At 28.2% G+C, this 230,686-nt stretch carries 197 protein-coding genes, 3 pseudogenes, 1 CRISPR repeat array and 3 riboswitches (2 of these 204 only partly in view); of the genes and pseudogenes, 173 read left to right on the plus strand and 27 right to left on the minus strand.

The window, feature by feature from the left end; genetic code table 11:
• From IC174_RS01275 to IC174_RS01300, 6 genes are all read left to right on the plus strand, one after another.
• Positions 1-234, plus strand: the 3' portion of a protein-coding gene (locus tag IC174_RS01275) for an RES domain-containing protein (protein ID WP_074076128.1). 684 nt of this gene lie to the left of the window's left edge; only the last 234 of its 918 coding nucleotides appear in the window; its start codon lies beyond the left edge, outside the window; the stop codon is at positions 232-234.
• Positions 235-494: 260 nt separating this feature from the next.
• Complete coding sequence (locus IC174_RS01280) at positions 495-4,238, plus strand: hypothetical protein (RefSeq protein WP_227481925.1); 3,744 nt, start codon at positions 495-497, stop codon at positions 4,236-4,238.
• 470 nt (positions 4,239-4,708) lie between these two features.
• Entirely contained in the window at positions 4,709-5,671 is a 963-nt protein-coding gene (locus IC174_RS01285; RefSeq protein ID WP_227481926.1) for a helix-turn-helix transcriptional regulator, read from the plus strand.
• Positions 5,672-5,747: 76 nt separating this feature from the next.
• Complete coding sequence (locus IC174_RS01290; protein ID WP_227481927.1) at positions 5,748-6,383, plus strand: type 1 glutamine amidotransferase family protein; 636 nt, start codon at positions 5,748-5,750, stop codon at positions 6,381-6,383.
• Between the two features lie 926 nt (positions 6,384-7,309).
• Entirely contained in the window at positions 7,310-7,723 is a 414-nt protein-coding gene (locus IC174_RS01295) for a hypothetical protein (RefSeq protein ID WP_227481928.1), read from the plus strand.
• Positions 7,724-7,936 (plus strand): helix-turn-helix transcriptional regulator, encoded by a 213-nt coding sequence (locus IC174_RS01300; protein ID WP_176702544.1) that lies wholly within the window; start codon positions 7,724-7,726, stop codon positions 7,934-7,936.
• A gap of 667 nt (positions 7,937-8,603) precedes the next feature.
• Here the strand turns inward: IC174_RS01300 and IC174_RS01310 are convergent.
• Positions 8,604-9,745: pseudogene (locus IC174_RS01310) on the minus strand (IS256 family transposase).
• Positions 9,746-9,915: 170 nt separating this feature from the next.
• Positions 9,916-10,536, minus strand: a complete 621-nt coding sequence (locus IC174_RS01315; protein ID WP_227481929.1) for a hypothetical protein — start codon at positions 10,534-10,536, stop codon at positions 9,916-9,918.
• Between the two features lie 412 nt (positions 10,537-10,948).
• On the opposite strand from IC174_RS01315, the gene IC174_RS01320 reads away from it, so the two are divergent.
• From IC174_RS01320 to IC174_RS01405, 19 genes and pseudogenes are all read left to right on the plus strand, one after another.
• Complete coding sequence (locus tag IC174_RS01320; RefSeq protein WP_227481930.1) at positions 10,949-12,037, plus strand: SH3 domain-containing protein; 1,089 nt, start codon at positions 10,949-10,951, stop codon at positions 12,035-12,037.
• A 14-nt stretch (positions 12,038-12,051) separates the two neighbouring features.
• The gene (locus IC174_RS01325) at positions 12,052-12,726 is read left to right on the plus strand and encodes an ABC transporter ATP-binding protein (RefSeq protein WP_227481931.1); all 675 of its coding nucleotides are present in this window, start codon (positions 12,052-12,054) and stop codon (positions 12,724-12,726) included.
• A 12-nt stretch (positions 12,727-12,738) separates the two neighbouring features.
• On the plus strand, positions 12,739-13,899 hold the full coding sequence (locus IC174_RS01330) for an ABC transporter permease (RefSeq protein WP_227481932.1): 1,161 nt from the start codon (positions 12,739-12,741) through the stop codon (positions 13,897-13,899).
• Between the two features lie 118 nt (positions 13,900-14,017).
• Positions 14,018-14,209: a hypothetical protein gene (locus IC174_RS01335; RefSeq protein WP_227481933.1), complete on the plus strand. Its 192-nt coding sequence runs from the start codon at positions 14,018-14,020 to the stop codon at positions 14,207-14,209.
• Between the two features lie 1,203 nt (positions 14,210-15,412).
• The gene (licT, locus tag IC174_RS01340; RefSeq protein ID WP_227481934.1) at positions 15,413-16,255 is read left to right on the plus strand and encodes a BglG family transcription antiterminator LicT; all 843 of its coding nucleotides are present in this window, start codon (positions 15,413-15,415) and stop codon (positions 16,253-16,255) included.
• Between the two features lie 155 nt (positions 16,256-16,410).
• On the plus strand, positions 16,411-18,339 hold the full coding sequence (locus IC174_RS01345) for a beta-glucoside-specific PTS transporter subunit IIABC (protein ID WP_227481935.1): 1,929 nt from the start codon (positions 16,411-16,413) through the stop codon (positions 18,337-18,339).
• Positions 18,340-18,418: 79 nt separating this feature from the next.
• Complete coding sequence (locus tag IC174_RS01350; RefSeq protein ID WP_227481936.1) at positions 18,419-19,846, plus strand: 6-phospho-beta-glucosidase; 1,428 nt, start codon at positions 18,419-18,421, stop codon at positions 19,844-19,846.
• 645 nt (positions 19,847-20,491) lie between these two features.
• Positions 20,492-21,382, plus strand: coding sequence for a ketose-bisphosphate aldolase (locus tag IC174_RS01355; protein WP_227481937.1), 891 nt, complete (start codon positions 20,492-20,494; stop codon positions 21,380-21,382).
• Between the two features lie 24 nt (positions 21,383-21,406).
• On the plus strand, positions 21,407-23,302 hold the full coding sequence (locus IC174_RS01360) for a fructose-specific PTS transporter subunit EIIC (RefSeq protein ID WP_227481938.1): 1,896 nt from the start codon (positions 21,407-21,409) through the stop codon (positions 23,300-23,302).
• A 220-nt stretch (positions 23,303-23,522) separates the two neighbouring features.
• Positions 23,523-25,430, plus strand: coding sequence for a BglG family transcription antiterminator (locus tag IC174_RS01365; RefSeq protein WP_227481939.1), 1,908 nt, complete (start codon positions 23,523-23,525; stop codon positions 25,428-25,430).
• Complete coding sequence (locus IC174_RS01370) at positions 25,420-25,869, plus strand: PTS sugar transporter subunit IIA (protein ID WP_227433826.1); 450 nt, start codon at positions 25,420-25,422, stop codon at positions 25,867-25,869. The genes IC174_RS01365 and IC174_RS01370 overlap by 11 nt, the downstream gene beginning before the upstream one ends.
• Positions 25,870-26,262: 393 nt before the next feature.
• Entirely contained in the window at positions 26,263-27,039 is a 777-nt protein-coding gene (locus tag IC174_RS01375; RefSeq protein WP_227481940.1) for a nitroreductase family protein, read from the plus strand.
• A gap of 15 nt (positions 27,040-27,054) precedes the next feature.
• The gene (locus IC174_RS01380) at positions 27,055-27,420 is read left to right on the plus strand and encodes an ArsR/SmtB family transcription factor (protein WP_227433828.1); all 366 of its coding nucleotides are present in this window, start codon (positions 27,055-27,057) and stop codon (positions 27,418-27,420) included.
• Positions 27,421-27,580: 160 nt separating this feature from the next.
• Positions 27,581-27,763 (plus strand): annotated as a pseudogene (locus IC174_RS21315) (helix-turn-helix transcriptional regulator); the annotation flags it as partial.
• 27 nt (positions 27,764-27,790) lie between these two features.
• The gene (locus IC174_RS21320; RefSeq protein ID WP_413926638.1) at positions 27,791-28,006 is read left to right on the plus strand and encodes an AbrB/MazE/SpoVT family DNA-binding domain-containing protein; all 216 of its coding nucleotides are present in this window, start codon (positions 27,791-27,793) and stop codon (positions 28,004-28,006) included.
• Between the two features lie 31 nt (positions 28,007-28,037).
• Positions 28,038-29,225, plus strand: coding sequence for a macrolide family glycosyltransferase (locus tag IC174_RS01390; protein WP_227481941.1), 1,188 nt, complete (start codon positions 28,038-28,040; stop codon positions 29,223-29,225).
• Positions 29,226-29,435: 210 nt separating this feature from the next.
• Positions 29,436-29,840, plus strand: a complete 405-nt coding sequence (locus tag IC174_RS01395; RefSeq protein ID WP_227433831.1) for a DUF3139 domain-containing protein — start codon at positions 29,436-29,438, stop codon at positions 29,838-29,840.
• 684 nt (positions 29,841-30,524) lie between these two features.
• A complete protein-coding gene (locus IC174_RS01400) occupies positions 30,525-31,733 on the plus strand; it encodes a hypothetical protein (RefSeq protein ID WP_227433832.1) in 1,209 nt (402 codons plus the stop codon).
• A gap of 30 nt (positions 31,734-31,763) precedes the next feature.
• Complete coding sequence (locus IC174_RS01405; RefSeq protein ID WP_227481942.1) at positions 31,764-33,143, plus strand: M20 family metallopeptidase; 1,380 nt, start codon at positions 31,764-31,766, stop codon at positions 33,141-33,143.
• A 261-nt stretch (positions 33,144-33,404) separates the two neighbouring features.
• Here the strand turns inward: IC174_RS01405 and IC174_RS01410 are convergent, their stop codons facing one another.
• Positions 33,405-34,730 carry a hypothetical protein gene (locus IC174_RS01410; RefSeq protein ID WP_227481943.1) on the minus strand — a complete coding sequence of 442 codons (1,326 nt, stop codon included), beginning with the start codon at positions 34,728-34,730 and terminating at the stop codon, positions 33,405-33,407.
• A 144-nt stretch (positions 34,731-34,874) separates the two neighbouring features.
• Here IC174_RS01410 and IC174_RS01415 point away from each other — a divergent pair, with 144 nt between their 5' ends.
• From IC174_RS01415 to IC174_RS01515, 22 genes are all read left to right on the plus strand, one after another.
• Complete coding sequence (locus tag IC174_RS01415) at positions 34,875-35,012, plus strand: hypothetical protein (RefSeq protein WP_227481944.1); 138 nt, start codon at positions 34,875-34,877, stop codon at positions 35,010-35,012.
• 62 nt (positions 35,013-35,074) lie between these two features.
• A complete protein-coding gene (locus IC174_RS21000) occupies positions 35,075-35,206 on the plus strand; it encodes a hypothetical protein (protein WP_255613126.1) in 132 nt (43 codons plus the stop codon).
• A 90-nt stretch (positions 35,207-35,296) separates the two neighbouring features.
• A complete protein-coding gene (locus IC174_RS01420; protein WP_227482144.1) occupies positions 35,297-35,521 on the plus strand; it encodes a PTS transporter subunit EIIB in 225 nt (74 codons plus the stop codon).
• A gap of 280 nt (positions 35,522-35,801) precedes the next feature.
• Positions 35,802-36,536, plus strand: a complete 735-nt coding sequence (locus tag IC174_RS01425; RefSeq protein ID WP_227481945.1) for an enolase N-terminal-like fold-containing protein — start codon at positions 35,802-35,804, stop codon at positions 36,534-36,536.
• Between the two features lie 4 nt (positions 36,537-36,540).
• On the plus strand, positions 36,541-37,551 hold the full coding sequence (locus tag IC174_RS01430; RefSeq protein ID WP_413926936.1) for a FecCD family ABC transporter permease: 1,011 nt from the start codon (positions 36,541-36,543) through the stop codon (positions 37,549-37,551).
• Position 37,552: 1 nt separating this feature from the next.
• Positions 37,553-38,332: an ABC transporter ATP-binding protein gene (locus tag IC174_RS01435; RefSeq protein WP_227433848.1), complete on the plus strand. Its 780-nt coding sequence runs from the start codon at positions 37,553-37,555 to the stop codon at positions 38,330-38,332.
• Between the two features lie 19 nt (positions 38,333-38,351).
• Positions 38,352-39,440 (plus strand): ABC transporter substrate-binding protein, encoded by a 1,089-nt coding sequence (locus tag IC174_RS01440; protein ID WP_227481946.1) that lies wholly within the window; start codon positions 38,352-38,354, stop codon positions 39,438-39,440.
• 118 nt (positions 39,441-39,558) lie between these two features.
• Entirely contained in the window at positions 39,559-40,254 is a 696-nt protein-coding gene (locus IC174_RS01445; RefSeq protein WP_227433850.1) for a GTP-binding protein, read from the plus strand.
• A complete protein-coding gene (locus IC174_RS01450; RefSeq protein ID WP_227481947.1) occupies positions 40,244-41,299 on the plus strand; it encodes an ATP-binding cassette domain-containing protein in 1,056 nt (351 codons plus the stop codon). Before IC174_RS01445 ends, IC174_RS01450 begins: the two co-directional genes overlap by 11 nt.
• Positions 41,277-42,050, plus strand: coding sequence for a Rossmann-like domain-containing protein (locus tag IC174_RS01455; protein ID WP_227481948.1), 774 nt, complete (start codon positions 41,277-41,279; stop codon positions 42,048-42,050). The genes IC174_RS01450 and IC174_RS01455 overlap by 23 nt, the downstream gene beginning before the upstream one ends.
• A 2-nt stretch (positions 42,051-42,052) precedes the next feature.
• Positions 42,053-42,751 (plus strand): methyltransferase, encoded by a 699-nt coding sequence (locus IC174_RS01460; protein WP_227433853.1) that lies wholly within the window; start codon positions 42,053-42,055, stop codon positions 42,749-42,751.
• A gap of 88 nt (positions 42,752-42,839) precedes the next feature.
• Positions 42,840-42,977, plus strand: a riboswitch (cobalamin riboswitch).
• Positions 42,978-43,138: 161 nt separating this feature from the next.
• Complete coding sequence (locus IC174_RS01465) at positions 43,139-44,719, plus strand: ABC transporter substrate-binding protein (RefSeq protein ID WP_227481949.1); 1,581 nt, start codon at positions 43,139-43,141, stop codon at positions 44,717-44,719.
• Positions 44,719-45,666, plus strand: a complete 948-nt coding sequence (locus IC174_RS21325) for an ABC transporter permease (RefSeq protein WP_227481950.1) — start codon at positions 44,719-44,721, stop codon at positions 45,664-45,666. Before IC174_RS01465 ends, IC174_RS21325 begins: the two co-directional genes overlap by 1 nt.
• Before the next feature lies 1 nt (position 45,667).
• Positions 45,668-46,504 (plus strand): ABC transporter permease, encoded by an 837-nt coding sequence (locus IC174_RS01475; protein ID WP_227481951.1) that lies wholly within the window; start codon positions 45,668-45,670, stop codon positions 46,502-46,504.
• A 14-nt stretch (positions 46,505-46,518) separates the two neighbouring features.
• A complete protein-coding gene (locus tag IC174_RS01480) occupies positions 46,519-47,469 on the plus strand; it encodes an ABC transporter ATP-binding protein (RefSeq protein WP_227481952.1) in 951 nt (316 codons plus the stop codon).
• The gene (locus IC174_RS01485) at positions 47,453-48,217 is read left to right on the plus strand and encodes an ATP-binding cassette domain-containing protein (RefSeq protein WP_227481953.1); all 765 of its coding nucleotides are present in this window, start codon (positions 47,453-47,455) and stop codon (positions 48,215-48,217) included. Before IC174_RS01480 ends, IC174_RS01485 begins: the two co-directional genes overlap by 17 nt.
• A gap of 106 nt (positions 48,218-48,323) precedes the next feature.
• A complete protein-coding gene (locus tag IC174_RS01490; RefSeq protein ID WP_227481954.1) occupies positions 48,324-49,145 on the plus strand; it encodes a class I SAM-dependent methyltransferase in 822 nt (273 codons plus the stop codon).
• A 119-nt stretch (positions 49,146-49,264) separates the two neighbouring features.
• Positions 49,265-49,444: riboswitch (Lysine riboswitch) on the plus strand.
• Positions 49,445-49,592: 148 nt separating this feature from the next.
• Complete coding sequence (locus IC174_RS01495) at positions 49,593-50,984, plus strand: YfcC family protein (protein WP_227433860.1); 1,392 nt, start codon at positions 49,593-49,595, stop codon at positions 50,982-50,984.
• Between the two features lie 13 nt (positions 50,985-50,997).
• Positions 50,998-52,185: a M20 family metallopeptidase gene (locus IC174_RS01500; RefSeq protein WP_227481955.1), complete on the plus strand. Its 1,188-nt coding sequence runs from the start codon at positions 50,998-51,000 to the stop codon at positions 52,183-52,185.
• A 276-nt stretch (positions 52,186-52,461) separates the two neighbouring features.
• On the plus strand, positions 52,462-54,471 hold the full coding sequence (locus IC174_RS01505) for a sigma 54-interacting transcriptional regulator (RefSeq protein ID WP_227481956.1): 2,010 nt from the start codon (positions 52,462-52,464) through the stop codon (positions 54,469-54,471).
• Between the two features lie 245 nt (positions 54,472-54,716).
• Positions 54,717-55,469, plus strand: a complete 753-nt coding sequence (locus IC174_RS01510) for a gamma-glutamyl-gamma-aminobutyrate hydrolase family protein (RefSeq protein WP_413926935.1) — start codon at positions 54,717-54,719, stop codon at positions 55,467-55,469.
• A gap of 38 nt (positions 55,470-55,507) precedes the next feature.
• A complete protein-coding gene (locus IC174_RS01515) occupies positions 55,508-56,827 on the plus strand; it encodes an APC family permease (RefSeq protein ID WP_227433864.1) in 1,320 nt (439 codons plus the stop codon).
• A gap of 218 nt (positions 56,828-57,045) precedes the next feature.
• Here IC174_RS01515 and IC174_RS01520 read toward each other — a convergent pair whose 3' ends face one another.
• Positions 57,046-57,801 carry a class I SAM-dependent methyltransferase gene (locus tag IC174_RS01520; RefSeq protein WP_227481958.1) on the minus strand — a complete coding sequence of 252 codons (756 nt, stop codon included), beginning with the start codon at positions 57,799-57,801 and terminating at the stop codon, positions 57,046-57,048.
• Positions 57,802-57,980: 179 nt separating this feature from the next.
• Here IC174_RS01520 and IC174_RS01525 point away from each other — a divergent pair, with 179 nt between their 5' ends.
• The 5 genes from IC174_RS01525 (at position 57,981) to gatY (ending at position 64,053) form a co-directional block, all read left to right on the plus strand.
• Positions 57,981-59,129, plus strand: a complete 1,149-nt coding sequence (locus IC174_RS01525) for a glycerate kinase (protein ID WP_227481959.1) — start codon at positions 57,981-57,983, stop codon at positions 59,127-59,129.
• 337 nt (positions 59,130-59,466) lie between these two features.
• Positions 59,467-60,219 (plus strand): MurR/RpiR family transcriptional regulator, encoded by a 753-nt coding sequence (locus tag IC174_RS01530; RefSeq protein WP_227433867.1) that lies wholly within the window; start codon positions 59,467-59,469, stop codon positions 60,217-60,219.
• A 102-nt stretch (positions 60,220-60,321) separates the two neighbouring features.
• The gene (locus IC174_RS01535) at positions 60,322-61,242 is read left to right on the plus strand and encodes a 1-phosphofructokinase (protein ID WP_227481960.1); all 921 of its coding nucleotides are present in this window, start codon (positions 60,322-60,324) and stop codon (positions 61,240-61,242) included.
• A 2-nt stretch (positions 61,243-61,244) separates the two neighbouring features.
• A complete protein-coding gene (locus tag IC174_RS01540) occupies positions 61,245-63,161 on the plus strand; it encodes a PTS fructose transporter subunit IIABC (RefSeq protein WP_227481961.1) in 1,917 nt (638 codons plus the stop codon).
• Positions 63,162-63,180: 19 nt separating this feature from the next.
• On the plus strand, positions 63,181-64,053 hold the full coding sequence (gene gatY / locus IC174_RS01545; RefSeq protein WP_227481962.1) for a tagatose-bisphosphate aldolase subunit GatY: 873 nt from the start codon (positions 63,181-63,183) through the stop codon (positions 64,051-64,053).
• Positions 64,054-64,377: 324 nt separating this feature from the next.
• Here the strand turns inward: gatY and IC174_RS01550 are convergent, their stop codons facing one another.
• A complete protein-coding gene (locus IC174_RS01550; protein WP_227481963.1) occupies positions 64,378-64,590 on the minus strand; it encodes a hypothetical protein in 213 nt (70 codons plus the stop codon).
• 516 nt (positions 64,591-65,106) lie between these two features.
• On the opposite strand from IC174_RS01550, the gene IC174_RS01555 reads away from it, so the two are divergent.
• Genes IC174_RS01555 through IC174_RS01575 form a run of 5 tightly spaced genes read left to right on the plus strand, consistent with a single transcriptional unit; the run spans position 65,107 to position 69,700 of the window.
• Positions 65,107-67,191 carry a TIM-barrel domain-containing protein gene (locus IC174_RS01555; RefSeq protein ID WP_255612968.1) on the plus strand — a complete coding sequence of 695 codons (2,085 nt, stop codon included), beginning with the start codon at positions 65,107-65,109 and terminating at the stop codon, positions 67,189-67,191.
• The gene (locus IC174_RS01560) at positions 67,191-67,970 is read left to right on the plus strand and encodes a PTS mannose/fructose/sorbose/N-acetylgalactosamine transporter subunit IIC (RefSeq protein WP_227481965.1); all 780 of its coding nucleotides are present in this window, start codon (positions 67,191-67,193) and stop codon (positions 67,968-67,970) included. Before IC174_RS01555 ends, IC174_RS01560 begins: the two co-directional genes overlap by 1 nt.
• Positions 67,957-68,772: a PTS system mannose/fructose/sorbose family transporter subunit IID gene (locus IC174_RS01565; RefSeq protein ID WP_227481966.1), complete on the plus strand. Its 816-nt coding sequence runs from the start codon at positions 67,957-67,959 to the stop codon at positions 68,770-68,772. Before IC174_RS01560 ends, IC174_RS01565 begins: the two co-directional genes overlap by 14 nt.
• 20 nt (positions 68,773-68,792) lie before the next feature.
• Positions 68,793-69,275 (plus strand): PTS sugar transporter subunit IIB, encoded by a 483-nt coding sequence (locus IC174_RS01570; protein ID WP_227481967.1) that lies wholly within the window; start codon positions 68,793-68,795, stop codon positions 69,273-69,275.
• 20 nt (positions 69,276-69,295) lie between these two features.
• A complete protein-coding gene (locus IC174_RS01575) occupies positions 69,296-69,700 on the plus strand; it encodes a PTS sugar transporter subunit IIA (protein WP_227481968.1) in 405 nt (134 codons plus the stop codon).
• A gap of 474 nt (positions 69,701-70,174) precedes the next feature.
• On the opposite strand, the gene IC174_RS01580 is transcribed toward IC174_RS01575, so the two are convergent.
• A complete protein-coding gene (locus tag IC174_RS01580; RefSeq protein ID WP_227481969.1) occupies positions 70,175-71,356 on the minus strand; it encodes an ROK family transcriptional regulator in 1,182 nt (393 codons plus the stop codon).
• Between the two features lie 206 nt (positions 71,357-71,562).
• Here IC174_RS01580 and xylB point away from each other — a divergent pair, with 206 nt between their 5' ends.
• On the plus strand, positions 71,563-73,110 hold the full coding sequence (xylB, locus tag IC174_RS01585; RefSeq protein WP_413927174.1) for a xylulokinase: 1,548 nt from the start codon (positions 71,563-71,565) through the stop codon (positions 73,108-73,110).
• Positions 73,111-73,179: 69 nt separating this feature from the next.
• Positions 73,180-74,517 (plus strand): xylose isomerase, encoded by a 1,338-nt coding sequence (gene xylA, locus IC174_RS01590; protein ID WP_227481971.1) that lies wholly within the window; start codon positions 73,180-73,182, stop codon positions 74,515-74,517.
• A gap of 176 nt (positions 74,518-74,693) precedes the next feature.
• On the opposite strand, the gene IC174_RS01595 is transcribed toward xylA, so the two are convergent.
• From IC174_RS01595 to IC174_RS01605, 3 genes are all read right to left on the minus strand, one after another.
• A complete protein-coding gene (locus IC174_RS01595; RefSeq protein WP_227481972.1) occupies positions 74,694-76,424 on the minus strand; it encodes an alkyl sulfatase dimerization domain-containing protein in 1,731 nt (576 codons plus the stop codon).
• Between the two features lie 86 nt (positions 76,425-76,510).
• On the minus strand, positions 76,511-76,771 hold the full coding sequence (locus IC174_RS01600) for a DUF1254 domain-containing protein (protein ID WP_227433877.1): 261 nt from the start codon (positions 76,769-76,771) through the stop codon (positions 76,511-76,513).
• 14 nt (positions 76,772-76,785) lie between these two features.
• Positions 76,786-77,559 (minus strand): sulfite exporter TauE/SafE family protein, encoded by a 774-nt coding sequence (locus tag IC174_RS01605; RefSeq protein WP_227481973.1) that lies wholly within the window; start codon positions 77,557-77,559, stop codon positions 76,786-76,788.
• A gap of 605 nt (positions 77,560-78,164) precedes the next feature.
• Here IC174_RS01605 and IC174_RS01610 point away from each other — a divergent pair.
• From IC174_RS01610 to IC174_RS01640, 7 genes are all read left to right on the plus strand, one after another.
• Positions 78,165-79,364 (plus strand): S41 family peptidase, encoded by a 1,200-nt coding sequence (locus IC174_RS01610; RefSeq protein ID WP_227481974.1) that lies wholly within the window; start codon positions 78,165-78,167, stop codon positions 79,362-79,364.
• Positions 79,365-79,675: 311 nt separating this feature from the next.
• Entirely contained in the window at positions 79,676-80,137 is a 462-nt protein-coding gene (locus IC174_RS01615) for a helix-turn-helix domain-containing protein (RefSeq protein ID WP_227481975.1), read from the plus strand.
• Between the two features lie 20 nt (positions 80,138-80,157).
• Complete coding sequence (locus tag IC174_RS01620) at positions 80,158-80,514, plus strand: DUF4180 domain-containing protein (protein WP_227481976.1); 357 nt, start codon at positions 80,158-80,160, stop codon at positions 80,512-80,514.
• Positions 80,515-80,794: 280 nt separating this feature from the next.
• Positions 80,795-81,547, plus strand: coding sequence for an ABC transporter ATP-binding protein (locus IC174_RS01625; protein WP_227433882.1), 753 nt, complete (start codon positions 80,795-80,797; stop codon positions 81,545-81,547).
• Positions 81,548-83,455, plus strand: a complete 1,908-nt coding sequence (locus tag IC174_RS01630) for an FtsX-like permease family protein (protein ID WP_227433883.1) — start codon at positions 81,548-81,550, stop codon at positions 83,453-83,455.
• 151 nt (positions 83,456-83,606) lie between these two features.
• Entirely contained in the window at positions 83,607-84,281 is a 675-nt protein-coding gene (locus IC174_RS01635; protein ID WP_227433884.1) for a response regulator transcription factor, read from the plus strand.
• Entirely contained in the window at positions 84,281-85,300 is a 1,020-nt protein-coding gene (locus tag IC174_RS01640; RefSeq protein ID WP_227481977.1) for a sensor histidine kinase, read from the plus strand. The genes IC174_RS01635 and IC174_RS01640 overlap by 1 nt, the downstream gene beginning before the upstream one ends.
• A gap of 129 nt (positions 85,301-85,429) precedes the next feature.
• Here the strand turns inward: IC174_RS01640 and IC174_RS01645 are convergent, their stop codons facing one another.
• A complete protein-coding gene (locus IC174_RS01645) occupies positions 85,430-86,404 on the minus strand; it encodes an aromatic acid exporter family protein (RefSeq protein ID WP_227481978.1) in 975 nt (324 codons plus the stop codon).
• A 656-nt stretch (positions 86,405-87,060) separates the two neighbouring features.
• Between IC174_RS01645 and pepI the strand changes: the two genes are divergently transcribed.
• From pepI to IC174_RS01675, 6 genes are all read left to right on the plus strand, one after another.
• Positions 87,061-87,942: a proline iminopeptidase gene (gene pepI, locus IC174_RS01650; protein ID WP_227433887.1), complete on the plus strand. Its 882-nt coding sequence runs from the start codon at positions 87,061-87,063 to the stop codon at positions 87,940-87,942.
• 397 nt (positions 87,943-88,339) lie between these two features.
• Positions 88,340-89,143, plus strand: coding sequence for a hypothetical protein (locus tag IC174_RS01655; RefSeq protein ID WP_227481979.1), 804 nt, complete (start codon positions 88,340-88,342; stop codon positions 89,141-89,143).
• Positions 89,144-89,155: 12 nt separating this feature from the next.
• The gene (locus IC174_RS01660) at positions 89,156-90,286 is read left to right on the plus strand and encodes an AAA family ATPase (RefSeq protein ID WP_227481980.1); all 1,131 of its coding nucleotides are present in this window, start codon (positions 89,156-89,158) and stop codon (positions 90,284-90,286) included.
• Between the two features lie 3 nt (positions 90,287-90,289).
• Complete coding sequence (locus IC174_RS01665) at positions 90,290-91,699, plus strand: VWA-like domain-containing protein (RefSeq protein WP_227481981.1); 1,410 nt, start codon at positions 90,290-90,292, stop codon at positions 91,697-91,699.
• 223 nt (positions 91,700-91,922) lie between these two features.
• On the plus strand, positions 91,923-92,420 hold the full coding sequence (locus tag IC174_RS01670) for a CarD family transcriptional regulator (RefSeq protein WP_227433891.1): 498 nt from the start codon (positions 91,923-91,925) through the stop codon (positions 92,418-92,420).
• Between the two features lie 2,405 nt (positions 92,421-94,825).
• Positions 94,826-96,181 carry a peptide MFS transporter gene (locus IC174_RS01675; RefSeq protein ID WP_227433892.1) on the plus strand — a complete coding sequence of 452 codons (1,356 nt, stop codon included), beginning with the start codon at positions 94,826-94,828 and terminating at the stop codon, positions 96,179-96,181.
• A 204-nt stretch (positions 96,182-96,385) separates the two neighbouring features.
• Here IC174_RS01675 and IC174_RS01680 read toward each other — a convergent pair whose 3' ends face one another.
• Both IC174_RS01680 and IC174_RS01685 read right to left on the minus strand, forming a co-directional pair.
• Positions 96,386-97,267: a PhzF family phenazine biosynthesis protein gene (locus IC174_RS01680; RefSeq protein WP_227481982.1), complete on the minus strand. Its 882-nt coding sequence runs from the start codon at positions 97,265-97,267 to the stop codon at positions 96,386-96,388.
• Positions 97,260-98,006 carry a TrmB family transcriptional regulator gene (locus IC174_RS01685; RefSeq protein ID WP_227481983.1) on the minus strand — a complete coding sequence of 249 codons (747 nt, stop codon included), beginning with the start codon at positions 98,004-98,006 and terminating at the stop codon, positions 97,260-97,262. The genes IC174_RS01680 and IC174_RS01685 overlap by 8 nt, the downstream gene beginning before the upstream one ends.
• Positions 98,007-98,375: 369 nt before the next feature.
• Here IC174_RS01685 and trxA point away from each other — a divergent pair, with 369 nt between their 5' ends.
• From trxA to IC174_RS01755, 15 genes are all read left to right on the plus strand, one after another.
• The gene (gene trxA, locus IC174_RS01690; protein ID WP_227433895.1) at positions 98,376-98,693 is read left to right on the plus strand and encodes a thioredoxin; all 318 of its coding nucleotides are present in this window, start codon (positions 98,376-98,378) and stop codon (positions 98,691-98,693) included.
• A gap of 129 nt (positions 98,694-98,822) precedes the next feature.
• A complete protein-coding gene (locus IC174_RS21015; protein WP_255606358.1) occupies positions 98,823-98,948 on the plus strand; it encodes a hypothetical protein in 126 nt (41 codons plus the stop codon).
• A 771-nt stretch (positions 98,949-99,719) separates the two neighbouring features.
• The gene (locus IC174_RS01695; RefSeq protein ID WP_227481984.1) at positions 99,720-100,391 is read left to right on the plus strand and encodes a response regulator transcription factor; all 672 of its coding nucleotides are present in this window, start codon (positions 99,720-99,722) and stop codon (positions 100,389-100,391) included.
• Complete coding sequence (locus tag IC174_RS01700; protein WP_227481985.1) at positions 100,379-101,443, plus strand: sensor histidine kinase; 1,065 nt, start codon at positions 100,379-100,381, stop codon at positions 101,441-101,443. Before IC174_RS01695 ends, IC174_RS01700 begins: the two co-directional genes overlap by 13 nt.
• Positions 101,444-101,500: 57 nt before the next feature.
• Positions 101,501-102,874, plus strand: coding sequence for an FtsX-like permease family protein (locus tag IC174_RS01705; RefSeq protein WP_227481986.1), 1,374 nt, complete (start codon positions 101,501-101,503; stop codon positions 102,872-102,874).
• 10 nt (positions 102,875-102,884) lie between these two features.
• The gene (locus tag IC174_RS01710; RefSeq protein ID WP_227481987.1) at positions 102,885-103,571 is read left to right on the plus strand and encodes an ATP-binding cassette domain-containing protein; all 687 of its coding nucleotides are present in this window, start codon (positions 102,885-102,887) and stop codon (positions 103,569-103,571) included.
• Between the two features lie 791 nt (positions 103,572-104,362).
• Complete coding sequence (locus tag IC174_RS01715; protein WP_227481988.1) at positions 104,363-105,199, plus strand: PRD domain-containing protein; 837 nt, start codon at positions 104,363-104,365, stop codon at positions 105,197-105,199.
• Positions 105,200-105,633: 434 nt separating this feature from the next.
• A complete protein-coding gene (locus IC174_RS01720) occupies positions 105,634-107,211 on the plus strand; it encodes a PTS transporter subunit EIIC (protein WP_227481989.1) in 1,578 nt (525 codons plus the stop codon).
• Positions 107,204-108,385, plus strand: a complete 1,182-nt coding sequence (locus tag IC174_RS01725) for a MalY/PatB family protein (protein ID WP_227481990.1) — start codon at positions 107,204-107,206, stop codon at positions 108,383-108,385. The genes IC174_RS01720 and IC174_RS01725 overlap by 8 nt, the downstream gene beginning before the upstream one ends.
• 19 nt (positions 108,386-108,404) lie before the next feature.
• Positions 108,405-109,004 carry a KpsF/GutQ family sugar-phosphate isomerase gene (locus IC174_RS01730; protein ID WP_227481991.1) on the plus strand — a complete coding sequence of 200 codons (600 nt, stop codon included), beginning with the start codon at positions 108,405-108,407 and terminating at the stop codon, positions 109,002-109,004.
• 23 nt (positions 109,005-109,027) lie between these two features.
• Positions 109,028-109,498, plus strand: coding sequence for a PTS glucose transporter subunit IIA (locus IC174_RS01735; RefSeq protein WP_227481992.1), 471 nt, complete (start codon positions 109,028-109,030; stop codon positions 109,496-109,498).
• Between the two features lie 341 nt (positions 109,499-109,839).
• Complete coding sequence (locus IC174_RS01740) at positions 109,840-110,586, plus strand: DUF2087 domain-containing protein (protein ID WP_227481993.1); 747 nt, start codon at positions 109,840-109,842, stop codon at positions 110,584-110,586.
• A gap of 67 nt (positions 110,587-110,653) precedes the next feature.
• On the plus strand, positions 110,654-111,331 hold the full coding sequence (locus IC174_RS01745) for an epoxyqueuosine reductase (protein ID WP_227481994.1): 678 nt from the start codon (positions 110,654-110,656) through the stop codon (positions 111,329-111,331).
• A gap of 416 nt (positions 111,332-111,747) precedes the next feature.
• The gene (locus IC174_RS01750) at positions 111,748-113,322 is read left to right on the plus strand and encodes a ClC family H(+)/Cl(-) exchange transporter (RefSeq protein WP_227481995.1); all 1,575 of its coding nucleotides are present in this window, start codon (positions 111,748-111,750) and stop codon (positions 113,320-113,322) included.
• A 125-nt stretch (positions 113,323-113,447) separates the two neighbouring features.
• On the plus strand, positions 113,448-114,398 hold the full coding sequence (locus tag IC174_RS01755) for a DUF1848 domain-containing protein (protein ID WP_227481996.1): 951 nt from the start codon (positions 113,448-113,450) through the stop codon (positions 114,396-114,398).
• A gap of 378 nt (positions 114,399-114,776) precedes the next feature.
• On the opposite strand, the gene IC174_RS01760 is transcribed toward IC174_RS01755, so the two are convergent.
• A complete protein-coding gene (locus IC174_RS01760; protein WP_227481997.1) occupies positions 114,777-115,631 on the minus strand; it encodes a GRP family sugar transporter in 855 nt (284 codons plus the stop codon).
• 165 nt (positions 115,632-115,796) lie between these two features.
• Here IC174_RS01760 and IC174_RS01765 point away from each other — a divergent pair, with 165 nt between their 5' ends.
• The 10 genes from IC174_RS01765 (at position 115,797) to IC174_RS01810 (ending at position 127,925) form a co-directional block, all read left to right on the plus strand.
• Positions 115,797-117,761 carry a BglG family transcription antiterminator gene (locus IC174_RS01765; RefSeq protein WP_227482146.1) on the plus strand — a complete coding sequence of 655 codons (1,965 nt, stop codon included), beginning with the start codon at positions 115,797-115,799 and terminating at the stop codon, positions 117,759-117,761.
• On the plus strand, positions 117,761-118,219 hold the full coding sequence (locus tag IC174_RS01770) for a PTS sugar transporter subunit IIA (RefSeq protein WP_227433910.1): 459 nt from the start codon (positions 117,761-117,763) through the stop codon (positions 118,217-118,219). The genes IC174_RS01765 and IC174_RS01770 overlap by 1 nt, the downstream gene beginning before the upstream one ends.
• A gap of 2 nt (positions 118,220-118,221) precedes the next feature.
• A complete protein-coding gene (locus IC174_RS01775; RefSeq protein WP_227433911.1) occupies positions 118,222-118,542 on the plus strand; it encodes a PTS fructose transporter subunit IIB in 321 nt (106 codons plus the stop codon).
• Between the two features lie 15 nt (positions 118,543-118,557).
• On the plus strand, positions 118,558-119,658 hold the full coding sequence (locus tag IC174_RS01780; RefSeq protein WP_227433912.1) for a PTS fructose transporter subunit IIC: 1,101 nt from the start codon (positions 118,558-118,560) through the stop codon (positions 119,656-119,658).
• Between the two features lie 131 nt (positions 119,659-119,789).
• Positions 119,790-122,390 (plus strand): glycoside hydrolase family 38 C-terminal domain-containing protein, encoded by a 2,601-nt coding sequence (locus tag IC174_RS01785; protein WP_227481998.1) that lies wholly within the window; start codon positions 119,790-119,792, stop codon positions 122,388-122,390.
• Between the two features lie 403 nt (positions 122,391-122,793).
• Complete coding sequence (locus IC174_RS01790; protein WP_227433914.1) at positions 122,794-123,126, plus strand: winged helix-turn-helix transcriptional regulator; 333 nt, start codon at positions 122,794-122,796, stop codon at positions 123,124-123,126.
• Between the two features lie 124 nt (positions 123,127-123,250).
• Positions 123,251-124,549, plus strand: a complete 1,299-nt coding sequence (locus tag IC174_RS01795) for a cytochrome c biogenesis protein/redoxin (protein WP_227481999.1) — start codon at positions 123,251-123,253, stop codon at positions 124,547-124,549.
• A 93-nt stretch (positions 124,550-124,642) separates the two neighbouring features.
• On the plus strand, positions 124,643-126,025 hold the full coding sequence (locus tag IC174_RS01800; protein ID WP_227482000.1) for an FAD-dependent oxidoreductase: 1,383 nt from the start codon (positions 124,643-124,645) through the stop codon (positions 126,023-126,025).
• Positions 126,026-126,260: 235 nt separating this feature from the next.
• Positions 126,261-126,974: a DUF434 domain-containing protein gene (locus IC174_RS01805; RefSeq protein ID WP_227482001.1), complete on the plus strand. Its 714-nt coding sequence runs from the start codon at positions 126,261-126,263 to the stop codon at positions 126,972-126,974.
• A gap of 81 nt (positions 126,975-127,055) precedes the next feature.
• Positions 127,056-127,925 (plus strand): L,D-transpeptidase family protein, encoded by an 870-nt coding sequence (locus IC174_RS01810; RefSeq protein ID WP_227433918.1) that lies wholly within the window; start codon positions 127,056-127,058, stop codon positions 127,923-127,925.
• Positions 127,926-128,068: 143 nt separating this feature from the next.
• Here the strand turns inward: IC174_RS01810 and IC174_RS01815 are convergent, their stop codons facing one another.
• Entirely contained in the window at positions 128,069-129,214 is a 1,146-nt protein-coding gene (locus tag IC174_RS01815; protein WP_227482002.1) for an iron-containing alcohol dehydrogenase, read from the minus strand.
• 263 nt (positions 129,215-129,477) lie between these two features.
• Complete coding sequence (locus tag IC174_RS01820) at positions 129,478-130,254, minus strand: IclR family transcriptional regulator (RefSeq protein ID WP_227433920.1); 777 nt, start codon at positions 130,252-130,254, stop codon at positions 129,478-129,480.
• A 568-nt stretch (positions 130,255-130,822) separates the two neighbouring features.
• Here IC174_RS01820 and IC174_RS01825 point away from each other — a divergent pair.
• From IC174_RS01825 to IC174_RS01860, 8 genes are all read left to right on the plus strand, one after another.
• Positions 130,823-131,797, plus strand: coding sequence for a 2-keto-3-deoxygluconate permease (locus tag IC174_RS01825; RefSeq protein ID WP_227482003.1), 975 nt, complete (start codon positions 130,823-130,825; stop codon positions 131,795-131,797).
• A 77-nt stretch (positions 131,798-131,874) separates the two neighbouring features.
• Complete coding sequence (locus tag IC174_RS01830; protein WP_227433922.1) at positions 131,875-132,180, plus strand: UxaA family hydrolase; 306 nt, start codon at positions 131,875-131,877, stop codon at positions 132,178-132,180.
• A 152-nt stretch (positions 132,181-132,332) separates the two neighbouring features.
• A complete protein-coding gene (locus IC174_RS01835; protein ID WP_227433923.1) occupies positions 132,333-133,493 on the plus strand; it encodes a UxaA family hydrolase in 1,161 nt (386 codons plus the stop codon).
• A gap of 52 nt (positions 133,494-133,545) precedes the next feature.
• On the plus strand, positions 133,546-134,448 hold the full coding sequence (locus IC174_RS01840) for a fumarylacetoacetate hydrolase family protein (RefSeq protein WP_227482004.1): 903 nt from the start codon (positions 133,546-133,548) through the stop codon (positions 134,446-134,448).
• A gap of 83 nt (positions 134,449-134,531) precedes the next feature.
• On the plus strand, positions 134,532-135,425 hold the full coding sequence (locus tag IC174_RS01845; RefSeq protein WP_227433925.1) for a dihydrodipicolinate synthase family protein: 894 nt from the start codon (positions 134,532-134,534) through the stop codon (positions 135,423-135,425).
• Positions 135,426-135,547: 122 nt separating this feature from the next.
• Positions 135,548-135,728: riboswitch (cobalamin riboswitch) on the plus strand.
• 202 nt (positions 135,729-135,930) lie between these two features.
• Positions 135,931-137,061: an ABC transporter substrate-binding protein gene (locus IC174_RS01850; RefSeq protein WP_227482005.1), complete on the plus strand. Its 1,131-nt coding sequence runs from the start codon at positions 135,931-135,933 to the stop codon at positions 137,059-137,061.
• Between the two features lie 72 nt (positions 137,062-137,133).
• A complete protein-coding gene (locus tag IC174_RS01855; protein WP_227482006.1) occupies positions 137,134-138,159 on the plus strand; it encodes an iron ABC transporter permease in 1,026 nt (341 codons plus the stop codon).
• A 2-nt stretch (positions 138,160-138,161) separates the two neighbouring features.
• Positions 138,162-139,358, plus strand: a complete 1,197-nt coding sequence (locus IC174_RS01860; protein WP_227482007.1) for an ABC transporter ATP-binding protein — start codon at positions 138,162-138,164, stop codon at positions 139,356-139,358.
• A 174-nt stretch (positions 139,359-139,532) separates the two neighbouring features.
• Here the strand turns inward: IC174_RS01860 and IC174_RS01865 are convergent, their stop codons facing one another.
• Positions 139,533-140,258, minus strand: coding sequence for a pentapeptide repeat-containing protein (locus IC174_RS01865; protein WP_227482008.1), 726 nt, complete (start codon positions 140,256-140,258; stop codon positions 139,533-139,535).
• A gap of 425 nt (positions 140,259-140,683) precedes the next feature.
• Here IC174_RS01865 and nrdE point away from each other — a divergent pair, with 425 nt between their 5' ends.
• The 25 genes from nrdE to IC174_RS21020 all read left to right on the plus strand — a co-directional run bounded on the left by nrdE (position 140,684) and on the right by IC174_RS21020 (position 167,185).
• Complete coding sequence (gene nrdE, locus IC174_RS01870; protein ID WP_227482009.1) at positions 140,684-142,783, plus strand: class 1b ribonucleoside-diphosphate reductase subunit alpha; 2,100 nt, start codon at positions 140,684-140,686, stop codon at positions 142,781-142,783.
• A 12-nt stretch (positions 142,784-142,795) separates the two neighbouring features.
• Positions 142,796-143,767 carry a class 1b ribonucleoside-diphosphate reductase subunit beta gene (gene nrdF, locus IC174_RS01875; RefSeq protein ID WP_227433931.1) on the plus strand — a complete coding sequence of 324 codons (972 nt, stop codon included), beginning with the start codon at positions 142,796-142,798 and terminating at the stop codon, positions 143,765-143,767.
• Positions 143,768-143,851: 84 nt separating this feature from the next.
• Positions 143,852-144,478: a GyrI-like domain-containing protein gene (locus IC174_RS01880; RefSeq protein ID WP_227482010.1), complete on the plus strand. Its 627-nt coding sequence runs from the start codon at positions 143,852-143,854 to the stop codon at positions 144,476-144,478.
• A 63-nt stretch (positions 144,479-144,541) separates the two neighbouring features.
• The gene (locus IC174_RS01885) at positions 144,542-145,441 is read left to right on the plus strand and encodes a helix-turn-helix transcriptional regulator (RefSeq protein ID WP_227482011.1); all 900 of its coding nucleotides are present in this window, start codon (positions 144,542-144,544) and stop codon (positions 145,439-145,441) included.
• A gap of 341 nt (positions 145,442-145,782) precedes the next feature.
• A complete protein-coding gene (locus tag IC174_RS01890) occupies positions 145,783-146,412 on the plus strand; it encodes a hypothetical protein (protein WP_227482012.1) in 630 nt (209 codons plus the stop codon).
• Complete coding sequence (locus IC174_RS01895) at positions 146,413-147,195, plus strand: ABC transporter permease (protein WP_227482013.1); 783 nt, start codon at positions 146,413-146,415, stop codon at positions 147,193-147,195. It begins immediately after the preceding gene.
• The gene (locus tag IC174_RS01900) at positions 147,188-148,057 is read left to right on the plus strand and encodes an ABC transporter ATP-binding protein (protein WP_227482014.1); all 870 of its coding nucleotides are present in this window, start codon (positions 147,188-147,190) and stop codon (positions 148,055-148,057) included. The genes IC174_RS01895 and IC174_RS01900 overlap by 8 nt, the downstream gene beginning before the upstream one ends.
• A 31-nt stretch (positions 148,058-148,088) precedes the next feature.
• On the plus strand, positions 148,089-149,048 hold the full coding sequence (locus IC174_RS01905; RefSeq protein ID WP_227482015.1) for an ABC transporter substrate-binding protein: 960 nt from the start codon (positions 148,089-148,091) through the stop codon (positions 149,046-149,048).
• A 519-nt stretch (positions 149,049-149,567) separates the two neighbouring features.
• The gene (locus IC174_RS01910; RefSeq protein ID WP_227482016.1) at positions 149,568-150,260 is read left to right on the plus strand and encodes a response regulator transcription factor; all 693 of its coding nucleotides are present in this window, start codon (positions 149,568-149,570) and stop codon (positions 150,258-150,260) included.
• Positions 150,261-150,269: 9 nt separating this feature from the next.
• Positions 150,270-151,262 carry a sensor histidine kinase gene (locus tag IC174_RS01915; protein WP_227482017.1) on the plus strand — a complete coding sequence of 331 codons (993 nt, stop codon included), beginning with the start codon at positions 150,270-150,272 and terminating at the stop codon, positions 151,260-151,262.
• A gap of 266 nt (positions 151,263-151,528) precedes the next feature.
• Complete coding sequence (locus IC174_RS01920) at positions 151,529-152,380, plus strand: undecaprenyl-diphosphate phosphatase (protein WP_227482018.1); 852 nt, start codon at positions 151,529-151,531, stop codon at positions 152,378-152,380.
• A gap of 103 nt (positions 152,381-152,483) precedes the next feature.
• Positions 152,484-153,230 carry an ABC transporter ATP-binding protein gene (locus IC174_RS01925; protein ID WP_227482019.1) on the plus strand — a complete coding sequence of 249 codons (747 nt, stop codon included), beginning with the start codon at positions 152,484-152,486 and terminating at the stop codon, positions 153,228-153,230.
• Positions 153,230-155,146 carry an ABC transporter permease gene (locus tag IC174_RS01930; RefSeq protein ID WP_227482020.1) on the plus strand — a complete coding sequence of 639 codons (1,917 nt, stop codon included), beginning with the start codon at positions 153,230-153,232 and terminating at the stop codon, positions 155,144-155,146. Before IC174_RS01925 ends, IC174_RS01930 begins: the two co-directional genes overlap by 1 nt.
• Before the next feature lie 235 nt (positions 155,147-155,381).
• The gene (locus IC174_RS01935) at positions 155,382-156,335 is read left to right on the plus strand and encodes a WYL domain-containing protein (protein ID WP_227482021.1); all 954 of its coding nucleotides are present in this window, start codon (positions 155,382-155,384) and stop codon (positions 156,333-156,335) included.
• A 78-nt stretch (positions 156,336-156,413) separates the two neighbouring features.
• Positions 156,414-157,151, plus strand: a complete 738-nt coding sequence (cas6, locus tag IC174_RS01940) for a CRISPR-associated endoribonuclease Cas6 (RefSeq protein WP_227433944.1) — start codon at positions 156,414-156,416, stop codon at positions 157,149-157,151.
• Positions 157,152-157,156: 5 nt separating this feature from the next.
• Positions 157,157-159,013: a type I-B CRISPR-associated protein Cas8b1/Cst1 gene (gene cas8a1, locus IC174_RS01945; RefSeq protein ID WP_227482022.1), complete on the plus strand. Its 1,857-nt coding sequence runs from the start codon at positions 157,157-157,159 to the stop codon at positions 159,011-159,013.
• Between the two features lies 1 nt (position 159,014).
• Positions 159,015-159,929: a type I-B CRISPR-associated protein Cas7/Cst2/DevR gene (gene cas7i / locus IC174_RS01950; protein ID WP_227433946.1), complete on the plus strand. Its 915-nt coding sequence runs from the start codon at positions 159,015-159,017 to the stop codon at positions 159,927-159,929.
• Between the two features lies 1 nt (position 159,930).
• Positions 159,931-160,656, plus strand: a complete 726-nt coding sequence (gene cas5b, locus IC174_RS01955) for a type I-B CRISPR-associated protein Cas5b (protein WP_227433947.1) — start codon at positions 159,931-159,933, stop codon at positions 160,654-160,656.
• Positions 160,643-162,964 carry a CRISPR-associated helicase Cas3' gene (gene cas3 / locus IC174_RS01960; RefSeq protein ID WP_227482023.1) on the plus strand — a complete coding sequence of 774 codons (2,322 nt, stop codon included), beginning with the start codon at positions 160,643-160,645 and terminating at the stop codon, positions 162,962-162,964. Before cas5b ends, cas3 begins: the two co-directional genes overlap by 14 nt.
• 47 nt (positions 162,965-163,011) lie before the next feature.
• Positions 163,012-163,530 (plus strand): CRISPR-associated protein Cas4, encoded by a 519-nt coding sequence (gene cas4, locus IC174_RS01965; RefSeq protein ID WP_413927170.1) that lies wholly within the window; start codon positions 163,012-163,014, stop codon positions 163,528-163,530.
• 2 nt (positions 163,531-163,532) lie between these two features.
• Positions 163,533-164,513, plus strand: coding sequence for a type I-B CRISPR-associated endonuclease Cas1b (gene cas1b, locus IC174_RS01970; RefSeq protein WP_227433949.1), 981 nt, complete (start codon positions 163,533-163,535; stop codon positions 164,511-164,513).
• A 3-nt stretch (positions 164,514-164,516) separates the two neighbouring features.
• Positions 164,517-164,783 (plus strand): CRISPR-associated endonuclease Cas2, encoded by a 267-nt coding sequence (cas2, locus tag IC174_RS01975; RefSeq protein WP_227433950.1) that lies wholly within the window; start codon positions 164,517-164,519, stop codon positions 164,781-164,783.
• 184 nt (positions 164,784-164,967) lie between these two features.
• Positions 164,968-165,849: direct repeats of the CRISPR family, unit length 29 nt; unit sequence GTTTTATATTAACTAAGTGGTATGTAAAG.
• Positions 165,850-165,913: 64 nt separating this feature from the next.
• Entirely contained in the window at positions 165,914-166,348 is a 435-nt protein-coding gene (locus IC174_RS01980; RefSeq protein WP_227433951.1) for an N-acetyltransferase, read from the plus strand.
• A gap of 275 nt (positions 166,349-166,623) precedes the next feature.
• Complete coding sequence (locus IC174_RS01985) at positions 166,624-166,845, plus strand: hypothetical protein (RefSeq protein ID WP_227482024.1); 222 nt, start codon at positions 166,624-166,626, stop codon at positions 166,843-166,845.
• A gap of 211 nt (positions 166,846-167,056) precedes the next feature.
• Positions 167,057-167,185 (plus strand): hypothetical protein, encoded by a 129-nt coding sequence (locus tag IC174_RS21020; protein ID WP_255613285.1) that lies wholly within the window; start codon positions 167,057-167,059, stop codon positions 167,183-167,185.
• Between the two features lie 217 nt (positions 167,186-167,402).
• On the opposite strand, the gene IC174_RS01990 is transcribed toward IC174_RS21020, so the two are convergent.
• Positions 167,403-168,182, minus strand: a complete 780-nt coding sequence (locus IC174_RS01990; RefSeq protein WP_227482025.1) for a hypothetical protein — start codon at positions 168,180-168,182, stop codon at positions 167,403-167,405.
• Between the two features lie 294 nt (positions 168,183-168,476).
• Here IC174_RS01990 and IC174_RS01995 point away from each other — a divergent pair, with 294 nt between their 5' ends.
• The 22 genes from IC174_RS01995 (at position 168,477) to IC174_RS02100 (ending at position 195,370) form a co-directional block, all read left to right on the plus strand.
• The gene (locus tag IC174_RS01995; RefSeq protein ID WP_227433954.1) at positions 168,477-169,022 is read left to right on the plus strand and encodes a biotin transporter BioY; all 546 of its coding nucleotides are present in this window, start codon (positions 168,477-168,479) and stop codon (positions 169,020-169,022) included.
• Between the two features lie 19 nt (positions 169,023-169,041).
• On the plus strand, positions 169,042-170,178 hold the full coding sequence (locus IC174_RS02000) for a thiolase family protein (protein WP_227482026.1): 1,137 nt from the start codon (positions 169,042-169,044) through the stop codon (positions 170,176-170,178).
• A 3-nt stretch (positions 170,179-170,181) separates the two neighbouring features.
• Positions 170,182-171,573 (plus strand): AMP-binding protein, encoded by a 1,392-nt coding sequence (locus IC174_RS02005; RefSeq protein WP_227482027.1) that lies wholly within the window; start codon positions 170,182-170,184, stop codon positions 171,571-171,573.
• A 69-nt stretch (positions 171,574-171,642) separates the two neighbouring features.
• Complete coding sequence (dpsA, locus tag IC174_RS02010) at positions 171,643-172,518, plus strand: dipicolinate synthase subunit DpsA (RefSeq protein WP_227482028.1); 876 nt, start codon at positions 171,643-171,645, stop codon at positions 172,516-172,518.
• A 2-nt stretch (positions 172,519-172,520) separates the two neighbouring features.
• Positions 172,521-173,111, plus strand: a complete 591-nt coding sequence (locus tag IC174_RS02015) for a dipicolinate synthase subunit B (protein ID WP_227433958.1) — start codon at positions 172,521-172,523, stop codon at positions 173,109-173,111.
• Positions 173,112-173,706: 595 nt separating this feature from the next.
• Positions 173,707-176,310: a bifunctional acetaldehyde-CoA/alcohol dehydrogenase gene (gene adhE / locus IC174_RS02020; RefSeq protein WP_227482147.1), complete on the plus strand. Its 2,604-nt coding sequence runs from the start codon at positions 173,707-173,709 to the stop codon at positions 176,308-176,310.
• A 271-nt stretch (positions 176,311-176,581) separates the two neighbouring features.
• Positions 176,582-178,801 carry an EAL domain-containing protein gene (locus IC174_RS02025; protein WP_227482029.1) on the plus strand — a complete coding sequence of 740 codons (2,220 nt, stop codon included), beginning with the start codon at positions 176,582-176,584 and terminating at the stop codon, positions 178,799-178,801.
• 243 nt (positions 178,802-179,044) lie between these two features.
• Entirely contained in the window at positions 179,045-179,707 is a 663-nt protein-coding gene (locus IC174_RS02030; RefSeq protein WP_227433960.1) for a B3/4 domain-containing protein, read from the plus strand.
• Between the two features lie 377 nt (positions 179,708-180,084).
• The gene (locus IC174_RS02035) at positions 180,085-181,494 is read left to right on the plus strand and encodes a L,D-transpeptidase family protein (RefSeq protein ID WP_227433961.1); all 1,410 of its coding nucleotides are present in this window, start codon (positions 180,085-180,087) and stop codon (positions 181,492-181,494) included.
• 84 nt (positions 181,495-181,578) lie between these two features.
• Complete coding sequence (locus tag IC174_RS02040) at positions 181,579-181,854, plus strand: Nif11-like leader peptide family natural product precursor (protein WP_227482030.1); 276 nt, start codon at positions 181,579-181,581, stop codon at positions 181,852-181,854.
• A 639-nt stretch (positions 181,855-182,493) separates the two neighbouring features.
• On the plus strand, positions 182,494-182,805 hold the full coding sequence (locus IC174_RS02045; protein ID WP_227433997.1) for a hypothetical protein: 312 nt from the start codon (positions 182,494-182,496) through the stop codon (positions 182,803-182,805).
• A gap of 1 nt (position 182,806) precedes the next feature.
• Positions 182,807-184,732, plus strand: coding sequence for a V-type ATP synthase subunit I (locus tag IC174_RS02050; protein ID WP_227482031.1), 1,926 nt, complete (start codon positions 182,807-182,809; stop codon positions 184,730-184,732).
• A gap of 2 nt (positions 184,733-184,734) precedes the next feature.
• Entirely contained in the window at positions 184,735-185,226 is a 492-nt protein-coding gene (locus IC174_RS02055) for a V-type ATP synthase subunit K (protein ID WP_021385913.1), read from the plus strand.
• A 51-nt stretch (positions 185,227-185,277) separates the two neighbouring features.
• The gene (locus IC174_RS02060) at positions 185,278-185,841 is read left to right on the plus strand and encodes a V-type ATP synthase subunit E (protein WP_227482032.1); all 564 of its coding nucleotides are present in this window, start codon (positions 185,278-185,280) and stop codon (positions 185,839-185,841) included.
• Between the two features lie 16 nt (positions 185,842-185,857).
• Complete coding sequence (locus IC174_RS02065; protein ID WP_227433965.1) at positions 185,858-186,835, plus strand: V-type ATP synthase subunit C; 978 nt, start codon at positions 185,858-185,860, stop codon at positions 186,833-186,835.
• Complete coding sequence (locus tag IC174_RS02070; RefSeq protein ID WP_009893746.1) at positions 186,828-187,145, plus strand: V-type ATP synthase subunit F; 318 nt, start codon at positions 186,828-186,830, stop codon at positions 187,143-187,145. Before IC174_RS02065 ends, IC174_RS02070 begins: the two co-directional genes overlap by 8 nt.
• 115 nt (positions 187,146-187,260) lie before the next feature.
• Entirely contained in the window at positions 187,261-189,039 is a 1,779-nt protein-coding gene (locus IC174_RS02075; RefSeq protein ID WP_227433967.1) for a V-type ATP synthase subunit A, read from the plus strand.
• Positions 189,036-190,409: a V-type ATP synthase subunit B gene (locus IC174_RS02080; protein ID WP_227433968.1), complete on the plus strand. Its 1,374-nt coding sequence runs from the start codon at positions 189,036-189,038 to the stop codon at positions 190,407-190,409. Before IC174_RS02075 ends, IC174_RS02080 begins: the two co-directional genes overlap by 4 nt.
• Before the next feature lie 5 nt (positions 190,410-190,414).
• The gene (locus IC174_RS02085; RefSeq protein ID WP_227482033.1) at positions 190,415-191,083 is read left to right on the plus strand and encodes a V-type ATP synthase subunit D; all 669 of its coding nucleotides are present in this window, start codon (positions 190,415-190,417) and stop codon (positions 191,081-191,083) included.
• Positions 191,084-191,503: 420 nt separating this feature from the next.
• The gene (locus tag IC174_RS02090) at positions 191,504-192,553 is read left to right on the plus strand and encodes a putative 2-aminoethylphosphonate ABC transporter substrate-binding protein (RefSeq protein WP_227433970.1); all 1,050 of its coding nucleotides are present in this window, start codon (positions 191,504-191,506) and stop codon (positions 192,551-192,553) included.
• Positions 192,554-192,657: 104 nt separating this feature from the next.
• A complete protein-coding gene (locus tag IC174_RS02095; protein ID WP_227433971.1) occupies positions 192,658-193,647 on the plus strand; it encodes an ABC transporter ATP-binding protein in 990 nt (329 codons plus the stop codon).
• 4 nt (positions 193,648-193,651) lie between these two features.
• Positions 193,652-195,370, plus strand: a complete 1,719-nt coding sequence (locus tag IC174_RS02100) for a putative 2-aminoethylphosphonate ABC transporter permease subunit (RefSeq protein WP_227482034.1) — start codon at positions 193,652-193,654, stop codon at positions 195,368-195,370.
• Positions 195,371-195,466: 96 nt separating this feature from the next.
• Here the strand turns inward: IC174_RS02100 and IC174_RS02105 are convergent, their stop codons facing one another.
• Together IC174_RS02105 and IC174_RS02110 are read right to left on the minus strand one after the other, a co-directional pair.
• Positions 195,467-196,618, minus strand: coding sequence for a GGDEF domain-containing protein (locus IC174_RS02105; protein WP_227482035.1), 1,152 nt, complete (start codon positions 196,616-196,618; stop codon positions 195,467-195,469).
• A 218-nt stretch (positions 196,619-196,836) separates the two neighbouring features.
• Positions 196,837-198,600, minus strand: a complete 1,764-nt coding sequence (locus IC174_RS02110; protein WP_227482036.1) for a bifunctional homocysteine S-methyltransferase/methylenetetrahydrofolate reductase — start codon at positions 198,598-198,600, stop codon at positions 196,837-196,839.
• A 596-nt stretch (positions 198,601-199,196) separates the two neighbouring features.
• On the opposite strand from IC174_RS02110, the gene IC174_RS02115 reads away from it, so the two are divergent.
• The 7 genes from IC174_RS02115 to IC174_RS02145 all read left to right on the plus strand — a co-directional run bounded on the left by IC174_RS02115 (position 199,197) and on the right by IC174_RS02145 (position 205,678).
• On the plus strand, positions 199,197-200,558 hold the full coding sequence (locus IC174_RS02115; protein ID WP_227482037.1) for an MATE family efflux transporter: 1,362 nt from the start codon (positions 199,197-199,199) through the stop codon (positions 200,556-200,558).
• Positions 200,559-200,652: 94 nt separating this feature from the next.
• Positions 200,653-201,357, plus strand: a complete 705-nt coding sequence (locus IC174_RS02120) for a GntR family transcriptional regulator (protein ID WP_227433976.1) — start codon at positions 200,653-200,655, stop codon at positions 201,355-201,357.
• A 203-nt stretch (positions 201,358-201,560) separates the two neighbouring features.
• On the plus strand, positions 201,561-201,872 hold the full coding sequence (locus tag IC174_RS02125) for a PTS sugar transporter subunit IIB (RefSeq protein WP_227433977.1): 312 nt from the start codon (positions 201,561-201,563) through the stop codon (positions 201,870-201,872).
• A 21-nt stretch (positions 201,873-201,893) separates the two neighbouring features.
• The gene (locus tag IC174_RS02130; protein ID WP_227482038.1) at positions 201,894-203,210 is read left to right on the plus strand and encodes a PTS sugar transporter subunit IIC; all 1,317 of its coding nucleotides are present in this window, start codon (positions 201,894-201,896) and stop codon (positions 203,208-203,210) included.
• Positions 203,211-203,284: 74 nt separating this feature from the next.
• Positions 203,285-204,595 (plus strand): 6-phospho-beta-glucosidase, encoded by a 1,311-nt coding sequence (locus IC174_RS02135; protein ID WP_227433979.1) that lies wholly within the window; start codon positions 203,285-203,287, stop codon positions 204,593-204,595.
• Positions 204,596-204,617: 22 nt separating this feature from the next.
• Positions 204,618-205,349: a chitin disaccharide deacetylase gene (gene chbG / locus IC174_RS02140; RefSeq protein ID WP_227482039.1), complete on the plus strand. Its 732-nt coding sequence runs from the start codon at positions 204,618-204,620 to the stop codon at positions 205,347-205,349.
• Positions 205,350-205,360: 11 nt separating this feature from the next.
• Positions 205,361-205,678: a PTS lactose/cellobiose transporter subunit IIA gene (locus IC174_RS02145; RefSeq protein WP_227433981.1), complete on the plus strand. Its 318-nt coding sequence runs from the start codon at positions 205,361-205,363 to the stop codon at positions 205,676-205,678.
• A gap of 122 nt (positions 205,679-205,800) precedes the next feature.
• Here IC174_RS02145 and IC174_RS02150 read toward each other — a convergent pair whose 3' ends face one another.
• Positions 205,801-206,265: a hypothetical protein gene (locus IC174_RS02150; protein WP_227482040.1), complete on the minus strand. Its 465-nt coding sequence runs from the start codon at positions 206,263-206,265 to the stop codon at positions 205,801-205,803.
• A gap of 280 nt (positions 206,266-206,545) precedes the next feature.
• On the opposite strand from IC174_RS02150, the gene IC174_RS02155 reads away from it, so the two are divergent.
• From IC174_RS02155 to IC174_RS02175, 5 genes are all read left to right on the plus strand, one after another.
• Complete coding sequence (locus tag IC174_RS02155) at positions 206,546-207,484, plus strand: ABC transporter substrate-binding protein (protein WP_227482041.1); 939 nt, start codon at positions 206,546-206,548, stop codon at positions 207,482-207,484.
• Between the two features lie 129 nt (positions 207,485-207,613).
• A complete protein-coding gene (locus IC174_RS02160) occupies positions 207,614-208,627 on the plus strand; it encodes a FecCD family ABC transporter permease (protein WP_227433984.1) in 1,014 nt (337 codons plus the stop codon).
• 5 nt (positions 208,628-208,632) lie between these two features.
• On the plus strand, positions 208,633-209,655 hold the full coding sequence (locus tag IC174_RS02165; RefSeq protein ID WP_227482042.1) for an iron ABC transporter permease: 1,023 nt from the start codon (positions 208,633-208,635) through the stop codon (positions 209,653-209,655).
• Between the two features lie 14 nt (positions 209,656-209,669).
• Positions 209,670-210,452, plus strand: a complete 783-nt coding sequence (locus IC174_RS02170) for an ABC transporter ATP-binding protein (RefSeq protein ID WP_227433986.1) — start codon at positions 209,670-209,672, stop codon at positions 210,450-210,452.
• 11 nt (positions 210,453-210,463) lie between these two features.
• Positions 210,464-211,804, plus strand: a complete 1,341-nt coding sequence (locus IC174_RS02175; protein ID WP_227482043.1) for an MATE family efflux transporter — start codon at positions 210,464-210,466, stop codon at positions 211,802-211,804.
• Positions 211,805-211,866: 62 nt separating this feature from the next.
• Here the strand turns inward: IC174_RS02175 and IC174_RS02180 are convergent.
• From IC174_RS02180 to IC174_RS02210, 7 genes and pseudogenes are all read right to left on the minus strand, one after another.
• Positions 211,867-212,592, minus strand: a pseudogene (locus tag IC174_RS02180) (EAL domain-containing protein); the annotation flags it as partial.
• Between the two features lie 12 nt (positions 212,593-212,604).
• Complete coding sequence (locus IC174_RS02185) at positions 212,605-214,149, minus strand: sensor domain-containing diguanylate cyclase (RefSeq protein ID WP_227482044.1); 1,545 nt, start codon at positions 214,147-214,149, stop codon at positions 212,605-212,607.
• A 355-nt stretch (positions 214,150-214,504) separates the two neighbouring features.
• The gene (locus IC174_RS02190; RefSeq protein WP_227482045.1) at positions 214,505-215,668 is read right to left on the minus strand and encodes a UxaA family hydrolase; all 1,164 of its coding nucleotides are present in this window, start codon (positions 215,666-215,668) and stop codon (positions 214,505-214,507) included.
• Positions 215,669-215,680: 12 nt separating this feature from the next.
• Positions 215,681-215,956, minus strand: a complete 276-nt coding sequence (locus IC174_RS02195; RefSeq protein ID WP_009891186.1) for a UxaA family hydrolase — start codon at positions 215,954-215,956, stop codon at positions 215,681-215,683.
• 20 nt (positions 215,957-215,976) lie between these two features.
• On the minus strand, positions 215,977-216,951 hold the full coding sequence (locus IC174_RS02200) for a 2-keto-3-deoxygluconate permease (protein WP_227434334.1): 975 nt from the start codon (positions 216,949-216,951) through the stop codon (positions 215,977-215,979).
• Positions 216,952-217,218: 267 nt separating this feature from the next.
• Entirely contained in the window at positions 217,219-219,111 is a 1,893-nt protein-coding gene (locus IC174_RS02205; protein WP_227482046.1) for a sigma 54-interacting transcriptional regulator, read from the minus strand.
• Between the two features lie 198 nt (positions 219,112-219,309).
• Positions 219,310-220,524 carry an NAD(P)/FAD-dependent oxidoreductase gene (locus IC174_RS02210; protein WP_227482047.1) on the minus strand — a complete coding sequence of 405 codons (1,215 nt, stop codon included), beginning with the start codon at positions 220,522-220,524 and terminating at the stop codon, positions 219,310-219,312.
• Positions 220,525-220,752: 228 nt separating this feature from the next.
• Between IC174_RS02210 and IC174_RS02215 the strand changes: the two genes are divergently transcribed.
• The 9 genes from IC174_RS02215 to IC174_RS02255 form a co-directional block, all read left to right on the plus strand.
• Positions 220,753-222,135, plus strand: coding sequence for a TldD/PmbA family protein (locus tag IC174_RS02215; RefSeq protein ID WP_227482048.1), 1,383 nt, complete (start codon positions 220,753-220,755; stop codon positions 222,133-222,135).
• 11 nt (positions 222,136-222,146) lie between these two features.
• On the plus strand, positions 222,147-223,496 hold the full coding sequence (locus IC174_RS02220) for a TldD/PmbA family protein (RefSeq protein WP_227482049.1): 1,350 nt from the start codon (positions 222,147-222,149) through the stop codon (positions 223,494-223,496).
• A 179-nt stretch (positions 223,497-223,675) separates the two neighbouring features.
• Positions 223,676-224,209 carry a ferritin-like domain-containing protein gene (locus IC174_RS02225; protein ID WP_227482050.1) on the plus strand — a complete coding sequence of 178 codons (534 nt, stop codon included), beginning with the start codon at positions 223,676-223,678 and terminating at the stop codon, positions 224,207-224,209.
• 83 nt (positions 224,210-224,292) lie between these two features.
• Positions 224,293-225,102 carry an alpha/beta fold hydrolase gene (locus IC174_RS02230; protein WP_227434340.1) on the plus strand — a complete coding sequence of 270 codons (810 nt, stop codon included), beginning with the start codon at positions 224,293-224,295 and terminating at the stop codon, positions 225,100-225,102.
• A gap of 197 nt (positions 225,103-225,299) precedes the next feature.
• The gene (locus IC174_RS02235; RefSeq protein ID WP_227482051.1) at positions 225,300-227,345 is read left to right on the plus strand and encodes a sigma 54-interacting transcriptional regulator; all 2,046 of its coding nucleotides are present in this window, start codon (positions 225,300-225,302) and stop codon (positions 227,343-227,345) included.
• Between the two features lie 257 nt (positions 227,346-227,602).
• Complete coding sequence (locus tag IC174_RS02240) at positions 227,603-228,802, plus strand: dipeptidase (RefSeq protein WP_227482052.1); 1,200 nt, start codon at positions 227,603-227,605, stop codon at positions 228,800-228,802.
• 50 nt (positions 228,803-228,852) lie between these two features.
• Entirely contained in the window at positions 228,853-229,548 is a 696-nt protein-coding gene (locus IC174_RS02245) for a DUF5058 family protein (RefSeq protein WP_227434343.1), read from the plus strand.
• Between the two features lie 12 nt (positions 229,549-229,560).
• Positions 229,561-230,238 (plus strand): hypothetical protein, encoded by a 678-nt coding sequence (locus IC174_RS02250; RefSeq protein ID WP_227482053.1) that lies wholly within the window; start codon positions 229,561-229,563, stop codon positions 230,236-230,238.
• 86 nt (positions 230,239-230,324) lie between these two features.
• Positions 230,325-230,686, plus strand: partial view of an amidohydrolase family protein gene (locus IC174_RS02255; protein WP_227482054.1) — the 5' portion only. Its footprint extends 1,240 nt past the window's final position; the window shows 362 of its 1,602 coding nt (coding positions 1-362); its start codon is at positions 230,325-230,327; its stop codon lies beyond the right edge, outside the window.

A 230,686-nucleotide genomic window follows, 5' to 3' on the forward strand; every position in this document is an offset into this window, starting at 1 on the left:
AAAGAATACGAATATGCTCCATTCCATGTATTTGCAAATTATATCCAAAATAAAAGGTATAATGGAATTATTTTTAGAAGCACACGCAATAGTAGTGGTAAAAATTTAGTTTTATTTAATCCTACTTATGTAAATCCAAAGGGCAATATATATTTATACAAAATTAGTGGAACAAAATCAACTTTTATTGAAGAAGTAAAAAGTGTAAACAAAAACTATACTATAGATATATAGACTTAAGGTTTATCAAATATAACTATATTTAAGTAAGTGTATAATATATGATTTAAGAATTAATTGTTGATTTTGAACTAATAAATTATGAAAAAAAAATAAAATAAATTCTTATAATAGATTAGCTATATAAGTACTTTTGAATAAAATTAAAAATCAAAGTAACTGTAAATTACAAGATGATTAATCTCTCAATTTATTTAAATGCTTAACTTGAAAATATATTTTGAGTAAAAGTAATATTTGAAAGGGTGATAATTATGTCTAAACTAACTAGTATTAAAGATAAAATAAATCAATTAGAAGGAGGAGCATTTCAAGAGTTTTGTGATCAGTACCTATCACGTATTGGATATGATGGAATTTTTGAACTCGGTATGAAATCAGGAACAATGAAAACAACAACAGGAAATCCAGACACATATTTTAAAAGCAAGTTGAAATCTGGAAAGTATATATTTGTTGCTTATACAACACAACAAGCAGGTATTAATTCTAAAATAGAAGAAGATATCGTCAAATGTCTTGATAAAAAGAAGACAGGAATTGATAGAATTGATATAAGTGAGATAATATGTTGTCACACATCTTCAACATTAGATGCAGGTAAAGATAAAGAATTATATAAGATATGTGAGGAATGTGGTATATTACTTAGTTTATATGGGATTGATAGAATTGCTAATGATGTTTATCAATATTTTCCGATACTAGCTAAAGATTTTTTAGGTATAAGTATTGATACAAATCAGATATCAAGTATTGATGAGTTTATTAGAAGGTATGATTCTAATGAAATGATAGCTCCATTATCAACAAACTTTCAATTTCGTGAAAGTGAAATTAAAGAACTTGTAGAAGAAATTAAGCTTAATAGAGTTGTTGTAGTATTTGGAAAAGCTGGAGTAGGTAAGACAAGGTTTGTATTAGAGGGAATGAATAGGTTCTCAGCAGAAAATACGTATAGAATACTATGTATTCGTAGTAATGATTTGCCAATATATGAAGATTTAACATCATATATTCCAGTCCCAGGTAATTATTTGCTATTTGTAGATGATGCGAATGAACTTAATGGATTTAAGCATATATTACAATATTTAAACAAGGTAAAGCATGGATATAATGTTAAAATCATTGTAACAGTACGAGACTATGCTAGAAAATATGTCATAAATCAGATAAAAGAATTTGTTATACCAAAAAAAATTGAACTTAATAAATTGGAAGATGATGAGATAAAAGAATTTCTTAAAGAAAATTTAGAAATAATAAATGATTTATATCTAGAAAAAATAGTTAATATTGCAGAAGGCAATCCTAGAATAGCTTTTTTAGCAGGTAAATTAGCTAAAGATAATCAAAATATTAATAGTATTAGAGATGCAACTAAATTATATGAAATATATTATAGCAAATATATTCAATCAAGTGTTATATCAACTAACAATAAAATGTGTCTATCTGCTGGAATAATAGCCATTTTACATACTATTAATTTGGATTATTTAGATAAATTACATCCAATATTTGATTTATTTAATATTGATGAGTCTGAATTTATTGAAAACTTAAAATTTTTACATGGTATGGAATTTATTGACATATATTATGATAAAGTTGCACGTATATCAGATCAATGTTTGTCTAATTATATGATTTATCATACCTTTTTTGAAAAAAAACTAATTCCATTTTCAGAGATTTTAAATATAGGTTTCAAAAATTTTAGAGGTGGAATAGTTAGGATTATTAATATATTATTAAACATATTTCATTCAGAAGAAACAGAAAAGTACATATCAGAGGAAGTAAATAAGGTATGGGATATATATGAAAAAGAAGACGATGAGTTATTCTTTGAATTTTTAATGACATTCTGGAGCTTTAAACCAATTGAATCATTATTATATCTTGAACAAATGATTGAATATACAGAGATAGAAAATATTGATATACAAACAATTAATTTTGATAAGCATTTAGATTGCTTGACAGATAAAATTTTATTAACTTTAGGAGAATATAGAAATAGTGATTATATTTTAGAAGCACTTGAACTTATATTTATATATTGTAATAAAAAACAAAGTAAAGTTATTGAAATATATAAATTATTAGTTGAATACTTTGGAGTAGATAAGTATTCTTATAGTACAGATTATTATGTCTTGAAAAATACAGCTCAAATACTCTCTAAATATTGTAAGGATAATGAATTGATGAAACATTTATTTATTAATGTTGCGGAAAAATTTTTATCTTTAAATTTTTCACCTACTGAAATAAATGGAAAAAAATTTACAATATACACAATCTCAGTAGAGTTAACAAGAGGTTCTGAAGAATACAGAGATATAATTTGGACTAATCTTATTGAATTAAGTAAACATGATACTTACAAAGATAGAATTTTAAAAATTATTTTAAATTACTCACAAGGCTGGTATGAAGAAATAGATTCAAAGGTTTTAGAATTTGATTTGAAATATATTGAGTCTATAATTAAAAATGTAAGAAAGTTTAATGTTCTGATGACTTGTAAAGTATGTGATCAAATTATTAAAAAGTACAGTCATTATAACATTTTAATTAATAATAACTTCGAAGATATATTTAATGCTAAGGAATGGTCTATATACTCACTATTATCAGAAAAATATTATGAATGTAAAGTTAGTTATGAAGAGTGTGAAGAAAAAAGAAAGATAGCTATAGAAGAGTATGCTAAAGAGTGTGAAGAAGAGTATTTAAATGATTTTGTTTGTATATGTAATGATATCATTAAACAACTACCAGATGAATCTTGGAGTATTAATAATGGAATTGAATTGTTTTGCCAAGCACTAGAGCATAATAAAAGTAAATATTTGACATTTATAAATTGTTATTTCAATAGTGATTATAATTTATCTCTATATCCTGAATCAAATATAAGAAGGCTTTTTAAGCATATTGGAGTAAATAAAACACTTAAACTTATTAATCATAAAGATTTTGCTAGAAAAAATGAATGGAAGTACGCTTTTTTCGAAGCAATTCCTGAAGATGAAGTAAGTAAAGAGTGGATAGAAAAATTATTTGAATTTCTGAAAGAAGAGGATGATAAAAATATCAATGAATCTGCATATAGAAATTTGAGGTTTCTAGATAAATATATAGAGTTAAAACCAGATATATATATTAGTGTTGTGAAAATTATAAATGATAAATTTAAATATAGTCCTTTTATTGCACACATTTATTTATGTTTATTTTTTAATGAAAAAGCTTATAAACCATCTGAAATTATTAATATTTTTAAAGATAATACCTTGCTTTTGCAAGATATTTATTTCAAAAGTATAAATTATGATTTCAATCGTGATCACTCTGGAGTCTTTATTAAAGCTTTTATTGAAAATGATGATTCATGGCTATTACTATACATACAATATATTATTGGTAATATAAATAAGCTTAGAAATAGTAAAATTGATAGAATTAGTGCATGTTGGCTAAGTAGTAATTATCAACAAATATTTGATAATATTTTTTATGAACTTGAAAAATCTAGTGATATATATAAATGGAACTTAAAATCATTCTTTACAAGTATTTTAGCATGTGAAGAAAAAGAGCAAGTAAAAGCAAATAATCAAATAAGTTGGTTAAAACATATTATTTTTGATAATTGTAAAAATGAAAAAATTATTAGTATCTTTAGTTTGATTTCCGAATTAAGAGCTGATATACGTAGAGAGTGCATCATTTATTTTATTCAGTTAAATAAAGATTATGATATATTCAACAGATTAGAGCTTGAACCAAATCATTGGGGAGGAACAGGAAGCATGATTCCTTACATGGAACAAAGAATTAAATTTTATGAGTCCTTGATGACATACTTTACAGGAATAGAATTATTAAAGCACAAGAAACACATTATAGAAAATATTGAAATCTGGAAACGTAGAATTGAAAAAGAAGAAATAGAAGAGATTTTAGAGGAAAGAATATACTAGGTTATATGAACTTTAGTGATTGGTGAAAAAATAACTATAATAAAACAAGGTTTATTTGTAATCTATTATAAGAAACTTATGAAATTGTGAAATAATAATTAGCAGTTATTTTTTATAGAAAAAGGTAATATAAGTAATTTATTATATAGAATATTGAAAATCTAATGTTATATTAATTAAAAGAAGTATTTAAAAGAAAATTAAAAATAAATACCCCAACTATACCCCAATTGTAGAAAAGAAGAGTAAGAAAAACTATAAAAAGATATCTAAAAAATACATATAAGTATTTATATAAGTAGCATTATAAAAAACAACAAAACAATCAAATAACCACTTATAGATTCCCCTCGTCTCCACCATTAAAAGCCACCAAAAATATTAGCAATTTGCTAATATTTTTTTTGTGAAAATTATTCTAATAACATATATAATTAACTTATAAAACATATATGAAGGGGTAAAACTATATGGCTAAAATTGACAACATGATGTCTATATTATGGATATTAAACTCAGATAAAAAAGTTACTGCAAAACAAATATCTGAAAAACTAGAAATAAATATAAGGACTGTCTACAGATACATTGATGCATTATCTGCTAGTGGAGTACCTATAATTTCAGATACAGGTCATAATGGTGGGTATAGCCTTTTAAATAACTTCATTAAAGCACCTCTTTTTTTTGATACAGAAGAGCAAACTGCTCTACTTCATGCAGCTATATTTGCTAAAGAAGAGGGATGTTTCTTAGATGACACATTAGATAAAGCAACATCAAAGTTAAAAATGTATTCAAATCAAAAACAAGAAGAAATTTTAACAAAACATTTAATAGGTTTTGAAGTAATAAAACCCACTGGAAAAATATCTATAGAATCTGTACTTAAAAAGTTGAAAAATAGTATAGTAAATGAATTATCTATAGAAATCAACTATCGTACAGGTCGTGAAGAAAAATCAAAATGTAGGATTATAAATCCATATGGAATTGTTCGTTGGAATAATAATTGGTACATAGTAGCATTTTGTCAAATGAGAAATGAGATTCGTAGTTTTAGGGTAGATAGAATTAGTAGTGTCATAGAAACATCAAATACTTTTAGTAGACCAAAGGAGTTCTCTGCAAGTGAATTTTTTATAAAAGGGATTATGGATGAAACAAAAGATGAAGATAATCTTATAACATTAGTTATAGAAGGAAGGATGAATGCATTGGACAACTTATGTCAGCATTGGCTTCTAGGATATTATTTGAAAGAAAGGACTCCAAATAAAGTAATATTTAAACTTCAAGAAGATATAATATTTACCTATATACCAAATATACTTATACCTTATAGAAAATCGATACAAATAATTGAACCATTAAGTCTTAGAGATAAAATGGTTGAAAATTTACTCGAATTAATTAATCATTATCAAATTTAATAACTTGACTGACAGAGTATGTCAGTTAAGTTATTTTACAATTAGGTATATTAATTAATCATATAAGGAGAAAAAAATGAAAAATAGAAAAGTATATATGTATGTATTTGATACTATGTCAGATTGGGAAGTTGGATATTTAACTGCTGAATTAAATACAGGAAGATATTTTAAAAAAGGATTAAAACCATTAAAAGTACTTACAGTAGGAGTTAATAAAAATCCTATTATAACAATGGGTGGATTAAAAGTTTTACCTGAGCTTACAATTGATGAGTTTAATATGGAAAGTAATGATTTATTAATTTTGCCAGGGGGAAATACTTGGACATCTATAGGTCATGAGAAAATATTAGAAAAATCTAAAGAAGCTTTTGAACAAGGGTCTATAGTTGCAGCTATTTGTGGTGCTACTTTAGGGCTAGCTAAAAAGGGTTTACTAGATTTTAGAAATCATACAAGTAATGATTTAGAATTTCTAAAAATGGTGATACCAAGTTATTCTGGAGAAAAATATTATAAAATGGAATCTGCAGTTAATGATGAAAATTTAATTACTGCTTCAGGAATTGCACCATTAGAATTTACGATACAAGTTTTAAAAGTTTTAGATGTTTTTAAAGAAGAAGCATTAAGTTCTTGGTTAAACCTTTATAAAACTCATGATTCTAAATATTTTTTCGAACTAATGAATTGTAATAAAGAAGTTTAAGGTTTGTTTTTAAATGTAATGTAGTATAATATAGTTATAGATAAAATAAAAAGAAACTATAATCTAGTGGGTAGAGTAGTGGTTTCTAGTATAGATTACTTTTTAGTGAACTTGAATTTAATTTTAAATTCAAATTCTAAACCACTTTTTCTACGACCAATAGATAAGTGGTTTTTTATTTTATCATATATGTAATTAGTACTTATAGCAATACAAATAGAAACGATAGCTCCTATAATAAAATTTATAATTAGTTCTATACAGAGTACACACTATAAGAACTAGGACTATATGAAACCACCACTCATAGATTGTAGTTTCTTTTGTTGTGTTATATCATAGAATAGTAAAGTGATGTATATTTTTAATAAAAACTTAGAGTTGTATATGAAATGAATTAATCGTGGGTATTATTCCTGCGATTCGTCTCCAACAATTTGTAAAAAAGAATAATGAAATACTTGGAAATACTAGTCAATATTGACTAGTATTTTTTATTTTGGTGATGAAATCTACCAACCGTATCTCAACCACAGAAAAATGTTTTTTGAGGGGATATGGGGGTGCATTTAGGTTGTATAATTATATATTTCAATATTACATGTTCATTAGGAAAATAGTTAGCAAATGATATGATTGATAAAATAGATATAGTAAACTAATCTAGCACTGTATTGTAATGTTTTAAAGAATATGTTTTTATAGTAGAAGAGTTTTTTAAATAGACAGCTCCATAAAAATGAGTGAATAAGTAGTTTTATAATATTATTTGTAACTATTTGATGTTTATTATGAAATTTTTTATAAGTTATATTTATCAAGATATTACTAAATATTTACAATATTCTATTGCAATTTATTTGGAAAAGTTATATATTTATAACATAAGGTATTATAAATATATAAATTTTAAGGAGTGATTTTATATGTCTAGATCAGAACTTGGTGTTAAAGCAAATCTTGTTTCAGAGTTACTAATGCTATCCTATTTTTTTATAGACTTATTATTAAAAAAGTTTATTTTTAAAGGGGAAGGTATTTGGGTTACTTTTATAATTTTATTAGCTTTTTGGGCATGTGATTTCATGTATAATAAGAAATATAATGATTTAGTTGATGAGGCATCAAAATTTATGCTATTAAAGGTTGATCAGATTGCATCAAAAATAATGCTATACTCTATGTTTGTAATAGCTGTTTTCTTTTCAGCCAATCATACAAGAGCTTTGGATATATCAAATTTAGATATAGGTATAATTCTTATTGCTGTTTTATTTATACAATCTTTATCTAAATTAATTTTGTATATATATTTTGATAAAAGGGGGATATGTAACTAAGTGGCAATATTGATGAAAACAAAAATTAAAGAATATAGAGAAAAGCTCCTTATGACACAAAATGAACTTGCCAAATCAGTTGGGGTAAGACGTGAGACTATTGTGCACTTAGAAAATGGAAAATATAATCCTTCTTTAAAGTTAGCGATGGATATTGCTAAAGTATTTAATACTACAGTAGAAAATTTGTTTGAATTTATTGAAGAAGAATAGTGGATAGATTGTAAATATTTATAAGATGATTAATGAAATATAGTTATTTAATTATTAAGTTTGTTAAAAATATTTATATATAATATAATGTGTGATTAAGGTTAGATTATAATTGTTTTAAGATAAGAAGAGTATTATAAATTATAAAAATTAGTGAATATACAGTTAATTAATAAATAATAAATAAAAATTTAAAGTTTAGATGCGAGGAGAAGGTATAGTTTTATAGAAGCTAATAAGACATTGTTGCAATCACTATATAAAAAAATTATATTACAATTTTCCAAAAATACAGGTAAAAGTTTGGATTATTTATATACTTCTGAAACATATAAACTTATAAGTGAGGGTGTATCAGATATGCATTGTAAGGGTCATATATACTTAACTCAAGAATTAATGCTAGAAAATGGATTAATGTATCATAAGGGCTATCCAAGGTAAATAGTTAAAAAAGCAGATAGAGTCTGGAAATATTTATGTGTATTTTTTAAATGAAAATTTATTTTTTAAGTGAAAATTAGATATTTATTGATAAGGCTATGGTTGTAAAAATCATAGCCTTACTTTCATGTTTTTCTATTTTTCGAAAAATTATTATCTATTTAAGAAAATTTCTTGATTTTTTTGAAATATTTCTTTATTAACTTAGAGTTAAATTTCTTTTTTAAAAATAAATACTTAAATGGGTTAAAATCTGAGTCCGATTTCTAATTATCTGAGTCCATTTTTCAAAAATATCCATATTTGCTAAGTATAATGATTTGTGTAAAGAATCATCTGAAGGAAAAATATACTTTGATTTAGTAACCTTTCTTAATAATCTATTGTAACTTTCTATTGAATTTGTAGTATATATCAATGTTCTCATCTCTTGAGGATATTTAAAATATGTTGCTAGTTCATTCCAATTATTTTGCCAACCTCTTAATGCTTTGTATATTGATTACCCCATTTTTTCTCTAAGAACGATAGATCACTTAACGCTACTTCTTCTGTAATTGCAGCATATACTTTCTTTAAATATTTTGCAAATTCTTTTCTATTTTTGTATGATATATAATTTAAAGTGTTTCTAATTTGATGCACAACACATCTTTGTATTTCAGTATCAGAAAATACTGCTTTAATTGTATCAGAAAATCCAATTACAGAAGCTATTAATATAACCTTAACTCCTCTATTTCTAACATATGTAAATACATTTAGCTAATACTTTCAACCTTTATTTTCTCCAATCCATATCCCTAAGACCTCCTTTATACATTCTAAGTTAATACCTATAGTTATATATGTTGCTTTGTTTATTATTCTACCTTCACTTCTAACTTTATAATGTATAGTATCCATAAATACAATTGGATAAATTATACCAAGTGGTCTATTTTGCTATTCATGAGCTAAAGGTATAACTCTATCAGTAATTTTAGCTATTAGTGAATGGGATATATCAATTCCGTAAATATTTTTAAGATGACTTGATATATTTCAAGTAGACATGCCTTTTGAGTACATTCCAATCACTTGGTTCTCTATTCCTGATATATCATTTTCGTAGTTTCTAATTACCTTTGGTTCAAAATCTCCATTTCTGGCCCTTGGAATATTTAAAGTTATTTCTCCAAAATCTGATTTAACATTTTTATTTTTATATCAATTTCTAGAGTTTTTAGTGTTTCTATTATTATATCTATCATAACCTAAATGCTCATCAAGCTCTATTTCTAACATCTGGTGAATTGTACTTGCAAATAAATTTTTCAACATATCTTGAACATCTGTAGTTATTTTAACATCATATTCTTCAATAAGTTTTTTTCACTTTGTTAAAGATAAAAAGTGTGAACTTTTCTTTATATAGTGATATTTGATGTTCTAATCATCACTACTTTTTGGAAAAATACACACTTTATATTAAAGCCACTAGAAATAATAGAAGAATATAAATTTACTTATAGAGTTATCCTAGATATTTTTATTTAGTTGATTAAAGTAATATCAAACATAATATATTTACCAGTTAATAATACACCAATATTAAAATCTCCACTTTCGATATTTACTGATTTTAACTTTCCATCTTCATTAGATGCAAGTTCATTTATTTGATTATTTAAATCAGAGTAATCTATATTATTTTTAACTATAATATTTGATAAACTATGAAATAAAGTATCCTCTACTTTGAATTTATTACCTTTAAATGTATCTTTATCAGTATTTATTGCTAAAGTAACTCTCCAAGATCCTTCATTAGCTTTAGAAATATATTCTGCAATTAAAATATCACCAATTGTAGTGTTTGAATTATTCATATGTGCCTTATAAATATCTCCAGGTTTTTTTTCTATACCTTCATCAAATTCTCTATCCTTAATCTCTATACCATTTTCTTTAAATAGTTTTTCTACTTGAGGTAAGACTTCTTTATTTAATTTATCCATCTTTTCTAAAGTAAAATTAGATACACTTTGAGTATCAGATGGTACTTGAGTTATTTTATTACTCTTATTGTTATTATTTGCTGATTCACATCCTATAGTTAAAGATGTTGTTGCTACTAATAAAAGTGCTACTATGTGATTTTTTGTTATTTTCATACTTTTTCTCCTTATATATAATCGTTTTATTTGATAATAAGAAGTTTATAATATATTAAAATGAAACTCAATGCTATAGCTAAAGAGTAAACATACAATTAACATATGATGTATAGTTTGTAGCGTATTAATTTATGGATGATACTAAAGGAAGAATTTCCATAATAAAACAAAGAGATTAGCTTGTGATAAATCAAATATACAAGAACTACGTTTATGTAAACATAAGATTAACATTAAGATGTTACACTCATACCAGAGTTAAGGATTAGCTCTAAAGCCTAACATTTATCAAAGTAAATATTAAGATGTTATATTGGTGATGAGAAATACAAATATAAGATAAATTATGGAAAATATTAAAGTGTAATTATATATTTACAGTACTTTACAATACTTAAGGAGGAATATCATGAAAAAACCAAAAAAACTTATAGTTATAGCAGCTATTACAATAACTCTAGCAGGATCGGGGGCATACATAGGGCTTAATAAAAATGCAGAGGCAAAACAACAACAGCAAATGAATTTAACAATGAACACTCTATCAGTAGAAAAAGGAAATATAAAATCAGTTGTATCAGCTGGAGGAAAAGTTTCATTAATTGATGCAGAAGGAAACAATCCAAATGCCATTAAAATAATTGTATCAGTGAATCAATATGATGTATCTCAGTTAGAAGTAAATCAAATAGTTGAGATAAATGCAAAGGCATTTCCAGATGAAACTATAAAAGGAACAATAACTGAAATATCTAACAAAGCAGAAGAGGGAGAGAGTCCGACATACAATGTAACTGTGGCAGTTTCTAACCTGATACTTGAAGTTGGAGAGAGTAAATACGAAGAAATAAGTGTAAGAAAAGGACCATCTAAAGAATATGGAAAAGTAGCTAAAATAGAAAAAGGAGATAAATTCCACATATTAGAAAGAAAAGGAAGCTGGATGAGAGTTAGATTAGAAGATAACACACAAGGGTGGATACAAAAACATGGAGTTAAGTTAGAAGGAATAGATAAAAAAGATGTAAAGGTAAAAATAGCTAGCAATGATACAATTCTTAGAAAGAATAATGCATCTAATAGTAAGAGTCTTGGTAAATTATTACAAGGTGAAGAAGTAGCAATACTAGATAAAAAAGAGAATTGGTATAAAGTTGAAACTAGTGACAAAACTATTGGATGGATTTTAGAAAATAATTTAACTATACAAAGTCTTAAAGATGGTATGTCTGTAACAGGTACAATCATAATAAACGAAAAAAATGATGTAATAAAGATTCCTGTAATGGCGGTTCAAAAAGATGAAAAAGGATACTTTGTTACTCTTGCAAGTACAAGTGAAAAAAAATACATTGAAACAGGAATTACGGATTCAGAATATATAGAAGTTACAAAAGGACTTTCAGAAAATGAAAGTATAAGTATACAGTCATTTAAAGGCTCTGTTGAAAATTCAGGGGCAGAATTAAGTTCAACAATGGAAAAATCAATAGAATAGAAAGGTGATAATATATGAATGATTATGTAATACAAGCTAAGGACTTAGTGAAATCATATATCATAGGCGATGAAAAAATAACTATATTAAAAAAGGTTTCATTAGATATTAAAAAAGGTGAATTTGTATCTATAATAGGTCCATCAGGTTCAGGTAAATCAACTTTTATGAATATTATTGGTTGTTTAGATTTAGCTGATAATGGTGAATACATACTGGACGGAAAAAGTATAACATCACTAAGTGAAGATGAGTTAAGTGCTGTAAGAAATAAGACAATAGGATTTATATTCCAAAGCTTTAACTTATTAAATAAATTATCAGCTTTAGAAAATATAGAACTTCCTCTTATATACCAAGGTAAAACGCCTAAAGAAAGAAGAGAAATAGCTATAGAATGTCTGAAAAAGGTTGGACTACAAGATAAATTAAATAATAGGCCGAATCAATTATCTGGAGGGCAACAACAAAGAGTAGCAATGGCAAGAGCTCTAGCTACAAATCCACAAATACTTCTAGCTGATGAGCCAACAGGAGCATTAGATAGTAAAACAAGTAAAGAAATACTTGAGATATTAGAAGGTCTAAACCAAGAAGGTAAAACTATAATTATGATAACTCATGACATGGATATAGCAAGAAATGCTAAAAGATTGATAAGAATTAAAGATGGTGAAATTTTTGAATAGGGGGTGGCGTATATGAATATTTTCCAAATAGTTAAGATGGCATTAGGAGAAATCAAAGCTAATAAACTACGCTCATTTCTTACTATATTAGGTATATCAATTGGTACAGCCAGTGTAATTCTATTCGTTACAATATCTATAGGTAGTAAACAAAGTATGTATAAAAGTTTTGAATCAAAGCCACTAGATTTAATAACTACAAGTGTATATGGAGATAAAAAAATAACTGAATTTGATATAAAAGTATTGAAAAGTAGTTCGAATGTAAAAGAAATATCTCCAGAAATAAGTGATTCAGCAACTGTGAGTTATGATAAAAAAGATAGTAAAAAAAGTATAGTTGGAACGGATGAAAACTATGCAAAACTAAACAACACTAAAATCAAGAGTGGTAGATTTATTATGCCAATTGACAATGATAAATCAACTAAAGTTATAGTATTAGGGAGTAAAGTTGCCAGTGAATTATTCCCTAAAGGAGATGCACTTGGAAAAACAATAAATATTAAGTCTATACCATACAAAGTTATAGGTGTATTAAGTAAGATTGATGAAGCTTATAATAGCCCAGAAGATGATACTATATATATGCCTTATAAAACAGCACAAATTGTTTTAGGAGTAAGTGATATATCTAAATTAAATGTACAATCTGCTTCAAATGATAGTGTTACAAATACAATGGATGAAATAAAAGCTCACTTTACTAAAAAAGGTATGGCACCAAACGATTCTTATGTATCAAGTAATAAAGAAATGATAGATTCAATGAAATCAATGGATGCCATTATGAACCTAATGGTAGGAGCAATAGCAAGTGTATCTTTATTCGTAGCAGGTATAGGTATAATGAACATGATGTTAGTATCTGTAAATGAGAGGACTAAAGAAATAGGTATAAGAAAAGCGTTAGGGTCTCCTAGAAACTTTATACTAGTACAGTTCTTAGTAGAATCTCTTACAATAAGCTTAATAGGTGGAATATTAGGTTCTTCAATAGGTATACTTGGATCATTTCCAATACTAGGAACAATGGGGGCTGAGCCTTATATAGCATGGAATGTAGTATTTGCTGCAGTTGGATTTGCAGTATTTATGGGAGTAGTGTTTAGAATATCTCCTGCAAATAAAGCATCTAAGTTACAACCAATAGTAGCACTTAAATCAGAATAAAATTACACATCAAATAATTTGTTAGATAATTAATATACTGTTTAGCAAATTTAATAAATATTAGTTTTATGAAAAAGGTAATAAAATAAAAAATATATAAAATAAAAGGAGAGAAAAAATGAAATTTAATAAGAAATTTACAGCAATAGTAATAGTATCAATAGTGGCTCTTAGTGTAATTGGATGTGAAGGTAAGAAGGAAATAAATAATACACCAAAAGAGACAGAGCAACAGAATAATTTACCAAAACTAGGCGAGGAACAAATAGAAAAAGGTCTTGAAGATGGAACAATAGGACGTGATCAATAAAAAATATATATGATTACATCAAATACTTTAGAATAATATGAAACATAAAAATAAACCTAGTGGTTAATAACAAGATACTGGGTTTATTTTTATTTTATATAATTAATATTTAATAAAATTCAGTGATATGCTTATCTTTAATATACAAAATGTGTATACTTATAAATAACTTAACATTACTTATTATATAATAAGTAGATGGATGTTTTATAATCCCAATTAATGAGCTTAAAACATATAAATATATCGTCAACTCGTTGCTAAAGCAACAGATACAGCCGTTATCTACATGAAATAGTGCGTCTACATATGGTTTAAGTGAAGCAAATTTTTTATTTATGAAGTGGCAAAAGATTAATATATAGTTATAAGTTATGAAATTTCTGCTTTATACGCTAATGAAATATAGGAATTAGTAAATAGTGGAATTATGTTTATAAAAAATAACTAAATTAAAGTATCCTAAGTAAATATGATGATAACCGAAAATGCTTATACCAATTGGATATGAGTATTTTGTGCTTTAATATAAAATAAGCAACTATATAAAAATCTATTAAGAATTAGAATATAGCTATTATAGATTTATTTTCTACAATTAACAATATAGCATGAGATATAAATCGAAGAGCCTAAACAATAAACTTATAAGGTAGAGGAATTAATAGTATGTTCAACTAAACTGAGAAAAAACAATATATTTTATTAGGATTGGTATTTTTAATATCGTTTATATTAATATCTGTAAGGATAGTAGTATTTAAAATATTTACACAGATTATGAATTTTTCAGATTTTTATTAATTTCAATAGAGTTTTTTGTAGTACTAAGTATAGATTACTTTATATTTATATTGATTCAAAAAAATATTAAATTAGACTCATAAATCTTTTTATTATTGATATAGATTCTAATTCAAATGAAAAAGTTAGTAGTTGAATTTATGAGTAAGATAAATGACCTTCTATGATAAAAATTATGATGAGAGTAACAAAAAAGATTATAGTCTATATATATAAATATAAAATACATTGAAAGAAAACGTTGACAAAATATATCTAATGTTTTATCATAATAATTGGAATTAGGTAGTAATTGTTTAAGTACAAGCTAAGCTTATTCATTAATAATAGCAGTATCCTAGGAAGGATTGTGCCCATTATTATGGATAAGCTTTTTTTATGCTCAAAAGGAGGATAATCATGATAATTAATAAGATATTAAATAATAATGTTGTAATTACATTAGATGGCAATGATGAAGAAATTATTGTCATGGGCAGAGGCATTGGATATCAAAAATCAAAAGGCGATTTAATAGATAAAACTAAAGTAAATAAAGTATTTAGAATATCAAATAAAGAAATATCAAATAAGTTGCAGGAATTACTTAATAATATTCCTATGGAGCACATGAAATTATCAAGTGAAATTATAGAGTATGCACAAATAAAGTTAAACAAGAAGTTAAATGAAAGTATTTATATATCATTAAGTGACCATACATATTCTGCAATTCAAAGAATGAAAGAAGGAATAAACGTAAAGAATGCAATACTTTGGGAAACTAAAAAGTTCTATAAAGAAGAGTTTGAAATTGGAATGAAAGCGCTAGATATTATTGAAAGCAAAACAGGTGTAAAATTACCTGAAGATGAAGCTGGATTTATAGCTTTTCATATAGTAAATGCTCAGTTAAGTGAAGGTCATACTTTGGCATCTGATATTACAAAGTTAATACAAGAAGTACTTAGTATAGTTAGATATCATTTTAGGATAGAATTTCATGAGGAATCAGTATTTTATTATAGATTTATAATGCATCTGAAATTTTTTGCACAGAGATTACTTTCAAATAGTGTACATGAAGGTGAGACAGATAAAGACTTATTAATTATTATTAGGTCTAAATATAATAAAGAGTTTGAATGTGTAGTTAAAATTAACAATTTTATTAAAAAACAATATAACTACATATTAACAGATGATGAACTTATATATTTAACAATACATTTAGCTAAAGTAGTTAAAGATTCAAATATGTAAGTTGATAATTTTTCAGCAGTATATAGGCAGTATATAGTAAGAGTTATTGAAAGGAGTGATACTAACAAAACTATACCTATGGTTGGATGGTAACATTGAGTTGGCCAAACCTTCAAATTTCAAAAAATTAATTTAAAAGAAATATGGAGGAAAAAATGGGAAAATACAAACAATTAGCACAAGACATAGTAAAAAATGTTGGTGGAAAAGAAAATATTAGTGGATTAGTACACTGTATTACAAGACTACGTTTTACATTAAAAGATGAAAGTATAGCAAATGACGATGTGTTGAAAAATATGGAAGGTATTGTTACTGTAATGAAAAGTGGAGGGCAATATCAAGTAGTTATAGGAAATCATGTTGAAGCTGTCTATAAAGATGTAGTTGAAATAATTGGCTTAGATGACTCAAGTGCAAATTCGGAAACGAAAAAGTCAGGTAGTATGTTGGATAAGTGTATAGATATAATATCAGGAATTTTTCAGCCAGTACTAGGAATAATGGCAGCCTGTGGTATGTTAAAAGGATTTAATGCTTTATTTGTAGCAATGGGATTATATAGTAATGTGTCTGGTGGATATATGGTAATAAATGCAGCAGGAGATGCATTATTTACATTCCTTCCTTTATTTTTAGGATATACTTCAGCTAAAAAATTTGGTCTAAAACCAATGTTAGGATTAGCACTAGGAGCTGCAATGTGTTATCCTGCCATACAAGGTAGCAGTATATCGGCAGGTACAGATGCAATGTATACTTTATTTAAAGGAACAATGTTTGCATCACCAGTATATATTGATTTCTTTGGATTACCAATAATATCAATGGATTACACTGGAACAGTTGTACCAATTATATTTATAGTGTATTTTGCATCTAAGTGTGAAAAATTATTTAACAAGATTGTTCCAGACTTAGTTAAGTTTTTCTTTGTACCAATGCTTACATTATTGGTAGCAATACCTGTTGCACTTATAGTTATAGGTCCTATAGCAACATTTGGCTCTACACTTATTTCGCAAATTGTAATTTCGATAAGAGATTTTAGTCCACTATTAGCAGGTGCTATAGTAGGGTTCACTTGGCAAATTCTTGTTATTTTTGGTATGCACTGGGGATTCATTCCTGTATATATAAACAATGTTATGACTTTAGGATACGATAATGTTATGATGCCATTCTTTGCTTGTACATTTGCAAGTTCAGCAGTTGTATTAGCTATATTCTTTAAGACTAAAGATAAGAAATTAAAAGAGATGGCAATACCAAACTTTATATCTGGTATATTTGGAGTTACAGAACCAGCAATTTATGGAATATTATTACCTTTAAAGAAACCATTTATAATAAGTTGTATTGCTAGTGGTATTGGAGGAGCTTTCTATGGATTCTTTAATCTTAGAAAGTTTATAACTGGAGGGATGGGAATATTCGAACTTCCAGCAATGATTGAACCAGATGGGGGAATGGGTAACTTAATAGTAGCTCTTTCTGGTATAGCTATATCAATGGTTGTAGCTTTTGTATTAACTATGGTGTTATATAAAGACAAGAAAGAAGAAGCAAAAGATAAGGGAAAAGAGGAAATAAAAGAAGAAACAAAAGAAGTTAAGTCTACTAAATTAGAAAAAGAAATAGTAGTAAGCCCTATAAAAGGTGAAGTATTAAATTTAAGTGATATAGAGGATGCGGCATTTGCATCTGGTGTACTAGGTCAAGGTGTAGCAATAATACCTAGTGATGGAAAGGTAGTTGCGCCAGTAGATGGAGTGGTTAAAACTTTATTCCCAAGTTTACATGCTATAGGAATTCTCTCAGATGAAGGTGTTGAAGTGCTTATTCATATTGGATTAAATACTATTCAGTTAGAAGGAAGAGGTTTTGAGGCATGTATAAAGCAAGGTGATAGGATTACAAAAGGTCAAACTATATTAAACTTTGATATTGATGTAATAAAGAAATCGGGATATAGTGTTGTAACTCCAGTTGTTATTACAAATTCATCACAATTTTTAGATGTGGTAGAAACAAAAAGTAAAAATGCTGAATTAGAAGATAATCTGATTACAGTTATATTTTAGGAAGAGATTAAAGTATTAATAAAAGACTAAAGCATTAGCATAAGTTAATGCTTTAGTTGTAATTTTAGGAGGCTTAACTATGAGTTTTAAAAAAGATTTTTTATGGGGAGGAGCTACTGCAGCTAATCAATGTGAAGGTGGATATAATGAAGATGAAAGAGGTCTAGCAAATGTAGATGTATGTCCAACAGGAAAAGATAGAACAGCAGTTATTACAGGAAAATTAAAAATGTTTGATTTTGATGATGAGCATTATTATCCAGCTCAAACTGGTATTGATATGTACCATAATTATAAAGAAGATATAAAGTTATTTGGTGAAATGGGATTTAAAGTATATAGAATGAGTATTGCATGGAGTAGAATATTCCCAAAAGGTGACGAAGAAACACCAAATGAAAAGGGGCTTCAGTTTTATGAAAATATATTTAAAGAATGTAAAAAGTATAACATAGAGCCACTAGTTACTATTACACATTTTGATTGTCCAATGCATTTGATTGAAAAGTATGGTGCATGGCGTAATCGTAAAATGATAGGCTTTTATGAGAAACTATGTAATGTTATCTTTAGAAGATATAAAGGATTAGTGAAGTATTGGTTAACTTTTAATGAAATAAATATGATTTTACATGCTCCATTTATGGGTGCTGGTATTTGTTTTGAGGAAGGAGAAGATGTTGAAAAGATAAAATATCAGGCTGCTCACCATGAACTTGTAGCTAGTGCAGTTGCAACTAAAATAGCACATGAAGTTGATGCAAATAACTTAGTTGGATGTATGTTTGCGGCTGGAAGTGTATATCCTTATAGTTGCAATCCTAATGATGTATGGGAAGCTACGAAGTTAGATAGAGAAAATTATTTCTTTGTAGACGTGCAATCTAGAGGAAAATATCCTAATTATGCATTAAAATATATGGAACAAAAGGGTATTACACCAGAAATGGAGATTGGTGATATTGAATTATTGAATAAATATACAGTAGATTTTATTTCATTCTCATATTACAACAGCCGTTGTGTTAGAACTGATGAAAACTCAGATGATGTAGCTGAAGGAAATATATTTACATCTGCTAAAAATCCATATCTTTCATACAGCCAATGGGGATGGCCAATTGACCCACTAGGTCTAAGAATTACATTAAATCATGTATATGATAGATATGAAAAGCCATTATTTATTGTAGAAAATGGATTAGGTGCAAAAGATATAGCTGATGAAAATGGCTATGTAGAAGATGATTACAGAATTGATTATTTAAGAGAACATATAAAAGCTATGTACGATGCAGTTTCTATAGATGGTGTAGATTTATTAGGTTATACTACATGGGGGCCTATTGATTTAGTAAGTGCTGGCACAGGTGAAATGGAAAAGCGTTATGGATTTATATATGTAGACAGAGATAATATTGGTAATGGAAGTTTGAGAAGAACGAAAAAGAAAAGTTTTGAATGGTATAAGAAAGTAATTGCTTCAAATGGTGAAGATTTAGATTAGGGAAGAAGAATATAAAACTAATGATATGTATGATTTTTTCTATTTTACCTACCATCAAAATTTAAGATAATTAAAAAAGAAATAATAAAAAATAATATATAAAAATCCAAAAAGGAAGTTGAACTTAAAGTTTGATTAGAAAAAATCAATTTTGAGACAACTTCTTTTTAATGTTTTTGATACTAATATAGCATGCACTATGGTACGAGTATCTTTAAAATTAAATAGCTCACCAAACATAGTTTTATTTCTCAAATGATGACCATATACTATTACACCTTTACCATTTTAAAAATTATTTCTATAATCCATGAAGATACTACCTATTGTAGAGTTTAAATGAATACTTATAAAACAATCGCAATTACTGGAGTCTCCTTTTGAGCTTATTGAGTATAGAGAATGGAATTTATCATCTAATGGAATAGTTCTTTTTAAAAGATTCTTTGCAATTAACCATGATATAGACTTCTAAAAATTATTTAGTGAAAAGGAACTCAGAGTGTATAATAAAAGTTCCTTTTTCAAAAGGAAAACTATTGTCATTTTCGAACTTTTATTATCCTGATATTATTTAAATATAACAACAACAAAATAAATCACAAACAAATCAAAACTAAAATTTAAAATATCAGGAGGTACAATATGTTAATAAATATGAAGGAAATGTTAAAAGTAGCACAAGAAAATCAATTTGCAGTACCAGCATTTAATATAGGGAGTGGGCAAATACTTAAAGCAGTAGTACAGAGTGCTAATGAAAAAAATGCACCAGTAATACTTGCAATACACCCAAATGAGTTAAGTTTCCTAGAAGATAGCTTTGTAGCTAGTTGTATAGAAGAAGCAAATAAGAGTAAAGTACCTATGGTAATACATTTAGATCATGGGGCAAATAAAGAGCAAATATTAAGAGCGATAAAATGTGGATTTACATCAGTAATGATTGATGGCTCACATTTATCATATGAAGAAAATGTAGCAATATCTAGGGCAGTAGTAGAAATTGCAAAAGGATTAAATATATCTGTAGAAGGAGAACTTGGAACAATAGGAACAACTGGAACATCAGGAGAAGGTGGTTCTGATGAAATAATATATACAAATCCACAATTAGCTAGGGATTTTGTTGAAAAAACAGGTGTAGACACATTAGCCATTGCAATTGGTACAGCACATGGTATATATCCAAAAGGGTTTAAACCAGAGCTTAAATTAGATTTATTAAAAGAAATAAAAGAAGTAGTAGATATACCTTTAGTTCTTCATGGCGGATCGTCAAATCCAGATGAAGAAATAGCACAAGCAGTTAAACTAGGAGTTTGTAAAGTAAATATTTCAAGTGATGTTAAATCAGCGTATTATAAGAAGTGCAGAGAAGTATTAGAACAAAATCCAAGTTTATATGAACCAGATGCTATATATCCACAATGTATAGAAGCTGCAAGGGAAGTTATAGAATTTAAAATGAATTTATTCAATGACATAGATAAATTAAAATGCTTTTCACCAAAAGAAGAATCAGTGATTGGATAACAAATTAAAGGGAGGGGCGAATTTATGGTAGATAAAATATTACGTAGTGATTGTATTGTATTAGATAAACAATTACAAACTAAAAAAGATGTAATTGATTATATGGCAAATCATTTGTATCATGGAAATTATATAAATGATAAAGAAAAGTTTATAATTGATATTAATAAACGTGAAAAAGAATCACCAACTAACATGGGAAATTTAATAGCTATCCCTCATGCTAAGTCAAGTACAGTAAAGCGACCTGTAATGATGTATTTAAGAACAGATAAGGATATCACGGATAATGATGGTCAAAAACTTAGGTCATTTTTTATGATAGCAGTTCCAGAGTCAGGTTTAGACGAGCATCTTAAGATTATATCTAAACTAGCTACATATTTAATGGATGAAAATCTTATTAAGAACCTACTAAGTGCAGAAACTCCATATGAAATATTAGATATATTTAATTATAAAGCTGTAGAATCAGGAGATTCAAGTAATAATCAAAATAAAGGTCTTATAGTTGGAATAACAGGATGTCCAACAGGTATAGCTCATACTTTTATGGCAAAAAAAGCGTTAGAAGAAGCAGGTCAAGAACTTGGATATGAAGTTAAAATAGAAACACATGGAGCCATAGGTGTAGAAAATAAGTTAACTAAAGAAGATATAAAAAGAGCTGAATACGTAATAATAGCTTGTGATAGAGAAGTTCAAACAAGTAGATTTATAGGAAAGAAAGTATTACAAAAGAAAGTAGCAGATGCTAAGAATGTTTCATTAGCCAAAAATTTAATTATAAATGCTGAAAATGGAATGGCTAAAGAAATTAAGCCAGGTGGAAAAACTTTAGAAGATTCAAAAGAAATACTTCAAGGGTCAGAGAAAAAAGGTATTTATAAGCACTTAATGAATGGTGTATCTGAAATGATTCCATTTGTAGTAGTAGGTGGGATTGGTATAGCTATAGCATTTATGTTTGGTATATTTGCATCAGACCCAACTCATGAAACATACAATCCTATAGCTGGATTTTTTGGACAACTTGGAGGCGATTCAGCATTTAAGTTATTCATACCAATACTTGCTGGTTTTATAGCTAAATCAATTGCAGGAAGACAAGGTTTTGCTCCTGCTATGATAGCTGGTTTTATGGCAGTTATTGGAGGTTCAGGATTCCTAGGAGGTATGGTAGCAGGATTTGCAACTGGATATATAGCTTTAGGAGTAATGAAGATAACAGAAAACTTACCAGATGTATTAAAAGGGGTAAATGCTGTACTGATATGTCCACTGCTGATTGCATTCACAAGTGGAGCTATAATGTTCTTCGTAGTTAATACACCAGCATCATGGTTAAATGAAGCTTTACAGTCCTGGTTACAAAGTATGTCTGGAACTAATAAAGTATTACTAGGTGCAATATTAGCAGGAATGATGGCATCAGATATGGGAGGACCTATTAATAAAACAGCTTCTGCATTTGGATTAGCTATGTTTTCTAGTAATGTATTTGAACCATCAGCAGCATTAATGGTGGGTGGAATGGTACCTCCATTAGCAATAGCATTAGCCATGTTAATATTTAAAAATAAGTTTACTAAAGAAGAAAGAAAGTCAGCACTACCAACTGCTATAATGGGAGCATCTTTTATAACGGAAGGAGCAATACCCTTTGCAGCTGCAGATCCGTTAAGAATGATTCCGGCAAACATAATTGGTTCTTGTATAGGTGGGGCAATATGTATGAGTTTAGATATAACCTTGATGGCACCACATGGAGGAATATTTGTAATACCATTTGCATGTAGTGCACCAGTTGCGTATATAGCTTGTATATTAGCTGGTACAGTAATAACAACTTTAATTATAGGAATAACAAAGCCTACTATAAAGAGTGGAAGTGGTGAAGTTGAAGTACTTGGTGCTTAAATTATAAATAAGAGTTAAAATAAGGATATTGGAAGTAGTTAGCAACCTCTCAATATCCTTATTTTTTATTTTAAAATTATATCCTATATTATATCGATTTTGTAAAGTGTATCATAAATTCTTTTATGATACAGAAGTATTTTAGTATTTTTACATAGTTATTAAATATGCTAAAATAGTAATTAATAGAAATATCAAAAAATGGGTAGGGGGCATAAGTATGCTTGCATCAAGGCAAATTGAATTTCTTAAATTGATATTAAATGAAAGTGAATATAGACCTATAAAATACTTTAAAGATAAATTAAATGTATCAGATAAAACATTACAAAAAGATTTGAAGATGATTGAGATATATTTAGAAACTTTCGGTATAAAAATTGATATAAAAAGGGGTTGCGGAATATTAATAGAAGCGTCAGCAAAGAAAGATATAGACCTAATTAATAGTTTAAATATACAACCAAAGGGAAATAAGTCTTTATCAGTAGAGCAAAGAAGAATGGAAATTTTAAAATATCTATTATTAAATTCAAATAATATAACTTCAATAAATCAGTTATCGGATAAATATTATGTAAGTAAAACTTCTATAGTAAATGATTTTAAATATATAGAGGAATGGATAAAAGAATATAATTTAAAACTTAATAAAACCTTAGAGGGAACTAAAATTATAGGTAAAGAAGTAGATATAAGGAAATCGATTGCTAAGATGGTAGATGATTTATTAGATGAAAATTATGAACAGCACGATATATCTGAGTTAACCAGATTAGATTCTGCTACATTTAGTGCATTGATAAATTTATTTGATATTGATTCTATCATATTTGTAGAAACTATAATTACAGAATTAGAAGATAATTTAGGATATGTTATAAGTCAGCCCTACTATATAAATTTAATTACACATATACTTATATGCTTAAAGAGAGTTGAAGAAGGTAATCAAATAGATTTTCAGGAAGAAAAGGAAGTCTCTATATGTAATTTGGATGAGTTAGTATATCAAAAGGTCACTACACTTATAGGTAAAATAGAAAATAGATACAGAGTAAAAATAACTAAAGATGAAATTAAATATATATATATATATTTAGTATCATCTGGATTTAGTAGCGAAAGCAATAAGCGTTGCAATGATGAATCAGATATATTAAGTGATAGTGAAAAAATATCATCTATAATGATAGAGAATATGTCACAGTTTTTAAATATAAATCTTAAAGATGATGAACTACTGCAAAAAAGTCTGACATCTCATGTAAGACACATGTTAAACAGATTAAGATATGATATCCAAATAAAAAATCCATTATTAGAAGAGATACAAGAGCGATTTTCTGAGGTATTGGGGTTATGCATGATGACTATAAATATTATGACAGAGCATTATAATCTGAAGAATATTAGTATAGATGAAGTTTCGTATATTGCTACATATTTTCAAGCAGCTATAGAAAGAAATATGAGTAGTAAAAGAGTAATAGTAGTTTGTAATACAGGATATGGAACATCTCAGCTTCTTGCTGCTAGATTAAAAAGAGAATTTCCTGAATGGACTATAGTTGATATAATTCCCATGCATCAGTTGAATAAGCGAAATTTGGATGATGTAGATTTTGTAATATCTACTGTAAATTTAGATTTGAAAGAGAAATCACATATAGTTGTATCAGTACTATTAATGGAAAGTGATATTAATAATATAAAAAATGCTTTACTTAATAAACCTAGAAAAAGTATGGACTTAGATACAAACTTATTAGGAGTATATTTAAAAGATAATATATATTTTAATTTTGATGTAAGCCAGATGAGAAGTTTAATAGGTATGAATTTAAGCAGTAAATATGAATCTATTGCATTAGGAAAAGATTTAAATATATATATATGCAATCAAAGTAAAGTAAATAAGGGAATAATGAATGTCAATAATATTAATAGAACGATTGACCTTTACTTAGAAACTAGTAATCATAGCTTTTTAAAACATATTCTGATTGAAGTATCAAATCTATATAGGCAAAAGAACTATATAAATTATATAATAGATTGCGAAAGAGAAGAGGATATTAAAATATTATTTGATAACAATGTACTGGAGAAAATAAATGGAAATTAGAGAAATATTAAGCGAAGAAAGTGTTATTTTAGACTTAAAATCAACTACAAAAGAAGGTATAATACAAGAATTAGTAGATAAATTATATGATAAAGGAAGTATAACTTCAAAAAGTAAGTTTATAAAGGCACTAAAGCATAGAGAGAAAATGGGCTCTACAAGTATAGGTTATCAAATGGCTATGCCACATGGAAAAACAAAGTATGTAAAGAAAGCATCTGTGGTAATAGGTAAATCTAGAGAAGGTGTAGATTGGCCAAGTATAGATGGCTTGCCTGTAAAATTAGTAATTATGTTTGCTATGCCACAATCTGAAGGTAAAGAAGATATAATGTTAATATCTAAAATATCTTATATTTTAGGTGGTAAAGATATAAGTGAAAGGCTTTTAAGTGCACATACCAAAAAAGAAATAGTAGGTGTATTTTATGAAGCATAGATATTGTATAAACTATAAATTTGAATTTATTTTGGAATGAAAAATGTGTTATCATCGTTACCGATTATAAACATGTGCCAAATTATTGATATGAGTTATTAGGATTAAACAAAGGAAAGTTATTAGTTGATAATAATGTAGCAGGATTCATGGAGAGATTTGCTAAAAAGGAAGAGAGAGTTTATTTTATAGTAAGAGATAAAAAAGACGAGCTTAAATTTCAAGTTTGTCTTTTTTATTATACAAAACCTATAATACTTTAAAATCTATAAAAAACTTGTGTAATAGAGGTATTAAAAATTTAATGGTAATCAAATTCTTTACCAATGAATATAAAAAACATCTTCGTGTTATAATAGTTTAAACTAATGAACGAAAGGTAGATGAATGTATATGAAATATCAACATATAATTGAAGTTAATAAAGACCTTTGTATTGGATGTGGACTTTGTAAAAATGATTGTCCAGTAAATAATATAATTATAGAAAATAAAAAATCAGTAATTAAAAAACAAGATTGTCTAATGTGTGGACACTGTGCAGCAATCTGTCCCAAAGAAGCTATTACACTTACTGGGTTTGATGAACCACCAATAGAACTTACAAATAAGCCAAACTTAGACTCAGATGAATTACTAATGGCAATTAAATCTAGAAGAAGTATCCGGAAATTTAAAGATAAAGAAGTTTCTTCAGAAATTGTAAAGCAAATTATTGAAGCAGGTAGATACACACCTAGTGCTAAAAATTCACAAGATGTATCATATATTGTTTTAGACAATAAAAAAGCAATATATGAAAAGGAAGCAGTGAGATTTTTTAGAAAAATAAAACCTATTGCAAATATTGCTGTTAAATATTCAAAGGAAGTTGAGGTTAATGATAACTTTTTCTTCAAGCATGCTCCTATTGCAATAATGATAGTAACAAAAGATAAGATTAGTGGTTCACTTGCAGCATCTAATATGGCACTAATGGCAGAATCTTATGGTCTGGGGGTTTTATTTAGTGGATATTTTTCAGATGTAGCAAATAATTCACCAAAGTTAAAAAAACTTTTAGGTCTAAAACACAGGAATCATGTACTTATGACACTAGTGATTGGATATCCAGATGTTAAATATAGACGTACTGCACAAAAAGAACCAGCAAGTGTTAGATACTTATAAGGTATGGAGGAGTTTATGGAAAAAGAATGTCAGCAAAGAATACAAGAAATAACATCTAAATTTAAAGAATGTCGTAAAGCTATTTCTGCTATGGGAGATGAAACTAGACAGTTGATTTTAATAACACTCCTAGAAAGTGACTTCAATGGTATACGAGTAGGAGAAATTACAGAAAAAACACATCTTTCTCGCCCTGCTGTATCTCATCATCTTAAAATATTGAAAGAAGCAGAAATTGTTAATGTACGTAGAGAAGGAACTAGAAATTATTATTATCTTGATTCAAAAAAATCACAATGGAAATCACTAACAGAGCTAATAAATCTTATATTTGTTGGAATACAACATATTGGTGAAGATGATGTAAGAAAAGGTGAGTAAAATAAAGTGATTTAGCAAAAAGGGGTTGTCGCATGAATAAATTAAATTTGTTCTGTGATAGCTCTTTTTTATGTATAAAAATATATACATGAATGTTAAGATTAGTTGATAGAATTTAAGTAATAAATCTAATACTATAAACATAGGAGGTATGAAAAATATGATTAATACGAATTTGAAAAGACTAAGAAAAATTCACCAGTACACACAAGAAGAATTAGCTGAAAAACTTAATGTTTCTAGACAATCAGTAGCAAAATGGGAAAATGGAGAATCTACTCCTGATATAGATAGTTGTATTAAACTTGCAAAATTGTATAATGTCAGATTAGATGATTTAGTTAATCATTCGGAAGAAAAATCAGGGATTATAGTACCACCTACAGGAAAATTTTTCTTTGGAGCTGTCGTAGTTGGTGAACGTGGTCAGATTGTTATTCCAAAAGAAGCAAGGGATGTATTTAATATAAACTCAGGGGACAAATTATTGATACTAGGAGATGAAGAAAGAGGATTAGGAATTGTTCATCAACGTGATTTGATAAATTTTATAGGTCATATGGGGGTAATAAGTAAAGAAGAGTAATTTAAAAAAATTATAAAAGGATGGATAAAATATGGGTAAAATAGTATTTTTCAGTATTCCTGCATATGGTCACACCAATCCTACCGTTGAAGTAGTTTGTGAATTGGTAGATAGAAGGAATGAGGTATTGTATTATTCTTTTAATGAATTTAAAGATAAAATTGAAGGTGCTGGAGCAAAATTTATTTGTTGTGATAAATATCTTCCAGAATTACGTCCTGGAGATGAGAAAAAAATTGGTAAAGATTTTTCTGGGTTAATTGAGATGATAGTAGATACTACCATATCTTTAGATGAAAAAGTTTGTAGAGAACTTAAAGAATTTAATCCAGATTGTATTGTATCAGATTCACTAAGTTTTTGGGGAAAATTATTTGCACAAAAACTTAATATTCCATATATATGTTCTACAACAACTTTCGCGATTAATAAACATACAGCGAAGATGATGAAACAAAGCTTTATAGAAATTATACGTATGGTTTTTGGTATGAGACGCATTAATAAAAAAATAAAGCTTTTACGAAGAAAAGGATATGAGGTAAAAAACTTTATTTCTATAGTTTCTAATGATGATGATACGAATACTATTGTATATACATCAAAAGAATTTCAACCAATGGTAGAAACTTTTTCTAGTAAATATTCATTTGTAGGGCCATCAGTATCAAAGGTAATTATTGGATCCAAAGAGAGAAAGAAAAAGCTAATATATATTTCACTTGGTACAATTAATAATAAAAATATTAACTTTTATAAAAACTGTATAAATGCATTTGAAGATTATGAGGTTGATGTAATTATGTCTGTTGGTAGTGATACTGATATTAAAAGTTTAGGACATATACCAAATAATTTTGAAGTTAAAAATAGTGTCAAACAGACTACTGTACTTCAAGAAACTGATGTGTTTATTACTCATTGTGGGATGAATAGTGTTAATGAAAGTTTATATTATGGAGTACCTATGGTATTATTTCCACAACATTCGGAGCAGAGAATGGTAGCTAATAGAGTTACTTATTTGGGCGCAGGGCTCATGTTAAAAGAAAATAAATCAAAAGATATTAAAGATGCAGTATTTCAAGTTATGAATGATAATGAATACAAAGAAAATGCAACTAAACTATCAAAAAGTTTTTATAATGCAGGAGGTTCAAAAAAAGCAGCAGATGTGATATTACAGTTTATATGTGATAGTAGAGCAATTAAAATATAGTAAATTGGTTAAAATGGACAATACATACCACTTAATCAAAATACTGACAGTGGGGTCACTTAACCTACCAGTTGGGGCATATATATTGATACTAAATATGAGAGATGTTATATTTTAATAAAAAAATATAACATCTCTTTTTTAGTATATTATATCAAGTTTTTAACATTAGAACTGAAAAAAATTTAGATTGAAGTAGGGAGGATTAATATGAAAAAGTATAAAGTTATTTTAGGAGTATTAATTATAAGTATTATAAGTGTAACAGGGTTTGTTGTGTATAAAAACTACATTAAACCATGGAAGGAGGCTGAAATATATATTAACAAGTATATGGTAAAGCAAGATATTTCAAAAGATAATATAAAGAGTATTACAAGAGAAAAAGCAAAGAAAGCAAGCTACAAAGGAATACTATATAGAGTATATTACAAAGATGACCCTCAATATGAATATCAATATTTTTATAGTGATGATTATTATGCTCTATATGTAAATAAAGTAATGTTACAAATTTATGATATGGAAAATAATAATAAACTTTTAAAAAGCAATGAAGAATTAAAAGGTGTAAAGCATCCACCAATTTATCTTAAAGGCATGTTGGATAAATAGCTCATGATAAAATAGGAGTATTTTTATTGAAAAATAGATACATAACATTATATTCAATCTTAAAAAAGTATATTGTATAAAAAGTAATATATAGTAGGAATCTTCTAGAATAACTTCTGAATGATAATCATTTAAGTATAAAGTACATGGTGATATAAGAAGATTAAGAATAATTCTAAAACTATAAACTTGTAATTTATTGTCAGAATATATTGACAAAAGTAAAGTTTGAAATTATAATTTATATCAAGAATAGTTTGACAAAATAAAAACTAGTGACCTTATTTTAGTAAATTTATTTTTTTTTACTAATTTAAGAATAATTTAGGACTACTATAGACATATAGTTTATCATTTATTTAATATGACAAATAATTGTTATTGCTAGGAATACGATTTCTAAAGTCGCTAGATATAGTCTAACTTAAAGAGGGGAGGCATTAGCAAATACAAGTTTGCACCTAAAGAAGACTTAAAAGAAATAGTTAAAATAAGGTATCTCTTAACAATATTAATGGATATGTTATTAATTTATATTAGGTATTTTAGGAATAATTTGAGACATATAAAATATCATCAAAAAATATCAAATTGTGCTATATGTAGTTGAGAATAACTACAGAATACACACTTTATAATTATTGTTTTATTGATAAAAATTATTATATTTAGGAGGAAACAACAATGGAAAATTTTTGGAATCCGCTTACTTGCTTTACTGTATGTGTAATGATTTATGCTTTTAGTGAGTTTTTATCTAAGAAAACAAAAGGTGCAATTTCAACATTGCTATTTGTATGTATTATATTTTTATTAGGTTTTTGGACAAATATTCTTCCAAAAGATGTTACAGGAGCATCAGGGATATTAGCTGCAATGAGTAACTTTGGTATAGCATTGTTAATAACTAACTTGGGAACGCTTATAAACCTTGAGGATTTATGCCATGAATGGAAAACAGTTGTAATTGCATTAGTAGGTATTGTAGGCATAGCGGTTGGTTGTTTCACAGTTGGTAGTATGTTATTTGGTAGAGAGTATGCTTTAATAGCAGCACCTCCAATAGCAGGTTCTACTGTTGCTGGTATTATTGTAACAACGGTTGCAGAAGCAGCAAATAGACCTGAACTTGCAGCATTTGTAATCCTAGTATTGTCATTTCAAAAATTCTTTGGTATTCCTATAACAACATATTGCATAAATAAAGAATTAAAATTTAAAAGAGATAGGGGAGATTTCTTAAAGGATGTATCAAAGAGTAATTTTAAGCTTCCAAGTATGAGAATTTTTAAAGAAGAATCAAATAAGAAATCCTCCAATCTAGTATATCTTGCAAAACTTTCATTTGTTGCTATGATTGGGAACTTTGTAGGATTAGCTACTCTAATACCAGGATTTACTCCAGCAAATTATTATTTAAATCCAAATATAGCATGCTTGTTAGTAGGTTTAATTTTTACACGAATAGGATTTTTAGAAAAGGGAATTTTAGATAAATCTCAATCTAATGGAATTATAATGTTTGGATGTATGTTAATGTTACCTGGAGGACTTGCTAAGGTAACTCCAACAGCATTATTTGCAATGATTGTTCCAACTATAGGAATTCTAGTTGTAGGAGCTGTATTCATAATACTATTTACTGCAATTGTAGGAAAGTTATTAGGATACTCTCCAAGAATGTCAGCAGCAATTGGTGTAACTTGTATGCTTGCTTATCCAGCAACACAGATAATTTCTAATGAAGGTATTGATGCTATGGAAGGAACTGTAGAAGAGAAGCAAAGGGCAACAGATTATTTATTACCAAAAATGATTATAGGGGGATTTGTTACTGTAACTATTGCTTCAGTGGCATTTGCTAGTATAATAGGTCCACTTATATTTGGTTAATGTAAAATAGATTTATGGGAGGTAAAGTTAATGATAGGAAATATTTCTATAAATGAGATAGATGAAAAAAGACTCAAACTTGATGATTTAAGTAAGAAAATATGGAAAAATCCAGAGAAAGCATTTAAAGAATTCAAAGCATGTGAAAATACAGCAAATTTTCTAAGAAGTGAAGGATTTGATGTAGAAATAGGAGTAGGAGGTTTAGATACAGCTATTAAGGCTAGTTTTGGCTCAGGAAAACCAGTTATAGGTTTTATGGGAGAGTTTGATGCGCTACCTGGTTTAAACCAAAAAGTTTCAACAAAGCAAGAAGCATTTGAATTGGGCGGTTATGGTCATGGATGTGGACATAACTTATTATGTACTGCACATGTAGGAGCAGTAGTAGGACTTAAAAGAGAAATGATAGAAAACAATTTAAGTGGAACTATAGTATTTTATGCATGTCCAGGAGAAGAACAGTTAACAGGTAAAGGATTTATGGCTAGAGGTGGTGCATTTAAAGGATTAGACTTAGCTATAAATTTCCATCCAAATAAAATTAGTGAAGCTACAGTTGGCATATCAACAGCTGTTAACTCTGTAAAATTTCATTTTAAAGGAAAAACTGCACATGCTGGTTCAGACCCGCAAAATGGAAGAAGTGCTTTAGATGCTGTAGAACTTACTAATGTAGGAGCTAATTATTTGAGAGAACATGTTACTTCTGATGTAAGAATTCATTATACCATTACAGATGGAGGAGTAGCACCTAACATAGTTCCTGATAAAGCATCAGTATGGTATTATACAAGAGCTTTAAGTAGGGAAGCTGTAGAAAATACATATGAAAGACTTATAAAAGTAGCAAAAGGAGCTGCAATGATGACTGAGACTGAGGTTGAAGTAGAGTTTTTAGGAGGATGTTATAATACTCTAAATAATCATGTCTTAGCAAATCTTGTGTCAGAATGTATGGATAATATTAAACAAGAGCCTTGGACTCAAGATGAATTGGATTTTGCAGCTGAATTAGATAGACAAAGCCCACAACAATATAAGGCTATGATAAATAAATATAATTTACCAGAAGGAACTCATCTATATTATGGTGGAGGAAATGTTACGAACTTTAATAGCTATGGTTCTACTGATATTGGAGATGTAATGCATATAGTTCCTACAGCCTACTTTTTTACAGGATGTACAAACTTAGGGGCACCTGGGCATAGTTGGCAGTTTACATCTTGTGCAGGAAGTTCTATTGGAGAAAAAGGTATGATATATGCGGCAAAAATTATGGCTATGTTTGGAGCTAAGATACTGAATAATCCAGATATAGCTAAAAAGGCAAAAGAAGAATTCGATAAATCTATGAATGGAAAAACATATAAGTGTCCTATTCCAGATGATATTCCAACTCCTTAAATGAGATATAAAGTTTAAAATATAAGATTACAATTTTTATGCCAGCATTTTTTCATTATCAAAAGAACACGAAATTTTACTGTTTATTTGCTCATTGCGAAGTGAAATGGCTAGAAAATAATTTTAATAGGGAATAACATAAATTATTAATAAATATCACAAAAGGTATATCTTAAAAAACAAATATGGGATATACCTTTTAGAAAATCATATAACTTTATTTACTATTCAATGATAAAATATTTTTATGTACTCTAGATTTTAATGTTTGTTTTCTGATATAAATAATTTGTATACCCTCTCAGGTCTACCTTTTGTTGAGTTTTGTTTTTCGTATAATATAGTAGCATTTCCAGACTTTAGTAGACTACTTAAAAATCTATTGGCAGTTCTTACTGTTACATTTAAACAAGAAGATAATTCCTTAGGAGTAACTTCATCTCTTTGTAGAATTTCAATAACGGATATAATCTTTTGAATAGTAAGAGTAGACAATTTGGAATTTTTAGCAATTGTATTTATGTGTGGAGTTACTTTATTTGAAACAGTAAGTAATTTATCACATAGTAAAGGGCCTATTGTCTCATAACTTTCATTAACTAAGAAACTGTAGTTTAAAGGATTTATTTTAGATTCCTTATTAGCATTTATAGCATTAGACATGGCTTGTTTTATATTATTACCAATTCCATACCCAACACATACTTTAAGGTTTATACTATTTTCAATAGATTCTTTTATATAACATGTAGTGAAATTTTTAGTTAATGATTTAATGGTCTCACATTTAGTAAAAATCTTAAAAGAGCTAGTATCCTTTTCAATTATAAAATCAGTTAATTTATCTTTTTTTAGATTGTTTAATATTTTATAAATTTGGTCTATAGTATAATCATAATGGTTCATATCTTTAACTGTTATATATATTACACCAGGTTGGTTTACCTTCATTCTATGCAGATGAATGTCCTTTATTAATTCATTAAAAGTACTTTTCAATAAATTTATGTCAGGATATATGAAGTGAAAATTTACTCCTGCATCTTGTAACATAGGGACAATACTACTAAAACGAGTAGTAGAAAAATCAATTTTCCCTTCATTCCATAACTTAATATGTTTTTTTTCAATATTTTTTTCAAGCTCTGCTATATCAGATAAACTCATCTTAGAGGCATTTTCATTAATACTACACATTAAATCTCCAAATGTACCATTTGATAGATAATATGATATGTCTTTTGGATTATCTGCCCAATCCATTAGGTCAAAGTATGCTCTAGAAAAATCTAATGTATTGTATTTAAAAATAAGTTTTAGAAACATATCGTAATAACTTTGTAAATCAGTACCAAAATCAACTAAAGGTTTTTTTATAGTACCAACTTTTTTTGTAATAGCTTCCTTAGGTATAGGTCCACTGACTGCGAATCCATCAAACTTATCTTCGATTTCTAGATATAAATCTCCAACATGAGAAAAATCTTTATAAATATATATTTCAATTTCTGCATTAATATTTAATTTTTTTATAGAATTAGCTACAAATTCTTTTAAAAATTCAGTTGTTATGATTGCTATTTTCATAGATTACTTCCTTTTCAATTATTATAGTTATTTATATAACTTTTACTTTTTCTATTCATGGCAAAACTATATTTCTTTGTACTATTATATATAATAATATCATGCTCAAATATTTATTGTCTAACTAATTATAATCTATACAAGATGAAGGATAAATTACAAGTACTTTCTGAATCAATGATGATTCCTATTATATTACTTGTTCTAGCAGGGATATTTATAGAATTAGGGTTAGCTTTTGCAAATATGGAAAATGTTTCTGATTTAAGGCTTGTGGATTAATACATGAAGACTTATTTATAAATATATTCATTAAAGTAATAAATGATTTAGGATTTATTGTAATGAGATACTTACCAATATTCTTTATAGTTACTTATGTAATATTCACATGTGCAATTAAGAAGTTTGATATAAAGACACCAGGAAGAAGCTCAGAAGAAGTTAAGCTTTACAGTAAGAAAGAGTATAGATAAAGACAAGATGTAGATAATTTTAAAGCAGTAAATAATTGTGCAGTAGAAGATACAGTAGAAGACAAAGATACAGAACTTGTACATTCTATAATAGAAGGTTTAGCAGGAAGTGACAATATAAAAAGTATTACGAACTGTGCAACTAGGTCTAGAGTAGAGCTAAACCAAATAGATGGATTCTATGAGGATGGTTTTTGGGTAAATGAGCTAGGTGCAAGTGGAGTTGTTAGGAAGAAAAATTCAGTTCAAGTTATATTTGGGCCAAGAGTTATTACAATAGCATCTAAAATTAAAGTTGTGTTAGGTGTAGATTGATGAGTATAAAGCCATGTAAATTAGATTAGTTTGCATGGCTTTTTTAGTTGCAAGAGTATTATAGTTATTTTGAATCTATGGAAAACTTGTGCATAATAGCCACATCTACTAAATAAACTTATGATTTCAAAATAGAAAGGTTAAATTAAAAAATAATGAAGTGTAATACAATTAAACATGGTAAAACATAATGAAACATAACTAAAAATACAGAAAAATATAAAAAAATATAGCTAAATATAATAAAACATAATATAATTACTTTGAAGGGGGTGACAAAATGTGGGAGTTTTATAATAATTTAATAGATAAAATACCAGAAAACATAAGAGTAAAAGATTTTATTATAGGCTCAGAGTTTGCTATGGTAATAACAGATTATGGAGCAGGTATTAGTCATTTATTATCTGATAAAAGATTTCCTTTTGAAAACGATATAAAAATAAATATGTCTTTAAAAGATTTATGCAAGTCAATTAAATCTTGGAATTTTATAGAAGCTAGTTTAGGATTAGCAGCAATAAATTCTTATTATAATCAGAATATTTGCAATAAAACATTAAGCCTAGAGAAAATTAATCATCATTTCATTTCCATGATTGATGATTCATCAAAAAAAATAGCAGTAGTAGAGGGAAATCTTCAAAATAAAAATAAAATTAAATTTAGATATGATGTGGATTTTTTCAATAGAAAAATAGTAGAAGAGGATTACAACATATCAGCATATGGATATTTAGTAGAAAACTATGATAGTACATATTTAGGTGGAGACTTAATTATTAATAAACATTTAATAAAAATAGCAAATGATTCACTTAATAAAGAAAGCATAATTTGTGATATATCGACACCTATATCTTCAGATTTCAAAAAATTAGGCATAAAAAATATAGGTGGATTTGTTGTAGATGATATAGATAAATGTTTTAATTTAGTAAAAATAAGTGCACCTTATGAGGATATTGAAAAGACAGGTAACATAATGAAAATAGTAGAGACAAAAGGGGATTAAATAAGTGAATAAGAGTGCAAAAAGTAATAAGTTAATTATGTTTTGTTTAGTTATAATATTGATTACATTGATATTAGTATCACTAGCACTTGGAAAATATCCAGTAGAACCACATCAAGTATTTGGAATTTTAGTTTCGAAAATATGTAATATAGATAAGTTTTGGACAGATAGCATGGAAACTATATTTTTAAATGTTAGATTACCAAGAATAGTACTTGCATGTTTAGTAGGTGGGGCATTGGCAGCTGCAGGAGCATCATATCAATATATTTTTTTAAATCCTATGGCATCACCAGATATACTAGGGGCATCATCAGGAGCAGCATTTGGAGCTGCTTTAGCATTATTTCTTTATAAAAGTGGTAGAGAGGTTACAGTTAGTGCATTCATCTTTAGTTTAATTACTGTAATTTTAGTCTATTTGATAAGTGAAAGAACAAAGGGAAGTAAAGTGTTAGGCTTAATTTTATCTGGTATTATGGTAAGTTCATTATTTTCTTCAGGTACATCTTTTATAAAACTTGTAGCAGACCCTAATGACCAGTTACCTGCAATTACATATTGGTTAATGGGAAGTTTATCAGGAGCTAAAATATCTGACATAAAATTTGCAATTATTCCTATGTTAATAGGTATAGTACCTCTAATACTTATTAGCTGGCAAATAAACATATTGACTGTAGGAGAAGATGAGGCAAGAACGATGGGGATAAATACAAAGCGTATAAGATTTATTACTATTATATGTGCTACACTTTTAACTTCTGCAAGTGTTGCTGTAAGTGGAATGATAGGTTGGGTTGGTCTTGTAATACCACATTTATCTAGAAGATTAGTTGGAAATAATTTTGTTTATTTATTGCCAACATCAGCTATGTTTGGAGCATCGTTTTTGTTGTTAGTTGATAATGTATCTAGAAATTTATGGACTAGTGAGATACCTATAGGTATATTAACATCGTTTATTGGTGTACCATTTTTCATATATCTGATTACGAAAAGAGGGGATTAATATGATTTTAGAAGTTAAAGATCTCAGTTATTTTTATAAAAATCAAAATGTACTTAATCAAATATCCTTTAATGTTGAAGGTAGTCAGTTACTATGTATATTAGGACCTAATGGTGCAGGGAAAAGTACTATGTTTAAGTGTATACTTCAGTTATTAAAAGGATATAAAGGTGAAATATTATTGGATGGAAAAAACTTGAAGGATTACAAAATTAAGAATCTAGCAAGAAAAATAGCTTATATCCCTCAGTCTCATAATCCCGTATTTAGTTATTCTGTTGTTGAAATGGTATTGATGGGAACAACATCACAAATTTCACCTATGTCTAAACCTACTAAAAAACAAATGGAAATAGTTGAAGAATCTTTAGACAAAATAGGAATTTCTTATTTAAAAGATAGGAATTTTATAAATTTAAGTGGAGGAGAAAGACAATTAGTACTTATTGCAAGAGCTTTAGCTCAAAATGCAAAGATACTTATTATGGACGAGCCAACCTCTGATTTAGATTATGGTAATCAAATTAGAGTATTAAATACAGTAAAAGAATTAACAAGGGATGGATATATAATAATTCAGTCAACACATAATCCAGACCAAGCCTTTTTGTATGCAGACAAGGTTTTAGCTTTATACAATCATGAAATATTAGCTTTTGGTGTGCCTAAGTACATAATTAATTCTGGTCTAATTAAAAAATTATATAACATAGATGTAGAATTAAACAGCTTATATGATGATAAAATTAGAGTCTGCATACCAAAAAGTGTAACTATATAATTTACTTAAGGGGGATAAAATGAAAAAGAAATTATTATCATTGTTATTGGTATTAACTTTAGCAATAACATCTTTAGTTGGATGTACATCGTCAAATGGTGATGCTAAAGAAAAAAAAGAGGATAAAAATGCATCTAAAACAATAATGTTTACTGATTCAGTAGGTAGAAAAGTTGAGATTCCAGCAAATATTGAAAAAATAGCACCTTCAGGAAGTTTAGCACAAATCGTACTATTTTCAGTAGCACCAGATAAGCTAGTTGGACTATCAGGAGATTGGACAGATGATTCAAAAGACTATGTGGATAAAAAGTATACTAGTCTTCCTGTTTTTGGTCAATTTTATGGTAAGGGAGATTTAAATATGGAAGCCCTTGCAGCAGCAGAACCACAAGTAATTATCGATATAGGTGAGAAGAAAGGTAGCATGAAAGAAGATTTAGATTCTATACAAGAACAAACAGGTATACCAACTATATTTATAGAAGCTACAACTGCTAATATGTCAGAATGTTACACTAAGCTAGGAGAAATCTTAAATGTAGAAGATAATGCAAAAGTATTAGCTGATTACTGTAAAACTACTTATGATACAACTGTAGAAACGATGAAGAAAATAGGTGATAAGAATAAAGTAAACCTTGCTTATTGCGTAGGAGACACAGGAACAAATGTAATCGCAGAAGGGTCTTTCCACTCTGAGATTATTAATATACTTGCAAATAATGTTGCAAAGCTCAATGACCCATCAAGTAAAGGCAATGGAAATGAAGTATCGTTAGAACAATTATATTTATGGAATCCAGATGTAATAGTGTTTGCACCACAGAGTATATATAGTAAAGTAGGAAGTCAAACTGAATGGCAAAAAATAAGTGCTATATCTAGTGGTAAATACTATGAAGCACCAAGTACGCCATATAATTGGATGGGATTCCCTCCATCTGTAAATAGATATATGGGTATGATTTGGCTATCTGAAATACTTTATCCAGAGAATTTTAATTATGATTTAAAAGAAAAAACAAAAGAATTTTATAAGTTATTTTATCATGTTGATTTAAGTGATGAACAATATAGCAAATTAACTAAAAACGCTATTAAATAGTATATAGATATAAAGTTACTAAATAATGTTTAGACATAAAGTTATTAAATAATATATAGACATAAATTAAAAGAAAGTAGGATTTTACCTACTTTCTTTCGTAAAAAGGGGAATTGATATGAAACTAATTACAGTAGCAGGGCCACCATCATCTGGAAAAACATCTGTTATTCTTCATCTAATTAAAGCTATGGAGGCAGAAGAAAATAAGGTTGGAGTAGTAAAGTTTGACTGCCTTACATCTTTTGACCAGATTAGATATGAAGAGAATAATATACCTGTTCAAATTGGACTATCTGGTAAAATTTGTCCAGACCATTTTTTTATAAGTAATATTGAAGATGCACTTTATTGGTCTAAAAAATTAAACTTAGATATTTTAATTACTGAAAGTGCAGGGCTTTGTAATCGTTGCTCACCCTATATAAAAACTATACCAGCAGTTTGTGTAATAGATAATTTATCAGGGATAAATACACCTAGAAAAATAGGACCAATGCTAAAATATGCTGATATTGTTGTAATTACAAAAGGAGACATAGTATCACAAGCAGAAAGGGAGGTATTTTCCTTTAATGTACGTCAAGTAAACTCAAAAGCTAAGATAATATTTATAAATGGAATCACAGGACAAGGAGTATTTTTACTTAAGAAATATTTAAGTGATATAAAAGAAATAACCACGCTTAGGGAAAAACAATTACGTTTTACAACACCAGCATCAGTGTGTTCTTACTGTACTGGAGAGACTAGAATTGGAGAATCTTATCAAATGGGAATGATAAAGAAAATGGAGTTTGACTATGAAATATGATAATTATGAAAATTTACTAAACATGTCTATAAAAGAGATAAAAGAAAACTACTCTATGGCCTTTGATTTTTTCTTAAATTACAATCTAAGTAATGTAGATGATTCAATTACTTTTAATAATCTAATAGAATCTTTAGATGAGGAATTTTATATAACTTTTGGGATAGAAAAAGAAGAATTATACATTAAATTGGTGGAGTTTTTAAAAGAATTTGGCCAAGATGAAAAGAGTTTAAATATAGAAAGCATTACTATTAATGGTGGGTACAATAAGCTAAAAGAAAAAGAAGCTATCTCATTGAAAATAAAGGCTGGAGAAATTATAAGTATTGTTGGACCTACAGGTTCAGGAAAAAGTAGACTGTTAGAGGATATTGAATGTTTAGCCCAGAGAGACACTCCTACTAACAGACAAATATTAATAAATGAAAGTATTCCAAGTGATGAAACTCGTTTTGTTATGGATGGAAAGCTAGTAGCTCAACTTTCACAAAATATGAATTTTGTAATGGATTTAACAGTAGAAGAATTTTTACAAATGCACTCTAAAAGTCGTTTTTGTAAAAATCAAGATGACATAGTAAAAAAATGCTTTTATTGTGCTAATAAACTAGCTGGAGAAAAATTTGAATTAACCACAAAGATAACCCAATTATCAGGAGGCCAATCAAGAGCTCTTATGATATCGGATACTGCATATATGAGTTCTTCACCAATAGTTTTAATTGATGAAATTGAAAATGCAGGTATAGATAGAAAGGAAGCTCTAAGACTATTATCTAAAAAGGAAAAAATAATTTTGATTTCAACACATGACCCTATATTAGCTTTAAACGCTAATAAAAGAATAGTTATTAAAAATGGTGGAATTTCAAAGGTAATATCTACAACAGATGAAGAAATAGAAAGTATTAAATACATAGAAAGCTTAGATAATATTTTACTAGATATTAGGCACAAGGTTAGAAAAGGTGAAGTCTTAAATAGAAAAGAAATAGAAAGTATTGTACAGGAGGAGGTAAATGACTTTGTGGGAACTTTATGATGATTTAATAGAAGGAATTCCTAAAGAGATAATAGTTGAAGATATAGCTGTTGGGCAACATAATATTTTAGTAAGAAGTAGTGTAGGTAGTGGTATAGGTTTTGTATATAGTGAAGATGGACGTCCTCCAGAGTTTGTAAAATCTTTTAAAGGAAAATCTTTATATGAAATAGCTGGATGTATTAAGTCTTGGAATATCACAGAATCAGGAATTGGCTTGGCTGCAATAAATTCTTATTATAATTCTGTAAAAGTTTCAAAAGAAAATAATATAAAGTTAAATGAAAACAATTTTATAGAAGATAGAACTAATGACCCTTTTATTTCATACCAGAATATGATAAGGGGAAAAAAGGTAGCGGTTATAGGTCATTTTCACTATTTAGAACAACTATTTGCACCTGTTTGTGATTTATCCATAATAGAAAGTGAAGATATATATGGTGATTATCCAGAGACTTCAGCACCATATATCTTACCTGAACAGGACTTTGTAGTTATATCTTGTTACACATTAAGTACAAAAACTTTTCCTTGGTATTTAGAATTAAGCAAAAATGCTTATGTGGTATTGGTGGGTCCAGCAACTCCAATGGCACCTATATTATTTAAGTATGGAGTAAATGATTTATCAGGATTTGTAATTAAAGAACATGATAAAGTAATGAGCATAATAAGTGGAAATGAGAGAAATAGTATGTTTTACAGTACAGGTCAGAAAGTAAATTTAAAAGACAGTGGGGAAATTTAAATATGAGAATGAATTGGAATGATACTACAATAAAATCTTTTGTTGATGCAAGTGAATATACTGGTTTTCACAAGATATTAGCTAAAGAAATAATTCCGTACATCAAAGATAGCCAAACTTTTTGTGATGTAGGTTGTGGATTAGGTTTAATAGATATGTATTTAAGCAAAGAACTGAAAGATATAACTTGTATTGATATAAACCAAAATGCTATAAATTATTTAGAAAAATCAATAAAAGACAATAATATAAGCAATATTAGGTGTATGGTAAAAGATTTTAAAGATATAAATACAAAATTTGATACTATACTAATTTCTTTTTTTTCATATGAGAATATAGAATTTTTTACTGGGCATTGTGATAGATTAATTGCAATTGTTAATGATAAGTCCAAAACTCATATTCCAGTATCTAAGAAAAGAATGGATGTGGTGGAAAGACATAGTTCAAAAAATTTAAAAGTATTATTAGATGAAAAGAAACTTAGATATGAATTAATACCATTAAGTCTTGAATTTGGACAGACATTTACTTGTGAAGATGACATAGTTAGGTATGCTAAGTCTTATGATGAAGGCGGAGAGTATGAAACTATATACAATCATATTATGAAAAATATAGTTAAGGGAGATAAAGTAGCTTATTACCTTCCATATGAAAAAAATATATCTGTTTTTATAATAGACTTTAATAGATAGATAATTGTAAATTTTAATTTTGCATATAGTGCTATATTTTGATTTAAGTTGACAATTTATATAAGATTGCATACAATTAAACTAAGAATTGAATAAACGTATTTAAAGAGTAGGGAAGTTGGTGAAAATCCAACACGAACCCATCACTGTAAGCATGGATAAATTCTGCATAGCCAACAGATGTTATTTAGAAAGGCTGAGAAAATGAAATGTAAGTCAGATACCTACATTAAATATTAGTAAATAAATTTAGGGGGGAGCAACTAGATTTATTGTCTTGTATATGGAATTTAGAATTTAAAGTATACATATTAAAATGGGATGTTATAGCATTATTTGCTATAACTTTTTTTATGCTCATATTTCTAAATAAGGGGGAAATGTATTATGAGGAAGATTTCAAAAGGGAAGCTGAGTAGTATAATTTTAGCAATTATGCTGATGTTATCATTGATAACAGGGTGTAGTAAACCAGAGGAAAATAATGATGTTAGTAAGATGAATAATGAAAAGGAAGTAGTTTTAGCAGCAGCTAGAGATTTGGCACCAGGTGAACAAGATGCTTATTACACAAGTTCTATACTCTATGTTTGGGAACCGTTAATAGGGTTGGGTGATGATGGAAAACCAAAGGCAGAACTTGCAGAAAAATGGTCAAATTCAGGTGATTATAAAGAATGGACATTTACAATAAAGAAGGGTGTAAAATTCCATGATGGTGTAGATTTGAATGCAGATTCAGTAGTAAAAAATTTTGAACGTTATATGAATATGAAAACGAAATCTTCACCTTTTTATTCGTTTGATATAGAAAAGACATATCCTAATTTACAAAGTGTGGATAAAGTTTCTGACTATGAAGTTAAACTTACTTTCAGTAAACCAATATCAACTTTAATATACAACATGGCTAGATTTGGAAGTGCTATGTATAGTCCAGAGTGTTTTGATGTAAAAACGGGAGACTTTACTAAGTATGCACAAGGAACTGGTCCATTTAAGATAAAAGAACGAGAAAAAGAACAATTTGTTTTGTTAGAGAGAAATCAAGACTATTATGGAGATAAAAGTAAAGTTAAAAATGTAAGAGTAAATGTAATTAAAGATGCACAAACTCGTTACACAGCACTTAAATCAGAGGAAATTATGGGTGTTATGGATTTAGGGGCTATTACTCCAGAGTTAGCTAGTGAGCTAATAAAGGATGAAAACTTTGAGATTAAAACATCTCCATCAACAATAACTCAATTTGTATCTACAAACGGTACTAGGGCACCATTTAATAATGTTAAGATAAAAGAAGCACTAAGCTTGTTGGTGGATAGAGAAACTATAGTAAATAAATTTTATGGAGGATATGGAACTCCGACTATGAATATATTGAACCAAGGTTCACCTTTTGCTAAGGAAATTAAACCTGTTTATGATGCAGAAAAAGCAAAAAAAATTATAAAGAATGAGTTAAAAGGGGAAACAAAAGAGTTAGAGTTTATAATACCATCTTATGGTGTAGACCGTTATCCATACAAAACTGTAGCAGAGTATATACAATCTGTATTAAGTGAAGTTGGATTAAACTCTAAAATAACTATACTTGATGGTGCTGCTTTTAAGGAAGCACAAAAAACAGGAAATTATGACATAGCACTTCACACTCAAGGGCTTCCAAATGCAGAACCATTTTCTATATTTGATAGTTATATGAGAAGCACAGGGTCAAGTAATATAGCTTATTCATTGGGCTATAAAAATGAAAGAGCAGATGAATTAATAGGTCAATTAGAAAAAACAATGGATTTAGATAAAAGAAGTAAAATATATGATGAGCTTCAAGATATATCAGCAGAACACCCATCAGCTATACCATTATTTGAAGATGTTAACTTAATTGCCTATAATAAAAAAATAACTGGATACAAACCTACATTATATGGGACTACATTAGCAAATATGGAGTGGAGTAAGTAGTGAAAACACCATTTAAATATTTAATTAGAAGGATATTGATGACTATCCCTATTTTGATAGGAATAACTTTTCTAGGATTTATATTAGGAGTTATAGCACCTGGTGACCCAGCAGTTGAATATTTAAGCATGGATGGTATTTCTGCTCCTACAGATGAAGAAATAGAAAGAGTTAGAGAAGAGTTAGGGTTAAATGATAATATTATAGTTCAGTATATTAATTGGACTAAAAAAGCTATGACTGGAGATTTAGGACTTTCCTATATCAAAAAGACATCTATTACAGAAGAGATATTAAGAAGGTTACCAATAACCTTCTCTTTATCTTTAATGGCTATGTTTTTTGTTATAGTGTTATCTATACCATTAGCTATAATCATGGCTTTAAAAAAGGATTCAGCGATAGATAAGATTGGCACTTTTGTATCTTTACTTATGATATCTATTCCAGGGTTTTGGTTAGCTATTATTATGTTAAGTATATTTTGTGAGAATCTTAGATGGCTACCTACGAGTGGGTATGGTACGATTAAACATTTAATAATGCCTGGATTTGTTTTAGCAGCTGGGACTATAGGAACTGTAGCAAGGTTAAATAGAGCAACTTTAATAGAAAGTATAGGACAAAACTATATAACAGTGGCAAAAGCTAAGGGTCTGTCAAATAAAATAGTTATTTTTAAGTATGCTTTTTTAAATTCATTAATGCCCATTGTAACAGTTCTGGGAAACTATTTTGGTGCTATTTTAGGAGGCTCCACAGTGGTTGAGGTTATTTTTAGTATTCCAGGTATGGGAAGTTATGTAATACAAGGAATAATGAGTAGAGATTATCCAGTGGTACAAGGATATGTGCTATTTACAGGGATTATATTTATAGTGTTTAATTTAATTGTAGACATATGTTACCTATTTCTTAATCCTAAAATGAGGGTGGGAGATAAATGAGATGGATAAATTTAAAGAAATGTTATTTATACATAAACTAGCTTTTTTAGTGCTAATAATTATGATACTTGTTGCAATGTTTGCACCAGAGTTAGCTCCATATGACCCTAATAAAGTACAAATGGATGATAGATTAATGGGAATTTCTAGAGAACATATACTTGGTACAGATACTCTAGGCAGAGATATTCTAAGTAGGATATTATATGGAGCCAGAGTATCAATATCTTTAGCTTTTTTAGCAACCTTATTAACAATGCTATTTGGTAGTTTTGTGGGTATAATAGCAGGATATTGTGGTGGGATAGTAGATACGATAATACAGTCAATTGTAAATATATTTCAAGGTCTTCCAAGTCTTAGCTTTATGATTGCCCTTGCTGGAGTTCTTGGGCCAGGTATAAAAAGTTTATTAATTGCAATAGTATTCACTTCTTGGGCTGGTTTTTCAAGAATAGTTAGAGGAGAGGTATTAAAGGTAAAAGAAGAAAAATATGTTGAAGGTGCAAGAGCACTAGGGGCTAGTCATATTTATATAATTTTGCACTATATAATTCCAAATATATTTGCTCCTTTTATAGTACTATTTGCAATAAGGGTAGGAAAAAGTGTACTTTCTATGGCATCGTTAAGTTTTTTAGGTCTAGGAATACAACCCCCACAAGCAGATTGGGGTGTTATGATAAATGATGCTAAGACTCATTTTAGAAGCTATCCAAATCTATTATTAGCACCTGGGTTTAGTATATTATTATTGTGTTGCAGTATAAATTTAATTGGAGATGCACTAAGGGATATGTTTGATGAAAAAAGCAACACTTTAAGCCAATATCTTTAGAAGGAATAAAAACTATGAATAGAGATATAAGTATAAAAGATTTAAAAATTCATTTTAATACTAAGGAAGGAAAAGTAAGAGCTGTAGATGGAATATCTAGAACCTTTCAAAGTGGTAAAATTACAGGAATTATTGGAGAAACTGGAAGTGGAAAATCGGTACTAGGACTAGGGATTTTGAACCTTGTATCTAATAACTCAACTGTTTCAGGCAGTGTCTTATATGAAGAAAAAGATTTGCTAAAAATTAAAGAAAATGAAATTAGAGAAATCAGAGGGAAAAAAATAGCGTTAATACCCCAAAATCCATCAAGTTCTTTTAATCCAATATTGAAAATAGGAAGTCATATGAATGAACTTTTTTATTATCATGGAAAAGAAAAAAAGAATTCTTGTAAGAGTAAAAGTTTGGAGATATTAAAAAAAATTTTTTTCTCAAATAGTGAGTTGGTTTATAATTCGTATGGATTTCAGTTAAGTGGAGGTATGAGTCAAAGAGCATTAGCAGCTATAGGGACAGCACTAAAACCTAACTGGGTAATTGCAGATGAACCAACTAAAGGGTTGGATGCAATAATAAGAAAGCAAGTATATGAAGTATTTTATGATTTAAGAAGTAATATGGGTGTTAGCATGATACTTATAACTCATGATTTAATGCTAGCTAAAAAGCTTTGTGATGAAGTTGTAGTTATGTATGCAGGTAAAATCATAGAAGAGGGTACAAAAAATAGTATCTTTAATAATCCACTACATCCTTATACGAGAGGTTTAATTGATTCACAGCCAAATAAAAAATTAATACCCATTGAAGGGATAGCGCCAAGTCTAACAAACTTACCAAAAGGATGTAGATTTTCTCCGAGATGCAAGGTTGCAAAAAAAACATGTATTGATTATGAACCAAGACTATTTGATGTTAATGGTTCAAAAGTGAGGTGTTTTCTTTATGATAAGAGTTTGTAACCTTTATAAGGAGTTTAAAAGCGGAATAATCAATAAAAAGATAGTTAAGGCGGTAGATGATGTATCTTTTGAAATCAAAGAGGGAAAAACCTTAGGTCTTGTAGGAGAAAGTGGATGCGGAAAATCAACTTTATCAAGGCTTATTTTAAGACTTATTAAATGTGACAGAGGTAAAATTTATTTTAATGGTAGAGATATCAGTAATTATGATTTTTCTCAAATGAGGGATTTAAGAAAAGAGATACAGATAATATTTCAACATCCAGATTCTGCCCTAAGCCCTAAAAAAACTATATATGGGAGCCTTGTGGAACCATTAAAAATTCATAAACTCTACGAAAAGAATAAAGCAAGAGAATACATAATGGAATATTTAAGTTTTGTTGGGCTTAGTGAGGAAATTTTAAATAGATACCCACATCAAGTAAGTGGAGGACAAATACAAAGAGTTGCTTTAGCTAGAGTGCTTTTATTAAATCCTAAATTTATAATATTAGATGAACCTACATCAATGCTAGATGTATCTGTGCAAGCTCAAGTTATACAGGTTTTGAAGAAAGCTCAAAAACAGTTTAATATAACCTATTTATTTATATCTCATGATATAGACTTAGTAAAAGAAGTTAGTGATGAGGTTGCAGTCATGTTAAATGGCAAGATAGTTGAAATTATAGATGCTAAGGAATTGTATAAAAGTGCAAAGCATGCTTATACCAAAGAGCTTGTTGAGAATTTCACTAATTTTTAAAATATAGTAATCAATTGTTTAATCAATATTACATTAGTAAGAGTAGTTTTTTGAGTATAGAAAATTACAAATCTCGCCCTAATATTTTTAGAAAGGAAGAGTAATTATGTACTATAAAGATATAGATTTTGAGAAAAAATGGCATGAGTATGTTGAAAGTAAAGAAGGATATGCAAGAGAAAGAGCTTTTGATGATGAAGCGGAAAGAAAGTTTTTTAAAAAATTATCTCATAAATATGATGATAGACCAACGCTTTATGATTATTCAAAAGAAGTATTTAATTTTGTAGATAAGTTAATAGATGAAGGAAAAAATCTTATAGAAATTGGTGCAGGTACCGGAAAATTTACTATTCCACTTTCTAAGAAATGTAAAGGTATAATTGCTAATGATTTTTCAATAGATATGCTTAATGTGCTTGAAGGAAAGGCTAGGGAACATAATATAACTAATATAGATACAATACAAGGAAAATGGGAAGAGATTAATGTTGGGCATAGTGATTATATTTTATCTGTGAATTCTCTTTATCGAATTTGGGATATTAAAGATGCTTTGAGTAAGATGGATAAGCTAGCTAAAGAAAAAGTGATTATAGTGAGAACTATTCAAAAACCATTATTTAATGATTTGTATATGGATTTAGGTGATAAAGATAGAACTTGTCCAGATTATATATACATTCCAAATATACTACATTCTTTAAATATATGTGCAGATATAAAGTTTATTGATGTAGAAAATGAAATTGAATTCGATAGTGTAGAGGATATACTTTTTAAAATGGAAACAGAATTAAATAAAAAGATTAACTTTAGCGATATGTTGGATAAGTATATAGATAATATAATAGAAAAAAGAGAAAACAAATATATTTTTAAACATAAAACTAAAGTTGTAATTATATACTGGAATAGTATAAGCTAGATTTGTTAATATTATCGAAGCATAGAAACTCTTCTGAAAATATTTACAATCTCGACATATTATGCTACAATTATTTAGAATAAATAAAATTTAATAAGAATTACCTCATCTAATAAAAAGATTGAGGTAGAGGTCGCATTTACTAAGATTAATATTGAAGAGGTCGGAAGCCAATGAAGCAATATAAAAGGAGTAAGTGCCGAAGTGCTAGTGTCCAAATCTAGTGCTGGGGCTGTATTTAATAAGTACAGTACTGTCATCAAAATTATCCCGAATTTTGATGGAGAGCTATCTTAACTAAGATAAAGGGAAGATGTAGGTATATTGTATTTAGCGCATTCAGCTCAACATGTATCCATGTTGAGCTTTTTTACATCTATATAAAATAGGATAGAAAAGGGAAGCAATAATAAAATATTTTAATTTTAAAAGTGGGGGAGATTAAAAATGAGCAGTTTAAAAAAGAAAAAGTTTACTATGCCACAGACACTTACTATAATATTTTTACTAATAGTAGTAATGGCAGTTCTTACTTGGATAGTACCAAGTGGAAATTTTGAAAGAGTAGATATAGATGGAAGGTCGGTTGTTGTAGCTGGAACTTATGAAAAAGCAGCATCAAATCCACAAGGAATTACTGATGTATTTACAGCACCTATAAATGGATTTATAGATGCAGCTGAAGTAGTTGGATTTGTTTTGATAGTTGGAGGAGCTTTTGGAATAGTTAACAAAACAGGAGCTATAGAAGCTGTTATAGCTCATACTGTAAATAAAATGAAGAGATTCCAATTCTTAATAATACCTATATCAATGATTCTATTTGGATTAGGTGGAACAACATTTGGAATGAGTGAAGAAACACTACCTTTTTATATGATATTTATTCCACTCATGACCAGTATGGGATATGATTCATTAACAGCAGTGGCCACAGTATTTATAGGAGCAACAGCTGGATTTGGAGCAGCTACTACTAATCCTTTCTCTGTAGGAATAGCACAAGCATTGTCACAAATAACACCAGGTTCTGGGATAGAGTTGAGAGTTGTTATGTTTATAATATATATGGCTATATCTATAGGATTTGTTATGATGTATGCCAATAAAGTTAAAAAAGACCCTAAGAAGTCTTTAGTACATGGTATATCATTGAATCAAGAATCAATGGCTAATACTGATACAAACATAAAAGAATTTACAAAAAGAGAAGCTATGGTAATAGCAATTTTCACAATAGGTATGGCAATTATGATATATGGAGTTTTAAAGCTAGGATGGTACATAACTGAAATTGCAATGATATTTACAGCTATAGGTATAATATCAGGAATAGCATCAGGGCTTAAACAAGATGACATAGTTAATTCATTTATAAGTGGAGCAGGAGATTTAATGACAGCAGGGCTATGTATAGCATTTGCACGTGGAATAGTAATAATAGCAGAAAATGGATTTATAATAGATACAATTTTAAATTCTGCCGCAAATTTATTAAATGGACTTCCAAAGACTATATTTATAAATTTAACTTTCTTAATAGAAGGTTTAATAGCATTTTTTATACCATCTGCATCAGGACTTGCATCACTTACAATACCTGTACTTGCTCCACTTGGAGATTTAGTAGATGTATCTAGACAAATGATAGTTACAGCTTATCAATTTGGTATAGGTGTAACTAACTTAATAACACCTACATCAGGTGTTTTAATGGGAGCACTAGCAGTAGCTAATATTCCTTGGTCAAAGTGGGTTAGATTTGTAATGCCTTTAATGGTAGTATTAACAATTACTGTAATGGTGTTTTTAACAATAGGATTATTTGTTGGATTCTAATAGGAGGTATATTATGATTGAAAGTATAAAGAAAAGAGCTTATGAGATAGAGAATGAACTGGGAAAAGAAATTGAAGAAGTATGTGATTTTATATTTAACAATCCAGAACTAGGAGAAGAAGAATATATATCATCAAAGTACTTGGTAGATAAAATGAAGGAATATGGATTTGATACAACTTATCCATACTGTAATATGGATACTGCTTTTAGAGCAGAACTAGGGGATAATGATGGTCCAACTATAGCATTTTTAGCTGAGTATGACGCATTGCCTGGATATGGGGAAAATAAAGAACCAGGTCATGCTTGTGGACATAACTGGATTGCTGCATCTACATTAGGAGCTTGTATAGTACTAAGTAAGTTAAAAGAAAATTTTAAAGGAAAAATTGTACTAATAGGAACACCAGCTGAAGAAACAACAGGAGGAAAGTGTGATTTAGTTAAGGCAGGAGCTTTTGATGATATTGATGTAAGTTATCAGATGCATATAGAAGCTTTTAATAACATAAACTGCAAGGCTTTGGCAATAGATTCAATAGAGTTTAGTTTTGAAGGGGTATCAGCACATGCAGCTAGCCATCCTCATATGGGTGTTAATGCATTAGATGCAGTACAACTTACTTTTGCAGGAATAAATGCACTAAGACAGCATGTAAAATCAGATGTTAGAATACATGGGATAGTTTCAAATGGAGGAGAAGCTCCAAACATAGTTCCAGAAAAAGCTGCCTGTGAATTTTTCGTAAGAGCTGCTGAAAGAAGTTATTTAGATGAAGTAACTAAAAAGGTTATAAACTGTGCAAAAGGTGCAGAGTTAATGACAGGTGCTAAACTTTCTTATAGATACTTTGAAAATTCTTTTGACAATATAATAAATAATAAGGTGCTTCAGAATATAACAAAGAATAATCTAATTGAGGCAGGTATAACAGATATATTAGAAGGAAAAGAAGGTCCAGTAGGTTCTACAGACATAGGAAACGTAAGCCAAGTTTGTCCTACTATGTATACGGAAATAGCTCTAGACATAAATCCAATGGTATATGTTCATGAAAAAGAGTTTTTAAATTATGCAAATTCTGAGGAAGCTTATGATAAACTTCACAAAGCAGTAAAGGCAATGGTAGGATGTGCATTAGAAATTTACCTAGAAGATGGGCTACTTGATGAGATTAAGAAAAATCATTTGAATTAACTTAAATTAAAAATAAGATAAAAAGGTATTACCAGAAAGTTGGTAATACCTTTTTATTTTTTGATAGGAGTCATGTTTTTGTAGATTCTATAGCTAAAGTTATATTATTTATCTAATCTTAATCATATAATAATATTTCTAGCTTAAGGTTAAATAAAAAATAAGAAATCTATCAATTTGGCATAACTTTTGCTTTATATAAGTTAAAAGATTTTGAACTATATTAGAACTATTAAAATTTTATATAATATAAACAAAAGAAAGGATAGATTTATAATGAAAACAATAGCAGTAGTAACTGATGGATTATCTAAATTAGAGTGTTTTTTAAATAAAAACCTAAAGCTGATATTTAAAGATAAAGTAATAATAAAAAACTATTATTTAAATAGAATAACAGAAGAAGAATCGATAAAAGATGACATAATATTAGTAATGATAGATGATAGAGTATTGAAAATAAAAAAATATGTAAAAGATGTCTCAAAGATAATAATTATAAATAGAACTATAAAGCAAAAGGATATATACAAGTTATTTTCATTACCAGAAGGAATAGATGTATTAGTAGTAAATGATAATAAGCACACTGTATTAGAAACAATATCTAATTTATACAATATAGGAATAAATCACTTAAATTTCATACCATATAATCCTAATGAAGAATATAGAAATATTAAGATAGCTGTAACACCAGGAGAAGCAGATTTAGTTCCAAAATATATTGAAGAAGTTATTGATTTAGGGCATAGGTATATTGATAGTTCAACATTTATTCAAATAATAGCAAAACTCAAACTGGATGATAAGGAAATTACTGAGAGGCTAATTAAGTATATAGATGAAGTGATTAGTTTATATTCAGGAATAAATACTAAATATAAAGAACTTACTATAAAAGCAGATGAATTGAATTCTATAATAAACTTATCAAATCTAGGTATGGCAATGATATCAGAGAAGGAAAATGTAATTATTTGTAATAATAGCTTGAGTGATATACTAGATATTAAAAATGATATTATAGGAAAAAATATAGATGAATTAGAGAATGAAAATATTAAAAAGATTTTTAGATTAAGTAAGGCACATGATGAAGTTATAAAGTTTAATAATAAATATTTAAATGTAAATAAGTATAATATAGAAAGTTTTGGAAGGGTGACTGGATATTATTTTTGTATTCAAGAAATAACTTACATAAGGAAATTGGAACAAAACCTATCAAAGAAGCTTAGAGAAAAGGGACAAGTTGCTAGGTATACCTTTGATGACATAAAAACAGTATCAGTAAAAATGGAAAGAACTAAAGAGCTAGGTATGAAAATAGCGGAATCTGATTATACAGTTCTTATAACTGGAGAAAGTGGAACAGGAAAAGAACTTATGGCTCAGTCTATTCATAATGCATCACCAAGGCATAGTCAGCCATTTATAGCGATAAACTGTGCAGCTATGCCAGAAAACCTACTTGAAAGTGAACTTTTTGGATATGAAGAAGGTGCTTTTACAGGTGCTTTAAGAGGAGGGAAAAAAGGTTTATTTGAGCAAGCTAATAATGGAACTATATTTTTAGATGAAATAGGAGACATGCCCATATATTTACAAAGCAAATTACTTAGAGTATTACAAGAAAATCAAGTCATGAGAGTTGGGGGGGAAAATGTAATAGACACTGATGTAAGAGTAATTGCAGCTACAAATAAAAATTTATTAGAAATGATAAAAAAAGATAGATTCAGAGCTGATTTATATTATAGGATAAATGTATTGCCTATAAACATACCACCTTTAAGAGAGAGAAAAGAAGATATAGAAGTTATGCTAAAGCATTTTATGAAAAGGAAGAGGGAAATTAGTCAAGATGTTAAAGACATTATTAATTCATATGAATGGCCAGGGAATATAAGAGAATTAAAAAATACAGCTATGTATATTAACATTATGAGTTCTGAACATGTTATTTTAATTAATGACTTACCTCATAATTTACTAAATATAACTGAAGACTATAGTAAAGAAATAAGTACATTAAAAGATAGAACATCTATAGAAAAAGTAAGATTAGTAATGGAATGCTTAAAAAATGCCAATAATCTTAATAAAAACATAGGTAGAAATGGTATTGTTAATTCAATAAATGAATTAGGTTATAGTATAACAGAAGGTGAGGTAAGGGGAATACTTAATATACTTAAAGAACTAGATTTGATAATATGTGAATCAGGTAGAAAGGGAAGTGAGTTAAATAGAAGAGGAAAAAATATATTAAATAGTATTTAATAGGTTAATAAAAAGGAAAGTATGAATGCCTATTTTGCCTATTAATTAGAATTAACACTATTCAAAAAGTCGAATTAAATAGGATTAAAATAAAATATAAATCAATAGAGTGATTTATATAACTGATTCCTTAGAAAAAGTATTTTAAAAATAAATTAGAATTTTTAAACAATTAAAATATTGGTATGCTACTTGCTCTTTAAGAGAGAAGTAGCATTTTTTATTGTTCATAAATAATTTAAGGGGTGAAGAAAGTGATTAAAAAGAAATATCCAGTAATAGGAATATCAGGAAACTTATTAATTGATGAAGGGGGGATGTTTCCTGGTTATGAAAGGGCTTATGTAAATAATGACTATATACAGTCAGTAGCTATGTGTAAAGCTATACCATATATTGTACCAATTATATATGATGATGAGATTATAAAGGAACAAGTATCAAATATAGATGGACTTATACTATCAGGAGGACAAGATGTAAATCCTCTTATATGGAAGGAGGAACCTCATAATAAGCTAGGTGCAATATCACCTAAAAGAGATGTTTTTGATATGAAGTTATTAAAGTATGCTTTAGATATGAAAAAACCAGTGTTAGGTATATGTAGAGGTGAACAAATTATAAATGTAGCTGAGGGAGGGAGTTTATATCAAGATTTATCTTTAATTGAAGGAGCTTACATAAAACATAATCAGCAACATTTATCTAATATACCTACACATACAGCACAGATAAAAGAGGGTACAAAGTTGTATGAAATATTAGGAGAACAAGAAATCCTAGTTAATAGTTTCCATCATTTAGTTGTCAATAAGGTAGCTCCAGGATATATTGTTTCAGCTACTGCTAAAGATGGTTTAATTGAAGCTATAGAAAAGGATGGGAATGAGTTTGTAATAGGCATACAATGGCATCCAGAAATGATGACTAAGGATTGTGATAATATGAAAAAAATATTTATGGCGATAGTTAAAGAAGCATCTAAAGAAAAATAATTATAACTATATTTTAAGTTGAGTTTGGAGGAATAACAATGAAAAAAAGTGTTAAGTTAGGTTTCTGGAGTATTGTATTATTAGGGATTAATGCAATAATAGGGTCAGGTATATTTGGCTTACCTGGAGATGCATATACAAGTATAGGTCCAGCGAGTATCTTAGTATTAGTTTTTTGTATGTTTTTAGCTGTCTCTATTGCTTTATGTTTTGCTGAAGCAGGGAGTTGGTTTGATACTGATGGAGGGCCGTATCTTTATGCAAAAGAGGCCTTTGGAGATTTTATTGGGTTTGAAGTTGGATTTATGAAGTGGATAGTTAGTATGATTGCTTGGGCAACTATGGCAAACTTTTTTGCAGTCACACTATCATCTATATGGCCTCAAGCAGCAGAGCCACTTATTAAAAATATAATAATTGGTATATTAGTTGGAGGGCTTGGGCTTATAAATTTTATGGGAATGAAGCAATCTAAGCATTTAAACAATATAATGACTATAGGAAAATTATTACCAATAGTTTTATTTATAGCTGTAGGTTTATTTTTTATAAAAGGCTCTAATTTTACGCCATTTATAATAATACAAAAAGGTCAAAGTACATCATCAGCTTTTGTAGCAGTATCAATAACTTTATTTTATGCTTTTACGGGGTTTGAATCTTTAGCTGTTGCAGCAAAAGATATGGAAAATCCTAAGAAAAATGTACCTAAGGCATTAGTAATGGTAATGTTTGTAGTATCAGTAATATATATGCTTATATTGGGGATAAGTATAGGTGTATTGGGAGATGGATTAAGAGGGTCAGCGACTCCTGTTGCAGATGCTGCTATTAAAATGTTAGGTCCTATAGGTGGATATATAATTACAATAGGGACTATAGTATCTGTTGGAGGAATAAATATTGCATCATCTATATTTACACCAAGGTCTGCGGCTGCTTTGGTCGAGCAAGGATTAATGCCTAAGTCTATAAGAAAAACTAATAAAAATGGAGCTCCATATATAGCAATTATAGTTTCTGTTATAGGAACTTTATTAATAGCATGGTCAGGGTCATTTACAACACTATCTCAAATAAGTGTTGTATCTAGATTTATTCAATATATTCCTACCTGTCTAGCTGTATTAATATTAAGGAAGAAGTATGCTGGTAAAGACATAAACTTTAGGATACCTGGAGGAGCGATTATACCAATATTTGCAGTAGCTATAAGTATAGTATTATTGATAAAAGCAGGTATTGATGAACCAATGAAGATAGTTTGGGGACTAGGTGGTATGGTAATTGTAGTTCCTATATATTTCTATATGACTAATGTATATTCAAAAAAATATAATGATATTGAAGTCAAGTAATTCTTATAATTATTAGAGAATAAAATTATAAAGATTGTAATAAATTTTCTATCTATAAATTGGATGTATAAATATAATCGTGTGTAGTTTTTGGAATTTTATCTCTAGTATTGAAATTCACAAAGGGCTATATTTATAGATATTTTATAAGGATTCTTTTAAATTTATGATAAGCGGTATAGCATTTTGGTGTTATACCGCTTTTTGTATAAATAGTTTTATTTTTTTACTGCTCTAGTTGCGTAAAATGATGGAATATTAAATTCATGAAGATTACCAGAACCATTTGTATCTTGATAAATATCTGTTAAAATAAATTCTGCTTGTAGTTGTCCACCTATTTGTTCTTCAATTGTATGAGAAAATTGAATTCCCCAATCATTTTGGATTGATTCATCATATATATTTTTATTTTTTAAAGGATTAAATGGAAGCCTATATTGGAATTCTGTTCCTTCTTCATTAAATACAAAATTGATGCCATTATCAAGTCCAGATAAAAGTATACCACCTTTTTTTAGTATACGATAACACTCTTTCCAAATTGGTAATACATCTTCTACATAACAATTAGAAACTGGATGAAATATTAAGTCAAAACTTTCATCTTTAAAAGGTAGTGGCTTTGCCATGTCAGCTTGTACAAGTTCAATAGAATACTTTTCCCTTTCTGCAACCTTTTTTTCACTTAATAATTGTGAAGTTGAATAATCTAAAACTGTACATTGAGCTCCCAATGCAGTGAAAATTGGCATTTGTTGTCCGCCTCCAGACGCTAATCCTAGTATTTTTGTATTTTTCATATCACAGAACCAATTTTTCGGAACGGGTTTAGTGGGTGTCAGTACAACGGACCAATCTCCAGCTTTGGCTCGTTCAAAAACTTCATGACTGATAGGTTGTCCCCATTCCCAGCCTTCTTTATTCCATTTATCAAAGGTCTTTGAGTTTATTTCTGTATATTTAGATTCCATAGTTTTATCCTCCTAAATTACGATTTGACAACTTGCTAATTATGATAAAGTATAGCATATTTCTAGTAAGAGCTGGATGTAAACAAGAAACTGTATGTACAAAGAAAGGAGTAGAGTATAAAATAGAATGTAAATTAAAACTTATAAATTTTTATTTTTAAAATAAGGAGTAGATAAATATGAAAATATTAATTTCTATAGATTCTTTGAAAGGCAGTTTATCTTCAATTGAGGCAGCAAATGCAATAAAAAAGGGGATATTAAAAGTTGAAAAAGATGCAAAAGTAAAGATATTGCCACTTGCAGATGGTGGGGAAGGAACAGTAGACGCTTTAGTACAAGGTATGAATGGTGAAAAAGAAACTATAGAAGTCACTGGACCAATAATTACGAAAGTAAATGCGACATATGGATTATTAAAAAGTACAAATACAGCAATAATAGAAATGGCTCAAGCATCAGGATTAACATTAGTTCCAACTGAACTTAGAAATCCTTTAAGCACCACAACTTACGGTGTTGGAGAAATAATAAAAGAAGCAATAAATAAAGGCTATAGAAACTTTATAGTTGGAATAGGTGGAAGTGCTACTAATGATGCTGGGGTAGGTATGCTTCAAGCTTTAGGATTTGAGTTTTATGATGAAAACAACAACTTAGTAGGGTTAGGTGGAAAAGTTTTAAATGAAATAAGACATATAAAAATAGATAATAGGTTAAAAGAATTAGATAAATGTAGCTTTAAAATAGCTTGTGATGTGAATAATCCACTGTTTGGTAAAAATGGAGCAGCGTACATATATGGACCTCAAAAAGGTGCAACACCAAAAATAATTGAAGAGTTAGATAATGGCCTTAGAAATTTTGCTAAGATAGTTAAAAGTGATTTAGATAAAGACATAGCCAATATAGAAGGTACTGGAGCAGCAGGTGGATTAGGTTTTGCATTTTTAGCGTTTTTAAATTCAAAATTAGAATCTGGAGTAAAAATAATATTAGAAGAAATTAAAATAGAGAACGAGTTAAAATGTGCAGACTTTGTAATAACTGGAGAAGGTAAATTGGATAATCAAACAGCTATGGGCAAAGCACCAATAGGAGTTGCAAAGATGGCTAAAAAATATGGGGCAAAAGTAATAGGTTTGGCTGGAGCAACGACAGAAGATGCAGTTAAGTGTAATGAAGAAGGGATAGATGCTTATTTTTCTATAGTAAATAGGGCTATGACCATAGAAGAAGCAATGGATAAGGAAACGGCAAGTAATAATATGACTGTCACAACAGTACAAATATTTAATCTTATAAAGGTATTAAAAAGTACTAAATAAAAAGACTGACATAGCTAGCGTTTGATATTGAAATAAGTCCTTTAGAGGATATATTAATCCATATTGAAAATAATTTTAACTATTCATAATAAGCTACTTGCAGGCTAAAAAATTTGTAATTACTCAATCTTAGTGATTAAGTAATTACTTTTTTATTGCAAAATAACATAGTAATTACAGAATAAATTAAAGTACAAAATTATAATATTATAAATTTATACTTATAGACATTGACTAAATCATGATTGTGTATAAAAATAAGTAGTTAAGAGGAAATATATTATTATATTACTTGATAAATTTAGACAAAAAACTTATATACAAGGAGAGAAAAAATATGATAATTGAGCTAAACAAAAGTAATTCTGAAAATCTAACGAAAACGGAACTTGAAATAATTAAATTTATAAATCAAAATGAGTCAATATTATCAGAATTGTCCATAGTAGAGATTGCTCATGAAACATATTCGTCTCCAGCAACTGTTTCAAGAGCAATTAGAAAATGTGGCCTAAATGGATTTAATGAACTTAGATACAGGTTGACAGTAAAAGATGAAAATAATGATATACACAATATGGGGGATATAATAAACAAGTCTTTTATAGAAGCGCAGAGAGTTATAGAACAAATATCCTTAACTACACTAATTAATATAATAAAAACTATAAATGAATCTAGTAAGATATACGTCTTAGCAAGAGGTCTTACTGAATATGTAGCAAAAGAGTTTAGCCTTAAGTTACAATTACTTGATTTTAATGTGTTTTTTATAAATGACCCTAATATAATGAAAATAAAATCTAAATCAATGAAAGAAGATGAACTTATAATCATATTTTCGTTGAATGGAAACACTAAAGAACTTGTAGAATCAGCACAAAATGCCAATTTAAGTGGAGCCAAAGTTATAACATGTTGTTGTAGTGAAAATGCAAAACTTATAAACTATTCTGATTTATATATTGTAGGATATAAACATTATCATATCTCAATCTCTGAGTATGAAGTGTCATCTAGGTTACCATTGTACATTATATCTAGGATAATTATAGATTATATGGTCAAATATAATAATTCTGAAAATTAAATTGAAAAAGTCTATGAAAATCTATTTTCTTTTTATGAAAAGATTTTCATAGACTTTTTTATTATAATGAAAACATACACAGCAGAAGCAAGGGGGAAGACAATGATATATACATTAACCACGAATCCAGCAATAGATATGAACATATCTACTAACGGTATAAAAAGTAAATTAGTAAATCGTACATCAAATGCTACATATTCTCCTAATGGAAAAGGTTTAAATGTGACATTTGTACTAGGTCATTATGGTGTAGAGTCCAAGATATTAGGTTTTTTTGGAGGATTCTCAGGAAAATATATAGTTGAAGAAAGTGAAAAGAAAGGGTTTGATGTACTACCTACCTGGGTAGAAGATACAACTCGTATAAATATATTTTTAAATGATGGAAATGATGAGTTTAAATTTGTAAACTCTGGGTCATATGTAAATGCAAAGCAAAAGTTAGAAATGATAGGGAAGATAGAGTCATTAGAAGATATAAATTACTTGTCAATAAGTGGAAGTTTACCACCTGGTATTGATGATAATTACTATGAAGATATATTTGAGATTTGTAAAAATAAAAATATAAAAACAATACTTGATATAAGTTCACCGAAGTTAAAGGAGTTATTAGAATATAATCCATACTTGATAAAACCAAATGATGAAGAAATCAAAGATATATTTGGAATTATTGTAAGAGATGAAGAGGACATTAAGGATGTGCTTAAGTTACTACATTTGAAAGGAGCTCAAAATATATTACTAACTTTAGGAGAAAAAGGTTCTTATTTTTACAATGGAGAAGCAATTTATTATGCTAGTGCTCAACCAGTTACAGTTGTTAGCTCTGCATGTGCTGGTGATTCTGCATTAGCTGCTTTTTTAAGTATATGGTTGGAAAATCCAGAAGATATTGAAGAAGCATTGAAAAGGTCTGCTGCAACGGGTGCAAGTGTGGCTGAAAGTAATGGTATCGGTAGTTTGGCGAATGTAGAAGAGTACATAAAAAATATAAAAGTCAGAAAGGTGGTATAAAAATGGGGAGAAAGATAATCCTTGGGGTAACAGGTTGTCCAACTGGAATTGCACATACATTTATGGCAGAAGAAGCATTAAAAAAATCAGCTAAAGAATTAGGATGTGATATAAAAGTTGAAACAAATGGAGCCATAGGAGTAGAGAATAAATTAACAGCAAAAGATATCGAAATGGCAGATGCAATAATAGTTGCTTGTGATAAAAACGTTGATATGGATAGATTTAATGGAAAACCAGTAATAGAGGTACCTGTAAAAGAAGGTATACACAAAGCTAGTGAGCTTATACAAAAGTGTATTGATGGTAAAGTAGCAGTTAGAAAGGGAAATACATCAAGTAGCAAATTTACAGAAGAAGGGAATTTGTCGTTTGGTCAAAAACTATATAAAGACTTAATGAATGGAGTATCTCATATGCTACCTTTAGTAGTAGCAGGCGGAGTGCTAACTGCTATATCATTTTTGTGGGGGATTTACTCATTTGACCCAAATTCAGAACAGTATAATCAGATAGCAGCTACATTAAAATCTGTTGGTGGATATTCTATGAATTTGATGGTTCCTGTATTAGCGGCGTTTATAGCTCAATCTGTATCAGGTAGACCTGGTATGTTGGCAGGGCTTGTTGGAGGAATGATATCGTTTGACACAGGTTCAGGGTTCTTAGGTGGAATTATATCGGGATTTTTGGCAGGTTATGCAGTTAAATTATTTGTGTACTTATTGAGAAAATTACCAAGACAGTTAGAAGGACTTAAATCTATTTTTATAATTCCTATAGTCAGTGTGGGTGTTGTTGGTATATCTATGTTGTTACTTGGGGGACCATGTTCAGCTCTTAACAATGCTATGATGAATTTCCTTTCAGGGTTACAGAACTCAAGTCCTATAATCCTAGGATTAGTAATAGGATGTATGTCAGCATTTGATATGGGAGGTCCAGTAAATAAAGCAGCATATGTGACTGGAACTATGCTTCTAGGTCAAGGAAACTACTTATTTATGGCAGGTGTATCTGCAGCTTGTATAACACCACCATTAGTAATAGCTATAGCATCTACTTTATTTAAAAATAGATTTACAGAAGAAGATAGAGCGGCAGGATTAATTAATTATATACTAGGTAGTACTCATATAACAGAAGGAGCGATACCTTTCGCGGCAAAGAATCCACTGAAAGTGTTGCCAGTACTTATGATTGGGTCATCAATATCAGCGATTTTAACTTACATAATGAAAATAGAAGTACCAGCTCCACATGGAGGATTTTTAGTCTTAGGACTAGTAAATAAGCCGCTTTTATGGGTAGGATGTATACTTGCAGGTTCATTAGTAGGAGCGATACTTTATATGATAGTTACACCTAAGGTAGTAAATAACAATAATACTACAGAAAATACAGATGAAATTAAAAATGAATATAAAAATGAAATTACAAAATCGGAAAACGTATCTAATAAAGTTTCTTTGTATAACGAAGAAACAGTAGTTTTAGATATTAAAGGAAAAAATAAAATAGATGTAATTGATGAAATGGTTGAAATACTTGATAAATCAGGTGTTCTTTTAGATAAAAATAAATTTAAAGAAGAAATTCATAAGAGAGAAGAAATATCATCTACAGGTTTTGGTATGGGCATAGCGATACCACACGCAAAAACAGATGCAGTAAAAGTACCACGAGTAGCAGTTGGTGTATCAAAAGAAGGATTTGATTTTGAATCAGAGGATGGAAGCCCAGTACATCTTATATTTATGATAGCAGCTACAGACAATGGTGATAATTTACATTTAAAGACATTGTCTCAACTATCTGCAAAACTAATGGACGAAGAATTTTTAAATGAGTTAATAAATAGCAAGACAAGCATAGAAATAGTATCAAAATTAAATAATGAAGAAATTAAATCATTATAAATATATAGGAGGATGAATTATGGCATTAGTGACAACTAAACAAATATTATTAGATGCACAAGAAGGGCATTATGCAGTAGGAGCATTTAATGTTGAAAATATGGAGATGGTTATGGCAGTAATAGAAGCTGCTGAAGAACTTAAATCACCTGTAATACTACAGACAACACCTTCAACAATAAAGTATGCAGGATTGGATTATTATTTAGCAAATGTAAAGGTTGCATCAGAAAAGGCAAGTATTCCTGTGGCTATGCACTTAGACCATGGTTCAAGTTTTGGGCTAGCAATGCAGGCACTTAGAGTTGGATATACTTCTATTATGATTGATGGTTCTCATGAAAGTTACGAAGATAATATATCAATATCTAAAGCTGTTGTAGATGCATGTACACCTTCAGATATACCTGTTGAAGCTGAATTAGGTAAAGTTGGAGGTAAGGAAGACGATTTAGATGGTGGTGATGGTGGAGCATATACAGACCCACTACAAGCAAAAGAATTTGTAGAGAGAACAGGGGTATCATCTTTAGCAGTAGCAATAGGCACAGCACATGGGTTATATAAAGGAGAGCCAAAGCTTGATTTGGATAGATTATCTGAAATTAGAGAGGTTGTATCAGTTCCATTAGTATTACATGGTGGGTCAGGGATACCAGATGAGATTATTAAAGAATCTATAAAAAGAGGAATTTGTAAGGTTAATTATGCAACAGAGTTAAGGATTGCTTATAGTAATGGGGTTAAGGATGTGCTTAATTCTGACCCTGAGGTAATTGACCCTAAGAAATATGGTAAAAAAGGTCTAGATTCGGTTAAAGAATTTGTTAAGAGTAGGATGGAAGTTTGTGGATGTGTAGGAAAAGTAGTAGGGGCAGTGGAGTACTGTTAATAAAATCTAATTATAAATATATAAAATAAAGTAAGAGGTTTATTATAAACCTCTTACTTTATTTTATATATTTAAGAGAATAAATGAGCAGTTTGGAGGGATATGTATGGTAATTAGAAATAAATAAAAATACAACCACTTAATACAGATTTAGAATCTAAATTTATATTAAGAGATTGTATTTAATTAAATTAATACAAATATTGCATAATTGAATCATTAATATTAAAATTAATGAAAAATGAAGTAGAAAATATTGTTATACAAATATATGTATATAAATTTATCATAATATTTAATAAATTAGATATGATATACAACTTATTAAGAAGAACTAGATGTACTTCTATTATATTGAGATATAAAACCTTTAGGCATTTTACTTATAAAATACACAACCATAATACAAGATAAAGGCTTGTCTACTATATTGCTAAGGATTCTTGGAAAGAATGCAGCAGTAAATATCTTATGACCAGACTGAACTAAAAAACCGACCAATAAATCAGCACCACTTCCACTTAAACCACCAAACAATAAAAAATAAAAGTTGATGAAAATAAATTTATAATAATAATAGATATTCCATTATCAAGATTTTAAATACTATAAATAATATGAAGTCTCTAAAATAAACTTTAAGTATATAGGAAGTATTTATTATTTGTATGGTTTTTAATTTATTAGAATTATAGGTAAGGTGTATATTATAAATTTGAATATTAAGATTTTTTTGAGGGATAGTAGACAAACTATTCCTTATTTTTATAACTAAGAATAAGTGTTATATATGACAGCGAGGATAACAATGGATTTGTTTATTTGTGAGTATTAGGTTATACAAAAGCTGTTATCTATAACTAAATTGGAAAATTCTATCAAATTTTGGAAAACGATTGACAAAGAGAACTAAATAAAGTATATTATTAGTAAGTTAGTTTAATGTACAAATAAATTGTATGCAATGTTTAATATATAAAATTAAGATATTAGACTGAGTTATTTAATTTTAAAGTACATCAAAATGGAAGATTAAATTATCGATTTAGGAGGATGGCTGTGGTAAGAATATTTGAAGATTATATTGAAAAAAGATTTGACAATGAACTACTGCGAATAGAAGCATGGGGAAAAAATTCTTTACGTATTAGGTCATTTGTCGACCAAAATTTTATTGATGAAAATTATGCTCTTAATGAAAAACCTAAGTTGAATAAAGAAGATATTAAAATTGACAAGAGTGAAGATGGTAGTGTAAGTATTAAAAATGGAAAAGTAAAGGCTATCTTAGACCATAGAGATAGAATTACTTTTTATAACGATAAAAATGAAATATTGTTAAAGGAATTTATTAGATTAAGAGCTGTAAAACACGATGATGGTGGAGAAGACGTAGGAACCATTGAAATTACCAAAGACTTTAACTCCACACTTAAATTGAAATCAAGAGAATATAGACCAAGTTGTAATGGAGAATTTGAAGTAACTACTAGATTTGAGTCTAAACCTTGTGAAAAGGTTTTTGGGATGGGACAATACCAACATGAATTTCTAGATTTAAAGAATACCATTTTGGAGTTAGCCCAAAGAAATTCTCAAATATCAGTTCCTTATTATATTTCTAGTTTAGGTTATGGATTTTTATGGAATAATCCAGGAATTGGAAGAGTATCTTTTGCCAAGAACATAACAGAGTGGAAGATGTTTTCTACAAACTTTATAGATTATTGGATTACTTGTGGAGAAAGCCCAAAAGAGTTAAGTAAAAATTACTCTCAAGTTACAGGAACTGTACCTATGATGCCTGAAAATCTATTAGGGCTATGGCAAAGTAAATTAAGATATAGAACTTCAGAGGAAGTTTTGGATGTTGTGAAAGAATACTCAAAAAGAGGCATTAAACTTTCGTCAATTGCAATCGACTATTTTCATTGGCCTAAGCAAGGTGAATATAAATTTGACTTAGATTATTGGAAGAATCCTAAGGAGTTAGTTGAAAAACTGAAAGAAGAGTATTCAGTAGAACCAATAGTATCTGTATGGCCTACAGTTCAAAGTGATGCAGAAAACTACAATGATTATTTAGAAAATGGATATTTAGTCAATGTTAATCGTGGTGTCAGAATGACAATGCAAATTCAAGGAAATACAGTATTTGTAGACATGACAAATAGAGATGCAAGGGACTATGTTTGGGATAGAATAGATAAAAATTATAAGCAACTGGGAATTGATTATTATTGGTTAGATGTAGCTGAACCTGGATATTCTGTTTATGATTTTGATAATTATAGATATAAAAAAGGAAATGTTTTAAGCTGTGGTAACATTTATCCTATTGATTATTTAAAAATGATTTATCATGGTTTACATGATGATACAGAGTCAGTTGTAACTCTTGTAAGAGGAGCTTGGGCAGGAGCTCAAAAGTATGGAGCTTTAGTATGGTCTGGTGATATTGATTCTAGTTTTGAGGCTTTTAATAATCAAGTAAATACAGGGTTAAATATGGGACTAGCAGGTATACCATGGTGGACGACAGATATTGGAGGTTTCCATGGAGGAAATCCTAACGACCCAGAATTTAGAGAACTTATGGTGAGATGGTTCCAATATGCTACTTTTTCACCAATTTTGAGAATGCATGGAGATAGGCTACCTCACAGTAAGCCATTATCAAATAAAGGTGGAGGTTCAATGGTTACTGGAGCTCCTAATGAGATATGGTCTTATGGTGAAGAGGTTGAAAGAATTCTTACAAGGTTTATAAAAATTAGAGAAAGTTTAAAAAGTTATTTAAAAAAATTAATGAAAGAAGCTCATGAAGAGGGAACACCAGTTATGAGAACTCTATTTTATGAATTTCCTGAAGATGATAAAACTTGGGAGATTGATAATACATATATGTTTGGAGATGAAATTTTGGTTGCTCCAATAATGAATTATAAAGATAGAAGTAGAAAAGTATATTTGCCAAAAGGATATACATGGGAGAATATCTTTAGTGGGGTTAGTTATGAAGGTGGAAAAACTTATGAAATTGAATGCCCACTTGAAGAAATTCCTATTTTCTTAAAGCAAAATTCTAAGCATAATTTTGAAGAACTAAAAAATATTTTGAGAGAGGTGAAATCATAATGGAGCCACAATTATGGCAATTATTATTAATCGTACTGTATGGATTTTTTATAAACTATGAAAAAAATTCAACAATGTTTGGTACATATCAACCAGTAACAGCAGGTTTTATTACTGGTCTTATCCTAGGTGATATAAACACAGGTTTATATATTGGAGGTACACTACAACTATTATCATTAGGTATTAGTAACTTTGGTGGAGCATCAATACCTGATTATCAAACAGCAAGTATAGTAGCTACATTTATAACTATTACAACTAAGCAAGAAGCATCTGTAGGAATTTCTATAGGTATCCCAGTTGCTTTATTGATGGTACAGTTAGATGTTCTTAGAAATACTATTGGTATATGGCTAGTTCATAAAGCAGAAGATGGAGCTAGAAAAGGAAATTATAAAAATATAACATATATGCAAATGTTAGGAGTATTATTAACAGCAGCTACAACAGGTATTCCAGTAGCTCTATCTGTAATATTTGGACCTTCTTTAATTAACACAATTTTAAAATATACACCTGAATGGTTAACAGGTGGTTTAACAGTAGCTGGAGGATTACTTCCAGCGGTAGGAATAGGATTATTACTTAGATACCTTCCTGCTAAGGAGTATTTTAGTTATTTAGTAATTGGTTTTGTTTTAGCAGTATATATGAAAGTACCATTGTTAGGTGTAGCTTTAATTGGAGGAGCGATTGCACTTATAATTTACAAAAAGAATGTAGAAAATCAAGCACAACATTATACTGTGGCAGGAGGTATGGATGAAGATGAGTGATAATGTATCAGTAAATAAATCAAATGAAAAAGTTAAAAAAAGTGTTCTATGGCGTTGGTTTTTCACTAGTTCTGTCTCTTCAAATTATGAGAAGATGCAAGCTTTAGCATATTGTTATGCAGTACTACCATTTCTAAAAGTAGTATATAAAGATAATCCAGAAAAACTTAAAAATGCTGTATTAAATCATTTACAATTTTTTAATACTAACCCATGGGTTGCACCTTATATTTTGGGTATTAATGTAGCTATGGAGGAATTATCAAGTGAAGACACTGAAGAGGCTGTTGCCTCAATTAAAACAGGATTGATGGGGCCAGTAGCAGGTTTAGGAGATAGTTTATTTGTTGTTATTCCATGGACAATTTTTGGAGCAATAGCAGCTAATATGGCGATAGATGGAAGTCCATTTGGAATCCTGCTATGGATTGCAGTGAGTGTAGCGTTAAAATTATTAAGTATACCACTATTTAATGCTGGGTATACATCAGGTACTAAGCTAATATCTTCAATTGAAAAAAGTTTAAAAATCTTAACTGAGAGTACATCTATTTTAGGTTTAATGGTGGTAGGTGCATTGATACCATCTGTAGTAAAAGCTAATGTTGCTTTGAACTTTCAACAAGGCGACTTTACAATGAAAGGTCAAGAAATATTAGACCAAATTATGCCTGGATTAGTTCCTGCAATTTTAGTTTTAGTTGTGTATTGGGCTCTTAAAAAGAACATAAAGCCTATATACTTAATTTTAGGTGTAATGGTTGTTTCAATAATTTTATATGCATTAGGTATTTTAAAATAAGGAAAGGGTGATATTTAGATATGGAAATGAAAGGCATTAAAAATATTCGTATAGATGACCGTTTAATTCATGGTCAAGTTGCAACTATGTGGAGTAATAAATTAGGTGTTACAAGATTAATGGTAGTAAATGATGCAGTAGCTAATAATTCTGTTCAAAAACAAGTTCTAAGAATGGCTACACCTGCGGGAATAGCATCATCTATAATTACAGAAGAAACTGCCATAAAAAATATTACTGCTGGGAAGTATGAAGGACAAAATGTATTATTAATTGTCAAGTCTCCTGTTGACCTTATTCCATTTGTGGAGGCAGGATTAAAAATACATAATATAAATGTAGGAAATATGTCAAGTAGAAAAGATACAACAGTATTAAAACCTAATATCAGTGTTACAGAAGAAGAGAAAGAAGCATTTAGAAAACTCCTAGATGAAGGAATTGAAATAACAACTATAATGACGCCTGATGACAAGAAAACTTATCTTGTAGACATTTTATAGATTTAGAGAGGTGTATTAAAATGAATAGTATTATTTTGATGAGCCATGGAAATATGGCTGAAGAAGTCTTAAATTCCGCAAAAATGATAATAGGGGATACTATAAATTATCCTACTGTAAATATGAAACAGGATGATGGAATTGAAGGAACAATAAAAAAACTAAAAAAAGCTTTAGAAGTATATAAAGAAAGTTCAGAAATAACTATAATGGTGGATTTAATTGGTGGAACGCCATGTAATGCTGCTTTATTAGAGGCCAGTATTGATAGTAGAATTAAAATCATTTCAGGGTTAAATTTAGGTATGGTTATTGAATCAGCTTTTTCAGATGCAAAAGAATTAGCAGTAAAGTTAGAGAAGATAGGTAAAGACAATATTTCTATAGTTGAACCTACAATGAGTTTATTATCTGATGATGAATAGAAACTTTATATTAATATCTAATTAATGTACAACTTCTGAGAAAGAGAATATAAATAATCTTGTGTAAACTCCAGAATAAATTTAATTTTAGAATTTATACTTTAAAGGGGTTATGGCTGTGTAGTCATAACCCTTATTTAAGATTATTACCATCTTTATAAAAATAGCATCTATATAAAGCTATTCTTAATTTTTTTGACTTTAATAATGACTGTAACTAATATTTCATTAAGATGAATATTTAATCGATTTAATACTTTAGGTCAGGTTCTAAAACTTTGAATTCACTTATTATAATACTGGAAGTTATTAAATAAAGTGATTTATGAAGTGATTCATCTGTTGTAAATGTCGATTTAGATGTAGTTACCTTTTTCAGTGTTCCATTACAATTATAGTATAAGTAATGGGTTTGAATTCGTTTAGGTATTAAAAAATGTAACTAGCTTTTTAAGCTAGTTTTTAGATTACTCATTATAGTGTAGTTATTTTATCATTTATTTCGTTCATCAAAGTTAAATTTTGTATATTTAAAAAGCTCTTGATATTTACAGCAGAACCACCATATAGAGATGCCTCAGACCCTAATGATGAAATTTCTATATTTATACCTTTGTTAAAAGAACTAACTAACATATCTTTTGTAATCTGTAATATCTCAGGTATATCTCTAATTATTTGGCTATTTAAATAGATTATCTCAGGAGCATAGGTTGCAATAGCATTATTTATAGCTATTGATAAGTAACTGCAAAAATCCTTAATAACTTTTTTAGCATTTTGATTATTTGCATAGTATAGCTGTTTTACCATATTAGAATCCATCTTAGGGATATTTTCTAAAGAAGAAAGTTGCTCAAATACTTTTTTCTCTGAACAATATTGTTCTAAACATCCAAGGTTTCCACAAGGACAGGGTTTACCATTAGGCATGATAATAGTATGGCCAATTTCGCCGCTCATACCATTTCTACCATTATATAATTTATTGTTTATTATAATGCCTGAACCAAATCCACTGTGAATACTAAGACTAAGTAGTGAACTATGTATCGTTGAGAAAGTACTCTCAGCTAAAGCTGTTAAATTTGCCTCATTTTCTATATGAATAGGGAAGTCGTATTTTTCACTAAGGATACTATATAAATCAATCTCATTAAGATTATAATATGGAGTAAACAGTATTTTATTTTCACAAGTAATTCCATGTATAGCCAGAGTGAATCCTATTACATTATAAGGAGTATCTATTTTGGATATATTATAACTATTTATGACCTCATCTATTAGTTGTATGACATTATCTTTATTTATCTGTATATCTGTCAAATTCTTTGACTTTATAATAGTTCCATCTAAATAAGATAGAGAAGAGAATATATAGTCATATCCAATATCCATACTTAAAGAAATCCCTGCACATTTATTAAATACTAAAAGTATGGGTTTTCTTCCACCGCTATGAGTGCTATTTCCAATTCCTATTTCATGGACTAGAGATTCATCAATAAGTTTTTTGGTAATAGCAGATATAGTTGCTTTGTTTAATCCTATGGTAGAGGCGATACTCGCTCTAGAAATAGGACCATTTTTTATAATTTGTTCAAGTACCAATCTTTCATTCATTTCTCGAATAGTGTATTTATCAGTAACCAATTTGATATTCCTCCTTAAAATAATATTGTAATACTTTTTAGTTAAAAATAAAAGGTTATTTTGCATTGACAAAGATAATTAAATATTTTATTATTAGTTCATAAGTTAGTTTAATATACTAACAAAAATAAAGCAAGTAAAATATATCTAAACATAAAAAAATTGGAATAGGAAAACGATAATTATAAGTACTATCTCAAGGAGGGATTAAATTGGAGTATGTATTAGGTGTAGATATTGGTACATCAGGTACGAAAACTGTCTTATTTGATAAACTAGGAAATACTATAGAAAGCTGTACATATGAATATCCTCTTATACAAGAGAAATCAGGTTGGGCAGAACAGGATGCTAATGACTGGTGGAAAGCTGTAGTAGAATCTATAAGACATGTAATTCAAAGTTCAAATATAAGTAGTGAATATATAAAAGGAATTGGATTATCAGGACAGATGCATGGTCTAGTTATGCTAGATAAAGAAGGTAATACATTAAGAAACTCTATAATATGGTGTGACCAACGTACAATAAAAGAATGTGAAGAGATAACTGACTTAGTGGGAAAAGAAAGATTAATTGAAATAACTGCTAATCCAGCACTTACAGGCTTTACAGCATCAAAAATATTATGGGTTAGAAATAACGAACCTGATATTTACAAAAATACTAATAAAATACTTCTTCCAAAAGACTATATAAGATACAAGTTGACAGGAAAGTATGCTACAGAAGTATCAGATGCAAGTGGTATGCAGTTACTTGATATAAGTAAAAGAAATTGGAGTGATGAAGTACTTGAAAAGTTAAATATCGATAAAAACCTTTTAGGTAAAGTTTATGAATCTCAAGAAATAACAGGATATGTGACTAAAGAGGTAGCAGACTTAACAGGGCTTAAAGAAGGAACAATAGTTGTAGGAGGAGCTGGAGACCAAGCAGCAGGAGCTATAGGAAATGGAATAGTTGAAGAAGGGGTAGTTTCATCTACTATTGGCACATCAGGGGTGGTATTTGCATATACAAAAGAACCTAAAGTTGATAAAGAAGGTAGAGTTCATACTTTCTGTCACGCAGTACCAAATACATGGCATGTTATGGGTGTTACTCAAGGGGCAGGATTATCATTAAAATGGTTTAAGGATAATTTCTGTCAAAGAGAAATAGAAATTTCAAAATCTTTAGAGAAAGATGTATATGAAATTATAAATGGGCAAGTAAGTCAGGTATCATCAGGATGTAATGGATTACTTTACTTACCATATATGATGGGAGAGAGGACTCCTCATCTTGACCCTTATGCTAGAGGAGTGTTCTTTGGATTATCTCCAATGCACTCTAAAAAAGAAATGGCAAGAGCAATTATGGAGGGTGTTTCATACAGTTTAAAAGATTGTATGGATATAATACAAAGCCTTAATATAGACGTTAATGAAGTAAGAGCCTCTGGAGGAGGAGGTAAAAGTAAAGTCTGGAGACAGATGCAGGCAGATATGTTTAATCAAGATGTATATACTATAAACTCAAGTGAAGGTCCAGCATTGGGAGTTGCAATTCTTGCACTAGTAGGGTCAGGAATATATGAAAATATACAACAAGCTTGCAATGTCATAATAAAAACTTCAACTAAGTTAGAACCAATAAATGAAAATGTGGACATGTACAAGAGATATCACAAATTGTATAAAAAATTATACAAGTCTTTAAAAGATGATTTTAAGATGTTAGATGAAGCAGTTAATTTTAAAGATAAATAATTAAAACAGGTTTAAACTAATAAAAAATATTACATACATCATATGTGTAAAACATTGGGAGGATATAAAATGAGTGAAATATTTAAAGGAATAGGACAAGTAAAATTTGAAGGAATAAATTCTGAAAATGAGTTAGCATTTAGATACTACAATCCTGAACAAGTAGTAGGAGATAAGACTATGAAAGAGCACTTAAGGTTTGCAATGAGTTACTGGCATACTTTATGTGGAGAAAGTAATGACCCATTTGGAGTAGGTACAGTAGATAGACCTTGGAATAACATGACAAATCCAATGGAAATAGCAAAGTTTAAAGTTGATGCAGGATTTGAATTTATGACTAAGATGGGAATTGAGTATTTCTGTTTCCATGATAGAGATATAGCTCCAGAAGGAAAAGATTTAGCTGAAACAAATAAAATATTAGATGAAATAGTTGAGTACATAAAACTTAAAATGAAAGAGACAGGTATAAAATTGTTATGGGGAACTGCTAATATGTTTGGTAATCCAAGATTTGTTCATGGGGCATCTACAACTTGTAATGCTGATGTTTACGCTTATGCAGCGGCTCAAGTGAAAAAGGCTATGGAAGTTACTAAGTATTTAGGTGGAGAAAACTTTGTATTCTGGGGTGGAAGAGAAGGTTATGAAACTTTACTTAATACTAATACAGAACTTGAAATGGATAACTTTGCAAGATTTCTAAAAATGGCTGTAGATTATGCTAAAGAAATTGGATTTACTGGACAATTCTTAATAGAACCTAAGCCAAAGGAGCCTACTAAACATCAATATGACTTTGATACTGCTACAGTTTTAGGATTCTTAAGAAAGTACAACTTAGATAAATACTTCAAAATGAATATAGAAGCAAACCATGCAACACTTGCAGGTCATACTTTCCAACATGAGTTAAATATAGCTAGAATAAACAATGTTTTAGGAAGTGTTGATGCAAATCAAGGAGATTTATTATTAGGATGGGATACAGACCAATTCCCAACAAATATATATGATGCAACACTTGCAATGTATGAAGTGTTAAAGCAAGGTGGAATAGCACCAGGTGGATTTAACTTTGACTCTAAAGTAAGAAGAGCATCTTTTGAAGTAGAAGATTTATTTTTAGCTTATATTGCAGGAATGGATACATTTGCAAAAGGATTATTAATAGCTCATAAATTATTAGAGGATGAAGTATTTGAAAACTTTACTAAAGATAGATATGTAAGTTTTAGTGAAGGTATAGGTAAAGACATAGTAGAAGGTAAGGTTGGATTTAAGGAATTAGAAACTTATGCACTACAAATGTCAACTATAAAGAATAAGTCTGGAAGACAAGAAATGTTAGAAAACATACTTAATAGGTATATATATGAAGTTGATACAATTTGCAACAAGTAGTTGTATAGTTATGAATCTTAACTGATTAAATAAAAACTAGGGAGTATTCTCTAGCTTTTATTTTAAAGTGGAAGACTAAAGATGCAAAGTAAGAGGCCAAAGATACTAAAAAATTAATTTAAATTACAACAAAGCGCCTATATTTGAATAATAAATCCAAAATAGGCACTTTAAAATTATTGTAACCAGAATGGCATATCTACAAATGGAGTAAATTCATCAAATAAGTCCAAATAATCTTGGGCTTTTTGTGGTTCATTACATTTTGCTAGACCATTTTCAATAGTTTCAATAATGTTAACTTCTTTTGTTATTAGCTTTGCCCATATTTCTTTGGAAGCATCAATTGAAATATCAGCTTCTATATCACTATCTTGACCATGTATTTCAATAATTCCTCTACGTAACTCTAAATTAAATACTTCATTAGTATCAGTTACACATGCTAGTAGTGTTATATGAACAGCAGAACTTTTAGGACCATTTAGCTTAACTTTGAAAGATTCAAACATAGCTTTGGATGTTAGACCTATAAATGAATTTGAAAAAGGAGGGAATCCTGCATTGGCTCCACCTTGTTTTACTATCTGTTCAAAAGTTCCATCTAATGCCATTGCACTAGTTAGATACCAATTACGCCAAGTGGCATTCTCTGTTTGATATCCAAGCATACGAACAGCAGATGCCTTAAGGCTTCTAGCTTCCATATCGTTATTATTTATACGGATAGGATAGTTTAATATTTCTGCAGCCCATTCATAATCTTTGTCATCGATAGCCTTTTTAGCTTCAGTTAATATTACTTCACGACCACCCATAATTTTTATATATTTTTTAGCTGCATCTTTAGGATAAATAGGATTTAATTTACTTGCTTCACCATTAAACCAGCCTATATATTGGTCATAAACACCTTTAATGCCTTGTTTAAAAGTTCCATAAAATTCACCTAAACGTTCTCTTTGAAATAGATGCGGGGGAAGTTGTCCTAATTCATTTATTGCATAATCAGGAGTATATCCCATATTTATAAGTCTAACTGTTTGGTCATGAGTATACTGTATAGCATCTCTATAGTCTGTTAGAAGAGAAGTACATTCATCTTTACCATGTAGTGGTCTCATATGAGTTCCAACTAAATAATGTGGTTGATAATTACGAATTTTATCAATTCCTGCATACCATTTCTTAGCATCGCGAACAGTACCTCTAACAGTATATATGTTAGGAAATATTTCGCCTTGAACAGCATCTCCAACAAACATTATCTTTTCTTTAGGTAAAAATACACATACAGCATCTTCAGTTTCAGCCTCACAGTGGAATAACTCTAAATCAACACCTGATATAGTAATTTTCAATCCATTTTCAACAGATACAAATGTGTTTGGTGTAATAAATTTATTAGAACCTTTAGATAAAACAGGTCCACAACCTAAGTTAACATAGCCATGTTCTCCTTTGGGAAGTATAGAACCATACATCCAAACAGCTCTTCCCATTCTAATATCTAGTAGTTCCCCACTAGCTTGAGAGAAATGTTTTATAAATGTTTCATCGACAATAACTAAAACTTCTTTATTTTGGCTTTGTTCTTGACTTACACAGACACTCATACCGCCCCAATGGTCACCATGATTATGAGAAACTATGACTGCTTTGACTGGTTTATCAGTGATTTTACGAAAGCCCTTCATTATTTCTTCCATCATTTCTATAGTTTCAGCTGGGTCTATGATTATAATGCCATCAGTTCCTTCAATCATAACTGGATAAGATAATCCAAATCCAACAGCACTATATACATTTTCACCTGTTTTATAAATTTTTTGTTCCATTGTTTTAGAATGTTCTGTCAATCTAGGATTAACAAACTTCGATTTTTCAGTATAAGCGAAATTACTCATAGACATAACTCCTTTTAAATATTAAAAATTTTATTAGTTTACTCTAGTAACAACAGGAGGTAACCATTTACCACAAATAGCATCTATCAAGTGTTAGGTACTTCTATTATTACAGGTTCTTTACGTAAGTCAAGCCAAGCTGTTGAGTATGTAGTATCATTGTTTGGTGCTGGTATAAACGATGTTTGTGGTGATGCTACAGTGGCAGTATGAGCAAATTCATTAAAATTTGTTAATTTAGTTTGGGGATTCATAATCTGTGTATATAGCAATTCATACATACCTACTATTGGATATCCATATATATAAGTATTTTTAACTATTTTAAGTAAATCATTCTTATTCATTGAGAATTCCTCCTTTAAAATAACCTTACTATGTTCCATGAACATGTTATTATTACAAACAACATAACAGCATTATAAGCAATGATTAATTTTGCCTTACTTATTTTTTTATTAATAGCAGTACCTAACAACCCACCTAAAACTGCAGCAAGCATTATGCATAATAACATTGATATATCAAGACCTAAAGGTATAGAGTTTGAAATTAATAGAGTTATTATTTTTGAAGCTTGAGAGAATAGTATCAGTATTATTGAGTTAACAGATGCGTTCTTTAAATCCATCGAGAAAAACAACGTCAGAGCTGTTATGTTTATAGGACCACCACCTATTCCTAAAAAAGATGAAATCATTCCTAAAGTATATCCAAGTAAAATTATAAATATACGATTCTTTATATGGAATTGTTTTTTATTAGGTAGATTTATGTATATTAATATAGATATTAATAAAGTAAAAAGAAGTCCATTCTGAATTATTTTTACAAGTTTATCTTTGTTAATAAATTCAACTATAAATTCAAATATTTCAGTACCAATTAAACCTCCTAAAATTGCTCCACTTCCAAGCAATATAGTTGTTGGTTTTTCAAATTTAGTTTTATATCTAATATGTTTAATAACAGCTGAACAAGACATAGTAAATACAGCACAAGTTGATAAAAAACTTATAACTGAAGCATCTAGTGTAGTTACTGCATCTAGCACTGGTTTTATAATAATTCCTCCACCAAGTCCAGAAATTGCTCCTACAATAGATGCAATAAATCCTACAATGAAAAATATCATATGTGTTTCTCCTATCCTAAAGTTTTATGCTAATTTTATTAATAGTAAGTATGCCCTAAAACAGTAAAATAATTTATTTTTAATAAGGGTTAAATTTGAAATAATTCATATATTTTTACAAATACTATTATCTATAATGAAATATAAAACTATGTAATATTAATAGTAGAAAATAAAAAAGGATTATATAAAAAATAGGATATAAAAACTTAATATTATCATTAGTAATAAATTAAACTTAAAAATAGTAATGGTTGTATAAAAAATAATTGACTTGTTAAAAGAAAATATAGAAAATTCTATATCAAATAAGATTACAGTATGTATGGTTGCAGTTAAAAATTAATTATAATATTTATGATAGTTTTGTAAAATAATATATGCACTTAGATATAAAAGAAAATTATTTAAATAGTAATTTTACTTTAGAGTAGCCATATTCAAGTATATTTATATATTTAGAGGCTTTTTATAGAATCATAAGAAGACGAATTTTAAGTATATTTGTGTAAATATAAATTATAATAAGATATAAGTATTAGTGTAGAATAGTTATAATAATATAGGCTATTAAAATATAAACTTGGAGAGTTGATGAAAATTGTATGAAAAAGAAAATATTGTTTTTAGGAATTATTTGTATATCTATAATTTTACTAAGTAATAATACTTATTCCCAAAAGAAGCAACTATCTGAGGAAGAAAAGATAGATGACTTTAAATATGTATATAATGTTATAAAAACAGGGTATCCTTACTTGGATGTAAATAAGAGACTTAATCATATTGACTGGTTAGAAAATAAGGACAAATATATAAAAAGAATTAAAAATACTGAAAGTGATGAAGAGTTTATAGAAGAAGTATCCTCTATATTATCAGAATTAAACAATAAACATACTGAGTTAATAGATAATAAAAACAGATATGAACTTTTTAAAAAATCATACTCTAATAATAATTGGTATGACTTTATTAATGACAAAAAAGTTGTAGATAGATATAATTCTATAAATACTAAAATAAAAATACCAAATGATATTTTTGTAAAAAAAGAACTGATTTTAGAAGATATAATTAAAGGTAAGGTTGGATACATGTATTTACCATCAATGTCACCACAAAATGGGTCAATGGATAAGGATTTAAAAATGATAGGAGATTATGTTAATACTTTAGAAAAATATCAAACTCTAATTATTGATATAAGAGGAAATTCAGGCGGAAGTGATAGGTATTGGAAAGGAATTGTATCTAAACTTATAAAAAATGATATAAAAATAGAAGGTTATAGACTCTATAGAAATAATAATAAAATAGTTAAAAAATACACCAATGCAAGAAATATAAAGTTAGAGCCTATAGAAAACCTACCAGTAGGTGTAAAGAAAAATGCACCAAAGGAAACTTTAAAAAATTTTAGTGATTTTGAAAAAACTTCTTATACCATAAATACTAGTAATGATTTGGAATTTAAAGGTAATATATACTTACTTGTAGATGAAAAAGTATATTCATCATCAGAGTCGTTTTCTATGTTTTGTAAAGAGACTAAGTTTGCAACTTTAGTAGGAGAAACTACTGGAGGTGATGGTGGAGGAATAGACCCTGTGTTGTTTGAGTTAAAAAATAGTGGTTTAATAGTTAGAATGTCAAGTTGTATGTATTTAAACAAAGACGGAATATGCGATGAAGAATTTAAAACTATTCCTGAGTTTAAAGTAAAAGACTGTAAAAGAACAACAAATTTTAAAGATGATAACAGTATAAAAAAGGTATTAAAGCTTGAAAATATCAATTATTAAATAACAATTAAATGTTGCTGGATATTATTTTAGAGATTTATCTTTAGCATTAAAAATTATAGAAAAATTGTAAAAAAGTAACTCAAAATGATTTTGAGTTACTTTTTTATGTAAGTTTTGAAGTTTTTTATAAGATTTATTTGTCCTTTTAAAATTTGATTGGAACCTCTATACAAAGATTATAATAATTTCAATAGAGCATTAAAAAGCAATAAAATATAATAAATAGCAATAAAATACAAAATAAATTTGACTTTTTTATATTCTTAAACTAATATATTATTATTATCAAATGAAAGGTAAGTGTAGTTATGGAGGAAAAGTTTTATACAATAGACCAAGTTGCGAATATTTTAGAAATGCATCATAAAACAATAAGAAAGTTTATAAAAGATGGGAAATTAAAAGCTAATAAAGTCGGTAAGCAGTGGAGAGTATCACAAGAGGATTTAAATAGTTTTATGGATGTAAAGAGTGAAAATGAAGATAAGGGTATAGAATTTAGGTTAAATGCATCTGAAAACTTAGCGAGCATCCCAAAAGTTAATGTATCTACAGTAGTTGAGATAAATAATATATCTAATAATGAATATTCACGTTTATCAAATTTGCTTTTGGCACTTACAAATAATCCAACTTCAATATCAAGTGGTTCTACCATTAATTTGAAGTATGCCGAAAATGAAAATAGGCTTAGGGTTATGTTATGGGGAGATATAAAGTTTATTGAGGAAATGTTAAGCTCTATATCTTTATTAATAGAAAATATTTAAAGTAGAAATGAGGAATTAAAATGAATTACGATATAAGAGAACAAAAGGATAAAAAATATATTTTTGTAGATAGCAAATTTAGTAATGAAGAAGAAATCATGGATATTATATCACTGTGTATGGAACATGGTACAGATTATTTGATGTTTAGTAAGAATTCACTTACAGATGATTTTTTTAATTTAAAGACAGGTTTGGCAGGTATTACAATACAAAAATTTATAAATTATAGGATACAAGCTGCTGCAATTGTTGATGATAAAAATAGGATAAATAAAAGATTTTCAGAACTAATGTTAGAGTTAAATAAATCAAATAATTTTAGACTATTTGATAATTTTGAGGATGCTAAAAATTATATTTTAAATCTAAAATGACGGAGATTAATAAAATAAATAATATAAGTAAGGCATTTAGAAGTATTGAATATAAAAATAAAATACATATATATGATAATTATTTAATAAGTAAATGATATTTTCAGAATTAAGAAATTAATATAAATACAAACTTAAGAAACATATTTATTAATAACCTTTCTATGTTACAAAAGTGTAATACTGGTAGATAAAATGTAATATTTACATAAGGATTTAACCGTACAAAACCTTTAAAATGAATATATACTAAGAAATGAACAAATGGAGGTTATTAATTATGAAAGAAATATTAAAAATAAAGAATATATCAAAAGACTATGGAATAAAAGGATTTAAAACAAATGTATTAAAAAGTATATCTCTCACAGTTAACGAAGGTGATTTTATAGCAATAATGGGTCCATCAGGTGCAGGAAAAACAACATTACTTAATCTAATGTCTACACTTGACAAACAAACCTCAGGAGAAATAATACTCGATGGAATTAACATATCTAAAGTAAAAAATAATGAACTATCAAAATTAAGAAGAGAGAAGATAGGATTTATATTTCAAGACTATAACTTATTAGATAATATGACACTCATGAATAATATAGCACTTCCTCTGGCATTAGGAAAAAAGAAAAGTAAAGAAATTGAAGGTAAGGTATTTTCGATAGCCAAAAAATTTGGATTAGAAAATCATTTAGATAAATATCCATATCAATTATCAGGAGGTCAAAAGCAAAGAGGTGCAGCAGCGAGGTCACTAATTACAAATCCAGCAGTAGTATTTGCTGATGAGCCAACAGGTGCTTTAGATTCTAAATCAGCTTATGAACTTTTAAACTCATTAGAAAGAATAAATAAAGAGAATAATGCTACTATTATAATGATTACACATGACCCTCTAACAGCAAGTTATTCAAATGAAGTATATATGATAAATGATGGAACTATAAAGTGTAAATTAAACAAAGGAAGTAGTAGAAAAGAATTTTATGGAAAAATTATGGATATGTTGGCCTCTATGGGAGGTGAAATGTAAGTGAGTGTACTTGGAATTGCTTATAATAATTTTAAAAGTAATATAAGAACTTATCTGGCATTTTTTATATCTATGGTCTTTTCAGTAGTTGTACTGACTAATTTTGAATTACTAAGATATGGTGATGCCATAAATGTATTGCAAGGGGAAAATCAGAAATTCACATTATCAGTGTTAATATCTGTAATAATAATATTGTCAGTATTTTTATTTTTCTTTATATGGTATGCGACAAATATATTCTTTAAAAATAGGTCAAAAGAAATAGGGATACTATCTTTTATGGGGTTGGATTTATATACTATAGGAAAAATATATTTTGTAGAAAATATGCTTATAGGAATAAGCTCTTGTATCACAGGAATACTTATAGGGATAATAACATCTAGATTTTTCCAGGTAGTAATAATAAAATTATCAGGATTTGATATAAATGTATCCAATGGGTTTAGTATCAAAGCTATAATGTATGCCAGTTTGATATTTATTTCTATATTTATGATAATGACTATAAAAGGTTTTGTAACAATATGTAGAAGTAGTGTAATAAACCTAATTAACACATCTAAGAAACAAGACAAAATACCAAAAGTAGGTATAGGATTATACATATTAGCCATAATATCAATTTTAGTATTAGGATATGGTTATTATCTTTCTATGGATATACGCTCTGGAAACATAGCTAGTGTAATACCAGTTATAGTGATAATAATAATAGGTACTTATGGTTTATTTAAATCAGTTATGCCTGTTGTATTTCATATGATAATGAAAAATAAAAAGGTATTATTCAATGGAAATAATATAATAGCAATAAACAATATAAATTATAGATTAAATAAAAACTATAAAACTTACTCTATAATAGCTATAATTATAACGACTACAATATCAACCCTTGGTGCATCAGTTGCCATAAAACATATGCAACAAAATGCTCAAGAACAGAGGAATGTATATACTGTTAGTATAGTTTCAACAGATAAAAATGAAGTAGATAGAACACAAATAGAAGATATAATAAAAGATACTAATAGTATAAGATATTCAGTAAATCCAGAACTAATAGCTTTAGAAAATCCAGATAGCAAAGATGATTATGATAAATTAAATATAATAATGAAATACAGTGATTTTTACAATATTCTCAAAGTAAATGGAAATGAGAAGGAATTAAAAGAGTATGGCGAAAAATTAGTTGAAGGAAATAATGTAATGCAGTTAAAAAGTCCTCAAACGATATTAACATTAGCTAAAAAAGAAACTAATGTGAACATTGATGGACAAGTATATAATATTACAAAAGGGGAAATAAAAGTACCAGTATTGGGAACAGGGATTAATGACAGCATTATAGTAGTAAATGATAACATCTACTCTAAGTTAAAAGACAAAGGAGAACAAATATATTTTTATGGAGCGAAAGTATCTGAGGAAGAAAATAGCCAAAAGATGTTCGATAATATTGAAAAAAATTTAAGTATGAAAAGTGGCTACATGAGAAATGGATATAAAGCTCAAAACGAAAGTCAATGGATGAAATTTGCATATGTAGTGCTTGTATTTTTATTTTTAGTATTTACGCTTGTGGCTGGAAGCATAATATACATGAAAATATATAGTGATGCTTATGAAGATAGAGATAAATATAAAACTTTATTGAAGATAGGAACTACAGAAAAAGAAATAAATAAAGCTGTCTTTAAAGAAGTAGCTATATTTTACACTTTACCAATGTTAAGTGCAACAATATCAAGTTACTTTGCATTAAGACTAGCAGGCAGTTTACTAATGGCTGATTTATTTAGTATATATATATTAAGCTTAGTAATATGCTTAATAATCTTCATAATATATGGAGCAGTATCTATTAATAAGTTTAAGAAGGTAATATACGAAAATTAATCAATAAATTTGTTAAAACAAAGAGACTCTTACAATAAGAGTCTCTTATTAATTAGGTTTAAGCCGTTTGACTAATAAATGTATACAAAATATAATATGATAGAGATAATTTATATTATAATAAAATATTAAAATAATGGAGATTGCATAAATGTATAAAATTTTATTAATAGAAGATGATATTGATTTATCAAAAGAAATTGCTTTGGCGTTAGAACGATGGGGATTTAAAGTAGAAGTAATTGATAATTTTGAACTGATTTTAGAAGAATTTATAGATAAAAAACCAGATGTAGTACTTTTGGATGTTAATTTACCACTGTATAATGGATTTTACTGGTGCGAGAAAATAAGGGGTGTTTCAAATGTTCCAATCATATTCCTTTCATCAAGAGATTCTGATATGGATTTAATAATGGGAATAAATAATGGAGGAGATGATTATATTACAAAACCATTTTCTATAGATATCTTAGTTACCAAAATAAATGGGATAATAAGAAGAGCTTATAATTATAGCGACTCTAATAGTATTCTATACTACAAAGATTTAATGTTTGATGTAGGAAAAGGAATTATAAAACACAAGTACAAGGAAAAAGATATAGAATTGACTAAAAACGAAATAAAAATTTTAAACTTATTATTAAAAAATAAAAATAAAGTTGTATCAAGAGAAAGTCTTATGATGACTTTATGGGATAATGATGAATTTGTTACAGATAATGCTCTTACTGTAAATATAAATAGATTGAGAAGTAAGGTTAAAGAGTTAGGTGTTGATGATTTTATAAAAACTAAAAAGGGAATAGGATATATAATATAATGATAGTAAAATATTTAAAAGACAGATTCAAGTATATTGTGCTTTTTTTTATTATCATTAGTATAATAAATATTTACTTACTTGCTATAAATATATTTGAGAATCAATATGCAGAGTTAATATACTTAGATTTTCTAGCTTTACTCATAATAATAGTATTTTTTATTGTAGATTATATAAACTTTAAAAATAGCTATAAAGATTTATGTAAGTGTCTAGAAAATAATGATGATATAGACAACTACTTGATTAGTGGACAATCCTTTGAAGCAAATATCATGAGAGATATTATTGAAAATTTGAAATCAAAGAATAATGAAGATACAAAAAATTACAAACAATCTCTAAAAGAATTAGATGAATACATAGCTAAATGGGTTCATGAAATAAAGATTCCAATATCATCTTTGAGTATAATTACAGATAGATTAAATAATATAGAAGATAGTATAGATATTAAGAATCAAATTGCAAAAATAAACTTTTTAGTAAATTCTATTTTATATAGTAGTAGAAGTAATAGTATGTTTGAGGACATATTTATGAATAAAGTTAATTTAGAAAAATTAATAAAATCCTCTATAAAGAATAACTCGTTTTTACTCATAAAAAACAATATTGAAGTTAGTTTAAACAACTTAAATTATACTGTTTACACTGATTCTAAATGTATAGCCTATATTTTAGACCAAATTATTAATAATGCTATAAAATACTCAAAAGAAGTTGGTAAAATTGAATTTAATGCAAAGCCATTAGAAAACGGAGTAGTGTTATCTATAAAGGATTATGGTATAGGTATAAATGAAGAGGATATATGTAGAGTTTTTAATAGAGGATTTACAGGAACAAATGGAAGAAATAGATTGTATAAGTCTACTGGAATGGGATTATACTTTGCAAAAAAGATGATAGATAACTTAGGTCATAAGATTGATGTATACTCAGAAAATGGTGTTTATACAATTTTTAATATTCATTTTTATAATATATCTGATTATTTAAATCTAAATAATTAAATTAATAGATTGAGTGTATCCACTTTAAATCTAAAAAATATAGTAGTATTTTTACTGTAGAATATAATTTGAAATAGTATTACGAATCAAAAAGCAGGGAGATTATCTACCTGTTTTTGATTCATAATACTATTTATAAAAATTATTATCTCTAAGAACTTGAGCACGTATACGGTTAATTAAAAACTGTTTTAATTTAGTTAAGCAGAAAAATAAAATAGCTCTATTTTCAAATTCTGTTCTATCAACAGGTAGAGGTTGATTTTGCATACTAAGCATTAACCTGCCCAATTCTTCAAGAAGAAGATTTCCTGTTTCGGCTTCAAATTCAGTATAACCTATCTTATGTATGAAAGCAGATAGAATATGAGCTTGTGGTGGAGTAGAGTCTAGTTGAGATATATAACTATACAAGTCTTCTAAGATATCCCGTTGGCTTTTTATAATATCCATATGTTCTAAGAAAAATTTAGTATCACTTAATAAAGTATTATTAATATTATCATAAGTTTCAGAAATACTACTATCAATAAGTGAATTTAAGGTATATAAATCTCTACTGAACCTATTTTCTTTTTTAGGATTTACAATAATATTGGCAATATCTATAAGCACAATACTCACTTCTTCTTGTAACTTTTTTTGGACTTCATAGATTTTATGTATATTTGTTGGAATATACATATTTATTATGACACCTATTCCAGTACCTATTGCAAATATTCCAGCTTCATTTAAAATCCATTTAATAGATGTTTCTCCTTGTAGGAAGTAATGGGATGCAATTACTACACACATGGCAATAACATCTTGAATTTTTAATAAAAAACAAAGTGGTATAATTATGAATATAAATATTGAAAATGAAGTCAAATTATATCCTAAAATATTAAAACATAAATAGGAAAAAATAGTACATAAAAGAAAACCATAAACCTTTCCAATAGAACCCTTAAGCGTTTCTTTTTTAGTGTCTTTTACTGTAAGTAGTACTATAACTCCAGCTACCATAGAGTATTCTAATTTTAACAGCCAAGCAATAGATATAGCAAGAGAGCATCCAAGGGATAATTTTATTACTTTAAGTGAATTAATATTATTCAAATATAAACCTCCTGTAAACAACTATAATAAAGATAATTTTAACATAAAACTAATAGGGTTTGAAATGTAATTAATTATACTTAATTATTTTATTGCCCTATTTAGCTAAATACAATCAGTATATTTTTATTTTATGAAAGTTTTTTGTATATATTATTTGCCAGTGTAAAATCTCCTACATTTGCTTGAGTTAAAAATATTAACAAAAATGATGTAATAATTGTTGCTTTTGATGATTTGCTAATAATACCAATAAATAGCGCTATAAAGCTCATACTGACAAGTACAACTGACTTTAAAATATTATTATGTTGATTATAAGTATAGTATGTTCATAAGAATATTAGAAATGCAAGAAAACTGGTATACATCATGATGATATTTTTTTTATTTCATATCATAATAACAAATAAAAATAGTTGTAGCAAATGAAAATAGTCAAAAATGTATATACTATTATTAATAAAAAATAAAATTATATAATTAATATGATTTTATAATTGGTTTGGTATGGTGATTTTTAACTTTTATGTTATACTATTTATAAAAGTAAGTATAAAGATAAAAATACATAATTAAATATGTATAAGAAGTTTTAAATAGCCTTATTAATGAACTTAATTATTGTTCATAATGACAAATTGGAGGAGATAAACATGAAAATTACTGAAGGATACATGCCTTTTGAAGGTTTTAAAACCTATTACCGTATAGTGGGAGAAGCTACAGAAGGAAAGAAACCATTAGTACTACTTCACGGAGGTCCAGGTTCTACACATAACTATTTTGAAGTATTGGACAAGATAGCTGAAAGTGGAAGACAAGTTATAATGTATGACCAAATTGGTTGTGGTAATTCATTTGTAGAAGGGCATCCTGAGTTATTTAATGCAGACACTTGGATAAAAGAACTTATCGAACTAAGAAAACATCTAGGGCTTGATGAAATACATCTATTAGGTCAGTCTTGGGGAGGTATGCAGGCTATTTGGTATGCTATTGAATATAAACCAAAGGGTATCAAGTCGTACATTCTTTCATCTACTCTTTCTTCTGCAAAACTTTGGGAAAAAGAACAAAAAAGAAGAATATCATATATGAGTGAAGCTGACCAAAAAGCGTTACTTGATGCAGTAAATACTGGAGATTACTCTAGTAAAGAATATAATGATGCATTAGAAAAGTTTATGGAGATGTATTGTGCAGGGGAAGTAACTGAAGATTCTCCTGAATGTTTAAGAAGACCTAAAAAGTCTGGTTCTGAAGCATATATTGTAGGATGGGGATATAATGAATTTTCTCCTACAGGTACTCTTTCTGGATATGAGTTTACAGATAGATTACATGAAATAAAGGAACCTTGTTTAGTAACTAGTGGAGCGATAGATTTGTGTTCACCATATATTGCAAAGACTATGTATGATAGGATACCTAATAGTAAATGGGAACTATTTGAATATTCAAGACATATGCCATTTGTTGAAGAAAATGATAAATATATAGAAGTTCTAACTAAATGGTTAAATGAAAATGATTAAGCTTATATAAATTTATAAAAGAGATTAAACTGATTGTTTAATCTCTTTTTTTATTATTTTATTATAAATTAGAGTATTTTTTATATGTGATAAATTTTGAATAAGAATAATATGAACAATTGTAAAAAGTTTAAAAGTATTTAAAGAGAAAAAAAGTCTTAAAACCTCAATAAATCATACAAATCATTAAAAAACTACTATAATTAACATATAATAACAGAATTTAAAAACACTTAGTTTTATGACATTTTAGAAATTTTTTTTAAAATTGGTATAATTATTCTGTTTAAACTTGCTTAAAAAGTATATTTATTATAATAAGAAACAATTATATAAATAGGAATAGATTATTATATTAATATATAAATAAAAATAACTATAGAAGGAAAGGCATATTATGGAAAAGTCAAAAGTTATTGAAATGATAAAAAATAATCCTAATATTATAGCAACTATAAATAATCCAACTGATGAGATGAAACTATTAGCTATCAAAGAAAATGGACTTGTACTAGAATATATAAATAATCCAACTAAAGAGATGCAAGAATTAGCAATTGATAACAATATTAGAGCAATTAAATTTATAAATGACCCAACAGAAGATATGATGATAAAAGCAGTAAATGATGGATGGAGTATATTAGACTATATAAAAAATCCAACTGATAAAGTGATTAAATTAGCTATAAATCAAGCAGGGTGGGCTATTAAATATTCTAAAAATCCAAGTGAAGAGTTACAATTATTAGCAGTAAGAAAAAATTATGATTCGATAAAGTTTATAAAACAACCTTATGAAAGTGTACAAGAAGAAGCAGTAAAAATAAGTTATGATGCATTAAGATATATAGATTTTCCTAGTTATAATACAGAACTTATAGCTATTAAGAATAATGAGGCAGCTATTAACTTTATAACTAATTTAGATAAGAATAAAATATTAGAATTCCTAAAAGTAAATATTTTAGTGATTAAGTATATTGTAAAGAAAATATCTAAAGAGGAATTAGAAGAAGTATTAAAAGAAGTACTATCAAAAGAAGATGTTGAAGAAAAGTATATTAGAGATTTTTTAAATTGTAATATTATAGATAGAAACAGTGACTATATAGCAATAGACAAAATGATGTTTATTTACAAATATGGAAGTAAAACAGCAAAAAAAATAGCTGTAGACGAAAAATTGAAAATTATGTAGGAGAGAGAAAAAATGAATTTTATAGATACATTAAAAAGCGTTGACTTAATATTATCCACTGGAGAAGTTCCTCTAATAGTTGGTGAAAGTGGGATAGGAAAAACAGCTCTAGCAAAAAAACTTGCCAAAGAAAATAATTGGAGTTTGATTGTAATTGATGGAAATCTACTTAAAGAGGGTGAAATAGGAGGTCTTCCAACTATAGAATCTTATGTAGGAATTAATTCTAATGGATACAAGACAGAAAAGAAAACTACAGTATATGCTGTTCATAATAAATTAAGAGAAATTGATGAAGAAATATCTAAAGGAAAAACAGTTCTTTTATTTATAGATGAGATAAATCGTTGTGAGCATACTGTACAACAAGAACTTATGAATCTAATTTTAAATAGAGAGATTAATGGATATAAGTTACATGATGATGTAAAGATTTTAGCAGCAATGAATCCATCAAGTAAATATGGTTCAGATTTCGATTATCAAGTTGTAGATATGGATTCAGCTCAAGAAAATAGATTTGTTTGGTTAAATATGGAGAGTGACCATACACAATGGTTGAAATGGGCAATAGATGAAGGAATTGAAAAAAAGATTATAGAGTTTATTTCAACTTTCCCAGAATATCTGCATAAAACAAATGAAGATGATATAAGAGCAACTCCGAGAAGTTATGAGAGAGTTTCTAAAATTTATAAAGTTTATAAGGACAAAAAGAAAGAAATTCCTAGAACAGTATTTCTAAATGTTATAAAGGGGAATGTAGGTAAGGTTATAGCAGAAGAGTTTATAAGTTTTATTGAATCAGATTCTAGTCCATTGATATCTTATGAAGATGTTTTTTTAGGTGATACTATTGATGAACATCTTGTAGAAAGAGTAAAAAATGAAAGTCATACAAGACTTTATTTATCAGCGATAAATATTCTAAAAAACTTAGAATTAAATATGAAAAATGATGAGTATGAATCAAAATATTATATTGATAGATTTATTGAGTTCTTAAAAATATATCCTATAGATTTAATGATAGGAATTATGAAGGATATTAGAAATAGCTATATTGAAGTGTATAAAAAAGCTATAGAAAATGAAGAGTTTGTAAAATCTTACTTTGAGTCATATCGTTTAATAAGGGGATAATATATGGAAAATTATTTTGATAAGCAGGCAAAAGAACTCTATATTAAAGCTAGTGAAATTATAAATACTCATTCTATGTTAAAGGCAAATCGTGCTAATGAGAAATTTGAGGTAGATATACCAAAAGATTTTAAAGATGAATTTTTTAGTCTTGTAGATAAAGTTAGCTTAAGCCTTATGGAAGAAAAAGATAATTTTTATGGCTATTTTTTGTTTCAGATGTCAAGGGAGATAAGATTTGATATAAGTAGTCCTACAGGTGTGAATTTTAAAGGAGCTAAATACGTCATATACTTTAATCCAATAATTTTTTTAACTCTCAATATAGAACAGATGGAAAGTACAATAAAGCATGAAATTTATCATATAGTATCTATGCATTTGGTAAGAGCAAAAGAATTAAAAGGAAAGTATAGTACATTAGCCATTAATATGGCAATGGATATAGTAGTAAATAAATATTTGAATAATTTACCACCATATGCTACTACTTTAGAATGGGTAAATCTAAAATATTCTCTAAAGCTAGAGCCATATGAACCTTTTGAGTATTATGTAGAAAAGATTCAAACTGAATTAGATTTGTTAGAAGAAGATGAAGATGGTGAAGAAGATGATAGTGACAAGTATGGAACTATAGAAACTGATTATAGACCAGAAAAAACTCATGATATATGGGAAGAATCCGATGATATAGATGAAAGAACTCTTAGAGAATTTACAGAGAAATTTATTGATAGTTCTCAAAAAGGTAAAATTCCAACACACTTAGAAAACATGATAGCAGCCCTTAAAAATAGTAAAGGCGAATTACCATGGAATTTATATCTTAGTAGGTTAATGGGAACTGTTGAAAACAATAAAAAGAAGACTATAACAAGGAGAAATAGAAGACAGCCTAATCGATTAGATTTAAGAGGAGAACTTAGAAGTCATAAAGCAGAAATAGCCGTTGCTATTGATATAAGTGGAAGTATTAGTGATGAAGAATTTAAACAAGCAATTAAAGAAGTTCTTAATATAGTTAAAAATTATAATCATGAAATTACTATTATAGAGTGTGACAGTGAAATTAGACGTGTATATAAAGCAAAAAATATAAAAGATATAAAAGATAGAGTTAAAATAGGTGGAGGCACAAAATTTACTCCAGTTTTCGAATATGCTAATAATAAAAAGATTAACTTATTAGTTTACTTTACTGATGGTAAAGGTGAAAATAAGCTACAGGTAATACCTAGAGGTTATAAAATTTTATGGGTTATTTCTGGAAATGGAGATAAACTTTCACTGAGAGAGCATTATGGAGCAGTTAAAAAACTTAGTAAAGTTGAAACAAAAGATGATATATTAGAGATAAACGATATTAGAAATGATGGATACTCAATGAATAGTCAAGCACCAATTTTATAAATATTATAATGGGTATGATTTGTTCGATTGTTATGGTTTACTTACTATCCAAATTAATGAAAAATACATTGATTAATAGTCAATGTATTTTTTATTATTTAAACAATAAAAGTTTTACTTAGCTTAAACTCTCAAAATATGGTACAATTAGTATATAGTAGATAGTTTTGATGATGTAAATTCAGTTGTCAAAACTATTTTTTGTTAAGGATGGTGAGGTTTTGTGTTTAAGATTGATGATTATATAATGTACGGAATGACAGGTGTTTGTAAAGTTTTGGACATAACAAACGAAAAAATTACAAATGGTGTACAAAAAGAATATTATGTATTAAGTCCCCTTTATTCTAATAATACAATAATAAAAATACCTGTTGATAATAAGAAAGTTCCAATGAGAAAGATACTTTCTGAAGTTACTGTGGCTTCGCTAATAAATGATATACCTAATATGGATACATCATGGATAGATAATGAAAAAATGAGAAGTGAGCAATTTAAAGTGATGCTTAGAAGTGGTAAGTGTGAAGAGTTACTTAAATTAATAAGAAGTATATACTGTAATAAAGAACATATAAAATCTCTTGGTAAAAAATCACATCAAGCAGACGATAATATGATGAAAGAAGCAGAAAGATTATTAAATGAAGAGTTTGCAACTGTTTTGAATATTTCTCCTGATGAAGTTACTTCATATATATCAAGTCATATACCGCAATAAAGTATTTTTTATATTATCTCCTACTTAAAAAGTATAGCATAGTTAAAACTATAAAGAAAAAGAAAATAATATTTAAATATAATTTTACAATAAGTATTTATGAATATTTTATTGCTATTTTTAATTATTTCAGAATATTATTTATTCGCATTGTTTTACTAAAAATTGAATATATAATATTATAGGAATTGTTAAAATGATGTTTATAATATACAATTCTTAAAAAATTAAATTATTATTGAAAATACTTTTTAATCAAGGGGATGATTGAATGGTAAGTTTAATAAGCATGTTGAAAATCTGAAGTAAAATTAATAATATTATAAGAGTATTATCATTTAAAATATATGACAATATAAAATATATTCTAGTGTTAATTGATAAGGTGACTACTATATTAAATAGAAGTCATCTTATTTAATTTTACCTACATCGTAAAAATTTATATTTTATTAAAGTAAAATAGGCTCATTTAAGTTACACATAGTTTTAATTTCTATGTAAAAAATCTTATTTTTAGCTTCATATAAACAAACTTTTAACTTAAATTTATCCAGATTATTATTTTTATATTATTGCTAGAATTAAGTATATTACGAAGATGTTTTTAAATATTAACATTAAATTATTTGGAATTATACTAATATAAACATAAGCTATATTTATTATAAATACTACAATTTAGCTATTTATTTAAGAAATAATTATTTTTTATAAATGAAAACATAGATTAGATAAATGCTTCTAGCTTAGAAGAGTACATTATAAATATAATCGACAAAATAAGACTAAATATATCTTTATAATTTGAATTGATATATTTGCTGTATATTTATAGTGTAACTTGAAAAATTATAGATATACAAAATTTAGAGTATTTCTAAAATAGTAATATATAATAATTACTATAGTTTGTTTTTAATCAAACTTTTTTATTTTAATTAAGTAAATATTAAGTTAACAGATAAAAAATGATGGATTTTAAAGAATTTAAATTTATTAAAAAAGTATTTACTACTTTTGTTGTATTTATTTAACAATTTCATTGATTGTGTATTTAGAATAATTATGATTAGGTGTAAATTTAGAATTTATAAGTTTAAGAAATAAAGTTATATCTTAAAGGTGAAGTATCTCTACTATTCTAAAAATTAATGAAATTTATTAAATTAATCAAAAAAATAACAATCATTTAAAAGTTAAAAATAGTTAATTAAAATTGATTAGAATATCCTTTTTTTTAATTTTATCATTGATAATATTTCTTAAATAATAAATGTTCTTTGGTGGAGTATAGTCTAAATAATATAAGTTTCATATCAAAAACCTATCCAATAAATAATATGAATACATAGAACAACAAAATTTCATATCTAAAAAACTATTTTGAGGCTTAGTTTAACTTATATTTCCAGACAAAAAAATTATATAATATACTTGACAAGTATAATTTGATTTATTCTAATTATTTACTGTCGATTATTCGATTTTTTTCTTATTTTTTTGTTGCATATAAGTATGTGTTTATGGTACGATTTACATGGTGAAATAAATAAAGGGAGGTGAAAAATAAATATTCGTGAAAAAGTTTTCAAATTGAGGTATTTTATGGTTAATAAATTATAATAGTATCACCTCAATTAATAATGTCAAAGCGAATATCTAGGTAATCACTTTAAAACAACAGTTTTTATATTTAGGTTCACAGAATTCATGTGTATGTTTAACAAGAAATAAATTTAATCTGTGAAGAGATAGTAGTTTATTTATTTAAGTTGACAAGTAATTGAATGAAGTATTTAGAAATTTTTCAAAAAAATAAAGACAGTATTTATTTGTATAAATACATGTTGCTTTATTCAAAACTCCTTTAAAAAGGCAATAGTAAGGTGATTACACCGTTTGCCATAAAAGGAGGAATTTAGTTTGTAAAATACTATCAAGTAAAAAAATAAGAATTGCATATAGTAAAGAGTTTCACATTTAATTAGTAGTAGTTAAATTAGAAAAAATTACTAGAGTGATGAATTTAGAAGTTAGATATAAAATTATCCATTGTGTTATGGCAATATTGTATTTAAGCTAAATAATAATTAATGAACTAATAATTTATAGTTTGGTTTTTTGTGGTGTCAATTTATAAAGATAACAGGTTATAAATATACCTGAAAATAATGAATTTATATAATTTAAATTTATAGCTATATTATTTTGAATTTATTGACAATAAAGATGTTAATCTTTATTCCATGAAAACATCTAGATTCTACAAATAAAAACGCAATTATCTTAATAATTATTACGAATTGTTTTACAAAACAATATCACCATATCTTTCATTGAAAGAAAGAGTCTGGATAAAACGTAGAAAATATAAAAATACAATTAAGAAAGGATTTAAACTTATGAGCACAACAGTAAATAAAAAGGGTAAATTCCCTATAGGATTTTATATCTGTGCAACAACTTTCTCGTTTGAAAGAGCAGCATATTATTCTGCAAAGTTTTTAATTTATATATTCCTTACAACAGCAATTGTTAAAGGTGGTCTTGGAATAGATAAAGGACAAGCAGCTATAATGCAAGCTAACCTTGTTGCATTCACATATCTTGCGCCAATAATTGGAGGATATATATCAGATAGATGGATAGGAGCTAGGTATACTATACCTATAGGTATGCTTATCATGGGGATAGGATACTATCTTGGTTCTATTGCAACTACAGCTTCTATGGTAAATGCAATGATAATTCTAGTTTCAATTGGTACTGCATTCTTTAAAGGAAATGTATCAGCAGTAAATGGACAACTTTTTGATAATCAAGAAGAACTTGATACAGCATTCTCAGTACAATATTCTTTTGTTAATATAGGTTCTTTCATCGGAACAACAGCAGTAGGTATACTTTATGCCAATACATTTATGAAAAATGGAGTATATGGTTTCTCTCAATGTTTCTTCATAGCAGCTGTTCTTTGTGTAATTGGTGCAATATGGTTCACATATGGATGGAGATTCCTTGGAAATGCAGGAAAAAGACCTTTTAAAGAAGGTGTGGTAGCTGAGAAAGTTGAAGAAAAAGATAATGCTCCTCTTACAAGTATGGATAAGAAGAGAATTTGGGCTATTATACTTATTTCATTCTTCTCTGTAATTTTCTGGTTATTCTGGTACCTAACTTATCTTGCAGTTTATGATTATGGTGCAGCGTTTGTAAACATGACTATTGGAGGATTTGACATTCCTTTAGCTTGGTTTGACTCATTAAATGCACTTGTATGTATTGTACTAGGACCAGTTCTTGGAGCATTATGGTTTAAACTTGCCAGTAGACCACAAGGTGATATAAGTTTATTTAAGAAGACAGGTCTTGGATTAATATTCTTAGGTCTTGCATTCTTAATGCTTGTTGGAGCAGAGCTTACAAGAGGTGTTGGAGCTCCTGAAACTGTTAAAGCTAGTATAATATGGATAATTATGTTTGGTATACTTCTAAGTTTTGGAGAAATGTTATTCTCACCACTTGGGAACTCTTTCGTAAGTAAGTATGCTCCTAAAAAACTTCTAGGTGTTCTTATGGGAGTTTGGACATTTGCTACTTTTATAGCTGGTCAAGGATATGGATATATATATGCATTTACTCTTAAATTTGATATGATTAAAGTATATACTATAATTCCAGTGATACTATTTGTTGCAGCTATATTATTATTCTTATTTGACAAGACATTAAGTAAACTTGTTGAGGAAGATAACTAATCAATAAATAACTATTATACTAATGAGATTAATTTAGTATGGTTATATTGTATTAGATTGATATAAAGCTAATTGGTAATAATCATAAAGTGTTACTTTTTAACACGATATATGGTGAAATAAGTTTATTAAATAAAATATATAAATAAAAATACTAGTCAATTAAGACTAGTATTTTTATTTATTGTTAAATCAGATAAAAAATTAATACACAATTTCTCCACTTAAAATAGTATAGGCACTTCCTCCAATTTTTACAGAAGTGATATCATTGTTTTCTTTAGATATATTTACATATACCTTTCCAGGTCTATTTATAAAGTTTCCTTCTTCACCAATAAAGTCAGTTTTATCTAAAATATTGTGTTGTACTATATAAGATGATACACAAGCATTGCCAGTTCCACATACAGGGTCTTCTGTGACTCCAACATATGGAGCTATAGATCTTAAATGATAGTCACAATTTTTATCTATAGTTTCTATACAAAATGGAGTTATTCCAATTAGATTATTATCAGCACTAAATTCTTTTATTTTATTTAAGTCTGGAGAAATATTTTCTAAATCATCTAGAGACTTTAATCCAAAAACAAGCCACCAAATTCCTGTATTTACTTTCATAATTGGATATTCAAGAAGTCTATCTTCTTTTACACCTATCATTTGTGCAATCTCTTTTTTATAGCTATTTAGATTTTCGAATTTAGGAGGATTTTGTTCCATCATAAATATGTTTTCATTATCTATTTTCTTAAGTTCTACAGATAGTACACCAGCTTTTGTCTCTTGATAAAAGATATTCTTATTAGTATTAAGTTTTCTTTCTTCTAAAAGAGCATGGAATGTTCCTATTGTAGCATGACCACACAAGTCAACTTCTAAGCCAGGTGTGAAAAATTGAACCTTGAAATCTGCTACATCAGATTCTGAAACAAATGCAGTTTCTGATAAATTCATTTCCTTTGCTATATTCTGTTTGATTTCATCAGAAATATTGGACGCATCTGTGACTACACCAGCAGGATTTCCTCCAAAAGGTATTGTTGTAAATGCATCAACTTGTTTGATTTTAACTTTATTCATCTTTAAGACCCCCTTTTATTTTTTGTGAAATATAAATTTCATGTTGTATGTATTGATTTCCAATATATAAAATATTAGAATTTTTTGTCCAAATTGAAATAGCTTCATTACCTTCAGATAAATTTCCTGTTAATATTTCAGAATCATCTACAATTAAAAGAATACCTTTATAAAGTTTTTTGTTTTTAAGTGTAGTTTCATTACCTCCATGGATATGAATATTGCTTAGACCTTCTATCTTTTTATCTTCCAAAAGTAGTATTTCAACATTAACATTTTTTTTAGAAGCAGTTAAAAGCTCATCTTTTAGGTCAAGAATTTCTTCATGAGAACAAGAAATTATAATTTCTTGTTTGGCGTTATTTATCATTTCGATTGCTTTTTTTAATATATTTTTAGAGCTTTTTATGTTTAAAACATATTCTATACTTTTTCCTTTATTTAATACCTGTAAGTTGTTTTCTAGTTTGTCCATAGAATTATTGAATTCTTCTTTTTTACTTTTTAGTAATTCATTAGGGTTTATAGGTACATATTTTATAGGATCAGTTTCAATATTGATAATTATATTATTGTTAAGTAATTTTGTTATATTTTCGTAGACTTTTGATTGTGGTACACCTGATAATTTACTTATTTCATAACCAGTTAGAGGGTTTTCCTTTAGTAATGATATGTAGATTTGTGATTCATATTTGGTAAATCCTATGTTTTGTAGTTCGTTAACTATAGTATCCATATATAAACTCCTTTAACAAAAGTATAATAACTACCTTAGTAGGTACTAATATTATTTTATAATGTATATATATAATTGTCAATCATACAAAGCAAAAAATTAAGTTATAAATTAGAAAAGTTTTTTAGTGTATTTTTGAAATGAAGCTCAAATTTAGTTAACATATATATAAAGTTTACAGATTTCTATAATTACTACATAAGTAACTATTGAATTTGCATAAATAAGTTTAATTAATGTTTGATTATGATGATAATCTTAAGAGTGTTAAAAATAGATGGTTACAAAAAAGTGACTAATTGAACTAGTACATAAGTCGTAGTATATTAATATCAAGAAAACAATAAAATAATAAAGGAGATATATATTATGGCAAAAATAATAAATAACAATGAATTTATAAATGAAGTAAATAACAAAGAAGGATTAGTAGTGGTGGATTTCTTTGCTACATGGTGTGGACCTTGTAAAATGTTATCACCAGTATACGAGGCTTTAGGAAACGAAATGTCTGAAAAAGCAAATTTCTTAAAAGTAGATATAGACCAAAGTATGGAATTAGCCCAAAAGTTTGAAGTTTCTACAGTACCAACTGTAATAATATTCAAAGATGGTAAACCTATAGATAGATTAATAGGGTTTATACCTAAAGATAATTTGAAAAATAAAATTGAATCATATATATAACTAATTTCGATTATTTATAAGATTTATTTATGTAGTTACAAATAAGTGCCTAATTGTCAGTGATATTGGCTATTGATATTATATTTATATAAAAGAAAAAAGAAAGGTTACTAGAAAATAGGTGAGATTATGAGATACGACATTGCAATAATAGGAAGCGGACCAGCAGGACAAGGTCAAACTGCTGTATCTAGTGCAATTTCACATTTAGATAAACAGAAAATAAAAAAATCTGTACTTGTTGATACTTATTAAGTAAAAGTAAATAGTAGTACTAGTGGTTATAACTATAAGTTTATATTTATAATATAGTTAATAAATTTTTACATATATTTGAAATTATTATAAGTATTTATTGTTGTTTTATACAATATTAAAAGAAGTATTTAAAGTTAATAAAATAGAAATTACAGATATTATTTATTTAATACACTCCTAACACCAAAAGAAGTTATTTCAAAATAAAGATTTGACTACAGAAAAAAGTGGACTTTATCAGATGAGTCCACTTTTTTTGTAAAGTGTTGAATAGTCTATATGTAAATAAAAAGGGTATCTCATTTATAATTTAAGAATATTGTAAGACATCCCCTTTTTAAGTGTGCAATAAAATTGTCTTTTTAGCTATTACTTATCTATTACTAAAAAGGAATAAAAAAATTTTATTTAAAAGCCAAATTTTTAATAGCATATAAATAATTCTCTTTCGTATTTTTAAATTTAATAAACTCAAGTTTTAGTTATGAGCTTGTTTAATATAGGTTATGTTCTTGTAAAGAATTTTGTTAATTAATTCTTATTAATCTCTATTTTGGAATTATTAAATATGATGAACAAGTTAATAGTTATATTGGTAGAGATATTAAATAGAATAGTAATTAAGCATAAATTTGACAAGTATGAATATTTGAATAATAATAAGGTTAGATTTTATATAAGAATTAAATAATTATAATATAATTAACATTCAATAAACATTAATTATATATAATGATTAAGTTGATATTTTATTTAGGAGATGATTATATGAGAGTATTAATAATAGAAGATAATAAAGAGCTTTCTTATAATATGAAGATAGGGCTGGAAAATGAAGGATTAGTAGTAGATATAGCAAATTGCGGATTAGATGGAGAAGAGAAAGCATTTATAAATGACTATGATGCTATATTATTAGATTTAAATTTACCAGATAGAGATGGAATAGAGATATTAGAATTTTTTAGAAGTAATAATCTAAATACTCCTATAATAATTGTAACAGCAAGAGATGGAGTAAATGAATTGGCAAAAGGTCTTGATTTGGGAGCTGATGATTATATAGTAAAGCCATTTCAAATTATAGAATTGAGAGCTAGGATACAAGCAGTTGTAAGAAGATTTTATGGTAGGACAAATTCAAATATAGAGGCAGGTCCTCTTACAATAAGTCCATCATCTAGAAAAGTGTATGTGTATAACAAAGAAGTAAACCTAGGAACTAAAGAATTTGATATAGCAGAATATATTGCAAGTAGATATCCAGATATTGTATCAAGTATAGATATATCAGAACATGTTTATGATGAATACTTTGACCCATTATCATCTGTATTAAGGGTACATATAGCTAGATTAAAAAAGAAATTAAGAGAAGTTGCAGGAAAAGAGATAATAATAACTACTAGAGGGATAGGATATTCCATATGCAAGGATTAAAAGATAAAAAAACTATAGTTTTAATTTTATATTCTGTTATAGTCTTTATAATTTTTACAGTAGGTTTGAAATATATTATAAATATATCTAATACAAGTAAAGAATTAATAGCTAATGATTCAAATTCATATTATGGAACGAATATAGATAATACTTATAACACTATGGAAGATAAGACTTTAGATAAAAGATTAAGTTTTGATTATAATCTTGTACTTAATAATAATTTTAATATAATTATAATGTTATTTTTTGCCTTTACAGTAACCTCTAACTTTATCCTTTTATCAATATTGAATAGACTAGAGTTTAAAGAAAGAATTGAGATATTAAATAATATAAATAATATAGAAGATGAAGACGAAGTGTTGAGTATAGACCCTATTATGTCTAAAGTATATAAAGATTTAAAAGATAAATTTGATTCTCATATTGAAGATTATAAAAGATTAAATTCATATTTATCTCATGAACAAAAAAATGCCATAGCAATACTTAGAACAAGCTTAGAATTAAGCGGAAATGAAGAACTATTGAATACTCTCAATAAAGTTGCAAATAATGTGGAAGATGTACTTGCAATAAGTGATACAAAAAATAATGAAGATATGTATGAAGTTGACATAGCTTTAATATGTGCACAAGTATGTGACCACTATTCTAAAGTATATGCTAATTTAAGTTTTGATTTTGATGAAGATGAAAATATGAGTATCTATGGGAAAGAAAAGTGGATTTATAGAGGTGTATCCAATCTTTTAGACAATGCAATAAAATATGGTGAAGGTAAAGATATATGTGTAAATGTGAAAAATCAAAAAGGTAGTGTCATTGTATCAGTAAGAGATAATGGTATTGGAATGAACAAACAGAGTATGAAAAAAATATTTTACGATAGATATAGAATAAATGAATTAAATAAAGATGGATATGGTATAGGTCTTAGTTTAGTAAAACATGTATGTAACTTATGTAATGGATTTATATGGGTAGAAAGTGAAGAAGGTAAAGGGTCAATTTTTTATTTAGTATTTAAAGAATATAAAGAATAAATTAAGATAGATATAATAGCTCTAAGACACTATTGAATTGGTAAGAGGAGATGTGAAGTGTATATTTTAAATAATGCAATCAAAAACTTACTTAGAAATAAATTGCGTAATTCATTTAGTACAGTTGTTATATTATTAATGGTCTTAGCAATATTAATTTCCTCAATAATAAATTCAAACGTTAATGTGATAAAGGCGAATTATGAGAAAAAATTTGAATCAGAAGTTCAAATTAAGCTTGATGTTAAAAAGATTGTTCAAAGTGATTCAGGAGAATCTCTAATAAAATATAGTAACTTGAGTGCAAATGATTATTTAAATTTTGCAAAGTCAAAATATGTAAAAGAAGTATCTTTTATTGGAAATATCACAGCATACTTTGATGATAATAAAAAATATAATTCTAATGATGACAGACAAATATTATATGATGATATGAGGGCTGAAAATTGCGGGATTATGGGATATACAGAAAAGAATGAAAGTCTTAAGTACTATAATCTGGAGAAGGTAAAAGGGCGATTATTTCAAAAAGATAATGAATGTATGGTAAGCGAAGAATTTATTGATATTAATAAGTTGAAAATTGGAGATACGATATCTCTATTAAGTGATTATAGTACTAATACAAAACTGAATTTAAAAATAGTAGGAACATATAAGAAAAAAGATAATAAGAATGTTAACGATATAGAAATAGCTCAAGATGAAAGTATATATGATAATATATTAACTACGTATAATACTTTAGTAGAATTTGAAAAGAAGATTGAATCAGAAAATCCAATAATTTATACAAATGCTAGGTTTTTATTGATAGACTCTAATAGTAGAAAAGATTTTGAGAAAGAGGTAAGAGATAAAGGTCTAAGTGACATTTATAAAGTTACTATAGATGAGTTTGCGTACAGTAAATTAATAACTCCAATGCAACATTTGTCTAATATAGCTTTTACAGTTACGCTTGGAATATTAATATTAGGTTCGATATTATTGATGATAAATTCTATAATATCAATAAAAAAAATAAAGTATTACATTAGTGTGTTAATGTTAATTGGAATGCCTAAATTTAAGATAGTTCAGAGTTTTATATGTGAAAGTATTATGATAACTTTGGTATGCCTTATACTTGGAGGAGGAATTGTAAGTATATCAGCTTCAAAACTATCAAATTATGTTTTTGAATATCAAAATCAATATAATGTAATACATAATGTTGATTTACTGAATAATAGAGAATATAAAAATATAGATATAAATAGTGATGATATCAAACAAGAAATAAAAAGTTTAAGAGATAAATTGATTCCAAATCTGATATTTAAGATAATTGTTGTAGCGATAATATTGATATTATTAACTAGCATAGTGGCCATATATAGTACAATTGTATATAAACCAATACAGATAATTTATGATAGAAATTAGGTGATGTAGATTGGTAATACTAGAACTGATAGATGTTAATTACAAGTATGAGGGAAGTAATAAATATGTATTAAAAGATGTAAGTGCCAAATTTGAAACTGGAAAAATGTATGTTGTTATAGGAAAGCATAAGGCAGGAAAGAGTACTTTGTTATCTATAATATCAGGTCTTGATGATTACACTGATGGAAGTATTATTTATAAGGGTAAGGATTTAAGAAATATAAATAAGGATATGTATAGAAATAAAGATATAGGAGCAATATTTAAAGATTATAACTTATTAAATAATGAAACTATTTTGGAGAATATGTTTTTACCAATGAGAATTAGTGAAAATAAGAAAAAGAATAAGAGGGAAATAGCATGTAAAATTCTACAAAAGGTAGGAATTGATAGAGAAAAAGTACTGGATAGAGTAGAAAACTTATCTTATTATGACAAACAAAAAGTGTGTATTGCTAAGTCATTATCTAATAATCCTGACCTAATAATATGTGATGATATTATAGAGAGTACAGATGATAAACGTGAAGAAAATCTAATAAATGTGCTTTACAATTTGGCACATAAAGATAATAAATGTGTGATAATAACAACAAGTTCAGAGGAAGTTGCTTTATTTGCTGATGAGATATGGGGAATAAATAATGGAAAATTAATGTTTATAAAAAGTAAAGAAAAGAATATGGATTAAACTTTAAAGAAGTTGTTTCAGTTTAAATTGAAATTATATGAAAAATATTTAAATTACACGAAAATGAGCTACAGTTGGGGGGAACTGTAGCTCATTCTATTTTGGGGGAGATAGGTTGAACTTATTGGTTATCCGTATCATATTTTTAGTATAGTCACTTATTTTAGATTATATACATTTTTTTATAAATTTTACATAAAATGTTAAATGTTATAATTGCTTAGATATTATTAGAAGTGATAAAGTTATAATTAGAGAAAATTAATGAAAAAATGTATTATAAATAATTGGAAAATATTATATAAGGTATTAAAATATTAATGTATTTACAGCAATTTAGGAAAAAATACGAAATCTATTCATAAATACAAAATAAAAATATAATTTAAAAAATATTTGATAAAAATTTCATATAAAGAATATTTTATATTAATCTCATTTTAGGTATATCTATTAAAAAAAAACTTATAATACAATATAATTTAAATTTCAATAAATACTTAATAAATGCGCATTTAGATACTTGAAAATACTGGAAAATATATGGTGTAATAAAAAATCTTGAATAACTTTAAAGAATTGAATATATATAATAAATATTTAAATATATTTAAATAAAAAAATACAAAAAACGACAATTATATAGTGCACAATTAAAATATTTTGCAATTGTAGTATTATAGGGGAAAATGCAAAATATATGCGAAAGTGAAATTTTAAATATTGACATTAAATTAAATATAATATACTATGTAAGTGTGATGAAACATTTTTTTCAGAGGGGATTTATAGTGAATATAAAAAAAGTATTTAATAACAATGTAGTAGTAAGCTCCCTAGAAGATGGCACAGAAATAATTGTAACTGGTGCTGGAGTTGGATTCAAGAAAAAAGTAGGAGATTTGATAGATGAAAGTTTGATTTCTAAGAAATATTTTGTTCAAGATAATCAAAAAGACAAATACAATCAAATACTTAATAAAACCTCAATTGAATATTTTAAAATTTCAGAAGAAATTATAGAAAAAGCTAATGAAGTTTTAAATACTCAAGTAAATGATTCAATAATATTGGCTTTAACTAGTCACATAGAATTCGCTGTCCAAAGAGAAAAACAGGGTATAAAATTACCAAACCTGATACTTAATGAAACAAAACAACTTTATAGAGAAGAATTTGAATTTGGATTATGGGCAATTGATGAAATTGAAAAAAAGATAGGTATAAAGTTGCCTGAAGATGAAGCAGGCTATATTGCTATTCATATAATCAATGGATTAGAAAATTCTCAAAAAGATGAAGGTATTAATATACTAGAGTTTTCAAAACAAGTTGTTCAGATAATAGAAGAAGTACATGGATTTAAATTAGATGTAAACTCACTGAATTACTCTAGGCTTATAACTCACTTAAAGTTTTTCGTTCAAAGAATTTTAAGAAAAGAAACTTACAAAGATAGTGATGTTGAAGATATGTATAAACTAGTAAATAAAAACTATAATAAACCTAAAGTATGTACTGAAGAAATTGCAGCATTGGTATTAGACAGATTTGAATATAAAATTAGTAAAGAAGAAGAATTATATCTAATGATTCATATAAATAAAATAACAAACAGTGGTTGTTAGGATTGTAACTGATAAAGCAGGCAAAACCTAAGTCATTGAACTTAATTTTAGTTAAGTTTTTTGATTTAGGCTTTTTTATTGAATACAGACAGTGACTTTTAGGATTGTAACTGGTTAAGCAGGCAAAACCTAAATCATTGAACTTAATTATTAGATTAAGTTTTTTGATTTAGGTTTTTTTATTAAATAAACACAATGGATTTTAGGATTGTAACTGATTGAGCAGGCAAAACCTAAATCATTGAACTTAGTTATTAGATTAAGTTTTTTGATTTAGGCTTTTTTATTAAATACAAACAGTGACTTTTAGGGTTGTAACTGGTTGAGCAGGCAAAACCTAAATCATTGAACTTAGTTATTGGATTAAGTTTTTTGATTTAGGTTTTTCTATAAATTAGATTATGTTTTTTATATAAAAATAGGAGGGTGAAAATATGAAAAAAAATAAGTTAGGTCTATGGAATTTCTTCCAAATGTTAGGAAAAACGTTTATGTTCCCAATAGCATTACTTAGTGTTTCTGGTATGATGCTAGGTCTTGGGGCTGGTTTTACAGATCCTAAGATGATTGCAATGGTTCCATTTCTAGGAAATGAATATGTTAATATGATTTTAAATTTCATGTTAACAATAGGATTATTTGCATTTAATAACTTGGGAGCATTATTTGCAATGGCAATTCCATTAGGATTATTAAAAAAAGAAAAAGAGTTTGGTGCATTTTCAGGTTTAGTAGGATTTATAGCAATGCATATAGGTACAAATTTTTATTTAACAAGAGCTGATTTATTAGTAGCAGCAGACCAAATGTCAACTAATGGTCAAGCCATGATTATGGGTATACAAACATATAACACAAGTGTTTTAGGTGGTATTATAGCAGGTTTAATTGTTTATGCAATGTATGATAAAGTTAGTAATTTGAAAATACCAGAATCACTAGGATTCTATAGTGGACCAAGATTAGTTCCAATTGTTAGTTTAATAGTTATGAGTATTGTGGGATTATTAATACCTATTGTTTGGCCACCATTTTTCAATGCGTTCCAAAGTTTAGGAAGATGGATTTCTTCAGCAGGGCCATTAGGATATTTTTCATATGCAGTAGCTGAAAGGGTTACAATACCATTTGGATTAAACCACCTTGTAACATCTGTATTCCGTTTTACACCAATAGGTGGAACTGCTGTTATTGATGGAGAAACATACTTTGGAACATTGAATATGTTTATGGCATATGTAGAGAATAATCAGATTATACCTCTTGATTTAGCTGGTAAAATGGAGCAAGGTAAATTAATGATTCAATATGGTTTGGCTGGAGCTGCATTAGCTATATATCGTACAGCAAAACCAGAAAATAGAAAAGCACTTAAAGGACTTTTAATATCAGGAGTGTTGACAGTTATTATAGGTGGAATAAGTGAACCAATAGAGTTTTTATTCTTATTTATCTCACCAGCATTATTTGCTTTCCATACATTTATGAATGGTTTAGCAAACATGGTACTTCCATACTTAGGTGTATTGATGGGATTCACAGGAGATTTAATAGCATTTATAAGTTTTGGAGTCTTGAGAGGAACAGCTACAGGATGGCCAATATCAGTATTAGTAGCAGCTTTATACTTTGCAATATATTACTTTGTATTTAAATGGGCAATTCTTAAATTTAATATAAAAACTCCAGGACGTGAAGATAAAGAAATAAAAGTTTCTGAAGGAAATGGTTCAGATTTTAAAAATCTATCTACATACAAAGGTCAGCAAATGATAGCAGCGCTAGGAGGGAAATCTAACATACTATCATTAGATAATTGTGTAACTAGATTACGTTTAAAATTACAAGATGTATCACTAATAAATGAAGATGCAATTAAAGAAGCTGGTGGTATAGCAGTTGTTAAATTAGATGAACACACAATTCAAGTAATTATAGGTACTCAAGTGTATTCTTTAAGAAAGCAAATGGATAAGGCGATGGAAGGTCATTTGGAGGAATGTAATGATTAACTTTGATAAAAAAGTAAACCGATTGGGTACATATTGTACCCAATGGGATTATGTAGAAGATAGATTTGGAAAAAAAGGATTACTTCCTTTTACAATATCAGATATGGATTTGGAATTTCCAAATGAGATAACAGAAGTATTGAAAGAAAGATTAAATCATAGAGTATTAGGATATAGCAGATGGAAGCACGATGATTTTAAAGATTCTATCAGAAATTGGTACTCTAAGAGATTTAATTGCAGTATTGATAGCAATTGGATATATTACAGTCCAAGTGTAATGTATTCAATTAGTAAACTCATTGAAATTTTTAGTGATGAAGGAGATGGAGTATTACTAAACACTCCTGCATACAATGCTTTTTATGAAGTAATAGGAAATAACAATCGCAATATTATAAAATCTCCTCTTACAAATAAGAATGGATTTTACTCTATTGATTTTGATGATTTTGAGAAAAAATGTAAAGATTCTAAGATATTTATTTTATGTAATCCTCATAACCCAACAGGTAGGGTGTGGAGTGAATTAGAGCTTATTAAGATTGTAAGGATTTGTAAGGAAAATAATGTAAAAATAATATCAGATGATATACATATGGATATTGTATATGATAGTAAAATGACACCTGTTTTAAATGTGGCAGACAATTATTTGGAGTCTATATTTATTTGTACATCAGCATCTAAGTCTTTTAATATACCAGCATTGACTGGGTCATATGTAATTATACCTAATGAAGAGATAAGAACTAAGTTTGAAAATATAACTAGATATCGTGATTTTGTAAATTCACCAGCTATACTAGCTATTTTGGGAACAATGACTTGTTATAATGACTGTGAATATTGGCTAGATGAGTTACTGAAATACATTAAAGAGAATCTTCAATATACAATTAACTATATAGAAGATAATTTAAGGCCATTAAAGTTGGTTATGCCAGAAGGTTGTTACTTTGCTTGGATTGATTTCTCGGAGCTTAAAATAAGTAGTGAAAAATTCCAAAATCTATTAATAGATATTGGTGAAGTTGCTATTATGGGAGGCAAGGTATATGGAGAAGAAAGTGAGTTTTATTTGAGGTTAAATGTGGCATGTTCAAGAGAAAAACTTGAAGATGGTTTAAATAGAATTAAAAAAACTATAGATTATATTGCAAAAAATATTTAATATAGAAGGGGAGATGATTATGAACTATTTAAAAACAATGGTTGATGTTATGACTACTGAAATGAATGCTATAAAGTGTTTAATAGATGAAGCAGGTATTGAATATGAAAATATAGTTAATGAAATTGCAAATTGTAAAGGTAAAGTGATTTTTATGGGTGTAGGTAAATCTGCACATATAGGTAAAAAATTGGCAGCTACATTTGCAAGTACTGGTACACCAAGTTTTTTTGTACATGCAACAGAGGCAGTACATGGAGATTTAGGAATGATTGAAAGTCGAGATATTACAATTTTAATCTCAAATAGTGGTAATTCTATGGAAGTTGTAAATTGTATAAAATATGTTAAGGCAATAGGTTCTAAAACAATTGCTTTTACCTCAAATAGAAATTCAGTATTGGCAAAGGAGTGCGATTATGCTTTAATATATCCTGCAAAGGGTGAAGCTGACCACTTAAATTTAGCACCAACAACATCATCTACGATTACTTTGGTTTTAGGAGATTCTATTGCATGTGCATTATCTAAAAACAGTAATTTTGACTCAGCTGATTTTTATAAATATCATCCAGGAGGAAGTTTAGGTGAAAAACTAAAGGCAGCTAATAATGGTTAAAAGTAAAAAGGAGAGTATATTTTATGTTTAAAATGTTTAAGAAAAAATCAATAAAATCACCAATATCAGGAAAGGTAATAGAGTTATCTAAAATACCAGATGCTGTATTTTCTCAAAAACTTATGGGCGAAGGTGTAGCTATAGATTCTACAGGTGATATTGTTTATGCTCCATATAATGGTAAGGTGGCAGTTTTAGCAGAAACTAAACATGCACTTGTTATAGAATTAGAAAATGGAATGGAACTTCTTATTCATGTTGGTTTAGATACTGTAAACTTAAAAGGTGAAGGATTTGAAGCATTAGTAAGTGTAGGAGACCAAGTAAAAGAGGGGACACCAATGTTAAAAATTGACCGTTCATTAATTGAATCAAATGGTATCTCACTTATTACTCCAGTTACAATAACTAATCATTCGGAGTACAATATGAATACATATAATGTAGGTAATAATGTAGAGGGTGGAAAAGATACTGTAATTGAGTTTAAATAAAAAGTATAAAATAAAAGATTACTGTCTATAAACTTATGTTGTACAATGTAAATTTAATATAAATATGTTAGATAAAAAGGGACTTACTTGATTTTAAATTGAGTAGTTCCTTTTATTTTTTGTAATTAGTTTTATACTCTTCTCTTTATATAAGAATAGCTAATTATAAATAATAATTGTTCAAATAGAGATTTAAATATATTGTTTTGAGATACATTATAATTTAAACGTTGTATAATATATGAACTTCATAAACTTAAAATAGAAATGTTGACAATAATAATAAACTTTAGTAATATATGTTTATTGAAATAATAAACCATATACTAGAGGTGAATAATATGAAGATTGAAAATCTTTCTATTAAAGATATCAAAAAAGGTTATGTATTCAATGCAGATTTAAATTGTTATAGTTGCATTATTTGTGGAAAAACGTATGAAGTAGGAGAAATATACAGAGTTGGTGATAGATTTTTTGAAGCATCAAGAGCCATTGAATTGCATACAGAATTAAAACATGGTAACTATTTGGAACAATTGGTCAATAATGATTCAAAGTACAATACATTAACAGATAATCAAAAACAATTATTTAAATTATTTATTAGTGATTTATCAGATAAAGAAATTGCAAAAGAGCTTGGTGTATCTACTTCTACAATACGTCATCAAAAATTTATGTTTAGAGAAAAAGCAAAACAAGCTAAGCTATACTTGGCTTTATATGAATCTGTATTTGAAGATAAATCTAATAGAGATAGTATTATAATACCAATCCACGAACATGCCAAAATGGTAGATGAGAGATACGTAGTAACTGAAGAAGAAAGAAAACACATTTTAGAAACATCATTTGAAAGTATGAATCCTCTAAAATTAAAAGCTTTTTCATCAAAAGAAAAGAAAAAAGTTGTTATTTTGTCTAAAATTTTAGAACAATTTGAGCAAGGAAAGCAATATTCAGAAAAAGAAGTTAATCAAATTTTAGAGTCTATATATTATGATTTTGCAACGATTAGAAGATATTTAATTGAATATGGTTTTATGAGTAGAAATAAAGAATGTACAAAGTATTGGTTAACATAATAAAAAGCCAGAACCTATCAGTATATAAAGCTATTTCTTGCTTGATTAGCTGTGAAAGGAGTTAAAAATGAATGATGAGTTGAAATCTATTTTGTACAATGAAGGTGTAGACATTATTCGTTTTGTTGATATATCTGAATTTCCAATGAATCAAACACTAGGCTTTTCTAAGGCGATTTTATTTTGTATAGGATTATCAAAGAAGTTTATTAAGGATATATATAATAATTTACCTACAGACAGAGATGAGTTTTTGGAAAAAGAGGAAAAGGTGGAAAAACTAGCTGATTGGATTTCTGAATATCTTCAAAAAAAAGGTTATAGTGCTTATGCTCAATCAGAAAAAAATAATATAGAACACAGATACATTGAAAGAGGATATATTGACCCTAAGATGCAATCAGGTATTAGCCCTTTACCACATAAGACAATAGCGAATATTAGTGGTATTGGATTCATGGGGAAAAATAATTTATTTATCACTGAGGAATTTGGATGTGCTTTTAGCATGTGTACAGTACTTACGGATGCACCAATTTCTGTTGAAAAGCATCCTTTGATTGCTTCAAAATGTGGTGATTGCAGTGTTTGTGTAGAAAAATGCCCTGCAAAAGCTATACATGGAAATGCTTGGACTTTTCAAGGGGGAAGAGAGTCTATAATCGATATTTCTAAATGTTTTTGTGTTTTAAAATGTATGGTAAATTGCCAATGGTCATTGAAATATGCAAATCAAAAACTATAATCTAGATATGAGATAGATATTTTTATTGTATTTTAGCTTTCTTAAAAAAATAAGCTTATAGGGTGCTTGATAATTGCACCCTTTTTAATATTATTAAATATAATAATTTAGACTGATGTTAATGATAGTCTGAATTAGGATTAATATTATCATGTTTTTTATCAAAGTCAAGAATAAAGTAAAAATAAAATAATATGTCCTTCTTTATTTTTCTAAAAATGTATTGTATTATTGATTCAGTGGTAAATACGATGAAATTAAGTTGGATAACAATAATTATTCAGTATTTACATTACATTATAAGTTGGTTATGTGTATCAAACATAGAAGAAAAGTAACATATGATTTTGTGTGAAATGAACTAAAAAATATATTTATTCATATTACACCGAATTATGGAGTGGAGGAGAAAGATTATGAAAAAAGATACATCTCATGTAATTAAGCGGGCCGAGCGATTTCAGGTCATTTTGATTGGAGAAGGGCTTCTTGTAGGCGCTATAGCTGGTTTGATTGTACTTTTATATAGGATACTTTTGGGGCAGGCTGGTATCTGGCTCAACCAAATATTAAATTTTGCAAAAGGTTCAACTGTGAAAACAGCAGTTTGGTTTGCAGTGCTTGCACTGCTTGCGTGGATTGTATCAAGGCTAGTAAATTGGGAGCCAATGATTTCAGGTAGTGGTATTCCTCAGCTAGAAGGAGAGATGACAGGGAAAATCAAGCAAGTATGGTGGCGTGTGTTGCCAGCCAAATTTGTTGGAGGATTCTTATCGCTTCTGGGTGGTCTTGCCTTGGGAAGAGAAGGACCTTCTATACAGCTTGGTGCTATGGCAGGAAAGGGTATTTCCAGAGCTCTTGATAGAGGAAAGACAGAGGAAAAGTTCTTGCTTACTTGTGGGGCAAGTGCAGGATTATCAGCAGCCTTTCATGCACCACTGGCAGGCGTCATGTTTTCACTGGAAGAAATACATAAAAACTTTTCAGTGTCTGTTTTGATTTCTGTGATGACAGCATCTCTAACAGCGGACTATATATCAGCTAATTTTCTAGGAATGGAATCAGTGTTCCAGTTTGATATTGGAAATGTGTTACCACAGAGTTATTATTGGTTGATACTGATTTTAGGTGTTGTGCTTGGCGTTATGGGGGCATTTTATAATTGGTTTACCTTATTTGTTCAGTCTTTATATAAAAAGATTCCCCAAATAGGTACATTTGGAAAAATATTGATTCCATTTTTTATGGCTGGTATTTTGGGTCTTTCGATGCCTGAGGTGCTTGGAAGTGGGCATAATCTGGTGGAAGCACTAACAAGCCATGAATATTTGTTGGGAATGGTAGTTTTGATTTTTGTCATCCGTTTTGTATTTTCGGCTGTTAGTTTTGGGTCTGGTGCGCCAGGAGGAATCTTCTTCCCGCTACTTGTTTTAGGAGCCTTTATTGGGGGAATGTTCGGAATGGTAGGTGTACAGTTTTTTGGAATGAACTTAGACTATGTCAATAATTTTATACTTCTGGCTATGGCAGGGTATTTTACTGCCATTGTACGTGCGCCTTTGACTGGAATTATATTGATTTTTGAAATGACAGGTTCTGTCAGCCAGATGCTTTCCCTATCCGTTATTTCAATTGTGGCGTATATTGTGGCTACACTTCTGAAATCTAAGCCGATTTATGAAAGTCTTCTGGAGAGATTACTTGAGAAAAATGGAGAACCTGTTCATAGAGAGAGGGGAGAGAAAATACTAGATCAGTTTTCCATTATGTTTGGTTCTCCTGTTGCTAACAAAGCAATTCAGGATATTCAATGGCCAGAAAATTGTCTTTTGGTAGCCATTCAAAGAGGAGGAGAAGAAATTATTCCAAAAGGAAAAACAATTCTTAAGGCAAGTGATATAATTGTTACCATGACAGATGAGAGAGACAGTAGTGTTGTGTATGATAAAATGGAAAAACTTTGCAAAGAAAATACATCATATATTGTCTAGGGATAATAAGCTATAAAAAAGATGTTTTCTGTGTGAATGAAAACTAGTAAATAATGTGTGTGTAGAAAGTGGTCTGGACAATTCTAAGAGTGATATCAGCTATACTTTTAGATGGAGGTTAAATTATGATAGTAAGTGTAAGTAGAAGAACTGATATACCTGCTTTTTATAGTAAGTGGTTTTTTAACAGACTTAAAGAGGGTTTTGTGTATGTTGTTAATCCGATGAATCCAAAACAAGTCAGTAAGATAGAGTTAAATCCACATACTGTTGATTGCTTTATATTTTGGACAAAAGATGCAACTCCAATGATATGTGATTTGAACAAATTAAAAGACTATAAATATTATTTTCACTATACTATAACTCCATATGGTAAAGATGTAGAAACACGAATTTTAGATAAAAAGAAGATAATAGAGTCATTTAAAGAATTGTCTAGAAGCATAGGAAAAGAAAGAGTAATTTTGAGATATGACCCAATTTTTCTAAATGAAAAGTATAACTTAGATTATCATATAAAAGCATTTGAGAGATTATGCAGTCAACTTAATGGATTTACAGAAAAATGTATAATAAGTTTTATAGATTTATACAAAAAAACAAAAGTTAATACAAAGTCATTACATATAAAACCTATACAAATTAAAGAAATAGAAATATTGTCGAAGGAACTTTTTAGAATATCTAATAAGTATAATATAACACTTGAAATATGTTGTGATGAATATAATTTAAGTAAGTTTGGCATTGGAAAAAGTAAATGTATTGATGATAAGTTAATATCAAAGATTATAGGTAGTGAAGTGAAAGTCAAAAAGGATGATACACAAAGGGATATTTGTGGATGTGTTAAGAGTATTGATATAGGGCAGTACAATACTTGTAGACATTATTGTTTATATTGTTATGCTAATTTTAATTATACACGAGTAGAAGAAAATTGTAGACTATATAATGAAGAAAATAGAGTACTTGTAGGTGCTATAAGAGAAGATGAAAAAATAACTGTTAGAAATATGAAGACTATTAAAATAGATAAAAACAATAATAATCAGATTAGTATATTTGATTAAAAGTAAATATAAAATGGCTACTACTTTAATATGTTGAAAAAATATATAAAAAAGTAAATGTAAAATAAACACTATTTTAATGTGTTAAAAAAATATAAAATTGTAATAATAGAACAAGTATAAATAGATATTTTCTATAAGATAATAATTACTATAAAATGTATGGGGTTATGACAATGCTCTAGAGAGAAGCAATTCAGTAATTGTACTGTTTAGCTTCTCTCTTTTAATATTTATTACTATTTATGATTTTATTAAGATTCATTCATAAGTGATAAATTAGTGTCAATATAGACTCTTAATTATAGCTAAATCAGTGATAAACACAGTATTTTAGAGGATAATCAATTTTTCATTTTAATTTATATAAATAAATATCTATTTTATTGTGCTTAACATAAAAACACCAAACATGATTAATATTATTCCAAGAAAAATAGCAAGCCACTCTCTTTTATTTTTCTTTTCTTTAAAGAAGATAATTCCTCCTAAAGTAGCTACTATAACACAACTCTGAGAAATAGAAAAACTTATCGTAACTCCCAAAGTATTGGTTGTAATAAACATACCTAAATTTGCTATTGACCACAATACTCCAGTAATTAGATTAAATAAAACATTTTCCTTATGTAAAGTCTCTCTAGAAAAAGACTTAACAATAATTGATGCAGTTATTAACATCCCAACAGATTGAGGCAATATAATTCTATATCCTTCAATTGAAAATATTTGATTAGCTACAACATATAATGCTAAAAACAAGGATGATAATAATGTAACTCCAATACATTTCAACATATTGCTATTAGTAGATTTTTTTGTTTGATAATTTGTGAGAAGTATACCTATTATTATACATAAGATTGATAAGGTGCCAATCAAAAACATTTTAGAACTAGTCCATTCATTAAATAAGATTACAGCTAGTAAAGTTGTAAAAGTTAATTGTGAACCATTTGAAATTGGCATTACTTTAGATACACTAGCAATTTGAATTGCTTTAAACTGCATTAACTGACCTAAACTCCAAAATATCCCAGAAATCATACTCACGCAAAATGAAAAAAATGTAATCTCAGGATGCATAACTAAAGTTATTATAGTGGAAAATATAAACGCACTTATAGAGGTACCTAAAAGTTGTTCGTAGGGAGAACTTTTTTTGAGGTTTGCAGCTATGGGCATTAATCCCCACCCTATTACAGGAAGTAATGCAATAATTATTGTCAGCATTAAATTATTTCCTTTCATATTAAATTTAGACAGTTTTTAATTTATCATCTAAAATTAAAGTATTCAATACATAAAAATTACCGTATTTAATCAGGAAATATTAGTAGTTTTGTAGAAAAACATTTTCCATTAAAATAAAAACAAAGGGAAGGAGTAAGTTTGAAAATGTTAACTGATATGATTCAAAATCGTGAAATTAGAATAATAAAGTTTTTATTAAAAGAAGGTCATACAACTGTTAAAGCAATAGCAGATGATTTAGATGTTTCAGAAAAAACAGTTTCAAAATCTCTCAAAGAAGTAGAAATAGTACTTAAAAAGATAGGTCTTTCTTTAGTGAGAAAACCTAAAATAGGTGTTTATATTGAAGGAGATTTAAGAAAAATACTTCCTTACCTAGATAATAAAGGAAGTCAAATTCCTACAACAAGAGAGGAGAGAGTTATATATATATACTCAATTTTGTTAAAAAGTAATGATTATATTACTATACAACAACTTTCTGAAGAATTATATATAAGTCGAGGAACAATTGAAAGAGATTTAGCTGAGGTTGAAAAATTACTAAAAAGTGAAGGAGTTTCTATATATAAGAAACCTAGTAAAGGAATTAAATTGAATATAAGTGAAAGAGACAAAAGACAGCTTACTGCTAAGTTTATACATAAATTTTGGAGTAGAAATTGGTATATTAAGCAAGAACAAGAAAGTTTTTATCAAGCTTTTGAAAAGATACAAGCAGATGTGAATGGTATCTTTTTTGAGGATGATTTATCTATCATTATTGAGATTCTTAGAACTTTTAGTGAGGAAAGAAAATTTGAGTTTTCTGATTATGAATTTCAATCACTGGTTATTCATTTAGCTATAGCAGTAGAAAGAATTAGAAAAGGTGAATATATAGAAGAAAATTTATATACTAATAAGATAGAAAATAATCAAATGCCAAATACAAATTATCTAGCAAAGCAACTAGAAGAAAAATTTTCAATATTATTGCCAAATTCTGAAATTGGATATATAAATCTGCACTTAGTAGCTGCTGACCAGCATAGAAACACTACTGAACTAAAAAGTAATTCAAGTAAACCTTATGAAGCGAATACAAACAATATCTCAAATCTTAGAGAAATTATCAAAAATACATTGTATAAGACAGCCTATGATAAAGATTTAATTGATGGATTAACTACACATATACATTCGTCGATAAATAGATTGACATATAGTCTTAGTATCAAAAACCCATATGTAAATACAATTAAGCAAAACTTTTCTCTATCATTTGAACAAGCTTTAAACTTGAAAAAAGTAATTGAATTTATATATGATATTCGAATAAATGATGACGAATGTGCTTATATAGCACTACATTTTGAAGCTTTTAGAGAAAGAATGAAAGAACTACCACAAAGCATTAGGGTAATTCTAGTATGTAGTACAGGGTTGGGTTCTTCTAGGTTATTATCTGCAAGGTTAAAAAAATACTTCCCTATGGTAAAGATTGAAAAGATACTTTCTGTCCAAGAATTAGTATCTAGTAAAATTGATGCAGATTTAGTAATCAGTACTATTTATTTAGAATTAGAAACTATTCCAACTATAGTAGTTAGCCCTATTTTAAATGAAAATGATATAAGAACTTTAGAGAAAAACATACAAAATGTTCCAAGAACTACTTCTGGAAAATCTAAATCTTTTAAAAAGTTAATATTTGAGGAAAATATTTTGTTAAATATTGAGGCATCAGATTATGAAGATGTAATTAGATGTATAACAGATAACTTAATAAAAAGAGGTTATGCGAAAGAAGGTATAGCTGAAAGTGCAATTGAAAGAGAAAATTTATCTTACACATCTTTTCAATATATAGCTACACCTCATGCTAATCCTAGTTATATTAAAAAATCTAATATATCTGTTGCAACTTTAAAAAATCCTATTATATGGGGAAATGAAAATGTAGAAGTTGTTTTCTTTATTTCATTAGAAAATGACAAAAATTTGGAGCTTGATGAAATATATGAAGTTTTTTATGACTTCATTGACAATAAAAAAAATATAAATAACATATTAAGTGCAACTTCACCAAAAGAAGTGTACGATTTGCTAATGGAGGAGAATATATAGTGAAAATATCAGATGTATTGAAGGAAGAGCAGATTGTTTTTAATCTTGATGCAACTACCAAGGAAGAAACAATAAAAAAATTAAGTAGTATATTTGTTGAAAATGGGATTGTGGATAATGAAGAAGAATATGTTAAGTCTGTTTTAGAAAGAGAAGAACATGCAACTACAGGTATTGGGAATGGTATTGCTATTCCTCATGGGAAAAGTGATGCTGTTAAGAAATCTTCTATAATATTTGCAAAATCCAAAAATAAAATTGAATGGGAAGCCTTAGATGAAAAACCAGTAGATAGCATTTTCTTGTTGGCTATAAGTAACATTGATAAAGACAGTAACCACCTTGTCTTATTGTCTAAATTGGCAACTAAGTTAATGGATGATGACAATGTGGATGCATTAAAATTAGCTGATTCAGCACAAGAAGTAATTAAAATATTTAATGAGGGAGAAATGTAGAGATGAAAAGAAAAATTATAGCAGTAACAGCATGTGCAACAGGGGTTGCACATACATATATGGCAGCACAAGCATTAAAGAAGGCTTCAAAAAAAATGGGTCATCTTATAAAAGTTGAAACACAAGGAGCAACTGGAATTGACAATGAATTAACTGAAAAAGATGCGCAAATTGCAGAAGTAGTAATATTTGCTGTAGATACTAAAGTTAGAAATGCTGAACGTTTTGAAGGCAAAGAAATATTAGAAGTACCAGTTAATGCACCTATAAAAGATGCAGAAAAGGTAATCAATGATGCACTAAAGTTAATTGACACTAAATAAATGGAGGGAAATATAATGTTAAAAAAGATAGTCTCTGAGTTAAAAAAGCATGTTTTAACAGGAATCTCATATATGATTCCATTAGTAATTGCAGGTGCTATGATAATGGCAATATCTCGTGTAGGGGGTTCTTTATATAATATACCAGATATATGGGACGTTAAATATGCAGAAAGTGCTAGTAGTATTGTTAGATTATTACATGATTTAGATGGTTTTGGAGGCACTGCTTTAGGATTAATGTTTCCTGTAATTGCAGCCTTTATAGGATTTTCTATAGCTGATAAATTAGCTATAGTACCAGGACTTGTTGGAGGTATGATTGCTAAGGATATTGGAGCAGGTTTTTTAGGAGCTTTAGCAGTTGGTTTAATCGCAGGATATACATGTTTATTTATTAAAAATAATGTTAAATTACCAAAGTCAGCAGCTTCAATAGTACCAATATTTATAGTACCAGTATTTGGAACATTAATAACTGTTATATTAATTAATTATGTCATAGGCATTCCTTTTGCAACATTAAATACTGGCTTAGAAAATTGGTTAAATGGATTATCAGGTACAAATCAAATATTGATGGCAGCTATTATTGGAGCAATGATGGCAGTTGACCTAGGTGGGCCAGTTAATAAAGCAGCTTTGACAACATCACTTGCATTATTAACAAGTGGGATTTACGCACCTAATACAGCAGCAATGGTAGGAATTGTTATACCACCACTAGGCTTAGGTCTTGCTACTATATTAGCAAAACAAAAATATAATAAGCAGCTGCGTGAAGCTGGTAAATCATCTCTTATAATGGGGTTGATTGGAGTTAGTGAAGGAGCAATTCCTTTTGCAGTAGAATCTCCATTAAAAGTAATACCATCATGTGTAATTGGTACAGCAATTGCCTCAGCTATGGCAGTTGGATTAGGTTCAGTGAATGCAACTCCAATTAGTGGATTTTATGGATGGTTTACAGTAGAAAACTGGCCAATGTATGTATTATCAATTGCAGTAGGAACAGTAATTGTAGCAGGTTTAGTTATAATATTACGTGGAAATCCAGTTATCGAAGATGATGAATTTGAAGATGATGAATTTGATGAAGCAGAATGGGAATCTTAAAATTCAATAAAAATTTAAGAAAAATAATAATTTAGGTTTAATATAAATTTTATAGTTAGTATAAGTTTTGAGTATTGTTGAGTCTTGATTACAGCCTAAAAATATTAAAATGAAGAAATAGAGGAGCATAAATGATAAAAGCACATATTGTTAATCATACACACTGGGACAGAGAGTGGTATTTTACTTCTGGAGATGCATTAGTACTTAGTGAGCAATTATTTACAGATATAATTGATGAGTTAGAGCGTAATCCAGATGTAAGTTTTGTACTTGATGGACAACTTTCTATTTTGGATGATTATACACAAGTACATAAAGAAAAAATAGAAAGTATTAAAAAATTAATAGAAGAAAAAAGATTATATATCGGACCATGGTTTACACAAACAGATGCATTCTTCGCTAGAGGGGAATCTATTTTAAGAAATTTAATGATTGGAATATTTGAAAGTAAAAAGTATGGTGAATACATGAAAATCGGGTATTTACCAGATACCTTTGGTTTTAATGCACAGATGCCTATTTTATTAAGACATGTAGGGATTGATAATATTTTCTTTTGGAGGGGTATCCACTTAGGAAAGCAAGTTCAATCACCGTATTTTAAATGGAAAAGTTTAAATGGAGAAAAGTATATATATGCTGTAAATATGCCACATGGATATGGAACTGGTATGCTTTTAGAACCTTCACCAAAGTATGTCAATGGACGATTAGACCCCGCTATTGATTTTATTAAATCATATAGTGATGTAGAAGAGGTATTAATACCTTCAGGAAATGACCAATTAAATATAATAGGTGATTTTAAAAATAAAGTTGAAGAGATTAATAATATTGGAAAGTATTCTTATATAACAAGTTCATATCAAGACTTTTTGAAATATGTAAAATCTATAGAATCATTAGAAAGCTACAGAGGTGAATTTAGAGAACCAATGCTTGCAAGAATACATAAATCAATTGGTTCTAGTAGAATGGATATAAAATTAGCATGTGATAAACTTGAAAATAAATTAATTAAGAGAATAGAGCCATTACTAGTAATTGCTAAAAAGAGTGGAATAGAAATAAGCAATCAATTATTAATAAACACATGGAAAAAGCTTTTAGAAGGGCAAGCTCATGACAGTTTGGCTGGTTGTGTAACTGATACTGTAACAGATGATATTCTTCACCGTATAAGAGAAGCTAATGAAATCTGTGATAGCATTGAAAATACTATTGTAAAGAAAATTTCAGAAGGGCTTAAGTTATCTCAAAATGATGTATTAGTGTTTAATTCAGAAGCTAAAAGATTTAATGGATATAAAGAAATACAAGTAGTGAGTGATAGTAAAAATATTTGTTTTAAAGAAAATTTAGATGCTACTATAATTGAAGAAACTTACATACAACCAAGAGAAAATGTATTGGAAGAGACACCTGCTGGTAATATATTTATTGAAGAACCAGGTTATTATATACTAAAAATAAGAATAAATATACAACTTCCTGCACTTGGTTATAAAGTTATTAGTTTTGAAACAAGTAATAAAGAGATGTTGTCACTTAGTGAGTCTAATGATACCTTTATATCTAACGATAAATACAAGGTAATATATAAAGATGGAAGCTTGGATTTACAACTTAAAGATGGAACTTATATATCAAACTTTTTAACTTTAAAAGATAGCGGAAATGCAGGAGATACTTATGATTTCTCACCATTACAAGACGATGACGAGATAGAACTTTTGTTTAATAGTGTTTCGACAAAAAGAACATTAGGATATGAAAAGATAGTAGTTGAAGGTACAACTTTACTACCACTTACATTGGAAGATAGAAAAGATAAAAATCTCAATGGAAAATTAAATGTAAGAGCTAGCATTATTTTATCAAAAGATAATCCATTGATAGAGGTAAAACTTCATGTCAACAATACAATATGTAATCATAGATTACGTGTTCATGTAAAAACGGATATAAATGATAATAAAAATATAGCATCATTACCATTTGGATATATAACAAGAGAAAATGGGGTTTTAAGTAATTGGGAAAATACTTATAGTGAAATGCCTATAGATTTGGAACCTTTAGAAAGTAATATTACGCTTACTAATGAGAAGAGAAGTTGTACTGTCTTTACTAGAGGAATAAAGGAGTATCAACATGTCAATGATGAAATAGCACTGACTTTACTTGCTACTACAGATGAATTAGGAAAACCTGATTTATTATATAGACCAGGACGTGCTTCTGGAGATACCACTAAAAAGGGACATATCAGAATTAAAACTGAAAAGGCACAAATACTTAGAGAAGTAGAGTTTTCATTTGCAATATATATGAGTTCTAAATCTTTTGATGAATCAGAAGTTGCAAGTTTAACTCATAACTATTTGCAAGAATCTATAAATTATCAATTACAGGATTATAACTTCTTTTTATATCGTATAGATAATAAGATTCAAAGGTCAATTGTTGAAAAATCTGTGAACAGAGAGTTAGAGATAATATCTTTACCAGAAAATTATCTTGTATCAGCATGTTATCTTTCTTACTATGATAAAGAGAAGTTTGTAATAAGGTTAGAAAATCCAACAAGTGAGAAGTTGATATTAGATGAGCAAATATTTAAAGATAGAAACGGGAAAGTTATAAATGCAATAGAAGAATTAGAGGAACAACAAATATATGAAATAGCACCTTTTGAAGTTATTTCAATATTATTAGATTTATAAGTGTAAAAGTAAGTTTATCATTTAATAATCTGGCAGATAAATATCTGTCAGATTTTTTAATTTGTATAATTTTGGGTAGATATCAAGGTATGGGTTTGATGTTGTATATAGAAATTATTAAAACAGGATAAAGAACTTAGATAAAGAATTATTATATAAGAGCTAAATTTATTTAATATAGTTAACTTTAATTTTATGTAGTTATAAATATGTAGTTACAAAAAAGTACCCAATTGTGATGCATTTATAAAACTGATATAGTAATTATATGAAACCTCAGAAATATTTTAAAACTAAAATATATATTAACAACCTTAAACTAGTAAATCTCAACACATTTGTAACATTTATAAATTAAATAAAAGCATGTCTTAATAATTAATAAAAAGAAAGAGGAGATAAAATGTATAATATAGATGATATGATATATGACTGTCCAGTAGAGGCATTATCAAGCATATTAGGTAAAAAATGGGTAGCTATAATAATATGGGAGTTACAAAAAGATAAAAAAAGATTTGGAGAATTACAAAGAGCCATTCCAGAATGTAGTAAGAAAATGTTGACTCAACAATTAGATTTTTTAATTGAGCAAGGAATTATAATCAACAATAAAAAATCAATTAATAATATTGTAGAATCAACATATTTTTTAAGTGAGTCAGGGGTACTATTACTTCCTGTTATGGAAAAGATGATTATGTGGAGCAATAATAATTTAAATTGCGATAAGTAAGCTTTTAAATTACTTTTGAATTTACAGTGACTTAATTAGGCTATCGTGAGAATAAAAGTAAAAGCAATAAAAGGACATAATTTTTTATTGTAATAATGTAAATAGAATGAGGAGGAGCTTTAATTTGCAAAATATAAATTTATTTGTGGTATTTATAGAAGGGATATTATCGTTTTTTTCGCCATGTATATTACCAATACTACCTATTTATCTAAGTATACTGTCAAATAGTAGTGTGGAAAATTTAAAAGAAGGAAAAACGAATTTTATAAAAAGTTCTCTATTTAAAAATACTATCTTATTTACTCTAGGAATTTCAACAACCTTTTTTATATTAGGTTCATCAGTAAGAGTATTGAGTATGTTTTTTAATGAGAATAAAGACTTAATAATGTTTATAGGTGGGATTATAATTATTATCATGGGATTGTTTTATATGGGAATAATTAAGTCTTCAATACTAAATAGAGAAAAAAGATTAAATGTAAAGTTTAAAGAAATGAGAGCAATAACAGCATATTTACTTGGATTTACATTTAGTTTTGGGTGGACACCTTGTATTGGGCCAATATTAGCATCTGTATTAGTAATGGTTTCTAGTTCAACTAATCATTTGAATGCAAATCTTTTAATAGTAGTATATACCATTGGATTTATTTTGCCATTTATAATTACAGCTATGTTCTATAGTAAGTTATTTAAGACTATAGATAAAATAAAATCTAATATGGAAATTATTAAAAAGATAGGTGGAGCTATACTTATAATATCAGGAATATTAATGATGATAAATGGGTTTGAAAGTGTGAGCAAGCATTTTAATGTTCCACAAAAAAATAAAGTTGAAAATAATCAAAGTGTGAATCAAGAAGATAATAAACAAGGAAATTCTAATGGCAATACACAAGAAGAGTCTGGTAACAGAGATAATAAAAAAGAATCTAATAATGAAAATAGTGATAACAGCTCTAATGATGAAGAGAGAATAAAATCTATTGATTTTACTTTAACTGACCAATATGGTAAAACACATAAATTAAGTGATTATGAAGGTAAGGTTGTGTTTTTAAATTTCTGGGCTACATGGTGTCCTCCATGTAAAGAGGAAATGCCTCATATAGAGCAGTTGTACAAGGATTATAAGAAAAATAATGAAGATGTAGTAATTTTAGGTGTAGCATCACCTAATTTAGGTAGAGAAGGTTCAAGAGAACATGTAATTAACTTTTTAAAAGATGAAGGCTATACTTTTCCCGTTGCACTTGATGAAGATGGAGAATTAGCATATCAATATGGAATTAATGCTTTTCCAACTACATTTATAATTGATAAAGAAGGATATGTAACACAGTACATTCCAGGAGCAATGAATAAAGAGACTATGATGTCTTTCATTGAAAATCAAAAAAATAAAAAGTATTAATATAGAAGGTTACAAAAAAGTACCTAATTGTACCACCTAGAAAATCTTGTTATAGTAAGAGTATAAATAACAAAGGAAAGGGTTGAAATTTATATGAAAAAAACATTTGATGCAATAATAATAGGATTTGGAAAAGGTGGAAAGACATTAGCAGGAGATTTAGCTAATAGAGGATTAAAGGTAGCTTTAGTAGAAAAGTCAAATAAAATGTATGGAGGAACATGTATAAATGTAGCATGTATCCCAACTAAAAGCTTAGAAAATTCAGCAAACAATGTAAAAAATATAAACTCTTGGAATGATGCACAAATCGAATATGCAAAAGCTATAGAAAAAAAAGAAACTTTGGTTACAAAGCTTAGAGAAGCTAACTATAATAAATTAAATTCAAATGATAATGTAACTATATTTACAGGAATGGCGACTTTTATTGATGAAAATACAGTAGAAGTAAAAACTGAAAATGAAGTTTATGAATTAGTATCAGAGAAGATATTTATCAATACTGGCTCAAAATCATTTATACCTAATATAAAAGGTATTGAAAACAATAAGATAGTATATAATAGTGAATCTCTTATGAATTTAAGAACCTTACCTAAAAAAATGACAATTATAGGTGCTGGGTTTATAGGTTTAGAATTTGCAGGCATCTATAGTTCCTTTGGAACAGAAGTTACAATATTAAATTCAAATAATGGGATTTTACCAAATGAAGATATTGAAGATTCAGAAGAAATAATAAAATTACTTGAAAAGAGAAATGTAAAAATTATAAATAATGCAAAGGTAAAAGAGATTAAGGAAGTTTCTAATTTAGCTACAGTAGAATATGATATAAATAGTGAATTAAAGGAAATAACAAGTGATATAATACTTGTTGCTACAGGTAGAAAAGCAAATACTGAAGGTTTAGGACTTGAAAATGCAGGCATAGAGTTAAATGAAAGAGGATTTATTAAAGTATCAGATAACCTTAAGACTAATAAAAAACACATATGGGCTATAGGAGATATAAATGGAGGTCCTCAATTTACTTATATATCACTAGATGACTATCGTATAATAATCAATCAATTATTTGGAAATAAGACTAGAACTACTAGTAATAGAAAAAATATACCAAATGCTATATTCATAAGTCCAGCATTTTCAAGAGTTGGTCTTAATGTTAAACAAGCAAAGGAAAAAGGATATGATGTATTAGTAGCAAAGATGCCAGTTGAGGCAATTCCAAGAGCTAAACAAATTGGAAAGACAGATGGATTTATAAAAATCGTAATAGATAAAAATTCCAATAAGATACTTGGTGCTAGCATGATATGTGAAGATTCTAGTGAGATTATACATTTAATTCAGTTAGCCGTAGATTTAGAAGTAGAATATACATATTTAAGAGACCGTGTTTATGCACATCCAACTATGACAGAGGCTCTTAATGATGTTTTATCTCCTAATATGATAAAGGAAGTATAGAATAAGTGTAATATATAAATAAAGCCTAAAATTATCATTATAAATAAATTTTAAAGAAAGGATACTATGAGAATTTACTAATAGTATCCTTTCTTTACATTATAAAGTATAAATATAGTAAAAAAGTAATTATTTTGTATTTAAGAGAGTATTAAAAGGTATAATCTAAATATTGAATAATATAAATGGATAAGATAATATTAGCAAACTTCATATTAAGGCGGTGAAATATTCTATGAATAAAATATCTAAAAGAGGCTTTGATGAGAGTGATAAACGATGGTTTTCAAGTAAAGAACTTGTAAGACTTGTAAAGGCTCAAGAAGAAATAGAATGGTTAATAAATAGAGATTATAAAATAGACCCAGTTGTAACTTTTGTGGGAGATAGATATCAGTTTTCAATAAGACAAAGAGATGCACTAAAGAGAGCAGTATGTACTGATGAAAAAAATAGAATAAGACAATCAAAGATACTTTCCTTAGATAAAATAAATGAAGGAATTATATACATAGATGGTTTTAATTTGATAATAGCTCTAGAAGTAGCATTATCTGGAGGAACTCTAGTCATAGGTAGAGATGGAAATATAAGAGATTTAGCAGGTCTTAGAGGAACATATAAAATTATAGATAAAACAGAAGAAGCTTTAAATCTAATAGGAAAGTTTTTTAATAAATATAAGGCTACAAAAATTAAATTTTACTTAGATGCACCAGTTTCTAATTCTGGAAATCTAAGATATAAGATATTAGAACATGCCAAGGTATGGAAAATTGAAACAGAAGTAGAGCTAGTAAAAAATGCAGATGTTATATTAGAAAAACTTGATAGAGTAGTTAGCAGTGATGCTGTTATAGTTGATAAATGTATAAGTTATTTTAATGTAGCTAGAAGTATAATTGAAGAATATATTAAAGATTGTAATATTGTAAATTTAAATGGATAATAACCTTTAATTATACAGAGTAAGTTTAAAAATAGAAGAACGAATATATATCGAATTTCATAAAGTATTGTAAAAAGACATATGAGAGGATGGGTATGTGTGAAGCTATTTAAAATAAACATTAAAAAATACAGAGCACCTATATATAAATATGCTTTAGTAAATGTAAATTTGAGGTCTGCGAAATCTACAAGTTCAAGTATTATAACTGTAATACCTAAAGGTTCTAAATTAGAGGTTCTAGATGAAGAAGATGATTGGATTAAAGTAATCTACAATTTTCAAGAAGGGTATGTATACAGAGATTTAATATCAGTAAGCGAATATGCTTGGAGTAATTTAAATTTAAGAGAAGATAAGTCTACAACTTCTACTATAATTACAGTAATTCCTGAAAAGTCTAGAGTCGAAGTTCTACAGGTAGAAGGGGACTGGAGTAAAGTTATATATGATGATAAAACAGGTTATGTTTTTAATTATTTCTTGTCAAGTGATGGAAATAAACCTAATGAATTAGATTATAAGTATTTTTACACTGATATGACTAAATTTGTTAATGAAAATAATATTAAAAGTACTAGTGACTATCTAATTACCACAGACCTTAAAAATAAATACACTTATATTTTTAAGAAAGATAATGGTGGTTGGGGGCAATTATATAAATGGGAATGCACTATAGGTAAACCTGAAACTCCAACTATAACAGGTATTTTTTATATAAGTGGGAGAAAACCTTCTTTTGGAACAGATGAGTATTCAGTTAAGTACGCTACTAGAATTAAAGGTGGGTATTATTATCATTCTGTGTTATATAATTCAACAGGAAGTTATATAATAGATGCTAGGCTTGGTGAAGCTCTTAGCCATGGATGTATAAGACTAAGTACAGAAAATGCTAAGTGGATATATGACAATATACCTGACACAACAACAGTTATAATTCATTAAAAATACTATTTATTAATTTTAAAGAGTTTGAAATTAAATTAAAAATATGGATTTAGATAATAAGAGAGTGTCTATAATCAAATAAAAATATTTTGAGACACTCCCTTATAAATATACATAATTAATTTATAAGTGTGATTATATTAAGAGATTTTCTTAAATAATTCTATAATTTTATCCTTATCAAAGAAAACAGGATTGGCTCCAGCACAAGCATCTTTCATAGAATTTTCAGCAAGCAACTCAAAATTAGGATTATCAACACCAACATCTTTTAAAGATTTTGGAATTCCTACTTCTTCTGAAAGAGCTTTTATTTTATCTATTACAAAATCAACACATTCCTTATCTGATTTGTCATGTATATTCATTCCAATAATCTCAGCTATTGGACGGAATTTAGAAGGTGCAGATTTAGCATTTTCTTCTTCAACTATTGGTAGCAACATAGCATTACATACTCCATGAGGTAAATCATATAAACCTCCTAATTGATGAGCCATAGCATGTACATTTCCAAGACCTGCATTGCTAAAAGCAATTCCATTTAGAAAACAAGCATAACACATTTGTTCTCTAGCATCTATATCATTACCATCTTTAACAGCTCTAGGAAGATATTCAAATATCTGCTTTATAGAATATAGCGCAGTTGAATCTGTAACATCATAAGCACCATTAGCCACTACAGCTTCTATAGCATGAGTCAGTGCATCCATACCAGTAGCTGCTGTCAAATTAGCTGGCTTACTAATCATTAATTCTGGGTCATTAACTGTCATTGTAGCTAGTGCATTTGTATCAACCATTATCATTTTTACGTGCCTATCTTCATCCGTTATGACATAATTTATTGTAACTTCAGCTGATGTACCAGCAGTAGTAGTTATAGCAACTATAGGAAGACATTTTTTAGAAGTTTTATTTACACCTTCATAATCTCTAATGTCACCACCATTGGTAGCCAATATGGAAATAGCTTTACCACAATCTTGTGGAGAACCACCACCTATAGTTATAACGAAGTCGCAATTTTCTGATTTTAATATTTCAAGTCCATTATTGACATTAGTCACAGTTGGATTTGGTTTAACTTCATCATAAATAGCAAAGTTCACACCTATTTGAGACAACATATCTGTTACTTTTTTTACAGTACCATTTGAAGTTAGAAATTTATCGCTAACGATAAATGCTTTTTTAGTGCCTAAGGATTTAATTGAGTCTTTAGATTCAATAAGACACCCTTTTCCAAGTAAGTTTATTGGTGGTACATAATAGATACTCATAGTTAAAATCTCCTTTTTTGAATTAATTTTTATGTACAATATACATACCTACAATAGTCTTATACTAATTCACATATTAGATATTGGTTTTTGAGGTTAAAATATATATCGTGAGTTTTTATATAAGAACTAAGTTCGTAATTACGATTATGATTAGAATTTAACATAGTATTTTTATCATGTCAATAAAAATATTAAAAATAAAAAAGAGCATAAAAAAACAAAGTTGCTGTAATTAAGTCAGCAACTTTGTTTTTATCAATCTAATTTATTATAATATCTTCATTACGTTCTTCCATCATAGATTGAATATTTTTTTGGGCATTTAGAAGTAATTTTTTTATCAGTTCTATTTTTTCTTCACTAGACCTAAAAAGTGGAAGTGTTACGCTAACAGCGGCCCTTATACATCCGTTTTTTCTTATTGGTACAGCAAGGCATTTTAGGTATTCCATTGATTCTTCACATTCTGAAGCTATTTGAGTTTCACGAACTTCAAGAAGCTGGTCATATAAAATATCAAAGTCAGTAATTGATTTTTTTGTAAATCCTTTTAATCCGTCTGGATATAAATTTATTAGTTTTTCCTTATCAAAATCACATAAAAGTGCTTTACCAAGACCTGTACAATTAGCAGGTATCTTTTTACCAACATAAGAAATAAGTCTAATTGGCTCTGGAGAGTCAACTTTTCCAATATAAAGAACTTCGTTATTGTCGAGTATACCAAGTTGACAAGTTTCAGAACAAGAATTAACTATATTAGTCATTTCATCAATTATGTAGTTAAAAATAGTTCTTTTCTCAAAAAACGAAGACCCCAATGTGTAAGAACGTATACCTATGGAATATTTAGACGTATTTTTATCAATAGTAATGTATTTTCTAGCATTAAGTGTATGAACTATAGGAAAGATACTACTTTTTGGAGCATTGATAGCATCTGCTATTTCTGTAAGAGTATATCCATTCTCAGATTCAGCTAATGCTTCTAAAATATCTAATATCCTAGCTGTTGGGCGATGATTATCTGAAGTCATAAATTTCCCCCTATCTTTGTTAATTTAAAGTGTTAGAATATGTTGATTTTAGCATACTGTGTGATAATTTACAATGTAGAAATAAAATATATGACAGCATGTGCAAATAAGCTTTAATTATAAATATTTATAGATGATTTTTTTGATGAAAATTCATACTAAAAACTTGAAATAATTTCCAAAATATACCTGAGAAAGTGAACTGTATTTAGCTATATAATTTAAGATAAGACAATAATAATCGTATTTTATATAAAAATATCGAAATATTGTGAATTTAGATTATATAAATTGGGATATATAGATGTGAAATGAGAAAAATTACTTTTTATATTTTGCATATAATGAAGATAATTGCTAACTATTGCTATATTATCAGATAATTTGAAAAAATTTTGACAAAAATTTATTTTTTTTATTGACTCATAATTGGGAAAATGCTATCATTAATTCAAAGATTCGTAAATAAAAACTTAGTTCTTAAATACGAACCGAAACGGCCGTTAAAATTAAAGCTAAAAAATTTAATACAAGTAATTAAATATCATGTTTTAGGAGGAGTAACTTTATGATAATGGATTTTATTAAAAAAATTCCTGCAGGTATGATGATAGTTCCAATGTTTATAGCAGCTTTCATTAATACATTTTGCCCAGATATTGTACAAATAGGTTCATTTACAACAGCAGTATTCTCAAGTGTTGGCTCTGCAACTATAATAGGGGTTCAACTAGTATGTCTTGGAACTCAGCTTCAATTTAAAGAAATGCCAAAAGTATTAAAAAGAGGAGGAATACTTCTTGGTTCTAAATTTGCTATAGGTGCTTTAATAGGCATACTTATAGGAAAATTATTTGGAATGGATGGAGTATTAGGTCTTACAACTTTGGCAGTTATAAGTGCAGTTACAAATAGTAATGGTAGTATATATCTTTCATTAATGACTTCATATGGAGATGAAACAGATTGTGCAACTATGAGTTTACTTACTTTGAATGATGGTCCATTTTTTACATTGATAGCTCTTGGGACTTCAGGACTTGCAAATGTTCCATTAATGTCATTATTAGCTGCAATCGTACCAATACTTGTTGGTATGATAATAGGTAATTTTGACAAAAAGATGAAAGAATTTTTAGAACCAGGATGTAATTTATTAGTACCCTTTGTAGGTTTTGCACTTGGAAGTAGCATAAATCTTGCAAGTATATTAAAAGGAGGACTATCTGGAGTATTACTTGGATTAATATCTGTGTTTGTAGGAGGTATATTTATAGTATTCTGTGATAGATTTATAGGTAAACGTCCAGGGTATGCAGGATGGGCTGTAGCTACAACTGCAGGGAATGCAATTGCTGTTCCTGCTGCTGTTGCATTAGTTGACCCAACATGGCAACCATATGTTGCAACAGCTACAACTCAAGTAGCAGCTGCAGTAGTTGTTACTGCAATATTAGTTCCTCTTATAACTAGCTGGTGGGCGAAGAAATATGGATGTCCTAAATTCCCAAAACAAAAAGATGATGGGACAATAGTAGCCTGATGAATACAGATATATAATTGCTAAGATGATTTTGTATATTAATAAAACTATATTATTTATAAAGGAGAATAAAGATAATGATAAATGCAGTGATAATTGATGAAAAAGATAATGTTGCAGTGGCTATTGAGGCAATATCTAAGAATAGTGAAATTAATTTTAAATTAAAAGATAAAACGATAAAGACAATAACAGCTTTAGATGATATAACTATTTATCATAAATTGGCTATAAAGGATATGGCTGAGGGAGATAAAGTTACTAAATATGGAGAACACATAGGAGAAGCTAATCAAGAAATAAAAATTGGTCAACATGTACATATTCACAATGTTAAAAGTGTTAGAGAAGATTTAGATAAACAAATTGTATCGAACATATAAAGTAACATTTATAATTCAATAAAAGTCATATTTAGTATTAAATGATTAAATAAGTAGGATTATAGTTATCTAATTAGCAATAAGAATAAAATTTATAGTACAAGAAAATCAAATAAAGTATGATAAATAGACTATTTTAGGAGGAAATCAATATGAAATTTTATGGATATAAAAGACCAGATGGAAGAGTTGGCATAAGAAATCACATATTAATATTACCTACAAGTGTGTGTGCATCAGATACAACGAGAATTATAGCCTCACAAGTTCAAGGAGCTGTTACTTTTAATAATCAAAATGGCTGTTCTCAAGTAAGTTCAGACCAACAATTAACTATGGATGTTATGGCTGGATATGCAGCAAATCCTAATGTATATGGTGTGATAGTTGTGTCTTTAGGTTGTGAAAATTGTCAAAATGACTTGGTAGTTGATGCAATAAAAGAGAGAACAAATAAACCAATAAAGACTCTTGTAATACAAGAAGAACATGGAACTTTAAAAACTATAGAAAAAGCTGTTCGTTATGCTAGAGAAATGGCACAAGAAGCTTCTATACTTAGAAAAGAAGAATTCCCAATATCTGAACTTATATTAGGGACTGAATGTGGTGGGTCTGACCCAACAAGTGGGCTAGCTGCTAATCCGCTAATAGGAGAATTAAGTGATAGACTTGTTGATTTAGGGTCTACTTCAATTTTAAGTGAAACTACTGAATTTATAGGAGCAGAACATATATTAGCTAGAAGAGCAGTAAATGAAGAAGTAAAAGAAAAAATACTACATATAGTACATAGATATGAAAATTCATTAAAATTAGTTGGAGAAGAAGTTAGAGAAGGAAATCCATCTCCTGGAAATATAGCCGGTGGACTTACAAGTTTGGAAGAAAAATCACTAGGCTGTATACACAAAGGTGGGCACAGAGTAATAAGTGAAGTATATGATTATGCAAAGCAAATTGATAAGAAGGGTCTTGTAATAATGGATACACCAGGAAATGATGCCTCATCTGTTGCGGGTATGGTTGCAGGAGGAGCTCAAGTAGTAGTATTTAGTACAGGGAGAGGGACTCCATCAGGAAATCCAATAGCTCCAGTAATAAAAATAACTGGAAATAAAATAACTTTTGCAAATATGGAAGATAATATGGATTTTGATGCTAGTCCAGTTATATATGGACCACAGACAATGGAAGAATTGACAGATGATTTATTAAATCTAGTTGTAGATGTAGCAAATGGTAAGCAATCAAAAGCAGAATCACTTGGATATACTGAAATGGCAATAGCTAGAGTATGTAATTATGTATAAAATATAAGACTTAAAAAAGTATGCACTTAGAATTTTACTAAAGGGTGATAGTATGAAGTTTGTTAGTTTTAGTAGTATAGAAGATACATCTAAAAAGGTAGGAATTCTCTCAAAGGATGAATTGTTTGTTATTGATGTCAATTCCATAAGTCTTAGTAAATTTTTTATAGATGTAAATGATTTAATTCAAGGTATATCTCAGGATGATATTATTAAGTTAAAAAATATTATAAGTGAAGAATCATTTAATGACTATAATGTTTTTAAAAAAGAGGAGTGCACTATACATGTTCCTATAGAAAAGCCAATACACGATATTTTATGTGTAGGAGTAAACTATAAAGAACATCTTGAAGAAACTCAAACTCATTTTGATAGTAGCTTTGAAGAACCTGAGAAAACAGTCTATTTTACAAAGCGTGTGACAAAGGCGATAGGTCCAGAAGATGAGATAGATGCTCACTTTGATATAAATAATCAGTTGGATTATGAGGTTGAACTTGGAGTAGTAATAGGTAAAACAGGTGTTAATATAGAAAAAGAATATGTAGAAGATTATATCTTTGGTTACACTGTGATAAATGATATTTCTGCTAGAAAGTTGCAAAAAGAACATGTTCAATGGTTTAGGGGAAAGGGATTAGATACATTTACATCTTTAGGGCCATGTATCTTACATAAAAGTGCAGTTTCTTTTCCAGTAAAACTTAATGTATATAGTAGAGTAAATGATGAAGAAAGACAAAATTCTAATACAGAGTTATTCATATCAGATATCTCAGATATAATTTCAGAACTTTCAAAAGGGATGACTTTAGAGGCAGGGGATATTATAGCAACTGGAACACCTTCTGGAGTAGGGATGGGCTTTTCTCCTCCTCTATATATGAATAGTGGAGATGTAATTGAATGTGAGATTGAAAGTATTGGAATATTGAAAAATTATGTTAAGTAAATGTTTTATTATATATAATCTTAAAACATAGGCTATAAGCATATTAAATGAACATATCAAAATAAATTTTAGGAGTTTAAATTATGAAAGCAGAATTTTTGACACCAGTTGTTACAATATTTGATGAAGACGGAAATTTAGATAGAGAAGGAAACAAAAAAGTATATGATTACCTTATAGATGGGGGAGTAGATGGTCTAGTTATAATGGGAAGTACTGGAGAGTTCTTTAATATGTCTATGGATATGCAAAAAGAACTTATAGATTTAGTGGTTAATCATGTCGATAAGAGGGTTAAAGTGTTTATAGGTACAAGTCGTATGTGTGCAGATGAGTCTATAGAACTTTCAAACTATGCACATAATAGTGGAGCAGATGGAGTTATGATAATAAGTCCTTATTATTTCTCGCTTGATGATGATAGTATTGAACTGTTTTATAGCAAGATAGCTGAGAACACAGATGCTGAAATATACCTATATAATTATCCAGATAGAACTGGTTATGATTTAAGTCCAGAACTTACATTAAAGCTTGCAAGAAAACATAAAAACATAGTTGGATATAAAGATACAGTAACTTTAATGGGACATACTAGAGATTTAATAAATACTATGAAAACAGAGTTACCAAACTTTAAGATATACAGTGGATATGATGAAAATTTTATACACAACTTAATGTCTGGAGGAGCAGGTTGTATAGGAGGATTATCAAATCTAATTCCAGAAGTATGTTCCAAATGGGCTGAAGCTTATAATAATAAGGATATGGATAAAGTTATCGAAATTCAAAAATATATTAATAAAGCAATGGATTTTTATTTAATAACAAATCCATTTATACCAGCAATGAAGAAAGCTATGAATATTAGAGGATTAGAAATAAGTGACTACGTAACTGCTCCATTTATAAAACCAGATGAAAATCAAGTATGTAAAATTAAAACTTTGATGGATGAATTAAATATAAACTAAGAAGATAAAGAGGGTTTTAGATTGATTTTTATAGTCATTTTAAGCCCTCTTTTTGAGTGGATATATTAAATCAACCTTGCAAAGTAATTAACAATAAACTACAATTATCTTAATGAAAAATTAAATGTAAATAATACTAGGGTACTATTTTAGTTTAATAGGGAAAGTGATGTAAATTCACTACAGCCCCCGCTACTGTATACGGATACAAAATCAAATCCACTGAGATTCATAGTAATTTTGGGAAGGTTGATGGAGGACAGGCCGTGAGTCAGGAGACCTGCCCAGTATTACATAAATACAATTTAGGGTGGAGATTGTAGTTTATAATAAAATGAGATATCAATTCATTTTTTATAAAATTGATATAGAAGCTTCTCCTTGCTAATTTAGGAGAGGTTTTTTATTTTGCTAAAAAGCTATATTTATAAAATTAATTTTAGTAAAATATTTTTTTAAAATATGTGTAGCCACTCATAAAAAATAAAATAATGGAGTGAAAGTGATGAAATTCAAGTCAAATGTTTTAAAGCAGTTTTTTTTAGTTGTAATGGTAATTTTTTTGGCAGGAGGTATTGTAGGTTGTAGCAAAAAAGACAAAACTAATGAACAAGTTAGTAATGGGAAAAAATTAGAATTAAAATATGCAAGTGGATTTAGTGTTGAGAATTTAGAAGATGGAATTAAAAAGGTTGTTGATGGAGATAATAGAGAACTAATTTTGATTCCTAAAAAGATAAAAATACCTGAAAAATACAAGAATGCAAATATAGTTAGAACACCTGTGGATAATGTATTGATAGCATCTACAACACAAGCTTGTTCTTTAAGGACAATAGGTGAGTTAGATAGTATAAAAGCAGTAACAACAGAAGAACAATATTGGACTATCAAAGAAATTAAAAATTTAATGAAGGATGGGAAGATACATTATGTTGGTTCAAATTTAGCACCAGATTATGAAAAAATAGTAGACTTAAATCCTGACTTGACTATAGTGAGTAGTGGTTTATCAGAAGCGGATACAAAATTTATAGATAAATTAGAAGAATTGGGACTTAACTATGTTGTAGATAATGAATATAAGGAACAAAATCCATTTGGAAGAATGGAGTGGACAAGCTTGATAGCTGCATTTTATGATAAAGAGGATATAGCTACTAGTGAATTAGATAAAACAGTACAAAAAATAGAAGAGGTTAGTAAAAAAATAAAAAACAAAAGTAAACCTAAAGTTGTATGGGCATCTGTATATGAAGGGAATGCTTATATAGCACCTAAAAATTCATATGTAGATAATATGATAAACATGGCATGTGGAATAAATGCTTGTGCTTCAATCGATTCAAATGAAGGGCGAGTAAGTATTGAGCAATTACATGAAGTGGCAAAAGATGCAGATATATTTGTATATTCATCAAGTTCAGATTATGCACCAAACTTAGAGTCTATAAAATCTAGTGCACCAGTGTTATCTGATTTAGATGTTGTCAAAAATGGAAATTTATGGGTGTTTGCTCCGGATTATTATCAATCAGTGGATAAGACAGATGAATTAATAGTGGATTTAGTTGAAATATTTCATCCAGGTACTACAGGTGAAAAGATTAAGCATTATATAAATTATGATAAATAATAAATAAGATTAAATTAACAAGAAAACTTTATAAATTTGAGTTAATCTAGTTTTATTAAGAGGAGTATATAGATGGACTTTACCAATAAAAACAGAATTAAAAATACTACTATATTTATAATCTTAATTGTAGGTATAATACTTACTTTTTTGATATGTGTAGCATTTGGTTCTGTAAAAATCGAATTTAAAGAAATAATAGATGTTGTATTAAGAGGAATGGATAGTACAGAACACTATAAAATAATTTATAATATAAGGATTCCTAGAGTCCTTGCAACTATGGTGGGAGGTGCATGTTTAGCAGTATCTGGTATTTTACTACAGATATTTTTTAAAAACCCAATAGTTGAACCATATATATTAGGGGTGTCTTCAGGAGCGACTTTATCAGTAGCACTTATGATTTTAGGAGGATATACATTAGGATTTGAAAGTATAAATTCAATGAGTATATTTATAGCAGCATTTGTAGGAGCTTTAATTGTAATGTCTATAGTTATTCTATTTGCCAGCAAAGTAAAAAATATAACAACACTTTTGGTGATAGGAATTATGACTGGCTATGTATGTAGTGGAATTACAAATATATTACAATCATTTGCAAATAATGAAAAATTGAAGGAATTTACTATGTGGTCTATGGGTAGTTTTTCCGGATTTACATGGGAAAAAGTAGAAATACTTATGATAGTTGGGATATTAGGTCTTTTGATGACTATATTCATAATAAAACCTCTAAATGCTTTTTTACTAGGAGAAGAATATGCAAAGAGTATTGGTGTAAATATAAAATTTTTTAGATTTTTGGTAGTATTTATATCAAGTATACTAGCGGCAATAGTATCAGCATTTGCAGGTCCTATAGGATTTATTGGTCTTGCAGTACCACAAATCTCAAAATTGATATTTAAAACATCAGACAATAGAGTATTGGTACCAGTAGTAATTCTTTTAGGAAGTATAGTTACAGCTCTTTGTGATTTAGTATCCAGAGTAATTTTGTCACCAATAGAATTGCCAATAAGTGCAATAACTTCATTACTAGGTGCTCCAATTGTAATAATGTTATTGATGAAAAGGAAGGATAGGGCTTAGACATGTTGAAAACTAATAATTTAAGTGTTGGATATGATAAAAAAGTGGTTGTAAGTGATATAAACATAGAGGTGAAAAAAGGAGAAATATTATGTCTTTTGGGAAGCAATGGAGCTGGAAAAACTACTATATTAAGGTCTCTATCTAAACTTATAACACCAATAAAAGGAGAAATATATTTAAATGATATGGATGTAAGGCATATATCCAGAAAGACATTATCTAAAATGATGGCTTTAGTACTTACAAATAGATTATTAGGAGATTTAATGACTGTACAAGATGTAGTTAATATGGGGAGATATCCTTATACAGGATTTTTTGGAAATCTCTCTAAAAAAGATTTAATGATGGTGGATGATTCATTAAAATCTGTAAATGCCATTCATTTAAAAAAAAGATATTTTGATGAACTTAGTGATGGTGAAAAACAAAAGGTCTTGGTTGCAAGAGCATTAGTTCAAGAGCCAGAAATAATAATATTAGATGAACCTACAACCCATTTAGATATAAAGCATAGATTGGAACTTATGAACATACTAAAAAAATTAAGTAAGGAAAAATCAATATCAGTAATACTTTCATTACATGAAATAGATATAGCACTAAAAAGTTGTGATAAGGTTGCTCTTGTAAAAAATAACAAAGTTATAGCTTATGGTCAGCCAGAAGATATGGTAGACGAAAATATGATAAATTCACTCTATGAATTAGAGGATAAAAATTTTAATAGTTTATTAGGTGCAGTAGAAATTAGCAATAAATCAAAAAATGAAGTTTTTATAATTGGTGGAGGCGGTAAAGCAACACCAATCTACAGAGCTTTTACTAAAAGAGGTATAGGTATATATTCTGGCATAATACATGAAAATGATATTGATTATGAAATTGGTAGGACTATGGGCATAAAGTTGTTTACAGAAAAGCCATTTGAGTCAATAAGTGATGAAAGTTTCGATTTGGCTATTAGAAATTTAAATAATTCTAAGATTATAATAGACACAGGATTTAGCGTAGGAGAAACTAATAAAAGAAATATAGATATTATAAAAGAGGCTTTAAAAATAAATAAAAAAGTTTATTCATTTAGAAATAAAAGTGAGAGTAATAAGTATTATAAGAGTCTGAGTAATAATATAGAATATGTAGATAAAGTTTCTAAAATGGTGGATAGTATTGATATAAATAATTTACTGTAAATTGTAATTTATGGCATATTTAGAAATGATAAAATATATAAAAGAGTATCATAAGGAGATTTTTAAAGTGCATTTTTTAAATCTCTAGATACTCTTTTTTAGAAAATATTTATTTAGTAATACATTTTTTTACTGTGAATTTTCAATTACACACTTCAATAAAAAAATAATACTTTATAGATAACCAATAGCTTCTTCTCTAGTTAAAAAAAAGTGAATTCCTGTAGTTGATTCTTTCCATCTATTTTCATGAAAATTTTCAGCTACCACCATTTCTCCTACTCTATATATAAAATTTTCATCAGCATATGCACGAGCAGTTTTAAAAGATTCTTTGCCATCTATACTTGTAATCGACACTACTTTTGCTTTATCACATCTACAAGCATTTGATGTAGCAGATACTCTTTTTGCGTCACTTGGTATTAATAATTGTACCATTCTAAAATTAAAACATTTTTTATAGCCTATAAACGCTCCTGTTTCAGGACAGTATAATTTAAAAAAACGAGTACTTTCATCTGATATTACTCCATCCAATGTAGCATATTCTAAATTAGAATTTTCTAGATTAGTACCTCTAATATCTGAGTTAGATAAATTACAAAATCTAAAATTTGCACCACTTAAGTCTGTATTTTTTAATATAGAATTTTTTAATGAACAATCTGAAAAATAAGAATTCTTAAAGCTAGAGTTTTCTAAATCTGCATTTTCTAAATTTAAATTGATAAGGTCAGACCAGGAAAAGTCAATATTACTTAAATAATATCCTCTTAAATCCATATTTTCTAATCTTACTTCTTTTAAATCAGCTCTTTCTCCATCGTTATTATTTTTAAGCCATAAATAATGTTTCTCAAGTGTTTTTTCTAATTCTTGTTTAGAAATAGTTTTCATTAAAATCACCTTCACAAATTTATTTTTATATATTTAGTAGCAAAATAGTCATATATTTAATTATATAACAATGAATAAAAAACTTCTAAATAATATATAAAATATTAAATATATTATTGAAGATTTATTATCTCTAGTAACATATAAACACTGGGTAAACATTTTTATGGTTTTATTTAAAGAATAAAATAATATCAGTAATACAATAATAAAAGTTTAGATATAAAAAAATTTGTGTATATACTATATGTAGTATATAATAGATAAAGCACTAACTATATGTAGTGCTTTTATTTTTGAAAAATACTTATTATGCCCTATAATTATAGGTTGTTTTTGGAATTTACGCTGATAAATATTAAAAGAAATAATAAGTAAATTAAATGAAATTATAGCACAAGATTATGTTAAAAGGACGGTAAATAATGAATTGGATAGAGCTTAACAATCAAGTGATAATTAAAAATGAACAAGGGAAATATCAACTGGAAAAGGATAAGGAAGCCCTAAGTAGTTACATAGAAGAATTTATAAATCCAAAGTTAAAGAAATTTAATAATCTAGAAGAAAGATTGAAGTATCTAATGGATGAAGGTTATTATTTAGAAGAAGTAATACATAAATATAGCATGGATTTTATTAAAAAGATATACAAACTTATTGAGGAACATAAATTTAAGTTTCAATCATATATGAGTGCAAATAAATTTTATCAAAATTATGCATTAAAAAGTAATGATGGAAAAGAGATATTAGAAACATATAATGAAAAAGTATTAATTGTAGCTTTAACATTAGGAAATGGTGATGAGAGTCTAGCTTTAAACTTGGCAGACAAAATAGTAAAACAAGAATTTCAACCAGCTACACCTACATTTTTAAATGCTGGAAGAAAGAGAGCAGGAGAAATGGTATCATGTTTTTTACTATCTGTAGAAGATAGCACAGAAGGTATTTCATATGCGATATCTTCATCAAATCATTTATCAAAAATAGGTGGAGGAGTTGCGTTAAACTTATCTAAGCTTAGAGCATCAGGTGAATCTATTAAAGATATAGAAGGTGCAGCTGGAGGTGTTGTTGGAGTAGCTAAAATGTTGGAACAATCATTCAGCTATTTTAATCAGATGGGAGCTAGACAAGGTTCTGGTGCAGTTTATCTCACAGTATTTCATCCTGATTTTGAATTATTGATGGATACTAAAAAGATAAATGCTGATGAAAAAATAAGACTTGCTACATTATCGCTGGGAGCTATTATACCTGATAAATTTATGGAGTTAGCAGAAAAAAATGAAGTAGCTTATGCATTTTATCCTCATACTGTGTATAAAAAGTATGGAGTTTACCTTGATGAGATAGAAATGAGTGAGTGGTATGATAGATTAGTTAATGATGAAGATATAAGAAAAAAAGAAATAAATCCTAGACAAATGTTGACTAAAATAGCACAAATGCAACAAGAAAGTGGATATCCATATGTAGTGTATATAGATACAGCCAATAGGGAACATACATTGAAAGAGGTTGGTATGGTAAAAATGTCTAACTTGTGTTGTGAAATCTTCCAGTATCAAACATCTTCAGAAATAGAAGGCTATGGTGGAGAAAATAAATGGGGTCAAGATATAAGTTGTAATCTTGGTTCTTTAAATATAGCAAATGTTATGGACAATAAAACTATAGAAAGCACAGTTGAGACATCAATAAGAGCATTGACATTTGTAGCAGATAAAACAGACATAAAGCCAGTACCAACTGTAAATAATAGTAATAGCAAATCTCATTCTATAGGATTGGGAGCTATGAATTTGCATGGATACTTAGTAAGAGAAAATATTTTATATACTTCAGAGGATGCTGTAGAGTTTTCTGATGTATTTTTTGCAATGATTAGATATTATTCAATTAAAGCATCTATGAAAATAGCTATAGAAAAAAATCAAACTTTTGAAGGGTTTGAAAAATCAGAATATGCTAAGGGAAGAAAAAGCAAGGTATTATCAAAATACTATGAACAATCTTATCTACCTAAGCTAGAAAAGGTAAAAGCATTATTTGAAGGTATTTATATACCAACAAAAGAAGATTGGACAAAATTATTAGATGAGGTCAAAGAAAAAGGTATATATAATGCATATTTAATGGCAGTAGCCCCAACTCAAAGCATTAGTTATGTCCAAAATGCAACATCAAGTATAATGCCAATTACTGAGCCAGTAGAAGTAAGAACATATGGAGATTCAACCACAATATATCCAATGCCATTTTTAACTAATGAAAATATGTTGTATTATCAATCAGCATATAGAATGGATATGAGGAAAGTTATAGATTTAGTATCAACAGTTCAACAACATGTTGACCAAGGAATATCAACAACATTGTTTGTTACAGATGAAAAGACAACTAGAGATATAGCTAGACATTACATATATGCATATAAAAAAGGTCTTAAAAGTTTATATTACACAAGAACAAAGATGACAAGAGATACTCATGAGTGTCTAGTATGTTCAGTATAGGGAGAGAAATATATGACATTTAAATTACATAAAACACATGATGCAGTTAATTGGAATAAAGAAGAAGATGGATTCACACAGGCTTTTTGGGAACAAAATGTAAAACAATTTTGGCTTCCTGAAGAAATATCTGTCTCTAAAGATATTAAGGTATGGAATGAATTAGATGATAATGAAAAAGACTTATATAAAAAAGTGTTAGGTGGACTGACCTTATTGGATACAAAGCAAGGGAATAATGGAATTCCATCAATGATGGGTTTAACAGATAATCTTCAAAGAAAAGCAGTTTTATCTTTTATGGGTACTATGGAAGAAATACATGCAAAAAGTTATTCTTCCATATTTATGACTTTGCTTTCTAACTCCGAGATAGATGATTTATTTGAATGGATAGAAACAGAGCCAACATTACAACGAAAGGCTGATTTAGTTCTAGCTCAATATGAAAATACTACAAACCAAAAGAATTTATATTTATCAATGGTTACAAGCGTGTTTTTGGAGAGTTTCTTGTTTTATTCAGGATTCTTTTATCCATTGTATCTGTCTGGTCAAGGAAAAATGGTGGCTAGTGGAGAAATAATATCACTTATTCTTAGAGATGAATCTTTACATGGTAAATACATAGGGCTTCTTGCACAAGAGATATACAATTCATTTAATAATACTGATAAGAAAAAATTAGAAGATAAGATGTATTCTATACTTGCTAGTCTTATGGAAAATGAGATAGAGTATACAAATGTAATATATAAAGATAGTGGACTTGAAGAAGAGGTTGTAGATTTTTTGAAATACAATGCAAATAGAGCTTTAGAAAATTTAGGATTTGAAAGACTCTATAATGTAAATGCTATCAATCCAATTGTGTTAAATGGACTTAGTACTGAAACTAAAACACATGATTTCTTTTCAACTAAAGGTAATGGATATCAAAAAGGGGTCTATGAAGAGTTAGAAGATGAAGATTTTATAATATAATTTATTTTATAAAATGTGACACGCTGATGTCACCTTTAGCATGATAATATCAATGTATAAAATGTATATACGGAGGTATTTTTTATGAAATATGAATGGAGAAAAAAAGATAAAGAGTTATATTTACCTAAGAAGAATCCTGTGATAGTTGAAGTACCAGAGCAGAAATTTATCATGTTAAAAGGCAGTGGAGACCCAAATACTAAAGAATTTACTGAAGCAATAGGAGTACTTTACTCTTTGGCATATGCAATAAAAACTATGCCTCAAAAGGGAATTGTACCAGAAGGGTATTTTGATTATACTGTTTTTCCTTTAGAAGGTATATGGAATAAGGGAGAAAAAAGCAAATGTTCAGATATACTTATTAAAGAAGATTTGATTTATACTATAATGATACGTCAGCCAGATTTTGTTACACAAGACCTGTTAAATAAAGCTATTGATATATTAAAAAAGAAGAAACCACATAATCTTCTTGAAAAAGTTAGATTTGGGTCTATTAATGAAGGTCTATGTGTTCAAATGCTTCATATAGGCTCATATGATGATGAACCAGAAAGCTTTGACATTATGAGTGAATTTTGTAAAAAAAATAAGCTTCTAAGAAAATCTTATATACATCGTGAAATTTATATAAGTGATGCTAGAAAAGTATCTCCTGAGTCATTGAAAACTGTTTTGCGTTTTGAAGTAGAAAGGGAAATGTAAGCATTATATTATGATATTAGATTGCTTTATTTTTATACTATAATAAAGTAATGAGGTGATTATATGAAAAGTAATAGATTATTTGAAATTATTTATATCCTGTTAGATAAGAAAAGAGTAACTGCAAAGGAGTTAGCTGAACACTTTGAAGTATCTAGGCGAACTATTTGTAGAGATATTGAAATATTGTCATCTTCTGGTATTCCAATTTATACTGATAAAGGTAGAAATGGTGGTATAGGTATTTTAGATAATTTTACTTTTGATAAATCTATTTTATCTGAGCAAGAGCAGAAAGAAATTCTAGCATCACTAGAGGGTTTAAATATGCTTAAATATCCAGATATGAATTCTACATTAGCAAAACTTAGAGCCTTGTTTTGTAAATCAGATTTAAATTGGATAACTGTTGATTTTTCTCATTGGTGTAGTAATGATGTAGAAAAAGATAAATTTATAAAGATAAAATCAGCTATATTAGATTGTAATATTATAACTTTTGAGTATATAAATACTTATGGAAAGATAACTAAACGTTGTGTAGAGCCACTTATGCTTTGGTTTAAAGAAAAGTCATGGTATATTAAAGCTTATTGTCGTCAAAAAAATGATTATAGAATTTTTAAGGTCGTAAGGATGAAGAATATCTGTATTTGTGAGCAGACATTTATACGAAGCATACCAATTGAAGTGGGAGAGATAAAAGAAGATAAGAATAAAAATATTATTTTAAAATTGAAAATTTCTAAAGATATAGCATATAGAGTTTATGATGAATTTGATATTGATAATATATTATACGATAACGATGGAAATTTTATTGTAAATGTACAGTATCCTCAAAATGATTGGATTTATGGATATGTGCTCTCTTTTGGAAATCACATTGAAGTATTAGAACCCATAGATGTTAGAGATAAGATTTTACAGATTGTTGATGATATTAAAATAAAATATTTATAATTATTGTAAAAAGTGAAGTATTAATTAGACTTCACTTTTTTAGTTTACTGGTAAAACCCAGTTTGATTTTTGTATAATATGTATATTTTTACATGTGTAACATTGACATCAAATTATCGAAACTAATTATATATTTGTCATTATAAGTAGATTAATAGTAAAATGTATATCTTATTGTTAAAATAAATTGAATGTATTATTTTAATATTGTAAGTAAAAAAGTGAAAAATTGTAAATAAACATTATTTTTTAAAGAAAAAATTAATATATTGACAAAAATAAAGTACTCATTTAAACTAATAGTTGAGAATAATATTCAATATTAAATAATAGGAGGAGCTATGAATAAATATCTTCTAATAAATCCAGTAGCAGAAAAAATGTATGAGGAAAAGTTTAATACTATTAAAGAAACTTTGATAAAAAAAGGGTACATAATGGTTGAATGTGAGGCACAATTAGAATATGTAAAGAATCAGTACAAAGAATATGCAAAAAAGACTGAAAACACGATATTAGATTGTAGATGTCCAGAAAGCATAAATCTTTTAAAAAGAAATAATTTGATAGATGGTTTTGAAGTTCCTATGATAGAACCAATATTAGTAAGGACTTGTAGAGTTTTATACGAAAAATATATTAAGAGTAAAGAGGATATGTTAATAGTAACCTGTCCATGTACACAATTAAGAGATTTTGCTAGTGAAAAATTTAAGGATAAAGATAATGCTCTATTTTATACATGGAAGGAATTTGCTGAAAAAGAAGGTATAAAATCACTTGGAAAAATAGATGAATCTCCAATTCCATTAGGGTATTTTAAGGATTCTTTTGAAAAAGTTCTTGAAGTGTCAAGCGAAGATGAAATATTAAGTAAAATACAAGAAATTAAAAATGGCTCTGAGGATAAGTATGATATAGTAGAAATGTTTTATTGTAAAGATGGATGTAATAATGGAGATGGTTTGTAAATGGGCAATAAAATTAATGATAAACTTTTAAGGTTAATAAAAAGTGTTTTGATATTTTTTATAATTCTTGTATTGTGGAAAATTACAAATTATCTTGGTATTTGGAGTGAATATATATTACCACCACCTGAAAAAGTGTATAGTACATTTTTAAATATGATAAATGATGGTTCAATATTTGTTAATGTATATGCAAGTATGAAAAGAGTTTTGATAGGGTTTGTAATAAGTACAATTATAGGTGTTCCTTTAGGTATATTCTTTGGAATTTATGGTAAAGTTTATGAGTACTTTAAATCATTAATAAATTTTTTGAGAAATACACCACCACTTGCTTTAATACCAATGCTTATATTGTGGTTTGGTATAGGTGAAGAATCAAAAATAATAATTATAATTTTGGCATCTTTTTTCCCAATCTTTACAAGTACATTAAAGGGGATTAGAAATTGTGATTCAAAGTTAATTGAAGTAGGTAGAGTATTTGAATTGTCAAAGCTTCAGATAATATTTAGAATAATTATTCCTAATGCAATTCTCGATATTGCTATTGGTCTAAAGTTAGCACTTGGATATAGTTTTAGAGCAATTATAGGAGCTGAGCTTGTAGCTGCTTCATCTGGTCTTGGATACTTAATATCTGATGGAAAAGAAATGTCTAGGACAGATGTTGTTATTGTAGGAATAATTGTAATTGGACTTCTAGGAATAATTACAGACTATATATTTTCAATTATTGTAAAAAAGGTAAGTAAGGGAAAGATGGTGGAAGCATATGAGTAATACAGTATGTAATTCTGGGTATATAATCAGAAATCTATCTAAAAGTTATAAAGTTGATAATGAAGAACATGTAGTGCTTAGTGATATTTCCTTAGATATAGACAGAAGTCATATAACTGTAATTTTAGGTGAAAGTGGATGTGGGAAGACTACTTTACTTAGGGCAATTGCATCACTTGAAGATATAAATAGTGGTGATATTAGGTTTGTAAAAGATAATAAAGAGTATAAACCTAATGTTGGTTTTGTATTTCAAGAAAGTAGATTGATGCCTTGGCTAAATGTGAGCGAAAACATAGCTTTTCACAATCAACAAAAAAGTAATCTTTTAAATAAAATATTCAATAAATTAAATCACTCAAAAAGTACCATTAATAAAGATAGGCATGATAATAATATTTATTTAAATGAGAAGAACAAAGTAAGTGAATCAAATAAGCAAGACAGTATTGATATAGAAAAATATCTTAAAATGATGAACTTACAGAAGTTTAAAAATTCTTATCCAAATGAGCTTTCAGGAGGTATGGCACAGAGAGTAAGTATAGCTAGAGCACTTTCTTTTAATCCAGATATGTTGTTTATGGACGAGCCTTTTTCAGCACTAGATTATTTTACAAGGATTGATATGCAAAATGAAGTTGTAAGAATACATAAGTCAACCAATAAAGGTGTAATATTTGTAACTCATGATATTGATGAAGCATTAAAGATAGGCAAGAAAATAGTTGTTTTTACAAATGAAAGAAAAATAGAAGAATTTAATATAGAGGATGATTATAATAGAGATTTAACTTCAAATTACTATATTAAATTAAAAAAAGATATTTTAATGACAATGAAATCAAATAAAGGCATTTAAAGAAATTAATAATATTTTAAGGAGTAAAAATATGAAATTAAAAAAACTATTGATAGGTATAACAATATTGACACTTGCGACAGCATCTTTAGCTGGATGTGCAAAAAAGAATGATAGTGAAAATCTTTCAGAAATAAATTTAACTTATGTAAAATCACCACTAAATGTACCTTCTATAATTCAAAAACAGGATGATTTATTTGGGAAAGAATTTAAAAAGAATAATATAAAAGTTAATTTTCATGAAATTACTACAGGACCAGAGCAAACACAGGCTTTAGCTGCTGGAGAAATAGACTTTTTACACGCATTAGGTGGTACATCAGCTTTGATAGCTGCATCTAATGGAGTGGAATTAAAGATACTAAACACTTATAGTAGGTCACCAAAAGGATTTATGATTTTAACAAATAATGATTCAATAAAATCAGCAGCAGATTTAGAAGGTAAGAAAGTAGCAGGACCAAAAGGGACTATATTACATCAAGTATTAATTGCAGCACTTGATAAAGAAGGATTAAGTATGGATGGTGTAGAGTTTGTTAACATGGGTATTCCAGAAGCATCAGCAGCTCTTTCTGATGGTAGTGTTGATGCTGCATTGATTGCTGGACCAGCAGCTCTTAAAGCCATGAAGTCTGGAAGTAAACTTGTAGCAAATGGTGAAGGTTTAGTAGATGGCATAATAGTAACTGCTGTTAGTACGGATTTTGCTGAAAAACATCCAGAGGTAGTTGAAAGATTTATGAAAGTTGAAAAAGAAACTTTAGAATATGTAGATAATAACTTTGATGAAGCTATGGAAAAGGTAGCAAAAGAAGTTGATTTAAGCGTTGAAGAAACTAAAGAATTATATGCTTGGTATGATTTTAGTTTAGATATAACAGACAAAGATATATCTTCTCTTGAGGAGACACAAGACTTCTTAATAAAAAATGGATTACAAGAGAAAAAAGTAAACATAAAAGAATTAATATATAATGCTAAGTAGTAGTGATAATAGTGTTAAAAGTTTAAGTTACCTTATTTAAGGTAACTTTTTCTATTCTATTGATAAAAATATATGCTAATGGTATGTTTATATAGCGAAGAGATATGTTTTAATTTTAAATTATTAGAGTGTTTTTAAATATATAATATATTTATTTACAGATAGAAGAAGATATTTTTATAGTATTTTATATAAGGTATTTTATAATACAATTATATTAATAAAGTTAACAATAATATTTTATTATATATAGATACAAAGATATCATGCTTAATATAGATAGTATACAGGTATAAATGTAATATATAATATTATGTAAATAAGTGTATATCAAACAAAAAATTAGAAAATTATAAGTATAAATATTACCAATATTCGTTAATAAATATTAATATATTGTATTTTGAAATTTAATAAATTGATAGATATCTGAGTAGGTATCTATACTATACATAAAGCCATATGTGAAAGTTATATGAATATATGGTAAATAAGAAAACTAAAATATGGAGGAATTATATGAGTCATAAAATATATATTGTAGAAGATGATATATCAATAAGTACATTACTTAAAGATTATATAGAGAAATATGGATTTGAAGTAATGGTTGAAGAAAACTTTGATAATATAATTACTACATTTGTAAATTTCAAGCCAGACTTAGTGCTTTTAGATGTAAATTTACCAAAATTTGATGGATTCTATTGGTGTAGATGTATTAGACAACAGTCAAATATTCCTATAATTTTTGTATCAGCTAGAGATAGTAATTTAGACCAGATTAGAGCTTTAGAAAGTGGAGCTGATGACTATATAACAAAGCCTTTTTATTATGATGTAGTAATGGCAAAGATAAAAAGTCAGATAAGAAGGGTATATGGTGAATATTCGCCTAAAATAGATGAGAGAATATTAGAACTAGATGGATTAAAATTTTATCCAGAAAGGTTAGAGATAGAGTTAGAGGATAAGACTTTGGTTATCACCAAAAAAGAAGGAATATTACTTGAGTGTCTTATAAAAAAATACCCTAAAGTAGTAAGTAGAGATTATCTATTAGAAAAGATATGGGATGATATTGAGTTTGTAGAGGAAAATACTCTAAATGTAAATGTTAGCAGAATAAGAAAAAGATTTGAGGAGTTAGGTATAAATGATGCTGTTCAAACTGTACGAGGAGTAGGATATAAATTAAATAAAAATTGGTAAGGAGAAAATATGAAATTATTATTTAAAGATTGTAAAGGCTATATTTTTATATATTATTTAGGAATATCTATGACAATTATTTATTGTAGTCTTATGAAATTTATTAGTGTAGAAGAAGCTTTGTATATCTTATTGTTTAGTACTTTTATATTATTATGTTTTTTGGTATATAAATATTATAAAAACAGAGAAGTATATACTATATTTACAAAAGGTATAAGCTCTTTAGATGAATCCTTTTTATATTTAGGGAACTCTTTTTTCGGAGAAAACATATCAGTTATTTTAAAACAACAACATAGATTATATCAATCAATGATTCAAGAACATAAAAAAATACATAGTGAACACTTAACTTTTATCAACCAATGGATTCATCAAATGAAAACTCCAATATCAGTTATAAGTCTTCAACTTCAGGAATATGAAGGTGAAGAAGTTACTGAAAATATAAAAAAAGAGATAGATAGACTTAATAAAGGCTTAAACATGGCCATGTATTTCGCAAGAGTGGATGAATTTCAGAAAGATTTTGTGGTTGAAAAAGCTAATTTGAATGATATCATAGTAGATACTATAAATGAGGAAAAGAGATTATTCATAAAGAATGGTATAATTCCTAAAATACATATAGATAAATCTATTTATATTTATACAGATATAAAATGGATGAAATTTATAATAAATCAGTTAATTACAAATGGAGTTAAATATTCCAAAGATTACAGTAAAGATTTAATTATAAAATCTGAAGAAAATAATAAGTCTATAATTTTAAGTATAATAGACAAAGGTGTTGGAATTGTATCTAAAGATATAAAAAGAGTATTTGACCCATTTTTTACAGGAGAAAATGGACGTAAATTTGGAGAATCCACAGGTATGGGACTCTATTTAGTAAAAAAAGTATGTGACAACTTAGGTCATATGGTCAATATAAAATCAGAAGTTGGGAAAGGAACTGAAGTTTCAATAATATTCAGTAAAGATAATATAAACTAATAAGAGGCTATTTTAAGATGGATTAATATTGTATTTATAATTTAAATATCTTGTTAAAATTAATATGTCCATATATTTTAATGAGATTTATAATTATACAATCTAATTTTAAAATAGTTTATTTTTTGCAAACATTACATAGATGTAATGTTTGTGTAATGTTTGTAGATAGTGAAACTTTCTAATGTCAATTAAAATTAGTATAAGAAATGACATAAGAAAAGAAATTTTAAGAAGATTATATAGTAAAGAAAGGGTGTTTATCAATGAGTTTGGATATCATTTTTATATTAAAATCAATAATAATAGCTATAGTGGAGGGACTTACAGAATTTATTCCAGTATCATCTACAGGTCATATGATTTTGGTGGGAAGTTTGATAGATTTTAAAGGTCAATTTGCTGAAATGTTTGAAGTTGTAATACAACTTGGAGCTATCCTAGCAGTAGTAGTACTTTATTGGAAAAAAATAAAGAATAGTGTTATAGAGTTTTTTAAATTCATATTTACTGGAGGAAAGGAAGGAAAAACTGGATTTAAGTTTGGAATAAATGTTATTGTAGGTTGCATACCATTTGGAATTGTGGGAGTTATATTTTATGATAACATAAAAGCATTGTTTAATTTACAATCTGTAATTGTAGGGTTTATAGTTGGAGGAATTTTATTATTAGTTGTAGAAACTCTATTCAGAAAAAAGAAGCACTCAACAGATAATATAGATAAAATTACTCCGGCACAAGCTTTGAAGATTGGTGTATTACAAGTTTTATCTGCGTGGCCGGGAATGTCAAGAAGTGCATCCACTATTATGGGTGGATGGATAGCAGGGCTTAATTCTCCTACAGCAGCGGAATTTTCTTTTTTCTTAGCTATACCAGCAATGGTAGCTTCTTCAGGACTAGATTTATTTGAATTTGATTATTCAATAATGACACCAACTTTATGGATTGCTTTAATTGTTGGGTTTATAGTAGCTTTTCTTGTGTCTATAGTAGTTATGGAAAAGTTCGTAAATTTTTTAAAGAAAAAACCAATGAGAGTATTTGCTGTATATAGAATAGTGGCAGGTATAGTACTTGCTGTATTAGCTTTTACTAATATAATTAGTATATAAACTAAAATAAATTCAGTCTTTATATAAAATTTCTTTAATTAATATGAGTAGTATTTAATATATACTGCATGTCATTTTATAACTTATAAAGGAGCTATAAATAATGAAAACTTTAATTGTGAGTAATTTGAGCAAGGTATATGGTAAAAAAATGATTTTTAATGCATTAAACAATATAAGTTTTAGTATAGATGATGGAGAATTTGTAGGAATTATGGGACCATCTGGAAGTGGAAAGACCACTCTTTTAAATATGATTTCTACTATAGATAAGCCAACTACAGGAAAAATAGAATTAAAAGGTAAAAATCCATTATCACTAAAAGGTGAAGAACTTGCATTATTTAGACGAAGAGAATTGGGGTTTGTATTTCAAGATTTTAATCTATTGGATACTTTAACTATTGGCGAAAATATAGTATTGCCATTGACATTGGATAAGGTAAGTGTAAAAGCGCAAGATGAGAAGCTAAATGAAGTATCTAAAATTTTAGGTATAGAAGATTTATTAAATAAAAGAACTTTTGAAGTGTCTGGCGGTCAAGCTCAGAGAACTGCTATTGCTAGGGCCTTAATCAATAAACCATCAATACTCTTGGCAGATGAGCCAACAGGTAATTTAGATTCAAAGTCATCCAAGACTGTAATGGAACTATTTCAAAAGATAAATAAAGACAATAAAGTCACTACTATGATGGTAACTCATGACCCATTAGCAGCAAGCTATTGTAATCGTATTTTATTTATAAAGGATGGAGCTATATACAATGAAATATATAAGGAAAATAGTAGAGAACAATTTTATCAAGAAGTAATGGATGTGCTTACATTATTGGGAGGAGATAATTAATGAACATAAAACAATTTGCCATTAATAATATTTCAAGAAATATTAAAGCATATCTAGGATATTTAACAAGTATTGTTATATCCTCGTCACTACTTTTTTCTTTTATTATGTTTACAGGTCATCCAGATTTAGATATATCTCAATTTCCTGACTATTTAAAAGAAGGGCTTAAGATGAGTAAAATAATTGCATATTTGTTTTTATTCTTCTTTGTATTTTATTCAGTGAGTGTTTTTCTTAAAAGTAGATATAAAGAGTTTGGAATACTCTATATTACAGGTATATCAAAACGACAAGTAATGAAATTGGTTCTTATAGAAAATATAGTAATAAATATAGTATCTTCTGTAATTGGAATAATAGTAGGTTTAATTTTTTCAAAGGTATTTTTAGTAGTTATGTCTACCTTTTTAGAATTATCACCTCTAAACTTTTATATACCATTAAATGCAATGTTTTCCACTTTAATTTATTTTATGGTTTTAGCTATATTAACATCTATATTTACTTCTTTTATAATTAAAGAAAATCAAGTATTGAGGTTACTTAAAGGTACAAAAACTCCAAAACCAGAGCCTAAAACATCACTAATACTTGCTATATTAAGTATTTGCCTGTTTGTAATAGCATATTATAGTGCTGTTACATCAACTGACCAGTATACAACTTATTTACGATTAGTTCCAGTTACATCTCTTACTATAGTAGCAACTTATTTATTCTTTTCTCAATTTAGTGTGTACTTTATAAAAAAATTGAAGATGAAGAAAAGTTTTTATAGAAGAAATACAAATATGCTTTGGATTTCAAATTTAATTTATAAGGTAAAGGATAATGCTAGGATATTCTTTTTGATAACTATAACTTCTGCAGTGGCATTCACTGCTATAGGTACAGTTTACTCATTTTGGAAAGATGTAAAACGTCAAATTAATTTAATATACCCTAACACAATATATTATTCAACAATGACTCTGCATAATGACACTAATAAACCTGATAGTAAAAAGAAAGATAAGGAAAGAATGAGTTTTATAGAAAGTAAGTTAAAAAAAGAAGGTATAGATTATGAAAGAGTTAATGGTGAGTTTAAAACTGTATTTCCTAAGAAAAGTGATTTTAATGTAAGAATAATTAAAGAATCCAAGTACTTAGAAATTACGAAGAGTATAGGGGTTAAGCCTATAAATTTTGAAGATAATGAATGTATATCATTATTTTCATCAGGACTACCTGGGAATAAAAAGGTAAAAGAAAATGTCATTATAGGGAATATAAGCTTAAGAGTGGCAAAACAGGTAGAAGAATGTGTTATGCCAGCATATTATAAAAATATGTATGTAGTAAAGGATAATTTTTATGATAGTATAAAATCAAAATTTATAGTAGATAGATTCTCAGCATTTGAGGTAAAAGGTTCAAGTGAAACTATAGATGTATGTAAACAATTCGAAGATAAATTTGATAATGAGTCTGGAATGCAACCATATTTGTTTTTCTCCAAAGAATTAATGATAGAAACTGGTAAACTAACATATTCTACATTTATGTTTTTAGCAATATTTATAGGTTTAATTTTCTTTGTTACTACAAGCAGTTTCTTATATAATAAGTTTTATATGGATTGTCAAGTTGACAAGAAAAAGTATGAACAGTTAAATAAATTGGGGATGACATATAAGGAGATTAAGAGAGCTTCAACCATTGAGATTGGGATTGTGTTTTTGTTACCTTATGTAGTAGCTGTTATACATTCGATATTTGCACTTACTGCACTGAAAAATTCATTTGATATAGAGGTTGCGTCATCTGCGATTTTAGTAATGGGAAGCTTGTTTATAGTTCAAATAGTGTATTTCTTACTTGTAAGAAATAGTTATTTAAAAGAGATAAGATTAAATTTAGTCAATTTTTAATGGATATAATTAACTAATAACAAAAAGGTTTAAAATTAATTAATATTACTGAAATTATAAATGTTTATTTTTTCAGTAATATTTTTTATTGTATTAATTATTAAGATTCTATACGAATATGACATAATAAATGTCAAAATTATAAAAATATTCTACTTATATGAAGTATAAAGAGGTTATATGCACATATCTGTAGAAATAAATAATATAAAATATTAATTAATGTTATTAGGGGGTGTTATTTATTAGTAAATTAGCTAATGCATTGAGAATGATGATATTAATTCAAAGTAGAGGTAAAATGAAATGCAAAGAGTTAGCAGAAGAGTTGGAAGTAAGTGAAAGGCAAATAAAAAGTTACAAAGAATATTTGGAACAAGCAGGCATATTTGTAAACTCAACACCTGGAATTTATGGTGGTTATGAAATAGATAAATGTAATAGCCTTTCATACATTAGATTATTAGATAATGAAGTTTCAATTCTAGATATGATAAATTCACAACTAGAGTATAATAATGATATTTATAAAAATGAATTTAATAATATTGTAGACAAAATAAAAGCAGTATTAAATGCAGGGGAAAAAAGCGATACATATATGGATTATTTCACAATACAAGCAAAATGTAATTGTGATTATGGATTTGAAAAAAAGAAATGCAATGAAATAACTAGAGCATATACAACAAAACGTAAAATTAAGATAAAATATTATTCTTTGAATTCTGGAAATAGTGAAAGAGTTGTACATCCATATGGTTTGTTTAACTATAAATCAGATACTTATATGGTAGCTTTTTGTGAAAAAAGACTTAAGTTTATAGATTTTAAATTATGTAGAATTAAAGATTATATTGTTTTAGACGAAAAATATATTGTAGATAGAAATTTCAATTGGAACGAATATAGTAAGAATAGTATAGATATTTACAAAGGAGAAGAAATTAATATAGCTATAAAAATTAAGCAACCATTTGCAACAATTATAAGGGAAAAGGTATGGGTTAATAATCAACAAATTAGTGATGTTGATGAAGAATCTATATTGTTTAAAGCTAAAATGAGAGGTTATGAGGAAATAAAAAGCTGGATTTTAAGTATGGGAGCTTATGTTGAAGTCATAGAACCTGAGAGACTGAAGAATGATATCTTATCTGAAATTGAAAAATTGAGAAAACTTTACTAATTTTTTTAATTAGTTTTATATTAAGACAGGTATAGTTCACGGTCTAGTGTTAATATAGTAGTTGAGAGAGGTGATATTATGAAAATGAAAATTGAATTTAGTACAGATTGTATACCAATATCTTATAATTCACTCTTCATGAGTATTATAAAAGAGGCAATAAGGAAGTCTAGTGAATATTATTATAAAGACATGTACTATTATAACGAAAAGCATAATAAAAAAACTAAGAATTTCACATTTTCAGTTTATATAAAAAAATATAGTATTGAAGGTGAGCATTTTATTATCAAAGATAAAGTAATATTGAATGTAAGTACTCCAGATTTAGAACTAGGTTTCCATATATATAATGGATTAATAACTTCTAAAAAATGTTTATATAAAGACTATGAACTTACAAGGATTAGAATAGATTTATCAAGAGAAAAGAAGATAACAGAAGATATGGTATTATTCAATGCTCTATCTCCAATCTGCATAAAATCTAAAGAAGGAAAATTTTTGGATATAAGTGATGATAGATATATAGAAGAGTTAAACTATATAACTAATGAAGTTGTCAAAAACTATAGGGGAGAAGGATTAAAAAGAAAGTTAGAGTTTGAAAATATAGCTCTTAAAAAGGTAGTAGTTAAAGAGAGTTTAAGAGAGTTTAAAAAAATAACAGGTAAGGAATATCAATATGTTAATGGCTACAAAGGTAAGTTTATATTGAAAGGTGATATTGACGATTTAAATCTTATCTACAGTTTAGGAGTGGGATTTAGGCGAGCTCAAGGATTTGGGGATGTAGATATTTTAGAATGGAGGTGATATAAATGAAGCTAAGAGTTTATAGGGGTGACTGGTTCTTTAATATGGGAATAGTTGGATTTCTAAATATACTAAAAAAATCAGGTACTGAAAAACAAATATTTATTAAGGAAGATTATATCGAATTTGATAGTTCGTTTCTTGAAAACTTTCATGAGTATTATTTTAATTACTTCATGGATGAATATGATGTATCAAAAAGGATTAGGAAGAGTGTCGATTACAGTATAAATTTTATTAAATCTAAGCCTGATAAAATCAAAGATGGAATTAAGAAAATTAAAGATAATATAAAGCAACAAAATGATAAGGTTAAAAAATTTGATGAAGATAACTCTAACTTGATAAAAGAAAAGCTAGATATTATGTCTAAGATAAAAAGTTATGATGAATTTGATTTATTAAAAACTTTAATTGATGAGATTATGGATATATTTAAAATGAAATCAATAAATGATAGACTTACAGCTAATCTTTATAAATATGTAGTTCAAGATAATTATTTTGGACAAGTTAGTTTTTTTAATGTTGCTAAGGCTAAGTTAGATTTATATGGATTAAAAAAGGTAATGTTTAATGATTATTTAAGACAAATTATATATTTTGGGGAGTTAGAGGATTTATTAGAAGAGAATAACTATGATAAGTTAAAAAACTATTTGAATGATAGATTAGATAGTATAGCTAAAGATGTAAGTGAAAAAAAAGTTAGTAAGTCTAGTATAAATACTATAGAAAAAATTATGAAGGAAATAAATAAAAACTTTATAAAGAAAAATAAAAGTATAGAAGATATAAAACAGTATATGGATAGTTTAGAAGTATGTGAAATGTGTGGTTCCTACAAAGGCATATTAGATGAGTATTCAGAAAGTAATTTTGCTCCACTTGGAGTAAGTACCAATAATTCTAGAAATATGTTTTGGAATCAGGAGTATACATCATCAATATGTGATGTTTGTAAACTTATATTGTTTTGTACTCCAGCAGGGTCTACTTATACAAGAAAAAATTATTTATCCAATGAAGATAATGAGTTTTATTTATTTGTTAACATGGATACTTCAATAAATGAGCTTTTTGAGAGAAATAATGAGTTAAAATTACAGAAAAGTGAGATATCGGATTCCAAAGATGAAAACTTTTTTAATAAATTTATAAAAAGTATAGTAGAAGAAAATAAATTAAAAAGTGAATGGCAACTTAGGAATATTCTTTTTGTAGAATTTAAAGCAAGTATAGATGCTAAAAAGTGTAAAATAAATTACTTTAATATTCCTACATATTTAGTAAAAATATTTACAAATGGGAAGGCAAGTAAAAAAATACAAGGCATATATGATTATAAGCTTAAATCAAATGTATTAGATTTACTTTTAAAAAATAGGGACTTGAAGCATTTAATTAATAATATTTTAAGAGAAAAAGTTAAAAATGATATGGAAGGTAGTAATAAATCAAATATATCAGGAACAGATTGCTTTAGACTAGTTGAATTAAGAACAATAGTAAATAACTATAAGAGGGGAGTGTATAAAATGGATTATAAAAAGTTAAAAAAAGTTTATGAATCAGGTTGTGAAATACATGATTACTATATTGATAAGAATGCTAAAAATAAAATAGAAGGAATAACATACAAGCTTTTAAATTTGATTAAGGTTGGTAATAAGAATGATTTTTTTCAAACAGTTTTAAGAATTTTTTCACCAAGTGAAAAAACTCCACCAGAAGAATTTTTACAGATGCTTAGTGAAGATGATTTAGATTTTGAAGCTATAGGATACGCATTTATAATGGGATTAATGTCAGAAAAATGTGATAGAAAAAATATAAAAGTAGATAATAAGGAGGAAAAATAATATGAAAAGAGGATTAACTTTTACTGTAATAACGCAAGCTCAAAGCTTAAACTATGGTGAAGGAATAACCAATATATCTGAATTAAAAAAACTAAGTAGAGGAGATGGAAATATCTATACATTTGCATCTCGTCAATGTCTAAGATATGATATAGTCAGATTAGCAGCAGAGTTATTTAATTGGAATTTACAGGTTGTAGATAAAGGAAAAGGTACAGTTCAGTTTAAAGATAATATAAGTATAAAAGAATCAGAAGAAATGGACCTATTTGGATATATGAAAACAAATAAAAAAGATGAAAAAGATAAAAAAGGAGGTTCAGTGACTAGAGAAGCTACTATAAGATTGAGTAATGCAATTTCTCTTGAGCCATATAGAAGCGATATGGACTTTTTAAATAATAAAGGGTTGGCAGATAGAATAGGAGAACACCCTAATCTTGCCAACATAGAACAACATTTGAGTTATTATACATATACAGTGACTATAGATTTATCTAAAATAGGTAAGGATGGAGATATAGAACTTGATAATAAAGAGAAATGTAAGAGAGTAGTAGAATTTTTAGAAATAATAAAAATATTGAATAGAAATATTAGAGGTAGACAAGAAAATTTATCTCCTCTATTTGTAGTAGGAGGAGTATATGAAATAGCAAATCCATTTTTCTTAGGTAGAATTAAATTAAAAGGAGATAAAAATGGATTTAAAGTAAATAAGCAATCTATAGAAGAAGTAGTTCGAGGTACTTTTTTAGGAAAGGGTCTAAAAGAGTTTACCTATGTGGGTATGGTAGATGGAGCATTTACAAATAAAGAAGAGTTTAAAGAGTTATTTGAAGATAATTTTTTAAGTGTAGATAAATTTTTTGGGCAACTAGTTAAAGAAGTAAAGGACTATTATGAGGTGAATTAATATGAAGGTTTTGAAATTAGATTTATTTCAAGAAACTGCATGCTATAAAAAACCATTTGCTATGAAGATTACAGAGACTTATCCACTGCCACCATATTCTACAGTAAATGGATTAATTCACAAAATATTAAATGCTACAGAGTATATACCATTTAATATAAGTGTACAAGGAACATATGAAAGTATATTTAATAATTATCAGACAACATATTTTTATAAAAAGGATAGTGTTACGTCTATGCCAATGAACAGTCATATGTTATTGAATGTAAATTTGATAATTCATATAGGTGGAGATTTTGAATTATTAAAAAATTTATATGATAGTTTATTAAATTGTGGTGAGCATTTATCATTAGGTAGAAAAGAGGATTTAGTAAGAATTAATGATATTAGATTTGTAGAAGTTAATAAATTTGAAGTAGATGAGGACATACAGTTAGATGATTATGAAAATTATAGGTTATCAAAATATAATATAAGAATGCCTATATATATACCAAAGTCAAGTTTACAAGATGAATATATAGAGGGCATAAGTTACAGGCTTAATAATTACTATGATAATAATGCTAAGGAAGATAAAAAAAGAGTTTGGAATAAGGTAGATAGTTATTATGTTGATGATGGAATTCCTATATCAGTTGGAGATATATTATTAGATAATGAAGGAGATTTGTTATATTTTAATAATATAAATTGGGAGGAAGAGTATGTTATATGCTAAATCTAATCCAGTGGAAACGCTGAGAGAACACACTGATGAGCTTTTAAAACAAATGAACATGTTAAGAGAATACTATGGAACAAATATAAATAGTATAAATTTTCTAAAGAAAGATAAGTTTTGGCAATTACTTGATTTTGTTATAGAATTTCATGATATTGGAAAAGCATTTTCTCCATTTCAAAAACTAATAAGAAGTAGAATGTATATTGAAACAAATGAATCTAAAATAGTAACTCATTTAGAAAATAATATAGGTCATAATTATCTTTCTCCTGCATTTATTGATTATAGTTGTATAGACAGGTCAAAAGATAGAGAATTGAGAGCAGTATTAAATCAAGTTATTGTATATCATCATGAAAGAGATACATTTATAGATAAAGATTTTAGAAATTTAATACAAAAAATATTAGATGAAGATTTAATAAATAAAGTTTATGAGTTACAATATGAATTTAAAGTTAGATATCCAATAAGAACAGAACAATTAAGTAAAGCGTATCTACAGAGTGTAATAAAAAGAATAGATAAAAATCACAAATACTATCATTTATATATTATGTTAAAAGGTATTCTTCACAGGCTAGACCATAGTGCTTCTGCTCATGAAGTTGTGGAATGCAATAGTGTTATAAATATAGGAGAACACACAGAGAATTATTTAATGAAAGAATTTGGTAGTTTAAGAGAAGCTCAATCATTTACTAAATCTAATAGAGATAAAAATATAATATTGATAGCCTCTACAGGTATAGGGAAAACAGAAACCGCTTTAATTTGGATAGATAAAGATAAGGCATTTTTTACACTACCACTAAGGGTAAGTATAAATGCTTTATTTGATAGGACTAAAAATATAGCTGGATTAGAAAAGTCAAATGATACATTCTTAGGATTGTTACATTCAACAGCAATAGATTATCTGGAAGAAAGTAATCAGGAAGATTCAAATGAGATTGTAGATTTAGCAAAGCTATTATCTTGCAAGTTGACATTTTCTACAATAGACCAAATATTTAAATTTCCTTTTTTATATAGAGGGTATGAAAAAGTATACTCAACATTAGCATATTCAAAAGTAGTAATAGATGAGATACAAGCATATTCACCAGAAATAGCAGCTGTATTGGTAAAAGGTATAGAGATGATACATAAGATAGGTGGAAAATTTATGATAATGACAGCTACCATGCCAACTATATATATAGACGAACTAAGAAAAAGAGGTGTAATGAATAGTAATATAGCTAAATCAACATACAATACAAAAAAAATAAGACATTGTATAGCTATTGTAAAAAATTCAATAGATGAAAATTTAGAAAAAATAATACAAAGTGGAATGAATAAAAAAGTTTTAGTAATAGTAAATACGGTTAAAAGCGCTGTAGAAAAATATGAATCAATAGAAGAGATAGTTAAGTCAAAAGGAATAGATATTAATGTGAATCTTCTACATTCTATGTATATACAAGAAGATAGAGCAAAGTTAGAAAAATATATAAAAGAATTTACAAGTAGTAATAGTAAAGGAATTTGGATTACAACACAATTAGTAGAAGCATCCCTTGACATTGATTTTGATGAGCTTCATACAGAGAATTCAACACTTGATAGTCTATTTCAACGATTTGGGAGATGTTATAGAAGCCGTGAGTATAAAGAAAATAGCCCAAATATATTTATATATACAGAAAAAGCTACAGGAATAGGCAGTATTTATGATAAGGATATTGTAGAAAAAGGACTTGAGTTATTGAAAGCTTCTATAAAGAACAAAGAGTTTTTTAAGATAACAGAAGATGATAAAGTAGAAATGGTTGATAAACTATATTCTAAAGAAAGTTTAGAAAAAACTGATTTTCAAGAAAAATTTAATCGTGCTTTAAATATATTAGATACTATAACACCCTATAGCTTAGGGTCTGATGAGGCACAAAGTATACTTAGAAATATTGAAGCATATACAGTAATCCCAGAGGATATATATAATAAAATTGAAGAAACTTTAATAAAAGATTATAAAGATTTGGGGCAAGAACTTACAGAGGCATATAGTAATGAAGACAGACAATTAATACATGAAATAAAATATAAGAGAAAAAAAGTTAGAAGAGAAATAGTTAAAAAAAGTGTAAATATACCAAAATATAAAGCTAAGCAAAATATAGTGGACATAGATGTAAAAGGTCTGGAAGATTTAAAGATACTTTTATATAAATATGATATACATGAAAATGAACATACAAAACAGATATTTGGTAAAGGTGTGCTTATAGATAAGGAAATAGACCAAATTATTTGATTTTTATATTAACAATGTGGCTAAAATTTACTAAAGAAGGTGAGTTTGTGCCAATAGATTTAGAAGTATTAAAAGTTCAAGGTGTAAAGATAAATTATTATTATGTATGTAAAAGAAAACTATGGTTATTCTCTAAAGGAATAACTATGGAACAAAATAGTAATAGGGTATTATCTGGAAAGATAGTACATGAAGATTCATATAAAAGAATGAAAAATAAAGAAGTGCTGATTGATGATATTTTAAAACTAGATATATTAAAGGATGAGTATCTAAAAGAAGTGAAAATAAGTTCAAAGATGAAAGAAGCAGATGAAATGCAGTTATACTATTACTTATACTATTTAAAGAATAGTATGGGTATAGAGAAAAAAGGAACTATAAATTACGTTAAGGAAAAGAAGCAAGAAGAATTGATATTGACAGAGGAAAAAGAAAGAATTATTGAAAACACACTTATAAATATAAATGAAATAAATATGAAGTTATCTCCTCCAAAAATTGAAAAGAAATCTTATTGTACAAAATGTGCTTATTATGAATTTTGTTTTGTAAAGGAGGAGTAACAATGTATAGAGATTATTATATTATAAGTAATGGTAATATAAAAAGAAAAGAAAATACAATTTACTATTATAATTTGGAAGGTGAGAAAAAAATATTACCAGTAGAACAAGTTGATGATATTCATATATATGGCGAAGTTGATTTAAACACAAAACTGATAAATTATATAAGTCAATATGGGGTTATGCTTCATTTCTATAATTACTATGGATATTATTCAGGTACATATTACCCAAGGAAGAAAAATGTATCAGGATTCAGTTTAGTATGTCAATCAGCCTGTTATTTAGATAAAAATGAAAGACTATATTTAGCAAAATCCTTTGTGGAAAGTGCGTCATACCATATTTTAAGAAATATGAGGTATTACAAAGTTGATGAAAGCTTAATTGATACTATAAAAGATGAACTAAATAGTTTGAATGATGTCAAAGAAATATCAGAACTTATGGGTAAAGAAGGTAGAATAAGAAAAACATACTATAAATCATTTAATCAAATATTGAAAGATGATTTTGAGTTTTATAAAAGAGAAAAAAGACCTCCCAAAGACCCAGTAAATGCTCTTATGTCTTTTGGAAATAGCATAATGTATACGAATGTTTTAAGTGAGATATATAAGACACAACTTGACCCTACAATAAGCTTTTTACACGAACCATCAACAAAGAGATTTTCTTTAAGCTTAGACATTGCAGAAATTTTCAAGCCTATTATAATTGATACAATAATTTTTAGCTTGATTAATAACAAAAGAATTAATAAGAGTGATTTTGAATATCAGGACAAAATTTGTTATTTAAGTGAAAAAGGAAAGAAGAAATTTTTACAAGAATTTGAAAATAAGATGCAAACAACTATAAAACATAGAAATCTTAATAGAAAAGTTTCATATAGAATGTTTATAAGGTTAGAATGTTATAAATTGATTAAACATTTTATCAATGATGAAAAGTATAAAGTTTTAAAGGCATGGTGGTAGAGAATGTTTGTTATTGTTACTTATGATGTTGTTGAACCTAAATCACTAAACAGGATTAGAAAAATACTCAGAAAATATTTGACTTGGACACAGAATTCTGTTTTTGAAGGAGATATTACTGATGGAAAGTTACATAAATGTATTTCTGAAATAGAAAAGGTTATTGATAATAGTGAAGATTCTATTTATGTTTATGAGATAAAAAATCCTAATTCAATTAAAAAGAAATGTTATGGTATTGATAAGTATTCTGATGAAATGTTTATATAGGTTTGCAGTGAGCGAAATTTATGCTAAAATAGGGTTTAACAGTTGGAATATAAGGCATTGAGAGTGTGTGATAATTATTATCAATTGCACTACTGTTCGCTCACTGCAAAATTTGATATTTTTATTTAATTGTAATTGCTTGAGTATAGTATTTTCAATGTACTCAATTAGACCTATTTTGGGGGTTTTATATTAACTAAGTGGTATGTAAAGTAAGGTGAGGTTAAATTATCTGAAAGGATTATACTAGTTTTATATTAACTAAGTGGTATGTAAAGATTCCAAACATTTTATCTATGTAGTTATATGCAACAAGTTTTATATTAACTAAGTGGTATGTAAAGAGCTATGATGTTGTTACACGTAATTTCTTATTAATTTGTTTTATATTAACTAAGTGGTATGTAAAGGTTATCAATATCTCCTTTTTCTTTCTCAAACAAAAAGTTTTATATTAACTAAGTGGTATGTAAAGGAGTATTTAAGTGCGTCTACTATGGATACACCTTTGGTTTTATATTAACTAAGTGGTATGTAAAGAGGCTACTTAATTGTGTTATTAATTCTTCCATGTTGTGTTTTATATTAACTAAGTGGTATGTAAAGTTATCTCACCATCCTTTTTATCTTCGAAAATAAGGTTGTTTTATATTAACTAAGTGGTATGTAAAGAGATATTTCTTAATAATTGATTGCCTGCATTCCTTCCAGATTTTATATTAACTAAGTGGTATGTAAAGTAAACATACACTATGATATGTACCAATCCACATTATGTTTTATATTAACTAAGTGGTATGTAAAGTAAATAAATTGCAGTGCTTTGATAATAAATTTAATAGTTTTATATTAACTAAGTGGTATGTAAAGATATCTTTATCCCAACTATCTTGATTATGACATCCTGTTTTATATTAACTAAGTGGTATGTAAAGACAGTTACCCCTTTTTTTATTAATTTCCTCATTTCATGTTTTATATTAACTAAGTGGTATGTAAAGTGGATTGGAAAGTAGAAGAAGTTTCAAAGCTATTAGGTTTTATATTAACTAAATAATATCTAAATAAAACATACATATTCTATAAATAATAATAAGAAAGCAATAAAAAAATGAGGTGAAATAAAATTTATGATAAGAAAATCAAATAACAAAGATATAGAAAAAATAATGGAAATATGGGAAGAAAGTACAATCAAAGCACATGATTTTATAAATAAAGATTATTGGAAAAATAACTACAATACTGTCAAAAACGAATATATGCCTATATCTGAAACTTTTGTATATGATGACGAAGAAGAAATAAAAGGATTTATAAGTATTATAGACAATGAATTTATAGGAGCATTGTTTATAAGTACAAATTATCAAAACTTAGGAATAGGAAGTAAACTTTTAGACTATGCACTTAAAGAATATAAAAATCTAAGTTTAGCAGTATATAAAGATAATAAAAAGGCAGTTGTATTTTATAGCAAAAAAGGTTTTAATATAGTAAAAGAACAAATAAATGAAGATTCAGGATTTAAAGAATATATAATGGAATATAGTAAACAACTTTAGTATATTCACATTAGAATAGTAATAAAAGAATTTATTACTCGAATAGATGTATTTTTATAATAGTAAACTTTAAAATCATGAATTATATATGCTTGTAATTTAATCAATATTACAAAATATATAACTATGGGAGGATAAAATAATGAATAAAAGAGCATTTATGTATTATTTTAGAATAAGAGGATAGCGCACAAGTTGTGGCTATTTTACAAAAACCTATAACATGATTTTATATAAGATAGAAAAATATACCTTATATAAGTAGCCTTAATTTCGTGCTATTTAAATTAAATAGTAATACTAAAACTATTTATGATAAAGAATTATTTGAATCAAGACATGAAATATATAATTCTAAAGTATATGATAACTTAATAGAAGAAATAAAGTATGTAATGCATAACCACATTTTAGATGCTAGATGTGGAGAAGGATATTTCTTAAATAAATTATATGAAGATAAAAATATTAAATATAATTTCTCCTGGAAATTATAAGGAATTTACAAGGGCTTTAAATGATGATGGAATAATAGTAAAGATTGTCCAATAATCAAATTATTTAAAAGAAATAAGGAAAAGTATACAGGCAAATATAAAGAATAATGATTATAATAATAAAAACATTGTAGCTGGATTTAAAAAACACCTTGATGTAATTTATGAAAATAGAATCAATTATAAAACTGATATCAATATATTAAATTTAATGAACTTAGTTAAAATGACTCCTTTAACATCAACATCAGATGAAGAAGAGATTTTAAGGTTGATAGAGTCAGGGATATCTAATATAACAATTGATTTAAGAGTTATGGTCGGTACATTAAAGAGATAGAAAATAAAATTTGTCCAAAATTAATAAAAATTATATTACTAAAAATTGCTATGAAATTAGTTTAATAATATCTAATTTCATAGCAATTTTAATTACTATTAAAGTGTCTGTGCAAAAAGCATTTAAATTATATCTCCAAATATGTCCACAAAAATTTCTATAATAATATTTAATAACATAGTATTCTTATTTGAAATTATTTTTAAAATATAAAATATTAAAGCTTAAAATATTCTCGTTGAGAAGAATCTATTTCAGAACCACAATTGCTACAACAATAAGACGTTGAAACATACCCAAATTCTTCAGTATTCTCATTAAACTCCATTTTTTTCTTTGCAATAATTCCTACTTTAGTTAAGCTAGAGCCACAATTATCACAGTTTTGAATTTTACAAATACTATACAATTTGTCAGTAGTTACATTCTCTATTAATTTATCACAATTACAACATTTAATAGAAGAAATCTCATTAGATACTTCAATCGGTTCAGCATCTTGAAAAGAAAATTTATATGTTATATCATTTGACACTCTATAGCCTGTATCAAAAATATTTGTATTACAATTTGGACACATATATTTTGGAATATATACATCTTTTTTTTCAAAAGTGTCCTTTTCAGTATTGCGATTTGAATCATCTAAAGAGGAGTTTTCACCTATGGTATATTTTTTATTTAAGTTTAAAAGGTAATTGTAAATCTTTTTATCTTTATTTTGTTTTGCTGTGTATAAAAAATGACTCATTATATCTGGATAGTCTTTATTTTTTGATGGCATATTTAAATCTATATAATTGTTTTCAATTGCAAAAGATAGTATATTGTAATAATCATATTTTACTGCAAAAAATAATAACATTTCATCAAAAACGTTATCTACTATCTTATCAGAAATACTTATCCAAAAATCTGGGGATTCTAGATAAACTTTTTTACTAAGTTCATCTAGTTCTTTATCTATGTTGTTTAATTGATTTTCATTAGTTTTCATATTGTCACTTCCTTGTTAATTTATTATATGAAATAAAATCTCATATAAAATATATCATATTATAATTTACAAGTATAGGGCAAATAGATTTGTTTATAAGTAAAATTTTATAAATAACCATTAAAACATAAAGGATTAGAAGCAAGTTTACTTATAAGTTGAATGTAAACCTATACAATATTTTAGGTTGACAAAAAAACAGCTTTCTTTTATACTAAAACAAAGCTTTAATAGAAGATTTGTATATGTACATATAAACTAAATTGAATAAGACATATGAAGGGAATTATGAAAATGAAAAATAATAGAGTAAATATTCAAGATTTAACTAAAATGTCAATATGTGTAGCATTATTATGTATATCATCATACATATATATACCATTACCATTTACACCAGCAGGAGTAACAGCACAAACAATAATGATAAATCTAATAGCTTTAATATTAACACCAAGACAAGCATTTAGTACAGTTGGTGTATACATAATGATAGGTTTAATTGGAATACCTGTATTTGGAGGAGGAGCATCTGGAATTGGTAAATTACTAAGTCCAACAGGTGGTTTTTATTTTGGATTTTTATTTGCAGCACTAATTATTAGCTTATTAAAAGGTAAAAATAATGATATTAAGAGATATATACCAATAACAATTTTTGTTGGTATGCCTATTATATATTTTATGGGAACAGTATTTATGTGTTACTTTAATCAAATGACGGTAGAAGCAGCACTTTTTGCAGCTGTTGTACCATTTTTAATTGGAGATACAATAAAAGCAATTATTGCATCTTTTTTAGGTGTTAAATTAAATAACGTACTAAAAAGAAATCTATGATGAAGAGAGGATATAATGTATGGAAGATGTTTTTATACTAGGAGGATTAAGAAGTCATATTGGTCTAAAAAATGGAATTTTTCAATGTGTTCAACCAGAATTACTAGGAGCAAAGGTTTTAAAACACCTAATTGAAAAGTATGAGATTGATAAGATTGATGAGATTATATGTGGAAATGCAGTTGGTACAGGAGGAAATATCACAAGATTAATGACTTTAACAGCGGGAATAGAAAGTGAAGTTCCTGCTTTTACTGTAGATATGCAATGTGCTTCTGCTATGATGAGCTTAGATATAGCATTTTCAAAGATTAAATCTGGGCAATGCGATTTAATTATTGCAGGAGGTTTTGAGAGTAGTTCTCTACAACCAATGCGTACATATCATAAAAACGATAGGAGATATAATATTAATAATCCAAGCTATGCAGTTGCTCAATTTTCTCCAGATAATAATAGTGAGAATAGTATGCTTGAAGGTGCAGAAAGAGTGGCAAAGTTATATAAAATTGAGAAAGCAGAATTAGATTATTGGGTGAAAGAAAGTCATAGAAGAGCAAAAAACACAAGAGAAGAAAAATTTCTTGAAGATATTATATTTCCTATAGATAGCAATACATATGATGAAGGTATACGTGATAAAATGAGCCAAAGATTATTAGATAGGATACCTTCAATTTTAGGAAAGGGAAGTATTACAAATGCAGCAAATGCATGTCTTATTAATGATGGGGCTTCATTTCTTATTCTGTGTTCTAAAAAATATTTAGAGAATACAAAAAAGAATCCAAAGGCTAAAGTTATCAATTCTTGTACAATAGGAACAGAGCCACAATTAAGTCCAACATCTGCTATAAAAGCTATGGAGAGGCTTTTGGATATAGAAAAGCTTAACTATATGGACATATCTGCTATTGAATTTAATGAAGCATTTGCAGTTATAGATGTTTTATTTCAAAGAAAATATCCAGAATTAATTGATAGATATAATATATTTGGAGGGGCTTTAGCATATGGTCATCCATATGGTGCTTCTGGTGCAATTATTGCGTTACATCTTTTAAAAGCACTTGAAAAGACTAATGGAAAGTATGGAATTTGCTCTATAGCAGCTGCTGGAGGATTGGGTTCTGCTTTATTGATTGAAAGGGTGTAGATTATGAATTACTATGAACTTTTAAAAGTAAAAAGAAACAACTATAAAGATAAAGATTTTTTGATTATAGATGGAGAAAAGTATACTTATGACAATATATTAAGAGATAGTGAGGAGATTGGGAGACAGATTTCTATAGGTGAAAATATTCCTGTTTTAATTTATTCTAAAAATATAAAGTTCCAATTAGTAAGTTTTTTAGGTGTTAACTATTCAAATAATGTTCCTATCATTTGTCATTATAATCTTTCTAAAATAGTATTAAGTGATATTTTAATAAAGAATAATATTTCAATTGTTATATCCGATGAGAATATAGATATAAATGATTTATCTAATGGTAGTTGCAATAGAATATTAAAGGTAGCTAATTCTTCTACAGAACATTATAGTATAAATGTATATCAATATAATAATATTTTAAACTATTTAGATAAAGAGATTTGTATGGGAGCTTTATCTTCAGGCTCTACAAATGTACCAAAAGTATTATATAGAACATATGAAAGCTGGGCTGGATTTTTTCCTATACAAAATGAAATTTTCCATATTTCTGAGGACTCTATTTTATTTATCAATGGAACACTTAGTTTTACAGGAAATCTAAATTCTATAATGTCAGTACTATATGAAGGTGGTAGTGTTGTAATAAATTCAGGTTTAAATTGTAAAACATGGATAAATGTAATAAAACAATATAATATAACTAATATATATCTTATACCTACAAAGCTTCAGTTACTGGTTAAATATTTAAGTGAGATAATAGTTAAGGTTAGAAGTGTTTTTACAGGTTCTCAATTGTTGTTTGAGGATACAGCAATAAAAATAAAAAAATATATGCCAGATTCTGAAATCATTTTATATTATGGAGCAAGTGAATTAAACTACATTACATATTTGTGTTATGATGAATTGATTGAGAAACCACTAAGTGTAGGTAAACCATTTCCAAAAATAGATGTATATATTAAGGATGGAATAATTTTTGTAAATACCAAATATGCAGTATATAATGCATCAGAGCCTTATTCTGTCAATGACATTGGATATTTTGATGATGATGGATATTTGATATTTGAAGGAAGAAGTGATGATGTTGTAAACATTGGTGGATTTAAAGTCAGTTCTATCAAACTTGAAAATATAGTAAAAAGAATTCCTCAAGTTGAAGATGCAGTTGCATTACCTTATTTAGATACTATAAGGGGAAGTCAAATTGCATTATTTGTAACAACCATAGGTAAGATTACAAAAAAGGATTTATTGATTATGATTAGAAATTATTTAATTAGAAATGAAATTCCAAGAAAAATTATTTTTTTAGATTCATTACCATATACATCTTCTGAAAAGATAGATAGATTGGCACTATTAGAAATGTTAGAAGTATAATATTTAATAATTTTAGTGAACCAATATATTGATAAAAACATATTGTATATAGTAAAGGAGGCTTACAATATGTCAAATCAATACGATATAACTGTTATAGGCGGAGACCTGCGACAAGTGTACATGGTAAAAAAACTAATTAATAAAGGATATTCTGTAGTTATATATGGAATAGCAAATGAAATTATAAATGGAATCGCTGGAAAAGCAACTTCACTAGCTGAAGCACTATCCAAAAGTTCCATTATTTTATGTCCAATTCCATTTACAAAAAATCAATTTAGTATTGAAAATACTGATGGTTGTCTCGATGCTACTATTGATAACTTGTTAATTAACTTATCTCCTAATCAAATACTATTTGGAGGAAACATACCAACTAAAGTTTACAAATTTTGTGAGCAACACTCTATTCAGGTTTATGATTTTATGAAGATGAATGATGTTGCTATTTTAAATGCAGTTGCTACAGCTGAAGGAGCTATAGCAGAAGCGATTAAAAGAAGTCTAATCAATATGCACCAAAGTAACTGTCTAGTACTAGGCTTTGGAAGGTGTGCACAAATACTTGCTAAAAAATTATATGCTTTAGATGCAAATGTATGTGTTGGAGCAAGAAATAATGATGCAAGGAGTACGGCTAATGCATTTGGGTATTCTAGTATTTCTTTAAATCAACTTGATGAAAATCTTTTAAAGTTTGATTATATTTTTAATACCATACCAGAATGTATTTTAACAAAAGAAAAATTAGAAAAAGTATCAAGAGAAGTAACTATTATAGATATAGCTTCTTCTCCTGGTGGATTAGATTATTCTGTTACACAAAATTTAGGTATTAATGCAAATCTTTGTCTTGGGCTTCCTGGTAAATACTCACCAAAGACATCTGGTGAAATTCTTGTTAACGCTATAGAAAATATTATAAATGAAAGAAGGGATTAGAGATGAGACTTGAAGGACTTACAATTGGAGTAGGATTTACTGGTTCGTTTTGTACTTATGATAAAATATTTATAGAGTTAGAGAATTTGGTAAAAGCAGGAGCAAATGTACACACTATATTTTCAGATGTATCACAAAATATAGATTGTAGATTTGGAAATTCTGAGGAATTTATGAAAAAAGCATATGAACTGACAGGAAATAAACCTATTGTTACAATTGAAGAAGCAGAACCATTTGGACCTAAAGGAATTGCTGATATTATAATAATAGCCCCTTGTACTGGAAATACTGCTGCTAAGCTAGCAAATGGCATTACAGACTCTCCAGTATTGATGGCAGCAAAAGGTCATCTTCGCAATGATAAACCACTTGTAGTATCAATATCAACTAATGATGCTCTAAGTTTTAATTTCAAAAACATTGGAACTCTTCTTAACTCTAAAAACATATATTTTGTACCTTTTGGTCAAGATAATTGTAATGCAAAGCCTAATTCTATGATTGCACATACAGAGTTAATAATTCCAACAATAGAGCTTGCTCTTGATAATAAACAGTTACAACCTGTTATAAAAAGTCCACATCAATAGATTAATGATGTAATCTGATATACATGTATATTTAGTAATATTAACAAAGTCCAGCAATCTTATTTGCTGGACTTTAACTTGTAACATATTAAATATATTTTATTTCACAGTATATAAAAATTATCAGTGTGTATATCTCTAATTATAATACATATTATAACTGTTTGCATACCTCAGAGTATTTAATTTACTCTTTAAGTCTTTATTTTCTTCTTAATGTATTTTTTTCTTTATAACTTTTATACAATACTATACTTGAAAAAAATCTTTTGATTTTTTCATTAAAAAAATGAAAATATAAGTGTTAAAATAATAACGTTATCCTTAAGCGTTGAGATGAATTTATTCACGATTTATATAAAAAATAAAGTAATATATAATTAATCTAGATATTTGTAAAGTATATTATTATTAATATAAATAATATAATACTAAACAAAAAATAAAATGTTAAAAAAATAACTTGAAAATGCAAAGATAACATGCTATACTGTTAATAAATTAACAGAAAAAGAAGATTATACTATTCTAGGAGGGCATTGAAATGGCTAATAAAGAACAGACTATAATAGAAAATAAAAGGGGAGAAGAAGCTATGGCAGATAATGCATGCGTTGTAAATAATGTTGAAAATTTAGTTAAAAAATTAGCAAAAATTAGAGAAGCTCAAAGAATCTTTGCTACATACACTCAAGAGCAAGTAGATAAGATTTTTTTAGCAGCATCTTTAGCAGCTAATAAGCAAAGAGTTCCTCTAGCTATAATGGCACAAAAAGAAACTGGTATGGGAATTGCTGAGGATAAAGTTATAAAGAATCACTATGCATCAGAATATATATACAATGCATATAAAGAAACTAAAACTTGTGGTGTTATAGAGAGAGATGAAGCCTTTGGTATGACTAAAATAGCTGAGCCAATAGGAGTTGTTGCAGCAGTTATACCTACAACTAATCCAACTTCTACTGCTATATTTAAATCACTTTTAGCTCTAAAAACTAGAAATGGAATAATATTTTCTCCACATCCAAGAGCAAAAAATTCTACTATAGAGGCAGCAAAGGTAGTTCTTGAAGCTGCTGTTCTGGCTGGAGCTCCTGAAGGCATAATCGGATGGATTGATGAGCCATCTTTGGAATTAACTACGACTGTTATGAAGGAAGTTGACTTAACTCTTGCTACAGGAGGCCCTGGAATGGTTAAATCGGCATATTCATCTGGAAAACCAGCTATTGGAGTCGGTGCAGGTAATACACCAGCAATAATTGATGATAGCGCAGATATAAAAACTGCTGTAAATTCAATTCTTGTATCTAAGACATTCGATAATGGTATGATATGTGCTTCTGAACAATCAGTTATAGTATTGGAAAATATATATAATGAAGTTAAAAAAGAATTTAAAGATCGTGGTGCTTACTTATTAAATAAAGAAGAAACAGAAAAATTAAGAAATGTAATTTTAGTAAATGGGGGATTAAACTCTAAAATCGTTGGTCAAACAGCTTGCACAATAGCAACATTAGCAGGTTTTGAAGTTCCAGTTGATGCTAAAGTTTTAATAGGTGAGGTTGATTCAGTTGAAATAGAAGAAGCTTTTGCTCATGAAAAACTTTCACCAGTACTTGCAATGTATAAAGCAAACAACTTTGATAATGCAGTTAGTAAAGCAGAAAAATTGGTAGAAGATGGAGGGTTTGGTCATACATCTTCATTATATATTGATGATGTAAATCAGAGAGAAAAGCTTGATAAATTTACTAAAGCTATGAAAACTTGTAGAATTTTAATTAATACTCCTTCTTCTCAAGGTGGTATAGGTGATTTATATAATTTTAAACTAGCTCCTTCTCTTACTTTAGGATGTGGTTCTTGGGGAGGAAATTCAGTATCTGAAAATGTAGGAGTTAAGCACTTACTTAATATTAAGACAGTAGCTGAGAGGAGAGAAAATATGCTTTGGTTTAGAGCACCAGAAAAAGTTTATTTTAAAAAAGGTTGTTTAGGAGTGGCGTTAAAAGAACTTAAAGATGTAATGAATAAAAAGAGAGCTTTTATTGTAACAGATACATTCCTTTACAATAATGGATATACTAAGACAGTTACTGACCTATTAGATGAAATGAACATCAAGCACACTACTTTCTTTGAAGTTGAACCAGACCCAACTTTAGAATGTGCTAAGATAGGTGCTAAAGCTATGAGAGAGTTTAATCCAGATGTAATAATATCTATAGGTGGAGGAAGTGCAATGGATGCAGGTAAGATAATGTGGACATTATATGAGCATCCAGAAGTAGATTTCCAAGACCTAGCAATGAGATTTATGGATATAAGAAAAAGAGTGTATACGTTCCCTAAAATGGGTGAAAAAGCTAGTTTTGTAGCTATACCAACATCAGCAGGGACTGGTTCAGAAGTAACTCCATTTGCAGTTATAACTGACCAAGATACAGGTGTTAAATATCCATTAGCTGATTATGAGTTGATGCCAAATATGGCTATAGTTGATGCGGATATGATGATGAATATGCCAAAAGGATTAACTTCTGCTTCTGGTATTGATGCTTTGACTCATGCATTAGAAGCATATGTATCTATGCTTGCAACTGACTATACAAATGGTCTAGCTTTACAAGCTATTAAGAGCATATTTGAATATCTTCCACGTGCATACGATAATGGAGCAAAAGACTCAGAAGCAAGAGAAAAAATGGCAAATGCTTCTACAATGGCAGGAATGGCTTTTGCAAATGCATTTTTAGGTGTTTGTCACTCTATGGCTCACAAGTTAGGTGCTTTCCATCATGTACCACATGGTGTTGCAAATGCTCTTTTAATAACAGATGTTATGAAATTTAATTCTTCTAATGCACCAAAGAAAATGGGAGCTTTCTCTCAATATAAGTATCCAGAGGCATTAAAGAGATACGCTGAAATAGCTTCATTCTTGGGATTAAAAGGAAATTCTGATGAAGAAAAATTCCAAAGTTTATTGATAGCTATTGAAGATTTAAAGAGTAAAGTTGGTATTCCTAAAACTATAAAAGAATTTGGTGTTGAGGAATCTAAATTTATAGATTCACTAGATGAAATGGTGATTCAAGCCTTTGATGACCAATGTACAGGTGCGAATCCAAGATATCCTCTTATGAATGAAATAAAAGAAATGTATTTAAATTCATATTATGGAAAATAAATTTACTATAAAACTTACTATAAAATAAATAAACTAAAATCCTGTATACATTAGATATATAATATCATTGTATATGGGATTTTTCATTTAAAAAAACATAAATAGTTTTGAAACTTTAATTCAAAATTCAATTAAATAATGTTATTATAATAATTAGAATGAATCTATATGTAATATTTGGGTATATTTGTATGTAAGATAAGTAATAAATTTGTATTAATAAAGATATAAATAGGGATATAAAGTGTTGACTAATTAAGGGAGGGGTAAGATGACTAAAAGAAATAAAAGTGTTACATTAATTATAATTCTTTTAATGGCATCATTATTTCTGATATTAGGATATCTATATATAGAAGATACAAGAAAACTTCTTATATCAGAGGCAGAAGTACATATAAAAGAAGTTGCGATACAAGGTTCTCAGTTAGCACAAAGACAAATTGAAAAAGATTTAGATATTTTAAATATTTTTTCAAGTTATTATACTTCAAATCCTAACATGTCTAATGAAGAAAAAATAAAAAAGCTTTTAGATGAAATGGAAAACCAAAAATTTTATACTATGGCAATTGTTGATATAAATGGGAATGCAGAAAATACTAAGGGTAATAAGTTTTCTGTTAAGGATAGAGAATTCTTCAAAAATTCAATTAATGGTAAAAAGTATGTTTCAAGCCCATATATTGATGAAGTAAATAAGTCTGTAAAAAAGATTACTATCTCAGTACCAATATTAAATAATGATAAAGTAGTTGGAGTTTTGTATTGTACTTATGATGTCAATACTCTAATGAAACTTATAAATGTATCTTTTTATGAAAATAATAGTATATCTTATGTTGTAAAAAATAATGGGACAGTTATACTTCATCCTCAACAAGATAGATTATCAAGAAATATTTATGAATTGTTAAAGCAGGATAATGATATTAAAGATGTAAATCAATTAAAAAAACAATTAGAAGAAAATAAAACAGGTGCTGCAATCTTAAATATGTCAGGAGAAAGACGATACCTAGGATATGCTACTATGGATAATGGAAAGAAAAAAGATAATTATATAAAGGATTGGAACTTGATTTTTTCAATTCCAGAAAATGTTATATTCCGTAATTCTGAGCAAATTATTAAGAGAGCTGTATATGCAGTATTATTGATTATATTTGTGTTTATTGCAATTATTTTCTATATAATGTACATAAAAAAATCTAATGAAAAAGAAATATTAAGTTTAGCATATGAAGATAGAGTTACACATATAGGAAATCAAAATAAATTTTATAGAGAATGTAGTAAGTATCTTTTAAATAAACCATCTTTAAATTATATTATAGTATATTTTGATATTGATAATTTTAAAATGATTAATGATACTTTTGGATATGAATTTGGTGATAATCTATTAATTACTATAGCAAGTGCTTTAAAAGAGGAACTAACAGAAGGTGAAATATATGCACGGCTTTCAAGTGACTATTTTGCTATTTTTTGTGAATATAAAAATGGAAGAAATAAAATTATAAAAAAAATTGATAGTATACGAAGTAATATTGAAAATAATCTAAATACAGTATTTGAAATTTCTCTTTGTGTGGGTATTTACTTCGTAGAAGAAGGAGAAGTAGATGCTCAAAAGGCTGTAAATAAAGCTAATATGGCAAGGTCTGTTGCCAAAGGTAAAAATATAAACTATGCTATTTATAATGAAGATGTTAGAAATAAGCTTAGTGAGGAAGCTATAATTTTAGATGATATAAAGACAGCATTAGTAAAGAATCAATTTGAAGTTTATTATCAACCTAAGTTTTCACTTGTAAATGGTGAGATGATAGGAAGTGAAGCACTGATAAGATGGAATCATCCTGAACATGGGTTTATAAGTCCAGCTATATTTATTCCAATAGCAGAAAAAAGTCAATTGATTTTAAAAATAGGTAGATTTGTATTTGAAAGAGTTTGTAGCGATTTATCTAAATGGGAAAAACAAGGGAAAAAATTAGTACCAGTTTCAGTAAACCTATCTAGAGTTGAGTTATATCAACCAGATATTGTAAAATTTATCAATAGTACTATCCAAACATATAACATACATTCAAATTTAATTGAATTAGAGATAACAGAAACTGTAGTTATTAATGAATTAAATATACTAAAAAGTGTTTTAAATGAATTAAGGAAGCATGGATTTTCAATTTCTATGGATGATTTTGGAACAGGTTATTCTTCTATTAGTTGTCTAAGGGACATGCCAATTGATGTATTAAAATTAGATAAGTCTTTTCTTAATGGTATTGAAAATGATGAGAAAAGTCGTAATATAGCAAAGTCTATAGTATCTCTAGCAAAATCATTAGATTTAATTGTAATTATAGAAGGCGTTGAGAGTAAGAAACAGGCTGAGTTAATGAAGCAATTTGGATGTGATTTAGTTCAGGGGTTTTATTTTGCAAGACCAATGCCAGTTCAAAATTTTATGAAATTACTTTAAAAATAAAATTTATTTTTTCATATAAAACACTATTATATATGCTTGGATTTAATAAATGCTTGCTAGATAATTAGTGTTTTTATTTTGTAAGATTCAGATATGAGGAAAGTAATTATCTTTTATAAAAATCTGTTAAAAATAAATTATTTTGGATATAAATATGTTATTAACAAAAGAATAGTACTATAATGTATAGATGATAAAAAACTTAAATAAAAATTTAATGATAGGAGTTGTTTGAGTATGATAGATATAAGCATTGATAAAAAACTTAAGGACAAATGGCCTGATGCAAAATTAGGATGTATCCAAGCAAAAGTAGTAGTAAATAAAAGCTCAGAAAAGTTAATAAATGGGATAAATGAGTTTTGTGATATTTTGAATCAAAAGCTAGAAATTGAAGATATTACGAAATTGGATAAGATTAAAGATGCAAGAGATGCATATAAAGAACTTGGTAAAAATCCAAGTAGATATAGAACGTCTTCAGAAGCATTAGTTAGAAGAATTGTTCAAGGTAAGGGTCTATATACAATAAATAATATAGTTGAAATAAATAATCTAATATCTATAAAATCATTATATCCAGTTGGTACATATAATGTAAGTAAACTACATCCACCAATATGTTTTACTGTAGGTGATGAAGGCGAGCAGTATAAAGGTATTGGAAAAGAGTTGATAAATATAGAAAATCTACCTATATTATCTGATTCATTAGGTAAATTTGGAAGCCCAACTAGTGATTCCGAGAGAGCTATGATAACAACAGATGCAATTGAAATACTAATTTGTATATTTTCATTTAGTTCGGAATCAGATATTGAAGAGTACTTTGGATACGCTAAGGATTTACTTAAAGAGTATGCAGATGGAAAGGATATAGAAACTAAAATAATTAAATAATAATTATATAAAATGTATATAACAACGTTATGTTAAGTTGGAGACTAATATATAAGAATGAATCAAAAAAGGAAACTAACAAGATATTAGTTTCTTTTTTTGGAAATAGTAGTTTAATGTAACAAAAATAGACAGATAGCCACACTGATGCTTAAAAGTATGGTAATATATTATTATAGCAGAGGTTATATTTAAGGGATTTTGAAAGGGGGAATTGACAATAATCATTTTATCTGAAATATAAATTGATATCATGTAAATAACTCTATCTTTAAAAATATAAATTAATAATATAATAGTTTGGGTATATAGAAGAAATAAGGTTTTTTAAAACTAGTAAAGTACATAGGTAATTATAATGAAGAAAGGATTTAGTTATGATTGAAGGAAAAGAGGCAAAACAAGAAAGTGGGCAAAAAAATCTAAAAGTTAAGATAGCTATAGTAGTAGGTGTTTTGATTGTAGCTTATATAGGGATGGCAATCTTTTTTAGAAATCATTTTTACTTTGGTACAACTATTAATGGTGTGAAAGCTTCAGGAAAGACAGTTGAACAAGTAAATGATTTATTAACATCAAGTACTAATTCTTATACTTTAAGTCTAGAGGAAAGAAACAATAAAAAAGAACAAATAAAAGCAAAAGATATAGATTTAAAGTTTACACCAGATGATAAGGTTCAAAAAATAAAAGATAGCCAAAGTGCGTTTGGATGGATTGGTGGAATATTTAAATCTAAAGAGTATAATAATATGGTAACTCTTTCATATGATAAAGATTTACTAGAAAAAGGGTTTAATGCTTTATCTTGTTTTGATAGTAAAAATGTTGTAGAGCCTAAGAGTGCATACCCTAAGTATGATAGCAGTAAAAATGCTTATGTTATAGTACCAGAAGTACTTGGAAACAAAGTAAAAAAAGATGATTTTTATAAATTAGTAAAAAAATCAATTAATTCTGGTGTTACTTCTGTTTCTTTAGAGGAGAGTAAATTATATGAAGTTCCAAACAATACAAAGGATTCAGAAAAGTTAAAAGAGGCTATTAAGACATTAGATAAATATGTCAGTGTAGTTGTTACATATGATTTTAGTGACCGTAAGGAAACTTTAGATGGTTCTGAGATTAATAAGTGGTTAAAGGTAGACTCAGAAAAAAATTATGACATAACTTTCGATAATGATGTGATGGTAGAGTATACAAGAGGATTAAGCAAAAAATATAGTACTTTTGGAGATTCAAGACCATTTAAAACTGCAACTGGCAAAGAGATTACTATTTCAGGTGGAATTTATGGATGGTTGATAGATAAAAAGAAAGAAGCAGAAGCTTTAGTTGATGTTGTAAAAGCTGGAAAAAATGTTACAAGAGAACCTATCTACATACAAAAAGCTGTATCTCGTAATAAAGATGATATTGGTAATACATATGTTGAGATTAGTCTTTCTGACCAACACATGTGGTTCTTTAAGAATGGAGAAATGCTTGTATCAACAGATGTTGTAACAGGCGATTTAGGTAGAGGATTTGCTACCCCATCAGGGATATATCCTCTTAACTATAAAGCTAGAAATGTTTCTTTAACTGGTCAAGGCTATAGTTCACCTGTAAGTTATTGGCTTCCATTTAATGGAAATATAGGAATTCATGATGCTACTTGGAGAGGTTCTTTTGGTGGAGGTATATATAGATCTTCAGGTTCACATGGATGTGTAAACACACCTTTTTCTAAGGCAAAGAAAATCTATGAAAATATAGAACCAGGTACACCAATTATTTTATACTAGTAAAAATATTGTTTATGACGATTAAGTGAAGTCATCTTAGTTTTTTTAGATGGCTTCTTTTTTATATAGAAAGGAATGTATATAATGAATGAAAAATTAATTAAAATTTTAGATGAAGCAAAGAACGATTCAGAGTTTAAGAAAGAGATTATGGAAACAAGAAAACAACGTGATGTTATGGATTCATTTTGTAAAGTAGTTACATCTAGAGGATATGATATAACGATAGGTGAACTTTTTTCTATAGGAGAAGAATATACATCCAATCTTTTAAAAAGCGTAAATGGAGGAGCTGCATATCCTATTGAAGATTGGAGTGATTGGTTCGAGGATTTTTTCATCATGTTGGCGAATATATAATATATAAACTAATTAGTGGTATTACTTATTTAAAGTTAAGATAATGATTGAGGGACTAAAGTATTTAAAAATAAGTGTAAATTTTATCAATCTTAAAAAAGGATTAACTTATATCTAATAAATTTAGAAAAAATTAAACTAAAATAAGCTGACAAAAATCGATATGAGCTGATGATTTATAAAAGTTAGATGAAAAAATATAAGATATTTCTAAAAATTCAAAAAAAACAATAAGTTTTATCATTCTATGTGTTGAAAAAAAAGATAAAAATAATTTATATGGAATAAATAAAGTTATATGTAAAAAAAAATTGAAATAAAAATTGAAAATGTCGATAAACCGTTAATTTCAAAACAAAATAACGCTATTGACAAACCATATTGCTTTAAATTATAATTATTGAAAATAATGATATTTAAAAATCATACTCATGTCATAGTCTAAAAGTAAGTCAAAAAAGAATGTAAGTCTAAGCAAGTACTACTCTAAAATATGTTTTATTAAAAAATAAATGTTGAAAAAAATTAATTATTATATAAAAATGCTGTTTATACTTTAACAATGAGGTAGTAATCTAATTAGAATAAAAAACTCTAATTAGTTATATACATAGTAAAAAGGTAAGAGAGGTGATTTGGATGGCTTTTGAAATAATAAAAAGCATTGTTGAGGCAGAGCAGACAGCAGACAGTATTAAAGTAAAAGCTGTTACTGATGCAGAGTCTATCAGAGCTGATGCTGTAAACGAATGTGAAAGCATCTTGACTGATGTAAAAAAGCAAGCAAAGCTTATGGAAGAAACTCTTGTTGAGAAGGCAGTCACCGACAGTAAAGCAGAGGTTGATAAAATCTTGGCAGATGCTAAAAGTGAATGTCTGAAAATTGAAAAAACTGCGACAGAAAGACGAAGTAAGGCAATCGAAGCGGTTATTGGAAAGGTAGTGAGATAATATGGCAATAGTTAATATGAACAAGATATCTATTGTTGGCTTAGAAGCTCAAAAAAGCCAAATTTTAAAGCTACTTATGAACCGTGGATTTGTTCAGATTGATGATAGTGCCTTTCTTACTGAAATGGATGAGTTAAAAAATCATCTTACAAAAGATGGTGAGGAGTCAGAGGTTATAATGCTAGAACAGAAGATGGCACATGTGAATCAAGCGATTGACATTGTTTCTTCACTAGTGAAACAAAAGAAAGCTATGTTTGCACCAAAAAGAGAATTTAACAAAATTGACAGTGAAAAAGAAGATGAAATTTATGCTGAAGTTTTGGAGTTAAATAATCTAAATAAAGAGATAGGTACAATAAGGAGTAACATAAATTTATTAAATAATAATAAAAGTATGTTAGAGCCATGGGTAAACTTTGATGTTCCTTTTGAAAAGATGGAAACTAAGTATACAAAAACTATTCTAGGAACTATACCCACAAATGCAAATATTGATGCTTTAAGAGTTAGACTAGAGGATGAAGTGCCAGAAAGTGTTCTTGGAATTATTGATTCTGACAAGTTAATGAACTATGTTTATTTAATTACTTTAAAAGAAACTTTTGATAATGCTACAGAAGTTCTTAAAGAATTTAATTTTACAATAGTTACATTACCAAGTGAGGAAGGTACACCATCACAAGCTATCAAGAAATACAATGAAATGATAATTAGACAGGAAAACGTTTCTAAAAATAAGACAGAAGAAATCAAAAATCATGGAAATAATATACACATGCTTGAAAATCTATATGACTTTTACACTATAGAAAGAGACCAGAAAAAGATTATAGAGAGACTTGTAAAAACAAAAACAACATTCTGTCTTAATGGTTGGTTACCAAGTAAAAGTGCAAGCGACCTAATTAGTGAAATCACAGAAAAGTTTGATTGTTGTGTTCAAACAGAGGAAGGAAACAAAGAAGAAGGTTTCCCGATTCTACTTGAAAACAATAAACTTGTAACACCTTTTGAAAGTGTAACAAACATGTACAGTTGTCCAAGCACAAAAGATATTGACCCAAATACGATTATGACTTTTTTCTATGTTGTATTCTTTGGAATGATGCTAAGTGATGCTGCATATGGGATAATAATTGCCCTAGCTTGTGGATTTATTGTATACAAATCAAAAATGAAAAAGGGTGAAGGAAATTTAATTAAACTTATTGGTATTTGTGGAGTTTCAACTACTATATGGGGTCTTATATTCGGGGGTATTTTGGGGGATTTAGTTCCTATAAAAGCTTTAATTAATCCTTTAGAGGATGTTATGGTACTTATGGGGATGTCATTACTGTTCGGTATTATCCATATATATGTAGGTTTGGGAATTAAAGCATATACATTAATAAGAGATGGAAAGGTAATAGATGCAATTTTTGATATAGGGTTTTGGTATTTATGTATAACAGGGGTATGTCTACTTATAATACCTTTTGTTGCAGGAGATATTGGCGTATTTTCTGAAGTAGGAAAATATTTAGCAATTATAGGTGCTATAGGTCTTATCCTTACTCAAGGAAGAAGCTTTAAAGGTGTTCCTGTTAAGCTTTTTAAAGGATTTTCAAGTCTTTATGGTATAACAAGTTATTTTGCTGATATATTATCTTATACAAGAATTATGGCTCTTTGTCTAACAACAGGAGTTATAGGGCAGGTTATCAATCTTTTAGGGGCTATAGCTGGTCCAATATTTGCAGTTGTAATTGGTGTTGTAGGACACACAATAAACCTTCTTATAAATGCACTAGGTGCATATGTTCATACAAGTAGGTTACAGTATGTAGAATTTTTCAATAAGTTTTATGAAGGCGGAGGAGTTCCTTTTGTTCCGTTTAAGTATAAAACAAAATATACAAGCATTAATAAAAAGGAGATGTAAATATGGAATTTTTAAACGCGTTAGGAAATGGTCAATTTTTGGCAATATCAGGAGCTGCTATAGCAGCGTTATTTGCAGGTATGGGTTCTGCTAAAGGTACTTCAATAGCAGGTCAAGCCGCAGCAGGTGTTGTAACAGAAGACCCTAGTAAATTCGGTCAACTTCTAGTTTTGCAACTTCTTCCTGGTACACAAGGTCTATATGGATTTATCATAGCTTTCCTTATTTTATCAAAAGCAGGAATTATTGGTGGAGATGCGATACCAACATCAGCTCAAGGTTTACAACTTCTTATGGCAGGACTTCCAATTGGTCTAGTTGGCTTAGTATCAGGTATTGCACAAGGTAAGGCAGCAGCAGCAGGGGTTGGAATAGTTGCTAAAAGACCTGAAGAACTTGGTAAAGCTATAACATTTGCAGCGATAGTTGAAACATATGCTCTTTTAGGACTACTTGTTTCTTTCTTAGCTTACAATGGAATTGCAGTTGGTTAATTATAGAATATAATTCATAAGTAAAAAAAATGAAAAGGAGGAAGCACTCCTATGGGTAATGAACAAAAAATGATTGACAGAATTATAGCTGATGCCAAACAAGAGGCACAAGAAATATTGGATAAAGCTAAAAGTGAAGCAGATTTAAAGATAAGTTCAGCTAATGAAAAAGCTGAAAAGGAAATGGCTTCCTATACAAAGCTTGCAGAGGCAGAAGCAGAGAAAGCAGCTTCTAAGGAAATATCAGGAGCTTATATGGAGGCTAAGAAACAAATATTATCAAAGAAACAACAGATTTTAGAAGCAGTAGTTTTAGAAGCTAAAAATAAACTTCTAAATCTTAAAGATAGTGAATATGAACAAATTATATTAAATATGATTGAAAAAGCGAATTGTACAGATGGATCTGAGATAGTATTATCTAAAAAAGATAGAAAAACATTAAAAGATGTATTATCTAAAAAAGGCATTAAAGTATCTGATGAAACTAGAGATATTACTGGAGGTTTCATAGTTAAAAAAGGTGACATTGAGTATAATTATTCGTTTGAAGCTATAATTGCAGTAGAGCATGAAGATATTGAGCAAATTGCAGCAGAAATTTTGTTTAATTAAGGAGGGGGGTTAAAAGATGGCAGAAGAAAAAACTTATCCCTATGCCGTGGCACGAATAAGAGTGCTTGAAAAACAGCTTCTTAACAGACAAATGTTTATTCAAATGGCAGAAGCTAAAAGCCCTGAAGACTCTTTAAGAATTATAGCAGAAGCGGGTTATACGGATTCGTCAAATAATAATGTTCACAATTTTGAGAATGTTTTGACTCAAGAATTATCTAAAACATATGAAATTCTTAAAGGTCTAGCCCCTGAAGAAAAATTTGTTGATGTATTCCTTTATAAAAATGATTATCATAACTTAAAAGTTTTGATTAAAGAAGAAATTTCTGGTGTAGATGGTGAAAAGTACTTAATTGATGGAGGTACAATTTCACTTGCGAAGCTTAAAGAATCTTTAGCAAATCGTAGTTTTAGTGATTTACCTAAGATAATGGCAGGAGCAATAATAGATGCATTTGATATTTATAGTAAAACACAAAATGGTCAGATGGTTGATATTGTTTTAGATAAAGCAACTTTTTCAAGTATGAAAGAGACAGCTACAGAAAGTCAAAATAAATTTGTAATAGATTATGTTATGAAAGTTTGTGATTTAACAAATCTAAAGAGTTTTATAAGAGTTAAAAACATGAAGAAAGATTTTGATATGTTTATGAATGTGTTTGTTTCAGGTGGCTCACTTGATAAAGAAAAATTCTTAGAAGCTTTTTCTTCAGACACTCCAGCATCATGTTTTAAATCCACTTCTTACTCTGATGTCTGTAAAAATGGCATGGATAGTGGATTTACTGTCTTTGAAAAACTTTGTGATGATTATCTTATGGAATATGTTAGAGATGCAAAATTTAAACCTCTTACACTAGAACCGCTAATTGCATATTTATATGCTAAAGAATCAGAAATAAAAACAATTAGGATTATTATGACTAGTAAGCTTAATAATATAGACGCAGATACTATAAAAGAAAGGCTAAGGGATGCTTATGTATAAGGTAGGAGTAGTTGGAGATAAAGATAGCATCATGGGATTTTTAGCTCTTGGAATAGATATCTTCCCAGCCTATGATAGTGACGAAATTAAAAAAAGTATACATAAGTTGGTTGAAGATGAATATGCGATAATTTATATTACAGAACAGGCGTCATTGCTTGCAAAAGAATCAATAGCAAAATACAAAGACTATCAACTTCCTGCTATTATAGTTATTCCAGGTATTGGAGGAAGTATGGGATTAGGTATGAATGAAGTAAGAGAATCTAGTAAACGTGCTATAGGTGCAGATATATTATTTAAAGAATAGATGCAAATTGAATAAGAGACAATCTCAAATTTTGTTAATGCTAAAAAATGTATTGATAAAATATAGGAGGGAATATTTAAATTTTGATAAAGTATATGATTGCAGGTGAGAGAATATGAAAACAGGCACAATTGTAAAGGTGTCAGGACCGCTTGTTGTAGCGGAGGGCATGAGAGATGCGAATATGTTTGACGTCGTAAGAGTTTCTGATAAACATCTTATAGGCGAGATTATTGAAATGCATGGAGATAAGGCTTCTATACAGGTTTATGAGGAAACTTCTGGTCTAGGACCAGGAGAAGAAGTGGTTTCTCTTGGAATGCCTATGAGTGTTGAACTTGGGCCAGGTCTTATTTCAACTATTTATGATGGTATTCAACGTCCACTTGAAAAAATGTATGAAATTTCAGGTACTAATATAACTAAAGGTGTTGAAGTATCTTCACTTGATAGAACAATTAAATGGGAATTCAAACCTAAAAAATCTGCTGGTGATAAAGTCGTAGCAGGAGATATAATTGGGGTAGTTCAAGAAACTGCTGTAGTGGAATGTAAGATTATGGTTCCTTATGGCGTAAAAGGTACTATAAAAGAAATATATTCTGGAGAATTTACTGTTGAGGATACAGTTTGTGTTATCACAGACGAAAAAGGTAATGATATAGCTGTAACTATGATGCAAAAATGGCCAGTTAGAAAAGAAAGACCATATAGGGAAAAGAAAACACCAGATTCACTTCTTGTTACAGGTCAAAGAGTTATAGATACATTTTTCCCAATTACAAAAGGTGGGGTAGCAGCTATTCCAGGACCTTTTGGAAGTGGAAAAACTGTTACACAGCATCAGCTTGCTAAATGGGCAGATGCAGATATAGTTGTATATATAGGATGTGGAGAACGTGGAAATGAAATGACAGATGTTCTTCTTGAATTCCCTGAACTAAAAGACCCGAGAACAGGTGAGTCACTTATGCAAAGAACAGTACTTATAGCTAATACATCAGATATGCCAGTTGCTGCGCGTGAGGCCTCTATATACACTGGTATTACAATAGCTGAATATTTTAGAGATATGGGATACAGTGTTGCACTTATGGCAGATTCTACATCAAGATGGGCAGAGGCTCTTAGAGAGATGAGTGGTCGTTTGGAAGAGATGCCAGGTGAAGAAGGTTACCCAGCGTATTTAGGTTCGCGTCTTGCTCAATTCTATGAGAGAGCAGGAAAAGTAAACTGTCTAGGTATGGATGATAGAGAAGGAACTCTTACAGCAATTGGTGCTGTTTCTCCTCCTGGTGGTGATACATCAGAACCTGTTAGCCAAGCAACACTTCGTATAGTAAAAGTATTCTGGGGACTTGATGCTTCATTAGCATATAAACGTCACTTCCCAGCAATTAACTGGTTAACAAGTTATTCACTTTATCAGGAGAAAGTTGATGTATGGGCAGATAAAAATGTAAATGATAATTTCTCAGCTCAAAGAGCTCAAGCTATGAAACTTTTGCAAGTTGAATCTGAGCTTCAAGAGATAGTTCAATTGGTTGGTGTTGACTCACTTTCAGATGGAGATAGATTGATACTAGAAGTCACTCGTTCTATAAGAGAGGACTTCCTTCATCAAAACTCTTTCCATGAAGTTGATACTTATACATCACTTCACAAACAGTATAGAATGATGGGGCTTATTCTAAAATTCTATAAGTCAGCACAAGATGCTATTAAGCAAAATGTTACTATAAATGATATTATCAAGCTTTCAGTTCTTGAAAAGATTGGTCGTGCTAAGTATGTAGAAGAAGATAAACTAGATGCTGCTTACGATGCAATTGAAGATGAAATAGACAACGAGCTTGCTGACCTTATTAAAAAGAGGGGGGCTGAAGAACTATGATAAAGGAATATAAGTCAATACAAGAGGTAGCTGGTCCTCTTATGTTAATAAACGGCGTAGAAGGTGTAAAATTTGATGAACTTGGAGAAATTGAGCTTTCAAGTGGAGAAATTCGTCGTTGTAAAGTTCTAGAAGTAAATGAAGATACTGCACTTGTTCAACTTTTTGAAAGTTCAACAGGTATAAACCTTGCTGAAAGTAAAGTACGTTTTTTAGGAAAGAGTCTTGATTTTGGAGTTTCACCAGACATATTAGGTCGTGTTTTTAGTGGGATGGGTAAACCTATTGATGGTGGACCAGAAATTATACCAGATAAAAGACTTGATATAAATGGTGCACCTATAAATCCAGCAGCACGTGATTATCCAGCTGAGTTTATACAGACTGGTGTTTCTGCTATAGACGGGCTTAATACCTTGGTTAGAGGGCAAAAACTTCCTATATTCTCAGGTTCTGGTTTGCCACATGCTAATCTTGCAGTTCAAATTGCAAGACAGGCAAAAGTTCGTGGAACTGACTCTAAGTTTGCCGTTGTATTTGCAGCTGTTGGTATAACTTTTGAAGATGCAGATTTCTTCATAAGTGATTTTAAAGCAACAGGAGCAATTGACCGTTCTGTGGTATTTGTAAACCTTGCAAATGACCCAGCAGTAGAGCGTGTATCTACACCTAGAATGGCACTTACAGCAGCAGAATACCTTGCTTTTGAGCAAGATATGCATGTACTTGTTATAATAACAGATATTACAAACTATGCAGAAGCATTACGTGAAGTTTCCGCAGCCAAAAAAGAAGTTCCAGGACGTCGTGGATATCCAGGTTATCTTTATACTGACCTTGCTACAATGTATGAAAGAGCAGGAAAAATGAAAGGACATGAAGGGTCTATAACAATGATTCCAATACTTACAATGCCTGAGGATGATAAAACACATCCAATTCCTGACCTTACAGGATACATTACAGAAGGACAAATTATACTTAACCGTGAACTTTATAAAAAAGATATACAGCCTCCTATAGATGTTTTACCATCACTTTCTCGTCTTAAAGATAAGGGGATTGGTAAAGGTAAGACTCGTGAGGACCACGCAGATACAATGAACCAGCTTTTTGCAGCATATTCAAGAGGTAAAGATGCAAAAGAACTTATGGCAATATTGGGTGAATCTGCACTTTCTGAAATTGATTTAATGTATGCAAAATTTGCAGATGAATTTGAGAAAGAATACGTTTCACAAGGATTTAGAACTGACAGAACTATTGAGCAAACATTAGAAATTGGATGGAAGCTTCTTAGTATGTTACCAAAAAGTGAACTTAAACGTATTCGTGATGAATATTTTGAAAAATATATGCCTAAGGAGTGATATCTGTGGCTAGATTAAATATAAATCCAACACGTATGGAAATGACTAGACTTAAGAAACTCCTTAAAACTGCGACAAGAGGTCATAAGCTTCTTAAAGATAAGCTTGATGAACTTATGAAACAATTTCTTGAAATTGTAAGAGAAAATAAGCGATTACGTGAAGAAGCAGAAAATGCTCTCGATGCTGCTTATAAAAATTTTATAATTGCAAGGGCAGTTATGAGTCAGGAGTATCTAGGTTCAGCACTTATGATGCCAAAACAATCTGTTTCTGTAGGTGTTTCTACAAGAAACATAATGAGTGTTGATGTTCCTGTGTTTGACTTTAAAACTGAAAACAATCAAAGTGATATTTATCCTTATGGTCTTGCTTTTACATCAGGTGAATTAGATTCTGCTATGGAAGCATTTTCAGATGCAATGGAACCACTTTTAAGACTTGCAGAAAGTGAAAAAAGTGCACAGCTTCTTGCACAAGAGATAGAAAAGACACGTAGACGTGTTAATGCTCTTGAAAATGTAATGATACCAAATTACATTGAAACTATTAAGTATATTGCTATGAAGCTTGAAGAAAATGAGAGAGCAAGTACTACTAGACTTATGAAGGTTAAGGATATGGTGCTTAAAAAAGCACTTGAAGAAAAAAAGAAAAATGATTTGGTTGGATAATTAAATACTTATAAAAATAAGCCTAACATCCTAGTTTATAGGAGTTAGGCTTTTTAGTGCAAGTAAGCACATATTCGGAATTGGCGGTATCAATTAATTACCTATTAATCTCTCAATATTCATTTCAATACTCCAGATGTAAAAGTTATGTATATTCTACCTTGTATATAAAAAAGCTCAAATAAAATCATACTCATATGGGTAAAAGGGTGTTTTTTATAAGAATTTTTATGAAGATATAATGGTCTATATGCCTAGAACTTTGTAAAAAAATAATAAATTTAACAAAAATTTCTAAAAATTAACGAACTGTTAATTTACACTTAACTTCGTATTAACAAATTAGGTGTATTATATAAACATAAGCAAAAACAATAAAAAACAATTAAAAAAAGACAAAAACACAAAAAGGGGGAAGATATGAAAGAATTTATATTTACTTGTCTGTGTATTGTAGTAATTGCATTTATGACAAGTTGCATATCAACAACACCACAAACTACTCAAGGAAAAGGAAATAATAAACTTACAATATATGCAGCATTAGAAGAAGAGCAAATAGCTTACTATATGGAAGGATTTAGAGAAGAGTATCCTAATATTGATGTAGAAATAGTTATGGATTCTCATGGTGTAATAGCTTCAAAATTATTAGCAGAAAAGGATAATCCACAAGCAGATGTTATATGGGGATTATCAGCAATGAATATGATAGAACTAAAAGAAGATGGGGCACTTGAAGCATATAAGCCTAAAAATTATGACAAGGTAGATAAGAGATTTAAGGATACTGGAAAAGATGTATCATGGGTAGGTATGAGTGTACCAGAGACAGCAATAGTAGTTAATTACAAAGAACTTGAAAAATTAGGCCTAGATGTTCCAAAAGGATATAATGATTTAATAAAACCAGAGTACAAAGGTCTTATAACAATGCCAAATCCAGCATCATCTGGTACAGGTTATCTTACAGTATCAGGACTTATTCAAATGATGGGTGAAAAAGAAGCTTATAATTACATGGATAAACTACATAAGAATATAGCTACATATACACATTCAGGTTCGAAACCTGCAAAACTAGCTGGTTCAGGAGAATACCCAATAGGCATTACACTTGGATATAGAGCTACACAGCAATTGTCTAGTGGAGAACCTATAGAAGTAGTATTTCCAAAAGAAGGTTCAGGTTGGGATTTAGAAGCAAATGCTTTGGTTAAGAAAGATAATATAAAAAAAGAAGCAAAATTGTTTTTAGATTGGGCAATAAGTGATTCAGCTATGGACAGATATGCACATGAAGTAGCAGTGACTTCTATAAAGACAGATAATCCTGTACCAAAAGGTTACTCTAAACGTCCATTAGAACAGCTGATTAAAGAAGTTGATTTAAACTCTGCATCAAAAAATAGAAGTGCAGTGTTAAAAACTTGGGAATCAAAGTATGGTTCAAAATCTGAAAGTAAGTAAAAGTTAAATGGATTTTTTAATAGAAATAGAGAAAAGAAATTTATAAGAAAAATTAAAATATAAAATTAAAAAAACAAATATAATTGTATAAGGGGAGATTAGATATGAGTTACTTAAAAATAAATAATGTGTTCAAGAGTTATGACCAAAAAAGAGTGTTAAACAATATTAGTTTAGATATTGAAGAAGGTGAGTTTCTATGTTTACTTGGACCTAGTGGATGTGGAAAAACTACATTACTTAGAATAATAGCAGGGCTTGAAGATGTAAATAGTGGAGCTATAATTCTTCAAGATAAAGATATAACAGAGTTAGAGCCATCAAAGAGAGGTTTTGGGATAGTATTTCAATCATATGCATTATTTCCAAATATGACAGCATATAATAATATAGCTTTTCCGCTTAAAGAAAGAAAGGTACCAAAAGAAAAGATAGATAAGAAGGTTAGAGAAGTGCTTGAAACAGTTGGATTGAGTAATGAAGCTCATAAGTATCCTAAAGCATTGTCAGGAGGTCAACAACAGAGAATTGCAATAGCAAGAGCATTAGCACTTGAGCCAAAGTTTTTACTTTTAGATGAGCCAATGTCTGCACTTGATGCAAAAGTTAGACACAAACTTAGAATGGATATTAAAAAACTACAGAAAGAATTAAATATAACAACAATAATGGTAACACATGACCAGGAAGAAGCTATAACTATGGCAGACAAAATTGCAATCTTAAATGGCGGTGACATAATGCAAATAGGGACTCCAGAAGAAATATATCAAAATCCTCAAAACCTATTTACAGCTCAATTTATAGGAGATACAAACTGTTTTGATAGAGGAGATTCTATATTAACTGTAAGACCAGAATATGTTCAAATAGAAAAGTCAACAAAAGAAAATTGTCATGGAACAATATCTAATATAGAATTTAGAGGGAATCTATTGAGAGTGGAAATAAAAGATAAATTAAATGAAAATTTTATAATAAGTGATGTTTCTATAAAAGAATGGGTTAATTTAAATTTAGTAGAGGGTGACTTTGTAAGTGTAAGTATAGATGAAAAATACTATTTAAAGTATCCAAAAGTTAAAGGAGCATAAATATATGAATAATAATGCTATAAGTTCTAAAAGTTTAAATATTAAATCTAAAATGAATTTAGATATAAAAAAATGTATGCTTACAGTATTAGTTATGTCTTTGGTAATATTTTTATTGGCGCCCATAATCTATCTGTTTGTACAAGCATTTTTAGATAAAGATGGAGTTTTTGTTGGATTACAAAATTTTAAAGAGTATTTAGCTTCTGAAGCACTGTTAAATTCTCTGAAAAATACAATATTTGTATCTGTTATATCAACTGTAATATCTTTAACTCTCGCACTAGTGTATGCATATGCACTAACAAGAACAAAGATTAAGTTTAAAGGACTTCTTAAATCTATAGCGATGTTTCCTATGTTTGCCCCTACAATGATGCATGCTATAGGTTTGGTATATTTATTTGGAAATCAAGGGGTAGTGACTAATTTACTTGGAATAAATATTCCGATATATGGTTCAATTGGAATAGTATTAGCACAAATTATATATGTATTTCCTCAATCATTTCAGATACTTTATATATCACTAAATTCAACTGATTATAGATTATATGAAGCTAGCAATGCTATGGGAATAAGCAAGATAAGAGAGTTTTTAAGTATAACGATACCTAGCATTAAGTACTCTTTAATAAGTTCAGCATTTGTATCATTCACATTGTGCTTTACAGACTTTGGAGCTCCAAAAGTTATTGGAGGAGATTTCAATGTATTATCAATAGATGTATACAAGCAAATTATAGGGCAGCAAAATATGCCTATGGGAGCAACTGTATCAATATTACTTTTGATACCTGCAATAATATCTTTTATAGTAACTAAAAAAATCGAAAAAAATCAAAATTCATATATAAATTCAAAATCAATCCCATATAAGGTTAAATTTAATAAGTTAAGAGACAGTATATTTGGAGTCATTGTAGGAATTATTGCATTTGGAATAATAGCTGTAATGTTGACTGTAATCTTATCTTCACTAATATCTGTTTGGCCATATGATTTAAGACTTACACTTGAACACTTTTCTATGAAAAGTAGTATTGATGGAATTAAGCCATTTATAAATTCAATAGAAATGTCATTACTGACAGCTATTCTTGGGACAAGTTTTGTTTTCTTATTTGCATATCTAAACGAAAAAACAGAAAAAGCTCCATATTTAAAATCATTTGGGTATTTTTTAAGTACATTGCCTATGGCATTACCAGGGTTAGTGTTAGGTATAGCTTATGTACTATTCTTTAATAAATTAGAGTTTAATCTAATGGATACAATATACATTAAGAACTTGTTTAATGGATTGTATGGAACATTATTTATTATGGTTATATGCAATGTGGTACATTTTTTCTCAGTAGCTTTTATAACTGCAACTACAGCTATTAAGAAAGTGGACAAAGAATTAGACATGGTGGCAAAATCAATGGGAATAAATAGTGCATCAATTCTTAAGAATGTAACAATACCACTTTGTTTACCAGCAGTTTTAGAAAACTTTATGTATTTTTTCTTAAATTCTATGGTAACAATATCAGCACTAGTATTTATATATACAGCAAGTTCAAAGGTAGCAGCTATATCAATTGTACAGTTAGATGATAAGGGAAGTACAGCACAAGCAGCAGCACTAGCTGTATTGATATTAATTACAAATGTACTAGTTAAGGTAATACATGAATTTATAAAAAATCGTTTGGAAAAAAGAGCAAATTTTAACTAAAGAAGTTATTGTATAAAAATACACATATTAAAGAAGTCTATTCTTATAATTTATTGTTTATAGAATAGACTTTTTTATATAAATTTAAAATAAATATTAATCGTTTTTATTAATTTTTCTTTTGTTACAATACATTTCAGAATCTGCACGATGGTATGTATCAAATAAAGAGTTGTCTAAGTTTTCATCGAAAACTGCATATCCAATAGACATGGATAAATTTAATTCATTAGTAGCGTTTTCTTCAATTATTTTTAAATTAATCTTATTGACAATACTATCTATTTCTTCATGATAGGAATCTTTTAAAATAATTATATACTCATCTCCACCAACGCGATAAACTATATGTTTTTTATTTATTACATCTTGTATAATTTTACTTGCATTTTTAATGTATAAATCTCCTGTTTGATGGCCAAATTTATCATTGATTTTTTTAAGGCCATCTAAATCTATTGACATTATAGAAATTGGTTGTTTAAGATTTGAATTGTTTAAGTTATTCATATCTATTTCAAAAGCGTTTCTATTTTTTAATCCTGTTAGATAATCAGTATTGGCAAAATCAGTATATGTAGGATTAGATATACGTTTAAACAGGATTACTGCTACTAATGCTGATATTAAACAGGTTAATAAAGCTATAAAAGGAGTAACTATACTTATAAATCTAAAGGTATTGTATTGATGTTTTGCTTCAAATTCAATTCCCATTACTCCAACGACTTTACCAACATCATTATGGATGGGAAAGTACGATATAAATATATGTCCCCAAGATGTTTTTTTTATTTTTTTAGGTAGCAATATATTATTATCTAGTGCTTTGTTAAGGTCACCCCAAATCTCTTTTTCTATCAAATCACCAGCATTTCTAAAATCGCTTCTAGATGAATCTAAACCATCAACAACATATACTAATGAGCCATCTTTTGTTTTTTTTGCAGTGTATAAGTACATAACTCCAGTAGTATTTTTTACAGATTCCAATAGCACTTTAGCACTTTTATAAGACTCTTTTGAGTGGTCTTTTTCAGAATTAATTTCAATAAAGGTATCTTTATCAAGATTTTTTTCTACATACTTATATATATGTCTTGACCTCTCACTTAAAGTATAAATCATATCATTATAAGTGAGTGCATAATTAAAAAAATAAACACATGAAGAAGAAATTATTACAATAATTGCAGTAAGTATTGAAACTTGCATATCAACTCTATTGAATTTTTTATTTATTTCCATATCCCAAATTTTTTGTAAAAAAATATTTCACAAAATCTCCCATAATTAATGTATATCTATAAATATTACCATAATATACATCTATATTATCAAAATCATCTAAAAATTACAATCTATAATTTAGCTTAAAAGATTCAAATACAAGGCTTTTTAAAATTACACTATACTTTAATAAATAAACATTATAATATCTTAATAGTATTTATATTATAATTATTTTATTTATTAATACCTGCTAATATATCACATACTATGTCAATTCTTTTAAATGGTGTAATAATATAATAACCATCTACATAAGGTTCAATTTCTTTTGCTATTTGAGTTGATATATTGATAGCAAGTTTAGTAGATTGTTCTTTTGAAGCATCTTTGTACATGTCTATAATGTCTTGTGAAACAGTAATTCCTGAAATTTCATTATTCATAAAACAAGCATTTTTGTAACTTACTACAGGTATAATTCCACCTAGTATCTTTGCAGGAAGTATTTCCTTAGCTTTTTTTAAGTTTAATAAAGCTTGCTCTGTTAAAACTGGTTGAGTTAAAAACATAGTAACCCCATTTTCTATTTTAATCTTAGCGTGCTTAAGTTGAGAATCAAAGTTTGTTGCATTTATATTTAAAGCTCCAAATATATTAAATGGAGTATTAAAGGTATCTTTATTTAAAGTTTTTATGTAATTTGCTAGTATAGAAGAGTTAAAACTGAACATGGCCTTTATTTCATCTCTTTCAGCAGAAGGTATAGGGTCTCCAGTTACTACTAACACGTTGTTTATGTTTTCAATATTTAATCCTAAAAGAAGAGCTTTTGTAGCATTAATATTTCTATCTCTACATGTCATATGTGGAATAGGAGTGATGTCTAACTCTCTCTTTATTTTACAAGCTAATAAACTACTATCAACTCTTGCTCTTGCTATAGGGCAGTCAGCAATTGTTATTGCATCAACTCCGTAGTTTTTTAGTTTTTCAGCACTATTCATAAAAAATTCAATATCTGTATCAATAGGAGGGTCTAATTCAACTGCTATAATTTTTTTACCTCCATCAAGCTTTTCTAAGAGCTCGTTTTTTGCTACAGATTTAATTTTTTCTTTTGGAGAAATATCATTTTTTATGGCAACATTGCCTTTGTATAAAGAATTTATTATTTTAACAGTTTTTTTGATAAATTCAGGTGTTGTACCACAGCATCCACCTAGTATATGAACCCCTTGATTTAATATTTCTAGCATCTGTTCTGAAAAATAGTCTGAGTTATCTTCAAAAAATGTACGATTATTGATAATAGTTGGATAGCCTGCATTAGGCATAATAGAAACTATATTGTCATTAATATCAAGTGTCTTTATAAAATGTAATAAATGGTGTGGGCCAGAGATACAATTAAATCCTAATGCATCAATATTTTTGTCCTTGGAAATAGATTTAAAGATGTTAGTTCCACTTTTTCCAAGTCTAGTAAAGCCCTCTGGATTAACTGCAAATTCTGTTAAGATAAATGCATTTGGTTGTTTTTCTTTTATATAACTTGAGATTTCTGGTAAATATTCATCACTACTAAATGTTTCAAATAGAAAGTTAGTTGCTCCAATTTCTAAAAATACATCTACTATTTTCTTATAGTCAGGTAACAAATTTCTATCATTTAGAGCAGGTATTGGACCAATATCAGCAAATATAAATACATCTGTATTTCTTGTTGCCTCTAATGCAATTTCATACCCACTTTTTATAATATCTTTGACAGTTTTAAAATCACACTCTAGAAGTGTTTCATTTGCTGCAAAAGTATTTGTCTTAATAGCCATACATCCAGCTTTTATATATTCCTCGTGGATAGACAATATTGTAGATGCATCATTTATATTGGCTATTTCACAATTGAAAGGACTATTTTTTAGTTTGGAATAGTATGTACCCATTGCACCATCAAAAACTAAAACAGAGTCTTTGATATATTCATTTATGTTCATTGCTTCACCTCATACGAATTTAAAATATTTTAAGTATTAGTATATCAACCCCAAAAAAACTTGTCAATCTTTGGAAAATATAGTGGAATATATTGGCCTATATAACAAGTTTGTTGGTGATTTTGATATATTTACTTAATGGTATTAAAATAAGAACCATAGTGGTGAGATAGTGATATAATTATATCTATTGCTGAAAATCAATGATAAACATTACCATATTTTATTATAGTTAACACAATTTGAAACTACATAGACAGGTAATATATATTAAATAATCTAAAAATGCTATATTATAAGTAAATTCTTGTAAATGGGGTATATTGTACAGAGTAGAATTTGTATTAATGACTGGGAAGAATAATATAGATATTCAAGGTGTTAAATGTACTGTTATAGAGAAATAATATATGGTAGATTAGAAAAGTAGAAGCTAAAAATCATTTTAAATTAGTAACTTTATTTCAACTTATTGAGTTTAAATATAATAAATTTATTTATGATGGTAAATTTACTTAAATAAACATAGTAGTTGATTTAAGTGTACAATTAAAGGGCTTTTTAATTTTATAATTATAATATAAAAGAGGTGGAAAGTGAAAAATAGACTTGATTTAACAGAAGGAAGTATTACTGAAAAGTTACTTAAACTATCACTCCCAATAATGGGGACTTCATTTATACAAATGGGATATAACATGATAGACATGATATGGGTTGGTAAAGCTGGAAGTAAAGCAGTAGCTGCAGTTGGGACAGCGGGATTTTTTCCATGGCTTGCAATGGCATTTATTATGATTTCAAAAGTAGGTGGTGAAGTAAAGGTAGCACAAAGTATAGGAGAAAATAATATAAGCACTACTAAATCATATATAAAATCAGCAGTAGAAATAAACCTTATGTTGGCAATAATATATACTATGGTTTTGATAGTACTCAATAAACAACTAATAGGTTTTTTCAGATTGGGAGATTTAGAAGTTATATCTATGTCCAGACAATATTTAATAATAGTAGCTTTAGGTATGGTATTTTATTTTATCAATCCAGTATTTACTGCAATTTTCAATGGACTTGGGAATAGTAGAACACCTTTTTGCATCAATACAATAGGGCTAATAACTAATATTATACTTGACCCTGTGCTAATTTTTGGATGGGGACCTGCTCCAAAACTTGGAGTTGCAGGGGCTGCTATTGCTACTGTATTTGCACAAATAGTAGTTACTACATGTTTTCTATATATAATACTTAAGAGTAAAGAGGAGTATTTTAAGATAAAAATCTTCAGAAAAATAGAACTTAAATACTATAAAGTGTTATATAAGTTAGGTTTTCCTGTAGCTATACAAAGTGGAATGTTTACAATATTTTCAATGTTGCTTGGTGTAATAGTGGCTTCATGGGGGCCTGTTGCAGTTGCAGTGCAAAAAGTAGGGTCACAAATAGAAGCAATATCATGGATGACTGCTGAAGGATTAGCTGTTGCATTAGGAAGCTTTGTTGGACAAAATTATGGAGCCAAAAAGTATTCTAGAATAAATAAAGGATGTAAAATAGCTATAATTGTATCTTCTATACTTGGAATAATGACAACCTTAGTATTGATATTTGCAGGTGGAAGTATTTTTTCTGTTTTTATAGATGAAAGTGAAGCAATAGAAAAAGGAGCTATGTATCTTAAAATATTAGGATACTCTCAATTTTTTATGTGTCTAGAAATAATAACAACAGGAGCTTTTAAAGGATTAGGTAGAACCTATATACCTTCTATAATAGTTACTGTATTGACTGGTGCAAGAGTACCACTAGCTTACTTTATATCTAGACCAGAAATATTAGGATTAAATGGTGTTTGGTGGAGTATAACACTATCAAGTATATTAAAGGGAATATTAATGATAAGTTTATTTATATATTTGCTTAAACTTGGGAAATTATATAAGGTATCTAAATAAAATTTAATTTATATTAAATGTATAGACATTTTGTTTATTTGTATATAAAATTAACTTATCATATAAAAGTTCGAATTGATGAGGAGTGAATTAAATGAAAGAACCAATTTATAAAGTTATAGAAAATCATGTAAGAGAACTAATAAATTCAGATAGTTTGAAAGAAGGGGATTTAATCCCATCTGAAAAGCAATTAAGTGAAGAATTTAATGTGACTAGAATGACTGTAAGGTCAGCATTAAATAATCTAGTTAAGGAAGGTTATATAACTAGGCAAAGAGGTGTAGGAAGTATAGTACTCGCAAATAAAATATACGATAATATATCTTCTGTAAGTGGATTTACTAAGGAGATGGAAAGTAAAGGCTATAAAGTATCTAATATATTGGTATCTCTTGAAATAGTTCAAGCAGATGAAGAATTATCAAGTAAATTGAATATTAGCTTAGGAGAAAATGTATGGGAGATAAAAAGAGTAAGATTGGCAGATGAAACGAGGGTTTCATATATGATTACATATATGCCAGTTAAGTTATTTCCAAATTTAAATAAAATTCATTGTGAAAATTCACTTTATAATTTTGTGGAAGAAGTATGTGGATATAAAATAGCTATGTCAGAGAGAGAAGTACAAGCTGTAATATCAAATGAGGAATGTATGACTAATTTAGAAATTGAAGAACCAGAAGCACTTTTATATATAAATCAAGTTTGTAAGTTGCAAAATAGTGAGGTTTTTGAATACTCACACACATATCATCATGGATATACTTTAACTTTAAGTGCTGTTGTCGAATAAAAATTAAGAAAAAATGAAAAAGTTTTCTTGAAATGTATATACATTTGATATATAATAATATCAAGAAATAAATGTATATACATTTAAAAATAAAATATATACATTAAAATAAAAATTAATAAATAAGGACACTTTAAATGTATAGTTTAAAGATATTATGACTTAAAAAGATACTTAATAAATTCTAATTTGGAGGTAAGAAAATGATAAAAATAATGTTAGCTTGTTCAGCAGGGATGTCAACTAGTTTATTGGTTACAAAAATGGAGAATGCCGCGAAGGAAAACGGTATAGAAGCAAAAATATGGGCTATATCAGAAGTGAACTTAAAAAATGAAATAGAAAATTGTGATGTCTTACTTTTAGGACCTCAAGTTAGATATGTATTAGGAAAAGCAACTGAAATGGCAAAACCATATAATATTCCAGTAGAAGTTATAAATATGATGGATTATGGAAGATGTAATGGGAAAGCTGTCTTAGATAGAGCAGTGGAATTAAATAATTCAAAATAAAGTTGTACTGGAGGATGTAAAATGGAAAAATTCATGTCATTTATGGATAAATATATAGTGCCTGTAGCTGCAAAGGTAGGAGCTCAAAGGCACTTAGTAGCAGTAAGGGATGCATTTATAGCAATGATACCTATAACTATGGTAGGTGCATTGGGAACATTGATAAACAACTTGCCATTAGAAGCATATAAAAATCTGATGGCAAGTATATTTGGAGAAAATTGGAATATGTTTGGAGGAGACCTTTGGTGGGGAGCTATAGGTACGATGGCAGTATTTTTAGTAATAGGTGTTGCCTATTTCCTAGCAAAGTCTTATGAAAGTGATGGATTACAAGCTGGTCTTATAGCACTATCTATCTTTTTTATAATGGCTCCACAAATTGGTAAGATAGTTCCAGAAGGTGGTACTAGCGCAGTTGAAGGATGGGGAATGATACAACAGACTTACTTAGGAACAGCAGCACTATTTTCTTCTATATTAATAGGGTTGTTGTCTGCTGAGATATTTGTAAGATTATCTAAAGTAAAGAAATTAACTATAAAAATGCCAGATGGAGTTCCACCAGCAGTTTCAAGATCATTTGCAAAGTTAATACCAGGAATGTTGACTATAATGATATTTACTGTAATAGGAATATTTATAAAAATGCTTTCAGATGGAAATTTCTTAACAGATATTTTGAATACTTACTTAGGAGCACCACTATCAAATGTAGCTGATAGTTTAGGTTCTACAATGCTTATTGCATTTATAATTCATATACTTTGGACTGTTGGTCTTCATGGCGCAAATATAGCACTTCCTTTTACAGAAACAATACTTATGAAATTAGGTGGAGAAAACGCTGCCTTAGCTCAAGCAGGTGCAACTGAAGGCTATCATGTACTTGCAGGTTCATTCTTTGATGCATTTGTGTATTTAGGTGGTTCAGGAATGGTATTAGGATTAATTGTAGCTTTATTAATAGCAGGAAGAAGACGTAAAGAGATGATATTGTTAGGGGGACCTCCAGCAATATTTAACATAGGAGAACCATTAATATTTGGGCTTCCAATAGTTTTAAATCCTATTTTTATGATTCCATTTGTACTTGCACCAGTAGTATGTAGTGCTGTATCATATTTAGCAATAGATTTTGGATTAGTAGCACCAGTAATTTTACCTAAAATACCTTGGGTAACACCTCCTATATTAGGTGGGGCAATGGCTACAGGTGATTGGACTGGAGGAGCTTTAGCACTATTTAATTTAATATTGTCAATATTAATATATATTCCGTTTGTTATAGCATCTGAAAAAATGGAAGCTAAAAAATTAACAAAAATTGACAACTAGGTAATTTTATTCGACAATAAACAGATAAAGTTCTGTAATATATACTAAATTATAAGTAAGGATGGTATAATGAGATGAAAAATGGGCTAAAAATAGTTACAATTGGAGGAGGTTCAAGTTATACTCCTGAACTTGTAGAAGGTTTTATAAATAGATATAAGGAGCTACCTGTAAAGGAGTTATGGCTTGTAGATATAGAAGATGGAAAAGAAAAACTAGAGATAGTAGGAAATCTAGCTAAAAGAATGGTAAAAAAAGCTGGAATAGATATGAAAATAAATCTTACTTTAGATAGAAGAGAAGCTTTAAAAGACGCAGATTTTGTAACAACACAACTCAGAGTAGGTCTTTTAGATGCAAGAATTAAAGATGAAACTATTCCTTTATCTCATGGAGTTATGGGACAGGAAACTAATGGTGCAGGTGGGTTGTTTAAAGCTCTTCGTACAATACCAGTTATATTTGATATAATAAAAGATGTGGAAGAATTATGTCCAAATGCATGGATGGTGAACTTTACAAATCCAACAGGAATAATAACAGAAGCTGTATTCAAATACACTAACTTTAAAAAATATATAGGTCTATGCAATGTACCAATTCATTTAAAAAATGATGTAGCTAAACTATTCAATGTAGAAAGTGATAGAATAAGTATGGATTTTGCAGGTCTTAATCATATGGTTTATGGTCTTAATGTAGCTTTAGACGGAGAAGATGTTACAAAAGAAGCAATAGATAAATTTGTTAAAGCAGATATAAGTATGCAAAATATAAAGGCAATTGATTTTAATGCTGATTTTATAAAATCTCTAGGTGCTATACCTTGCCCATATCATAGATATTATTATAAAACTAAAGAAATGCTTGAAGATGAGTTAATAGAGTTTAAAGAGGGAAAAGCTAGAGGTCAAGTGGTTAAAGAATTAGAAGAACAATTATTTGAACTATATAAAGATGAAAAGCTAGATATAAAACCACCTCAACTTGAAAAAAGAGGAGGAGCTTATTATAGTGATGCTGCTTGTAATCTAATAAGTTCTATCTACAATGATAAAAAAGACATCCAAGTAGTTAATACATTAAATAATGGCGCTATAAGAGACTTTAAAGATGAGCAGGCGGTAGAAGTAAGTAGTGTAATAACAAAAAATGGACCAAGACCATTAAGTATAGGCTATTTACCAGATTCTGTACATGGGTTAGTAAGTCAAATTAAGTCATTTGAAGTTTTAGCAGCCAAAGCAGCTGTATATGGAGATTATGAATCTGCTTTATTGGCACTTTGTATAAATCCATTGATTCCATCGGATGATTTGGCAAAAACTATATTAGATGAAATGTTAGAAGCTCATAAAGATTATCTTCCTAGATTTAATAGATAGTTTATAGAAAGTAGGTTATGGTATGACTAAAATTATAATAAATGCAGATGACTTTGGATATTGCGAAGCTGTGAATTATGGTATAATATCAGCTCATAATAATGGAATAGTTAAGTCCACATCTATGATGGCAAATATGCCTGGTGTAGAACATGGAGTAAAGCTACTTAAAGAAAATAGAGATTTAAATTGTGGAGTTCATATGACTTTAAGTTGTGGTAGACCATTATTGTCTAACTTAAAAACTATTGTTGATAAAGAAGGTTTTTTTATTAGAAGAATTACAGACGAAATTATTAAAAAAATGGATTATGATGAGATTTATGAAGAACTTTGTGCTCAAATAGAGAGAGTAAAAGGACTTGGAATAGACATATCTCATTTAGATAGTCATCATCATATTCATACTTTAGTAAATTTAAAACCAGTAATAGAGAAAATTGTAAATAAGTATAATCTTCCAATAAGAGGAGGTTTTGAATACGATTTAGAGTATTCAAAAATAGTTCCATTAATAGATAGCTTTTATAAAGAAAATGTGAGTGAAGAGTATTTTACAAAAAATATAGAAGAAATAATGAAGTATGATGTAGTGGATATTATGTCTCACCCAGCTTTTTTAGACGATTATATTTTAAATTCTACATCTTATGCAATTGATAGAACAAAAGAGCATAAAATACTTACATCTAAAAAAGTCAAAGAGTTTTTGAGAGAAAATGGATTAGTCATATCAAGCTATAGAGATATTTAGGAGGTATACAGATGGATGAGAAGATGATAGAAATATCTTTTGGAATAATTGGATTTGCAGGCGATGCAAAAGGTCTAGCTTTTGAAGCTATAAAAGAAGCAAAGAACGGAAATATAGATGAAGCTAGAGAGTGTATTGAAAAGTCAAAAGAGTCAATTCATAAAGCACATAAATTCCAAACTGAATTAATACAAAATGAAGCTAGTGGTAATAAAACTGAAATGAGTGTTATATTGGTTCATGCACAAGACCATTTAATGACATCTATGAACTTTCAACAACTAGCAGAAGAATTTGTAGATTTGTATGAAAGATTGGAAAGCAAGTAGTCTAATTTAACTATTATGAAAGAGTGTTTTTAATAATTTCTATAATTATTAAAAACACTCTTTTTTATTAAAATATGTTAAAAAGTTATAACTTAGCAATTTATTATTCTTTTATTAATGTTCTAAAATTTAGATTTCTCGTAATTGTAAGGTATACTAGTACCTACAACTACATCTTCAATTTTTTCAATAATAAGCCAATCATCCATATTTCCTTGATGGTCGAAATCAAGAGGTGTTATTTCTTGAACATTTTCAAATTCAACTAAGCATAAGCATTTTTTATGCCAACGAACTTTTTGCTTATCAGATAAATTTAGTTTTGGTTGATTTTCATCTAGAACTTTACAAATTTCGTCTTCTGTTAATTTAATATAGTTGTCTACTTTTTTAACAGTAGCTTTTGCAGAAATTCTTGAAGTTCCTTTTTCCATAAAATAAAGTAACTCTCCTTGAAATACTCTGCTATGTGGTATTTTTCTACCAGCAGCACCTCTAATTACCATTGTCTTCGTTCCAGCTAAAATTTTATCTAATACCTTTTCTCCTTTTTTACCTGCATTATCACAATATACTAAATGTACCACGCTTTAAATCCTCCTTACTAAATTACTATTCTGTATCTTGCATTTTATCATTGTTTAACTGAAAAGTCATTCTATTTATTATATTTACATAAAGAACAGATATAAAATTTATTGTTCAATGAAAGAAAACCTTATCTATAGTATATTTAATTAAGATTAATTAGGAATTTTTATCCTTTTGCAAAATAATATTGACTAAAACTAGAAAAATGCTATAATAAATATGTGCTTATGATAATCAATATCATGTAAGTATAATAAACAAGTAGGAGAAATAATCATGAAAAAAATAAAATCATTAGCAATATTTATATCTATTATAACTACGTTAGTACTTGTTACGGCATGTTCAGATAGTAACACAGATAATAAAGAAAAATCAGATACAAGAGTTGTACAAGCTGTTAAGGGAGAGGTGAAGATACCATCAAATCCTAAAAAAATAGTTGATATATCAGGAAGTAGTGAGGAATTGTTAATAGCTGGTCATAAACCTATTGCAACGGCAAATGTAGACTCATATGAAACTGATAAATTGCCAAGTTACATAAGAGAAGAACTTAAAGATGTAAAGATAGTAGGTCACTCTATGATGGATACTATGGATATGGAAGCTATATTAGAAGCAAATCCAGATTTAATAATAATGAGTCAAAGACAAGAAAAAATCTATGACCAATTAAAAGAAATAGCTCCTGTAGTCATGATGAAAGATTATGCAAATGACTGGAGAAGTAAGTTAACTGATGTTTCAAAAATATTTGATAAAGAAGACGAAGCTAAGGATTGGTTACAAAAGTATGATGAAAAAGCTACAAAACTAGGTAAAGAAGTTGTAGAAAAAAATGGAGAAAAAACTTATTTACCAGTATTAGCAAGTTCGGGACAATTTATGGTGTTTAGTGATGGAGGAATTGGAACTCTAATTAATGATGATATGAAATTAGCTAGACCTAAAAATATGCCAAAGCAAGATGGAATAACATTGCCAATGGTAAGTATGGAGGGTCTTACAGATATAGATGCAGACCATATAATTGTGATAGCTACAGAATCAGATAAAAAAGATTTAGAAAATAGTGCTATATGGGCTCAAATGAGAGCAGTAAAAGATGGAAACGTAACAATACTTGATGCAGCTCCATTTTTCAGCCAATCATATAATCCAATTGGAAAAGAGTTGTTATTAGAATCAGTTAAAAATGAATTAACAAAGTAATTCTTAACTTATTAGGTGTGAGATAATGATGTTCATTTTTCACACCTATTTTTAATAAGTTTAAAATCATAAAATACTTAATAAATATATTACTGCACTAGAATTAAAAGGGAAAAGGAGGTAGGATAATTGACTACACTTAGTAAAAAAAATCTGACTTATTCGTTGATATTAATAAGTATAGTTGCACTTGTATTTGGAATTGTATTATCCATAACTATTGGGGCTAAAGATATGAATCTATCGACTGTTATAAGTAGTTTAATAAATATGGAAGATGGAATAAATATGAGAATAGTGAAGGATGTTAGACTTCCAAGGGCAATAGCAGCAGCACTTGTTGGAGGATTTTTAGCAGTTTCAGGTGCTATAATGCAAGGAATAACAAGAAATCCTATAGCTGAACCTTCTGTTATAGGAATTACACAGGGAGCTACATTTGCTATTGCAATATCATTAGTACTTCAACAAAAATTTCCTAAACTTATACATGGGAACTTTAGTGTAATGATATTTGCATTTATTGGAGCAAGTATAAGTGGTTTATTTATATATTTTGTAAGTTCAAAATCAAGGGGAAGAGTTAATAATGTAAAATTAGCTCTTGCAGGGGTAGCTCTTGGGACATTGTTAATTTCTTTGGCCTCTGCAATATCTATGTACTTTAATCTATCTCAGCAATTAAGTTTTTGGATATCAGGAGGACTTGTAGGCGTAACATGGGAAGGGATAAAACTATTATTTATAGTTGGAGGTATTGGATTTATCCTATCTATGATTATGGCCCCAAGAATAACTATCCTAAGTCTTGGAGAAGAAGTGGCAATAGGGTTAGGGCAAAAAACTGACATTGTTAGATTTATATGTATAGTATTAGTAATATTAATGACTGGAGCATCTGTTTCAGTATCAGGTAATATTATTTTTATAGGTCTTATAGTTCCTCAGATAGCTAAAGGAATAGTAGGCTCAGATTATAAGTATATAATACCAAGTTCTTTGGTTCTAGGAGCTGTGCTACTTGTATATACGGATATATTAAGTAGAATGATAAATCCTCCATATGAGACTCCAGTGGGCTCTATAACAGCTCTTATAGGAGTTCCAATATTTATATATCTTGTTAGAAAGGGGAATAAATAGGTGCTATGAAAAATATTATAAAAACAAATTCTAAAACTTTACTTGTTATTTCAATTTTAATGGTACTTATTTTTATTGCTTTTCTAGTTAGTTTAAATTTAGGTTCATTTTCTATAGAACCAATGGATGTCATAAAGACTTTTATAGGACAAGGTCAACGTAATCATGAAATTGCAATATTTAAACTGAGATTGCCAAGGATAATAATAGCTTTATTGGTTGGTTCAGCATTATCAACAGCAGGTGTAATACTTCAAGGAGTTACAAAGAATGATTTGGCTGACTCTGGAATTTTTGGTATAAATTCAGGAGCAGCATTATTTGTAGTAGTTTATATATATCTTATGAATGGTAATGTTTATGAAGGTATGAGTAATCTCACTGTATTTACAATGCCAGTTGTTGCACTTGTAGGAGCTTTGTTTGGAGCATTTTTGATATATTCTCTTGCATGGAAAGGTGGAATAAATTCATCAAGGTTACTACTGATTGGTATAGGTGTAAATATAGCTTTTACTTCAATTTTGACGATATTTCAATTGAAATTTACAACACAAGAATTTAATAGAGTTATGGTATGGACATCAGGTAGCATTTGGGGAACTAGTTGGAAATATGTAATAGCTGTACTTCCATTTATAGTGATTTTTATGGGAATAACTATGTATAAGGCTAAGTATATTGATGTTTTGAACTTAGGTGATGAAGTGTCTACAAGTCTTGGTGTAGATGTGGAGAAGCAAAGAAGAAGACTCATAATATATGCAGTAATTTTATCTGGTGTATCAACATCAGTAGCAGGTAGTATTTCGTTTTTAGGTTTAATAGCACCACACATAGGAAGAAAGATAATAGGTCCAAGACATAAAAGACTAATACCAGTATCAGCGCTGATAGGTACATTATTACTTTTGGTGGCAGACACTATATCTAGAAATCTTCTTGCTCCTATAGAAATACCAGTAGGTATAGTTGTATCCATAATAGGAGTACCATACTTTATTTATTTAATGTTGTCAAATGATTAGGAAAGGGTGTTATTATGAATTGTATAAATACTAAAAATCTAAATGTATCATATGGAAATACCGATATTATAAAAGATTTAAATTTAAATATACCAAAAGGAAAAATAACTACTATAATAGGGGCTAATGGTTGTGGAAAGTCTACAATACTTAAAACAATAGGGAGAATTATTAGCCCTAAAAATGGAAGTATATATATAAATGGAGAAGATATATATAAGAAAAAATCTAAGGAGATAGCGAAAAGTATGGCTGTACTTCCACAAAGCCCTCAAGCTCCTAGCGGGCTTACTGTTTCAGAGCTAATTTCATATGGAAGATTCCCTCATAAAAGTGGATTTGGAAATTCTAGTAGAGAAGACAGAGATATTGTAAATTGGAGCTTAGAAGTTACTGGAATTTCAGAATTTAAGGATAGAAATATGGAAGATTTGTCAGGCGGACAAAGACAAAGAGCATGGATAGCTATGGCTTTGGCACAAGAGACTGATATACTTTTGTTAGATGAGCCTACAACATATTTAGATTTAGCTCATCAATTAGAAATACTAAAATTATTAGAGGAATTAAACAAAAAACAAGGAAGAACTATTGTCATGGTAATACATGAACTTAATAACGCAGCACGATTTGCTGACCACATGATAGGTATTAAGAAAGGTAAGATAGTTTGTCAAGGTAATGCATACGATGTTATGACAAAAGACAATCTGAAGGAGTTGTTTAATATCGATGCAGAGATAGCTACAGACCCAAGGACAAATAAACCAATTTGTATAACTTATGACATGGTATAAATGGTGACAACATGGAAAATCAAGAAGCATTAAGACATGAAAAAATATGGATTTTATTATTTAGATACTCAATACCTGCAATAATAGCTATGATGGTAACATCGCTTTACAATGTAGTAGATAGAGCCTTTATTGGTTCTATGGAAGGAGTTGGGTCTATAGCTATTGCAGGACTTGGTGTAACTATGCCAGTGTTTACACTGATAATAGCTTTTGGAATGTTAGTATCAGTAGGTGCTAGTACAAGCTTGTCTATAAAGCTAGGAGAAAGAAATAAAAAAGAAGCGGAAAAAATATTGGGTAATGCCCTTACACTATCTATAATTATTTCTATAATTATAACTGTATTAGGATTAGTTTTTTTAGAAGACATACTTTTTCTTTTGGGAGCAAGCAAAGATTCAATATCTTATGCAAAAGACTATATGAGTGTTATATTGGTTGGAACTCCATTTAATCTAATTGCATTTTCTTTAAATAATGCAATTAGAGCAGAGGGAAATCCTAAGTTAGCAGCTAGAACAATGATAGTAGGTTGTATACTAAATTTGATATTAGACCCAATATTCATATTTGTGTTTAACTTAGGTATAAAAGGAGCAGCTATAGCAACTGTACTCTGTCAAGTAGTGGTGTTTACTTGGGTAGCCCATTATTTTATAAGAGGAAAATCTAATTTAAAATTAAAAAAATACAATTTAAAATTAGATACAAATATAATAAAAAAAATATTTGCAATAGGTATGACACCATTTGCAATGGAAGTAGCTATAAGTATAACTCATGTATTTACTAATAACTCTCTAAAGGCTTATGGTGGAGATTTAGCTATTGGAGCTATGACAGCTCTTACATCTATTTTATTGATGTTTATGATGCCAGTATTTGGTCTAAATCAAGGTATGCAAACTATAATATCATATAATTATGGAGCAAAGCAATTTGAACGTGCAAAGAAAACCTTAATATTGTCTATCATAGTATCTATAGTTATATTATCTTTTGGATTTTTAGTAGTGCAGGTATACCCTGAAGTATTTGTTGGCATATTCAATAAAGATTCAAATCTAATGGAAATAGCTGTAAGAGGTATAAATATAAATTTAATCACCTTACCTATAATGGGGATTTCTATTGTTGGGCCTGTGTATTTTCAATGTGTGAGTAAAGTTAAACATTCTATGTTTTTGACTCTTTTGAGACAGTTTATCTTATTTATACCATTAATTATTGTACTTCCAATTCGATTTAATTTAGATGGAGTTTGGTTAGCACAGCCAATTGCAGATTTTATTGCTATGATAATTGTATTATTGTTCTTAAGACGAGAATTTAAGATGAATCAAGCATAAAATGTTGAAAAATAAAAAGTCCTGTCTCAAAATGATTAAAATCATTTTATAGAGACAGGATATTATTTTACAGCATCGTTTGTATTGACTTCATCTAGTGTTTTTCCAAAAGTCATTTTTTCAAATATTTCTTGAGGTATAGGTTTAGAAAAAACATATCCTTGTATCATATCACAATTAATTTTCTTTAGATATTCCATCTGTAAGATTGTTTCAACACCCTCTGATACACTATTCATATTTAATTTTTTTGCTAGCTCAACTACAGATTCTATTACATAATTTTCAGATACATTATCTGCGTTGGGAGAACTAAAAAATGCTCGGTCAAGTTTTAGAGTATCAACTTTTATTTCTTTTAGCATGTTAAGTGAAGAATATCCACTTCCAAAATCATCTAGTGAACATTGAAAACCTTCCTCATGGATTTGGTCTATTACATTGAGTAACATTTGTAAGTTATCAAAGATGAGTGTCTCAGTTAATTCGATTTCCAAAAGTTTAGCAGGGACATCGTATTTATCACGAATTGTTTTGTATTTTTCTAAAAAATCTTTATTATTTAAATGAGCACGTGAAAAATTAACTGAAATAGGTATTGGAGTTTCCCCATTATCTATCCATTTTCGTATCATGGCACACGATTTTTCAAACACATAATGGTCAAGTTTGATGATGAAGCCATTTTTTTCAAAAAAAGGAATAAAATCATTTGGTGGAATAAGACCTCTATCTGGGTCTTGCCATCGCACTAATGCTTCTGCACCTACAATATTATTGTTTTTAAGGTTTACTTTAGGTTAGAGATAGACTACAAATTCATTATTATCTAATGCTTCTTCCATTCTATTTTCCATTTCTTTTTCTTTAAGCATTCTCAAACGTTCTAAATCACTATAAAATACACATGTGTAAAGTGGATGAGTTACAGTATTTCCTTTAATGTTTTTTCGTGCTACATTTGCACGGTCTTGAATTGATACTAGTGGTATATTTGGGTCATCAATTTTATAGACACCTATGGAAAGAGCTATAAAATATTTACATTCTTTATCTTTGTTGAAACTGTTAATATCATTTGTAATATTTTCTATGTACTTAAGAATTTCTTTTTGTGAAATAGTTTTAATAAGAATATTAAACTGGTCATTAGAAACTCTACAAAGTAATTCTTCTCGTTCCAAATAATTAGCAATTACATCATGTATATATTTTAATGTTTTATCTCCAGCATCACTACCAAAAGAATCATTAATAAGTTTGAATTTATTAATATTTATAGATACTAATGAATAGGTTCCTGCTGAAGTTGATTCTATGATTGCTTTAGCTTCCATATCAAAACGTGCCTTACTATAGCCTTTAGTTACAGGGTCTACATAGGCGATTTTTATAAGTTGTTCTCTATTTTTGCGATTTATAAATATAATTAATATGATAAGTAATAAAAATAATATAATAATTAAAATGTTGATAAAGACTGCTTTTTTTAGAAGTAAATCAAACTGTGCATTTGCTACTTTTACTGGAACAATTGAAAGTAGATATAGGTTTTCCTCTTCCAGAGGAACATAGTGCATAGCTTTATAAATACCATCATCCAATGTAAAGTACATAGAACCTTTTTTGTTCTCTTTTAAATTTGTCTTCATTTCTCTAAGAGTATCTTTACCAGTATAGCTTCCATGTTTTTTAATTGTGTCAAAAAAGTTTACAACATTTTTTGGTGCGTTTTTGTTGTCTGAACTTACAATGAAATTTCCATTTTTGTCAATGATTTGAGAAAATCCTTCACCACCAAAACTCTCCACGCTTAGTAACATTCTCATAGTATCAAGAGTATTCCAAGCAGTAATAGCTCCAGTTATTTTATCATCTTCATAAAGTGGTACAGAATATAAAATTCCATATATACCAGATTGAGATTTGATTGGAGTAATTGTCTCCTCACCTTGAAGCGCTTTTCTATAAAAATACTGCTCTTTAACATTACCTGTACTTTCATCAGTGCCTATAAAATTCCCACTAGAATCAGCAACACCTAACCAATCAAACTTCAGTAATTCTGATTTTTTAGATAAATATTCAGTGACATTTTTATTGTTATCACTAAACTGAAAGTAAGTATCTCCTATAGAGTATAATATTTTAAATATACTTTTACATTTTTCATTAATTGTAGTGGAGACACTCTCTGAGATTTCTGTAAGATACCGCTCTGTTTCACGATGAGTTACTTTACGCAGTGTCATAACAAAAGAAACACAAACTAAGGACACAATTATAAGAAGTGTTAGCAATAGGGTAATTATTATTTTTTTATTTTGTACGCTTTTAGTATACATTTTTTATGTTCCATCCTCCATCCTTTATTGGCTTACAAAGAAGACTCCTCTCAGACATATTATACCAAATATTTCTATCTGTGAAGGTACTAAATTTTATCTTTACGTCTATTCTTATGTAAATTATTTTAAAAAGTAGAGAAGCTATTCTTATAATTTATACTGGAATTTAATTAAATAATATTGTTATGAATTAGAATATTTTATAAATAAAAAAAGAACTGTTTTCAAAATTATTTTAACTATTTTGATACAGTCCTTTTTGAGGTTGAAAAAACATTTATAAAGGATTTTTAATTTATAGTATATGTATAAATATTGAATTCATAAAACAATACCTTATATTTATTACAAACTAGAAAGTAGATGCAATTCTGTAAATACCAAATTCTCTATGGCCAAGGCTTTCAGCTTTAGTTTGTTTACCATTACATACTTCCACTATTTCATCGAATATTTCTTTACCTATATCTTTAATTTTAGCGCCCTCTGTTATAATCCTACCTGCATTTATATCGATATTATCTATCATTTTATTGTATGTATCACTGTTTCCAGTAATTTTAATAACTGGCGAAATTGGGCTTCCTGTTGGAGTACCTCTACCAGTTGAGAAGATTACAATCTGTGCACCACCTGCCACCATACCAGTGATAGAATCTATATCTTGACCTGGAGTATCCATAAAATATAAACCTTTTTTATCTGAAGGTAAAATCTCAGCATATTCAAGAGCACCCTTGAATGGTTTGTTCCCTGCTTTATACATACAGCCAAGTGATTTTTCTTCAATTGTTGATAATCCACCAGCTTTATTACCTGGAGTAGGTTGACCACTACGTAAATCTTCTCCCATAGTAATTGCTCTTTTTTCTACATCATTTACAAATTTAAGAAATTTTTCTTTCATGTTTTCATCTTCAAAGCGAGTAGCCAATAAATGTTCTGCACCAATTACTTCTGTAGTCTCACTTAATATACTACTGCCACCCTCATCTATAAGAAGATTTGATGCAATTCCTATTGAAGGGTTTGATGCAATTCCACTTGTTGGGTCAGAACCACCACATTCAAGTGCCAATGTAATTTCGCTCATATCAAATTCAACTCTTACTTCTTTTGATATTTCACGAGCCATTTGACTTGCTATTTCAGCACCTTTAGCTATTGCTTTTAGTGTTCCACCACATTCTTGTATAACAACATAGTCGACTTTTTTTCCTGTTGTAGATATTTCAGATGCTAAATCTTTTGCTTGAATACCATCACATCCAAGTCCAACTACTAAAACAGCAGCTACATTAGGGTTTTTACCAAATCCTATCAATGTTTTTTCTGTAAGCTCTATATCAGAGCCAATTTGACAACATCCATGTTGGTGTGGGATAGCTATTGCTCCAGGAACAAGTGCTGCAACTCTTGTAGCTGTCTCACTTGAACAGACAGATGTTGGAATAACTAAAATATGATTACGAATACCATATTGTCCATTTTCTCTTAAATAACCCATTAATTTCATTTTTATTACCTCCTATTTTTTATCTCCGCGACCACGCGTACTTTCAATATTATGTACATGAACATAGTCACCAGTTTTTATGTCAACTGTTGCAATTCCTATAATCTCTCCATATTTATAAACAACATCACCTTTTTTCACATCTTCTGTAGCCATTTTATGAAAAACAGGAATATTATCATTTACTATATAAGATTTTCCATCAATTGAAACTTTTTCACCTTTAACTAAAGGTCTAACACATGTAACTAGATTGTCTTTTTCATTTGCATGAATAATTGCATTCATATTTTTACCTCCTAAAAATATTAGTTTACTTCTATGTTTTTATTTGTTTTAAAAATAGCTTTTTTTCTTTTTTCTCTTTTATCCAAATAGGAGACGAGCATTGGACAGCATATTGCTGTAACAATGATAGCTGCAGCAACTTGTACTGTTGAAACAGCCGCAATTGTAGCAAGTGTAGGGTCAATAGCGGCTAAAGCTTCAGGAGTACCAGCCGCATTACCTGCTGTCGTACCAGTAGCTGCACCTACTGCTGGATGTTCTGCACGTATAAGTTTCATTACAAAATATCCACCCATACCTGTTATTAGAGTTACAGCAAGACCTAGTATAACTCCAGGGAATCCAGCAGTTATAATTTGGTTAAAGTTTAATGCAGCTCCTAAAGGAAAAGCAAAGAAAGGTATTAACAATGTTGTACCAGGTGCAAGAAATTCTCGTATATCTTCATCGAGATTACCAAGTATAAATCCAAGTAATATTGGTATGAGTGCTGCAAATAAAGCTACTATAGGCACATTTGCAAGTCCAGTTACTCCAAAGGCAAGCATCGTAAAAAATGGACCATCATTTAGAGATAAGATAGATATCGCACCAACATCTGTAGAATCTCCATATTCACCAGCAAGAGCAGCAAATAGACCTCCATTTGAATTAGTCATAGTAGCAACTATAGCAAGAGGTGTAATACCAATTATGCCTTTAGGCCCAATGAATTTACTAACAATAATACCTAGTACTGCACCAATTACAAATTTTGTTGCCGTGAGTACTATGCCCTTAGTCAAAGGTTTGCCTGCTTGTCTTATGTTGATTTGAGCGCCATTACATAGACAAAATAGAGCAAGTATACTCATTGCACCAGTTTTAAATAAGGAAGTTGTAAATCCTCCAATTTCAAGAGCCTGTGGACATACTGTATTAAATAGTGCTCCCAATAGCAGGGGACAGACCATAAGTCCTCCTGGTATCTTTTTCACCGATTTTAAGATATGCATCTAGTATCACTCCTTTTAATTTTTATATAAGTATTTAAAAGCAATTACTATGCCAATAGAGGTGTTATATAGTTTTTATTTTTATAAGTATTTTTAATATTCGTGTAAAATACTGTAGATTGCTTAGATTAAAAAAATTATATAGAAAAATGTAGCGAAAAAAATAATCTATTTATTATGTAGTAGAATTTTAAATAGAAATAAAGAAACGTTTCATGTATTAAAATTAAACATAAAACGTTTCGATATATTATATATGTATTATTTTTAAACATTACTTTCAATTTCTTTTAACTTTCTCCATAGGGTAGAGCGAGTGATTTTTAGTATTTCACAAGTTTTTGTAGTGTTTCTATTATTTTCATTATAGACTTTATAGATATATTTCTTTTCTAGTGTTTTTAAGTCTAAGTTATTACATTTAAAATCAGCCTTATCTGTATCATTTATAGTATTTGCATATTCACTATTGTATTTTTCTGATAAAATTGAATCAAATGATTCTATAATAACAGCTCTCTCGATTATTCCTTCTAATTCTCTTATATTTCCTTCATATTCTTTTTCAAGAAGAGCTTGTCTGATATTTGGAGTGATAATTAAAGGTATCTTATTGTATTTAGCTGAATATTTTTTTATGAAAAATTCTGATAATTTTATGATGTCTTCTTTTCTCTCCTTGAGTGAAGGAAGATACAATGTTAATATATTTATTCTAAAGTAAAGGTCTCGTCTAAATAAACCATCACGCATCATATCTTTTAAGTCTTTATTTGAGGCACAAATTATTTTTACATCTATGGGAATAACTTTATCACCACCAATTCTCATAATTTGCTTTTCTTGCAAGACTCTTAATAATCTTCCTTGAAGTTCAATTGGAATTTCACTTATTTCATCGAGAAAGATTGTTCCTTCATGTGCCAATTCAAATACACCTGTTTTTCCTTTTTTTCTTGCTCCTGTGAATGAACCCTCCTCATATCCAAAGAACTCACTTTCTATTAAAGATGGAGGTATTGCAGCACAGTTTACAGCAACAAAAGGAGCATTTTTACGTTTGCTATAATTATGAATACTTTGACAAAATAACTCTTTGCCAACACCAGATTCTCCTGTAATAATCATTGGAGTATCATAGCAAGCATATTTTTTTGCAACTTCTATACAGTCTTTTGTTTTTTCACTTGCATAGATTATATCATCAAATGTGTATTTAGCAGATAGACCTTTGTTTAATAGACTTCTTCTTATTGTATGTTCAAATGAACTTATTTCCTTACTGTCTTGAAATGTAGAAACTGCTCCTTGAATTTGACCATCAACGATAATTGGAACTCTATTTGTAATGATTTTTGTACTTCCTATATTCTGTATTTCACCAATTTGTGGTTCCATGGTTTCAACTACTTGAGGTAAAACTGTGTTTGGAATAACATCTATAACATTATGATAAAGTGCATTTTCTTTTTTTATACCAAATATTTTTTCAGCACTCTTATTAAATAATGTGATTTTAAAATTTTTATCAACTGTTATTATTCCATCATGTACAAAATCTGTCATAGCTTCTATCTGTAATCTTCTTTTTTGCTCATCTTTAGTTGCGTCGAGTATTTGTTCAGCTTGTTGAATGGCTCTAAGTATGTTTTCTTCTCTAGATTCAATTAATATTCCCTTACAATTAAGTCTTTCAACAATATGTGCAACAGTAGTATCACCTATATATGTATTGATGCCTTTTTTTCTATATTTTTCTATAGCATCATAAATTTCTTCTTCCTTTTCAATTTCAATCATCGTTATTTTCTTATTCAATATTTCTTCTATAATATCAAAGCCATATATAACATTATTAAATCCAATTATCCCAAATGGTTCATTTGAATTTTTAACTTCCTTATAGCTTTCTATAATATCATAAGCATCTACTTTAATCTCAACTATAGGTATGTTATATGTTTCTTTTAACATATTGTAAGTTCCACCTCTACTTATGATAATTCTAGTACCATGGTTAATACTTTTTTCGGCAAGTGGTATTCCTTCTTTTAAATTACCAAATACAACATCAATGTTTGTATACTTATATTTTTTTACTATGTGAATCGATTTTTCATAGGTTCCTTTAGTAGGAGCAATAACAAGTATTTCTTTCATAATAATTCCTCCATATTTCATCAAATAAACTTAAAGATTATTATCATAACTAAATTTTATCAGTGATATTTTAATATTTTACTTTATATTTAATTCTAAATAAAGTATTTTTAAATAAATTATTATAAAAGACTGCCTAAAAATAAGATTTTAGAATTCTAAAGTTTTTTAGTACAGTCTTTTAATATATAATAACATCTATTTGTCAAATCTATTTACCTTAAATAATCTCATATTTTTATCTTCTTCTCCAAGGTATAGCTTACTAAGCATTATACCTCCTAATATTGCAAAAAGTATTCCATTAGCTCCATAGCCTAAACAGTACCATAAGTTATGGTTTTTGTTATCAGGTCCAATAAAACCTAAGTTATCTAAAGTAGAAGCAAAGCAACCACAATACTTGTACTCAATTTGTATATCTTTTATATCCTTAAACATGCCCTTTAGCCTTTGTTCTAAAATATCATATTTTTTATTTGCTAAAGCCTCATCTTCTATATCACTAAAGTCTACATCTTCGCCACCTATAATCAATCTATTATCTTTAGTGGTTCTTAGATAATTATATGGGTCACAATTGTCTCTAATCAAAATATTGTCTTTCCAAGAATCAATATCTTTAAGTGGTTTTGTAGCTATATTAAAGGTATTAGATTTAGTTGCAAAATTTCTATTTGTAAATAAACTTGTATTATATCCTGTAGCTACAATTAGTTTTTTACCATAAACTTTATAACCATAAGACACTTCAGCTGTTACTTTATCATTTGAAAAGTCTATTTTTTTTACTTCTGTATTTTCATATACTTCAAGACCTTTTTTTAGACTTACATCAATGAGATGCTGACTATATTTATATGGGTCTAGTTCTCGTCCACCATTTTTTGCTATCAATCCTGACTTTAAATCAAAACCAAAAGGATTTGTAGATTCATCAATATACTCAACATCAAATCCATTTTCTTTTCTTAAATCATATTCTTCTTTTATAGCTTTTATTTCAAGTTTATTGGCAGTGTAAAGTAAAGTATCTCTTTTTGCATAATCACACTTATTTCCATGCAATTCTATAAATTTATCTAACTCTTCAAGTGCTGATACACAAAGATTATAAGCTTTTAAGGCATCAGTTAGAGTCATTACTTCTGTCAAATCTATCAAATTGTCATCCAATTCATACTGTAAAAGTGATGTGGTTACACTAGTACTTCCATGCGCAATCCTTCCTTTTTCAAGGATAACTGATTTTATATTATTTTTAGCTAAATAGTATGCACAAATGCATCCTGTTACGCCGCCTCCAACGATTATAACATCTGTATCAATATCATCAGTAAGGTATGGAAATTGTCTTGGAATTTTATTTATACTGGTAAAAATAGGTTTACCTTTTACATATTCTTGATTCATATATTTCACTCCTAAAATTTATTATGTATAATATTATTTTCTATAGTAAATAATATTATACATTTTAATTTCTTATATAAATGGGTATGTATAAATAAAAATGTGATAACATTTTAGTGTAAAACATATGTATAATATATTCATAAGCAATTTGGTATATAATGATGATTAACAAGTAAAAAAGATTGAATAAAAGTTAAATAAAAATTTAAAATAGGAGGTAAATTTATGCTTTCAAAAGATATTGCTTCAAAGGTATTAGAAAAGTGTCTAGTTACTGGAGGAGATTTTGCTGAGATTTTTGAAGAAGACACTATAAATAATTCTATTGGCTTAATAGATAATAAAGTAGAAAATGCAATAGGTGGAAGAACCTATGGTATAGGAATAAGAATATTTAAAGGGTTAAAGAGTATATATGCTTATACAAGTGACAATTCATTAAATAGTTTGTTGGATGTAGCGTATAAAGCTGCTGTTGCATTAGGTAAATTGGAAGATGGAAAAAGTGTAATATTAAATGACAGTATTAAAATAAATAACATACATAATATAAAAATTTATCCAAATTCAATAGGTAATAGAGATAAAGTAAATGTTATGAAGGTTGCATATAAGAGTGCAAAAGAATTTAGTAGTGATATATCTCAAGTAAGTGTTAGCTATTCAGATAAAGACCAAAAAATATTAATTGCAAACACTGAAGGTATATATGTTGAAGATAGAAGAATAAGAACCAGACTGGGAATAAGTTCAATTGCATCTAAAGGTAATGAAAATCAAACTGGATTTGAAGGACCTGGAGGTTGTAAAGGATTTGAAATATTTGAAGATATAGACCCAGAATACTATGCAAAAGAATCAGCTAGAGTAGCACATACTATGTTGCATGCTAAAAATTGTCCAGCAGGTAATATGATGGTAGCAATAGATAATGGCTTTGGTGGAGTAATATTTCATGAAGCTTGTGGACATTCTTTAGAAGCTACATCAGTTGCAAAGGGAAACTCCGTATTTGCAGATAAATTAGGTCAGCAAATTGCATCTACGAAGATTACAGCTATAGATGATGGTACAATACCAAATTACTGGGGCTCTATGAATATAGATGATGAGGGAAATCCAGCTCAAAAAAATATACTGATTGAAAATGGGATTTTGAAGTCTTATATGATAGACAAACTTAATGGTAGACGAATGGGAATGAATCCTACAGGAAGTTCTCGTAGACAGAATTATAAATTTGCTCCTACTTCGAGAATGACTAATACTTATATTGCTGCTGGAGAAGATAAACCAGAAGACATTATAAAGTCAATACCAGATGGACTTTATGCTAAAAAAATGGGTGGTGGGTCTGTAAACCCTGTAACAGGAGAGTTTAATTTTGCAGTTTCAGAAGGTTACTTGATAAAAAATGGAGAAATACAAGAGCCAGTTAGAGGTGCTAGTTTAATTGGAAAAGGTAGTGATGTACTTATGAATATAGATATGGTTGGTGATAACTTAAAACAAGCTCAGGGTATGTGTGGTTCATCATCAGGAAGTATACCAACTAATGTAGGTCAACCTATGATAAGGGTAAAAGAAATTACTGTAGGTGGAAGATAGGAGGGATAATTGTGGAACTTAAAAGTTTTAAGGATATATTATTTAAAAAAGCTCTAAGTGAAGGATTTGAAGAATGTGAAGTGTATTATTCCACAGGGGAAAATTTAAGTATAAATATATATGAAGGAGAAGTTGAGAAATACAATCTTGATAAGTCTTTTGGTTTATCTTTTAGAGGTAAGGTAAATGGAAAGGTAGGTTATTCTTATACAGAAATTTTAGATGATAAAGCTGTTGATATGTTGATAAAAAATGTAAAAGATGGGGTAAGAGCTATCGAAAATGAAGATGTACAATTTATATATGAAGGCGATAAGCACTATAATGATGTAAAGACTTATTCTAAAGAGTTAGAAAATTTAGAAGCAGATAAGTTGATTGATTTAGCTCTAGAAATGGAAAGAGAGACTAAAGCTTATTCAGATAAGGTAGTAAATTTATCTAGATGCACTATATCTTATTCTGTATCAAGTAATGGTATATATAATACTAAAGGTCTTGATTTAAGTAATAAAACTAATATGCTTATAGGGTTTGTAGTTCCTATAATAGAAGACAATGGACAAAAGTATGATGGAGTGGGATATAATATAGCAAATTCTATTGAAGAAATAAAGCCTTGTGAGATAGCAAAGCTTGGAGTTGAAAATGCTTTATCTAAAATAGGTGGAAAGAGTATACCATCAGGCAAATATAAAACTATATTGTTTAATGAAGCAATGGTATCTTTACTTAGTACATTTTCTGGAATATTTAATGCTGATTCAGCCCAAAAAGGATTATCTTTGTTGAAAGATAGAGAGGGAGATATGATAGCATCTCCTATAGTTACAATAGTTGATGACCCACTTTTAGAAAATGGTATGGCATCTACTCCTTTCGATGATGAGGGAGTAGCTACATTTAAAAAAGAAGTTGTTTCAAATGGAAAGCTTATAACTTTACTTCATAACTTAAAGACAGCCAATAAGGCAAATATAAAGACTACAGGAAATGGAATAAAATCTTCATATTCATCACCTATAAGCATATATCCCACTAATTTTTATATAGAGAAAGGAGATAAATCTCTAGATGAAATTATGAATGATATAGGTGAAGGATTGATGGTTACTAGTTTTGCAGGTCTTCATTCAGGGGCAAATTCAGTAACAGGAGATTTTTCTTTAGCAGCTAAAGGTTTTTATATTAAAGATGGTAAAAAAGCATTTCCAGTAGAGCAAATTACAGTAGCTGGTAATTACTTCGATTTATTAAAAGATATTGAAGTTATAGGAGACGATTTAGAATTTCCAATGAGTAGTATAGGTTCACCTTCAGTTGTTATTAAAGAGTTATCAGTAGCAGGAAAAGATGAATAGATACAGAAAATAATTGCACAAATATAAAGGTAAATATAAATCCATGTTAATTTTTATTAGCATGGATTTTTTATTAATTTAAGTTATTTATTAAACCCTAACTATCCTAATAAAGTTATATGTCAAAGCTTTGATGAATACAATTAATATCATATGCTAATTTTAAAGGAGGATGTATTATGAGTGATGCACATTACGATATGCACAAGAGAAAGGGCTACTCAAGTGATGAGCCGTATCCAGAAATAAAAGTTTTAGGGGCGAATAAGTATTATGCAGAGCTATTAATGGATGATTATTCTGGTGTAGCGAGTGAATTTACAAGTGTAACCCAGTACTTATACCATGACTTTGATTTAGATGAAAATTATAGAGAACTGAGTGAAATGTGGATAAATATATCTATAACAGAAATGTTACATATGGAGATATTAGCAAAGACTATAAGATTATTGGGTGGAAATCCTATATATAGAGGTTCGACAAGTTCTTGTGGTGCATATTGGAATGGTGGTTTTGTATTTTATGGAGATTCTATTTGTAGTAGATTAAAATCGGATTTACATTTAGAGTATGTGGCTATTGAGAATTATTACAAGGATATAAGTATTATTGAAGACCCTTATATAAAAGCTATATTAAATAGAATAATTTTAGATGAAAAGGTCCATGTAGGTTTGTTTAAAAAAGCAATAGAAAAGTATTGCAGATAAACTCGAAAGTTTATTTATTCATCATTTTATTCATATATATAAAATGACTATCATACATTTTCTTGAAGGGAGTTGCTATTGATATGTATTATGTATATGTAAATGATATAAATATAGCAGTTTATGATTTAAATCCGAGTGCTAAAAAAACAGTACTTTTTATACATGGCTGGCCATTAGGACATAAGATATTTGAATATCAAACAAATATATTACCAAAACTCGGATATAGAACCGTTTCAATTGATTTAAGAGGGTTTGGTAAGTCTGCTGCAACATCAGGAGGGTATAATTATAGTCAATTAGCAGATGATATTTATAAGGTGGTACATGCCATTGGATTAAGGGATTTTACCCTTGTTGGTTTTTCAATGGGAGGAGCAATTGTACTTAGATATATGAGTCTGTTTCATGGCTATGGAGTATCAAAATTAGCATTACTTGCTGCTGCTGCACCATCGTTTGTACAAAGACCTCCAGAGTTTCCATATGGTATGACACGTGAGGATGTTAATAAACTGATAGCTCAGGCATGTACTGATAGACCAGAAATGGTAAGTAATTTTGGAGAAAAAGTGTTTGCATCGAATCCATCAGAAAGCTTTAGAAGGTGGTTTAACGACATTGGTTTTAGTGCATCAGGTATTGGAACTATTGGAACAGCTGTATCTTTAAGAGATGAAAAATTGTTTAATGATTTAAAATGTGTAAGAGTGCCTACTGGTATATTTCATGGGAAATTAGACCAAGTATGCCCATATGAATTTGCAGTTTTTATGAATGAAAAAATAGAGGATTCAACTTTATATACTTTTGAGTATAGCGGTCATGCAATATTCTATGATGAACTTAAACTATTTAATCAAGAATTCTTGCAGTTTTTAGAGGAATAGAAATATCTTATTAATAATTAAAAATATGGTGATATTATATAAAATGGTATAGATTAAATTCTATACCATTTTATTTTTGAGTAGAAAATATTACCAAATAGTATAAAATATGATTTTTAAGATTTAAAATTTTTTTAAAAAGTGCTACAATAGACCAAATTATTAGTTTCTATATTAACTAAACAGGAGGTGATGGTATGAAAAAACATAATATTTTATTTGTATCAACTGATGACAAAATAAATATAGATATCTCAAAACAATTAGAAAATATATTTGGAGAATTTTGTAATATAGATAATTTAGTCTATATGGATAGCATAAATATTGAACTATTAAAGTATGAACTTATAGTGTGTTCAGATAATGAGATAAAAGAGCATATACACAATAATATCGATAAAAATATACCTATTGTAATAGTACATCGTACAATAAATATTGAAAATATAAACCAGATAATAAGTATAGAAAATGATTCTGAAGTTATGGTTATAGATGATTATAAAGAGTCAGCAGATGAAACAGCCAAGATAATTAGAAAATTAGGATTAATTCATATTAATTTAATACCATATTATCCAGGATGTGATAAGTCTAAATGTGAGATTGGAATTATTACAGGAAGTAGAAATAGAGTACCACAGAACTTAAAGCAAATAATAGATATAGGTGCTAAAATAATAGATATAAATACAGTTATAGAAATCTTTACAAAACTTAATATATCTATAGATAAATTACATATTATCAAAGAAAAATATAATGAAGACACAGTAAGTGGATATAGATACTATACAACTATGAATAAAACTATGAAGAGTTTTTTGGAGATTATCGATGAAGGGATTGCTTCTATTGATAAATTAGGGAAGTTTATATATTGCAATAAAGTATTTTCTAATCTAGTTGGAGTAGACCAAAATCAGATTATATCTAATAATTTTATGGATTTATTTAGTGATAAAATTATCAAAAAAATATTTTTTCAAGAGGATGAAGTCAGTGATGAAGTAGTAAGCCTAAATAACAAAAAACTCATAATTAATAAAGTAAATGTGTATGAAAATAATGAGCGAATAAAAAGTATTATAAGCATTAAAGATATAAGTGCAATTCAGATGCTTGAGGATAAGATTCAAAATAAATTTCAGACAAAGGGATTTGTATCAAAGTACACATTTGAGAATGTTGTAGGTGAGACTAAAATAATAAAAGAAAAAATTAATATCGCAAGAAAGATAGCATCTACAGATTTTTCTGTGTTGATACTTGGAGAAAATGGAACAGGAAAGGAAATATTTGCTCAGGCAATACATAATGAATCTCTAAGAAAAGACAAGCCGTTTGTTGCAGTTAATCTATCTTCTTTGTCAGATACACTTATTGAAAGTGAGCTTTTTGGCTATGAAGAAGGAAGTTTCACAGGTGCGATAAAAGGCGGAAAAATAGGGATATTTGAAAGAGCGCATACAGGAACAATTTTTTTAGATGAGATAGGTGATATATCTCTAGAGGTACAGCAAAGATTGTTGAGAGTCTTACAAGAAAAAGAAGTTATGAGAATGGGTGGAAGTAAAATTATACCAGTAGATGTTAGGATTATAGCTGCTACAAATAAGGATTTAAAGAAAAAAATTAAAGAAGGTTCTTTTAGGGAAGATTTGTATTATAGGATTAATGTATTACATATAGAAATACCAAGGCTTAGAGAGCGTAAGGAAGATATACCTCTTATAAGTAAGTATTTTTTGGATGAAATAAATAGTAATAAATGTTTTACAGAAAAATCAATGCAAGTATTAAAATTGTATGAGTGGCCAGGTAATGTAAGGGAGCTTAAGAATTTGATTTATTATATTGACACTATAGTGGAGGAAGATAGAGTAGACTATGAGCATTTGCCAGAACAATTTAAATTTGAAAATAACAATACTTTAGTTAATGAAAATTTTGATTCAATTATATTGGATTTCAAACAATCAAATTTCTTTAATGAAAGTATTTGTATATTGATGAGTATAGAAACTTGGAATAATAAAAATATATCATTAGGAAGAAATAAATTACAAGAAATCTTAAAAGAAAAAAGTATGACATTAAGTGTAGACCAAATTAGAAAAAGAATAGATAAATTAAAAAATCATGGATTGCTGTCATCTGGAGTAAAAAAACAAGGGAGTTTTATAACTGATGAAGGAAAGAATTTTATATCATATATAAAATTTAAGGGGGAAATATAGGGGGATATAAATGTAAAATCCCCTAAAAACTCCCTATAATAATCTTAAATAAGTAAAATTATTTTAAATATTGAGATAATTTTAAAAATATTAAATTAAAAATAAAAAATATTATTTCTAATAAACAGTAGTAAATCATCACTTTACTACTGTTTTTATTTTTGAAAGATTTAGTATGCAATTAAAATTTATATTTTGGCATATCAATTGCTACATAGTGAAAATATAAAAAATTGTAGAATTTGGAGGATATTGTTATGAAGTCAGCTTATAAAGGCTATGAAGCTTATAGTTATTTAGAAAAGGGAAAAGATATCTCATCTATTGAGATGTGTAAAGGAGATAAGAGAGTAAAAGAATACCTTATCGAGTTAGATGATATTCAAGAAGCTAAGGTTAAAAATATAGTGGATGACAAAATATTTATATCACTACATGAACATCCAGTTTTATTTCCAGAACACTTAGAAAGAGATATATTTGAATACAATAGAGAGGGTAAACAAAGATGTGCTTATGAAGCATTATCAAGAGGATATTACGATGCTATATTTGATAATTTAATGGATGGTGTATGTACAATAACATCAAGCTCAGGATGGAAGTGGGATGATATATTAATAGATTTAGGTATGAGATTATGTGACTTAGCACACCAAGATTTTGTTATAAAGTGTGAAAAAGTAGAAGATATATACAGAGCAAAAAAAGAAGGAAAAGTGGCCTTGATACCTACTTTAGAAGGAGCTGCACCAATAGAAAATGAACTTGATAGAATAGATATTTTGTATGGATTTGGCATAAGGTTAATGGGTATAACATACAGTGAATCTAATGCATTGGGTTCAGGATTGAAAGAAGAAAAAGATGGTGGACTTACGAATTTTGGTAGAAAAGCTGTTGAAAGAATGAATAAGATTGGAATGGCAATAGATTGCTCTCATGTTGGAGTTCAAACGACACTTGATGTTATAGAACACAGTAAGGACCCAATAATATTGAGTCATGTTGGGGCAAGAAGTCTGTGGAACACAAAGAGATTAACGCCAGATGAAGTACTAATAGCATGTGCGAAAAAGGGTGGGGTTATAGGTGTAGAAGCAGCACCACATACTACAATAACTGAAAAAAACAAAGAACATTCAATAGAGTCATTTATGGAACATTTTGAGTATATTAAAAATCTAGTAGGGATAGACCATGTGGCTTTTGGACCAGATACAGTATACGGTGACCATGTTAAATTACATTCAGTGTTAGCTGCTAAATTTGATATTAAAAAAATAACTGGGACAAAGGAGCATCCTAAAGTAGAGTATGTAAAAGGTCTTGAAAATCCAACTGAAACTTCAAAAAATATTGTCAGATATTTAGTAAAACATGGATATAGTGATGAGGAAATAGAAAAGGTGTTGGGTGGAAACATACTTAGAGTATTGAATAAGGTTTGGAAATAAGGCTTAAATGTTTTAATAAAATTTGAGGATTTATAGGGAGGTTTTTTGCAATGGATTATTTAAAATTAGCCAATCATCCACTTTTGTGGATAGCAAGTACAGTAGCTGTATCAATAGTAGTAGTACAATCTCTTGTATTTGCTATAAAATCTTGTAAAGTTGGGAAGACGATGGGAATAACTGATAAGCAAATAAAATCAGCTATTAAGAGTAGTGCTATTTCAGCTATAGGCCCATCAATGACTATATTTGCTGGGATGGTTTCACTTATAGTAACTATGGGTGGACCTATAGCATGGATGAGATTATCATTTATAGGTTCTGTAATTTTTGAATCTATGTCAGCTGGGTTTGGAACAGATGCTTTAGGGATAACTTTAGGTTCTCCTGAGATGACAAAAGTAGCATTTACAAATGCAGTTTGGACTATGATATTAGGTTCTTTAGGGTGGATAATATTTACATTATTGTTTGGGCATAAGTTAGATAAAATAACGAATGTTATTTCTAGTGGTAAGAAATCATTTATACCAATAATATCTGTAGGAGCAATGTTAGGTTCATTTGCATACCTAAATGCTGATAGAGTGTTGCGTTTTGACAATGGAACAATTGCATGTATAAGTGGAATGATAATAATGGTAATACTTTGTATGATTGAAAAAAAGAAAAATATAAAATGGCTGAGAGAGTGGGGTCTTACAATATCAATGTTTAGTGGGATGATAATAGGTTCAATAATATAAGGGGGGAGTTTTATGAGTAAAGTAAAATCTATATACAATGAAGAGTACTTACCTTTTATGATAAGGTATGGTAGATTGACATTATCTTTAGGTATTATAGCAGCATTAGTTCCTGGAATAATTTTAAGTTTTGGATTTGGTCTTATGCCTCCAATATCAGCATTATTAGCAAGTACAATGGCAATAGTTAGTATGAGCGCACCAAACTACATAATAGAGCCAGTTTCTTATTCACCAATTTTAGGGATACCAGGAACTTATATGAGTTTTCTTTCTGGAAATATATCTAATATGAGACTGCCATGTTCAATAGCAGCTCAAAAAGCAGCAGAAGTTGAATCTGGAACAGAAGAAGGTTCAATAATATCTACTATAGGAATAGCTGTATCTATTCTAGTAAATATAAGTATTTTGACTTTTGGAGTAATTTTAGGAGGAAGTGTGTTGTCTAAAATACCACCTGAAGTAGTAGAAAAATTGAATTTAATCTTACCAGCTCTATTTGGGTCAGTGTTTGGACAAGTTTTTTTACAAGATAAAAAACTAGGATTAGTAGCAATTGTAATAGCTGTATTGACTATTATATTATCAAAGCAAGGTATAATACCACAATCTTTAGTAGTTCTTATATGTGTATTTGGTACTATATTGATTGCAAGAGTTATGCATAAAGATAAACTTAGAGACTAGTAAAATTAAAGAAGTAAAAAGTTTAAAATATAAAGAATTATAGTAAAGGCTACTGCAATAAAATTATATTTTAAGGGGTGAATAATGTGGCATATGATTTAGTTTTAAAAAATGGATTTATAATAGATGGGACTGGAGAAAGTGGTTTTTATGGAGATATAGCTATAAAAAATAATTTAATAGTAAGAATAGATTCTGAGATAAATGATGATACAAATAAAATGATAGATTGTCATAAAAAAGTTGTAACACCTGGATTTATTGACCCTCATGTTCATGAAGAAATAGTAGCAATACTAGATGGTAAATTTGAAAAATTCCTAAAACAAGGTGTTACAACAACTATAAATGGTAATTGTGGTCATTCTATAACACCATATTCTTCTGAGAATATATATGAATATATGTATAAGAATGGTCTATTACTTGAAGAAGAAAAAAAGTATCT

Source organism: Clostridioides sp. ES-S-0001-03 (assembly GCF_020676075.1).
Taxonomy (GTDB): domain Bacteria; phylum Bacillota; class Clostridia; order Peptostreptococcales; family Peptostreptococcaceae; genus Clostridioides.

Bases quoted from the DNA above. Each gene is read 5' to 3' on its own strand.
- IC174_RS01280 (WP_227481925.1), top strand. From the start codon at position 495: ATGTCTAAACTAACTAGTATTAAAGATAAAATAAATCAATTAGAAGGA.
- IC174_RS01285 (WP_227481926.1), top strand. From the start codon at position 4,709: ATGGCTAAAATTGACAACATGATGTCTATATTATGGATATTAAACTCA.
- IC174_RS01290 (WP_227481927.1), top strand. From the start codon at position 5,748: ATGAAAAATAGAAAAGTATATATGTATGTATTTGATACTATGTCAGAT.
- IC174_RS01295 (WP_227481928.1), top strand. From the start codon at position 7,310: ATGTCTAGATCAGAACTTGGTGTTAAAGCAAATCTTGTTTCAGAGTTA.
- IC174_RS01315 (WP_227481929.1), bottom strand. From the start codon at position 10,536: ATGAAAATAACAAAAAATCACATAGTAGCACTTTTATTAGTAGCAACA.
- IC174_RS01320 (WP_227481930.1), top strand. From the start codon at position 10,949: ATGAAAAAACCAAAAAAACTTATAGTTATAGCAGCTATTACAATAACT.
- IC174_RS01325 (WP_227481931.1), top strand. From the start codon at position 12,052: ATGAATGATTATGTAATACAAGCTAAGGACTTAGTGAAATCATATATC.
- IC174_RS01330 (WP_227481932.1), top strand. From the start codon at position 12,739: ATGAATATTTTCCAAATAGTTAAGATGGCATTAGGAGAAATCAAAGCT.
- IC174_RS01335 (WP_227481933.1), top strand. From the start codon at position 14,018: ATGAAATTTAATAAGAAATTTACAGCAATAGTAATAGTATCAATAGTG.
- licT (WP_227481934.1), top strand. From the start codon at position 15,413: ATGATAATTAATAAGATATTAAATAATAATGTTGTAATTACATTAGAT.
- IC174_RS01345 (WP_227481935.1), top strand. From the start codon at position 16,411: ATGGGAAAATACAAACAATTAGCACAAGACATAGTAAAAAATGTTGGT.
- IC174_RS01350 (WP_227481936.1), top strand. From the start codon at position 18,419: ATGAGTTTTAAAAAAGATTTTTTATGGGGAGGAGCTACTGCAGCTAAT.
- IC174_RS01355 (WP_227481937.1), top strand. From the start codon at position 20,492: ATGTTAATAAATATGAAGGAAATGTTAAAAGTAGCACAAGAAAATCAA.
- IC174_RS01360 (WP_227481938.1), top strand. From the start codon at position 21,407: ATGGTAGATAAAATATTACGTAGTGATTGTATTGTATTAGATAAACAA.
- IC174_RS01365 (WP_227481939.1), top strand. From the start codon at position 23,523: ATGCTTGCATCAAGGCAAATTGAATTTCTTAAATTGATATTAAATGAA.
- IC174_RS01370 (WP_227433826.1), top strand. From the start codon at position 25,420: ATGGAAATTAGAGAAATATTAAGCGAAGAAAGTGTTATTTTAGACTTA.
- IC174_RS01375 (WP_227481940.1), top strand. From the start codon at position 26,263: ATGAAATATCAACATATAATTGAAGTTAATAAAGACCTTTGTATTGGA.
- IC174_RS01380 (WP_227433828.1), top strand. From the start codon at position 27,055: ATGGAAAAAGAATGTCAGCAAAGAATACAAGAAATAACATCTAAATTT.
- IC174_RS01390 (WP_227481941.1), top strand. From the start codon at position 28,038: ATGGGTAAAATAGTATTTTTCAGTATTCCTGCATATGGTCACACCAAT.
- IC174_RS01395 (WP_227433831.1), top strand. From the start codon at position 29,436: ATGAAAAAGTATAAAGTTATTTTAGGAGTATTAATTATAAGTATTATA.
- IC174_RS01400 (WP_227433832.1), top strand. From the start codon at position 30,525: ATGGAAAATTTTTGGAATCCGCTTACTTGCTTTACTGTATGTGTAATG.
- IC174_RS01405 (WP_227481942.1), top strand. From the start codon at position 31,764: ATGATAGGAAATATTTCTATAAATGAGATAGATGAAAAAAGACTCAAA.
- IC174_RS01410 (WP_227481943.1), bottom strand. From the start codon at position 34,730: ATGAAAATAGCAATCATAACAACTGAATTTTTAAAAGAATTTGTAGCT.
- IC174_RS01415 (WP_227481944.1), top strand. From the start codon at position 34,875: ATGAAGGATAAATTACAAGTACTTTCTGAATCAATGATGATTCCTATT.
- IC174_RS21000 (WP_255613126.1), top strand. From the start codon at position 35,075: ATGAGATACTTACCAATATTCTTTATAGTTACTTATGTAATATTCACA.
- IC174_RS01425 (WP_227481945.1), top strand. From the start codon at position 35,802: ATGTGGGAGTTTTATAATAATTTAATAGATAAAATACCAGAAAACATA.
- IC174_RS01435 (WP_227433848.1), top strand. From the start codon at position 37,553: ATGATTTTAGAAGTTAAAGATCTCAGTTATTTTTATAAAAATCAAAAT.
- IC174_RS01440 (WP_227481946.1), top strand. From the start codon at position 38,352: ATGAAAAAGAAATTATTATCATTGTTATTGGTATTAACTTTAGCAATA.
- IC174_RS01445 (WP_227433850.1), top strand. From the start codon at position 39,559: ATGAAACTAATTACAGTAGCAGGGCCACCATCATCTGGAAAAACATCT.
- IC174_RS01450 (WP_227481947.1), top strand. From the start codon at position 40,244: ATGAAATATGATAATTATGAAAATTTACTAAACATGTCTATAAAAGAG.
- IC174_RS01455 (WP_227481948.1), top strand. From the start codon at position 41,277: ATGACTTTGTGGGAACTTTATGATGATTTAATAGAAGGAATTCCTAAA.
- IC174_RS01460 (WP_227433853.1), top strand. From the start codon at position 42,053: ATGAGAATGAATTGGAATGATACTACAATAAAATCTTTTGTTGATGCA.
- IC174_RS01465 (WP_227481949.1), top strand. From the start codon at position 43,139: ATGAGGAAGATTTCAAAAGGGAAGCTGAGTAGTATAATTTTAGCAATT.
- IC174_RS01475 (WP_227481951.1), top strand. From the start codon at position 45,668: ATGGATAAATTTAAAGAAATGTTATTTATACATAAACTAGCTTTTTTA.
- IC174_RS01480 (WP_227481952.1), top strand. From the start codon at position 46,519: ATGAATAGAGATATAAGTATAAAAGATTTAAAAATTCATTTTAATACT.
- IC174_RS01485 (WP_227481953.1), top strand. From the start codon at position 47,453: ATGATAAGAGTTTGTAACCTTTATAAGGAGTTTAAAAGCGGAATAATC.
- IC174_RS01490 (WP_227481954.1), top strand. From the start codon at position 48,324: ATGTACTATAAAGATATAGATTTTGAGAAAAAATGGCATGAGTATGTT.
- IC174_RS01495 (WP_227433860.1), top strand. From the start codon at position 49,593: ATGAGCAGTTTAAAAAAGAAAAAGTTTACTATGCCACAGACACTTACT.
- IC174_RS01500 (WP_227481955.1), top strand. From the start codon at position 50,998: ATGATTGAAAGTATAAAGAAAAGAGCTTATGAGATAGAGAATGAACTG.
- IC174_RS01505 (WP_227481956.1), top strand. From the start codon at position 52,462: ATGAAAACAATAGCAGTAGTAACTGATGGATTATCTAAATTAGAGTGT.
- IC174_RS01515 (WP_227433864.1), top strand. From the start codon at position 55,508: ATGAAAAAAAGTGTTAAGTTAGGTTTCTGGAGTATTGTATTATTAGGG.
- IC174_RS01520 (WP_227481958.1), bottom strand. From the start codon at position 57,801: ATGGAATCTAAATATACAGAAATAAACTCAAAGACCTTTGATAAATGG.
- IC174_RS01525 (WP_227481959.1), top strand. From the start codon at position 57,981: ATGAAAATATTAATTTCTATAGATTCTTTGAAAGGCAGTTTATCTTCA.
- IC174_RS01530 (WP_227433867.1), top strand. From the start codon at position 59,467: ATGATAATTGAGCTAAACAAAAGTAATTCTGAAAATCTAACGAAAACG.
- IC174_RS01535 (WP_227481960.1), top strand. From the start codon at position 60,322: ATGATATATACATTAACCACGAATCCAGCAATAGATATGAACATATCT.
- IC174_RS01540 (WP_227481961.1), top strand. From the start codon at position 61,245: ATGGGGAGAAAGATAATCCTTGGGGTAACAGGTTGTCCAACTGGAATT.
- gatY (WP_227481962.1), top strand. From the start codon at position 63,181: ATGGCATTAGTGACAACTAAACAAATATTATTAGATGCACAAGAAGGG.
- IC174_RS01555 (WP_255612968.1), top strand. From the start codon at position 65,107: ATGGCTGTGGTAAGAATATTTGAAGATTATATTGAAAAAAGATTTGAC.
- IC174_RS01560 (WP_227481965.1), top strand. From the start codon at position 67,191: ATGGAGCCACAATTATGGCAATTATTATTAATCGTACTGTATGGATTT.
- IC174_RS01565 (WP_227481966.1), top strand. From the start codon at position 67,957: ATGAAGATGAGTGATAATGTATCAGTAAATAAATCAAATGAAAAAGTT.
- IC174_RS01570 (WP_227481967.1), top strand. From the start codon at position 68,793: ATGGAAATGAAAGGCATTAAAAATATTCGTATAGATGACCGTTTAATT.
- IC174_RS01575 (WP_227481968.1), top strand. From the start codon at position 69,296: ATGAATAGTATTATTTTGATGAGCCATGGAAATATGGCTGAAGAAGTC.
- xylA (WP_227481971.1), top strand. From the start codon at position 73,180: ATGAGTGAAATATTTAAAGGAATAGGACAAGTAAAATTTGAAGGAATA.
- IC174_RS01595 (WP_227481972.1), bottom strand. From the start codon at position 76,424: ATGAGTAATTTCGCTTATACTGAAAAATCGAAGTTTGTTAATCCTAGA.
- IC174_RS01600 (WP_227433877.1), bottom strand. From the start codon at position 76,771: ATGAATAAGAATGATTTACTTAAAATAGTTAAAAATACTTATATATAT.
- IC174_RS01605 (WP_227481973.1), bottom strand. From the start codon at position 77,559: ATGATATTTTTCATTGTAGGATTTATTGCATCTATTGTAGGAGCAATT.
- IC174_RS01610 (WP_227481974.1), top strand. From the start codon at position 78,165: ATGAAAAAGAAAATATTGTTTTTAGGAATTATTTGTATATCTATAATT.
- IC174_RS01615 (WP_227481975.1), top strand. From the start codon at position 79,676: ATGGAGGAAAAGTTTTATACAATAGACCAAGTTGCGAATATTTTAGAA.
- IC174_RS01620 (WP_227481976.1), top strand. From the start codon at position 80,158: ATGAATTACGATATAAGAGAACAAAAGGATAAAAAATATATTTTTGTA.
- IC174_RS01625 (WP_227433882.1), top strand. From the start codon at position 80,795: ATGAAAGAAATATTAAAAATAAAGAATATATCAAAAGACTATGGAATA.
- IC174_RS01635 (WP_227433884.1), top strand. From the start codon at position 83,607: ATGTATAAAATTTTATTAATAGAAGATGATATTGATTTATCAAAAGAA.
- IC174_RS01640 (WP_227481977.1), top strand. From the start codon at position 84,281: ATGATAGTAAAATATTTAAAAGACAGATTCAAGTATATTGTGCTTTTT.
- pepI (WP_227433887.1), top strand. From the start codon at position 87,061: ATGAAAATTACTGAAGGATACATGCCTTTTGAAGGTTTTAAAACCTAT.
- IC174_RS01655 (WP_227481979.1), top strand. From the start codon at position 88,340: ATGGAAAAGTCAAAAGTTATTGAAATGATAAAAAATAATCCTAATATT.
- IC174_RS01660 (WP_227481980.1), top strand. From the start codon at position 89,156: ATGAATTTTATAGATACATTAAAAAGCGTTGACTTAATATTATCCACT.
- IC174_RS01665 (WP_227481981.1), top strand. From the start codon at position 90,290: ATGGAAAATTATTTTGATAAGCAGGCAAAAGAACTCTATATTAAAGCT.
- IC174_RS01675 (WP_227433892.1), top strand. From the start codon at position 94,826: ATGAGCACAACAGTAAATAAAAAGGGTAAATTCCCTATAGGATTTTAT.
- IC174_RS01680 (WP_227481982.1), bottom strand. From the start codon at position 97,267: ATGAATAAAGTTAAAATCAAACAAGTTGATGCATTTACAACAATACCT.
- IC174_RS01685 (WP_227481983.1), bottom strand. From the start codon at position 98,006: ATGGATACTATAGTTAACGAACTACAAAACATAGGATTTACCAAATAT.
- trxA (WP_227433895.1), top strand. From the start codon at position 98,376: ATGGCAAAAATAATAAATAACAATGAATTTATAAATGAAGTAAATAAC.
- IC174_RS21015 (WP_255606358.1), top strand. From the start codon at position 98,823: ATGAGATACGACATTGCAATAATAGGAAGCGGACCAGCAGGACAAGGT.
- IC174_RS01695 (WP_227481984.1), top strand. From the start codon at position 99,720: ATGAGAGTATTAATAATAGAAGATAATAAAGAGCTTTCTTATAATATG.
- IC174_RS01700 (WP_227481985.1), top strand. From the start codon at position 100,379: ATGCAAGGATTAAAAGATAAAAAAACTATAGTTTTAATTTTATATTCT.
- IC174_RS01720 (WP_227481989.1), top strand. From the start codon at position 105,634: ATGAAAAAAAATAAGTTAGGTCTATGGAATTTCTTCCAAATGTTAGGA.
- IC174_RS01725 (WP_227481990.1), top strand. From the start codon at position 107,204: ATGATTAACTTTGATAAAAAAGTAAACCGATTGGGTACATATTGTACC.
- IC174_RS01730 (WP_227481991.1), top strand. From the start codon at position 108,405: ATGAACTATTTAAAAACAATGGTTGATGTTATGACTACTGAAATGAAT.
- IC174_RS01735 (WP_227481992.1), top strand. From the start codon at position 109,028: ATGTTTAAAATGTTTAAGAAAAAATCAATAAAATCACCAATATCAGGA.
- IC174_RS01740 (WP_227481993.1), top strand. From the start codon at position 109,840: ATGAAGATTGAAAATCTTTCTATTAAAGATATCAAAAAAGGTTATGTA.
- IC174_RS01745 (WP_227481994.1), top strand. From the start codon at position 110,654: ATGAATGATGAGTTGAAATCTATTTTGTACAATGAAGGTGTAGACATT.
- IC174_RS01750 (WP_227481995.1), top strand. From the start codon at position 111,748: ATGAAAAAAGATACATCTCATGTAATTAAGCGGGCCGAGCGATTTCAG.
- IC174_RS01755 (WP_227481996.1), top strand. From the start codon at position 113,448: ATGATAGTAAGTGTAAGTAGAAGAACTGATATACCTGCTTTTTATAGT.
- IC174_RS01760 (WP_227481997.1), bottom strand. From the start codon at position 115,631: ATGCTGACAATAATTATTGCATTACTTCCTGTAATAGGGTGGGGATTA.
- IC174_RS01765 (WP_227482146.1), top strand. From the start codon at position 115,797: ATGTTAACTGATATGATTCAAAATCGTGAAATTAGAATAATAAAGTTT.
- IC174_RS01775 (WP_227433911.1), top strand. From the start codon at position 118,222: ATGAAAAGAAAAATTATAGCAGTAACAGCATGTGCAACAGGGGTTGCA.
- IC174_RS01780 (WP_227433912.1), top strand. From the start codon at position 118,558: ATGTTAAAAAAGATAGTCTCTGAGTTAAAAAAGCATGTTTTAACAGGA.
- IC174_RS01785 (WP_227481998.1), top strand. From the start codon at position 119,790: ATGATAAAAGCACATATTGTTAATCATACACACTGGGACAGAGAGTGG.
- IC174_RS01790 (WP_227433914.1), top strand. From the start codon at position 122,794: ATGTATAATATAGATGATATGATATATGACTGTCCAGTAGAGGCATTA.
- IC174_RS01800 (WP_227482000.1), top strand. From the start codon at position 124,643: ATGAAAAAAACATTTGATGCAATAATAATAGGATTTGGAAAAGGTGGA.
- IC174_RS01805 (WP_227482001.1), top strand. From the start codon at position 126,261: ATGAATAAAATATCTAAAAGAGGCTTTGATGAGAGTGATAAACGATGG.
- IC174_RS01810 (WP_227433918.1), top strand. From the start codon at position 127,056: ATGAGAGGATGGGTATGTGTGAAGCTATTTAAAATAAACATTAAAAAA.
- IC174_RS01815 (WP_227482002.1), bottom strand. From the start codon at position 129,214: ATGAGTATCTATTATGTACCACCAATAAACTTACTTGGAAAAGGGTGT.
- IC174_RS01820 (WP_227433920.1), bottom strand. From the start codon at position 130,254: ATGACTTCAGATAATCATCGCCCAACAGCTAGGATATTAGATATTTTA.
- IC174_RS01825 (WP_227482003.1), top strand. From the start codon at position 130,823: ATGATAATGGATTTTATTAAAAAAATTCCTGCAGGTATGATGATAGTT.
- IC174_RS01830 (WP_227433922.1), top strand. From the start codon at position 131,875: ATGATAAATGCAGTGATAATTGATGAAAAAGATAATGTTGCAGTGGCT.
- IC174_RS01835 (WP_227433923.1), top strand. From the start codon at position 132,333: ATGAAATTTTATGGATATAAAAGACCAGATGGAAGAGTTGGCATAAGA.
- IC174_RS01840 (WP_227482004.1), top strand. From the start codon at position 133,546: ATGAAGTTTGTTAGTTTTAGTAGTATAGAAGATACATCTAAAAAGGTA.
- IC174_RS01845 (WP_227433925.1), top strand. From the start codon at position 134,532: ATGAAAGCAGAATTTTTGACACCAGTTGTTACAATATTTGATGAAGAC.
- IC174_RS01850 (WP_227482005.1), top strand. From the start codon at position 135,931: ATGAAATTCAAGTCAAATGTTTTAAAGCAGTTTTTTTTAGTTGTAATG.
- IC174_RS01855 (WP_227482006.1), top strand. From the start codon at position 137,134: ATGGACTTTACCAATAAAAACAGAATTAAAAATACTACTATATTTATA.
- IC174_RS01860 (WP_227482007.1), top strand. From the start codon at position 138,162: ATGTTGAAAACTAATAATTTAAGTGTTGGATATGATAAAAAAGTGGTT.
- IC174_RS01865 (WP_227482008.1), bottom strand. From the start codon at position 140,258: ATGAAAACTATTTCTAAACAAGAATTAGAAAAAACACTTGAGAAACAT.
- nrdE (WP_227482009.1), top strand. From the start codon at position 140,684: ATGAATTGGATAGAGCTTAACAATCAAGTGATAATTAAAAATGAACAA.
- nrdF (WP_227433931.1), top strand. From the start codon at position 142,796: ATGACATTTAAATTACATAAAACACATGATGCAGTTAATTGGAATAAA.
- IC174_RS01880 (WP_227482010.1), top strand. From the start codon at position 143,852: ATGAAATATGAATGGAGAAAAAAAGATAAAGAGTTATATTTACCTAAG.
- IC174_RS01885 (WP_227482011.1), top strand. From the start codon at position 144,542: ATGAAAAGTAATAGATTATTTGAAATTATTTATATCCTGTTAGATAAG.
- IC174_RS01890 (WP_227482012.1), top strand. From the start codon at position 145,783: ATGAATAAATATCTTCTAATAAATCCAGTAGCAGAAAAAATGTATGAG.
- IC174_RS01895 (WP_227482013.1), top strand. From the start codon at position 146,413: ATGGGCAATAAAATTAATGATAAACTTTTAAGGTTAATAAAAAGTGTT.
- IC174_RS01900 (WP_227482014.1), top strand. From the start codon at position 147,188: ATGAGTAATACAGTATGTAATTCTGGGTATATAATCAGAAATCTATCT.
- IC174_RS01905 (WP_227482015.1), top strand. From the start codon at position 148,089: ATGAAATTAAAAAAACTATTGATAGGTATAACAATATTGACACTTGCG.
- IC174_RS01910 (WP_227482016.1), top strand. From the start codon at position 149,568: ATGAGTCATAAAATATATATTGTAGAAGATGATATATCAATAAGTACA.
- IC174_RS01915 (WP_227482017.1), top strand. From the start codon at position 150,270: ATGAAATTATTATTTAAAGATTGTAAAGGCTATATTTTTATATATTAT.
- IC174_RS01920 (WP_227482018.1), top strand. From the start codon at position 151,529: ATGAGTTTGGATATCATTTTTATATTAAAATCAATAATAATAGCTATA.
- IC174_RS01925 (WP_227482019.1), top strand. From the start codon at position 152,484: ATGAAAACTTTAATTGTGAGTAATTTGAGCAAGGTATATGGTAAAAAA.
- IC174_RS01930 (WP_227482020.1), top strand. From the start codon at position 153,230: ATGAACATAAAACAATTTGCCATTAATAATATTTCAAGAAATATTAAA.
- cas6 (WP_227433944.1), top strand. From the start codon at position 156,414: ATGAAAATGAAAATTGAATTTAGTACAGATTGTATACCAATATCTTAT.
- cas8a1 (WP_227482022.1), top strand. From the start codon at position 157,157: ATGAAGCTAAGAGTTTATAGGGGTGACTGGTTCTTTAATATGGGAATA.
- cas7i (WP_227433946.1), top strand. From the start codon at position 159,015: ATGAAAAGAGGATTAACTTTTACTGTAATAACGCAAGCTCAAAGCTTA.
- cas5b (WP_227433947.1), top strand. From the start codon at position 159,931: ATGAAGGTTTTGAAATTAGATTTATTTCAAGAAACTGCATGCTATAAA.
- cas3 (WP_227482023.1), top strand. From the start codon at position 160,643: ATGTTATATGCTAAATCTAATCCAGTGGAAACGCTGAGAGAACACACT.
- cas1b (WP_227433949.1), top strand. From the start codon at position 163,533: ATGTATAGAGATTATTATATTATAAGTAATGGTAATATAAAAAGAAAA.
- cas2 (WP_227433950.1), top strand. From the start codon at position 164,517: ATGTTTGTTATTGTTACTTATGATGTTGTTGAACCTAAATCACTAAAC.
- IC174_RS01980 (WP_227433951.1), top strand. From the start codon at position 165,914: ATGATAAGAAAATCAAATAACAAAGATATAGAAAAAATAATGGAAATA.
- IC174_RS21020 (WP_255613285.1), top strand. From the start codon at position 167,057: ATGAACTTAGTTAAAATGACTCCTTTAACATCAACATCAGATGAAGAA.
- IC174_RS01990 (WP_227482025.1), bottom strand. From the start codon at position 168,182: ATGAAAACTAATGAAAATCAATTAAACAACATAGATAAAGAACTAGAT.
- IC174_RS01995 (WP_227433954.1), top strand. From the start codon at position 168,477: ATGAAAAATAATAGAGTAAATATTCAAGATTTAACTAAAATGTCAATA.
- IC174_RS02000 (WP_227482026.1), top strand. From the start codon at position 169,042: ATGGAAGATGTTTTTATACTAGGAGGATTAAGAAGTCATATTGGTCTA.
- IC174_RS02005 (WP_227482027.1), top strand. From the start codon at position 170,182: ATGAATTACTATGAACTTTTAAAAGTAAAAAGAAACAACTATAAAGAT.
- dpsA (WP_227482028.1), top strand. From the start codon at position 171,643: ATGTCAAATCAATACGATATAACTGTTATAGGCGGAGACCTGCGACAA.
- IC174_RS02015 (WP_227433958.1), top strand. From the start codon at position 172,521: ATGAGACTTGAAGGACTTACAATTGGAGTAGGATTTACTGGTTCGTTT.
- adhE (WP_227482147.1), top strand. From the start codon at position 173,707: ATGGCAGATAATGCATGCGTTGTAAATAATGTTGAAAATTTAGTTAAA.
- IC174_RS02025 (WP_227482029.1), top strand. From the start codon at position 176,582: ATGACTAAAAGAAATAAAAGTGTTACATTAATTATAATTCTTTTAATG.
- IC174_RS02030 (WP_227433960.1), top strand. From the start codon at position 179,045: ATGATAGATATAAGCATTGATAAAAAACTTAAGGACAAATGGCCTGAT.
- IC174_RS02035 (WP_227433961.1), top strand. From the start codon at position 180,085: ATGATTGAAGGAAAAGAGGCAAAACAAGAAAGTGGGCAAAAAAATCTA.
- IC174_RS02040 (WP_227482030.1), top strand. From the start codon at position 181,579: ATGAATGAAAAATTAATTAAAATTTTAGATGAAGCAAAGAACGATTCA.
- IC174_RS02045 (WP_227433997.1), top strand. From the start codon at position 182,494: ATGGCTTTTGAAATAATAAAAAGCATTGTTGAGGCAGAGCAGACAGCA.
- IC174_RS02050 (WP_227482031.1), top strand. From the start codon at position 182,807: ATGGCAATAGTTAATATGAACAAGATATCTATTGTTGGCTTAGAAGCT.
- IC174_RS02055 (WP_021385913.1), top strand. From the start codon at position 184,735: ATGGAATTTTTAAACGCGTTAGGAAATGGTCAATTTTTGGCAATATCA.
- IC174_RS02060 (WP_227482032.1), top strand. From the start codon at position 185,278: ATGGGTAATGAACAAAAAATGATTGACAGAATTATAGCTGATGCCAAA.
- IC174_RS02065 (WP_227433965.1), top strand. From the start codon at position 185,858: ATGGCAGAAGAAAAAACTTATCCCTATGCCGTGGCACGAATAAGAGTG.
- IC174_RS02070 (WP_009893746.1), top strand. From the start codon at position 186,828: ATGTATAAGGTAGGAGTAGTTGGAGATAAAGATAGCATCATGGGATTT.
- IC174_RS02075 (WP_227433967.1), top strand. From the start codon at position 187,261: ATGAAAACAGGCACAATTGTAAAGGTGTCAGGACCGCTTGTTGTAGCG.
- IC174_RS02080 (WP_227433968.1), top strand. From the start codon at position 189,036: ATGATAAAGGAATATAAGTCAATACAAGAGGTAGCTGGTCCTCTTATG.
- IC174_RS02090 (WP_227433970.1), top strand. From the start codon at position 191,504: ATGAAAGAATTTATATTTACTTGTCTGTGTATTGTAGTAATTGCATTT.
- IC174_RS02095 (WP_227433971.1), top strand. From the start codon at position 192,658: ATGAGTTACTTAAAAATAAATAATGTGTTCAAGAGTTATGACCAAAAA.
- IC174_RS02100 (WP_227482034.1), top strand. From the start codon at position 193,652: ATGAATAATAATGCTATAAGTTCTAAAAGTTTAAATATTAAATCTAAA.
- IC174_RS02105 (WP_227482035.1), bottom strand. From the start codon at position 196,618: ATGGAAATAAATAAAAAATTCAATAGAGTTGATATGCAAGTTTCAATA.
- IC174_RS02110 (WP_227482036.1), bottom strand. From the start codon at position 198,600: ATGAACATAAATGAATATATCAAAGACTCTGTTTTAGTTTTTGATGGT.
- IC174_RS02120 (WP_227433976.1), top strand. From the start codon at position 200,653: ATGAAAGAACCAATTTATAAAGTTATAGAAAATCATGTAAGAGAACTA.
- IC174_RS02125 (WP_227433977.1), top strand. From the start codon at position 201,561: ATGATAAAAATAATGTTAGCTTGTTCAGCAGGGATGTCAACTAGTTTA.
- IC174_RS02130 (WP_227482038.1), top strand. From the start codon at position 201,894: ATGGAAAAATTCATGTCATTTATGGATAAATATATAGTGCCTGTAGCT.
- IC174_RS02135 (WP_227433979.1), top strand. From the start codon at position 203,285: ATGAAAAATGGGCTAAAAATAGTTACAATTGGAGGAGGTTCAAGTTAT.
- chbG (WP_227482039.1), top strand. From the start codon at position 204,618: ATGACTAAAATTATAATAAATGCAGATGACTTTGGATATTGCGAAGCT.
- IC174_RS02145 (WP_227433981.1), top strand. From the start codon at position 205,361: ATGGATGAGAAGATGATAGAAATATCTTTTGGAATAATTGGATTTGCA.
- IC174_RS02155 (WP_227482041.1), top strand. From the start codon at position 206,546: ATGAAAAAAATAAAATCATTAGCAATATTTATATCTATTATAACTACG.
- IC174_RS02165 (WP_227482042.1), top strand. From the start codon at position 208,633: ATGAAAAATATTATAAAAACAAATTCTAAAACTTTACTTGTTATTTCA.
- IC174_RS02170 (WP_227433986.1), top strand. From the start codon at position 209,670: ATGAATTGTATAAATACTAAAAATCTAAATGTATCATATGGAAATACC.
- IC174_RS02175 (WP_227482043.1), top strand. From the start codon at position 210,464: ATGGAAAATCAAGAAGCATTAAGACATGAAAAAATATGGATTTTATTA.
- IC174_RS02185 (WP_227482044.1), bottom strand. From the start codon at position 214,149: ATGTATACTAAAAGCGTACAAAATAAAAAAATAATAATTACCCTATTG.
- IC174_RS02190 (WP_227482045.1), bottom strand. From the start codon at position 215,668: ATGAAATTAATGGGTTATTTAAGAGAAAATGGACAATATGGTATTCGT.
- IC174_RS02195 (WP_009891186.1), bottom strand. From the start codon at position 215,956: ATGAATGCAATTATTCATGCAAATGAAAAAGACAATCTAGTTACATGT.
- IC174_RS02200 (WP_227434334.1), bottom strand. From the start codon at position 216,951: ATGCATATCTTAAAATCGGTGAAAAAGATACCAGGAGGACTTATGGTC.
- IC174_RS02205 (WP_227482046.1), bottom strand. From the start codon at position 219,111: ATGAAAGAAATACTTGTTATTGCTCCTACTAAAGGAACCTATGAAAAA.
- IC174_RS02210 (WP_227482047.1), bottom strand. From the start codon at position 220,524: ATGAATCAAGAATATGTAAAAGGTAAACCTATTTTTACCAGTATAAAT.
- IC174_RS02215 (WP_227482048.1), top strand. From the start codon at position 220,753: ATGCTTTCAAAAGATATTGCTTCAAAGGTATTAGAAAAGTGTCTAGTT.
- IC174_RS02225 (WP_227482050.1), top strand. From the start codon at position 223,676: ATGAGTGATGCACATTACGATATGCACAAGAGAAAGGGCTACTCAAGT.
- IC174_RS02230 (WP_227434340.1), top strand. From the start codon at position 224,293: ATGTATTATGTATATGTAAATGATATAAATATAGCAGTTTATGATTTA.
- IC174_RS02235 (WP_227482051.1), top strand. From the start codon at position 225,300: ATGAAAAAACATAATATTTTATTTGTATCAACTGATGACAAAATAAAT.
- IC174_RS02240 (WP_227482052.1), top strand. From the start codon at position 227,603: ATGAAGTCAGCTTATAAAGGCTATGAAGCTTATAGTTATTTAGAAAAG.
- IC174_RS02245 (WP_227434343.1), top strand. From the start codon at position 228,853: ATGGATTATTTAAAATTAGCCAATCATCCACTTTTGTGGATAGCAAGT.
- IC174_RS02250 (WP_227482053.1), top strand. From the start codon at position 229,561: ATGAGTAAAGTAAAATCTATATACAATGAAGAGTACTTACCTTTTATG.